This is a genomic window from Sporomusa intestinalis (assembly GCF_055383785.1).
Genome location: NZ_AP042390.1, coordinates 2911322 through 3115000 on the forward strand (window position 1 = coordinate 2911322; position 203679 = coordinate 3115000).

194 protein-coding genes, 23 tRNA genes, 1 rRNA gene, 1 other RNA gene, 1 pseudogene and 3 other annotated features (2 of these 223 only partly in view) are annotated in these 203679 nt (G+C 50.4%); of the genes and pseudogenes, 44 read left to right on the forward strand and 176 right to left on the reverse strand.

Going from position 1 to position 203679, the window contains the following annotated elements; all coding sequences use genetic code 11:
* From mtaB to gpr, 13 genes are all read right to left on the reverse strand, one after another.
* Nucleotides 1-1015, reverse strand: partial view of a tRNA (N(6)-L-threonylcarbamoyladenosine(37)-C(2))-methylthiotransferase MtaB gene (gene mtaB, locus ACZ481_RS13720; RefSeq protein WP_464765934.1) — the 5' portion only. 311 nt of this gene lie to the left of the window's left edge; only the first 1015 of its 1326 coding nucleotides appear in the window; its start codon is at nt 1013-1015; the stop codon falls past the left edge of the window.
* A 2-nt stretch (nt 1016-1017) separates the two neighbouring features.
* A complete protein-coding gene (locus tag ACZ481_RS13725) occupies nt 1018-1755 on the reverse strand; it encodes a 16S rRNA (uracil(1498)-N(3))-methyltransferase (RefSeq protein ID WP_464765935.1) in 738 nt (245 codons plus the stop codon).
* A gap of 12 nt (nt 1756-1767) precedes the next feature.
* Nucleotides 1768-2706 (reverse strand): 50S ribosomal protein L11 methyltransferase, encoded by a 939-nt coding sequence (gene prmA / locus ACZ481_RS13730; RefSeq protein WP_464765936.1) that lies wholly within the window; start codon nt 2704-2706, stop codon nt 1768-1770.
* Between the two features lie 351 nt (nt 2707-3057).
* Nucleotides 3058-4194 carry a molecular chaperone DnaJ gene (gene dnaJ / locus ACZ481_RS13735; RefSeq protein ID WP_464765937.1) on the reverse strand — a complete coding sequence of 379 codons (1137 nt, stop codon included), beginning with the start codon at nt 4192-4194 and terminating at the stop codon, nt 3058-3060.
* 21 nt (nt 4195-4215) lie between these two features.
* Complete coding sequence (gene dnaK / locus ACZ481_RS13740) at nt 4216-6054, reverse strand: molecular chaperone DnaK (RefSeq protein WP_464765938.1); 1839 nt, start codon at nt 6052-6054, stop codon at nt 4216-4218.
* Between the two features lie 39 nt (nt 6055-6093).
* Complete coding sequence (gene grpE, locus ACZ481_RS13745) at nt 6094-6663, reverse strand: nucleotide exchange factor GrpE (RefSeq protein ID WP_464765939.1); 570 nt, start codon at nt 6661-6663, stop codon at nt 6094-6096.
* A 15-nt stretch (nt 6664-6678) separates the two neighbouring features.
* A complete protein-coding gene (locus ACZ481_RS13750) occupies nt 6679-8262 on the reverse strand; it encodes a TCP-1/cpn60 chaperonin family protein (RefSeq protein WP_464765940.1) in 1584 nt (527 codons plus the stop codon).
* Nucleotides 8263-8276: 14 nt separating this feature from the next.
* The gene (gene hrcA, locus ACZ481_RS13755) at nt 8277-9308 is read right to left on the reverse strand and encodes a heat-inducible transcriptional repressor HrcA (protein WP_464765941.1); all 1032 of its coding nucleotides are present in this window, start codon (nt 9306-9308) and stop codon (nt 8277-8279) included.
* 139 nt (nt 9309-9447) lie between these two features.
* Nucleotides 9448-10590 (reverse strand): radical SAM family heme chaperone HemW, encoded by a 1143-nt coding sequence (hemW, locus tag ACZ481_RS13760; protein ID WP_464765942.1) that lies wholly within the window; start codon nt 10588-10590, stop codon nt 9448-9450.
* Between the two features lie 11 nt (nt 10591-10601).
* Nucleotides 10602-12398: a translation elongation factor 4 gene (gene lepA, locus ACZ481_RS13765; RefSeq protein WP_464765943.1), complete on the reverse strand. Its 1797-nt coding sequence runs from the start codon at nt 12396-12398 to the stop codon at nt 10602-10604.
* Between the two features lie 85 nt (nt 12399-12483).
* Nucleotides 12484-12987 (reverse strand): hypothetical protein, encoded by a 504-nt coding sequence (locus ACZ481_RS13770; RefSeq protein ID WP_464765944.1) that lies wholly within the window; start codon nt 12985-12987, stop codon nt 12484-12486.
* An 11-nt stretch (nt 12988-12998) separates the two neighbouring features.
* Nucleotides 12999-14012, reverse strand: coding sequence for a stage II sporulation protein P (gene spoIIP / locus ACZ481_RS13775; RefSeq protein WP_464765945.1), 1014 nt, complete (start codon nt 14010-14012; stop codon nt 12999-13001).
* Nucleotides 14013-14219: 207 nt separating this feature from the next.
* Complete coding sequence (gene gpr / locus ACZ481_RS13780) at nt 14220-15191, reverse strand: GPR endopeptidase (RefSeq protein WP_464765946.1); 972 nt, start codon at nt 15189-15191, stop codon at nt 14220-14222.
* A gap of 154 nt (nt 15192-15345) precedes the next feature.
* Between gpr and rpsT the strand changes: the two genes are divergently transcribed.
* Nucleotides 15346-15615, forward strand: a complete 270-nt coding sequence (rpsT, locus tag ACZ481_RS13785) for a 30S ribosomal protein S20 (RefSeq protein WP_464765947.1) — start codon at nt 15346-15348, stop codon at nt 15613-15615.
* 102 nt (nt 15616-15717) lie between these two features.
* On the opposite strand, the gene ACZ481_RS13790 is transcribed toward rpsT, so the two are convergent.
* On the reverse strand, nt 15718-17415 hold the full coding sequence (locus ACZ481_RS13790; protein WP_464765948.1) for an ATP-binding protein: 1698 nt from the start codon (nt 17413-17415) through the stop codon (nt 15718-15720).
* 341 nt (nt 17416-17756) lie between these two features.
* On the opposite strand from ACZ481_RS13790, the gene ACZ481_RS13795 reads away from it, so the two are divergent.
* A complete protein-coding gene (locus ACZ481_RS13795; RefSeq protein ID WP_464765949.1) occupies nt 17757-18332 on the forward strand; it encodes a helix-turn-helix domain-containing protein in 576 nt (191 codons plus the stop codon).
* A gap of 221 nt (nt 18333-18553) precedes the next feature.
* On the opposite strand, the gene holA is transcribed toward ACZ481_RS13795, so the two are convergent.
* Genes holA through ACZ481_RS13810 form a run of 3 tightly spaced genes read right to left on the reverse strand, consistent with a single transcriptional unit; the run spans nt 18554 to nt 22579 of the window.
* Nucleotides 18554-19597, reverse strand: coding sequence for a DNA polymerase III subunit delta (gene holA, locus ACZ481_RS13800; RefSeq protein ID WP_464765950.1), 1044 nt, complete (start codon nt 19595-19597; stop codon nt 18554-18556).
* A 19-nt stretch (nt 19598-19616) separates the two neighbouring features.
* Entirely contained in the window at nt 19617-22004 is a 2388-nt protein-coding gene (locus ACZ481_RS13805; RefSeq protein ID WP_464765951.1) for a DNA internalization-related competence protein ComEC/Rec2, read from the reverse strand.
* Between the two features lie 2 nt (nt 22005-22006).
* The gene (locus ACZ481_RS13810; protein WP_464765952.1) at nt 22007-22579 is read right to left on the reverse strand and encodes a ComEA family DNA-binding protein; all 573 of its coding nucleotides are present in this window, start codon (nt 22577-22579) and stop codon (nt 22007-22009) included.
* Nucleotides 22580-22792: 213 nt separating this feature from the next.
* On the opposite strand from ACZ481_RS13810, the gene bioB (ACZ481_RS13815) reads away from it, so the two are divergent.
* Nucleotides 22793-23782: a biotin synthase BioB gene (gene bioB / locus ACZ481_RS13815; protein ID WP_464765953.1), complete on the forward strand. Its 990-nt coding sequence runs from the start codon at nt 22793-22795 to the stop codon at nt 23780-23782.
* Between the two features lie 13 nt (nt 23783-23795).
* Nucleotides 23796-24782, forward strand: a complete 987-nt coding sequence (gene bioB, locus ACZ481_RS13820; protein WP_464765954.1) for a biotin synthase BioB — start codon at nt 23796-23798, stop codon at nt 24780-24782.
* A 53-nt stretch (nt 24783-24835) separates the two neighbouring features.
* Here bioB (ACZ481_RS13820) and ACZ481_RS13825 read toward each other — a convergent pair whose 3' ends face one another.
* The 3 genes from ACZ481_RS13825 to ACZ481_RS13835 form a co-directional block, all read right to left on the reverse strand.
* A complete protein-coding gene (locus ACZ481_RS13825; protein ID WP_464765955.1) occupies nt 24836-25294 on the reverse strand; it encodes a hypothetical protein in 459 nt (152 codons plus the stop codon).
* 125 nt (nt 25295-25419) lie between these two features.
* Complete coding sequence (locus ACZ481_RS13830) at nt 25420-25677, reverse strand: DUF1294 domain-containing protein (protein WP_464765956.1); 258 nt, start codon at nt 25675-25677, stop codon at nt 25420-25422.
* Nucleotides 25678-25738: 61 nt separating this feature from the next.
* The gene (locus tag ACZ481_RS13835; RefSeq protein WP_464765957.1) at nt 25739-26599 is read right to left on the reverse strand and encodes a methylenetetrahydrofolate reductase; all 861 of its coding nucleotides are present in this window, start codon (nt 26597-26599) and stop codon (nt 25739-25741) included.
* Between the two features lie 235 nt (nt 26600-26834).
* On the opposite strand from ACZ481_RS13835, the gene ACZ481_RS13840 reads away from it, so the two are divergent.
* The 9 genes from ACZ481_RS13840 to ACZ481_RS13880 all read left to right on the forward strand — a co-directional run bounded on the left by ACZ481_RS13840 (nt 26835) and on the right by ACZ481_RS13880 (nt 35324).
* Nucleotides 26835-28001, forward strand: coding sequence for a twin-arginine translocation signal domain-containing protein (locus ACZ481_RS13840; RefSeq protein ID WP_464765958.1), 1167 nt, complete (start codon nt 26835-26837; stop codon nt 27999-28001).
* A 127-nt stretch (nt 28002-28128) separates the two neighbouring features.
* Entirely contained in the window at nt 28129-29925 is a 1797-nt protein-coding gene (locus ACZ481_RS13845) for an alkaline phosphatase (protein ID WP_464765959.1), read from the forward strand.
* Nucleotides 29926-29951: 26 nt separating this feature from the next.
* Nucleotides 29952-30491: a hypothetical protein gene (locus ACZ481_RS13850; protein ID WP_464765960.1), complete on the forward strand. Its 540-nt coding sequence runs from the start codon at nt 29952-29954 to the stop codon at nt 30489-30491.
* Between the two features lie 25 nt (nt 30492-30516).
* Nucleotides 30517-31191, forward strand: coding sequence for an ABC transporter ATP-binding protein (locus ACZ481_RS13855; RefSeq protein ID WP_464765961.1), 675 nt, complete (start codon nt 30517-30519; stop codon nt 31189-31191).
* On the forward strand, nt 31188-32444 hold the full coding sequence (locus ACZ481_RS13860) for an ABC transporter permease (protein WP_464765962.1): 1257 nt from the start codon (nt 31188-31190) through the stop codon (nt 32442-32444). Before ACZ481_RS13855 ends, ACZ481_RS13860 begins: the two co-directional genes overlap by 4 nt.
* Nucleotides 32445-32603: 159 nt before the next feature.
* Nucleotides 32604-32816, forward strand: a complete 213-nt coding sequence (locus tag ACZ481_RS13865; protein WP_464765963.1) for a hypothetical protein — start codon at nt 32604-32606, stop codon at nt 32814-32816.
* 134 nt (nt 32817-32950) lie between these two features.
* Complete coding sequence (locus tag ACZ481_RS13870; RefSeq protein WP_464765964.1) at nt 32951-34000, forward strand: mechanosensitive ion channel family protein; 1050 nt, start codon at nt 32951-32953, stop codon at nt 33998-34000.
* 194 nt (nt 34001-34194) lie between these two features.
* Nucleotides 34195-34653: a helix-turn-helix domain-containing protein gene (locus tag ACZ481_RS13875; RefSeq protein ID WP_464765965.1), complete on the forward strand. Its 459-nt coding sequence runs from the start codon at nt 34195-34197 to the stop codon at nt 34651-34653.
* Between the two features lie 14 nt (nt 34654-34667).
* Entirely contained in the window at nt 34668-35324 is a 657-nt protein-coding gene (locus ACZ481_RS13880; RefSeq protein WP_464770559.1) for an IS630 family transposase, read from the forward strand.
* Nucleotides 35325-35661: 337 nt separating this feature from the next.
* On the opposite strand, the gene ACZ481_RS13885 is transcribed toward ACZ481_RS13880, so the two are convergent.
* The 4 genes from ACZ481_RS13885 to ACZ481_RS13900 all read right to left on the reverse strand — a co-directional run bounded on the left by ACZ481_RS13885 (nt 35662) and on the right by ACZ481_RS13900 (nt 39076).
* A complete protein-coding gene (locus ACZ481_RS13885; protein ID WP_464765966.1) occupies nt 35662-35898 on the reverse strand; it encodes a hypothetical protein in 237 nt (78 codons plus the stop codon).
* Between the two features lie 137 nt (nt 35899-36035).
* The gene (locus ACZ481_RS13890) at nt 36036-36479 is read right to left on the reverse strand and encodes a 2-thiouracil desulfurase family protein (protein WP_464765967.1); all 444 of its coding nucleotides are present in this window, start codon (nt 36477-36479) and stop codon (nt 36036-36038) included.
* 179 nt (nt 36480-36658) lie between these two features.
* Complete coding sequence (hcp, locus tag ACZ481_RS13895) at nt 36659-38299, reverse strand: hydroxylamine reductase (protein WP_464765968.1); 1641 nt, start codon at nt 38297-38299, stop codon at nt 36659-36661.
* 57 nt (nt 38300-38356) lie between these two features.
* Nucleotides 38357-39076: an ATP-binding protein gene (locus ACZ481_RS13900; protein WP_464765969.1), complete on the reverse strand. Its 720-nt coding sequence runs from the start codon at nt 39074-39076 to the stop codon at nt 38357-38359.
* Between the two features lie 124 nt (nt 39077-39200).
* Here ACZ481_RS13900 and ACZ481_RS13905 point away from each other — a divergent pair, with 124 nt between their 5' ends.
* Nucleotides 39201-39881 (forward strand): Crp/Fnr family transcriptional regulator, encoded by a 681-nt coding sequence (locus ACZ481_RS13905; protein WP_464765970.1) that lies wholly within the window; start codon nt 39201-39203, stop codon nt 39879-39881.
* Between the two features lie 258 nt (nt 39882-40139).
* Here ACZ481_RS13905 and ACZ481_RS13910 read toward each other — a convergent pair.
* The 7 genes from ACZ481_RS13910 to ACZ481_RS13940 all read right to left on the reverse strand — a co-directional run bounded on the left by ACZ481_RS13910 (nt 40140) and on the right by ACZ481_RS13940 (nt 41902).
* Nucleotides 40140-40228: transfer RNA gene (locus ACZ481_RS13910), tRNA-Leu, on the reverse strand.
* 8 nt (nt 40229-40236) lie between these two features.
* Nucleotides 40237-40311: transfer RNA gene (locus ACZ481_RS13915), tRNA-Cys, on the reverse strand.
* 7 nt (nt 40312-40318) lie between these two features.
* Nucleotides 40319-40393: transfer RNA gene (locus ACZ481_RS13920), tRNA-Gly, on the reverse strand.
* 4 nt (nt 40394-40397) lie between these two features.
* Nucleotides 40398-40473, reverse strand: a tRNA-Phe gene (locus ACZ481_RS13925).
* A gap of 142 nt (nt 40474-40615) precedes the next feature.
* Nucleotides 40616-40692, reverse strand: a tRNA-Asp gene (locus ACZ481_RS13930).
* A gap of 143 nt (nt 40693-40835) precedes the next feature.
* A complete protein-coding gene (locus ACZ481_RS13935; RefSeq protein WP_464765971.1) occupies nt 40836-41198 on the reverse strand; it encodes a response regulator in 363 nt (120 codons plus the stop codon).
* Nucleotides 41199-41236: 38 nt separating this feature from the next.
* Nucleotides 41237-41902 carry a hypothetical protein gene (locus tag ACZ481_RS13940; protein ID WP_464765972.1) on the reverse strand — a complete coding sequence of 222 codons (666 nt, stop codon included), beginning with the start codon at nt 41900-41902 and terminating at the stop codon, nt 41237-41239.
* A gap of 145 nt (nt 41903-42047) precedes the next feature.
* Between ACZ481_RS13940 and ACZ481_RS13945 the strand changes: the two genes are divergently transcribed.
* The 3 genes from ACZ481_RS13945 to ACZ481_RS13955 all read left to right on the forward strand — a co-directional run bounded on the left by ACZ481_RS13945 (nt 42048) and on the right by ACZ481_RS13955 (nt 44783).
* Nucleotides 42048-43124, forward strand: coding sequence for an ABC transporter substrate-binding protein (locus tag ACZ481_RS13945; RefSeq protein WP_464765973.1), 1077 nt, complete (start codon nt 42048-42050; stop codon nt 43122-43124).
* Between the two features lie 26 nt (nt 43125-43150).
* The gene (locus ACZ481_RS13950; protein WP_464765974.1) at nt 43151-43897 is read left to right on the forward strand and encodes an ABC transporter permease; all 747 of its coding nucleotides are present in this window, start codon (nt 43151-43153) and stop codon (nt 43895-43897) included.
* Nucleotides 43898-43982: 85 nt separating this feature from the next.
* The gene (locus ACZ481_RS13955) at nt 43983-44783 is read left to right on the forward strand and encodes an ABC transporter ATP-binding protein (RefSeq protein ID WP_464765975.1); all 801 of its coding nucleotides are present in this window, start codon (nt 43983-43985) and stop codon (nt 44781-44783) included.
* A gap of 42 nt (nt 44784-44825) precedes the next feature.
* On the opposite strand, the gene ACZ481_RS13960 is transcribed toward ACZ481_RS13955, so the two are convergent.
* The 25 genes from ACZ481_RS13960 to ACZ481_RS14080 form a co-directional block, all read right to left on the reverse strand.
* Nucleotides 44826-44901, reverse strand: a tRNA-Trp gene (locus ACZ481_RS13960).
* A gap of 3 nt (nt 44902-44904) precedes the next feature.
* Nucleotides 44905-44979: transfer RNA gene (locus ACZ481_RS13965), tRNA-Gly, on the reverse strand.
* 8 nt (nt 44980-44987) lie between these two features.
* Nucleotides 44988-45064: transfer RNA gene (locus ACZ481_RS13970), tRNA-Asp, on the reverse strand.
* A 186-nt stretch (nt 45065-45250) separates the two neighbouring features.
* Entirely contained in the window at nt 45251-45823 is a 573-nt protein-coding gene (gene pyrE, locus ACZ481_RS13975) for an orotate phosphoribosyltransferase (protein WP_464765976.1), read from the reverse strand.
* Complete coding sequence (pyrF, locus tag ACZ481_RS13980) at nt 45823-46542, reverse strand: orotidine-5'-phosphate decarboxylase (RefSeq protein WP_464765977.1); 720 nt, start codon at nt 46540-46542, stop codon at nt 45823-45825. The genes pyrE and pyrF overlap by 1 nt, the downstream gene beginning before the upstream one ends.
* 4 nt (nt 46543-46546) lie before the next feature.
* Complete coding sequence (locus tag ACZ481_RS13985; protein WP_464765978.1) at nt 46547-47479, reverse strand: dihydroorotate dehydrogenase; 933 nt, start codon at nt 47477-47479, stop codon at nt 46547-46549.
* Entirely contained in the window at nt 47476-48243 is a 768-nt protein-coding gene (locus ACZ481_RS13990) for a dihydroorotate dehydrogenase electron transfer subunit (protein WP_464765979.1), read from the reverse strand. The genes ACZ481_RS13985 and ACZ481_RS13990 overlap by 4 nt, the downstream gene beginning before the upstream one ends.
* Nucleotides 48236-51457 (reverse strand): carbamoyl-phosphate synthase large subunit, encoded by a 3222-nt coding sequence (gene carB / locus ACZ481_RS13995; RefSeq protein WP_464765980.1) that lies wholly within the window; start codon nt 51455-51457, stop codon nt 48236-48238. The genes ACZ481_RS13990 and carB overlap by 8 nt, the downstream gene beginning before the upstream one ends.
* A 2-nt stretch (nt 51458-51459) precedes the next feature.
* Nucleotides 51460-52536 carry a glutamine-hydrolyzing carbamoyl-phosphate synthase small subunit gene (gene carA / locus ACZ481_RS14000; RefSeq protein ID WP_464765981.1) on the reverse strand — a complete coding sequence of 359 codons (1077 nt, stop codon included), beginning with the start codon at nt 52534-52536 and terminating at the stop codon, nt 51460-51462.
* Complete coding sequence (locus ACZ481_RS14005) at nt 52533-53822, reverse strand: dihydroorotase (protein ID WP_464765982.1); 1290 nt, start codon at nt 53820-53822, stop codon at nt 52533-52535. The genes carA and ACZ481_RS14005 overlap by 4 nt, the downstream gene beginning before the upstream one ends.
* Complete coding sequence (locus tag ACZ481_RS14010; protein WP_464765983.1) at nt 53806-54762, reverse strand: aspartate carbamoyltransferase catalytic subunit; 957 nt, start codon at nt 54760-54762, stop codon at nt 53806-53808. Before ACZ481_RS14010 ends, ACZ481_RS14005 begins: the two co-directional genes overlap by 17 nt.
* A 362-nt stretch (nt 54763-55124) precedes the next feature.
* Nucleotides 55125-55781 (reverse strand): alpha/beta fold hydrolase, encoded by a 657-nt coding sequence (locus ACZ481_RS14015; RefSeq protein ID WP_464765984.1) that lies wholly within the window; start codon nt 55779-55781, stop codon nt 55125-55127.
* Between the two features lie 175 nt (nt 55782-55956).
* Nucleotides 55957-56042: transfer RNA gene (locus ACZ481_RS14020), tRNA-Leu, on the reverse strand.
* Nucleotides 56043-56155: 113 nt separating this feature from the next.
* Nucleotides 56156-56241: transfer RNA gene (locus tag ACZ481_RS14025), tRNA-Leu, on the reverse strand.
* Between the two features lie 191 nt (nt 56242-56432).
* Nucleotides 56433-56518 (reverse strand) — tRNA-Leu (locus ACZ481_RS14030).
* Between the two features lie 81 nt (nt 56519-56599).
* On the reverse strand, nt 56600-58240 hold the full coding sequence (locus ACZ481_RS14035; protein WP_464765985.1) for a peptide ABC transporter substrate-binding protein: 1641 nt from the start codon (nt 58238-58240) through the stop codon (nt 56600-56602).
* Between the two features lie 25 nt (nt 58241-58265).
* Entirely contained in the window at nt 58266-58835 is a 570-nt protein-coding gene (locus ACZ481_RS14040) for a lytic transglycosylase domain-containing protein (RefSeq protein WP_464765986.1), read from the reverse strand.
* A gap of 62 nt (nt 58836-58897) precedes the next feature.
* Nucleotides 58898-59512, reverse strand: coding sequence for a dephospho-CoA kinase (gene coaE / locus ACZ481_RS14045; protein ID WP_464765987.1), 615 nt, complete (start codon nt 59510-59512; stop codon nt 58898-58900).
* Between the two features lie 16 nt (nt 59513-59528).
* The gene (gene mutM, locus ACZ481_RS14050) at nt 59529-60353 is read right to left on the reverse strand and encodes a DNA-formamidopyrimidine glycosylase (RefSeq protein ID WP_464765988.1); all 825 of its coding nucleotides are present in this window, start codon (nt 60351-60353) and stop codon (nt 59529-59531) included.
* A gap of 13 nt (nt 60354-60366) precedes the next feature.
* Nucleotides 60367-63006: a DNA polymerase I gene (gene polA, locus ACZ481_RS14055; protein ID WP_464765989.1), complete on the reverse strand. Its 2640-nt coding sequence runs from the start codon at nt 63004-63006 to the stop codon at nt 60367-60369.
* A gap of 234 nt (nt 63007-63240) precedes the next feature.
* Complete coding sequence (locus ACZ481_RS14060) at nt 63241-64488, reverse strand: L,D-transpeptidase family protein (protein ID WP_464765990.1); 1248 nt, start codon at nt 64486-64488, stop codon at nt 63241-63243.
* Nucleotides 64489-64639: 151 nt separating this feature from the next.
* Nucleotides 64640-65782, reverse strand: coding sequence for a two-component system sensor histidine kinase NtrB (locus tag ACZ481_RS14065; RefSeq protein WP_464765991.1), 1143 nt, complete (start codon nt 65780-65782; stop codon nt 64640-64642).
* Between the two features lie 396 nt (nt 65783-66178).
* The gene (locus ACZ481_RS14070) at nt 66179-66760 is read right to left on the reverse strand and encodes a MerR family transcriptional regulator (RefSeq protein WP_464765992.1); all 582 of its coding nucleotides are present in this window, start codon (nt 66758-66760) and stop codon (nt 66179-66181) included.
* Nucleotides 66761-66857: 97 nt separating this feature from the next.
* Nucleotides 66858-67517 carry a DNA-3-methyladenine glycosylase family protein gene (locus tag ACZ481_RS14075; RefSeq protein ID WP_464765993.1) on the reverse strand — a complete coding sequence of 220 codons (660 nt, stop codon included), beginning with the start codon at nt 67515-67517 and terminating at the stop codon, nt 66858-66860.
* Nucleotides 67518-67771: 254 nt separating this feature from the next.
* A tRNA-Leu gene (locus ACZ481_RS14080) sits at nt 67772-67857 on the reverse strand.
* 181 nt (nt 67858-68038) lie between these two features.
* Between ACZ481_RS14080 and ACZ481_RS14085 the strand changes: the two genes are divergently transcribed.
* Nucleotides 68039-68764, forward strand: a complete 726-nt coding sequence (locus ACZ481_RS14085; protein ID WP_464765994.1) for a M48 family metallopeptidase — start codon at nt 68039-68041, stop codon at nt 68762-68764.
* Here the strand turns inward: ACZ481_RS14085 and ACZ481_RS14090 are convergent.
* Genes ACZ481_RS14090 through ACZ481_RS14105 form a run of 4 tightly spaced genes read right to left on the reverse strand, consistent with a single transcriptional unit; the run spans nt 68761 to nt 71353 of the window.
* The gene (locus ACZ481_RS14090) at nt 68761-69204 is read right to left on the reverse strand and encodes a C-GCAxxG-C-C family (seleno)protein (RefSeq protein ID WP_464765995.1); all 444 of its coding nucleotides are present in this window, start codon (nt 69202-69204) and stop codon (nt 68761-68763) included. The two genes, ACZ481_RS14085 and ACZ481_RS14090, sit on opposite strands and share 4 nt — an antisense overlap.
* A gap of 52 nt (nt 69205-69256) precedes the next feature.
* Complete coding sequence (locus tag ACZ481_RS14095) at nt 69257-70492, reverse strand: sensor histidine kinase (RefSeq protein WP_464765996.1); 1236 nt, start codon at nt 70490-70492, stop codon at nt 69257-69259.
* Between the two features lie 42 nt (nt 70493-70534).
* The gene (locus ACZ481_RS14100) at nt 70535-71035 is read right to left on the reverse strand and encodes a hypothetical protein (RefSeq protein WP_464765997.1); all 501 of its coding nucleotides are present in this window, start codon (nt 71033-71035) and stop codon (nt 70535-70537) included.
* 12 nt (nt 71036-71047) lie between these two features.
* Nucleotides 71048-71353: a hypothetical protein gene (locus ACZ481_RS14105; protein WP_464765998.1), complete on the reverse strand. Its 306-nt coding sequence runs from the start codon at nt 71351-71353 to the stop codon at nt 71048-71050.
* A 221-nt stretch (nt 71354-71574) separates the two neighbouring features.
* On the opposite strand from ACZ481_RS14105, the gene ACZ481_RS14110 reads away from it, so the two are divergent.
* The 4 genes from ACZ481_RS14110 (at nt 71575) to ACZ481_RS14125 (ending at nt 74675) form a co-directional block, all read left to right on the forward strand.
* A complete protein-coding gene (locus ACZ481_RS14110) occupies nt 71575-71931 on the forward strand; it encodes a hypothetical protein (protein WP_464765999.1) in 357 nt (118 codons plus the stop codon).
* Between the two features lie 141 nt (nt 71932-72072).
* Nucleotides 72073-73029, forward strand: a complete 957-nt coding sequence (locus ACZ481_RS14115) for an AAA family ATPase (protein WP_464766000.1) — start codon at nt 72073-72075, stop codon at nt 73027-73029.
* 5 nt (nt 73030-73034) lie between these two features.
* Nucleotides 73035-74384: a vWA domain-containing protein gene (locus tag ACZ481_RS14120; protein WP_464766001.1), complete on the forward strand. Its 1350-nt coding sequence runs from the start codon at nt 73035-73037 to the stop codon at nt 74382-74384.
* A 27-nt stretch (nt 74385-74411) separates the two neighbouring features.
* The gene (locus tag ACZ481_RS14125) at nt 74412-74675 is read left to right on the forward strand and encodes a hypothetical protein (protein WP_464766002.1); all 264 of its coding nucleotides are present in this window, start codon (nt 74412-74414) and stop codon (nt 74673-74675) included.
* A 105-nt stretch (nt 74676-74780) separates the two neighbouring features.
* On the opposite strand, the gene ACZ481_RS14130 is transcribed toward ACZ481_RS14125, so the two are convergent.
* The 3 genes from ACZ481_RS14130 to ACZ481_RS14140 all read right to left on the reverse strand — a co-directional run bounded on the left by ACZ481_RS14130 (nt 74781) and on the right by ACZ481_RS14140 (nt 76657).
* Nucleotides 74781-75122: a CC/Se motif family (seleno)protein gene (locus tag ACZ481_RS14130; RefSeq protein WP_464766003.1), complete on the reverse strand. Its 342-nt coding sequence runs from the start codon at nt 75120-75122 to the stop codon at nt 74781-74783.
* 24 nt (nt 75123-75146) lie between these two features.
* On the reverse strand, nt 75147-76007 hold the full coding sequence (dat, locus tag ACZ481_RS14135) for a D-amino-acid transaminase (RefSeq protein WP_464766004.1): 861 nt from the start codon (nt 76005-76007) through the stop codon (nt 75147-75149).
* A gap of 182 nt (nt 76008-76189) precedes the next feature.
* Nucleotides 76190-76657, reverse strand: coding sequence for a peroxiredoxin (locus tag ACZ481_RS14140; protein ID WP_464766005.1), 468 nt, complete (start codon nt 76655-76657; stop codon nt 76190-76192).
* 124 nt (nt 76658-76781) lie between these two features.
* On the opposite strand from ACZ481_RS14140, the gene ACZ481_RS14145 reads away from it, so the two are divergent.
* Complete coding sequence (locus ACZ481_RS14145; RefSeq protein WP_464766006.1) at nt 76782-77921, forward strand: acyltransferase; 1140 nt, start codon at nt 76782-76784, stop codon at nt 77919-77921.
* A gap of 121 nt (nt 77922-78042) precedes the next feature.
* On the opposite strand, the gene ACZ481_RS14150 is transcribed toward ACZ481_RS14145, so the two are convergent.
* From ACZ481_RS14150 to ACZ481_RS14230, 17 genes are all read right to left on the reverse strand, one after another.
* Entirely contained in the window at nt 78043-79419 is a 1377-nt protein-coding gene (locus ACZ481_RS14150; RefSeq protein WP_464766007.1) for a hypothetical protein, read from the reverse strand.
* A 12-nt stretch (nt 79420-79431) separates the two neighbouring features.
* The gene (pyk, locus tag ACZ481_RS14155) at nt 79432-81186 is read right to left on the reverse strand and encodes a pyruvate kinase (protein ID WP_464766008.1); all 1755 of its coding nucleotides are present in this window, start codon (nt 81184-81186) and stop codon (nt 79432-79434) included.
* 27 nt (nt 81187-81213) lie between these two features.
* Nucleotides 81214-81414, reverse strand: coding sequence for a hypothetical protein (locus ACZ481_RS14160; RefSeq protein WP_144350560.1), 201 nt, complete (start codon nt 81412-81414; stop codon nt 81214-81216).
* 223 nt (nt 81415-81637) lie between these two features.
* A complete protein-coding gene (locus ACZ481_RS14165; protein WP_464766009.1) occupies nt 81638-82813 on the reverse strand; it encodes a M20 metallopeptidase family protein in 1176 nt (391 codons plus the stop codon).
* 220 nt (nt 82814-83033) lie between these two features.
* Nucleotides 83034-83231 (reverse strand): hypothetical protein, encoded by a 198-nt coding sequence (locus ACZ481_RS14170; protein WP_464766010.1) that lies wholly within the window; start codon nt 83229-83231, stop codon nt 83034-83036.
* Nucleotides 83232-83363: 132 nt separating this feature from the next.
* The gene (locus tag ACZ481_RS14175) at nt 83364-84704 is read right to left on the reverse strand and encodes an MATE family efflux transporter (protein ID WP_464766011.1); all 1341 of its coding nucleotides are present in this window, start codon (nt 84702-84704) and stop codon (nt 83364-83366) included.
* 221 nt (nt 84705-84925) lie between these two features.
* Nucleotides 84926-85900: a 2-hydroxyacid dehydrogenase gene (locus ACZ481_RS14180; RefSeq protein ID WP_464766012.1), complete on the reverse strand. Its 975-nt coding sequence runs from the start codon at nt 85898-85900 to the stop codon at nt 84926-84928.
* Nucleotides 85901-86244: 344 nt separating this feature from the next.
* On the reverse strand, nt 86245-87075 hold the full coding sequence (gene pheA / locus ACZ481_RS14185; RefSeq protein WP_464766013.1) for a prephenate dehydratase: 831 nt from the start codon (nt 87073-87075) through the stop codon (nt 86245-86247).
* A 35-nt stretch (nt 87076-87110) separates the two neighbouring features.
* Nucleotides 87111-87375 (reverse strand) — a binding site (T-box leader).
* A 38-nt stretch (nt 87376-87413) separates the two neighbouring features.
* Complete coding sequence (locus ACZ481_RS14190) at nt 87414-88004, reverse strand: anthranilate synthase component II (protein WP_464766014.1); 591 nt, start codon at nt 88002-88004, stop codon at nt 87414-87416.
* A 1-nt stretch (nt 88005) separates the two neighbouring features.
* Nucleotides 88006-89496, reverse strand: a complete 1491-nt coding sequence (gene trpE / locus ACZ481_RS14195; protein WP_464766015.1) for an anthranilate synthase component I — start codon at nt 89494-89496, stop codon at nt 88006-88008.
* On the reverse strand, nt 89496-90287 hold the full coding sequence (gene trpA, locus ACZ481_RS14200) for a tryptophan synthase subunit alpha (protein WP_464766016.1): 792 nt from the start codon (nt 90285-90287) through the stop codon (nt 89496-89498). Before trpA ends, trpE begins: the two co-directional genes overlap by 1 nt.
* Entirely contained in the window at nt 90284-91468 is a 1185-nt protein-coding gene (gene trpB / locus ACZ481_RS14205) for a tryptophan synthase subunit beta (protein ID WP_464766017.1), read from the reverse strand. The genes trpA and trpB overlap by 4 nt, the downstream gene beginning before the upstream one ends.
* A 1-nt stretch (nt 91469) precedes the next feature.
* Entirely contained in the window at nt 91470-92252 is a 783-nt protein-coding gene (locus tag ACZ481_RS14210; protein ID WP_464766018.1) for an indole-3-glycerol phosphate synthase TrpC, read from the reverse strand.
* Nucleotides 92242-92919: a phosphoribosylanthranilate isomerase gene (locus tag ACZ481_RS14215; RefSeq protein ID WP_464770634.1), complete on the reverse strand. Its 678-nt coding sequence runs from the start codon at nt 92917-92919 to the stop codon at nt 92242-92244. Before ACZ481_RS14215 ends, ACZ481_RS14210 begins: the two co-directional genes overlap by 11 nt.
* Nucleotides 92856-93896, reverse strand: coding sequence for an anthranilate phosphoribosyltransferase (gene trpD, locus ACZ481_RS14220; RefSeq protein WP_464766019.1), 1041 nt, complete (start codon nt 93894-93896; stop codon nt 92856-92858). The genes ACZ481_RS14215 and trpD overlap by 64 nt, the downstream gene beginning before the upstream one ends.
* Before the next feature lie 114 nt (nt 93897-94010).
* Nucleotides 94011-94268: a binding site (T-box leader), on the reverse strand.
* Between the two features lie 23 nt (nt 94269-94291).
* A complete protein-coding gene (locus ACZ481_RS14225) occupies nt 94292-95257 on the reverse strand; it encodes a phosphatase PAP2 family protein (protein ID WP_464766020.1) in 966 nt (321 codons plus the stop codon).
* Nucleotides 95235-95972, reverse strand: coding sequence for an HAD family hydrolase (locus tag ACZ481_RS14230; RefSeq protein WP_464766021.1), 738 nt, complete (start codon nt 95970-95972; stop codon nt 95235-95237). Before ACZ481_RS14230 ends, ACZ481_RS14225 begins: the two co-directional genes overlap by 23 nt.
* A 262-nt stretch (nt 95973-96234) precedes the next feature.
* Here ACZ481_RS14230 and ACZ481_RS14235 point away from each other — a divergent pair, with 262 nt between their 5' ends.
* Nucleotides 96235-97137, forward strand: a complete 903-nt coding sequence (locus ACZ481_RS14235) for a DMT family transporter (protein WP_464766022.1) — start codon at nt 96235-96237, stop codon at nt 97135-97137.
* A gap of 103 nt (nt 97138-97240) precedes the next feature.
* Here ACZ481_RS14235 and ACZ481_RS14240 read toward each other — a convergent pair whose 3' ends face one another.
* The 18 genes and pseudogenes from ACZ481_RS14240 to ACZ481_RS14325 form a co-directional block, all read right to left on the reverse strand.
* Nucleotides 97241-98440 carry an FAD-binding protein gene (locus ACZ481_RS14240; RefSeq protein ID WP_464766023.1) on the reverse strand — a complete coding sequence of 400 codons (1200 nt, stop codon included), beginning with the start codon at nt 98438-98440 and terminating at the stop codon, nt 97241-97243.
* 19 nt (nt 98441-98459) lie between these two features.
* A complete protein-coding gene (locus ACZ481_RS14245) occupies nt 98460-99245 on the reverse strand; it encodes an electron transfer flavoprotein subunit beta/FixA family protein (RefSeq protein WP_464766024.1) in 786 nt (261 codons plus the stop codon).
* Between the two features lie 162 nt (nt 99246-99407).
* The gene (locus ACZ481_RS14250; RefSeq protein WP_464766025.1) at nt 99408-102836 is read right to left on the reverse strand and encodes a DNA polymerase III subunit alpha; all 3429 of its coding nucleotides are present in this window, start codon (nt 102834-102836) and stop codon (nt 99408-99410) included.
* Between the two features lie 46 nt (nt 102837-102882).
* Nucleotides 102883-103110: an FmdB family zinc ribbon protein gene (locus ACZ481_RS14255; protein ID WP_464766026.1), complete on the reverse strand. Its 228-nt coding sequence runs from the start codon at nt 103108-103110 to the stop codon at nt 102883-102885.
* Between the two features lie 119 nt (nt 103111-103229).
* On the reverse strand, nt 103230-104510 hold the full coding sequence (gene serS, locus ACZ481_RS14260; RefSeq protein ID WP_464766027.1) for a serine--tRNA ligase: 1281 nt from the start codon (nt 104508-104510) through the stop codon (nt 103230-103232).
* A gap of 696 nt (nt 104511-105206) precedes the next feature.
* A complete protein-coding gene (locus ACZ481_RS14265; protein WP_464766028.1) occupies nt 105207-105632 on the reverse strand; it encodes an NUDIX hydrolase in 426 nt (141 codons plus the stop codon).
* A gap of 29 nt (nt 105633-105661) precedes the next feature.
* Nucleotides 105662-106183, reverse strand: a complete 522-nt coding sequence (locus ACZ481_RS14270) for a GNAT family N-acetyltransferase (RefSeq protein ID WP_464766029.1) — start codon at nt 106181-106183, stop codon at nt 105662-105664.
* 55 nt (nt 106184-106238) lie between these two features.
* On the reverse strand, nt 106239-107003 hold the full coding sequence (locus ACZ481_RS14275) for a class I SAM-dependent methyltransferase (protein ID WP_464766030.1): 765 nt from the start codon (nt 107001-107003) through the stop codon (nt 106239-106241).
* A 217-nt stretch (nt 107004-107220) separates the two neighbouring features.
* Nucleotides 107221-107748: a GNAT family N-acetyltransferase gene (locus tag ACZ481_RS14280; protein ID WP_464766031.1), complete on the reverse strand. Its 528-nt coding sequence runs from the start codon at nt 107746-107748 to the stop codon at nt 107221-107223.
* Between the two features lie 400 nt (nt 107749-108148).
* Nucleotides 108149-108766 carry a GNAT family N-acetyltransferase gene (locus ACZ481_RS14285; protein ID WP_464766032.1) on the reverse strand — a complete coding sequence of 206 codons (618 nt, stop codon included), beginning with the start codon at nt 108764-108766 and terminating at the stop codon, nt 108149-108151.
* 232 nt (nt 108767-108998) lie between these two features.
* Nucleotides 108999-109603: pseudogene (locus ACZ481_RS14290) on the reverse strand (flavodoxin family protein).
* A gap of 207 nt (nt 109604-109810) precedes the next feature.
* Nucleotides 109811-110035 carry a GNAT family N-acetyltransferase gene (locus tag ACZ481_RS14295; RefSeq protein WP_464770635.1) on the reverse strand — a complete coding sequence of 75 codons (225 nt, stop codon included), beginning with the start codon at nt 110033-110035 and terminating at the stop codon, nt 109811-109813.
* Between the two features lie 61 nt (nt 110036-110096).
* Nucleotides 110097-110924: a nitrogenase iron protein gene (nifH, locus tag ACZ481_RS14300; protein ID WP_464766033.1), complete on the reverse strand. Its 828-nt coding sequence runs from the start codon at nt 110922-110924 to the stop codon at nt 110097-110099.
* A gap of 46 nt (nt 110925-110970) precedes the next feature.
* Complete coding sequence (locus tag ACZ481_RS14305; protein WP_464766034.1) at nt 110971-112290, reverse strand: nitrogenase component 1; 1320 nt, start codon at nt 112288-112290, stop codon at nt 110971-110973.
* Nucleotides 112290-113789 (reverse strand): nitrogenase component 1, encoded by a 1500-nt coding sequence (locus ACZ481_RS14310; protein WP_464766035.1) that lies wholly within the window; start codon nt 113787-113789, stop codon nt 112290-112292. Before ACZ481_RS14310 ends, ACZ481_RS14305 begins: the two co-directional genes overlap by 1 nt.
* A 158-nt stretch (nt 113790-113947) precedes the next feature.
* The gene (locus ACZ481_RS14315) at nt 113948-115054 is read right to left on the reverse strand and encodes an ABC transporter substrate-binding protein (protein ID WP_464766036.1); all 1107 of its coding nucleotides are present in this window, start codon (nt 115052-115054) and stop codon (nt 113948-113950) included.
* Between the two features lie 69 nt (nt 115055-115123).
* Complete coding sequence (locus ACZ481_RS14320; protein WP_464766037.1) at nt 115124-115900, reverse strand: ABC transporter permease; 777 nt, start codon at nt 115898-115900, stop codon at nt 115124-115126.
* Nucleotides 115901-115952: 52 nt separating this feature from the next.
* Nucleotides 115953-116753: an ABC transporter permease gene (locus ACZ481_RS14325; protein ID WP_464766038.1), complete on the reverse strand. Its 801-nt coding sequence runs from the start codon at nt 116751-116753 to the stop codon at nt 115953-115955.
* Nucleotides 116754-117628: 875 nt separating this feature from the next.
* Here ACZ481_RS14325 and ACZ481_RS14330 point away from each other — a divergent pair.
* Genes ACZ481_RS14330 through ACZ481_RS14340 form a run of 3 tightly spaced genes read left to right on the forward strand, consistent with a single transcriptional unit; the run spans nt 117629 to nt 121877 of the window.
* Nucleotides 117629-118540, forward strand: coding sequence for an ABC transporter substrate-binding protein (locus ACZ481_RS14330; RefSeq protein ID WP_464766039.1), 912 nt, complete (start codon nt 117629-117631; stop codon nt 118538-118540).
* A gap of 29 nt (nt 118541-118569) precedes the next feature.
* Nucleotides 118570-120537, forward strand: a complete 1968-nt coding sequence (locus ACZ481_RS14335; protein ID WP_464766040.1) for a peptidase U32 family protein — start codon at nt 118570-118572, stop codon at nt 120535-120537.
* A 35-nt stretch (nt 120538-120572) separates the two neighbouring features.
* A complete protein-coding gene (locus tag ACZ481_RS14340) occupies nt 120573-121877 on the forward strand; it encodes an aspartate aminotransferase family protein (RefSeq protein ID WP_464766041.1) in 1305 nt (434 codons plus the stop codon).
* 59 nt (nt 121878-121936) lie between these two features.
* Here ACZ481_RS14340 and ACZ481_RS14345 read toward each other — a convergent pair whose 3' ends face one another.
* From ACZ481_RS14345 to ACZ481_RS14415, 15 genes are all read right to left on the reverse strand, one after another.
* Nucleotides 121937-122233: a hypothetical protein gene (locus ACZ481_RS14345; RefSeq protein WP_464766042.1), complete on the reverse strand. Its 297-nt coding sequence runs from the start codon at nt 122231-122233 to the stop codon at nt 121937-121939.
* A gap of 113 nt (nt 122234-122346) precedes the next feature.
* Complete coding sequence (locus tag ACZ481_RS14350) at nt 122347-123627, reverse strand: sensor histidine kinase (protein WP_464766043.1); 1281 nt, start codon at nt 123625-123627, stop codon at nt 122347-122349.
* Nucleotides 123628-123629: 2 nt separating this feature from the next.
* Nucleotides 123630-124304, reverse strand: coding sequence for a response regulator transcription factor (locus ACZ481_RS14355; protein WP_464766044.1), 675 nt, complete (start codon nt 124302-124304; stop codon nt 123630-123632).
* A 119-nt stretch (nt 124305-124423) separates the two neighbouring features.
* Nucleotides 124424-124858 (reverse strand): cell division protein SepF, encoded by a 435-nt coding sequence (locus ACZ481_RS14360; RefSeq protein WP_464766045.1) that lies wholly within the window; start codon nt 124856-124858, stop codon nt 124424-124426.
* Between the two features lie 312 nt (nt 124859-125170).
* Entirely contained in the window at nt 125171-125788 is a 618-nt protein-coding gene (locus ACZ481_RS14365; protein ID WP_464766046.1) for a hypothetical protein, read from the reverse strand.
* Between the two features lie 241 nt (nt 125789-126029).
* Nucleotides 126030-126569: an isochorismatase family protein gene (locus ACZ481_RS14370; RefSeq protein ID WP_464766047.1), complete on the reverse strand. Its 540-nt coding sequence runs from the start codon at nt 126567-126569 to the stop codon at nt 126030-126032.
* 76 nt (nt 126570-126645) lie between these two features.
* Entirely contained in the window at nt 126646-128460 is a 1815-nt protein-coding gene (typA, locus tag ACZ481_RS14375) for a translational GTPase TypA (protein ID WP_464766048.1), read from the reverse strand.
* Nucleotides 128461-128594: 134 nt separating this feature from the next.
* Entirely contained in the window at nt 128595-130202 is a 1608-nt protein-coding gene (locus ACZ481_RS14380; protein WP_464766049.1) for an MBL fold metallo-hydrolase RNA specificity domain-containing protein, read from the reverse strand.
* Between the two features lie 337 nt (nt 130203-130539).
* Complete coding sequence (gene murB, locus ACZ481_RS14385; RefSeq protein WP_464766050.1) at nt 130540-131463, reverse strand: UDP-N-acetylmuramate dehydrogenase; 924 nt, start codon at nt 131461-131463, stop codon at nt 130540-130542.
* Nucleotide 131464: 1 nt separating this feature from the next.
* On the reverse strand, nt 131465-131815 hold the full coding sequence (locus ACZ481_RS14390; protein ID WP_464766051.1) for a YlbF/YmcA family competence regulator: 351 nt from the start codon (nt 131813-131815) through the stop codon (nt 131465-131467).
* 59 nt (nt 131816-131874) lie between these two features.
* Nucleotides 131875-132738: a TIM barrel protein gene (locus ACZ481_RS14395; RefSeq protein WP_464766052.1), complete on the reverse strand. Its 864-nt coding sequence runs from the start codon at nt 132736-132738 to the stop codon at nt 131875-131877.
* Between the two features lie 27 nt (nt 132739-132765).
* On the reverse strand, nt 132766-133224 hold the full coding sequence (trmL, locus tag ACZ481_RS14400) for a tRNA (uridine(34)/cytosine(34)/5-carboxymethylaminomethyluridine(34)-2'-O)-methyltransferase TrmL (protein WP_464766053.1): 459 nt from the start codon (nt 133222-133224) through the stop codon (nt 132766-132768).
* Between the two features lie 91 nt (nt 133225-133315).
* Complete coding sequence (locus ACZ481_RS14405; protein WP_464766054.1) at nt 133316-134413, reverse strand: acyl-CoA dehydratase activase-related protein; 1098 nt, start codon at nt 134411-134413, stop codon at nt 133316-133318.
* A complete protein-coding gene (locus ACZ481_RS14410) occupies nt 134410-135324 on the reverse strand; it encodes an acyl-CoA dehydratase activase-related protein (RefSeq protein ID WP_464766055.1) in 915 nt (304 codons plus the stop codon). Before ACZ481_RS14410 ends, ACZ481_RS14405 begins: the two co-directional genes overlap by 4 nt.
* Nucleotides 135325-135326: 2 nt before the next feature.
* On the reverse strand, nt 135327-136298 hold the full coding sequence (locus ACZ481_RS14415; RefSeq protein ID WP_464766056.1) for an acyl-CoA dehydratase activase: 972 nt from the start codon (nt 136296-136298) through the stop codon (nt 135327-135329).
* 121 nt (nt 136299-136419) lie between these two features.
* Between ACZ481_RS14415 and ACZ481_RS14420 the strand changes: the two genes are divergently transcribed.
* The 4 genes from ACZ481_RS14420 (at nt 136420) to ACZ481_RS14435 (ending at nt 141251) form a co-directional block, all read left to right on the forward strand.
* Nucleotides 136420-137517, forward strand: a complete 1098-nt coding sequence (locus tag ACZ481_RS14420) for a PRK06851 family protein (RefSeq protein WP_464766057.1) — start codon at nt 136420-136422, stop codon at nt 137515-137517.
* A gap of 292 nt (nt 137518-137809) precedes the next feature.
* Nucleotides 137810-138091 (forward strand): TM1266 family iron-only hydrogenase system putative regulator, encoded by a 282-nt coding sequence (locus ACZ481_RS14425; protein ID WP_464766058.1) that lies wholly within the window; start codon nt 137810-137812, stop codon nt 138089-138091.
* Complete coding sequence (gene hydG, locus ACZ481_RS14430) at nt 138084-139517, forward strand: [FeFe] hydrogenase H-cluster radical SAM maturase HydG (RefSeq protein WP_464766059.1); 1434 nt, start codon at nt 138084-138086, stop codon at nt 139515-139517. Before ACZ481_RS14425 ends, hydG begins: the two co-directional genes overlap by 8 nt.
* Before the next feature lie 129 nt (nt 139518-139646).
* Complete coding sequence (locus ACZ481_RS14435) at nt 139647-141251, forward strand: GDSL-type esterase/lipase family protein (RefSeq protein WP_464766060.1); 1605 nt, start codon at nt 139647-139649, stop codon at nt 141249-141251.
* On the opposite strand, the gene ACZ481_RS14440 is transcribed toward ACZ481_RS14435, so the two are convergent.
* The 5 genes from ACZ481_RS14440 to ACZ481_RS14460 form a co-directional block, all read right to left on the reverse strand.
* Complete coding sequence (locus ACZ481_RS14440) at nt 141220-142128, reverse strand: prephenate dehydrogenase (protein WP_464766061.1); 909 nt, start codon at nt 142126-142128, stop codon at nt 141220-141222. The genes ACZ481_RS14435 and ACZ481_RS14440 overlap by 32 nt on opposite strands.
* Complete coding sequence (gene aroF, locus ACZ481_RS14445) at nt 142125-143141, reverse strand: 3-deoxy-7-phosphoheptulonate synthase (RefSeq protein WP_464766062.1); 1017 nt, start codon at nt 143139-143141, stop codon at nt 142125-142127. The genes ACZ481_RS14440 and aroF (ACZ481_RS14445) overlap by 4 nt, the downstream gene beginning before the upstream one ends.
* A gap of 40 nt (nt 143142-143181) precedes the next feature.
* Nucleotides 143182-143427: a binding site (T-box leader), on the reverse strand.
* Between the two features lie 52 nt (nt 143428-143479).
* Nucleotides 143480-143800, reverse strand: a complete 321-nt coding sequence (locus ACZ481_RS14450; protein WP_464766063.1) for a hypothetical protein — start codon at nt 143798-143800, stop codon at nt 143480-143482.
* 56 nt (nt 143801-143856) lie between these two features.
* Nucleotides 143857-144102 (reverse strand): TIGR03905 family TSCPD domain-containing protein, encoded by a 246-nt coding sequence (locus tag ACZ481_RS14455; RefSeq protein ID WP_464766064.1) that lies wholly within the window; start codon nt 144100-144102, stop codon nt 143857-143859.
* Nucleotides 144103-144165: 63 nt separating this feature from the next.
* On the reverse strand, nt 144166-145797 hold the full coding sequence (locus ACZ481_RS14460; RefSeq protein ID WP_464766065.1) for a putative manganese-dependent inorganic diphosphatase: 1632 nt from the start codon (nt 145795-145797) through the stop codon (nt 144166-144168).
* Nucleotides 145798-145953: 156 nt separating this feature from the next.
* Between ACZ481_RS14460 and uvsE the strand changes: the two genes are divergently transcribed.
* On the forward strand, nt 145954-146907 hold the full coding sequence (gene uvsE / locus ACZ481_RS14465) for a UV DNA damage repair endonuclease UvsE (RefSeq protein WP_464766066.1): 954 nt from the start codon (nt 145954-145956) through the stop codon (nt 146905-146907).
* On the opposite strand, the gene ACZ481_RS14470 is transcribed toward uvsE, so the two are convergent.
* From ACZ481_RS14470 to mobB, 7 genes are all read right to left on the reverse strand, one after another.
* Nucleotides 146904-147392, reverse strand: a complete 489-nt coding sequence (locus ACZ481_RS14470; protein ID WP_464766067.1) for a MogA/MoaB family molybdenum cofactor biosynthesis protein — start codon at nt 147390-147392, stop codon at nt 146904-146906. The genes uvsE and ACZ481_RS14470 overlap by 4 nt on opposite strands.
* Nucleotides 147385-147825: an MOSC domain-containing protein gene (locus ACZ481_RS14475; RefSeq protein WP_464766068.1), complete on the reverse strand. Its 441-nt coding sequence runs from the start codon at nt 147823-147825 to the stop codon at nt 147385-147387. Before ACZ481_RS14475 ends, ACZ481_RS14470 begins: the two co-directional genes overlap by 8 nt.
* 4 nt (nt 147826-147829) lie before the next feature.
* Nucleotides 147830-148306, reverse strand: a complete 477-nt coding sequence (gene moaC, locus ACZ481_RS14480) for a cyclic pyranopterin monophosphate synthase MoaC (protein ID WP_464766069.1) — start codon at nt 148304-148306, stop codon at nt 147830-147832.
* Nucleotides 148307-148476: 170 nt separating this feature from the next.
* Entirely contained in the window at nt 148477-149637 is a 1161-nt protein-coding gene (locus tag ACZ481_RS14485) for an iron-containing alcohol dehydrogenase (RefSeq protein ID WP_464766070.1), read from the reverse strand.
* A gap of 444 nt (nt 149638-150081) precedes the next feature.
* Entirely contained in the window at nt 150082-150438 is a 357-nt protein-coding gene (locus tag ACZ481_RS14490) for a hypothetical protein (protein ID WP_464766071.1), read from the reverse strand.
* Between the two features lie 120 nt (nt 150439-150558).
* On the reverse strand, nt 150559-151539 hold the full coding sequence (gene moaA, locus ACZ481_RS14495; RefSeq protein WP_464766072.1) for a GTP 3',8-cyclase MoaA: 981 nt from the start codon (nt 151537-151539) through the stop codon (nt 150559-150561).
* Nucleotides 151540-151543: 4 nt separating this feature from the next.
* Nucleotides 151544-152047 (reverse strand): molybdopterin-guanine dinucleotide biosynthesis protein B, encoded by a 504-nt coding sequence (gene mobB, locus ACZ481_RS14500; RefSeq protein WP_464766073.1) that lies wholly within the window; start codon nt 152045-152047, stop codon nt 151544-151546.
* Nucleotides 152048-152217: 170 nt separating this feature from the next.
* On the opposite strand from mobB, the gene ACZ481_RS14505 reads away from it, so the two are divergent.
* Complete coding sequence (locus ACZ481_RS14505) at nt 152218-152886, forward strand: metal-dependent hydrolase (protein WP_464766074.1); 669 nt, start codon at nt 152218-152220, stop codon at nt 152884-152886.
* Nucleotides 152887-153014: 128 nt separating this feature from the next.
* Here ACZ481_RS14505 and ACZ481_RS14510 read toward each other — a convergent pair whose 3' ends face one another.
* The 3 genes from ACZ481_RS14510 to ACZ481_RS14520 all read right to left on the reverse strand — a co-directional run bounded on the left by ACZ481_RS14510 (nt 153015) and on the right by ACZ481_RS14520 (nt 155365).
* Nucleotides 153015-153467 (reverse strand): N-acetyltransferase, encoded by a 453-nt coding sequence (locus ACZ481_RS14510; RefSeq protein WP_464766075.1) that lies wholly within the window; start codon nt 153465-153467, stop codon nt 153015-153017.
* A gap of 65 nt (nt 153468-153532) precedes the next feature.
* Entirely contained in the window at nt 153533-154168 is a 636-nt protein-coding gene (gene nth, locus ACZ481_RS14515; RefSeq protein WP_464766076.1) for an endonuclease III, read from the reverse strand.
* Nucleotides 154169-154336: 168 nt separating this feature from the next.
* Nucleotides 154337-155365 (reverse strand): threonine aldolase family protein, encoded by a 1029-nt coding sequence (locus ACZ481_RS14520; protein WP_464766077.1) that lies wholly within the window; start codon nt 155363-155365, stop codon nt 154337-154339.
* A gap of 483 nt (nt 155366-155848) precedes the next feature.
* On the opposite strand from ACZ481_RS14520, the gene aroF (ACZ481_RS14525) reads away from it, so the two are divergent.
* Complete coding sequence (gene aroF, locus ACZ481_RS14525) at nt 155849-156862, forward strand: 3-deoxy-7-phosphoheptulonate synthase (protein ID WP_464766078.1); 1014 nt, start codon at nt 155849-155851, stop codon at nt 156860-156862.
* Between the two features lie 76 nt (nt 156863-156938).
* On the opposite strand, the gene ACZ481_RS14530 is transcribed toward aroF (ACZ481_RS14525), so the two are convergent.
* The 10 genes from ACZ481_RS14530 to ACZ481_RS14575 form a co-directional block, all read right to left on the reverse strand.
* Complete coding sequence (locus ACZ481_RS14530; protein ID WP_464766079.1) at nt 156939-157133, reverse strand: YwbE family protein; 195 nt, start codon at nt 157131-157133, stop codon at nt 156939-156941.
* 115 nt (nt 157134-157248) lie between these two features.
* A complete protein-coding gene (locus tag ACZ481_RS14535) occupies nt 157249-157527 on the reverse strand; it encodes a GIY-YIG nuclease family protein (protein ID WP_464766080.1) in 279 nt (92 codons plus the stop codon).
* 17 nt (nt 157528-157544) lie between these two features.
* Nucleotides 157545-158093 (reverse strand): GDYXXLXY domain-containing protein, encoded by a 549-nt coding sequence (locus ACZ481_RS14540; RefSeq protein WP_464766081.1) that lies wholly within the window; start codon nt 158091-158093, stop codon nt 157545-157547.
* A complete protein-coding gene (locus ACZ481_RS14545; protein WP_464766082.1) occupies nt 158083-159378 on the reverse strand; it encodes a DUF2157 domain-containing protein in 1296 nt (431 codons plus the stop codon). The genes ACZ481_RS14540 and ACZ481_RS14545 overlap by 11 nt, the downstream gene beginning before the upstream one ends.
* Nucleotides 159379-159445: 67 nt before the next feature.
* The gene (gene recQ / locus ACZ481_RS14550) at nt 159446-161617 is read right to left on the reverse strand and encodes a DNA helicase RecQ (protein WP_464766083.1); all 2172 of its coding nucleotides are present in this window, start codon (nt 161615-161617) and stop codon (nt 159446-159448) included.
* Nucleotides 161618-161640: 23 nt separating this feature from the next.
* Complete coding sequence (locus ACZ481_RS14555; RefSeq protein ID WP_464766084.1) at nt 161641-161976, reverse strand: arsenate reductase family protein; 336 nt, start codon at nt 161974-161976, stop codon at nt 161641-161643.
* Between the two features lie 20 nt (nt 161977-161996).
* Nucleotides 161997-163904, reverse strand: a complete 1908-nt coding sequence (locus ACZ481_RS14560; protein WP_464766085.1) for an ABC-F family ATP-binding cassette domain-containing protein — start codon at nt 163902-163904, stop codon at nt 161997-161999.
* 135 nt (nt 163905-164039) lie between these two features.
* Nucleotides 164040-164186, reverse strand: coding sequence for a hypothetical protein (locus ACZ481_RS14565; RefSeq protein ID WP_464766086.1), 147 nt, complete (start codon nt 164184-164186; stop codon nt 164040-164042).
* The gene (locus ACZ481_RS14570) at nt 164180-164920 is read right to left on the reverse strand and encodes a transposase (protein ID WP_464766087.1); all 741 of its coding nucleotides are present in this window, start codon (nt 164918-164920) and stop codon (nt 164180-164182) included. Before ACZ481_RS14570 ends, ACZ481_RS14565 begins: the two co-directional genes overlap by 7 nt.
* A gap of 15 nt (nt 164921-164935) precedes the next feature.
* On the reverse strand, nt 164936-165829 hold the full coding sequence (locus ACZ481_RS14575) for an ABC transporter transmembrane domain-containing protein (protein ID WP_464766088.1): 894 nt from the start codon (nt 165827-165829) through the stop codon (nt 164936-164938).
* A gap of 351 nt (nt 165830-166180) precedes the next feature.
* On the opposite strand from ACZ481_RS14575, the gene ACZ481_RS14580 reads away from it, so the two are divergent.
* Nucleotides 166181-167509 (forward strand): DEAD/DEAH box helicase, encoded by a 1329-nt coding sequence (locus ACZ481_RS14580; RefSeq protein ID WP_464766089.1) that lies wholly within the window; start codon nt 166181-166183, stop codon nt 167507-167509.
* On the opposite strand, the gene ACZ481_RS14585 is transcribed toward ACZ481_RS14580, so the two are convergent.
* The 3 genes from ACZ481_RS14585 to ACZ481_RS14595 are packed head-to-tail and all read right to left on the reverse strand — an operon-like array spanning nt 167510 to nt 171540.
* Entirely contained in the window at nt 167510-169516 is a 2007-nt protein-coding gene (locus ACZ481_RS14585; protein ID WP_464766090.1) for a DNA topoisomerase III, read from the reverse strand.
* Between the two features lie 48 nt (nt 169517-169564).
* A complete protein-coding gene (locus ACZ481_RS14590) occupies nt 169565-170728 on the reverse strand; it encodes a DEAD/DEAH box helicase (RefSeq protein ID WP_464766091.1) in 1164 nt (387 codons plus the stop codon).
* Between the two features lie 26 nt (nt 170729-170754).
* The gene (locus ACZ481_RS14595; RefSeq protein WP_464766092.1) at nt 170755-171540 is read right to left on the reverse strand and encodes an inositol monophosphatase family protein; all 786 of its coding nucleotides are present in this window, start codon (nt 171538-171540) and stop codon (nt 170755-170757) included.
* A 123-nt stretch (nt 171541-171663) separates the two neighbouring features.
* On the opposite strand from ACZ481_RS14595, the gene ACZ481_RS14600 reads away from it, so the two are divergent.
* Entirely contained in the window at nt 171664-171981 is a 318-nt protein-coding gene (locus ACZ481_RS14600) for a hypothetical protein (RefSeq protein WP_464766093.1), read from the forward strand.
* Nucleotides 171982-172055: 74 nt separating this feature from the next.
* Here the strand turns inward: ACZ481_RS14600 and ACZ481_RS14605 are convergent, their stop codons facing one another.
* From ACZ481_RS14605 to ACZ481_RS14620, 4 genes are all read right to left on the reverse strand, one after another.
* On the reverse strand, nt 172056-173414 hold the full coding sequence (locus ACZ481_RS14605) for a DUF711 family protein (protein WP_464766094.1): 1359 nt from the start codon (nt 173412-173414) through the stop codon (nt 172056-172058).
* A gap of 17 nt (nt 173415-173431) precedes the next feature.
* Nucleotides 173432-173701 (reverse strand): ACT domain-containing protein, encoded by a 270-nt coding sequence (locus ACZ481_RS14610; RefSeq protein WP_464766095.1) that lies wholly within the window; start codon nt 173699-173701, stop codon nt 173432-173434.
* Between the two features lie 147 nt (nt 173702-173848).
* Nucleotides 173849-174778, reverse strand: coding sequence for an NAD(P)/FAD-dependent oxidoreductase (locus tag ACZ481_RS14615; RefSeq protein ID WP_464766096.1), 930 nt, complete (start codon nt 174776-174778; stop codon nt 173849-173851).
* 6 nt (nt 174779-174784) lie between these two features.
* Entirely contained in the window at nt 174785-175543 is a 759-nt protein-coding gene (locus ACZ481_RS14620; protein ID WP_464766097.1) for a flavin reductase, read from the reverse strand.
* A gap of 138 nt (nt 175544-175681) precedes the next feature.
* Between ACZ481_RS14620 and ACZ481_RS14625 the strand changes: the two genes are divergently transcribed.
* Nucleotides 175682-175891, forward strand: a complete 210-nt coding sequence (locus ACZ481_RS14625) for a DUF896 domain-containing protein (RefSeq protein WP_464766098.1) — start codon at nt 175682-175684, stop codon at nt 175889-175891.
* Between the two features lie 284 nt (nt 175892-176175).
* On the opposite strand, the gene ACZ481_RS14630 is transcribed toward ACZ481_RS14625, so the two are convergent.
* The 14 genes from ACZ481_RS14630 to ACZ481_RS14695 all read right to left on the reverse strand — a co-directional run bounded on the left by ACZ481_RS14630 (nt 176176) and on the right by ACZ481_RS14695 (nt 189286).
* Complete coding sequence (locus ACZ481_RS14630) at nt 176176-176562, reverse strand: DUF1540 domain-containing protein (RefSeq protein ID WP_464766099.1); 387 nt, start codon at nt 176560-176562, stop codon at nt 176176-176178.
* 57 nt (nt 176563-176619) lie between these two features.
* Nucleotides 176620-176853 carry a hypothetical protein gene (locus ACZ481_RS14635; protein WP_464766100.1) on the reverse strand — a complete coding sequence of 78 codons (234 nt, stop codon included), beginning with the start codon at nt 176851-176853 and terminating at the stop codon, nt 176620-176622.
* Nucleotides 176854-177002: 149 nt separating this feature from the next.
* Nucleotides 177003-178310 (reverse strand): APC family permease, encoded by a 1308-nt coding sequence (locus ACZ481_RS14640; protein ID WP_464766101.1) that lies wholly within the window; start codon nt 178308-178310, stop codon nt 177003-177005.
* Between the two features lie 142 nt (nt 178311-178452).
* Entirely contained in the window at nt 178453-180117 is a 1665-nt protein-coding gene (locus tag ACZ481_RS14645; protein ID WP_464766102.1) for a uridine kinase family protein, read from the reverse strand.
* A 240-nt stretch (nt 180118-180357) separates the two neighbouring features.
* On the reverse strand, nt 180358-180534 hold the full coding sequence (locus ACZ481_RS14650; RefSeq protein ID WP_464766103.1) for a hypothetical protein: 177 nt from the start codon (nt 180532-180534) through the stop codon (nt 180358-180360).
* Between the two features lie 63 nt (nt 180535-180597).
* Nucleotides 180598-181074, reverse strand: a complete 477-nt coding sequence (locus ACZ481_RS14655; RefSeq protein ID WP_464766104.1) for a superoxide dismutase family protein — start codon at nt 181072-181074, stop codon at nt 180598-180600.
* Between the two features lie 408 nt (nt 181075-181482).
* Entirely contained in the window at nt 181483-182730 is a 1248-nt protein-coding gene (locus ACZ481_RS14660) for a pyridoxal phosphate-dependent aminotransferase (RefSeq protein WP_464766105.1), read from the reverse strand.
* A gap of 94 nt (nt 182731-182824) precedes the next feature.
* On the reverse strand, nt 182825-184120 hold the full coding sequence (gene asnS / locus ACZ481_RS14665) for an asparagine--tRNA ligase (RefSeq protein ID WP_464766106.1): 1296 nt from the start codon (nt 184118-184120) through the stop codon (nt 182825-182827).
* A gap of 165 nt (nt 184121-184285) precedes the next feature.
* The gene (locus ACZ481_RS14670; protein WP_464766107.1) at nt 184286-184546 is read right to left on the reverse strand and encodes a small, acid-soluble spore protein, alpha/beta type; all 261 of its coding nucleotides are present in this window, start codon (nt 184544-184546) and stop codon (nt 184286-184288) included.
* A gap of 162 nt (nt 184547-184708) precedes the next feature.
* A complete protein-coding gene (locus ACZ481_RS14675) occupies nt 184709-185569 on the reverse strand; it encodes a hypothetical protein (protein ID WP_464766108.1) in 861 nt (286 codons plus the stop codon).
* A 399-nt stretch (nt 185570-185968) separates the two neighbouring features.
* Nucleotides 185969-187189 carry an aspartate kinase gene (locus tag ACZ481_RS14680; protein WP_464766109.1) on the reverse strand — a complete coding sequence of 407 codons (1221 nt, stop codon included), beginning with the start codon at nt 187187-187189 and terminating at the stop codon, nt 185969-185971.
* Between the two features lie 183 nt (nt 187190-187372).
* On the reverse strand, nt 187373-187768 hold the full coding sequence (locus ACZ481_RS14685) for a class II SORL domain-containing protein (RefSeq protein WP_464766110.1): 396 nt from the start codon (nt 187766-187768) through the stop codon (nt 187373-187375).
* Nucleotides 187769-187909: 141 nt separating this feature from the next.
* Nucleotides 187910-189022, reverse strand: coding sequence for a hypothetical protein (locus ACZ481_RS14690; protein WP_464766111.1), 1113 nt, complete (start codon nt 189020-189022; stop codon nt 187910-187912).
* A 12-nt stretch (nt 189023-189034) separates the two neighbouring features.
* Nucleotides 189035-189286 (reverse strand): hypothetical protein, encoded by a 252-nt coding sequence (locus tag ACZ481_RS14695; protein WP_464766112.1) that lies wholly within the window; start codon nt 189284-189286, stop codon nt 189035-189037.
* A gap of 221 nt (nt 189287-189507) precedes the next feature.
* On the opposite strand from ACZ481_RS14695, the gene ACZ481_RS14700 reads away from it, so the two are divergent.
* The 5 genes from ACZ481_RS14700 (at nt 189508) to ACZ481_RS14720 (ending at nt 192607) form a co-directional block, all read left to right on the forward strand.
* A complete protein-coding gene (locus ACZ481_RS14700; protein ID WP_464766113.1) occupies nt 189508-189849 on the forward strand; it encodes a hypothetical protein in 342 nt (113 codons plus the stop codon).
* A gap of 32 nt (nt 189850-189881) precedes the next feature.
* Nucleotides 189882-190136 carry a hypothetical protein gene (locus ACZ481_RS14705; RefSeq protein WP_464766114.1) on the forward strand — a complete coding sequence of 85 codons (255 nt, stop codon included), beginning with the start codon at nt 189882-189884 and terminating at the stop codon, nt 190134-190136.
* A gap of 386 nt (nt 190137-190522) precedes the next feature.
* A complete protein-coding gene (locus tag ACZ481_RS14710) occupies nt 190523-191413 on the forward strand; it encodes an RluA family pseudouridine synthase (protein ID WP_464766115.1) in 891 nt (296 codons plus the stop codon).
* Nucleotides 191414-191476: 63 nt separating this feature from the next.
* The gene (gene fba / locus ACZ481_RS14715; RefSeq protein WP_464766116.1) at nt 191477-192406 is read left to right on the forward strand and encodes a class II fructose-1,6-bisphosphate aldolase; all 930 of its coding nucleotides are present in this window, start codon (nt 191477-191479) and stop codon (nt 192404-192406) included.
* Nucleotides 192407-192475: 69 nt separating this feature from the next.
* Nucleotides 192476-192607: a hypothetical protein gene (locus tag ACZ481_RS14720; protein ID WP_464766117.1), complete on the forward strand. Its 132-nt coding sequence runs from the start codon at nt 192476-192478 to the stop codon at nt 192605-192607.
* Nucleotides 192608-192783: 176 nt separating this feature from the next.
* On the opposite strand, the gene ACZ481_RS14725 is transcribed toward ACZ481_RS14720, so the two are convergent.
* The 3 genes from ACZ481_RS14725 to ACZ481_RS14735 form a co-directional block, all read right to left on the reverse strand.
* On the reverse strand, nt 192784-193845 hold the full coding sequence (locus ACZ481_RS14725) for an SIR2 family protein (RefSeq protein ID WP_464766118.1): 1062 nt from the start codon (nt 193843-193845) through the stop codon (nt 192784-192786).
* A gap of 65 nt (nt 193846-193910) precedes the next feature.
* Nucleotides 193911-195398: an AAA family ATPase gene (locus tag ACZ481_RS14730; protein WP_464766119.1), complete on the reverse strand. Its 1488-nt coding sequence runs from the start codon at nt 195396-195398 to the stop codon at nt 193911-193913.
* Nucleotides 195399-195944, reverse strand: a complete 546-nt coding sequence (locus ACZ481_RS14735) for a hypothetical protein (RefSeq protein WP_464766120.1) — start codon at nt 195942-195944, stop codon at nt 195399-195401.
* Between the two features lie 197 nt (nt 195945-196141).
* Here ACZ481_RS14735 and ACZ481_RS14740 point away from each other — a divergent pair, with 197 nt between their 5' ends.
* Nucleotides 196142-196336 (forward strand): DUF378 domain-containing protein, encoded by a 195-nt coding sequence (locus ACZ481_RS14740; protein ID WP_464766121.1) that lies wholly within the window; start codon nt 196142-196144, stop codon nt 196334-196336.
* Between the two features lie 417 nt (nt 196337-196753).
* Here ACZ481_RS14740 and ACZ481_RS14745 read toward each other — a convergent pair.
* From ACZ481_RS14745 to ACZ481_RS14805, 13 genes are all read right to left on the reverse strand, one after another.
* Nucleotides 196754-196827: transfer RNA gene (locus tag ACZ481_RS14745), tRNA-Gly, on the reverse strand.
* A gap of 10 nt (nt 196828-196837) precedes the next feature.
* Nucleotides 196838-196914 (reverse strand) — tRNA-Met (locus ACZ481_RS14750).
* 9 nt (nt 196915-196923) lie between these two features.
* A tRNA-Thr gene (locus ACZ481_RS14755) sits at nt 196924-196999 on the reverse strand.
* A 265-nt stretch (nt 197000-197264) separates the two neighbouring features.
* Nucleotides 197265-197340 (reverse strand) — tRNA-Met (locus tag ACZ481_RS14760).
* A 10-nt stretch (nt 197341-197350) separates the two neighbouring features.
* Nucleotides 197351-197435 (reverse strand) — tRNA-Tyr (locus tag ACZ481_RS14765).
* A gap of 230 nt (nt 197436-197665) precedes the next feature.
* Entirely contained in the window at nt 197666-198580 is a 915-nt protein-coding gene (locus tag ACZ481_RS14770) for a hypothetical protein (RefSeq protein ID WP_464766122.1), read from the reverse strand.
* 303 nt (nt 198581-198883) lie between these two features.
* Nucleotides 198884-198959, reverse strand: a tRNA-Phe gene (locus ACZ481_RS14775).
* A gap of 38 nt (nt 198960-198997) precedes the next feature.
* A tRNA-Arg gene (locus ACZ481_RS14780) sits at nt 198998-199074 on the reverse strand.
* A gap of 28 nt (nt 199075-199102) precedes the next feature.
* An RNA gene (gene rnpB / locus ACZ481_RS14785) (RNase P RNA component class B) lies at nt 199103-199432 on the reverse strand.
* Nucleotides 199433-199453: 21 nt separating this feature from the next.
* Nucleotides 199454-199530 (reverse strand) — tRNA-Asp (locus tag ACZ481_RS14790).
* A gap of 79 nt (nt 199531-199609) precedes the next feature.
* Nucleotides 199610-199684: transfer RNA gene (locus ACZ481_RS14795), tRNA-Glu, on the reverse strand.
* A gap of 109 nt (nt 199685-199793) precedes the next feature.
* A tRNA-Lys gene (locus ACZ481_RS14800) sits at nt 199794-199869 on the reverse strand.
* A 25-nt stretch (nt 199870-199894) separates the two neighbouring features.
* A tRNA-Asn gene (locus ACZ481_RS14805) sits at nt 199895-199970 on the reverse strand.
* Nucleotides 199971-200323: 353 nt separating this feature from the next.
* On the opposite strand from ACZ481_RS14805, the gene ACZ481_RS14810 reads away from it, so the two are divergent.
* Complete coding sequence (locus tag ACZ481_RS14810) at nt 200324-200671, forward strand: ASCH domain-containing protein (protein ID WP_464766123.1); 348 nt, start codon at nt 200324-200326, stop codon at nt 200669-200671.
* A 323-nt stretch (nt 200672-200994) separates the two neighbouring features.
* On the opposite strand, the gene ACZ481_RS14815 is transcribed toward ACZ481_RS14810, so the two are convergent.
* A 23S ribosomal RNA gene (locus ACZ481_RS14815) occupies nt 200995-203679 on the reverse strand; it runs 233 nt beyond the window's last position.

Consider the following 203679-nt stretch of genomic DNA (forward strand, 5'->3'; position numbering starts at 1 on the left):
GAAATACGTGAATTTTGGCAAAGTCCACCGTATTGACAAAGGCCAGCGTATTGGCAAACATTTCTTCTGTCTCGCCGGGAAAACCGGCAATGATGTCCGTCGAGATGGCAATTGACGGCACCCGGGCCTTAATGCCGGCAATTAACGCGTGATATTCACCTGTAGTATAATGCCTGTTCATGGCTTTTAAAATCCGGTTATCCCCCGCTTGCAGCGGCAAATGAAGATGAGGGCAAAGGCGCGGCTCGGTTTGCAGTAAAGCCACTAGCCTGTCCGACACCTCAATCGACTCCAGCGACCCCAGCCGGAGCCGCAGCAGTCTGCTGCCGCCGGCTGCCAGCACGGTTTGCACGGCATCGACAAGGGTTACTGCCACCCCGTCTGCAGGCGGATAATCACGGCCAAAGGCCCCCAGATGGATACCGGTAAGAACAATCTCAGTAAAACCGGCCGCGACCAGCTTTTCCGTCTCGGCGGCAATACTGGCAAGTGGCCGGGAGCGCAAAGGACCGCGGGCATAAGGAATGATACAGTAGGTGCAAAAATTTGTGCAGCCTTCCTGAATCTTAAGAAAAGCTCTGGTTCGGCCTGGTTTGGAAAAGAGCGGTATATCCTCAAATTCTTTGGCCTGCATAATATCGGTAACCGCGTTAATCTGGGCGGTGCGCTGGCTGGCAGCAGCCGCCTCTACCAGTTCGACAATGCGGGCCCGGTCCTGAGTGCCCACAATAACATCGACGCCGGGAATAGCAGCTACCTGTCCGGGGGCAACCTGCGAGTAGCAGCCGGCAACGGCAATGATTGCCGACGAATTCAGGCGGCTGGCCCGGCGAATAAGCTGCCGGGATTTTTTTTCCCCCAGATTGGTTACCGAACAGGTATTGATAACATAGACATCGGCCTGTTCCGTAAAGGACACAACCTCATAGCCTTTGTTTTTAAACAGCCCTTCCATTACTTCGGTTTCGAACTGATTTACTTTACAGCCCAGTGTTGTAAACGCCACCTGCGCCATAATCAGCCTCCTAAATCGCCGCACTCATACATAACAACAGTCAGCGCTGCCACCGCAGCCGTCTCCGTACGCAGAATTCTGGGTCCCATAGTGACAACACTGGCCCCGTGTGCCTCGCTCAGGGCAACCTCGGCCGGGCTAAACCCCCCCTCAGGACCAATAAAAAGGCTATACATGCGGCCGCAGGTTCTGCCAAGCACCTGTTTTAGACCCTGCGGGGCTTGGCCTTCATATAACATGATGCTACAGGCATTAGTTAATTCCGGACGTGTAAACACATCAGCCAGGCGGGTAACCGGCAAAATCCGGGGAATAAAACTCCGGCCACACTGTTTGGCTGCTTCGCGGGCTATTTTTTGCCAGCGGATTACCTTATCCGCCTGTTTCGCTGCATCGTATTTAACTATGCAATGTTCTGTAATGGCAGGGATTATGCCATATACACCAAGTTCGACTGACTTTTGAATAATATAATCCATTTTTTCGCCCTTGCCCAACCCCTGGACCAACCAGGCTTCGACCGGCGGCTCAGTGTGCACCTCAATCGCTTCAATCAGCTTTAGCTGGACGGCATCTGCGCTTATCCGGATAATTTCAGCTTTGGCAGTTTTTCCGTCCGGGGCAGCTACCAGTACCGTGTCGCCGCTGGCCATTCTCAGTACCAGGGACATATGCCGGGCATCAGCGCCTTCTATGTACAAGGTGCTGCTAAGCGGGACATTTATAAAGAAACGGCGCATTGGGGCTGCTCCTTAACGGCCGCCGCTGCCGGCCACAATGGCCACCCAGCCGCCTTCTTCAATAACCCTGTCAACCACAAACCCATGATCCAGGAGGGCAGCCGTAACGTCACCCAGACGTTCGGCAATAATGCCGCTGCCAATGAATACGCCATTGTCCGCCAGCCTTACGCGGACATCGGGCAGCATTTTAATAATAATGTCGGCAATAATATTAGCTACGATTATATCGGCTTTGCCGGTTATACCTGTTAACAGATCGCCCTGGGTAATTTCGATTTTAGCGGCGACATTATTGAAAGCAATGTTTTCTTTAGCTACCCTTACCGCCACCGGGTCAAGATCAACGGCCCGCACACTTGCTGCCCCCAGTTTTGCCGCCGCTACAGCCAAAATACCGGAACCGGTGCCGATGTCAAACACCACATGCTTGGGTTTAATCACATCTTCCAAACACCGCACACACATGGCAGTAGTATGATGCGTACCGGTGCCAAAGGCCATGCCCGGGTCCAGTTCGATAACAATGTCGCCCACGGCCGGAATATACTCTTCCCAGGACGGCTTAATCACAATATGCTCACTCACCCGCACGGGATGAAAATATTCTTTCCAGGCGGAAGCCCAGTCTTCTTCCTGAACTTCCCGGCAGTTGATGGAGCCGCGGCCTTTATCAAGATTATGCTCATGCAGGCCGTTAATCCGCGCTTCAAATTCGCGCAGCTTATCATCCAAAAGCTCATCAACAGGCAAGTAGGATTTAATTGTTACAACCTCGGTGTTGAGTTCTTCGGGAATGTCGCAATAATCCCAACTCCCAGAGCGACGGTAGGCATTAACAAGTTCAGGGTCTTCGATAACAACCCCGCTAGCGCCCAACTCATGGAAAATATCAGCTACGGCTTCCGTAGCTTCATGGGAGGTTTGAATGCTGATTTCAGCCCATTTCATGCGCCATCGCCCCTTAAACTTCGATTATAAATAATAGGTACAAAACAAAACAAAAAACCTGCATGCCACTGGTAACCGCAAGACCAGGCGGCTGTTACTAGTAGCGTGTCAACCTTAAAACTGTAGGATAATGGCGAGGAGATTTTTCGTAAGACAAGGCGGAGGAAGGAGGCATACCGGACGTATGCCGATTGACGACAACGCCGGCTTACGGAAAATATCCCGTCAGTATCCACAGGATTAGGGTTGTCACGTTACTAGCATGTGAAAAAAATCTTTGTTACATTCATATACATAGTAGCCCATACGGCTCGGCTGGCATTTATGCCCGCTAAAAGCCCGTATGGGCTTTCAAATAGCGCCAAAGGCATCTTTGAATTTTTTAAAAAAGCCTTTTTCCTCTGAGGTGGGATCGGCACCACCGGCCTTGGCAAACTCTTGTAAAAGCTCTTTTTGACGATCAGTCAGCTTTTTCGGGGTGACCAGCTTAACGCGTACATGCTGGTCACCGCGTCCATGGCCGCGCAAATGGGGAATCCCTTTATCTTTTATCCGGAACACGGTTCCGGTTTGCGTGCCTTCAGGGATTTTCAGCTTAACCTTGCCATCCAGGGTAGGCACTTCAATTTCATCGCCCAGTGTGGCCTGCACAAAATTAATCGGCACTTCGCAAATCACATCATTGCCTTCCCGCGTAAACAGTTTATGCGGCTTGGCAAAGAGATACACATACAAATCTCCGGGAGGACCGCCCCGTTGTCCGGCCTCGCCTTCATGGGCCACTCTGAGCCTCGAGCCATTGTCGACGCCAGCGGGAATTTTAATTTTTATTTTGCGTTTAACCCGCACTTTCCCCCGGCCGCTGCATTCTTTGCAGGGGGTTTTAATAATTTTCCCTTCCCCGCGGCAACGGTCACAAGCTCTCACATTGACCATGCGGCCAAATGGCGTATTCTGTGTTACCTGAACCTGACCTGTTCCCCGGCAGTCAGGACAAGTTTCCGGATGGGTTCCCGGCGCCGCACCTGATCCCTTACAACCGCCGCAATCCTCGGTCCGCGGCACCTGTATTTCCGTCTCTAAACCAAAGGCAGCTTCCTCAAAGCTAATCTCCATGTCGTACCGCAAGTCCGGACCCCGTTCAGGCCCTGCATTCCGTCCACCGCCAAACCCAAAGCCTGCCTGACCGAAAAACATATCAAATATATCGGAAAAACCGCCAGCGCCGGCCCCGCCAAAGCCACCGCCACCGTTAGCGGCATCGAACGCAGCATGACCAAATTGGTCATACTGCGCCCTGCGTTCGGCATTCGATAAAATTTCGTATGCTTCGTTGACTTCTTTAAATTTTTCTTCGGCATCCTTGGGATTATCACGGTTAACATCAGGATGGTACTTGCGGGCCAATTTGCGGTACGCCTTCTTTAAGTCATCTTCAGACGCCGTTTTGGCTACACCCAGCACTTCATAATAGTCTCGCTTACTCACTTCACACCATCCCAAAACAAATTATTTCTTTTCGTCGTCCATTACTTTATATTCGGCGTCAACCACTTTGTCATCCTGAGGCGCGTCCTGCTGCCCCTGCGGGGCACCTTGTGCGCCTTCGGCCTGGGCATTCGCCTGATACATAGCTGCCGACAGTTCATAAAGTGGTTTGGTAAGTTCTTCCGTGTCCGCTTTTATTGCCTCAAGATCACTGCCCTGCAAAGTTTCCTTGAGTTTGTCAGCTGCGTGCTGCACTTTTTCGACAAGGGCTTTGTCGGCTTTATCGCCAAATTCTTTAATTGTCTTCTCTGCATTATATACTAAAGAATCGGCATTGTTGCGCACTTCAACCTCTTCTTTGCGTTTTTTGTCTTCAGCGGCATGAGACTCGGCTTCTTTTACCATTCTTTCTACCTCCTCCTTATCGAGGCCACCGGAAGAAGTAATAGTAATTTTTTGTTCTTTCCCTGTACCTAAATCTTTTGCCGATACATGCACAATCCCGTTGGCATCAATATCAAAGGTTACCTCAATACGGGGCACACCGCGGGGGGCCGGCGGAATGCCGGAAAGTTCAAAGCGGCCGAGGGTCTTGTTGTAGGAAGCCATTTCCCGCTCACCCTGCAGCACATGAATATCAACAGACGGCTGATTATCGGCAGCAGTCGAGAATGTTTGACTCTTGGAGGTCGGGATCGTAGTATTGCGGTCAATAATTTTGGTAAATACCCCGCCCAGGGTTTCAATCCCCAAAGACAGCGGCGTAACGTCCAGCAGCAGTACATCCTTTACCTCACCCACAAGTACGCCGGCCTGGATAGCAGCTCCTACAGCCACGCACTCGTCCGGGTTAACGCCTTTATGCGGTTCTTTGTTCAGTGATTTTTTAATCGCTTCCTGTACAGCCGGAATCCGGGTCGAACCACCCACAAGGATAACTTTGTCAATATCTTTGGCAGATAAGCCGGCATCGCTCAAAGCCTGGCGGGTTGGCCCCATAGTGGCTTCCACCAGATCGGCCGTCAGTTCTTCAAATTTTGCCCGGGTCAGGCTGATGTCAAGATGTTTGGGGCCGGTTTGGTCGGCAGTAATAAAGGGCAGATTAATATTAGAAGTCAGTACGCCTGACAACTCGATCTTGGCTTTTTCGGCGGCTTCCCGCAGACGCTGCATGGCCATGCGGTCGTTGGACAGATCGATTCCCTGTTCTTTTTTGAATTCAGCGACCAGCCAGTTCATAACCCGCTCGTCAAAGTCATCGCCGCCCAGGCGGTTGTTGCCGCTTGTGGCCTTAACCTCAAAAACACCGTCGCCCAGTTCCAGGATGGATACGTCAAAGGTGCCGCCGCCCAGGTCAAACACCAGGATTGTGTGGTCGTTGCCTTTGTCCATGCCATAGGCTAAAGCAGCAGCCGTAGGCTCGTTGATAATACGGAGCACTTCCAGGCCGGCGATGGCGCCGGCATCTTTTGTGGCCTGCCGCTGACTGTCGGAAAAATAGGCAGGAACGGTAATTACCGCCTGCGTGACCTTTTCACCTAAATAGGCTTCGGCGTCTGACTTAAGTTTTTGCAGAATCATTGCGGAAATTTCCTGGGGCGTATAGTCCTTGCCTTCGATATTGACTTTATAGCTAGTGCCCATATGGCGCTTTATCGAGCTAACCGTGCCGTCAGGATTGGATACGGCCTGCCGCTTGGCAATTTGTCCGACCAGGCGTTCGCCGTTTTTCGAAAAACCAACTACCGAAGGGGTAATTCGGCTGCCTTCCGGATTAGGAATAACAATAGGCTCGCCGCCTTCCATTACAGCTACTACTGAGTTAGTAGTACCAAGATCGATACCAATTACTTTTGCCATTGTACATTTCCCCCTTAAATAAACTGTTATAAATTGTAATTAACTATTTCCTACTACTTTCACCATACTGGGACGGACTAACCGGCCATTGACTTTATAGCCTTTTTGCAGTTCTTCGATGATTGTGCCGTCAGGCTGGCTGTCATCCTCAACCCGCATAACAGCCTCATGCAGATTGGGGTCAAACACATTGCCCACGGCATTAATCTGTTCTACTCCCAGCTGGCACAGCGCGTTGTTTAACTGCCGGAAAATCATTTGCACGCCTGTTGCCAGGGTATTGACATCGGCCGGGATGCTGGCAGTTGCCCGCTCAAAATTATCAACAACAGGCAAAAGTTCGCACACTACCCGTTCCGTGACAATGGCCGCTAGCTCTTCTTTTTCCTGCCTGGTCCGCCGCCGGAAATTATCAAAATCAGCCTGGAGCCGCTTATACCTGTCTGTCATTTCCTCCAGCAACCGGCTTTTTTCATTGAGCGCAGACATAAACTGTTCCACATCTGCGGGATAAAAGCAGATTTCAGGATTATCGCCTGACGCCTCGTTAACGCGGTCCGTTTCCTGGCCATTTTCGCCCGGAAGCTGTTCTTTTTCATTATCTGCCATAAAACCCACCTCCTATTAAAAATCAGGCATACCACTGTCAGCGGCGACTGCCTTCTGGGCATTGGCCCCTTCTTCCTTTTTCTTGATAATAGTATCAATACGCAAAATAGCAACAGCGACTTCTCCGGCAGCCTTGATGGCATGCAGTTTTACCGGCACAGGGTCAACTACCCCCCGTGCCAGCATATCGGCCACTTCGCCGGTATCGCAGTCTATGCCCAGTGAGTCGCAGTTTTGCACAGTTTGCGTAGTAACGGCTTCCTCTACTTTCTCCAGCGGGTTAAAACCGGCATTTTCGACAATCTGGGATAAAGGCTGCTTGAGCGCATTGGTCACGCAATCCAGGCCGTAAGCCGCCATGCCCTTAAGGTTATCCCGGTGTTTGCCAACTTCCCGGGCCATGGCAACCTCAATCGAACCGCCGCCTGGCACGTAACCGCCCTTTACTGCCGCCTGCACACTGGATGCGGCGTCTTTGGCAATACGTTCCCTTTCCCCCACTACCTCTTCCGTGGCGGCACCGACTAAAATCGTGGCCATGGGTTTGCCATTGCCGCCAATTACCCGCACTTGTTCAAGCTTTTCATCCTGGTACACCTTGTCGGCAGTACCCAGATATTTTCCAATATCAGCCGGCTCTTTCTTCAAACCGGTCCGTTTGATCATCCGGGCCCCGGAGTGATCGGCAACCCGGCGCAGGTCTTTGGCGGATACACGCTCAATGACCAGAATGCCGGCATCTGTAAGAATTTCCTCAGCGGTACTATGTACGCCCCGGTCCACCATGACAACATTAACGCCAAGGCTGACAATTTTCTGGACATTTTGTTTAAACTCGTCCTGAAGTTCAATATAACGCTTAAAACCGGCTTCCGTACTTAGCGCCTCATCCTCAATTTCTTCCGGTTCAAGGGCATCATCGATCAGCAGCAGTTTAGCGGCGGTCACTGCTTCGGGCATTTCCTGCGTCATCCGTTCCTGATCGACGATAACGCCCATAAACACCTCGTTATTAGCCCCGGCTTCCGCAGTAATGATCTCTGACAGCTTAAAATTGTATTCATTGAGCTTCTCCACGCCGATCAGCCGGGCTGCCTCCACGACCAGATCGGCAATGTCCTCATGTTCCCGGCCGGCAATCATGGCAATACTCCGCAGGATGGGATCATTGACCTCGGTAATGGTGCGGGCCCGCTCTTTTACTCCAGCCAGGACCTTAGCCACACCATATTTAATCCCTTCAATCACTCTGGCAACCGGCACACCGCGCATAACCTGGCTTACACCCTCCGAGACCAGGCTGCCTGCCATAATGGTTGTCGTGGTTGTGCCGTCGCCAACCTCTGCCTGCTGGGCTTTGGCAGTATTAATTAACATCTTGGCGGCCGGATGGTTGACATCCATTTTATCTAAAATGGTAACACCGTCATTGGTAATAATAACCTCGCCAAAGCGGTCAACAAGCATTGTATCAAGCCCTTTAGGACCGATAGTGCCTTCGACAGCCGCCGTAATTGCTCTTACAGCATTGGCGTTGGTTAACAGCGCGGCCAGCCGTTCATCCACGTCGGCCCCACTGCCTGCTTGCTTTAAATTCATGTAGTTCCCCCTTATCACAACACCTTATATTTTTTCAGAATTTCACCTAAATGGCGTTGCATAAATTTAAGTACCGACATAGTTTTCCCATACTCCATGCGCGTTGGGCCAAGCACAGCCACAGTTCCCACCACCTGGCCGTCAATGCGGTAAGTGGCCTGAACCACACTGCAGTCATGAATACCTGTATATTTGTTCTCCTGGCCAATAGTGACAACTACCCCGTCACTATTAGGCATATGGAGAATATCGCTTAACAATTTGTCTTCTTCAAACATCGTTAACAAGCCCTTAACTTTATCCACATCGCGGAATTCAGGCTGATTAAGCATCTGCGTCGTGCCGCCAAGATAAACCTTGTCATTCTTGTCGGCAGTGAGAGCCTGCTTTAAGAGGGCAATTGCCTGTTTAAAAATCTGCGGATCAGGCCTGATATCATTTTGAATATCTTTTAAAATCGGCGTTGTTATCCGGTCAACAGCCAAGCCGCCCAAGCGGGAATTGATCACATTGGCCACCCGGCTCAGATCCTCATGATGCAGGCCCTCGGGTATCTCGATGATCTTATTATCCAATAAGCCTGTATCGGTGACAATGACAACAATGGACCGGCGCTCATCCAGCGGCAGGAACTGAAGATACCGGAAAGTACACTGGGACAGCTGCGGCGCTAGTACCATGGAGACGTTCTGGGTCATGCTTGATAAAATTTTCACTGTCTCCTGAAAGACTTCTTCCATTCGCCGGGCTCTTGTGTAATACCAGTTATCAATAAGCGCAATGTCTGCATCGGAAATTTGGGGAGGCGCCAGTAAACAGTCGACATAGAAGCGATAACCCTTAACGGACGGTATCCTGCCGGCCGAGGTATGCGGTTGCTCAAGATAACCTAAAAATTCCAAATCTGCCATCTCATTGCGAATCGTAGCCGGACTGATTCCCAGATTGTATTTACGCGCAATCGTCCGTGAACCGATAGGTTCGGCCGTTGAGATATAATCATCGATAATAGCTTGCAGGATTTGGCGTTTTCTTTCATCCAGCACCGACTTCACCTCCCATGCTGTTAGCACTCATGCCTGTTGAGTGCTAATGCCTATTAAAAAAATACCACTCCTTGGGTTTAATGTCAAGAATCTTTCTTAAAACCACTGGCAATAGATGGGGGAGATTTTGCTGTTGCCCTCAGTCATCAGCAATAAAAGCGGCAAAGACAACATTGCTGAACTTCATGCCCCTGTCAGTCAGCCATACCCGGCAGCCATTTGTGGCCAGCAGCTCTTGCCGGCGAAGCTTATTAAAAACATTTGCAAAATGAAGAAAAAAATTGCTATGAAACCGGCGGGTAAAATCGGCAGCATTCAGTCCCTGCGTGGTGCGCAAAGCCAGAAAAACATATTCGCCTACAGACTGGGCTTTAGTTAATCTTTCCCGCATCGCAACCGGCGGACAGCCGGTTGCGATGGCCCGGATATAGGCATCAATCGCCGGCACAGCGCTGATTCGCTCACCGTTTACAAAAGAATGAGCGGCAGCTCCCAGCCCCAGATAAGGCTGATAACGCCAATATTTCAGGTTGTGACGGCATTCCAGCCCCGGGCGGGCAAAATTAGAGATCTCATAACGAAGCAGCCCCTTGCCGGGTAAAACCCTGACCATCAGATCATACATGGCCTCCTCTTCCCTTTCGTCCGGTAAAGCCAGCAGCCCCTGATCATAAGCCGAACAAAACGGTGTTCCCGCTTCCAGCTTCAGCCCATAGACAGACAGATGGGCGATAGCCAGTGCCGCCGCCTGTTCCAGCTCCCGGGCAAACCCCTCCGGGCTCTGCCCCGGCAGGCCGTACATTAAATCAATACTAATATTGTTAAACCCGGCACCATAGGCATATTCCAGGGCCGCCAGCGTGTCTGCGGTTTTATGGCTGCGCCCCAGGCGGGCCAGCAAATTGTCGTTGAAAGACTGGACCCCGAAGCTAAGCCTGTTGATCCCGGCCGCCAGCAGCATGGTCAGCTGTTCTTTTGTTACCGTGCCCGGATTGGCTTCCATACTAATTTCAGCCGTATTAGTTATGCTGAAGCTGCGGTCAAGGGCGGACATAATCTGCCCCAGCAGCGGCACAGGCAGCAGGCTGGGCGTGCCGCCGCCGATATAGATGGTGTCAACTGCCGGCTTACATAACAGACCGCCCTGTTCAGCAATCTGCTGGCACAAGGCGGCAGTATAATCAGCAAACCAATGCTCTGCTCCCGCATAAGAAGCAAAGTCGCAATAGAGACACTTTTGCCGGCAAAACGGTATGTGAAGATACAGGCCAAAATTATTCATTGCGCTACCTTTTAATCCATTTTCAATATCGCCATAAAGGCTTCCTGCGGAACTTCCACACTGCCAACCTGTTTCATTCTTTTTTTACCTTCTTTTTGCTTCTCCAAGAGCTTGCGCTTGCGGGTAATATCGCCGCCATAGCATTTGGCAAGCACATCTTTGCGCATCGCTCGCACGGTTTCCCGGGCAATTACTTTGCTGCCAATTGCGGCCTGAATCGGGATTTCAAACATCTGGCGGGGGATGATTTCCTTCAACTTTTCGGCCAGCTGCCGGCCGCGCTGGGTGGCCCTGTCCCGGTGGACAATGACGCTGAGCGCGTCCACCGGGTCGCCATTAAGCAGGATATCCAGCTTAACCAGGGCTGAGGTCTGATAACCCAGCAGCTCGTAGTCCAGCGAAGCATAGCCGCGGGTTGATGATTTCAATTTGTCAAAATAATCAAAAATTATTTCACTAAGGGGCAAGTGATAGGTCAGCATGACCCGGTTGACATCAAGGTATTTCATGTCCTTGAACTCACCCCGCTTCTCCTGGGACAATTCCATGACAGCGCCGACATATTCGTTAGGAACCATGACAGTTGCCTTAACATAAGGTTCTTCAACATGGTCAATCTCCTGGGCTGTTGGCAGCTTGGACGGGTTTTCAATCTCAAACATTGTGTTGTCGGTTTTGAACACACGATAAATTACACTGGGCGCTGTGGTTATGAGCGTCATATTATATTCCCGTTCCAGGCGCTCCTGAATAACATCCATATGCAGCAAGCCCAGAAAACCGCAGCGAAAACCAAACCCCAGCGCAATGGAGGTTTCCGGTTCAAAAACCAGTGCGGCGTCATTTAACTGCAGTTTTTCCAGGGCGTCGCGCAGATTCTCGTAATCAGAACTGTCTACCGGGTAGAGGCCGCAGTATACCATCGGCGTAATTTTACGGTAACCCGGCAGCTGTGCGGCTACCGGCCGCTCAGCCCCGGTTACGGTATCACCTACCCGGGTATCTTTTACATTTTTAATGCTGGCGGCAATAAACCCGACCTGGCCAGGCCCCAACTCCTTAACATTGGCCAGGGCCGGCCGGAAAACGCCAACCTCAGTAACCTCAAACACCTTGTTTGTTGCCATCATTTTAATCTTCATGCCTGGGGTAATCGTGCCATTCATAACCCGGACATAGACAATTACACCTTTATAGGAATCAAAATGCGAGTCAAAGATAAGCGCACTCAGCGGCTCTTCCGCTTTACCGGCCGGAGGCGGAACTTTTCTGACAATGGCCTCCAGGATTTCTTCAATGCCGACCCCGGTCTTGGCACTGGCCAAGACGGCATCACTGGTATCCAACCCGATGACATCTTCAATCTCACCTTTTACCCGTTCCGGTTCGGCACTGGGCAGGTCAATTTTATTAATGACCGGAATAATCTCCAGATTATGTTCAAGCGCCAGGTAAACGTTAGCCATTGTCTGCGCCTCTATCCCCTGCGCGGCGTCAACTACCAGCAGCGCACCTTCACAAGCGGCCAGACTACGGGAAACCTCATAGGTAAAATCAACATGCCCCGGAGTGTCAATCAAATTAAGCATGTATGTTTCACCGTTTTTGGCCGTATACGACAGCCTCACGGCCTGGGCTTTAATCGTAATGCCCCGTTCACGTTCCAGTTCCAGCTGATCTAAAACCTGGTTTTCCATCTCGCGGGCAGAGAGAGCTCCTGTGTATTCCAACAACCGGTCTGCAAGGGTCGACTTGCCATGGTCGATGTGGGCAATGATTGAAAAATTACGAATATGTCCTGTATCCATCAAACTGGGGCTCCTCCCTGGTATAATCTGCGTTTTTAACATATTTCTCTAAATTATACCATCAGCTACCCGCTAACTGCAAGCTCTACCTGTATTCACGCAGCATTTCGTCTAGTTTATGTATGGCTCCCTGCGCCTTTTCCCTGACCTTTTGCAGGACCGCTTCTACATAGGGTTTGGTTTGATGCCAGTATTCGACGATGTTCTTCTTTGCGGTTAATGCTTCTTCAACAAATTGCTTATGCCAAATATCAAGCCAGTACAACAACCGCATACCGTCGATTTTTACCTGCGTGGGAATTGTAATTGCCCGTTCGGCAACCTGCAGCACAAGGCTGCGCTGCTCTGTGAGCGAAATATTGCCTAATTGGTAAACCCGCTCCAGGCTCAGGCCATAGCCGAAGGCATAGGCTGAATAAACATGATCCTGATTGCGGCCAATATAAAAGAACCGCTCCTGCCCCGGCCGCTGGGTAAGAGTGCCGAGCTGGTGTTCAGCCACCCCCACACCGATTACGATAATCGTCAGTAAAATGAGCAGGCCCCGGGCGATGATTCCGGCATCGCTTGCCGCTACCCGTTCGAACACGGCACTCCTCCTTATCTATTTTCAGCGAGTATTTCTGCCAGAACGCCGCCCAGTATTTCCATACTGCGCACGGCCTCCTCCTTGCTGCTTTCCTGGGAACCCACCTCAAGTAATAAAGCCCGGGGATGAAGATGCTGATTATACCGCCACTCAACCATTTGCAAACCCCGGCACAACCCAGGATATTTAGCATTGAGCCTGGCATCAATCAGTTTGGCAAAAGCATGATTTTGCTGCCAGTGCGGCTGGGGCAGGTCCTGCTGCCCGGTGGCGACAACAATCGTAATTTTCGCCATTGGCACGCCATCAAAGACGGCCGTTACATTTTCCCGCTTGTCAGCATCCCGGTGGATGTCAAAAATCATTTGTATAGAAGGGTTTTCTGTCAATATTTTTTGCGCTGTTATTTCCGACGGGCCATAGGCTTTCATGAAACTGGGGTAGTCGTGAATCGTTGCACTGTGGATGGTTTTAACCCCTTCTTTTTCCAATTGGTTTGCCAGGGCCAGGCCCACGTCAACTATATCGCCGCGCTGGCCGCCCGGTCTGTGGGTCACACCGGAGTTGGGGATAAAAGCTTCGGCGGTGTGGGTATGGTAGATTGCTACTAACGGTTTATCCGTGCTGATTATACTCGGCGTATCAAACTTGGGGAAATTTGGCAGGCTGGCTGCACTGACCGTCGGTGTGCCCGTATTCTTAAAAGCTAACATAAAGGGGATTTCCTGCGACAACAGCGAACGCAGGTCCTGCACATCAATACCGGAAAAGAATAACACCAGCTTGCGGGTGAGTGTTTCCTTATTTACTTCAGGCGTTATTTTTACGGCCGGTTGTGGCTGCGCCACGCTGGACAAACCGGGAATGCCTGAAAAAAGCACGTCCTTTCCTTTGGGCCACAAAGAAGGTATATATTGATCATAATAGACTGAACCGCTGACAGGGATGGCACTTGTCGTTAGGTTCAGATAGGTGGCTATCGACAGACCGCTTGCCGTAAACAGCATAAAACCTATTAATACCATATGAAAAAGCTTTGAGGTGCCGGGCACTTGCAGTATGGGCCGCCAAATCCAAATTCTGCCCGGTGCGCTTTTTTTTCGTTCTTTCCTCGTTACCATTGCCGCCTCCGCCAGACTCCCTGCCGGGTTGTCTCTTGATAAATTTTGTTTACATACAATGTATATGCCTGGCGGGGCGGCGATATTACAATTATCGGCGGACTAGCTGTATCAGTGCAGATACATATGAATATTCTCGTAATCAATATTAGGATGCATCGCCTGGTTTATCCCCCCGGCCACAACGGCGGCGATATCCTCGATCAGCCTGTCAACCTCTTTCGGCGTTACCATAAGATCACCCAGCATTTCCGGCAGCACCTGACGGACAATTGTCTGACGGTCCTGATCGGACAGGTTGGCCATACTCTTAAAATACCTGCCAAAAGCAGCATGCTCCTGTAAAGTATTAATGGTATCCATGGCGATTGTGGACGCATGGACGACAGTAGGCACGCCGATGGCGACAACAGGTACTCCGAGCGAGGCCTCAGTAAGGCCAAAGCGTTTGTTGCCGACGCCGGAGCCAGGATGAATTCCCGTATTGGCCAGTTGTATTGTTGTGATTACCCGGTGGCTGGAGGCGGCTGCCAGCGCATCAATGGCAACTACCAAGTCCGGTTTGATATTGCTTACAATCCCCTGAATGATTTCGGCGGTTTCCATGCCGGTTATGCCCAGCACGCCAGGGGCAATGGCGCATACTGACCGTACGCCGCCTTTAAGCTCCGGTGACAGCAGCTCCTGCAGATGGCGGGTTACTACTATTTTATGGGCAGACCGCGGCCCCAGGGCATCGGGAGTAACATTCCAGTTGCCAAGTCCCACAATGAGTACCGTAGCGTTGCGCGGCAGGTTAACCATGGCGGCCAGTTCTGTGGCCAGCATATTCATTATTTTTTGCTGCAGGGGGGTATTTTTGTACCGCAACCCCGGGGCTTCAATAGTAATATACCGCCCCTTGGCTTTTCCCATCATCCGTTCGGCTTCCGGTGTGCTGATATTGACCCGGGTTATAATCAGGTCATCATCCTCGCTGGTTTCAACCAAAACCCCCGGAATGTCCTCCCGCACCTGCTTTGTTAACATTTCCCGGGCCTCTAATGCCAGGTCGGTCCGGACTGTAGTCAGCATCTGCTCCATACAATTTTCTCTCCTTTTGCACCTAAATGGTTCAGACCTATCTTATCCGGAAAAAAACCTGGTTATACGAACCTCGTTTCACTTTTATTGCTTGCTTTTTCCTGTAGTCCATGCTAGAATAGTTCAGTAATATATACATAAGGAGGTGAATTACTTGCCAAATATTAAAGCATCTGAGCGCAGCGTAAAAACTGACGCTGAACGGCGTGCCCGCAATTATTCGGTAAGATCAGCAATTAAAACTTCTATCCGTAAAGTGGAGGAAGCTGCACATGCCGGCAAAGCAGATGAGGCCAAGACCCTCCTGACTAATGCCGCAAGTGTTATTGACAAAGCTGCCGCCAAGGGCGTTATTCATAAAAATGCCGCAGCCCGTAAAAAATCCCGTCTGGCCCGTAAAGCAAGTGCTGTTAAACAAGCTTAACACCAACTACTAAAACCCTGTTCACTGCACAAAGTGAACAGGGTTTTTCTTTGGTTGCCGCCGGCGGCCCGGGCTTGGTACAAGCTATGTGTCCTATTTATCTCAGGAATATTGTATGGGAAAGGTGACACGGATTGCCGTGCCGACCCCCACGGTGGAGTCAATGGTTAAATCAGCATTGTGCTGTCCGGCAATACTGAGGCAAACGGCCAGCCCCAGCCCGGTGCCGTTCCCTTTAGTGGTATAAAAAGGCTCCAGGACCTTTTTTATCCTGTCCGGCGGAATGCCGCAGCCGTTATCCCTGGTCTCAAGACAGATGCATTCATTAATATAGGTTGTCCTGATGGCAATGCGGCCGGCGGCCGTTGTGCCCATAGCCTCTGCTGCATTCCGGTACAGGTTCAGCACAAGCTGTTTAATCGCTTTCTTATGCAGCAGCAGGTTAGGCAGCCCGGCCTCCAGCTCCAATTCGACAAGGATGCCGTCTTTCACCGAATCGGCATACAGGAGCGGCTGCAATGAGGCTATTATTTCGTTTAGATTGCACAGTTCCTTGGCAACTGTCCGGCTTCTGGCCAGAGAAAGAAAATCCTCAATTATGCTGTTCGCGCGGTCCAACTCACTTATCAGGATATCATAACGGTCCTTCTCGCCGGATTTTTTTGACATAAACTGCAGATAACCCCTAACGGTTGTCATCGGATTGCGGATTTCATGCGCAACACTGGCAGCCATTTCCCCTACCAAATTCAACCGGTCCAGCTTTTCCAGCTCACCGCGCAGCGATTCACGCTCTGTTATATCGCCGTATACCCCCAGAGCCCCTAATACTTCATTGTTTTCGGCATTATAGAAACGGATTGCCGTTGCCAGCCATATTTTGCCGGCAAAACCGATTGTTTGCTGGACAATTGTTTCGCCTTTCAGAGCACGGGTTAATACAATATCCTCCTCATTAACCCCTTCTTGTTGCAGCATCTGGATGGCGGAAGTGCCAATCATCGTTTCGGTTGGGTCTATATGCCTGTTCATGCTGGTATATTCCTGATTATGGGCGGTTATGATACCGTCCCTGTCCACCACAACCACTGCAAACGGGCAGGCATTAATGAGCAGTTTAAGCTTTTCCGATTCTCCCCGGTATTTATTCCGCAGCCCGATTACTGTATCGAGTACCGGCAATAGCTGAGGAAACTCCGCTAAGGCCTTATGTCCGTAATCTTCGGCCGATATTTGCGCCACCAACTGCTTAATCGAAGAATTGAAACGGCGAAAGAAAAAAACAATGACAATCATTACTGCCAGCCAAATGCCAAGGGAAAACAAAACCCATTGCCGTATACTTTTCGTATATAATAAATTAATATCGGCAATTTTAGTGTTGGCCCAGGTGTGACCGACAAGCTTCCCGTTTTGAAAAATAGGGTACGTCGCCGCAAGAATTGGCTGCTGCCCCCAGTTGGCAGACCGCATCTGCAGAAAAACATCCGGTTCGCCATATTTATAAACTTTCATCGCCAGACTGTGATAGGCAGGCTCTGTGATCATATCTTCCCTGAAGCCCGGAGACAAAGCTACCCGCCTTACCAGGTCACGCGACACAATACCAATACCATAATGCGGATACGCGCTGGCGATGCTCTCCGTTATTGGCTGCATATATTTATTTAAAATAAGTGCTTTCTGTTCATCTGATAATTGACCGGCATTCTCACGGATAAAAATGTCTTCAAAATTTAATGGGATTCTCCGTTCAATTAAAGTAGCAAGGTTAACTAACTCTTCTTCCTTCTCCAGCATAATATACTTCTTTTCCTGCTCTGCTGTATAAAAACCAAAACACAAAAGCGGCACTAACAAAATAATGCTTATGATTATACAAAATTTATTTAATAAATTTCCCTCAAACAACCAGGCACCTCATTTTCATAAGTATCCATAAAGAAAACTACGGATGAAACCAGCAAAGCAGGAGATTGTTGCATGAATAACGGGGAGTGGTATTGACGCTTCCCCCTTTATGGTATATTATTTTTTCGAATAAATCATTGCATTTTTAAAACTATTATTTTATAATTTAAATTTTGGTATAATAGTAATGTTATTTTCAGCACTGCCCACACCAGTTACAGGAGGTTGCCATGTCGTTTGGAAAAAACGTAAAACTTGCTCGAATTGAAAAAAACCTTTCCTTGCAAGAGTTAGCGAGTCTCTCTGGTGTGAGTGTATCCATGCTGTCGAAAATTGAGCGCGACGAGAAAACTCCTACCATCCGGGTTGCCGCCCAAATAGCCCGGGGATTGCAGCTGTCTATTGGGTATCTTCTCAACGATGGCTTGGGCACCAGCGTATCGATTGTAAAAAAGAATCAGCGTAAAGTGCTCTATGACCCTGTAACAAAAATGGAAAGCTTAATTGTTTCTCCGGCTAATGATAGGAGTTCCCTGGAAATATTTCAGGTTTCATTGCCTAAGTCCGCCTCCACCGGCATCTTGCCACCGCTGCATGCGGGGGTTAAAATATACCTGATTGTCGCCAAAGGTAAAATTACCGTCCAGCTGGATTCCGGCATTTACGACTTGGACGAGGGTGACTGCATCCTGTTTGATGCCAATGTAACCCATGAAATATTGAATGCAGGCGAAGAGGAAGCTCAGTACTTTTCGATTAATGACCGTTACGGAATGAAGCTTGTACCGCCGACTGGTCTGAAATAAGGCGCATTTTATCTGAATTTATGCAGTTCAAGTATATGTTCTTACATAAATTATACTATAGTATATTTATTCTACCAATGTTCAATTAATCCTTTAGGGGCCGGAAGAATTTTTTAGAAAACTTGGTTTTATGTAAAGGAGCCGATAACCACAAATCCTGGTTATCGGCTCCTTTTTAAAATTATATGAGCTTTGACGCTTTGTTCATACTGCTGTTAATATTACACCGCGCACAGTTCGATGATTATTCTTTCCAGCACCACCGGTCCGGTCCGCCCTGATTTTAAGTCCCGGTCGGCAGCGGCCAAATTTATAATTGCTGTTTTTAGTTTATCCATAGAAAAAAGCCGGCTTTGTTTAGCCAGTTTTTCGCCAACAAACCCCGGCACTTTCAGCGACTCAGCGATCTCACGGGCGGCATGCCCGTTATTCAGCAATTCTTTAACCTGCCATAATTGCCTGATTTGCCGGACCAAAAGGGCCAGTATCCGGACCGGGTGCTCACCTGCCGCCAGTTCTTCCCGCAGCAGGGCAATGGCCTGCTGCGTTTGCCGCTGGCTCAATGCTTCTACCATCGCGAATATGGATATTTCAGGAACTGCCGATAAAATTTCCCTTACATCCTGGCGGGTAACCGGCGTTCTGCCGGTTGTGTATAAGGCGATTTTCTCCAGCTCATTATTCATGAAGTCCAGTGAGATTTGCGGCATCAGGCTGACTGCCGCCAGTAAATGCTCCTGCGCATCAGGGGCCATAGCTATATTGAGCTCACCAAGCCGTTCAGTCAGCCAGCTGCGCAAATCCCTGCTTTTAAGAGGCGCCACTTCCAAAACCACGCCGTTCTTTTCAATGGTTTTATAAAGTTTGCGCCGCTTATCAGCCTTGTCGGCGGTAATAAATAATACATAACTGTAATCCGGCATATTGCTCAATATAGGGAGCAGCCGTTCTGTGGCCGCATCAGACTTTTCCTGGCCGTCATCACCGCCGGTTTTGCGTCCGGCAGCAAATAAAGCGGTATTGCGGACAATAATGAGGTTTTTAGCGCCCAGAAAAGGGATTGTCTCAATTGTATGGATCAGTTCCGCCAGCGGTGGATCGGACTCAAACACGATAAGGTTCATATCCCGGTCTTCCGGTGCTACAACACTGGTGATTAAAGCTTGTTCCACTTGCCGCGCATAGTAGGTTTCCTCGCCGTAGACCAGGTAAACAGGCGCAATCTTATTTTGTTTTATGGCTGTAAGTACTGCTTTGTAATCCATATCTCACCATTCTTGTCTATTATTTTACGAAGGTGTCAACTGCCATGTTTTTGCCGTCTGAGTGAAAAACGATGGCGCCCTGCTTATCGGTCCGGTATATTACTGCATTTATTGCTGTAAGGCGTTGGAGTGTCTCCGGGTGCGGATGACCAAACCGGTTGCCGTAGCCGGCAGAAATAACGGCATATTTAGGGGCTGCAGCATGGAGAAACCGCTCGGTACTGGACGTTTGGGAACCATGGTGGCCTACCTTCAGCACCGTGCAGGGTAAAACGCCGCGCGCCAGCAAAGCGGCCTCGCCCGGGGCTTCCAAATCACCGGTAATGAGAAACGCATGCTGTCCGTAAATGATTCTGATAACACTGGATACTTCATTGCCCGCAACCGGCTGTTGCCTGCGCCCGCCGTCACCGACCGCATGGTCAATGACAAAGGATACCCCATCAAGCCGGAAGCTCTGGCCGGCATAAACAGGCAGCAGCGTAATGGCAGGTTTGGTGTGCAGCAGCGCCTGCACCGCCGGCGAAAACTCTTCTCTCGCCAGCATAAGATTATGAATTTTAATATTGCCGGCAACACCGGCCGCCCCGCCGGCGTGGTCCTGATGCCCGTGGGTCAGGATTAAATAATCCAGCGCCGTTACGCCATAATGCTTAAGATAGGGGGCAACGACCCGCTCCCCCACATCAAAGCCGGAACCGCCAAAATTCCCGCCGGCATCTATCAGCACCGCCTTGCCGTGCGGTGTAACCACCAGGGCCGCATCTCCCTGTCCCACATCGATAAAGTGCACAGCCAAAGGCCTTGGCCAATAGCTATAGGCTGTTAATATCCCGGCAGCCAGGATAACAGCCAGCAGCCCCAGCTGCGGCTGCTGCCGGCAAAGCTGTCCCGGTCCGGGAAGGTGAAACGGCCGCCAGCCATACAGCCAGGCTAACAGCAAATAATAGCAGGCGCTGCCGGCCAGTCCCACCGAGGGGATGTAAACAGAACTGAACGGCAAGGCTGCCAGCAGGCCGGTAATTAGTATAACCCCACCGATTAACAGGCTGCTGACAACGAATACTATATTGCCCAAACCGGGAGCAACCATAAATAGCATAACCCCGGCCAGCCCCAGTATGATTACTAGTTCAATAATCGGCAGGACGACGATATTGGCAACGACAGATATTGGCGGGAAACTGTTAAAATGCCAGGCAATCAGCGGCAGCACCCCCAACTGAGCACTCACTGTAACGGCTAGCGGCCCTGCCAGCCACGGCGGCAGCCGGGATACGCTGTTCAACGTCGGCCGGTATAAAAATACCAGACCGGCCGTGGCGCCGAACGACAACCGGAAACTGATATCATACAGCAAGAGCGGCTGATAGACAAGCATTCCCAGGGCTGATGCCGCAAGGGCGGCAGGTGCATGGTTTTCCCGGCCGGCAACCACGGCAGTAAGGCTGATTAAGCCCATAACCGCAGAGCGTATTACCGGCGGCGTAAGCCCGCTCATGCAGGCGTATGCCAGGACGCACACAGCCGCCAGCAGGGCGGTCGTCAATGCGCCTAACCGCAGCCAGCTGCCCAGCCATCGTATCAGGCCGGCCACAAGCGCCATATGTGCGCCTGAAACCGACAAGATGTGGATTAACCCGGTTGTGGCAAAATCATTGACTACATTCTTATTGATACCCTGATAGCCGCCAAATAACAGGGCCGTTAAAATAGCCGCATCATTTGCGGGCATTACCTGCAGCAGGGATTTTACAACTCCCCGCTGCCAGCCGGCCAGCGTTTCACGCCAGGAAGATGTACTATTGGCCATGACAATCCTGATATTTTGACCCTGCGCCGCCATCCGGGCCGTGATGTGCTGCCGTTTAAAAGCAGTTGTCATATCGATCTGGCCGGGATTATTATAGCCGTGCAATGCCAGCAGCCTGCCGTTTACAATAATTGTGTCACCATAGGCAGCGGGTTTAAGCTTCCGGTCCGGATACCGGGCAGAAACCGCTAGCTTGCCACTAGCCGCGATAAAGGACCCGGCCTGGGCCGGCTTTAGTTTCCTAACGCTGACTATATACCTCGCTTGCCGGTGGTTTTGCTCCGTTTCGATCCATTCCGGCACTGCGTCAACCATGCCTTCAACAACGGCAGTCTGCCCGCTATAATGACTGATATCGTCGGCCCGTATCAGCCTGTCCTGCGTACCGTGAATCAGGCCGGCAATGAAGAACAGGCCCAGCAGGGGCCAGAAAGCCTGCTTGCTTTGGGCCGCAACCCGTCCCGCAGCAACCGGCAGCAGTACAACCGCCAGCATTGCCAGGACAGGCAGATTCCAGTTGTATAAGCCTGCCTGCCAAATTCCCGCCGTAAAAGCGACACAAATATACACAAGAATATGGTTGTGCCGGTCCATGGTTATAAAGCAATTTTTTCTTTAAACTGATTATATTTTGCTTCACCAATACCTGGTACATTCTTAATATCGGCCAGGTCCTGAAACGGCCCGTTGGCCGTACGGTATTCAATAATCCGTTCAGCTAAGGCCGGGCCAATCCCCGGCAGCTTATCCAGCTCGGCCGGGGAAGCCGTATTGATATTGACCCGGCCGGCAGACCCGGCGGCACCGGCGCCCGCCGGCGCAGCCGGGGTTCCGTTTACGGCCGCGATGTTATAAGGAACATTGACTTGCATCTCATCTTTTAATTGAAGGGCCAGATTAATTTTGACAACATCAGCCCCCGGTGCAAAACCTCCGGCCATTGTTACCGCATCAATCACCCGGCTGCCGTGAGACAGTTTGTATACACCCGGTTTGACAACTCCGCCGCAGACATAAACAACGACATCGCTGCCTGTTCCATCGTCTGCAGTTATAGCAGCCGTTGCCTGGTCATCACTATTTTTCTGCCAAAAACCGTGGAAGCTATAGGCCAGTATCCCGCATGCCAGCCCAATAATAAGCAGCAGCTTTTTCTGCAGAATTCCCATAAACCATACCCCGCCCACTTATGTTTTGAGATATACTTCAACAGCTAAGAGTAATATCCTGCAGCATGTTCAATTTTTTGGGAGAAATTAGGCATTTGCCTCTTGTTAACTAAAATAAAATTATAGGTTTACAATGAATCGGCCAGGGTGTAATATAGGAATAAAACAAGTACCGCTATGTTATGCAGTGAATAATGCTAAGGAGAACAGGCAATGGATGCAAAATACATTGTTAAGCTCGGTGAAATGGTGCTGGCAGGCTACAGGCTTACGGTTGCCGATGCCCTGTCCCTGGTTGCAACCGCCAAAGAGGATATCATGCTGCTTGGCGCTTATGCCCACAAGATCCGCGCTAAATTTGCCGGTCCGGCTGTTGAGATATGCGGTGTAATCAATGCCCGCTCCGGCCTGTGTACTGAAGACTGCAAGTTTTGCGCCCAGTCAGTTTATCATCAGACGGACTGCACCATATTCCCCCTCCTGCCGCCTGATCAAGCGCTGGCGCAAGTCAACCGGCTTGACAGGGACGGCGTGCGGCGCGCCAGCCTTGTTACCAGCGGCAAAGGCATGGAAGCCGATCCTGACTTTGACAGGATTGTGTCTCTCATCCAATATATCAACCGCCAGTCAGCTACCGGTATCTGTGCAAATTTAGGCACTGTCAGCCCTGACCAGGCGCTTCGGTTAGCGCGGGCCGGCGTTAAGCGGTATGCTCATAATCTCGAAACCAGTGAGCGCTTTTATCCGGAAGTGTGCACCACTCATCCCTACCGGGAGCGCTTTGCTACGTTGATAGCCGCCAAAAACGCCGGGCTTGAACTGTGTTCAGGCGGGATTATCGGGCTGGGAGAAACCTGGGAGGACCGGATTAATCTGGCTTTAACCCTCAGAGAACTGGCGGTGGCGTCGGTGCCGATTAACATTCTGAACCCGATACCAGGCACTGCGCTTGCAGCCCGGATGCCGCTATCCCCGCTTGAGATTCTTAAAACCTTTGCCATCTTTCGTTTTATTTTGCCCGCGCAAGTAATCCGGCCGGCCGGCGGCCGGGAAATGAACCTGAGAGATATGCAGGGGGCTGTGCTGCTGGCCGGTGCCAACGGGCTGATTGCGGGAAATTATCTGACCTTCAGCGGCCGCGATACCGCTAAAGATTTTACAATGGTCTATGATGCGGGGCTAAAACCCCATGCAGGAGATTGACAGGAGGAAAAACATGAGTTATAAATTAATTTTTGAACTGGGCGCCAAGGTTTTACGGCAAGAACCCCTTACCTTTGAGGAGGCAGTCAGACTGACTACAATTGATGAAGCTGATATTCCGATCCTGCTGGGCATTGCCAATAAGGTCCGGATCACGTTTACAGGCGATCAGGTAGATACCTGCGAAATTATTAATGCCCGGTCCGGCTCCTGCTCTGAAGATTGTAAATTTTGTGCCCAGTCGGCGCATCACGACGTTCAGTGCGCAGTGTATCCATTAATGGGCCGGGAACAAATCCTGCAAGCGGCCAAAAAAGCCGAAGCCCATGGTGCATACCGTTTTTGTATTGTAACTGCCGGCTGCGGCATGAAAAACGATCCTGACTTTGATCAGATTACGGCAGCCATCAAGCAAATTGGCCGGGAAACAGGCCTGGAACGCTGTTGTTCTCTGGGAATACTCAGTCCCGATCATGTTAAAGGACTAAAAGCAGCAGGCATTACCCGTTATCATCACAACCTCGAAACAAGCAAAAGCTTTTTCCCGCAAATCTGTACTACCCATTCTTACGAAGAACGGGTGGAAACCATTAAAAATGTCAAAGCAGAAGGCCTTGAGGTCTGTTCCGGCGGGATTATCGGTCTGGGTGAAACCTGGGAACAAAGAGTGGAACTCGCCTTTGCCTTAAGGGAGCTTGATGTGGACTCGGTACCTGTTAATGTCCTGAATCCGGTTAAAGGAACCGCGCTGGCAAAGCAGAAGCCCCTGCCGCCGCTGGAGGTGCTGCAGGCCTTTGCCCTCTTCCGGCTGATATTGCCTGATAAGATTATCCGCTACGCCGGCGGCCGCGAACAAGCCCTGGGTGAACTTGTGCCGCTCGGATTCCTTTCCGGCATAAACGGCATGCTGATCGGCAACTATCTCACCACGGCCGGCCGGGGTGCAGCAGCCGATCTCGAAACAGTAAGGCGGTTAGGGCTCAGGCCGATTGCCCAGTAAAGGAATAAAGCATATAAGACGAGAGCAGCCGCAGCCGGTGCTCTCGTCTTATATTAAATACTGCTTAACAGTTGGGCCAGGACTTTATATTTCGCATCACGAAAGGCCTGATCATAATCAACAATATACCATTCACCGTCAATTTTTTCTAAACCGACCGGTTTAATGACAATACCCATCGAATTCTGCTCCTGTTGCAAAGTAGCAATGGTGGCAGCGAAATTCCCCTGTTGAGCCACTTTTGTTACCGAGAGTAAATTGGCATTCTTTATCGAAGAACTGGTTTGCCCGGTAACATACTTTAACACGGTCTTCGTGTCGCTGACAGACGTGGGGGATACATACAGGGCCGCCTCATTCAGGCGGTTGCTTTTTGCTGCATCAAAAAAGGTATGCACTACCTCTTCCGGTGATAAATCGGACTTACGGGTAAGATCAGAGCCCCCGCCGCACCCTGCTGTTACCAGCAATACCAGGCTCAGTAGCGCAACCAGGATAAACTTGTTTCTCATAATTAGTTTTTTAAACCCCTTTCCAACATTATGGTAACAAGATATAACTGTATTATAACATACAGTCCCGCAGGTATGCGCTGTTAATTACTGCCTGGCATTGGCGCGAAGGCGGCCATGCTGCACTACCAGCGAAAATAGTAATAGCCGCACAGGTTTATTAAAAACAGAGCAGGTATACAGAGCAAAAACGCTTTATGTTTCGTCTTATGCCGGAACCTGTACATGCCAGCCCATATACCAAGAGCTCCGCCCAAGAAGGCACATAAAAACAGCGTCCGCTCACGGATGCGTTGCCCCTGTTTCCGGGCCTGGCTTTTATCATGCCGCATTAAGCCAAATGTGATCGTATTCCAGAGTATCAGAAATAATTCAACATGCATATTCACACCACCGCTATACTTCCCGCCGCTCCCGGTTTTTTCAGGCAACAGAAAACCCTGGTTAAGACTCGCCGCGCAGGGCTTTGGTAAAACCAATCAATTGGTTGGTTACCGCAATATCACCCATTCCCAGTATATGGAACCCATCCACTTCCCGGTAGATTTGCCTGATAAACTCGCAGGCTATTTCAAAGCCGCTTTTTCCCTGCTCCAGCTCGGCCAGAATATTGGCCGGAACGGTTACTCCCGCTACGTTCTTATTAATAAATTCGCCCATTTTAAGACTCTTTAAGGGCATTATTCCTAATAAAACCGGTTTACGCAAAGCCTTAGCCTGATCAATAAATTGTTTTGCCTGCACCGCGTCATAAACAGGCTGGGTCTGAAAAAAGTCGGCACCGGCCTTCACTTTTTTTCCCATATTAGCGATTTCCGCCGCCATATTCACCGCTGCCGGAGTTGCGGTAGCCGCCACGGCAAATTGTGTCGGACCTGTAAAAACGGCGCCATTGGCATCCTGCCCCTGGTTAAACCCGTTGATAAGCTCAATCAGCCTTGCCGTATTATAATCATAAACCGCCTTGGACTGATAAGGACCATGCTGCGGCCCGTCACCGGTCGTAGGCAGCAAATACCTGATGCCCAATGCATGGGCGCCAAGCAAGTCAGCCTGAGTACCCAGCAAACTGCGGTCACGGCAGGTATAATGAGGAATCGTTTCTATCCCTGTCTCCCGTTTAATTATGGCAGCAGCCATGACTGAATTCATGCGCAGCCTGGCATTCGGGCAATCATGGATATTAATTGCGTCCAGGCCCTGGTATTGCCTGGCCCGGACAATACCTTCACCAATATCGGTACCATTTATTGCGCCTAACTCAGTGGTGAAAACAAAAGACTTTCCAAGCTTATTGATTAACATTCATACTCCCTCCCTCTGCTTTATTACTACTGTTTATTCCATAAACAGACAGCCAGTTCCTTTAGGCTGCTGCTTATAAAAGAAAAGTCAGGTTCTGTCCCCGGCTTTTCCGCCAGCTATTGGCGCGGTGGCAGGGAAGCTCGGGTTGCTAATTTTTTACAGCAAATTAATGTTAAGTTAACATCGGCCGCCTGATAATCAGTTACACTGATAGAAAAAATCAGGAGGGATTTGATTGAGTAATTCAGCAGACGAAACCCAGAACCAACTGAACCGCCGGGACTTTATCAAGCTGTCGGCAGGCGCTATGGCGGCACTGGCAGCCACCTCATTACCATTTCCGGCAACCGCAAAACCGCAGGCGATGAAAACAACGGCCATCACGCTCACTGATTGCCTGGCAATGGATCCAACAACTATGTCCGAACAGTCGGCCTATGTAAAATCAGCCTATGATTACCTGCTAAAGACAGCAAATGAAATTCAGGCATCCGGCCTCCGCCGGTCAACACTCGAAATTCTCCATAATCCGGCCCCGCGCCTAATGGAGTTGTATCCAGGGGTGGCTGAGAAAGAACAAATCAAAGCCCGCCTGGTGCTGGCAGGCTACATTAAACCAACGGCGGCTGTTGATGAATTTCTGCCGCCATGCGACAATCCCCGGCAAACAGTACTGCCTTTCTATGCTGCTCCCGGCAGCGGCTATGGCAGTCATCATTCTTACCCGGGCGGACTCGCCACCCATGTCGCAGTAAATGTGAAGGCTGCTTTGGGCTTCTATAATGCCTATAAAGAAGTGTCTGGTCTGCCGGTGGACCGGGATATAATTATCGCTGCCCAAACACTGCACGACCTCCATAAACCCTGGGTATTCCAATGGCAGAAGGACGGTTCGGCCCGGACAGAATATCCGATTGCCGGGACCGGGTCACACCATGTTCTCAGTCTGGCCGAATTAATCCACCGCCGATTTCCGGCCGAGGTTATTATCGCCCAGGCCTGCGCCCATAACCATCCGGGTACTGCCGCCGACGAGCAGGAGGTTATACACTGGTTAAAAGCAGCCGCAATTCTGGCCGGGCAGGATGCGGTCAGCCTCGGGCTGTTGGCCCGGGACGGCCAAACCCTGCCTTTGCCCCGCCGTACGGAAGGCTTTATTACTCATTTGGGTGATCATGACTGGGTATTGTCTGTGCCTGCGGCCAAGTGGATGATAGGCAAGCTTGGCGAAATCGCGCAAAAGGAATATCACATGACGGCGGCAGACCTGCAAACCGCAACATTCTATAGTTTTAGAAACTATATTTTTTCCCAGGCTACCCTGGAACAATTATATGGAATCTGGACGGTTAAAGGGGAAACGGCGTTAATAGCTGCGGTAAAAACTTTAATCAGGCTATAAAGAACCTACTGTCGTCTGCCGCTATCTACTAAAATTTACAAAAAAATTACCTGATCTTAACACTAAAGGTATTGCCTGTCTTTACAATTGACTTAAATAACCTAAAAAATTTAAGGAGGTCTTGATTTTGCGCCATCCATTTTTCCCTTATTTAAAGGCCAAAATTACCAAATTTATTGCGGCAGGCACTGTGGCTACCTGTTTATTTGGCAGTGTAAGCCTTGGGTTTGCCGCCCCTCAACCGTCGCCGATCACGATATTGCCTATCGATCGTGCCAAATTTGTCTCAGGCCAGCAATTTGATTTTCTCATAGAAGTCAAAGATGCCGATCCGGATAAGATCCAGGTTACGGTAAATGGTGTTACTGCCGATAAATATTTCGGTAAAGGCGCCGTCACAGGCCGGGAAGATGCTCTGGCTACATACCGCATTGACAATGTTGCTTTCAAAAAAACCGGTAAAGTCGAAATCGCGGTGAAGGCAAGCGGGACTGCCGGCTTATCCACCCGCACTGTCAAATATGATGTCGTCAATCAGCTTGCGCCTAAACGGGCCAAAAATGTTATCCTGTTTGTTGGCGACGGTATGAGTCTGCAGGCCCGCCAAATGGCCCGCATTCTTTCGCAAGGGATTACCGAAGGCAAATACAACGATCTGCTGGCCATGGAAAAAATGTCTAATACGGCCATCATCACCACCTCCGGCTACGACTCCCTGGTTACGGACTCAGCCAACAGCGCCTCAGCCTACGCTACCGGCCATAAAGCCGTGGTTAACGCGATGGGGACTTATGCCAATAGCACGAAAGACCCTTTTGATGATCCCAATGTAGAAAACATTGTCGAACTGGTGAAACGCAGCCGCGGCATGGCTACCGGGATCGTATCGACAGCCAATATTACCGATGCAACCCCTGCCGCCATGGTGGCCCACACCCGTAAACGGGCTGAACAAAACTTTATTGCCGAAACAATGCTTGATCCCCGCCACCGCCCTGATGTAATTTTAGGCGGCGGCTCCCGCCATTTCCTCCCCATGAGCACACCCGGCTCTAAGCGGACAGACAACAAAAATATCATTGATGAGTTTAAAAAACTCGGCTATCGTTTTTCGGGCACAAAAAGCGAGCTGCTGGCTACCCCGGGCAGCACAGGCAAGCTGCTGGGGCTCTACCATCTTGATAATATGAATGTGTATCTGGACCGGGAAGTGCTTGCAAACCCCAAAGTGCTTGGGGGTTTTGACGATCAGCCCACCCTGATGGACATGACGCACAAAGCCATCGAAACGTTAAGCAAAAATCCTAACGGTTTTTTTCTGATGGTCGAAGGAGCCTCTATTGATAAACAATTGCATGCCATGGACTGGCAGCGGGCTACCTATGACACAATTGAGCTGGACAAATCAATAGCAATTGCCAAAGAATTTGCCCGCAAAAATAAAGATACCCTGATTGTCGTCGTTGCCGATCATGCCCATGGCGCCAGTATTACCGGCACTTATCATGAGCTTGACGGGAAAAAAGGCCGTGAAGCTGTACGTATTTATGCCGATGCCGGCTGGCCCACCTTTGCAGACAACGATAAAGACGGTTTCCCCGACAGCCCCAGCCCGGATATAACACTGGCTGTACAATATGCCAACCACCCCGACTACAAAGAGGATTATAAGTTTAAGGCTGAACCTACCGTTCCCGCTATCATGGCCAATAATAAAGCCATTGCCAACCCGCAAACCAACGGTGAGTTTTATCCTGGCAATATCCCGACCTCCGACCCTTCGGAAGTGCATTCGGCTGATGACATCATCCTGAATGCCGACGGACCCGGGGCTGATTATTTTAACGGCGTCATGGATAATACGGAGGTCTTCTTTGGTATTGTCCGCGCATTAGGCCTTGACGGCAACCGCAGTGTGAAATAATTCCGCTTATTTGGGAGGCTCCTCACATGGCAAAAATAATAAGAATTGGAATAAGTTTCGGGCTGGTCCTGCTGGCGGCCGGCTTCTTCCCGGGCACTTTGCCCAAAAACCAGACGGTTCCTTACCAGGGGCCGTCCCTTTTCTTGCCGACAGCAGCGGCGGCACCGTTTTGGAGCGATTGGCTGTCCGGGCCGCCAACCCGGCTTGCATTTGATGAACTCTACAGCAAGGCCACCTCCTTGGGTCTCAGCTTCTCCGACAAACTGCAGAGCTTGCAGGGCCGGCGTGTCCAAATGACCGGCTTTATGGCCCCGCCGCTAAAACCAACTTTATCTTTTTTCGTGCTTACCCAGACACCGATGTCGGTCTGCCCGTTCTGCTCCTCAGATGCCGACTGGCCCAACAATATAGTTGTGGTAATACTGCCGGAGCCCCGGGATGCCCTGCCGTTTGACCAGCCGGTAACCGTGACCGGCATTCTGGAGCTCGGCAGTCAGCTCGATGAGGCAACAGGCTTTGTCAGTCTTGTCCGTATTCGGGCCGATCATGTTGAAAAGTCTCAATAAGCCTGCTGCTAAAAGGAGGACAACGATGCTGGAAATACGCAAGCTGATAAAAAAAGTCCGCCAGCCGGACGGTGAACCCCTTACCATAGCCGCGGTCGAACATTTGGTTGTTGCCCGGGGAGAACAGCTTATCATTGCCGGCCCCAGCGGTTCCGGCAAAACAACCCTGCTGCATATTATTGCCGGTCTTACCGACCCCACGGCCGGAGAATTATTATGGGAAAATAAAAGGATCGACATCCTGTCCCCGGGTGAGCGTGACGTCTGGCGCGCACGTAATCTCGGCTATATTTTTCAAAACTTTAATCTGTTAACTAGTCTGAGTGCAGCGGAAAATATCATGGTCGCCGCCGCTTTCGGCGGGGAGAAACGGCAAGACCGGCGACACCAAAAGAGCATGCGGCTGCTGCAGCAGGTCGGACTGGCCGACAAAGCCGCCTATAAGCCCAATCGCTTAAGCACCGGGGAACAGCAGCGGGTGGCGGTAGCCCGGGCTTTAGTCAACAACCCGGCCCTCATTTTGGCAGACGAACCCACTGCCAGTCTGGACCCCGCCAATGTCAAGCTGGTGCTGCAATTGCTGCAGACACTGTGCGCCGAAAACCATAGTACCCTCCTGCTGACTACCCATGATCAGGAGGTTATGGCCGGCTTCCCCCGTATGTATGAGATGCGCCGGCCGGGGAGGAATGACGTATGATTCACTTGCTTATTGCCTGGCGGAACCTGTGTCAAAAAGCGTTGCCCAGTCTATTATCCATCGCAGTCGTAAGTACAGCGGTGGCGATGACGATTATCGTCATGCTGCTGGCTTCAAGCATCCGTCATGGCCTCGTCCTGGCTACAGAGCCCTTTGATCTGATTGCCGGCGCCAAAGGCAGCCCCAATCAGCTGGTGCTTAATACCGTATTTCTCCAGGATGTGCCGATTGGCAATATTGACTACTCTCTCTCCCGGAAACTGTCGGCCAATCCCCTCGTGGAATCAGCCATACCGCTGGGGTTTGGCGACAATTATCACGGGTACCGTCTGATCGGCACGGAACAGGCGATCTTTGCGCACCGCAGCCGTCCCGGCCAGCCGCCCTGGCTGCAGCTAGACCGGGGAAAACCGTTTCAGGCTGATTATGAAGCCGTAATCGGCGCCAAAGTTGCCAAAGATACGGGTCTCACACTAGGCGCTACTTTTGCTTCCTCCCATGGCGTAACCGCCGGTGGCCAGGCCCATGACAAACAGTTCACCGTGGTCGGGATTATGAAACCCCTCCTTGGTCCTTACGACCAGGCGATCCTGGTGCCGCTGACCAGCCTCTGGGATATGCATCAGCATGAACCGGCCGGTGATGCAGTCCCGGACGCGGTCGAGCAACACGGGGCCGGAGCGGTGGAAGCAGAGCATGCTCATGAGCATGAGCATGCTGACCAGGGCACAACGGCCATTCTGATCAAGCCCCGGGGCTATGCCGAGGCTATGAGTTTATACCAGCAATTCCAAAAGGACGCCCAGGTTCAGATTGTCTTTCCTTCCCAGGTAATAGTCCGGTTATTTTCAGTGCTGAGCGACAGTGAGCAAATACTTAAATTGATAGGGTTTACGGCGTTTGCCATGACCTTGCTGCTGGTCTCTTTCGCCCTGTACTGGTCGGCGCTTATCCGCAGCCGGGACCGCGCCATCTTACGGGCGCTTGGCGCCAGGCGGCAGGATCTTGCGCTCATTGTGCTGCTCGAAGGGCTCATGCTGGTTTGGTCCGGCATAATCACCGGCGTTCTGCTGGGGCATGGTGTTTTCTCCGGCCTGGCCTCCCTCCTGCAGCAGCAGACCGCCCTGGCTGTAATTAACACCGTTTCGACCACGGAGCTGCTGACAATAGTCGCGATATTGCTGACCGGACTGCTTGCCAGCCTCCTGCCTGCCCTTGGCTCGGCCAAAATGTCCATAGCAGCCGATCTATAAAGAAAACACGGCTTGCGCCGAGCCTTTAGCGAAAGCGGAAGCCGCTGTTGGCCTTATCCAGGGAAAGTTAACCTTTCTATCAGGATAAGAAAATCCAGCAGAACCTCTCAGTCGCAGCTGAATATAATATAGCAGCATTTCTGACTGTGAGGTTTGACTATGAATTTTAAAGACATAAATAACTTTACTATATGGGGATTAAGCATTTCTGCCATACTCAATTTATTTTTCCTGTACCTTGAACTAAATAGTCAACGCTGCGGCGCCCAGGAGCAAAAAGAAAAAGCGTCGGCCGAGAAACAGCTTAAAGACGAAATCGCTGAATTGCGCAAAGAAATTTTGTCCCTCAAAAACAGAATCGATACATCCTGACCCCGGCGGTTGCTTTCGCCCCTTTCCTCCTGGCCTGCAAGCAGGACTTTGCCTGGTATAAGCGCGAATAAATACAAAGTGCTGCCGCAACGCAACGTTGCCTAAACAATCTAATCAGGAAAAGGAGGCTGCCTATGGTACAGGATATCTTACATTTGACATTTTTCCAAAACAGTGTTGAACAATATCTTATCTCTTTATCAGTGCTTATTACTGCGCTTGTCGTTGTTAAGCTATTTGAATTTGCGGTTGTAAAGCGCCTGAAAATATGGGCCGAAAGCAGCCCGGGCAAAATCGACCTGGTGTTCCTCAATAATCTTGAAAAAACCTTGCTGCCAGCTTTATATTACGGTTCTTTCTATTTGTCGCTGCGCAGCCTGACCTTACATGCCAGCCTGAACAAAGCCAGCGATGTACTGGGGATTATTATTTTAACCGTTTCCGCCCTGCGTTTTTTCATTGCTGCGGTGGATTACGGGCTGGAATATTTGTTAACAACGAAAGAGGCTGCCGACAGGGAACGCACTGTCAAAGCGGCTATGCCCATCTTAAAAGTGATGATCTGGGCGCTAGGTTTCATATTCCTGCTGGACAACCTGGGGTTTCAGATTTCGGCGGTCGTTGCCGGCCTGGGGATTGGCGGTATCGCCGTAGCGCTTGCGGCCCAGGCGCTATTGGGTGATCTTTTCAGCTATGTCGCAATTGTTTTTGACAAGCCTTTTGAAATCGGTGATTTCATTATTATTGGCGAACAGCTTGGTACCATTGAACATATTGGCATTAAAACAACCCGGATACGAAGCCTGAGCGGCGAACAACTGATCATTGCCAATTCGGACCTTACCAATTCCCGCATCCACAATTATAAGCGGATGGCCGAGCGGCGGGTTCTGTTCAGATTCCGGATTATGCCCAATACACCAAGCCAGCAGTTGCAGGTAATACCGGCAATCGTCCAAAACATTATTGAAAACATTGAACATACCGTCTTTGACCGGGCTCACTTTAGCTCCTTCGGGGAATACAGCCTTGATTTCGAGGTGGTTTATTATGTTGTTGGCAATGACTACAAAAAATACATGGATATCCAGCAAACGATCAATTTAGCGTTAAAAAAAGAACTTGAGCAGCGGAATATTGAATTTGCCTATCTGCCCAGGGCCCTGTTCCTGAAAAATCAATAAGATAAGCACAAATAAACCGCCGGCACTTCAAAATTGCTGGCGGTTTTCCCCTTGCTGACGGCATATTACATTGCGGATAAAAGTCAAAACGGCTGAAGGCCTACAGGTCCGTTGCGCCGCAGGCTAGTATATAGACACAATTAGATATTAGCATTAAACTATACCTTAGAGAGAAAAAAGATAGAGGTATAGAAATGAACAAGAAATATGTTGTACGGTTAAGCGAAAAAGAGAAAAAATTAGTCAACGAAATACTAAATAGTAAAAAGACAGCAGCAGGATATAAGAAACGAGCCAATGTACTGCTGCTGTTAGATGAAAGCGTAGGTAAGCCCGCTACCCAAGCGGAAATAGCTGCGCGATGCGGGGTGAGTGATGTAACGGTGTACCACACGGTTCGGGATTATTGCCAACATGGCATAGAATATGCCCTCCAGTATAAGAAGTCGCAAACTCCCCCAAGGGCCGCCATAGTGACGGGCGAAAAAGAAGCACGGATCATAGCGCTTGCCTGCGGAGAACCACCGAAAGGCTATTCACGCTGGACAGTCCGCTTGCTGACAGAAAAGATTATTGAGCTTTCCATAGTCCCTACAGCCAGCCGGGAAACCGTGAGACGGACGTTAAAAAAACTGAACTTAAGCCTCACCTGAAAAAGCAGTGGTGCATTCCACCCCAGTACAACGGTGAGTTTGTTGCGCGCATGGAAGATATTTTAGAGGTATATGCCTTGCCCTACGATGAGGAAATTCCGTTGATTTGCATGGATGAACAACCGTATCAGCTGTTGGGAGAAAAACGCAAACCGCTTTCCATGAGTCCTGGAAAAGCCCACAAAGAAGATTATGAATATACGCGAGAGGGCACCTGCTGCCTATTCATATTCACCGAACCGCTGGGGGGATGGCGACAGGTTCAGGCAACCCAACGCCGGACAAAAAAAGATTGGGCATTGCAAATTCAAGAACTTTTGGAAGTTCATTATCCTCAGGCAAAACGTATTCGTTTGGTCATGGATAACCTAAATACCCACTCGCTTTCTTCTCTTTATGAAACCTTCCCGCCAGAGGTTGCGTTAAAGCTGGCCAAGCGGCTTGAAATACATTACACTCCAAAGCATGGAAGCTGGCTCAATATTGCAGAAATAGAACTTAGTGCCATGACAAAACAGTGCTTGAATCGGAGAATTTCTGATATGGGGCAATTGCAGCTACAAATCGGAGCTTGGCAAAGCCGGCGCAACGCTTCTGCAAAGAATGTTTCATGGCACTTTACAACGGATAATGCGAGAGATAAACTGAAATGGTTGTATCCTAAATTCTAATTGTGTCAATGTACTAGTACCTTGGCAAAGTAAGATGTTAGTTGTAGGGCGAGACAAAATGGCCAAGGGCAAGGAAGCGCCGACGACGCATACTGGAAGGGGTCTGCTAGGAGGGGCTGACGCCGCCATTGGCCATTTTGGCCGTCATCAAACTAAAAAGATAATGTGGTCAAGACACTAGTAGCGTGACAACCCTAATCCTGTGGATACTGACGGGATATTTTCCGTAAGCCGGCGTTGTCGTCAATCGGCATACGTCCGGTATGCCTCCTTCCTCCGCCTTGTCTTACGAAAAATCTCCTCGCCATTACCCTACAGTTTTAAGGTTGGCACGCTACTAGTCCCACTCAAATGTCAGCGTAACTAACAACTGGTCGCCGTCGGGCTTGATGCTATAATAAGAGCACGAAGATAACACTTTCTGAAAAGATCGGAATTGTTTCGGAGATTCGCCGGTAATTTCAGGGACTCTGATGATAACAAGCGCTTTATTCTGGAAGTTCTCCACAATACTCACATTATTGGAAACCAGCTTAATGCCGGACAGGATCCGAATAAAAGTAGACCGTTTCACAAACAGAACCCCCTTTAATATTTTATGTTATGTCTATTATAACACAGGTAACCAGCTTGCGTATAATTAATTCCAACCTGCTGATATCATAAGTAGCTCGGTCACCCCGTTAAGGTGCCCGAAAAATGCCATTTTAATTACCCATAACCCCCGCCAGGCAGTCCCTGCCGGAACTCGTTTTCAGTACAAACTTTTATTCTCTCCTGCTTTAAAAGCGCACACAAAATCCCGTCGCCCGCTGTTAAGGTGCCGGAAAAAGTGCCGTCATAAATCATCCCGCAGCCACAGGTCGGTGATTTTGATTTCAATATAGCCATTTTGCAGCCAACCAGCCTGGCAATCGCCAGGGCGGTTTTCGCTCCAGCCCGGTATGCGGCTGTCAGGTCTTCACCCGCAGCAGTCAAAAAACGGCCGCCCCCTTGCTCTACACAGGGCCGCGGCGTTGTTAAGCCTGCCAATATTTCCGGGCACAATGGCAGCGCCTGTCCTATTTTCACCAGCTCTGCTACCTCAGGTATAAAAAAATCCTGCCCGTTATACCGGCACTGCACCCCGGCCAAACAAGCACTGACGATAAGCATGGTCTTTTCCCCCAGTTATTGTTTACTCTTATTATAGCTTAGCCGGCAATATCCGCAAAGAGCCTGGGGTAATACTTTATAAATTCGCCTGGAGCAATAAAAAGGAACAGCGGTGATTGTTCACAGCTGTTCCGATTATTCAACTTACCTATAGCCAAACGGAGGGCCATCAGTCCTGATTAACGGCTGAGAATGGCCTGCAGGTCCTGTTCCGGCGTGCTGATCGGTGTTAAGGCAAATTTTTCGACTAGAATGTTCAACACATTGCCGGATAGGAAGGCTGGCAGGGACGGGCCGATATAGATATTTTTAATCCCCAGGGCCAGCAGTGTGAGCAGGATGCATACAGCTTTCTGCTCATACCAGGACAGGACCAGCGTCAGCGGCAGTTCATTAACGCCGCAGTTAAAGGCTTGCGCCAGGGCTACCGCGACCTGGATAGCGGAGTAGGCATCATTGCACTGCCCCATATCAAGGATGCGGGGAATGCCGCCGATATCGCCGAGGTTGAGGTCATTAAACCGGTACTTGCCGCAGGCCAGGGTCAGGATCACTGTGTCAGGCGGTGTTTTTTGCACAAATTCAGTGTAATAGTTTCTGCCGGGTTTGGCACCGTCACAGCCGCCGACCAGGAAGAAGTGCTTAATATGACCGGCCTTAACCGCATCGATTACCTTATCGGCCACGCCCAGCACGGCATTGCGGGCGAAGCCTGTCATTACCTCGGTGCCGCCGTTGATACCGGTAAAATGCCGGTCTTCCTGCCAGCCGCCCAGTTCCAGGGCTTTATTGATAACCGGGGTGAAATCCTTGCTCAGGCCGCTCTTTTCCTGCGAGCCAATACCAAACAGCCCCAGGGCTTTATCGATAATGGAGGAATCTTTTTTATCGTTGCCGGCAGCAATATGTTTGACCTCAGGGTATCCGACCACATCAGTGGTAAATACCCGGTCTGCATAAGACGCCTTCGGCGGCATGAGGCAGTTGGTGGTAAATAGGATGGGCGCCGGAATGTTGTCAAACTCTTTTTGCTGATTCTGCCAGGCAGTACCAAAGTTGCCTTTAAGATGGCTGTATTTTTTCAGCTCCGGATAAGCGTGGGCCGGCAGCATTTCACCGTGGGTGTAAATATTGATGCCTTTACCTTCCGTTTGCTCCAGGAGCTGCTTTAGATCATGCAGGTCATGGCCGGTGATAACAATAAAGGGGCCTTTTTCCACCAGAGTGGGAACTTTCGTCGGTACCGGATGACCATAAGCCGAAGTATTGGCTTCATCCAACAGCCCCATACATTTCAGGTTAACTTGTCCAAACTCCATCAACAGGGTTAGCCATCCATCGGCAGTGTGCTCCTCTCCCAGCGCGCGCAGTCCCGTATAGAACCAGGCGGTGACAGCGGCGTCGGTTTTGCCGAGGATATGGGCATGCCAGGCATAGGCGGCCATACCGCGCAGACCAAGCAGCAGAGTTGACCGGAGAGATACAATATCCTCATTGCCGGTCCACAGGTCGCCAGCGGGGAAATCCGGCGCTTGCGGGTCCAGGTTGGCTTTTTCCGCATGTACAAGCTTGATAAGTTCGGCAATACGGGCATTATCAAAGTTTACATTGGTCACGGTGGCAAATAAGCCTTGCAGGGTCAGGGCATCTGCCACTTTACCGGGGGTTTTCCCGGCAGCGGCCCGGGCCAGACCAATTAATGCGCCGGTAAGTTCATCCTGTTTGCCGGCAACATCGGGCTTTTTCCCGCAGACCCCTACTTTTGTACATCCTTTGCCACCGGCGGTTTGTTCACATTGGAAACAAAACATTTCTGACATTGTTATTCCTCCTCGTATTTTTATCTTAATGGAATGACCATTGACACTGCGTTCACCTTACTCTGCCAGCAGCCGACCATCGGTAGTGATTGTCGTCACCTGCCAGGGGATGATCTTGCCGGAATTAGCCAGCGCCTGTTTAACGGCATTGACTATCCCGCCACAGCATGGCACACTCATACGCAAAACAGTAATACTCTTTATTTCATTGGCCTTCAGGATAGCTGTCAGTTTCTCGGCATAATCCACGTCATCCAGCTTGGGACAGCCAATCAAAGTAATCTTATTAACCATAAATTCATTGTGAATATTGGCATAGGCGTAGGCTGTGCAGTCAGCCGCAATCAACAAATTGGCGTTATGGAAATAAGGAGCATTTACCGGCACCAGTTTAATCTGACAAGGCCATTGGCGCAGTTGGGACTGAACCGGTGCTGCCTTTGTGGGTACGGGCTCAGCTGGCGCCACTTTTTCAATCAGCCTGGAATGAGTGCCAGGGCAGCCGCAGGCCAGATTAGGAACCTTGGCCGGTGCCGCTTGGGCGGCCAGGCGCTGCTTGACTGCCTCCTCATCAAAAGCGTCTGTATCGCGTTCTTCAATGGTCAACGCGCCGGTAGGGCATTCCGGCAGGCAGGCTCCCAGGCCGTCACAATAAGAGTCCGACACCAGCCTGGCTTTTCCTTCAATTAATTGCAGGGCGCCTTCGTGGCAGCCGCTGATACATAATCCGCAGCCATTGCATTTCGCTTCGTCTATTTTAACAATCTTCCTGATCATTGCATTCCCTCCTTTTTTGCGAATGTACTTGTTCTCTGTGAATTCATTGTAATATAATGAAAATAAAAAATCGGTAGCCGTAGCTACCAAAAATAAGGCTGTGATGAATTTTATGGGTCATGATATGATCACTGTGCTTACACACTCACCCCTGTTTGGCAATATTGAGGCTGAGTCCTTAGCGTCTGTTCTCGGCTGCTTGCAGCCTAAAATAGCTACCTATCCCAAAAACAATTATATCGCTCTGGCCGGTGAGGAGTTTGGCGGCCTGGGTATTGTTTTAGCCGGCAAGGCCACTGTAATCAAAGAAAACGCTGCCGGCAGCAGGATTGTCATGACCAGCCTGGAGGCCGGCGATATCTTCGGGGAAATGATTGCGTTTTCGACACTCAGCACCTGGCCGGTTTCGGTAATTGCCCAAGCGGAAAGTACAATTATGTTTTTACCGTCGGTGCAAATCATGGGCACCTGCCCCAACGCCTGTTCCAGCCATAAGCAGCTAATCACCAATATGCTGCGAATCCTATCGGAAAAAGCAATCCTGCTCAACCGCAAACTGGAATACCTGTCCATTCGCGGCATGCGGGAAAAAATCAGCTCCTATCTTTTGGATCAGCACAGGCAAACAGCCAGAAAAACATTTACCCTGACGCTAAACCGCAATGACCTGGCCGATTTCCTTAATGTATCCCGGACGGCTTTGTCCCGGGAAATGGGCCGTATGCGCGATGAGGGTCTGATTGATTTCTACCGTTCATCGGTAAAAATCACCGACCTGGACAGGCTCAAAAAGGTTATCGAATAAACTTCCTGTCAGCCTTTTGCGCATTGCGGCTGTACAGGGACAGGAAACCTGTTCACCGTCTTTTCCGGGAGGTAATTTGCTGCTGTTTAACGAAAGGCCCGGCAGGCGGCAATTGCTTGTGAGCCTGGTTCAAGGCTTGGGCAGCGCCAGCGTCCGGCCGCTGACCCAAATAGGCTCTCTTATCCAGCTAGCGGATAAGAGAGCCTATTCTATGTAGAAATAAAAAAAACTCGCACTAACTGCGCGTTTTATACAGGCTGGTGCCGAGGACCGGAATCGAACCGGTACGGAAATTTCTTTCCGACGGATTTTAAGTCCGTTGCGTCTGCCAGTTCCGCCACCCCGGCAGGGAAGTTGGAGGCGACACCCAGATTTGAACTGGGGAATAGAGGTTTTGCAGACCTCTGCCTTACCACTTGGCTATGTCGCCGTCACTATGGAGCGGAAAACGAGATTCGAACTCGCGACCCTCGCCTTGGCAAGGCGATGCTCTACCACTGAGCTACTTCCGCAAAATGGTGCCTCAGGACAGAATCGAACTGTCGACACGAGGATTTTCAGTCCTCTGCTCTACCGACTGAGCTACCGAGGCGTGTGCAGCTGTCTATAAACGCCCATCTGCGTTGTTGCTCCTGCGATCCGTTGCTCAACGTACTCCGTGTACGCCTCCGCTACGGTTCTCGTCGCGCCTAGCATATGGACATTTCTAGCCACCCGCAGGGAATTAAGGAAAATGGCGACCCTGAACGGATTTGAACCGTCGATCTCCGCCGTGACAGGGCGGCATGTTAGACCGCTACACCACAGGGCCACTTACCAAATCGCATAGTAAAGTATATACTAAGCGCTTACTTAAGTCAATACTTATTTATATCCAGTTTATCGCTTAATTGCAGCAACGAATCTTATTATATAGCAAACAGTATGCATGCGTCAAGTACATTTGCTAATTTTTCAGGTATTTAAAACCTTATTTACTGTTTCCTCCACCTGCTCGGGCTCGAACGGCTTAACGATAAAACTGGCCGCCCCCGCTTTTATGGCATCAGCAATAATACTGCGCTGCCCGATGGCGGTTACCATAATAATCCGGGCGGCCGGATCGGCCTCATGAATATGCTTTACGGCCTCGATGCCGTCCATAACCGGCATCGTAATATCCATCGTGACCAAATCAGGTTTGTGCTGACGATATAACTGGACCGCCTGTTTGCCATCGCCGGCCTCGGCGGCAATTTCATGACCCATATCTGTTAGCAGTTTTTTCAACATCATCCGCATGAACGCTGAATCATCACACACTAAAATTCTTGACATATAATAACCTCCCTATTTGGCGCGTTCATACTTCAAAGTTATTGCTGCAATTGCAATCGCAACCGTTCAAGTGCCGGACTAAGATTTTCTTTGAGGCGATCACCAAGTTCCGGTAATGTTTTCGCATCAAATTCAGCTGTCATCAGCGGTGTTCGTCTGAGCCGTATCTCACTAAAAAACTGGTCACGATAGATATTATAATTTACCACAAGGTTACTTTCAGTGGCAAAATCACTGTAGTCGATAATAATGTAAGAGCCATTTAGTGCTTTAAGCGGTTCGTGGGGATTGATAAAAAGTTCAAAGCCTGCCAGTATTTTTGGTAATTGGTCTGCATAGGGCCATTCGGTAATTTTCTTGCCGGTGAATTGGGCACACAGACAGGCCGGTTCAAAGTGAGCCAATCCCCATAACGTTTCATTCATCCGCTCTGCCAGCAGCTTTTCCAGAGCCGCCAGCTTGCCGGTTATAAAGCTGATATCACAGAACTCGGTTAAACCAATTACCGTGCGAACCAGGAAATCCTTTGTTGCTTGATCATATAAAACCGTAAAGCTGCGTCTGGCTTCCTGATTATTATATGTAAAAATACGATACTGAGAACCACAGGCCATAAACTCATTTATCAGGGTAAATCCATAAATTTCCCGGGGCAGATTCTGCAAGAATTTCCAGCCGGCTACTTCTTCAATAATCTTTTCCATGTGCTTATACTCCACCTCTAACCTCTTACTTTATATTCTTGACTGAAATAAAAAAACCTGCCTGACAAGTAACCAAAAAATAAACTTAGAATAGTATGAAGTAGCTTCCACCGGAATCATTCCGAAACAACAAGGAGGAAACAATATGTTGAAACGTTGGGGTGGACTGTTGTCAGTCTTACTGGTACTCACCTTGTTTATTACAGCCTGCGGTCAGGCGCCTGCCGGCCAAACCAGGCCGACAGCAGGGCCTGACTGGGCTCATGGCTTAACAGCCTTGCCGCAGGAAACTGTGGTACATGTCGGCATGAAGCAGGTTGTTTCTGATGCCGGTATTCTCATTGGCATGGCTAAAGGCTATTATCAGGATCTTGGCATCAAAATTGAACCTGTCCAGTTTAATTCTGGCCAGGAAATGATTAATCAACTGGCGGCCGGACAATTAGATGTCGGCGCGACAGTGACTGCTGCGGGGCTGTTAAATGCTATGTCCCGGGATATTCCGGTTAAAATTGTTGCGGATAAGGGAATTAATGTCCCCGGTCAGGGCTATTACCGTTTAGTGGTGAGAAAAGACCTGGCCGGTGAACTGAAAAGCTTTGCCGACCTGCGGGGTAAAAAAATTGCTGTGGTTGGCACAGCCTCTTTAGACGAGATTTGCCTGGCCCGGGTTTTGGCCAAAGGCAATTTAACGACACAGGATATTGATATGCAGGTAATCCGGGCTTTTCCTGATATGCTGGTCTCTTTAGGCAACAAGAGTATTGACGCCGCCATGGTCATTGAACCCTTTGTCACGCAAGGCATAGCCAAAGGGTTTATTGATCCCTGGAAAGATCCGTCTGAATATGATCCGGATGCGCAAATCGCCCTGTTGGTATATGGCACCAGCATGACCTCACGGCCTGATGTGGCCAACCGGTTTATGACTGCCTATATCAAGTCCCTGCGGGACTACAATGACGCTTTCTTCAAAGATAAAAATAAAGCTGAAGTTATTGACATACTCTGCCAATACTCGGTGATCAAAGACCCTGCTCTGTACGAAAAAATGTTACCCACCGGGCTGAATCCTGACGGTTACCTGCGAATGAACGGCATTGCCGCCGATTTAGCCTGGTATAAGGAAAACAACCTGCTTAACGCCGATATCAGCCTGGATGATGCTGTGGATAATAAATATGTAGACTTTGCTGTCAATACCTTGGGCTATTATCAATAAGATGTCGTAACCGGGAGCTGATTGATGTGAAAACAGCTATATCCATATTGTCGCCATTAACCCTGTTATTACTGTGGGAAGCAGGAGCCCGGTTAGGGCTTGTCGACACCCGCCTGCTTTCGAGCCCGGTGCTCATACTGGAAGCCTTTTTCCCGCTGCTGCTTTCCGGCGATCTGCTTTATAACACCTGGATAAGCGTCATGAGGGTTATTTTAGGGTTCGCCGCCGGTGCAGTCCCTGCCATTCTCCTCGGCATAAGCATGGGCCTGTCCCCCCTTATCCGTTCCGCTTTTGAACCTATGATCGCCGCTACCTATCCGATTCCGAAACTGGCTATCATGCCGCTTATTCTCCTGATCTTCGGACTTGGCGAAACCTCTAAGATATTTACGATTGCAATCGGCGTGTTCTATCTGGTGGTAATTAATACTATGGCCGGGGTTTTAAATATTGATAAAATATATCTGGAAGTCGCAAAAAACTTTGGCGCCAGCCGCAAAGACTTTTATCTCACGGTAGCCTTGCCGGGAGCTCTACCGATGATATTTGCCGGTTTAAAGCTGGGTATGGGGATGGCGCTGATCCTGATTGTCGCGGCTGAGATGTCGGCCGCTAAAGCCGGTGTCGGCTGGATGATCTGGCGGGCTTATGACATGTTTGCCATTGAACAGATGTTTGTTGCGTTAATCACCTTATCTGTGCTTGGGTATATATTCTCACTGCTGCTTGATTGGCTGGAACGCCTGGTATTGCCGTGGAAACAGACCGGCTAATGTGGATTTATTCGCTTACGTTCGTTAATCGCTTCGTTCGATCGCTCGAACTTCGAACCACGATCCACGAAAAGGAGGTGTGGCCATGGCTTATGACGCTAGCGGCATTATTCTCAAGCAGCTTGGGAAAACCTTTGTTACCAGCCGCGGCCCGGTTACTGCGCTTACCAATATCAATATAACAATCGGTGCCGGCGAATTCTTTTCTATTGTCGGTCCCAGCGGTTGTGGCAAAACCACACTGCTGCGCATTCTCGCCGGCTTAGATACCGCCTCTGCCGGTGAAGTCAATATTATGATACCAACAGGCGACCGGCCTGTAAATTCAATGGTATTTCAGGAACAGTCGGTCTTTCCCTGGCTTACGGTGGCCGACAATGTTGCCTATGGCCTTAAACTGCGGGGCGTACCGAAAAAAGAACGCTATGCCATTGCTGATAAATATATCAGGATGATTGGTCTCACTAAATTTGCCGGTTCCTATCCCCATCAGCTCTCAGGCGGCATGAAGCAGCGGGTAAGCGTAGCCCGCGCTTTTGCCAATAATCCTGAAATCCTGTTAATGGATGAGCCTTTTGGCGCCCTCGACGAGCAAAACAGGATTCTTCTGCAGCAGGAGTTATTAAAGATCTGGGAGTTAAGCAAGAAAACAACGGTTTTTATTACCCATAGCATCGATGAGGCCCTCTGTCTCAGCGACCGCATCCTGATTATGACGGCCCATCCCGGTACAGTCAAATCAATTGTTGAAATTGACCTGCCCCGCCCCCGCGACATTGCGCAAATCCGGACTACGCTCCGTTACAATGAGCTATTTCAAAAAATCTGGCTGACCTTACGCGAAGAGGTTTTAAAGGTCAAAGCCTTGGAGCTGGCAGAGAACTAAGAAAGAATCCACTGAGACAATTCTCAGTGGATTCTTGTGCTATGGCAGGGGCAGAAGGACTTGAACCCTCAACCAACGGTTTTGGAGACCGCTACTCTACCAATTGAGCTATACCCCTGTATGGAGCGGAAAACGAGATTCGAACTCGCGACCCTCGCCTTGGCAAGGCGATGCTCTACCGCTGAGCTACTTCCGCAGGTCAGGTGGCGACCCCGAACGGATTTGAACCGTCGATCTCCGCCGTGACAGGGCGGCATGTTAGACCGCTACACCACGGGGCCACTTAGTTAATATCTCCTGACGAGATCTAATATTACCATGTTTTTGACATAATATCAATACCTATAGCAGGCTATTTTTAAAAAAAATTAAATTTAAGCTTTACTTTAAAGCAAATATCGCAATTTTGCTGTAACTTTCAGAGATAATACAGGCTGTGCAATGCTGCACAGCCAATTGTACCGTGATTATAGTTTACGGCTGCCTCGTTTGGTCAGCGCGGCTCCGTCCCGGCATAAGGGGCAGCCGTCAGGCTGATAGGTTGGGACGGTAAGGTGGAGCAAAGCCTGGGCGGGAATGCCGAAATCAGCCTTGCCGCCACTGCGGTCTACCAGGATACCGACACCAACCGGTGTGCCCCCTTGTTCCCGGACTACCTCTATAACCTCTTGGACCGAGCCGCCGGTGGTAACAATATCCTCGACCACAAGTACGCGCTGGCCCGGTTCAATGACAAAGCCGCGGCGGAGCGTCATTTTGCCATTTTCGCGTTCGGTGAAAATGGCCCGCGTACCAAGCTGCTTGCCTACCTCATGCGCTAAGATGATGCCGCCGGTTACAGGGCCGACAACAAGCTCCACCTGTTCATCCTTGAAACGCTCAGCCAAAGCGGCACATAGTTTTTCCGTATGACGTGGATATTGCAGCACCTGAAACTTTTCCACATACAGCGGGCTGTGCAAGCCGGAGGTTAATAAGAAATGGCCTTCTAAAATTGCGCCTGTCTCAACAAACAAGGCGCGAACTTCTGCTTCCTTCATTATGCCTGCCTCATTTCTGCTAATATTGCCTGGGCTGCGGCCCTGGGATCCGGGGCCGCAGTGATTGGCCGGCCTACAACCAGGTAATCGGCCCCGGCGCCGAGGGCTGCTGCCGGTGTCGCCACCCGGCTCTGATCATGTAATACCGCGCCTTGGGGACGTACTCCCGGCGTAATGATCGCAAAGTCCGGTCCGCAGGCGGCTCTAATCAGCGCCGCTTCCTGCGGCGACGCCACCACACCATCTAAACCGGACGCCTTGGCCAGCTTGGCCAGCTGGACAACCTGTTCGGGAATACCGGTACTATGCCGCAGCAGGGACCATTCCTGTTCATCCATACTTGTCAGCACGGTTACGGCAATCAGCTTAGGCCGGGGAATGTTAAGACCAGCCGCTGTTGCCGCCACTTGTGCCGCTGCCGCGCGCATCATCGCTGCGCCGCCTGACGCCTGGACATTAATCATGCCTACTCCCAGCCTGGTCAGCGCAGCGGCCCCCTGCGCGACAGTATTGGGGATATCATGCATTTTTAAATCCAGGAAGATGTCTTTGCCTGCTGCCCGCAAATAAGTCAGGCAGTCCATGCCGGTACTGTAAAACAGCTGCATACCTACTTTATAGTAATGTACACTATCGCCCAATGTTGCCACTAATTGGCGGACTTCGGCCAGGGTAGCAACATCAAGGGCTACGATCAAACGGTTTTCTACCTGCTCCAAGTAGTTATCCTCCTTGTTTTCGATTGACTTGTCCGACAAGCTCCCCTACCTGGGCCAAACCGCGTTCGGCCAAATAATCACTGATACCTTCAGCCACGGCAACCGCCACCCGCGGATTAACGAAATTGGCGGTCCCCACGGCTACCGCACTGGCCCCTGCCAGCATAAATTCAATCGCATCGGCCGCCGTCATAATCCCGCCCATGCCAATCACCGGCACCCGGACAGCCTGAGCCACCTGCCATACCATCCGGACCGCTACCGGCTTGACGGCCGGACCGGATAAGCCGCCAACCGTATTGCCCAGCACAGGCCGCCAGGTGCGAATGTCAATCGCCATTCCCAGCAGGGTGTTAATCAGGGAAATCGCATCAGCCCCGGCGGCCTCTACGGCTTTGGCCATCAGCGCAATATCGGTAACGTTGGGAGAAAGCTTAACAATAACCGGCAGCTTTGTCCGGGCCTTCACCGCTTTTACGACAGCGGCGGCACTCTCCGGGCAGGTGCCGAAGGCAATGCCGCCCTGCCTTACATTCGGGCAGGAAATATTCACTTCCAGACCGGCGGCACCGGACTGATCCAGTCTGGCTGCCAGCTCACCGTATTCCTCCACTGTGTTGCCGGAGATATTAACGATAACAGGAACCTGGTACTGCGCCAGTTCAGGCATAGTTTTCGCGATCAGCTCTTCAACCCCCGGATTTTCCAGCCCGATAGAATTCAGCATGCCTGCCGGTGTTTCGGCCATGCGCCGCCCGCTATTGCCCGCCCTGGGCGCCAGGGTTGTCCCCTTAACCACGATGGCGCCTACCTGGTTCAGGTCAACAAAGTCACTATATTCCAGCCCAAAGCCGAAAGTGCCGGAGGCTGTCAATACCGGCGTTTTCATGTTAATGCCGGCAATATTGACGGCCAGCCTGGCATCAGTTAACCTCACCACGCCACCTCCTCAGCCCGGAATACCGGGCCGTCCGTGCATACCTTATGCCGCTTGCCGCCGGCGGCGGCGCAGGTGCAGGATAAACAAGCCCCAACACCGCAGGCCATATATTCCTCCAGGGAAACCTGGCAGGCAATACCATGGTGGGCTGCCGCCGCTGCCACGCCCTTGAGCATGGCCTGGGGTCCGCAGGCATAAATGCCGTCAAAATCGCCCTGCGCGAGCAGCCCCGGCAACAGGTCGACAGCGAAGCCGCGCTGACCAACACTGCCGTCATCTGTGGTTATATGAATATGGGGGCACACCCCGGCAAAGATCTTTGGCCAGAATAATTCCTGTTCATTACGGCCACCCATAAGTATAGTAGCCGGCCGGGAACAGAAAGCCTTGGCCAGCATAAGCAGCGGTGCCAGTCCCATGCCGCCGCCGACCAGCAGCGGGCGCCGGGAGTTTAAGTCAAAACCGTGGCCAAGCGGTCCCATACAATCCAGGCTGTCCCCGGCCTGCAGGCCGGCCATCAGCATTGTGCCGCGGCCAACAACGCGATAAATAACCGTAAGCGTTCCCTGGCCGTCATCACAGTCGGCAATACTAAAGGGCCGCCGCAGCAGCGGATCAAAAGCCTCTGTCAGGCGCAGGTGGACAAACTGGCCCGGCCGGCTGACCGCAGCCAGCGCCGGCACTGCCACGGTCAAGGCAAATACGTCCCCCGCCAGGGGGCGCTGTTTAATTACTTTAGCTGTTACACAGGTTTTACCCACGGGCTGTTTCGCCTCCACCCACATAATCCTGCAGGGCCAGCACATACAGGAATTTCCTTTCGCGGATAATGCTCAGCACATCAAAGACGGCATTGGCCGTATCCATTGAGGTCAGACAGAGAATGGCATGCTCTACGGCTGCCCGCCTGATCTTGAAGCCGTCGCTGTCAAAATCCCGGCCTTTGGTCAGAGTATTAATTACCATGTTGATTTTTCCGGCCTTAATCATTTCAATAATCTCAGGCTGCTGCTCATGCAGCTTGGGCACTGTCCCTACTTGCAGGCCGAGGGAACGCAGATATTTGGCCGTCCCGCTTGTTGCCACCAGCTCATACCCCAGCCGGGCGAATTCTTTGGCAATCTCGCCGGCTTCCGGCTTATCTTTATCGGCAACGGTGACAAGAATCGTGCCTGCCTGCGGCACATTCATGCCGGCGCCCACTATTCCCTTGTACAGGGCGCGGGAATACTGATAGTCAATCCCCATAACCTCGCCGGTAGACTTCATTTCCGGTCCCAGGGAAATATCCACATGCTGCATTTTCGCGAATGAGAACACCGGTACTTTTACCGCAACGTACGGTCTCTCCGGCATCAGCCCGGGAGTGTAGCCCATCCCTTTCAGGGTTTCGCCGATTGCTACGCGGGTTGCCACATCAACCATTGGCACAGCAGTGATTTTACTCAGGAAAGGAATGGTCCGGCTTGACCGGGGATTTACCTCAATGACATATACCTCTTCATCGACAATGACATACTGAATATTAATCAGGCCTTTGACCTTAAGCCCTCTGGCCAGGCGGCCCGTATAATCGACAATGGTCGCTTTGACTTTGTCCGACAGAGTCTGGGGCGGATATACGGCAATACTGTCACCGGAATGCACGCCGGCCCGCTCGATATGCTCCATAATGCCGGGAATCAGGAAATCATCGCCGTCCGCAATGGCATCAACCTCGACCTCGGTTCCCTGCATATAACGGTCAACCAGCACCGGATGCTCAGGCGACGCTTTGACAGCCCGCTCCATATAATCCTTCAATTCCGCTTCATTATAGACAATTTCCATGGCCCGTCCGCCCAGCACATAGGACGGACGCACAACAACAGGGTAACCGATACGCGCCGCAGCCTGCGGCGCCAGGCGGGCGTCGGTGATTGTCTCCCCCTGCGGGCGCGGAATGTGCAGTTGCTCCAGCAATTCATCAAATTTCTCCCGGTCTTCCGCCCGGTCAATATCCTCCACACTTGTGCCAAAAATTTTGACACCGGCTTTAGCCAGCGGGCCGGCCAGATTAATGGCTGTCTGCCCGCCAAACTGGACAATAACCCCCTCCGGTTGTTCTTTGTCAATAATATTCAGTACATCTTCCGGGGTCAGCGGCTCAAAGTACAACCGGTCTGAGGTGTCAAAGTCCGTAGAGACGGTTTCGGGGTTATTATTGATAATTACCGATTCGATCCCCATGGCCCGCAGCGCCCAGACCGAGTGAACCGAGCAGTAATCAAACTCAATTCCCTGACCGATCCGGATCGGCCCCGAACCCAGGACAATTACCTTACGGTTAACGGTCCGCTGCACCTCGTCTTCCTGGGCATAGGTTGAGTAGTAATAGGGGGTAACAGCCTCAAACTCGGCTGCACAGGTATCAACCATTTTATAGCTTGGCACAATACCGGCCTGTTTGCGCCTGTCCCGGATTGCAAAGACCGTTTTCCCGGTCAGCTCGGCAATGGATTTATCGGCAAAACCAATTTGCTTGGCAGCCAGCAGGACTTCATCAGAAAATTCCCGGCTGAGCCGCCGCTCCATTGTCACGATATTTTCAATTTTATCCAGGAAAAAATTATCAATGGTGGTTATGGCATGAATCTCAGCCACCGTTACGCCCCGGCGGAGCGCTTCGGCAATCACAAAAGTACGTTCATCATTGACCAGCGGGAGCTTATCTTTGAGCTCCTGATCACTCAGCCTGGCAATTTCAGGGATATCCAGACGGTTAAGACCGATTTCAAGTGAGCGCACCGCTTTTAGCAGCGCCCCTTCAAAGTTGCGGTCAATGGACATAACCTCACCGGTGGCTTTCATCTGTGTGCCCAGGGTTCTGTCGGCAAAAACAAACTTGTCAAAAGGCCAGCGGGGAAACTTGACAACCACATAATCAAGAGCCGGTTCAAAGCAGGCCTTGGTTTTACCGGTTACCGTATTGGTAATTTCATCCAGGGTATAGCCAATGGCGATTTTTGTCGCCACTTTGGCTATCGGATAACCGGTTGCTTTTGAGGCTAAAGCACTGGACCGGCTTACCCGCGGGTTTACTTCAATCACAATATAATTACTGCTTTTAGGGTCAAGCGCATATTGCACATTGCAGCCGCCTTCAATCCCCAGCGCCCGGATGATCTTTAGCGAGGAGCTTCTCAGCATCTGATATTCATAATCAGTAAGTGTCTGGGACGGCGCAACCACAATACTGTCGCCGGTATGAACACCGACCGGGTCGAAGTTTTCCATATTGCATACCGTGATGCAGTTATCAGCGGCATCACGGATCACTTCATATTCGATTTCTTTCCAGCCGGCCACACTGCGTTCAATCAGCGCCTGCCCGATCAGGCTGTGCTTTAAGCCCCGGTTTACGGTATCGATAAGTTCCTCATTATTATAAGCAATCCCACCGCCTGTTCCGCCTAACGTATACGCCGGCCGCACAATCAGCGGATAGCCGGTTTCTCCGGCAAATGCAAGCGCGCTTTCAATGTCTTCAACAATAGTGCTGGCGGGAATTGGCTGGCCCAGTTCCTCCATCGTCGCTTTAAACAATTCCCGGTCTTCCGCTTTCTTGATCGCTTCAATCGGCGTCCCCAGCAATTCAACCTGATATTTGGCCAGGACACCGCTTTCCGCCAGCTTGACGGCCAGATTAAGGCCGGCCTGCCCCCCCAAAGTGGCCAGTATACCGTCCGGCCGCTCTTTGGCAATAATCTCTTCCAGGTATTCAGGGGTCAGCGGTTCAATATATACCCAGTCAGCAATATTTGTGTCGGTCATAATAGTGGCCGGGTTACTGTTAACCAGCACCACCTCAAAACCTTCTTCTTTTAATGCCTGGCACGCCTGAGTACCGGCATAGTCAAATTCAGCGGCTTGGCCGATCACTATCGGGCCTGAGCCAATAACCATAACCTTGCGCAAGTTTTGCTTTTTCGGCACCGTTAGTTCCCCCTCGCCTTATTCATTTCTTTATTGAGCAGCCGCATAAATTCCGCGAACAGATAGGTGCTGTCATCAGGACCGGGCGCTGCTTCCGGGTGATACTGCACGGAGAATACAGGCAGGCGGTTATGACGCAGCCCCTCTACCGTACCGTCGTTGACGGCGCGGTGGGTCACGGTGACGTCCAGCTTGGCCAGCGAGTTTTCATCAATTGCATAGCCATGATTTTGGGAGGTGATGTACACCCGGTCTGTTGCCAGATCTTTAACCGGGTGATTGGAACCGCGATGGCCAAACTTCAGCTTATAGGTATCGCCCCCCAAAGCCAGGGCCAACAGTTGGTGCCCAAGGCAGATGCCAAATATCGGTTTTTTACCGATGAGCTGCCGCACGGTCTCCACCGGCGCATCTTTGGGATCACCAGGGCCATTTGACAGGAATATGCCGTCAGGATTGAGCGCCAGCACTTCTGCCGCCGGAGTGTAGGCAGGCAATACGGTAAGATCAAACCCGGCTTTCGCCATGGAATTCAGGATATTGCGTTTAATGCCAAAATCCAGCACGGCGATACGGGGCCCCTTACCCGGGAGACGGTAGATTTCTTTCGTTGTTACTTCTTTGACAGCCTCTGTCAATGGCGATTGCGCAAACAGCTCGGCGATTTCGCCGGCCTGAGCAGCAGCCGGCACAATGACCCCCTTCATGGTCCCCTGCGAGCGTATCCTTCTGGTGATAGCCCGGGTGTCAACCCCATACAGGCAAGAAATATTTCTCGCTTTAAGATAGGAAACCAGGGAGTCTTCAGCCTGCCAGCTGCTGGGCTTGCCGCACAGCTCACTGATCACAAAACCACGCACAAAGGATTGCCGGGCCTGGTCAAAGAGATCAGCCACCCCGTAGTTGCCAATAAGCGGATACGTCATTGTTACGATTTGTCCACAATACGATGGATCTGTTAACACTTCTTGATAACCGGTCATACCGGTATTGAACACTACTTCCCCAACTGTTTTAGTACCGGAAGCAAGCATCCCTTGGAAAACGCTGCCGTCTTCCAATATCAGTTTGCCATTCATTTAAGCACCTCGCCATTTTGCATAATTATACTTCCATCCACTATAGTAATTAGCGCTTTACCCCTTAAATTCCTGCTTTCAAATGGAGAATGTTTTCCCCGTGTATAAAATTTTATGCAGTCAACTGTCCATTTATATTCAGGATCAATGATTGTTATATCGGCGGGTGCCCCGACCTTCAGCACGCCTCTGTCCAGCCCCAGGATTTTTGCCGGACCATAAGACAGCTTGGCGATGATCTCCGGCAGTGTCAGTTTGCCAGTATGATAAAGCCCTGTCAGTACAACCCCGACTGCGGTTTCCAGCCCGGCGAAACCGCTGGGGGCATACCGGAACTCGACATCTTTTTCCTCAAAAGCGTGCGGCGCATGATCTGTGGCGATAGCATCCAACGTTCCGTCTTTCAGTCCGTCAATAAGAGCGGCAACATGCTCAGCCGACCGGAGCGGCGGATTGACCTTAAAAGCGGTATTAAAGGTTCTCAGTTCCTCGTCGGTAAGCGTCAGGTGATGGGGTGTTGCCTCCGCCGTTACTTTGACGCCCCGCTGTTTGGCCTGGCGGATGATTTCAACCGCGCCTTTGCTGCTGACATGAGCAATGTGAATGGGCGCATTTGCGTATTCTGCCAGCATAATATCGCGGGCCACCGCAATATCTTCGGCAACCGCCGGCCGGCCTTTCAGCCCCAGCACCGCCGATACAGCCCCTTCATGCATGAACCCTTCATTGGCCAGGCCTTCGTCCTCTGAATGGGTAATGACCGGCCGGCCAAACATTCCGGTATACTCAAACCCGGTCTTCAGGAGGCGGGTACTGTCCAGATGACCGCCATCATCAGAAATGGCCACAGCCCCGGCTGCGATCATATCGCCAATTTCGGCCAGCTCCCGGCCCTCCAGACCTTTGCTGAGCGCGCCGATGATCCTAAGATTGACAACCCCCTCGGTTTGCGCCCGCTGGATTAAGCCGGCAACCACAATGGAGCTGTCAATGGCCGGCTTCGTGTTCGGCATGCAGGCAATTGTCGTAAATCCGCCTGCCGCCGCCGCCCTTGTGCCGGAGCCAATATCTTCTTTCGCCTCCAGGCCTGGTTCCCGCAGATGGACATGCATATCAACAAGGCCAGGGGCTACTACCAGCCCGGCGGCATCGATAATTTCCGCTCCCGCTGCTGCACAATTGGCCCCCAGGGCCGCGATCCTGCCGTTTTCAATCAGAATATCACCGGTTACATCCATGTTCTCCGCCGGATTAATAATACGTCCGCCTTTAATTAGCAGCTTCAATGTGAGTCCCTCCCATCAGCACTAAAAATAACAAGGCCATCCTGACAGCCAGACCGTTTTTCACCTGTTCCTGAATCGCTGACTGTCCACCGTAGGCGATATCCGGAGCGATCTCCAAGCCGCGGTTCATAGGGCCGGGATGCATCAAGAGCGCATCCTCTTTAGCCAATGCCAGGCGTGTGGCGTTTACGCCAAATATCCGGGCATATTCGCGGGCTGAGGGGAAGAGTCCTTTCTGCTGCCGTTCACGCTGGATACGGAGCACATTGACCACATCAGCCTGGTCGAGAGCGTCTTCTATCCGGTTATGTACCGTTACCCCGATGGTTTCTATATCCCGGGGCAGCAGTGTTTGCGGACCGGCAAGATGAACCTCAGCCCCCATTTTTTTCAGGCCCCAGATATTGGAGCGTGCCACCCGGCTATGTAGGATATCGCCGACTATCGCTACTTTTAGACCGGCAAGCCGGCCTTTATATTGTTTAATTGTAAACATGTCCAACAGCCCCTGGGTAGGATGCTCATGGGCGCCATCACCGGCATTGATAATGACTGGTTTGGCTATATTGGCGGCGAATTGGGCCGAACCTTCGGCTTCATGGCGCATGACGATGATATCGACCCCCATGGCTTCGACTGTAAGCAGGGTATCGCGCAGGCTTTCGCCTTTGGCCACACTGCTGGAGCTAGTCGAGATATTAATAACATCAGCGCCAAGGTATTTGCCCGCCAATTCAAATGAGGTACGTGTCCTGGTACTGTTCTCAAAAAACAGATTAACAATGGCTTTGCCGCGCAAAGTCGGCGCTTTTTTGATATCCCTGTCGATGATATTTTTCATCTCTTTAGCCGTAGCGAGAATAAGTTCCATTTCGGCCGCCGTCATAGCTTCCAGACCAAGGATATCCTTATTCCGCAATGATACCTGCGCTTTACTCATCACGCACTCTCCCTTCAATTTTAAAGACATATAAAAACCCCTTGCCTGAAAAAGCAAGGAGTAATAGGCAACCACGCCAAAATAAAGCATAATCAGCCCGGTACATCCTTGCAGACCTCTCAGGGCCTACTTAAAGGATAGTATTTGTTATTGTCAGCTATAATAAAAGCCTTCTTGCTGTGAAAAGCGCGCAAGAAGGCGTAAAAGTCCCTATCGTCCCCTTGCCAGCCTCACAGGACCAGCTTAAAGGCCATATTCGTATTGTAAAGATAATAGCAGATTGTTCCGGATCTTGTCAATAGGCAGGCGCTCATTTATGTAAAAAAACAGGAACCAAAGCGTTGATATATGGATAACAAATGCTACAAAAAAAACTTCAATAAATCAGGATATAAAATATCTTGATTTACAATATAGCTGTCATGTTCATGCCCCTTCATAATAATTAATTCTGCATCTGGCAAAGTGTTTGCCAGATTAACAAATGACTCCGGTCTAAAAATATCTTGTTCCGCCGCTACAACTAATGTGGGCGTGGTTACATGCTTGACATCAGCTAATTCAATATTCGGATGTTCCAGCATTAGCTTGAACAAAGGGCTTTTGGTTTCCTCATATGTTTTTTCAACAAATTGATAACTTTCCTCAGTAAAATCGTCCGGTTTTAAATTCACCCCTAAAAGCGCCATTTTGTTTATACATTCACCCTGATTCAGGGCGAGAAGTAATGAAATAATTGCGCCGTCACTAAAACCGACAATATTTACTTTTCCCAAATTCAGATGTTTGATAAGAGAATACATATCTTTTGCCATGGTTTCATACGAATAATCTTCGGTTTTTGTACTTTCACCATGATTTCTGCTATCAATAGCATATACGGTAAAATCATTTTGCAGTTTTGCCGTAATCACGTCAAAAATATGACGGTCTTCCCCATTGCCATGCAGGAGTAAAAGTGGTTCGCCGCTGCCTGATTTTTCATAGGCAAGGTCAATATTGTTTACGGTTATCTTCATTTACATCCTCCTCAATTTCTATGCCTATCAGCAAAACAGCTCATAGCCCGCTATTAATACTCACAGACCTCATGTTCCATTCTCTAAATTACCCAAAATCATTTATATTATTATATCATATAAATAAAATAAAAAAGCCAATTGCTAGGCAATCAACTTCTTTTGCTAAAAAATATGGTGCGGTTGGTGAGACTTGAACTCACACGCCTTGTGAGCGCCACCCCCTCAAGATGGTGCGTCTGCCGATTCCGCCACAACCGCATGTGGGTTAAGTAAATAAAGGAGGTTCTTCGCTATGCTCAGAACTAAGCGATTCACACCAATCAGTCTTCGCCTCACGGCTTGTCTTCTTGGGTTCTCTGCTTATGCTTAGATGGTGCGGTCGAGTGGATTTGAACCACCACGAGGTTGCCCCCACTAGCTCCTGAGGCTAGCGCGTCTGCCGTTCCGCCACGACCGCATGTTTAGATTGTTAACAATAAAATTATACGATAATTTTATTTTATCGTCAAGTAGAAGTCTTTTGGATGAGCGCGCTGGTACACAGGTGATGATTAAGGAGGTTCTTCACTCCGCTCAAAACTAAGCGATTCACACCAATCAGCCTTCGCCTCGCGGCTCGTCTTCTTGGGTTCTCTGCTTATGCTTAGATGGTGCGGTCGAGTGGATTTGAACCACCACGGGGTTGCCCCCACTAGCTCCTGAGGCTAGCGCGTCTGCCGTTCCGCCACGACCGCATCTATGCTTGATGTCACGCTTAATGCAACATAATGTATCTTATCATAACAACAAACGATCGTCAAGCATTATTTTAAACATTATTTACCCGCAGCGGCAAAACCCCATTGCCAGGCATTCCATAAATTGCCTGCAGGCGTAGGGTTAGGCTGGTAATTAACAACCGCTGTTTTCACCGCATCAATATTACCGCGGAAATAGAGCGGCACCACCGGGCATTCTGCACGGATCAGCTCCTGAATCCGAAAATAAATATTTTTTCTGGCAGTCACATCAATTGTCCGGACACCGGTTTCGCTCAATTTATCGATCTCCGGATTACGCCAGCCGGGATAATTCTGTCCGTCATAGGCGTTGGCCCGGCTCGGAATCTTGCGGGAATGCCAAAGATTGAGATTATCCGGATCAAGACCGGCAACCCAGGCATACATCGCTGTTGCAAATTGTCTGTTGCGCAAAGTATCAGCAAAAAACACCGCTGTATCCACTTGGCGAATTTCCACTAATACGCCAATCTCTTTAAGCTGCTCGGCAATTTTTTGCGCTGTTTGTTCCCGTAATTTGTTGCCGGTTGGGACAGACAGGGAAAATGCCAGCTTTTTATTATTTTTGGTCATAATTCCATCTGTTCCCGGCTGCCAGCCAGCCTGGCCCAGCAAGTCACGGGCCGCGTTAAGGTCTCTGGACGGGGGCTGCTGTAGCGGATTATAAGCCCAGGACATGGGCGACTGGTCACCATCGGCCGGGCCGGCAGCCCCTTTAAGCACCTCGTCGACAATCGCCTGCCTGTCAATGGCCCGGGCAATCGACTGCCTGACGCGAATATCCTGGAACAGAGGGTTATCCAGGTTGAAGTCCATATGCTCCCAGATCATAGTAGGCGTAATAACCGCCCTGATTCCACTGATGGCTTTTATCTGCTCTAAATAAGAAAACCCGATATTGCCGGCAATATCCAGCTCGCCTGCTTTCAGCTGTGTCAGCAGGATATTGGCATCCGGAATCACCTTATAGATAATACTGTCTAAAACCGGCTTTCCCCGGTAATAAGCCGGATTGGCCTCAAAGCGGATTGCTTCGGCAACCTGCCATTCCTTAAATTTAAACGGTCCCGTGCCAACCGGGGCCCGGTTAAAGGACGCTTTATTTATATTACTCTCGTTTTCAAGTTTATGTTTGGGCAGTATTGTCGTGAATAAGGTAAGGTAAGGAGCATAATACTCACGAAATTTGACAACAACCGTATGCTTGTCCGGGGTTTCCACCGCCCTAATCCGGTCATACCCCTCACGGGCTACGATATTTACATTCCGGTTCATAATCAGCTGCCAGGTAAACTTGACATCTTCAGCGCTAAAGGGCGTACCATCATGCCAGGTTACCCCCGGCCGGAGCCGGTAGGTAACGGTGAGGCCGTCAGCCGTCACACCGCCGTTGGCTGTAGTTGGCACATCCACAGCCAGATCAGGCAGCCATTCCCCCGTATCACTGGTAATGACCAGACCACTGAAAACCAGCTTGCCTACCTCAGCTGTGGCCAGCAGGTCGGACAATAACGGATTAAGCGTGTTAGGTTCCTGCAAACTCCCATATGTAAGCTGCCCGCCCTGTTGAACAGTTATTTTTTTCTTTTCAGGCAACGGACTCTCATCCCGGGAACTGCAGCCGGCAGTAACGACCAATATTAGTGTTAGAAATAGAAGTAGCAACTTACGCATCATTTATAGCCCATTCTCCTCATCACCTTTATCTGCCATACAATTCCTGATATCGTTTTTTACTGTTGAGGACTTTTTGCACATATTCTCTGGTCTCTCTAAAGGGAATTTGATTAATATCAGCAAAATCCTCGGACCACCCATACCGCTCCATCCATTGTCTGACATTTCCCTGGCCGCCATTATAGGCGGCAAGATAAAGCACCTCGTTGCCGGCAAATTCTTTTTTTAAAGAGGCCAGATACCATGTACCAAAACGGATATTCATATCCGGATCAGTCAAATCAGCAATCATGAAATCTCTCTGTTCACGCTGCTGAGCAATCCAGCGGCCTGTATCAGGCATAATTTGCATAAGGCCCAGGGCTCCTTTGGGCGAACGGGCTTCGGTAATGAATTTGCTTTCTGTGCGGATTACGCCGGCAATCAGAAATGGATTAAGGTCATATTGAAGGGCATAGGTGTAGATAGCTTCTTGATACAAAAAAGGATACACATATTTTTTCTGAAACCAGTCACTCGTAAACACAGTGTAGATGCCTGTGGCCAACAATAATAGACCAATCATCAGGACTTTCAGCCAAGTCCAGATACGCAATAAAATCACTCCGCAAAAAAAATCACTCTTTAACCATATGTGCCAGCAGGCAAAAAAATGCTTTACTTATCACCGCTGTCTATGCTATTACTAATTCCCCACCAAAACTTTTGCACCTGTTTTTTTGTATTTTCAATCGTTTTACTGTTATTAATGACCACATCAGCATATTTTAGTTTTTCGCTTAAGGAAAGCTGGGCTCTAATCCGGGCCATGGCATCCTCATAACTGCTGTTATCCCGCATCATTAACCTAACAATCTGGGTCTGTTCATCGACAAAGACTACCCAGACCGCATCCACCCGTGAATGCCAGCCAACCTCAATTAAAAGCGGCGCATCCAGAACAACCATTTTGCAGCCCTGCTGCCGGGCAGTTGCCAGCGAAACCGCTACCGCCTCTTCGATCCGGGGGTGCGTAATAGCTTCTAACTTAGCTCTGGCCGCAGCATCGGCAAAAATAATCTTTCCCAGGCGTTTACGGTTAATTTGACCACTGGCATCGGTGACAGCGGGCCCAAAGGCGGCCACGATGTCCTGCCAGGCCGGTTTATTGGGTTTGGTTATCTCATGGGCAAGCTTATCGGCATCGATAATATATGCCCCCAGTTCCTGCAGCATTTTACTGACCGTACTTTTGCCGCTGGCAATGCCGCCGGTAAGTCCAATCAAATACATACACGTATCCCCTTAGCTATTTTTGACAATGAGGGCAATAGTGCGTACCGCGTCCAGCTACTTCTTTGCGTGAAATGGCAGTGCCACAACGGTGGCAGGGTTCATTAGTCCGGCCATACACATTAAGATGGTACTGATGGCTGCCGCTTTGGCCTGCCCCGTCACGATAATCCCGAAAGGTTGTCCCGCCATGGGCTATGCCATCGGCGATCACCTGATTTACCGCCTGGTAGAGATATCTGGCCTCCGTTTCATTGAGACTATTGGCGACACGCTCCGGATCTATACCGGCAATCGCCAGCGCTTCATCCACATAAATATTGCCGAGACCGCCAATCAGGTGTTGATTCAGCAATACCGCCTTAATAGTGGCCTTGCGTTTGCTCAGCACAGCAATAAGATAATCAAGCGTAAATTCGGCCGATAACGGCTCCGGGCCCATGGCAGCCAGGCCGGCGATCCGCCACAACTCCCCCTGTGGCAGCAGATAAAGCGTACCCAGGGTGCGGGTATCTGCATACAACAATAAATCACCATTGTCCAAAGTAAAAATGATATGAGTAAAGCGGTCATATGTTGTACTAGGATTAACATAATATAAACGCCCTGTCATCCGCAGATGAATGACCAGAACATAGTCATTGTCCAGATAGAACAACAGATACTTACCCCGCCGCTGTAAGGTGACAATCGTCCGGTCAGTAAGAATTGCCTGAAATTCAGGTGCAGTAGGCCACTTTACCAGGCGTGGCAAGCCGATTTTAATCCGGGCAATTTTTCGCCCCTCCACTTTGCCGGTCAACGTCCGGCGAATGGTTTCCACCTCAGGCATCTCAGGCATCGCCCAACCTCCTCTATTTCGCTTCCGCCCAGTTACGGCCTGTTTTCACTTCGGCCAGAAGCGGCACTGAGAGTTCTACCGCCTGCTCCATGGCATTTTTTACAAGCTGGGCAACCTGGTCAAGTTCAGCAGCAGTAACTTCCAGCACAAGCTCATCGTGAACCTGTAAGAGCAGTCTGCTTTGAAGCCCCGCGGCCTTAAGCTCCTGGTAAACATGATTCATGGCAATTTTAATGATATCGGCGGCAGCCCCCTGGATCGGTGTATTCATTGCCGTCCGTTCGGCAAAGGACCGCTGATTAAAATTGCTGCTGTTAATATCAGGCAGCTGCCGCCGCCGCCCAAACAAAGTAGTCACATAGCCATCGCGGTGAGCACCGGCAACAACCTCGTCTATATACCTTTTTACCCCCTGATATTTGGCAAAATAGCTTTCAATATAATAGCCGGCCTCTTTCCGGCTGACACCAATGTCCCGGGCCAACCCAAAATCACTGATGCCATAAACAATGCCAAAGTTAACAGCCTTGGCTCTGGCTCTCAACTCTGCGGTCACATCCGCCATGGCCAGGCCAAAAACCTCGGCCGCCGTCCGGGTGTGAATATCCTGATTGTGCCGGAAGGCCTCAAGCAGACTGGCATCTCCTGCCATGTGGGCAAGAACCCTAAGTTCAATCTGTGAATAATCTGCCGCCATAATATATTGATAGCCATCGCCAGGCACAAACAGCTCCCTGATCCTGCGCCCGATATCGGTGCGGATGGGGATATTCTGCAGGTTGGGCTCAGAACTGCTCAGCCTGCCGGTAGCTGTCACGGTTTGATTAAAGGTGGTGTGTATTCTGCTGGTCCCAGGCTCAATCAGGGTTTCTAACCCATCCAGATAAGTGGATTTCAGCTTGGTAAGCTGCCGGTATTCAAGCAGCTTATCGATCAGGGGATGCTCCCCCGCTAATTTTTCCAGGACTTCAGCGTCAGTAGAAAAACCGGTTTTCGTCTTTTTAATAATCGGAAGCTTTAGTTTTTCATATAAAATATGCCCCAATTGCTTGGTCGAGTTAACATTAAACTCTTCCCCGGCCAATTGATAAATTTCGCCCAGCAACTGTTCAACCTTACCGGCAATGCTAGCTGCCATCTCCTGCAAATAATCCCTGTCAATTTTAATACCGGCAATCTCCATGGCAGATAAAGCTTCCACCAGCGGCATTTCCACCTGTGCAAACAGCTTGTCCAGGCCGGCGCCGGCCAGGCTGACGGCAAAGGCATCCCGCAGTTGTTCAATGATGCCGCTGGCCCAAACCGCAAATTCCGGTTTGGCTGTTAACTGTTTATCACCGCCAGGCAAAACGATTGTCTGTCCCAGGTATTTTTCCGCCAGGCTTGCCAGGGGGTAAGAAGAAGCTGTTGGCTCAAGCAAATAGGCGGCAATTAGCAGATCCGACACCGGGCAGTTGAGGGCTGTGCCTCTCAGCCGGCAGGCATTATACAATTGCTTGGCATCATAGGTGGTAAGTGTAATGCTGCTGTCAGCCAGGATAGCAAACACAGCATCCCACCCTTCTGCCGTTGCCGGGATATATACAGTTTTGCCGGCGCAGGTAACAGCAAGACCTGCCAGTCCGGCTAAAGGCGAATGGGCTGCAGTTAATGGATAGCAGCATAAATTTCCCTGCTGTTGCCCAGCCCTATGGAGGGCCTCAATCTCACTGCGGCTGGCAAGTATAACCGGAGCCGCAAGCTCGACGGTCGCGGCCGGTGCTTGGGCGTCCGCATTAACGGTGCCGGCAAACAATACATCAAACTTGGCCAGCATATTTTTAAACTCAAACTTGGCAAATACCGCTTTTACAGCTTCTCGGTCAGGGTCAATCGTAAAGTTTTCCGGAACAAATTCCAGCGGCATATCGCAGACAATTGTCGCCAGGCGCTTGGATAGAACAGCCTGCTCCGCATACTGCCGCAGGTTTTCCTGTAATTTCTTGCCGGCCACACCTTCAATATTAGCCAGCACGTTCTCCAGCGAACCATATTGGATCAGTAATTTTATTGCTGTTTTTTCGCCAATGCCCGGTACGCCGGGGATATTATCGGAAGAATCCCCCATTAAGCCCTTCATATCAATAAACTGGGCCGGGGTTAACCCATATTTTTCTTTTAGAGCCGCTGTATCCATAACTTCCATCTCGGATATGCCTTTCCGGGTAAGCAGCACTGTGGTGCCCGGACCGATTAATTGCAGGGCATCCCGGTCGCCGGTGACAATTAATACCTCAAACCCTTGTTGGCCTGCCTTAGCGGCAAGTGTTCCTAAAATGTCATCGGCCTCAAACCCCTGCTCTTCCAGCGTAACGATGCCAAAGGCTCCCAATAACTCACGGATCAGGGGAAACTGTTCCGACAATTCACCCGGCGTGGCCTGGCGCTGAGCCTTATATTGCTGATAGGTATCTGTCCGGAACGTCACCCGGCCTTTATCGAAAGCGACAGCCAGGAAATCCGGTTTGTAGTCTGTCAGTAATTTAACAAGCATAGTTGTAAAACCGTATACGGCATTGGTATACAGGCCGCCTGCGGTACGCAGCATCGGCAGCGCATGAAAAGCCCGATGTACAAGACTGCTGCCGTCAATGATAATTAATTTCTGGGGCATAAGCCCACCACCCTTATATTCATATAGTCCAATCTATGTTTATTGGCTATTAAAAGCAAAATCCCTGCTCTTATTTTCCTTAATAAGTGACTCGTTATGTAATATCTATTGAAGAACCAGCCTGCACAGGCCTTAGTAAAGCAAAAAAAATTTATAGGCTGCGCCGGAAATGGGAAAAGAGAGAGCCCGCTATTGCTCTCTCCGCAACTTAGATTAGCAGTTACTCAGCTTTGCTTAAGGATAGGTCAGTTCTATTGTGTTGGCCTGTTCATTCCAGTAAACATAGGCATTAAAATATTGGTTAATTTTAGTTATCTGAATATAAGGCTTTTGCCCGACCATTACCACCGGCACTATTGTATTTTGCCCGGCAGCGGTTAGTATTAATACATGGTCTGCCGGGTTCCACGTAGCCTGCCGCTCCATTGCCGCTGCCAGTTCCAGGGCAGACAGCGCTAACATGCCCTGCACCTTTTTTATCTCAATATTTGCGGGAATATTGTTTACAAAAACCACAGTGGTATGATAATCCAGCGTATTTTGGTCTGACTGCCAGTTCAGATCACCGCCCAAAAGAGCCGCTATGTTTTCGGCCGCTGCATACACCCTGTTGCCGCTGTTGATCCCCGGTATGCGATTGGAGCCGCATTGCACTGTTTTCGTCTTTTCATCCCAGCTTATTTGTTGATTTAATGCCCCGGCCAGGGGCTTAACAGGTACGTATTGGATATTTTGCACAGTTACCCCCGGCTCGGTTATAGGAATGCCATTTACCGTAAGCTTGAATTGGCTGGCAATAATAACCTGCCTGCCATCGGCCTGGGTAACTGTTTTGCGTAAAAACTCATCAGTAATCAACCCATTCCAGGGATAGGCAGCAAGCTTATTGCGCGCATCCTGTACAGTCACCCTGCCATACCCGTAGACATCGGGATAAACGGCAAGCAAAATCTGTTCCCTGGCATTTGTTCTGATTTTTATCCGGTCATAGGTTATCCGCACCGGCGTTCCATAGCCCACCAGGTCAAAAAGTTCTTCCACATCCTCTTCATACATGCGAATACAGCCATTGGATATAACTGCACCGATTGACCATGGCGCATTGGTCCCGTGAATGCCATAGTTATTCCAAATTCCCATCCACCTGTAGCCAAGCGGATTTTCCGGGCCTGACGGCACCATCTTGCCTTTTTGGTCAGGCGGATACCAGTCCGGATTAATCTCTTTGTATACTATCGAGTAGTTGCCTAACGGTGTCGGGGTTGATGGCTTGCCTATAGCAACCGGATATTCCTTCACCAGGCTATTGCCGGCAAAAAGCTCAATTGTCCGGCTTGGCAAATTCACGGTAATACTGGGTGCAACCAAGTCGTTCTTAGCCTGGCCTGCAGGATTCAGGAAAAAACAAAACAGCAGAAAAGCCAGGCTTAGGCAAAGTCTTTTAAGATATTGATTTTTATTCTTTAGAACATGACTTCGCATTTTTATAAATTTTGCTGGGACCAAAGAACTTATCTGCCGTAACACTAGAGCATCCCTTCTTCACACTAATTTCTGTAACAATAACAGAATATGAAAATGGGATGCAGATATTACCTTTCACCATAAAATTTTCAGGCAAAATTCGGTATCCCTACTGCAGGTTAAGCACCTGCTGATGTACCACCCGCAACCGGCGATGGCGTTCATCAACAATCGGCAGATAAATATGAATATGGGCACCGATTCCGGTCGGACTAACAGCGTTAATATTGATAAAGCCCCCGTGTTCACTGACAATCCGGTGCGCAACAGGCAATCCCAGCCCCATATGCTCCAGTTTTGTCGTATAAAACGGCTCAAAGACCCGCGGCAGTATTTCCGGCGCAACCCCGGACCCTGTATCGCCAATAGCAATAACAAGCATGTTCAGTTCGGAATTTATCCAGGATTTTACTGACAGCACCCCTTCATTGGGCATAGCCTCAATCGCGTTTTGCATAATATTTACAACGGCTTGCTTGATTAAATTACTATCAACGGTAAGGGCCGGTAAATTAGCGGCTAGCTGCTTGTCAATCGCTATTTTTTCACCGCCCAGCTGTTTAAAGGTTAGCAACAATGCCTCTTCGATTGTGCGGTTAATATCGATATTAGCCTCCTTGTTGACCGGCGGCTTGGCAAACATCACAAGTTCTTTGACTACTTTATTAATGCAGGCTACCTCATCCAGCATCATCTCCAGCACATCACGCCCTACCGTATAGCGGTCATCCTCCAGGCGCCCCAGCATAACCTGCAGATACCCGCTGATGGTAGTCAGCGGCGTACGCACATGATGAGCCACGCCGGCGGCTAATTCGCCCAGGGACATCAGCATCTGCGTGATCTGGATTTGCTTAATCGCCGCCCTGACTGCCGATAAATCCTGAATAATAACAATTAAGCCGTTAGGTTCCCCGCGGGTGCCTCGCAGCCTCAGGGTGTCAATATGAGCATAAATATACTGATCCTGTACTTTTAACTTTAAATTAATCGTATTTAGATCCTCGTACTCGTCAAGATAAAATACCTTCAGGAATTTCTCGCCATGATGCCGAAAGACATCTTCTACCCTGCGGCCAACCGCTTTCGGTCTGTGTATGCCGCAGATCTTTTCAGCCTCACGGTTCAGGTTTTTTAGCCGCAATTCATTATCTATAAATAAAATCCCGGTTGTTGTCTCAAACGAATCATGATAGTCATCTTCCCGGTGCAAATACACTATTTTGTTTTCAAAAGCTTCAGCCGCGGACATTGTCGATCGCCTCCAGTGACCATCTTTTAAATTTTGTGTTGTTAAACATTCTTGTAAAATATTGTATCTCCTGCTAATTTAGAACGATTACTTTTCGTAAAAAACCGACAGATTTTTAGGTGCAGTGTGTCGAAATGGCTAATCACCGTAAAGCAACCCTTGTTCTGCCTGCCATTACCGAACCGCCCAATTCGACACCGCAGACTATTTTACCGCTTTAAAGCATTTTTTCTCTGTTCCGGCGACAGATAAACTCTTACAATAATTACCAATATATGTAAATATAAAAATAAAACTTACAATTATTACCATTTTTAACAATTTACCTATACATCAAAAAAGGCAGTGGCCGGTAATTCTCCTGAGCTCACTGCCTTGGTTATGCGGTTGACACACTCAATTAAATAATCGCTGCCAGAATGATCTGGGCTTATTATTCTCTTTCGCCTCTGTAATTTGGCGCAAACGAATATCCATCAGCTGGAAATGCTCGGTCAGTTCTGTTTCCAGGCGCTCTTCCAGCTTGGATACCTCCTGCTTTAAATGCTGCAACTCCTCTTGCTGCCCGTTAACCATGCTGATGGTCGCGGCAATTTGTTGTAACGCCTGATTTTGCGAGGCGATAACAGCCATAATCGTAGAACCGTCAAATTGATGTACTGTAGCTAAGGCCTGAGATTGTCCATTTTCATCCGCCTGCGAATGTGTTGCGCTGCTTTCCTGCGGTTCCGGCTCAATCTCAATAAATCGGGTAAAGCGGCTGTCCAGCTCATTGGCAATATCATCAGCATTTTTATTTTGATGCATGCATTTGGCGATAGTCTGAAATACTTCAACCGCTTCCGGATAAAAACGTTTCTTTTTCCCCTCTCCCATCGCCGGCAGATAGTCCAGAAACAAGTCCCGATAATATCGCAGCGTGCTCTGCGGAATTCCCAGCTCTTGCGATATATCTTTGATACTAAGTAATTCTGTCATAAAAAATCACCCCTTGCGTTTTTGTTGTTGCGATTATATTCGCGGTTAAGGGGGATTTTTCCTGCTAATTTTATGAATATTTGTAAATAATTTACATTTATTTTTTTAGGGCCGCCGCCTTTTTCTTTTTTGGCGCATAATCCCGCATTTCCGGAATTGCACCGCCGGCAATCGCCCAAAGGTACAGGCTTGCCACTGTTCCATAAGGCGAGTAGCGCCTTGCGTATTTTGCAAACTTTTTTCTGTCGATGCTTCTGTGATGATACAGCATCCGCATTCCCCGGTGGATAGCAAGGTCCCCGAAGCTCACGACATCGGACCGCTGCATGCAGAAAGTCATGATCATTTCAGCAGTCCACGTGCCGATACCTTTCAGGGATGAAAGCGCTTTTATGACCTCCGCATCGGGCAGACCGGATAACGCATGTATGTCGAATTCTTCGCTTCTGACTTTTGCGGCAAAGTCTTTGATGTACTCGGCCTTTTTGAAGGTCATGCCCAGTTTTTGCAGTTGAGTCAATTCCAGTGCGTATATCGCATCGGCATTAATAATCCCAAGCCTGTCATTAAGCCTTTGCCAGATGGTCGCCTGTGCCCGGGTGGAGATCTGCTGGCCGATGATATGATGGACTACAGAGGAGAAAAGATCGCTGTCAACCTCCCTGTATAGATGCCCGATCCGGTCAATCGCCGCGCCCAGAAGCTTATCACGGCCTTTTATGAATTCAATTTCCTTTTTACCGTATTCAAAATACAAAAAAACACCTCCGCTGTTGCAATTATAACATAGGCCTGCAGTGACTTTCTTCTCTTATTTAGACATTCCATGCAGACGGTTATTTTGCAAATAAAAAAAGTCTATATGATGTAAAATCACATAGGCCTCTTAGCTTCCCAATTTAATATTTTAGCAGCTTTGGACAGTTAAGCGGTGCCGCACTCCGCTTGGAACTAAGCGATTCACGCAGACACTAGCATCGCGCTGCTCCTAATAACCTGGTTCTCTGCTTATGGTGCCCGGGAAGGGACTTGAACCCCCACGTTGTTACCAACAAAAGATTTTGAGTCTTCCGCGTCTGCCATTCCGCCACCCGGGCATTTAATGCTGAGTCTGTTGTCGGACATTTGTTATAATACCATTTACCGTTTTTATTGTCAAGCAACTTTTTTGCCGAAAATTCAATTAGGCAACAGGGATAATCAGCGTCGCTGGCCAATATATATCATCGTTCATCAAAGGATTACCATTAAATAAAAATATCTGTAAAGGAAGCTGCTATGCCAACAATACCATTCAACGGGCAACGCCTTCACTATAGCCAACGGTTGGATAAACGCCGGAAAAACATTCAGCTACGGATGCTGCCAACGGCCGTGGTGGAGATCATTACCCCGGGAAAACTAACCGCTGCCGAGATTGAGCATATCATTACCCTGAAAAGCAAGTGGCTCACCGGCCGTCTGCATAAACTATCCACCCTTGCTGCCAATCCGATCAATCTATGCTTGACAACAGGCTCCCAGTTGCTCTACAGGGGTGAACCCCGCACACTTACCATCCTTGCCGGCGGCAGCAAACCAGAAATCTCATTAACACCGGCAGCGGTGCTTGTAACGGTGCCGACCGGTGCTGAGGCTGAGCCGGAAGCCATGGCTGAACGGCTGCTAAAAGCCTGGCTTGTCCGGCAGGCCGGCGAACTATTTCTCGATAAAACCAGACAATGGGCAGCAATCATCGGTGTGCGCCCGGCCCGGATTACAATCAAAGACCAAAAAACACGCTGGGGCAGTTGCTCCAGTCTTGGCAATATAAACTATAACTGGCGCATTATTATGGCCCCGCCAGGGGTGGCCGATTACCTGATTATTCATGAGCTGTGCCATTTGTTAGTGCCCAATCATTCGGTCAGGTTTTGGGAACAGGTTGGCCGGTTTTCCCCGGAATACCGGGAGTGCCGCAAATGGCTGGCCGATAATGGGAAACTATTATCCCGGATTTTTTAATTTTTTGCGATTAATTGTCTGCCAACAATGTATTTCCATAACAAGTCAGCAGTGGTACCGGTAATTTTAAGGCACGTCTGCCGTTGTTCCTGACTGCCAAACTCATAAGGATTAAGTACCCGGCAACAGGTTGCGCCAAATTGGCCGGAAAATATATTATGAAATTCCTGGGCACTGCTATATACCGGCCCCCGGTTTTGCTCAGTACTGGACCGTCCCTGGAGCATGCCTAACACCATCGTCGCCCCGGACAAAGCCCCGCACATACAGCCGGCATGACCAAGGCCACCGCCAAAGCCGGAAGCCATTTTAAGAGCTTCATCGGAAACATCTAATTTCAGCAGGTCGCGAAACGACCGTACGACAGACTCGGCACAATTAAAACCTGCTTTAAAATTCTCTGTTGCCTGGTCTTGGGCATTTGTTTTATGTTGTGTCATAAAAACTCCTCCCCTTCATTATAATATTGACTTTTATACCTTCTGCCAGAGTTTAACTTATAGCCTCTTCTTCACCAAAACCAAAAGGCACGCATATTCTCACTGTTGTGCCGCCGTCATGCCCACTGGTTATATCGATCCCAAATTGAGAACCAAAGTAATGCTGAATACGCTTGTGGACATTAGTTATGCCTAAGCCTGTTGTCTGACCTTTGCCGGCCATCCTTTTCTCATTTCTAAAAATATGCTCTATTTGACTTTTCGTTACCCCAACACCACTGTCGGTTACTATGATCTCTACCCTGCCGTCGCGGCGCTGGCCGGATATATTGATATTCCCCCCGCCGCGTTTTGGTTCCAGGCCATGAATAATTGCATTTTCCACCAGCGGCTGGAGTGTCATAAAGGGAATTCTCTGGTCCAGCAGTTCCAGCGGGATGTTAATAGAAGCCTGGATCCGGTCGCCAAAACGCATTTCCTGAATAAGCAGATAATTTTTTATATACTGAATTTCCTCACCGACAGTCACCATCTCATCACTATTACGTAAATTATTGCGCAAGAGATCGGATAAGGCATACACTACTTCCTGGGTACGGGGCGCCCCCTCCAGGAGAGCAAGACGGGCGATTGTGTTTAAGGTATTGAACAAAAAATGCGGGTTGACCTGGGACAATAAAGCCTTAAGCTCTGTTTCCCGCAAAATCTTTTCCAGATCCGCCTTAGCCTTTAGCTCATCCATTAATTGGTTTTGAGCGATATTGGCCATCGCAATCTCCACAATGTAATTTGTCATGATGTACAGCAAATCGGCCGCCGCCTTCACCCGCTCTTCCGGAACGACCCGGATTTCAGCCAGTCTTTCCAGAATGTCGCTTTCGTCAAGGTTTAGGTCGGCCAGTCTTTTTAACACTTCCCCGGCAATTGCTTGCTCAGCCTGAGGTAAAAGCACCTGGCCGGCCAGAAATCCACCCAGATGCTGCTGGTTTAATATAATCGGCGCTCCCAAATCGGTAAGCCCGCTATGGCAGCAATATACAGAAGGGCATAATTGCCTGGCAGCCATTCTGCCGCCACAGTCATCGGAACCGATACACCGGGCTAAGCCCTCAGGGGTCGAGCGAATTAAATTACATAATCTTGTAAAATTACTGGGATTCGTGACTGGCTGTCCCGCACTGTCAACAATCACAGCAGCCAGGCCGGTAGCTTCCGAAAACTTATCCTGAATCTCTTGTAACACTTTTACATTGACAATATCAGCCAACGTCAAGCCGTGATTAGGCATAATAATCCCTCCATAGCACTGGCTGTCTCCGGAGTATGAGCGTTATTTAATCCGTTTGGCAATCATTGCCGCTATCAGGCCTCCCAAAACGCCGGTTATTAGCTGCGGCCAGCTCATTGCCAGCATAATGGCGGCGGCAAGTTTTGGCGGAACCGCAATAATGGTAAACAGCCAGACAAATGCCCCGTATAAGAGCCCGGCCTTGCCTAATGTCCCTAAGGCAATGGCCAAAACCCGGCTCCGGCCAAAGAGTGTTAAATAAATCCCAACATATATCGCATTGCCGCAGGCAACAGGCAAAATAAACACCGGCAGCGGTAAAAGCTGCTGGAAATAGGCGACGACAGGAGTTATTGCCGCAATCATCAGCGCCGGCCCCAACCCAGCCTTTTCGGCCGCGATCAAAAGTGTGGCATTAACTAAGCTGCCGATCAGAAAACTGGACAAAAACGGCGGCAAAGGAATAAAAAAGCGGAGCGACTGGAATATCAGCGTAAGGGCCAGTAACAGAGCGGCCCTTGTAACAACCTTATTGTGAGACACCCCTCTCCCCCTCTAACGGCGCCGTCTGTTGTTATAATTACGGCCAAACATCATATAGCCCAGCAGCGCAAGCAAAGCTAAATTTCCCAGCATCCCGCTCATGATGCCTAAGTCCACCAAAACATTAACAACAGTTAAACCACCGAGAAATACCATCGACCGTTTCATATCAATAAAAGGATCGCGGCGCAGCAATAAATAAGCAATACCAAGTACTGCCAAATCAATAACAACCCAAGCCAGAGAGTTATGAAACATATACTTAATCATACTGCCTACAATCATAACTGCCAGAACTTGAAACCACATCTGATTCATTTAAATTCCCCCTGTATTCTTTATAATCCTGTAAACAGTCACAACTGAAAAAACTATCACTAAATAAGATTATGCCCCGCTTGGAAAAAATCCTGCATTTCCACCGATAATCACGCTAATAGCAAAAATAAACTTATTTTTTTTGCTATTTGATGTTTATAGTTTTGCAAGTTTGAGCATACTTTTAAATGTATTCTATTAACATGTAAGGAGTGAGTTATATGAGTGAAGAAAACAGCTTTTCTTTTACTCTGTTTCAGCCGCATCGCACCCGTACGCCCAAAAACGATGAACCTGTAATTGAAGTACGTCCTAACGGCCGTATTGTTTTTAACAAAAAAGCCACCCAGCTTTTAGAAAATCATCATTTCTGCATGTTGGGCTATGATCCTGAAAAACAGGCCCTCGGCATATTGCCGATGGAACAGTTGCAGCCCAATACTTTCCCTGTTCGCTATGCAGCTAAAGGCGCCTATATCGGTGCAAAAAAGTTCTTTAAACATTTTGAAATCCTCCCCGGTCAGTTAATTGAAGATACCCCGTTTAAAACCGGTGAATTTATCGGCATCAACCTGTAACCGCCTACATAGCACAGCAACAACAAAAGTTACTCTACGGGAGTAGCTTTTGTTTTTTTGCGGGAAACGTTTCACTTGTCAAATATTATTAATTTGCTGTAAAATTAAGACTATAGCTTTAATAGAGATAGGAGAATTGTTATGGACAAGCAATCTAACCCTGTTGTCACCATGCCGGAATTGAGTACTGCTTTTGAAGCTCAGGGGTATATTAGTGATAAAGAGCTGTTAACGACTGTCTATTTAGCGTTAAAGCTGGAAAAGCCGCTCTTGGTTGAGGGTGCGCCCGGCGTTGGTAAAACGGAAATCGCCAAAGTACTAAGCAGAGTGTTTAATACCGAACTGATTCGCCTGCAATGCTATGAAGGTCTGGACGAAAATAAAGCTTTATATGAATGGAATTATCAGCGCCAGCTGATCAAGATTCAGATGAGCCGGGACAGTGCTTGCCAAAACCTTTCCGAAAGCGATATTTTCTCGCCCGAATACCTGCTGGAGCGGCCTTTGCTGAAAGCCATCAGGGCAGAAAAGCGCCCGGTTTTATTAATTGACGAAATCGACAAAACCGACGAAGAATTTGAAGCCTTCTTGTTTGAAATCCTATCAGATTTTCAAATATCGATTCCTGAGCTTGGCACCGTCAAAGCCAACCATATCCCCATGGTGGTGCTGACAAGCAACCATGACCGGGAATTATCGGAAGGCCTGCGCCGCCGCTGCATTTATTTATTTATTGATTATCCGTCTATTGAAAAAGAAATTAATATTATTCGCGCTAAAGTCCCGGAAGCAACCGAAAAACTGGCCAAGCAGATTGCAACAGCGGTCAATCACCTGCGCACTAATCTAACGCTTGCCAAACAGCCTTCCATTGCCGAAACACTTGACTGGACAAGGTCTTTAATTGCCATGCACGCCGACCATCTTGATTCCACCCTGATCCAGCAGACAATGGGACTATTATTTAAAAACCGTGATGATCTCATGGCCTTCCAGAAGGAGCTGGGCGCGGACGGGCTGTGCAATGCGGTCCGACAGGCGACTGATCCCATGGCCGCACCCACCCATTGCCATAGCGATAAAAGCTGCGGGGGCTGATCTTATTGAACTCACTTACTGATAATTTAGTAGGATTTGTTCAGATTCTCCGTCAGCTCGGGGTACGGGTAAGCATTGCCGAAACCATTGACGCCGTAGACAGCCTGACGGTTATCGAACAATTCGACCGGGATGTATTCCGGGCGGCTTTAAAAAGCACACTAATTAAGAATGCTGAAGATCAGGTTGCCTTTGATCAAGCGTTTAACCTGTTTTTCGTACCGCCTGAGGCCAAACAGCAGCAACGGCAGGACTGGGATACCAAGCAGCAGCTTGAGCTTGAACAGTCGCAGCAGGCCCAGGAAGAACTGGTCTTTCAGGGGCGCCCGCTGGAGCTTCCCGCCGAACTTATGGACGTTTATAAACGCTTGCCGGAGCAGGAAAAAAAACGTCTGCAGGATTTTCTGGAAAAGACCTCGACCGGTAATAATGTAAAAGAAGCCTTTCAGCCGGTAGTGGAAAACCTGCTCAAAAGCTCGCTGTCCTTCTGGCAGCGCCAGCTGTCACCGGAAGATCTGGCTCAGCTGGCTGCCGCCCGCCGTCAGCTGTTAGGTCATCATGAACTTGACCATGTTGTGGACTCGGCGGCCGGCCTTGGCGGCACAGGCCGCAATCCTTTGCTGTATAAAAACATGCAGGATATTACCGAACAGGAGATTCCTCAGGTCACAGCCCTGATCAAACGGCTGGCGTACAAGCTGACTACCCGCATTTCCCGGCGCTTTCGCTTGACCGGGCGCCGCAAACTGATTGATATTCGTCAGAGCATCCGCCGCAATACCCGCTATGGCGGCACGATGATTGCCCTTAAATACAAGACCAAAAAAATTCACAAGCCTAATATTGTCGTACTGTGTGACGTGTCGGCCTCGATGACCAAATATGTCCGTTTTACCCTGCCGCTGCTGTTTGGGTTATCCAGTGTTGTCAAAAACATAGAAACCTTTATTTTCGCCACTGATTTAGAAAAAGTCACCGGTTATTTTAAGCGCAGTGATGATTTCGCCCAGGTTATCACCGACCTGGTAACCGATTCTTCCCAAATGGGGCAAGGCACCAATTTAGCTATTGCGCTTGCCCGTCTCAGGGAAGAATATAAGCAATTCTTATCACCCTCGACCCTGCTTTTTATTATCAGTGACGCCAATACCCTGGCACCTGTCGAAACAGCCGGAGAATTGTCTGCTGTCGGCAAAAAAGTCAAACGCATTCTCTGGTTGAATACCCAGCCCAAAGAACGCTGGGGGCAGCACAGCGCCATAACACTATTCGCCCGGTACTGCGCCATGTTTGAGTGTTATTCGCTGGCACACCTGACTAAAATACTGTCACTTAATTTAACCCGTCAACCATAATATGAAAATAAAAAAAGGATGTGACCGATGATGTATTATGATGGCCCAACTTTGCTTGCCCATTACCAGCGCTGGCTTACCACCTATCGCGAGCCGATTGAAGACAAACTAACCACCGCCCTAAGCCACCGGGATCAACAACAGGCTATTCATAACGCTATGGAAGTGCTGCTTACCGAGGTGCTGCCAATGGCTATTGCCGAAATGATCTTATTCAACAATGGCCGCCTGGAGGAAAAAATCCAGGAAGACGGCGGCAGTTGTTCAAGCTGCGCCACTAATTTCAAATAAAAAACTGCTGGCGGCCTCGGGCCGCCAGCAGTTTTTCGTCTCAGCGGAATTTTAAAAATACAAGGTTATGCTCCGGGATAAAAATCCGTGCCCGCCGACGGTTTTCTAACAGGAGGTACAACTGCCGCAGTTTTTACCGGGGGCAGGCAGGCCATACACAACCAGCCGTTTGCCGAACAGCGTGGTTTCAATATCAACGCGCAAAGGATTCTCATTGTCGTAGTTCCGGATTGAGGTATGCGCATAGACTTCGGCGCCATCAATTGTCACTGCTGTATAGTCGGCAGCTTCTCCCGCTTCAGGTTTACCTGTTTTTACGGAAGGAACCGGAGCTATCGAAGGAGGATTGCAACAATTAGGAATTAGACGTTGCTCCAGCTTTACAGTAATAATACCGCCCTCTTGCGCAATAAATTCCTGCGCCCGTTCGGTAACAATCATATTCATAGTCTTCTCCACCTTTCGCCCTGCTTATTTACGCCCGCATTCCCGGTCAATCATCGCCCAGTAAGCCTGTTGAATTTTACGGGTAACCGGGCCGACACTGCCGGTGCCGACAGGCTGCCCGCTTAAGGCCACAATCGGCACTATCTCACTGTTAGTGCCTGAAATAAAAGCTTCTGCGGCCGATTTGACAAACGCCTCGTCAAACCTCTTCTCAATCACCGGCACCCCAAGCTCGGGCGCTATTTTTTCCAGGATCAGTGTTCTGGTAACACCGGTGAGGATAAGATTGCTGCGGGGATGCGTCCAGGCAACCCCATCTTTTATGACAAAGAAATTACTGCTGGTGCCTTCGGTGACAAACCCGTCCCGGACCTGGATGCCTTCAAAGCAGCCTGCTTCTTTGGCCTTTTGCTTGCCCATGACATTTCCCAGCAGATTAAGCGACTTAATGTCGCATCTGAGCCATCTTTCATCAGGGATTAACAAGCCTTTGGCGCCTTCCAGTTTATTTTTATCAGGGGCGGCAGCGGCAGGACGGATCGACATGGTCAGGCATGGCACCACATTCTCGGGAAAACCATGGGCCCGGGGCGAAACGCCGCGGGTAATTTGCAGATAGATTGCGCCAGCGGCGATGCCGCTTTCTTTGATTAACAAATCATGAAACTCGGCCAGTTCATCATAGGTATATACAGCCGGAATTGTCAGTTCGCGCAGCGAACGGTACAATCTGTCCACATGCATTTTCAAAGCAAAACAACGCCCATTATATACCCTTGTTACTTCATATACGCCATCACCAAACTGATGGCCTCTATCTTCCATTGACACAATATTTTCATTTAAGTCGATAAGCTTGCCGTTTATGAGACCGATTGGCTGCATGGATTGTCACTCCCTTGATTTATTAATATACATTATTACACAGTAATATCCAATCTCCTGCCTAATTAGTAAAAATTACCGCCCAGACCGGGGCTGCTTTCTTGCCGCAGGCGCCTGCCGGCTTGCGCAGCCTTTCCGACTGCCTCCGGCTCTGAAACGGCAGGCCGTCAGTATTCTCTCAGTTACGGCTTCAAGGCCGTCAAAACCGCCTGCCCATGGCCTGCAACCTTAACCTTCCGGAAAATCCGGCTTACGACCCCCTGTTCATTGATAATAAAGGTTGAGCGTTCAATCCCCATCACTTTCTTACCATACATGTTCTTCTCTTTAAACACGCCATATAATTGGCTTACCAGCCGGTCAGCGTCACTTAGCAGCAGGAAGGGAAGCTCATGTTTGGCGCTGAACTTCTCATGCACTGCCAGTGTATCGCCGCTTATCCCCAGAATGACGGCCCCGGCGTCGGCAATAGCCGCCGCTACCTCCCGGAAGCCGCGGGCTTCATCGGTACAGCCGGCTGTATTATCCTTGGAATAAAAATACAATACGATCTTTTTTCCCCGGTATTGGCTCAAAGTAACCGTATTGCCGCCGGTAGCCGGCAGGGTAAAATCCGGGGCCGCCTGTCCTTCTTGCACTTTTTCAGACATTTGTTGCCATCTCCTTTTTACACAAAAGTTTATTGCAGTTACAGCAGTTACAGCCTATAATTAAATAGGACTATACGATCTGGTCAGCACGAATAAAACCAATGCTAAGGAGCCGCTGAACACTATGGCCAAACAGCACATACTTGCTCTCGATTATATCCGCGGTATATCTATGTTAGGTGTATTGGGCATTCATACCGGCGCTTATTCATTGGCTAACCCGGCTGTCAATCCCCATTTGTTTGCATTGCTTGAGATATTCACCCGCTTCAGTGTGCCAATATTTTTCTTTGTATCTGCTTTCGGCTTATTTATCAGCCAGCCGCTGCAGGCAGAGTTCAGGTATCCGGCCTTCCTGCGCCGGCGCTTCAAGGCAGTCCTGCTGCCGTACCTGGCCTGGTCTTTTCTCTATATGCTGCATTATACCTGGATCAGCGGTGATATCAGCCTTTGGCACAGCCCGCTTATTTACAAATACCTGGCTTTTGGCCTGGCATCTTACCAATTATATTTTTTGGTTATTCTTATCTGGTTCTATGCCTGTATGCCCTGCTGGCGGCAATTGGTACGCTGGCTTCTTAAAGCGCCGGTCACCGGCCTGCTCAGCCTGCTGACAGCACAGATCCTCTTTAATTATTATTCCAGTTATATACTTACCGCAAACTTTGCCAACCATTACCTAAATCTCGCAGTTCAGCACCGCATGAGTTTTTTAATCCTCCATTACCTGTTCATTTTCCTCCTCGGTGCCGTTTGCGCTGAGCTTTATCCGCAGTTTTTGGCTGCCCTGGAACGGAACCGGGGCCGGATTAATGCATTTTTTGCCGCAACATTAACAGGCATGCTGTTTTTCTACTATTACCTGATTTACGGCATGCGGTACAGCCTGGAGCAGGCTGTAAACACAGCCCATCAGTTAAGCCCGGCCGGTGTCCTGTACACACTGGGCGCAACCTTGTTTTTGTTCACCGCTTTCAGCAGGCCGTTGCCGGCTGGGCTGGCAACCGGCCTGGCAGCCCTGGGAACATATTCCTATCTTGTTTATCTTGTCCACCCGTTGGTCATGTATTATCTGATCCGCGAAATAACCCAAGCCGGGTTACCGCTGACGGCACCGGTGACAATTGCTTTTTATCTGGCAACACTGGCGTTGAGTACCGCTGCTGCGGCTCTTATCAATAAGGCCGGCAGCCTTATCCCGCTGCTGAGTCTGGCCCTTACAGGGGCCATCCCCAAACAGGGCACGATTCGCCAAAAAGCATAATACCCCCGTGCCGGCGCAACACTGGATGGGGGCCTGTTCTCTCAGGCTCTTTCAGTAAATTTTTTATTACTTTGAGGTAAAACAGGCGGACATTATTGTCCGCCTAAAACTTTTTATCTGTTTAAACTAAATAGCCAAGCTGGGTCAGCCGTTCGCGGTTAGCCACCGTTAGTGTGTCCGGAGCACAAAAACTGCTGCCCTCGGCTGTCAGGCGTTTTTGGCGGCGCTTAATCCGTATATAGTATAAAAACAATAGCTGGCAAAATTTCCTGACAGATTTTTGCTGGCCTGCATTGGCCGGGCACTTAATCCAGTTTAGATAGAGCTGGTCGATGATATCGGCGGCTGTTACGGTAAAATTCTGCCGGCAAACAAAATCTACCAGCTGTATGCATTCTCGCATTAGGATGTAAAGAGCCTGCTGCCGGAATACATCATGGGCCGCCCCGGCAGAATGAAGCTCGGCAGTCAACAGTCGCCGGCCCGCTTCCAGCAGCGGATAAACAATGTCAAAACTTTCGGCCAGGCTGCGTTGGGCCACTGCCAGTCTGGCGGCCTGGGCGGCGCTGTCGACAGCCTGGCGCCAGGTATCATTGGCCCGCACCTGTACCGCCAAATCCAGACTGAGCATCGATATTTCCCCGGCGGCCGGGCTGAAGGGATTGAGACTATCCATACCGGCTATATGGCTGCATTCACCAACAATACCTGCCAAGGTATAATTTGCCAATATTTTCTTGTCTGCCAGCTGCCTGATATAATCGGTTAAGAGTTCAATCATGCCGGCGTCACCTGCTTTTACCGCCCTATGCAGCCAGGCCGACAGGACTCCGGTCAACTGCTCCTGGATAACACCGCCCGGCTGTTCGGCAGCAAGCCAGGCTGCCAGTTTCACCTGCATCTCCCGGATAAGACCGGTATCGCCCCGGCGTAAAGCAATCAGACCTGTTGCCTTTAAGGCTCGCATTGCCGCAGTATACACACCATCAGCTTGTACTGTACCCAGGCTGGCAAAAATGAGTTCCACCGCCCGGGCCGCCAGAAAACTATGCCGCTGTTTTAAACTGAGGACAGCAATTAGACCAAGCTGTTCCACTACTGCCGGCAGCCGGTCCGCAGTTGTGTTTTTTATCAAGGGCCGGAAAGCATCAATGCCATGGCCGGCAGCATCAGGCTGGTGAGAACGCAGTGCCAGGAAAACAGCGGCAGTAATGCGTCCCGGCTCGGCGGCGCCGTCTAAACCATGGCCCAGGGCCAGTTTCAACAAGTCAAAGGCGCGGTATATGTTATCTGCATCACCGGCGATTAAACTGGTCTTTAACAATTTATGTATCCGCCGCATAATTTGTCCGGCCTGAGCGTCAGTCAGCCGGCGCTCAGGCGTTAGGCCGCGGAGCCGGGACTCGATCGTTCTAAACTGCCGGTCCAGCCGCCTGGTGTACAGCCACCACGCGGCTAAAACTCCCCCTGTTAACAAACCAATCAACCATATTGCCATAAGGGTTTCTCCCTATCTAGCGTTAATTTCCCCCTGGTATACAATCCCCCGGGCCGCATCCACAGTAACAATCGCCCCATCCTGCAACCGTTCGATAGCATCTTCCACCCCGACCAGCACCGGCATGCCAAAGCTTACCCCCACGATAGCAGCATGGGAGGTTAACCCGCCTTCCTCGGCAACAATGGCCGCCGCCTTAGCTGCATAAGGTGCCGTTTCCTCGTCAATACTGGCAACTACCAAAATGTCGCCTTCCCGGAATTTCGCTTTCAGCTCCTTAACCGATCTGGCAATAACAACCCTGCCGGTAATGGCCTGTTGCCCAATGCCGGTGCCGCGTGTCAAAATATTGCCAACAATGTGGACTCTGATCATATTGGTGGTGCCGGATATGCCGGCAGGCACCCCGGCGGTAACAACGACCAAGTCTCCGTCTTTGACAACGCCGGCCTGTAACGAAGTGGCAATGGCACTGTGCACCATTTCGTCGGTATTATTAAAACTCGGCCCCAAAACCGGGTATACCCCCCACAGCAGCAGCATGCGCCGCACTGTTTTTTCATTGGGAGTAACAGCAACAATGGTAGACTGGGGACGATATTTTGACACCATGCGGGCCGTATAGCCGGACTGGGTGGAAGTTACAATTGCCGCCGCGCCCAGCTCATGCGCGATTTGGGCAGTGGCATGGCTGATCGCATCTGTTGTTGTCCGCTGCAGTTGAATGCCTTTGCCTGCTAAAATATCGCTGTGCCGGAGCGAATTTTCCGTACGCACGGCAATCCGGGCCATTGTCTGCACCGCCTCGACCGGATACTGGCCTGAGGCAGATTCGCCGCTGAGCATGATCGCATCCGACCCATCCAGAATCGCATTGGCAATATCGCTGGCCTCTGCCCGTGTTGGCCGGGGATTGGCGATCATGGACTCCAGCATTTGGGTGGCGGTAATTACCGGCTTGCCGGCCTTATTGCACTTTTGGATCAGTATTTTTTGGACAAGCGGCACTTCTTCTGCCGGTATCTCCACCCCCAGATCGCCCCGGGCGACCATAATACCGTCAGAGACTTTGAGAATTTCGTCAATATTATGAACACCTTCTGCATTTTCAATCTTCGGGATGATGTCCATCTCATAGCCGGCATCTTCCAGAATCTTGCGGATTGCCAGCACATCGGCCGCCCGCTGGACGAAAGAGGCGGCAATGGAGTCCATTTGATTTTGAATACCAAACATAATATCGGCAACATCCTGTTCCGACAGCGGCGGCAGGTTAATAGCGGTTCCCGGTGCTGCAACCCGTTTGCGGTCCCCGACCTCGCCGCTGTTTTTAACAGTGGTGATGATGTCATCGCCGTCAACAGCATCGATATGCAGGCTTATCAGCCCATCGGCAATCAGTATCACCTGGCCGGGCGCAACCTCCTGCGGCAATAACTTATGGTTAACAGAAGCAATTTCCTTGGTTCCAAGGACCTCGCGGCTTGTTAATACGAACTTTTGGCCTTTCTCTAAATAAACCTTGCCATCGGCAAATAATCCCAGTCTCATTTCCGGGCCCTTGGTATCAAGCATCAGTGCAATCGGCCGCTTCACATTCCGGGCGGCTTCTCTTACCTGGGCCAGCCGCCGGGCATGATCTGCATGCTGGCCATGGGAAAAATTGAACCGGGCAACATTCATGCCTGCCGCCATCATTGCCTCCAGCACACCGGGCTTATCGGTACTGGGACCTACTGTGCAAACAATCTTGGTCTTTTTTAGCAATATTAAACACTCCTTAATCATACGCTTTTATCGTATCGCATGTTGACACAAAATCGCGTGTGCTTCATTGGCTTCTGATTCCAAAACCAAAATTTCATACAACCCATCGCCGAGAGCGGAAACAATTCCTGCCGCCCGGATGTTAGCAAGTACCCCTTCATTACACAGTACATTTTTATACAGTTCGGCCTGTGCCCGGTTAGAAGCTATGTATACTACGGTCCACATAAGTACCCTCCTATTAGCTTCTTTATACAATAGGAAACCAATCACCGCAAACTAATGACTATAAATGACTGGTTCTCCAATCTTAGCTGTATTCCTGCTTTAAAATTTCAATTGCCTTTATCCATCTTCCCTCTACCGCCCGCGGATTAGTGTCTTGCCCACAGGTATACTTCACCATGTACAGCTTATTTCCTGCAGTGCATACATGGATATTTTTCCAAAACTAGGTTTCCGCCAGCAGCCGCAAAGCGGCGCCGGCCATAATCTCAACCCCCTGAGCAAGCGCCTGTTCGTCCATATCAAATTTAGGATGGTGATGGGGATATACAATCCCTTTTTCCTGATTGCCGATGCCAATGAACAGGAAGCAGCCCGGCACCTGCTCCTGGTAACGGGAAAAATCCTCAGCTCCCATCACCGGGCATATCTCGATAACCTGACTGTCCCCCAGCACAGCCTTGCCGGCAAGGGCCACTATCCCGGCCAGGCGGGGATCATTAATTACAGGCGGGTAACCGTTGCAATTCTCCAAAGTGTAGGCAGCCCCGGACGCCGCGCAAATACCGGAACAGATCTGTTCAATGCAGGCAAAAATTGTTTCCCGGACCGCAGGAGAAAAAGTCCGGACCGAGCCCTGCAGAACAGCGGAATCAGGGATGATATTAAATACCTCGCCGGCCTTAAACGCGCCAAGCGATAGGACAGCCAGTTCATTCGCACTGATCTGGCTGCCGGTAATTGTCTTTAAAGCTAATACAATTTGCGCGCCCACATAGATAGGGTCGATTGTCTGCTGCGGCATCGAGCCGTGACCGCCGCGGCCCTGAATGGTAATGGTAAATTCATCAGGCGAGGCCATCATCGGCCCATAGGTGATCCCCATGGTTCCGGCTGCCAGCGGCTGCCACAAATGAGCGCCAATAACAGCAGTTACGCCCTGGAGAGCGCCGGCGGCTATCATGGCCTCAGCCCCGCCGGGGAACCGCTCTTCACTGGGCTGGAACAACAGCCTGATGTTCCCGGCCAGTTCAGTTCTCATTGCCCTGAATACCCGGGCTATTCCCAGCAGCATAGCCGTATGGCCGTCATGACCGCAGGCATGGCAGAGACCGTCATTTTCCGAGCGGTATGGCTGATCTATTTCGTCTTGAATTGGCAGCGCATCAATATCAGCCCGGATTGCCACCGTCGGTCCCGGCCTGCTGCCTGTAATCTCGGCAATCACGCCGGTGCCGGCGGCCGGCCTCGGCTCCAGCCCGATAGCGCTGAGCTCTGCTATTATTTTTTTCTGTGTCTCATATTCCTGGCCGCCCAGCTCAGGCCGCCGGCGGAAGTGGCGCCGCATAGCCACCACATATTGCTCCTGTTCCCTGACAAGGGCATGGATTGAAAAACTCATACCTACCGCCTTCCTGCCTTATAACACGATTAAAATAATAATTCCGCTTTGTAAATATGTACACCAATAAACCGGAAACTCCTGCCTCTGAGCCTTAAAAATTGCAGATATCGAGCTTTTATTTAAACAATGACTGAATTTGATAGGATTCGTAAAATAAAAAGGCTAGTGGTCTGTCCACTAGCACCTGTTCTAGGTTTAGCCTTTTAACTGAACAATATTACCAATGGTAATAGACTTTGTTTCCGTCCTGCCTGATATAACCAGGGCGAGGTTTTTTGACCTTTTTCTCATCGGCTTTCACTTGGGCCCTATCCTCATCCTGTTTACTTGCTTTGGCAGCCCCGGCCGGCGCTGCTGCAACCGTCCCGGCCAGGACAATAACGGAAAGCATGGCAACAATCACCCAGCTTCTCATACCTACCAGCCTTTCCTGATTATACAGGCTATATTCGCTGCTTAGCCGGCATCTCCTGCCCTTGCGGCAATACAGAGGGCTAAGAATTATTTACCAGGGAGCAGCCGGCTTCAGGCAGCAGCCAGGTTGGGGTCAGGTGGCGTTAGCCATTTTCCGCAGTTCCAGCCACAAATAGCCCCCGGTCACAAGTGACGACACAAAATCAGCTACCGGACCGGCAAACCAGATGCCCGGCAATCCGTAAAAATGGGGCAGGATAAGAATGGCCGGAATTAAGATAATAACCTGTCGCGACATACTGAGGAAAATAGCATGACCAGCCTTGCCTACCGCCTGGAAGTAGTTGGCGCCGATAATCTGAAAGCCAATAATCGGCAGTAAAATCAGAAACACCTTCAGCCCGCTGGCGCCGATGGCAATCAGCTCCGGATTATCGTTGAATATCCTAATGATAGGCGTAGCAAACAGCTGGGTTACGATAAACCCCAGAACAGAAACGGCAGTGGCCGCATACATGCCTAATTTTATTGCCTCCAGCATGCGGGTATAATTTTTTGCCCCGTAATTATAGCCTAGTATGGGCTGCACACCTTGGCTGATACCGAAAATAGGCATCAGTATCAACATTGCCACCCGGTTGATAATGCCGATTGCAGCCACTGCCAATTCCCCGCCATACCGCAGCAGGCTGTAGTTGTATATGATCGTTACCACACTGGCGGCAAGCTGCATCAGAAACGGCGACAGGCCGATTTTAATAATCTCATACACAACATATCGATCAAGCCGGAGATTGGCCCGGCGTAATTTAAGAACACTCTTATCACTGGTAAGATACCTGAGAACCCAGGCCGCAGAAACAGCCTGGGCTGCCACGGTCGCCAGGGCGGAGCCGGCTATTCCCAGTTTAAAAACAAAAATAAACAGCGGATTAAGCGCGGTGTTTAGGGCCGCCGCAATAAGCATAGTCGCCATTGCCACCCGGGGATTGCCTTCCGCCCGGATGATATTGTTCAGTCCGAAACCAATATGCATAAAAATACTGCCAAGCAAAATAATCCGGGTGAACTCACGGGCATAAGGCAGGACATTGGCTTCAGCCCCCAGCCACACCAGAATCTGGTCTAAAAACAGGAGCGCCATAGCTGTTACGGGCAGCACGGCTATAATCATCAAGGTAACCGCATTTCCTAAAATAAATTCCGCCGCCTGGTAGTTCTGTTCACCCAGGCGGATGGATACCAGCGTAGAGGCGCCAATGCCGATTAGCATGCCGATAGCCATTAATACGATCATAATGGGAAATGCTATTGTTACCGCCGTAAGGCCGATATCGCCAATCCCATTGCCGACAAATATGCTGTCGACGATATTATACAAAGCGTTGACCACCATACCCACAATAGCCGGCAAAGAAAATTCCCATAACAGTTTGCTGACTTTCTCCTCACCCAGAGCCTGGGATTGATCCATAGTTTTCCTCCCGCTGCCTGCAAAGATCTGTATAGGCAATAACGTATCCTAATGCAACCGGCAATATGAATTTATCAAGCGGGATGGGCCACTGCAACCCCGCTCTTCCTCTGGTTAGCTTATCCGGCGAGTTAAGACTTCCGCCTTCTATAGACGGCGTCAGCCCAGGTGGCGTTGAATCTTCACCTGAACCCCGAAGTTCCGGCTTTGCTGAAACGAGTTCACCCCCGGTAATTCACCTCATTATTCACGCAAGTGACCAGTGGCTTGCCGGCGAGCCCCAGCAGCAGATTCTCCGCCGCCAGCAGCGCCATCCGGTTGCGTGTTTCCGTTGTGGCACTGCCAATATGGGGAGTAATGAGAATATTGGGCAGTTTTATGAGCGGATGGCCGGCCGGCAGCGGCTCCGGCTCGGTAACATCCAGGGCGGCATACGCAATCTGCCGCTCAACCAGAGCAGTATACAAAGCTTCCGTATTTACTACCCCGCCCCGGGCCGCATTGATAAAATAGGCCGTCGGCTTCATACGGGCGAATTCCCTGGCGCCAAACAGCCCGCGGCTTTCAACGGTAAGCGGCGTCAGCACAATAATAAAGTCGGACTTGGCCAGCAAATCTTCAAAACCGCAGTATTCAGCCCCGATCAGGCCATCATCAGGTCGCTGCCGGCGATTATTATAAATAACTTGCATACCGCTGGCCCGGGCCCGTCTGGCCACCGCCGCTCCAATGGCCCCCAGGCCAACGATTCCCAGGGTCTTGCCGTACAGATCCACGCCCAGTGGCAGCGCTGCCTGCGGCCATTTACCGGCCTGTACCCAGGCCCAGCCTTCATGGATGCGGCGCGCAGCCGTCAATAGCAGCCCAAAAGCCAGATCTGCCGTTGTCTCCACAAGTACTCCCGGTGTGTTGGCCACCGGAATCTTCCGCTCCGTACAGGCCTGTATGTCAATATTATCATACCCTACCGCCGGCTGGGCAATAACCCTTAGCTTCGGCGCCGCCGCCAGCAGCTCTGCATTAACAGCCACATTCGGCAAAGCCACCAGCCCCTCGGCAGTCTGCAGCCACTGGCCCAGCTGGCTTAACGCCGGCGTCCCGGGCTGTTCCCACTGCAGCACCGCGCACTGCTCCTGTATCGCCGCCAAAGCCGCCGGCATAATATGGCCTGCAATCACAACTTTATATTTTCCCATATGCTTTCACCTCACAACGATTTTATTACCTTATAATTCCGCCTAATTCCGGCAAACTCCTTGCAACAATAAAAAAAAGACCAACCCCCTGCTACTGGGGCTTGGTCCATAGGGAATTCCTGCAGGGACGTATTGCGGTAATGCCCTGCCACCGGTATTGGCGCTAATCGCCGCTATCTTCCAAAACAAAATCGTCATTTGTCAAGTCCAGGCCAGTATCAGTAACGTAATTCGGCATCATATCCGGCATAGTACATCACCTTTCTACCAACACAGTACATTTGTATTTAGAATTACTATAGCATAAGTGCCAAACCTTGTCTAACGGATGTTTATGGTAACATCTAAGTTGCGTATATAATCGGATAGGAGCCGAAGTTTTTATACCACAGGCACTTCGCCTGCACTGCACTGACAGCCGCCGCGATATTCGGCGCCGCCATGGTGCCTTCCATATCAAAAAAGAAAATATACATACCCAGTCCGGTGCGGGCAGGCCGTGACTCGATTCTGGTCAGGTTTACTTCCCTGGTGGCAAATTCGGCCAAAATGTTATACAGGCTCCCCGGCTTTTCGCCATTAATCTGGCACACAAGCGTAGTCTTGCTTTTTCCCTGCACAGCGGCGGCAGCTTGCGGCTCCAGCGCAATAAACCGGGTTGAGTTGGCCTGATTATCCTGGATGTCCGGTGCCAATACATTCAGGCCGTAAATTTGCGCTGCCTTCAGGCTGCCCACAGCCGCGTACAAGCCGTCGCTGCCGGCAACTATTTTGGCTGCCGCAGCCGTACTTTCAACCGGTTTCAGTTTGGCCTGAGGGTAAAGAATTGCCAGGGTTTTCCTGCATTGGGCCAGTGCCTGGGGATGGGAAACAATGGCGGCAACCTCCTGACAATCCTTTTTGCCAAGCAAATTATGCCTGACAGGCAGTACTACCTCTTTGGTAATATACAGCGCAACCTCATGGGCGATCATGTCCAACGTGATATTGACAGAACCCTCCAATGAGTTTTCCACAGGCACGATGCATTCATCGGCTTCTCCCAGCGCAACCGCCCGGATAGCGGCATCTATACCGCTGTAAGGGATTAAGGCCGCCTCATCGTTTTTATATAAATAGAGTACACTTTCTTCACAATACGTTCCCCGCGGACCCAGATAGCCAACTTTTCTCATGCTATAACCTCCCCATATAAAAAACTCCCGTCCTGTAAAAGGACGAGAGTCAACTCGCGGTACCACCTTTGTTATCCGCCAACGGCAGATCACCTCATAAAGTACAGGCCTAACGCCGATACTCCCCTTCGCTGCTAACGGTGAAGGTCTCCGGCTCCGCCTACCGTCCGCGGTCTACAGCCGCAGATTTCAGCAAGCAACTCCGAGGTGAACTTCAGCAGGCCGGTCCGTGCCGGCTCTCAGCCTACCGGCTCTCTGTAGCGGAACAGCCTGCTTACTTTTCCTCTTCATAGTCATTGACACTATTTTATTTACTATATCATGTGCCGGCTGGATATTCAAGCAAAATTCTTAGACCTGGCACTGATTTTATTGGCGAAGTTTTCGAGAATCGTTATTCCCTTTGGCGTCAGGATTGACTCCGGATGAAATTGGACCCCTTCAATATCATATTCACGGTGCTTAAGCCCCATAATCAAACCATCCTGCGAGGTAGCTGTGATCTCCAGGCATGAGGGCAACCCGTTTTTTTCTACTATCAGGGAATGATACCTGCCGGCAATAAAGGGCTGCGGCAGCCCCTGGTAAAGACCTTGGCCCCGGTGAATGATATATTCGGTTTTGCCGTGCACCGGCTGCGGAGCCCGGACGACCTGCCCGCCAAATACCTCGCCAATCGCCTGATGACCCAGGCAAATCCCCAGTATCGGCAGCTTCCCGGCAAACCGGGCAATAGCGGCTTTGCTGATCCCGGCATTGGCCGGGGTTCCCGGACCGGGCGAGATGATGATGCCGCTATAACCCGCTGTATCCATCTCCGCAACAGAAACCGCATCATTCCGCCTGACAGCAACCGCATGGCCTAAACTGGCAACATACTGATATACATTGTAGGTGAAGGAGTCATAATTATCAATAAGTAAGATCATGTCATTGAGCCTCCTCAACTAACTGCATCAGGACACGGGCCTTATCTATGATCTCATGGTATTCCCGCGCCGGTACAGAATCAGCTACAATCCCCGCCCCGGTCCGCACGGTTACCTGTTGTCCGTCAATCATTAACGTCCGGATGGTAATGCAGGTATCCATATTGCCCCTAAAGTCAAAATACCCCACAGCACCGGCGTAAGGACCACGACTGTCGCCTTCCAGCTCATGGATAATCTCCATGGCCCGCACTTTGGGAGCGCCGCTTACCGTACCGGCCGGAAAGCAGGCGGTCAGCACATCCACCGCGGAGAATTTGGGGTCGACCTGACCTGATACCTCGGAAACAATATGCATGACGTGAGAAAATTTTTCCACTTCCATCAGCCTGTCAACCGTTACTGTTCCCGGCAGGCTGATCCGCCCCAGGTCATTGCGGCCAAGATCCACCAGCATCGCATGCTCGGCTCGCTCTTTGGCGTCTGCCAGCAATTCCGCGGCCAGTTGCTCGTCCTCAGCCTGGCTGCCGCCCCGGCGGCGCGTCCCGGCAATCGGGCAGGTCAGCACCTTGCCGTCTTCCAGCTTTACCAGGCGTTCCGGCGACGCGCCCACAAGCTGCTTATCGCCAAAATTTATATAAAACATGTACGGGGAAGGGTTGGCCTGCCGTAGACGCCGGTAGAGCGCAAACGGGTGGCGGGTCAGCCTGTAGTGAAAAGGGCGTGACAGCACGACCTGAAAGATATCACCGGCAGCAATATATTCCTTGGCCTTTTCAACTCTGTCCATATACTGCTGTTTACGCAGGGTTTCGTCCAGCTCAAGCTTCATTGCCGACTGTCCATTCAGGCTGCCCTCAGTATCCACCTGGCAGTCTGCAGGCAGGCTTACAGGTTGTTTGAGCTTAGCCATCAGCCCTGCCAGCTCCTGCAGCGCCTGCCCGTATTGCGCCGCGGCCTGTTCTCCCGGCTTCCGCTGCACTAAATTGATCAGGTGGGTGGAATGAGTCAGATGATCCATAATAATGATATATTTGCAAACCATCATTTCAATCAGCGGTAAATCCTCCGGCACGTTCAGGCCGGATACCCGCTCCCAGGCTGCTATCGCTTCATAAGCGGCATAGCCCACTGCCCCGCCGGCAAACGGCGGCAGTGCCGGCAGCTGCGGCATCGAAAATTGCTGCAAAAATTCCTTAAGTATCAGGTGCGGCTTGCCTGTTGCCGGCGCGGCGACGCCGGCAACGCGAATGTCGGCCTGCTTGCTGCAGGCAGTAAGCGCGGCCAGCGGCTCGGTGCCAATAAAGGAATACCGGCCAAAAGTCTTGCCTGTTTGCGCACTTTCCAGAATAAAGCCGGCCCCGTCGCCCACTAATTTGTAATACAGGGAAACAGGCGTTTCCATATCGGTGGACAAGGCCAAACAAACCGGCACCACTGTATAACTCTCTGCCAGCCGGCAGAATTCTTCTTGCGCCGGATACGCCTGCATCAGCACCCACACTCCTTATCCAGCGCCTGCCTGATGGCGCCGGTCAACTCCCGCACTGCCTCGACACCACTGTCCGTCAGCCGTTCCATGATCGCACTGCCGACAATGACCGCATCGGCATACTTGGCCGCCTGACACGCAGCCTCCGGACTGCCGATGCCAAAACCCATGGCCAGCGGCAGGCCGGTCTCCCGGCGCACAGCGGCCATGAGCGGCGCCAGCTGATCATAGTCAATCCGGCGCACACCGGTAACACCGGTGCTTGAGATGCAATACAAAAAGCCGGCCGCCTGACTGCAGATTGTTTTTAAACGCTCCGGCGTAGTCGTGGGGGCAATAAACCGGATTAAGTCCAATTCCGCCTGCCGGCAAGCCGGTTCAAGGACAGCCGTTTCTTCCACCGGCAGGTCGGGAATAATCAGCCCGCTGCTGCCGGCCTTGGCAAAACTATTGGCAAACCGGTCAAGCCCGAATTGCAGCACAATATTGTAGTAGGTCATAATCGCCAGCGGGATTGCCGTTTCCTGCTTAAGCAAAGTCACCAGCTCCAGTGCTTTGCCGACAGTAGCCCCGGCGGCCAGCGCCTGTGCCGACGCCTGCTGGATGACCGGCCCGTCAGCCATGGGATCGGAAAAAGGCAGGCCAATCTCAACCAAATCGGCCCCGGCGGCTTCGACGGCCTTTACCGCCTGCAGCGTAGTGCCATAGTCGGGAAACCCGGCTGTCAGGTAAATAATCAGACCTTTCCGTCCTGTCGCACGCAGAGTGCGAAATTTTTCCGTTATCTTCATTCTTTTATACCTCCCATTACCTGTGCCGCCAGCTGCACATCCTTGTCTCCCCGCCCTGACAGGCAGACAACAGTCACCTCGTCCGCCTTGGTCTGCGGCATCAGCGTTTCCAGATAGGCCAGGGCATGAGCGCTTTCCAGCGCCGGAATAATGCCTTCCAGCCGGGCCAGACGCGCAAAAGCAGCCAGGGCCTCTGCATCGGTAACCGCCGTATAGGTGACTCGGCCGGTATCTTTAAAATGAGAATGCTCAGGCCCAACACCGGGATAATCAAGGCCGGCCGAGATGGAATAGGCTGGAATAACCTGACCTTCCCGGTCCTGCCGCAGATAACTTAAGGCACCGTGCAGCACACCGGGATTGCCGCTGGTCAGTGAGGCCGCATGTTCGCCGGTGTGCAAGCCTTTGCCTGCCGCTTCCACCCCGATCTTGGTTACGGACGGGTCGTCGCGGAAGTGGTGAAAAAGCCCCATGGCATTGCTGCCGCCGCCAATGCAGGCGACCAGATAGTTTACCCTCTCACCGGCAGCTGCAATCTGAGCAGCGACCTCCTGGCCAATTACAGCCTGAAAATCCCTGACCAGCATCGGATACGGATGGGGTCCGACCACGGAGCCAATAATATAGTGGGTATCCTCAATCTGAGTAACCCAATAGCGAATGGCCTCGCTGGTAGCATCCTTCAAGGTGCCGCTGCCGCTGGTAACCGGTACAACCTCGGTCCCTAAGAGCCGCATGCGGAAAACATTCAGCGCCTGCCTTTCCATATCCTCAGCCCCCATAAATACGGAGCACTTGAGGCCAAACAGCGCAGCGACCGTGGCACAGGCTACGCCATGCTGGCCTGCTCCCGTCTCGGCGACAATGCGTTTTTTGCCCATCTGCCGCGCCAGCAGCGCCTGGCCAATGGCATTATTAATCTTGTGCGCGCCGGTATGGAGCGAATCCTCCCGCTTCAGGTAAATCCGGCCCCGGCCGTAATGCTGGCTCAATTTGGCCGCATAATACAGTTTTGTTGGCCGGCCTGCATATTCATTAAGATAAAAATTCACCTCAGCCTGAAAGGCCGCATCTTCTTTCAGCCGGCGGTAGCTGGCTTCCAGCTCAATAAGCGCCGGCATCACAGTTTCCGGGACAAACCGGCCGCCATATTGCCCAAACCGTCCGTTATTGTTAGGCATGTTAACCTCTTCCTTTCTCTTCTAATTGTAAAGCCAGTTCACGGGTCTTTGCAGGGATATCCGGGGCTGTAACCAGCCCTTCGCCGACTAAAATTCCCTTTACACCGGCATTTTTTAGTTGTAAGGCATCTTTGCCGCTCTTAATACCACTCTCGCTGATTAGTAACCAGCCGGGTTCACAAGCCGGCAATAAGCTGAACGTCTGCTCAAGATTCGTGGTAAAGGTCTGCAGGTCCCGGTTGTTAATCCCCACCAGCCTGGCACCAGTCTGTTTTACCCGGTCCAGCTCCGGCAGGGTATGCACCTCTACCAAACAGTCCAGCCCCAGTCTGGCTGCCAGCTGGGACAGGCAGCGCAGCTCAGTGTCTGACAGCACAGCGGCAATCAGCAGGACCGCATCAGCCCCGGCCGCACGGGCCGCATAGAGCTGATACTCGTCAATGACAAACTCCTTGCATAATACCGGCAGTCCGACAACTGCTTTAACCTGTCTGATATCCTCCCAGCAGCCGTGAAACGCGGCGTTGGTATGCACAGATAAGGCGGCGGCACCGTTGGCGGCAAACAGCAGCGCCAGCTCCGGCACTGTATGGTCTTTACATAACAGGCCTTTAGCCGGCGACGCCAGCTTGCATTCGGCAATAAGCGCCCACTCCCGGCCGGCAATAGCCGTACTAAAAGCAAAGCTGCCGGCAGTCAGCCTGCCGCTTAAGGCTGCAAGCGGGGTGACCTGTTTCATGGCTGCTACCGCCTGCCGGGTCTGAGCTACAATTCTATTCAGCATCAGCTGCCTCCACACTTCTGACGGCGGCGATAAACCGCTCTATTTTTTTACTGTCCTTAATCCCGTTTGTTTCCACACCGCCCGATACATCTACACCGTCAGGCTTAAATAGCTGAATGGCTGCGGCAACGTTGCCTGGTGTCAGTCCCCCGGCGATCATAAATGGCCGTGGCGCCTGCCTAATCACGCTTTGGGCCTGCTGCCAGTCAAAAGGTATGCCTGTTCCCCCCTGCTGTCCGGCACTGAAGCTGTCAAACAGGGTCCAGCCAGACTGATAGCCTGTCAAAGCGGCGGCGCTGAAGCCCGGGCTGACGCGAAAAGCTTTAATCACCGGATAACCGATTGAACGGCAGTAGGCCGGTGATTCCTCACCATGCAGCTGAACATAGTCCAGCCGGCAGGCCCGCGCCGCCGCCTGCACCTCGGCCGGTGGGGCGTTAACAAATACGCCGACCCTGCCCACCCCGGCAACCTGGCTGGCAATAACCCGCGCTTTTTCCACCGTAATCTGCCGCCGGCTGGCGGCAAACACAAAGCCGATCAGGTCTGCCCCGGCCTCCCGTGCTGCCAGCGCGGCGTCTATTGTCCTGATACCGCAAATCTTTATGATAATGTCAAGCCCTCCTTTAGCTGATAATCCTGAGTAAACGCCTTTAATGCTTCGAATTTGGCTAACGCGGCTCCGCTGTCAATGCTTACGGCCGCCAGCTGTATCCCTTCGCGGATATCTGTTGCCGCATCGGCCACAACCAGGGCGGCCGCCGCGTTGAGCAGGACAATGTCACGTTTAAACCCGGCCTCACCGGCCAGCAGCCGCATAATAGTCCGGCCATTGTCCTCAACCGTTCCGCCCCGGTAATCAGCAAGGGTGCAGCGCTTAAAACCATATATTTCCGGGTTAATCTCATAAGCGCGGATTTCACCGCCCCGTACTTCCGCCACCTGCGTTGGCGCTGCCGTCGATATTTCATCAAGTCCGTCCAGGCTGTGGACAACCATGGCGCTGGTTACGCCCAGTTCAGCCAGTGCCTGGGCAACCTTCATTGTTAAATCCGGCGCATATACCCCCAGCAGCTGGCAGCTGGCACCGGCAGGATTAGTCAGCGGCCCCAGCAGATTGAACACGGTACGGAAGCCCAGTGCCTGCCGGGGGCTGACCGCATAGCGCATGGCCTGATGAAAACGAGGGGCAAAGATAAAGCCAACCCCAATCGTGTCAATCGCCTCAGCCAGAGACGCAGCCGGCATTTCCAGCTTTATCCCCAGGACGCTGAGCACATCGGCGCTGCCACAGGAACTGGATACCCCCCGGTTGCCGTGTTTGGCGACATTAAGCCCGGCCCCGGCCAGGACAAAGGCAACGGCGGTGGAGATGTTGAAGGTTCCCTGTTGATCGCCGCCGGTGCCGCAGGTGTCAATTAACCTCCTGGAGCAGCACTGTACCTTGATGGCATGGCTGCGCATCGTCTCGGCAAAGCCGGCAACCTCCAGGCTTGTTTCGCCCTTCATGCGCATGGCTGTTAAAAAAGCGCCGATTTGTGTTTCACTTGCCTGGCCTGACATGATTACCTGCATAGCCGCTCGGGCTTCTTCCCGGGAGAGGTTGCGGCCGGCGACGGCCTGCGCAAGATAGTCTTTTAACATAACTCCCAGCCTCCTTGGCAAAAAAATAAAGACCATTTCACCTCAGGGGCGAAATGGTCCGCGGTACCACCCTAATTTGGAAAGCTTAAGCTGAAACAAAAACGACCATCTCACCCCAGGGGCGAAATGGTCGCGATACCACCCTTTTTGAAAAGCCTAAACCTTCCCTTGTTCAGGTACGGGAAACAAGTCCGATACCCTAGCCTGTTAACGGCGGCGTCCGGCCCAGCCTACTGGCAAATGCGTTTGGTGGGCAGCTCACAGGTCCATTCCACATGCTCTCTAGGCCGGTCATCACACCTCCGGAAAGCCCGGTCACCGGCTCGCTGAACTACAGTCTACACATGTACTCGTCCTGTTCACAGCTATTTACAGTATTTAACTTTGTAATAATTTTATCGTATTGATTTTGTAATGTCAAGTATATTTTTTTCTGATTTTATTTTGTCGCTACCGGCCGGAAAAAGGCCCAGCCGGTTAAAAAGCCAGGGCGCCCCCAACGTGAGCCATACTCCTGCCAGCCAGTAGCGGCTATACCGGAACAGTAAAAAATAAGCCTGGTTTTCCTGGGGAAACACCGTCTTCAGACCGGCCCAGATAATAAGTAAGCCTGTGAACCCAACTGCCAGCCGGCCGGACAATTTAGCCCACTCCCCCTGCGGCACCTCTCCGCCGGCGCCAACACAGCGCCGCGCGATAATAAGACCAATACCGGCCCCGGACAGGGCCGCAATAATCGCCGCACTGTCTTTACCGGGATGCAGCCAGAATAACAAAGCCGGCCCCATAAGGGCAAGCAGGGCCTGCTGCCAAGCCTTTAGCCGCCCAAGCCAATTGGCCAGCAGCGGCTCAGCCAAGGCGCTGCCAAAAAGCAGAACCAGCCCCAGACCCCAGCCTGCCAGCACATCAGAAGGAAAGTGCACGCCCAGATAGATACGGGAGAAACCAATCAGGCCGGCAATAAGGAGGCCGAGCGGCCATAAATAACGCCGTCGGGCCAGCTTGGCCAAGCCCAGCCAGAATACCAGCCCCGTCTGGGCGTGGTTGCTGGGCAGGCTGTAGCCGTCGACCGGAAACAGCTGCAGCTCGGGCCGGAAGGCAAAAGGACGGGGCTGAGCCAGGATATCCTTCAACGATACATTTATATAATGCGATACCATTACCACAAAGGATAGCCGTACCCCCAGCCGTAAGCCGCCGCCCCAAAGAATGACCGGCAATGCCAGCAGGTAAAACTCTTCCTGCCCCAGCAGCGTAAGCCCCCGGAACAGGGTATCGGCAAGCGGACTGCGCAGCTGCTGAATAAAAACAATGAACTCCAGACCGGAACACAACAGCTCATTCACTGGGCTTGATCCCATTTTCCGCCCTGATAATGCCGGTAATGGTTGCGGCCAGTTCCGCCAGTGTTCCCTGATAATCGGCCCTGGCTGCCATTGCCTGCGCATTCAGCAGGCAATCGGTAACCAGATATGTTTTCATACCAACCTTGGCTGCCGCCAAATCCTCAATCACATCATTCCCCACCATCAGGCATTCAGCCGGTGTACGCCCGATGCGTTCAGCGATTTCCAGATAGTATTCCGGCTGGGGTTTACAAAAATGACACTCTTCATAACAGGTAACAAGGGTAAAATCGATATCTCCCACTCCGGCCCAGTCAAGCCGCTGCCGGATAGCGCTAAGCGGGAAAATCGGATTCGTCGCAATCACCATATCGAGCCCCAGTGCAGCCACAGCCACAACCGCCCGCCGGGCATCGCGGCTGGCCTTAGTAGTGGGTTTAACCAAAACAAAGCCGGTTTCATAGAAATTATCAAGCACAGGCAACAATTCCTCAGGCGCAACGCCAATGTTCGGCAAAAAATCCTCAAAAAACACCTGCTGATTGGTCTTGGCCTCATCCCGGCTGTCAATCATGGCGGCCGTCGAAGCCAATAACTGCCTGATGAACTTTTTCGGATCAGCAACGCTCGCAACCCTTGCTCCCAGCTGCTTCAGATACTCCTGTACAAACAGCTCCTGATTTAGCGGCAGCAAAGTTCCGTCAAGATCAAACAATACACTCCTTATCATATACGCTAACTCCTTCGGCATATTCATTACAACTCAGTTTATTAGAAAACCCTGGCTTATGCAAGTCCCCGGCCCACATAAGAAAAGACTTGGCTTGTGCCAAGGCCTTTAGAACGCCGGCGGAAGCCGTGTTGCCCTTTTCCTGGGAAGTTAACCTTCTGTCAGGACAAAAAAACAGCCTCTGCCGCTAACGCAGATTCATCCGGCTGTCAGGCAGGAGTCTTACTATTTACATTGTATATATGTATAGTGAGGTGTTGACATGCACGTGCATCTGATATTAGCCCTTGTTGCCTTTCTCTGGGGCTTAAACCCGCCGGTTATGAAAATTGGCCTATTGTACATCCCGCCAATGCCCTACAATGCGGTGCGTATGTTTGCGGCTTTGGCAGTCAGCTGGTTTGTCCTGCGGCGCTTATGCACCTGGCTGCCGCTCCGGCGGGAAGACTGGCAGGCGCTCCTTATATCCAGCCTGGGCTTCTTCTTTTTCCAATTGTTTTTTACCTTTGGCGTCCAACTGACCACAGCCGGCAACTCATCCCTGATTTTGGGCTGTCTTCCGGTCAGCATCGCTGTTATCAACCATTTTCACCATCTGGAAAAAATCAAAGCCGGGGTGATACGGGGAATTGTCATCTCCCTTGCCGGCGTTGCCCTAATGGTCGCCGGTACAGGCAAAGAAGTCAGCCTCACCGGTGATCATCTGTTCGGAGCTTTGCTGCTCCTGGCTGCCTCCTTGAGTTATGGCTACTACACGATCTTTTCCCGGCCGCTGGCTGCCACTTATTCGGTCTATCAGGTAACCACCTGTATCCTCCTGATTTCCACCGGCCTGTTTACGGTTATTTCCCTGCCGGCCATTGCCGGCGTTGACTGGCAGACGGTCCCCTGGCAAGGCTGGGCCAGTTTTTTATATTCCGGCGTATTTCCGCTTTGCCTGGCTAACTGCCTATGGATCTGGGGAACCGCCAAGGCCGGCAGCACAACGGCCTCGCTGTACAACAACCTGTCACCTGTATTTGCCGTTGGCGCCGGTTACTACTTCCTGGGCGAGACATTTGGCTGGCTGCAGTTTATTGGCGCCGTCATCATTTTGGCCGGCCTGTACGATGCCAAAAACAAAAGCAAGGAGCAACCGGAAGAAACATTTGAGGAGCCTGTATAAGCCCTGCGGCCGCCCTGAAAGTTTCAGCATTGGGGGAAAGGCGCTGGCAGCACACAAAAAAACAAGTCACGCATCCATCAGGGATACGGGACTTGTTTTTTGTTTAACAAGCCTGTTTAATTTTTTTAATTTCTTCAATCAACACAGGCAGCACTGCCAACACATCGCCGACAATGCCAAAATTGGCCGCTTTAAAGATAGGGGCATCGGCATCTTTATTGATGGCAATGATGATATCAGAGGTCGACATGCCGGCCAAATGCTGGATAGCGCCACTGATGCCGCAGGCAATGTAGACTTTGGGGGCAACTGTTTTACCTGTTTGTCCAACCTGGTGAATTGCTGGTTTCCAGCCAGCCTCAACAGCCGCGCGGGAAGCCCCGACGGCGCCGCCCAAAACAGCAGCCAATTCCTCAATCAGCGCAAAATTCCCGGGGGCGCCCAGACCCCGGCCGCCGGCGACAATAAACTGAGCCTCTTCCAGGTTGCAGGCTGCGGTATCACCGACTGACAAAATTTCAATCAGCTGGGTACGGATGTCTTGCGGCTTTATCTTGCCGGCAACCCGCACAAGTTCCCCGCGGCGGGTATGGTCCGGCACAGGGCGCTTAAATACGTTGGGGCGGACTGTGCCCATTTGCGGACGATGGTTAGGGCAAAGGATAGTAGCCATAATATTGCCGCCAAATGCCGGCCGCGTCCAGGCGACAAGGCCAGTTTCCTCATCAATGCCCAGGCTGGTGCAGTCGGCAGTCAGACCGGTGCCGACCCGGCAGGCCACGCGGGGGCCAAGGTCGCGCCCGTCATTGGTGGCGCCCATAAGGATAACCGCCGGTTTATAGGTATCAATTAAATCGGTAAGCGCAGCCGTATAGGCATCTGTGCTATAGTGCCTGTATTCCGCTCCTTCTACCAGATACACTTTGTCCGCACCGCTGGCAAACAGCTCCCCGGCCAGCTGCTCAATACCGTCCCCGATGACGACAGACGCCAACGGCTGCCCCATAGCCTCAGCCAGTTTACGGCCTGCTCCCAGCAGTTCCAGCCCAACACTGCGGGCCTTGCCGGCAAACTGCTCGATATATACCCAGACTCCCTGGTAGGCGCTGGTGTCTGCTGCCGGCTGCGCCGCTTCCGGGCGGCTGATTGCCGTTACAGGGCAGACATCAATACAGGCGCCGCACACGGTACAGGCATCGGTAATTGCCGCCGTATCCGCTTCCATAATAATCGCGCCGAACGGGCAGGCGCCGACACAGGCACTGCAGCCTATACATTGCTCTTTTTCAACATGAACAGCCATTGTAAAATTCCCCCTGATGTCAGATGATTTTGGCCTGATTAAGTTTAGTCAGCAATCGGTTCACCGCCGTACGGACATCATCCTCCTGAATGATCTCGCCCTGAACCCGCTGCTGGGGGGTAAAGATACGGCGCACCTGAGTCGGTGACCCTTTTAGACCGATTTTTTCCGGCTGGACATCAATATCGGCAGCCGTCCAGACAGTTATCTCTTTCCGGTTGGCTTTCATCGTTCCTTTGATGCTCGGATAACGCGGCTCATTAATCGATTTTACCACACTTAGCAGCACAGGCAGCCGGGTTTCAATAATCTCATACCCTTCCTCGTGCTCCCGTTCAGCCCGTACAAGCCCGTCGGTAATATCCAGCTTAGAGACATAGGTGATCTGAGCAATAGCCAAATGTTCGGCAATCTCCGGCCCTACCTGGGCCGTATCGCCGTCTATCGCCTGCTTGCCGCATAAGATTACATCAAAATGTCCCAGTTTTTTAATCCCCGCCGCCAGAGTATGACTGGTGGCCAGCGTATCAGCGCCGCCAAAAGCACGGTCACTCAGTAAGATCGCTTCGTCAGCCCCCATGGCCAGGCACTCCTTCAAAGCGTCTTTAGCCTGCGGCGGCCCCATCGAAATTACAGTTACCCGGCCGCCATGCTTCTCTTTCAGCTGCAATGCCTCTTCCACCGCGTTTTTATCAAAAGGATTTACAATACTGGGTACACCCTGGCGAATCAAGGTATTAGTCTGCGGGTCAATCTTAACTTCAGTAGTGTCTGGCACTTGTTTTACACAGACAATGATTTCCATTACACGTCCCCCTGTTGTCGATATCAGCTATAATGCAATATAACATCTCTTATTTTAATATTATTTACTGGCAAACTGCAACATTTTTCGTATAAATACCCAAATTCCGCCCTGGTCAGATACTGCCAGGCAATCTGCCGCGGGCGGGCCGCTGGTTATTGCTTAACCGGTAACCGCTCCTTTGCCCAGCAGCCCTTCAATAGCCGCAAACGCGGCCGGGGTCGGTTCAATCCAAAAATCCCGCTCGGTTTTTATAATACGTTTGCTGTCAACCAGATGCAGGTAGACAGCCGCTGGCCCCGCATATTTATTCAGCAGCTTTTTAAGCGCGGCCAGGGTGGCCGGTGTTTCCTGCTCTTTACGCAGGGTGATTCGGACCTCGGCCCCGGCACTACTTAGCGGGCTTATGTCGTCAGCCATAATTTTGACGCCTTCTTCATGGATATTAAGACGGCCGGAAACTACCACAGGCAAGTCCGGCGCCAGCAGGCGGCCGGTTTTTTCAAAAATCCGGGGGAATACGATAACCTCCACCTGACCGGTAAAATCCTCAAGATTAACAAAACACATCATACTGCCATTTTTGGTATTAATGCGCTTGGCACTGGCAATCAGCCCCCCTACCCGGATAGGCTGGCCATCGGCGTACTGGCCTTCGGCTAAACTGCCAAGACCAGGCAGGGAAGCAAGCTTGGGGCGGTATTTATCCAACGGGTGGCCGGTTACATAAAAACCGGTTATTTCTTTTTCCAGCGCCAGCAATTCTTCCGGCGGCAATTCCGGCAAATCAGGCAAACTTACGTCATTGACACAATCCAGGGTGTCGTCGCCGAATAAGCCCAACTGGCCGCGGGCCGCATCTTTTTGCCGGCAGCCGGCCACCTCCACCGCCTGCTCCAGGACGGCCAGCAGTTGTGAACGCCGGGCCTTCAGCGAATCAAACGCCCCGGCTTTGATTAAACTCTCAATCACCCGTTTATTTACCACCCGCATATCGACGCGGGCACAAAAATCAACAAGGGAGGTAAACTTGCCGTCCTGCTGCCGGGCGGCTATAATGCTCTCCAGGGCATTGCCGCCGGCATTCTTTACCCCGGCCAGGCCGAACCGGATAGCCGGGCCGTCTACGGAAAAGGCCCGGCCGCTGGCATTAATGTCAGGCGGCAGCACAGCAATTCCCCGGCGCCGGCATTCCTCAATATAATAGCCGACCTTATCGTTGGTCCCCATTACGCTGGTCAATAGGGCCGCGTAAAATTCCTGGGGATAATGAGCCTTCAGGTAGGCCGTTTGATACGCCACCAGCGCATAGGCGGCGCTATGGGATTTATTGAAGCCATAGTCGGCAAAATGCGTCATAAGTTCAAAAACATCATGCGCCAGCCTGGCGTCAAACCCCCGGTCAGCCGCTCCCTGCAAAAAAGATTCCCGCTGAGCGTCCAGCACCTCATGCTTCTTTTTCCCCATTGCCCGGCGCAGAAGATCGGCCTGTCCCAGGGAAAAACCGGCCATGACCGAGGCGATCTGCATAACCTGCTCCTGATATAAGATAACACCAAAAGTATCTGCCAAAACCGGCTCCAGCACAGGATGCAGATAAGCAACTGTTTTTTTGCCGTGACGGCCGTCAATGAAATCCGACACCATACCGCTGCCCAGCGGACCGGGGCGGTAAAGGGCAACTAGCGGGATCAGATCGTCAAACCGCTCCGGCTTAAGATCCTTGACCAGATTGGTCATACCGCCTGATTCCATCTGGAATACACCGGAAGTGTCGCCGGCAGACAGCATCGCACAGGTTTTCGCGTCAGCAAGGGGGATCTGCTCAATATCAAGCTCTTCCCCCCGGTTTTCTTTTATTAAAGCAATGGCATCACCAATAACAGTCAGAGTTCTGAGTCCCAGCAGGTCCATTTTCAGGAGGCCAATCTCCTCCACCCGGTCTTTGTCAAACTGGGTGGTGACAAACCCGTCGCTGGATACCTGCAGGGGCGCGAAATGAGTCAGCGGCTCCCTGGCAATAACCAGGCCGGCGGCATGGGTTGAGGCATGGCGCGGCAGCCCCTCCAGCGCCATCGCCAGGTCAACAAGCTTTTGCACCGTAGGCTCCGTATCATATAAGCCTCGCAGCTCCTGATTGGCAGCTAATGCTTTTTTCAGGGTAATGCCCAGTTCGGCCGGCACCAGTTTCGCAATCCGGTCAACCTCGCCATAGGGCAGGTTTAAAGCCCGGCCCACATCGCGGATAGCGGCCCGGGCGGCCATAGTACCGAAGGTAATAATCTGGGCTACCCGGTCGCTGCCATACCGTGCCACAACATATTCAATGATTTTACTCCGCCGTTCGTAGCAAAAATCGATATCAATATCAGGCATGGATACCCGCTCCGGGTTCAGGAACCGTTCAAACAGCAAGCCGTATTTTAGGGGATCAATATTGGTAATTGCCAGCAGATAGGCAACAATACTACCGGCTGCCGAACCCCTTCCCGGCCCCACCGGGATCGATTGGCTGCGGGAGTAATTGACAAAATCCCAGACGATCAGAAAATAGCTGGCATAGCCCATCTTTTTTATAACGCCAAGCTCATACTCAAGCCGGGCATGTACTTCCGGCGTTGGCTCAGGATAGCGCCGGCTGACAGCCTCACGGCATAGTTGTGTCAGGTATTCTTCGTCGCTGATTCCGTCCGGTGTGGGGAAATCAGGCAGATAAAGCTTGTCAAAATCAAAGGCAACCTCGCAGCGCTCGGCAATTTTACAGGTATTCGCCAGCGCTTCCGGGTAGGCGGCAAACAACTCCGCCATTTCCGCCGGGCTTTTCAGATAAAATTCATCACTGGGAAACTTCATCCGCACCTGATCGTCGACAGTCTTGCCGGTCTGGATGCAGAGCAGGACATCATGGCACTCGGCATCCTCTTTGTTGATGTAATGGGCGTCATTTGTGGCAACAAGACCAAGCCCCAGCTGTTGCGCCAGCTTGACCAGGTGTTGGTTCGCCTGTTTTTCCTCAGGCATGCCATGATCCTGCAGCTCGATATAAAAATTCTCGGCCCCGAATATCTCGCGGTACTCAACCGCCAGCGCCTCGGCTTTCGCCAGGTCCCCCCGCAGGATAGCCGCCGGTATTTCCCCGGCGATACAGGCGCTCAAACCAATTAGGCCGGTGCTGTAGCTGCGCAGTATTTCCCGGTCGATCCGGGGTTTATAATAAAACCCCTCACTATAGCCTCGGGATACCAGCTCAATCAGATTGCGATATCCCTGCTCATTGGCTGCCAGCAAAATCAGGTGATAATAGGCTTCGCCCTCTACAGCGGCCTTATCAAACCGGGAGCGGGGGGCGATATAGACCTCGCAGCCGATAATTGGCTTAATCCCCTGCTTTTTTGCTTGTTTATAAAAATCAATTGTACCATACATCGTGCCATGATCAGTCATCGCCACCGCCGGCATCCCCAGCTCCTTCGCCCGGCGTACCAGGTCGGCAATCCGCCCGGCTCCGTCTAACAGACTATATTCAGTATGATTGTGGAGATGGACAAACGCTATATTCTCGCCATGGCTTATCCCAGATTTGTTCAACATTTTTTACCTCTCATATATAAAGCATCGAACTATCTATCACTGCTTTTTAGCGACAACCAGAGCAGCAGCCACCACAGCCGCCTGTATGCCTGGCCATATCGCACCCAGTTGTTGACCGCTTAGCCATCTGGGATGGTGCTGTTACTGAAAGCACTTTTGTCAAAGTGTCTTCACTACAGGCAGGACAAGGTATACCAGCGTTATCTGTACCACTTTTCTGCAACAATTCCACTGCTTTACCACATTTCTTACAAGAATATTCATATATTGGCATTCAGATACTCCCCCGCAATTGTAATAGCTATTCCAATATGATGGATTACTCTTTATTTTCTATAAAGGTTTTTGATTTTCCTATCAAAGCCTGCGAAATTTACTTGGTTATTCTGTATTCTATTTAATAAACTCTTTTCCGCCCATATACATTCTGAGCGGCTGTGGGACCGTGATTGTACCGTCCTCATTCAGATTGTTTTCCAGGAAAGCGATTAGCATTCGCGGGGGCGCCACCACCGTGTTATTGAGAGTATGGGCGAAATAGTTGCCATTTTCCTTGTTTTTCACGCGGATACCTAGTCGGCGTGCTTGCGCGTCACCTAAATTGGAACAACTCCCCACTTCAAAGTACTTTTGTTGACGAGGCGACCAAGCTTCAACATCGATACTCTTAACTTTTAAGTCTGCCAAATCACCTGAACAACATTCTATGGTACGCACGGGAATATGTAATGAACGAAAGAAGTCAATGGTATTTTGGTACAATATTTTAAACCACCGGGCACTTTCCTCGGGTTTACAAACCACTATCATTTCTTGTTTTTCAAATTGGTGGATTCGGTACACGCCTCGTTCCTCGATGCCATGGGCGCCCACTTCTTTGCGAAAACAAGGCGAATAACTGGTTAAGGTTTGCGGCAGCTGTTCCTCATCCAGGCTTGTGTTGATAAATTTACCAATCATGGAATGCTCGCTTGTTCCAATTAGGTATAGGTCCTCGCCTGCAATTTTGTACATCATATTTTCCATCTCGGAAAAACTCATAACACCAGCCACGACCTTACTGCGGATCATAAAGGGCGGAATGTAATAGGTAAAGCCTCTGTCAATCATAAAATCCCGGGCATAAGAGAGAATTGCCGAATGTAGCCGGGCAATATCCCCGCAAAGATAATAAAAGCCGTTGCCACTGGTTTTTCGCGCAGCCTCCAGATCAACACCCTGCAATTTTTCCATAATATCGATATGATAGGGCACCGCGAAATTAGGCGTAACCGGTTCACCAAACCGCTCCAGTTCAACGTTTTCACTATCATCTTGGCCGATTGGCACCGATGGATCGATAATATTAGGAATGACCAGCATTCTTTCACGAATCTGGGCGGTCAATTGGTTTTCTAGTTTTTCAAAACGGGCTAGTTCTTCAGCAAGGGCCGCGATCTTCGCCTTTGTTTGTTCGGCCTCTTCTTTTTGTCCCTTGGACAACATTACGCCAATCTCTTTGCTAACGGAATTTCGCTGATTTCGGAGAAAGTCGCAGCGAGATTTTAGTTCGCGGGCTTTGCGCTCCAGTTCAATCACTTCGTCTACCAGTACCAGCTTATTATCTTGAAATTTTCTCCGGATATTATCTTTTACTACCTCAGGCTTGATCCGCAATAATTTAATGTCTAACATAGTTCTCCTCCTCAGAAACTTTTTGCACCTATGTTGTATCAGTCCAAGAAAATAAAAGATCCTCCCGTCCCATACAACTGATATGGGACGGAAGGTATCCGCGTTGCCACCCAAATTGCCGGCTCATAAACCGACCCCTTGAACGCGCTGTAAAGGGCACGCCCCTCCGGCTTATCACCGCAGCTCTAAAAGTGGAAAGGCTTAAACTCTCACCGATTCGCACCAACTACCGGTTCTCTGCAGAGATTTATAAGCCGTAGCTTTTATCATTGCCGTTCCTATTCACTTTTTTATTTTCCAATTATATATATTATATATAGTTTACCGGGAGGTTACTATGAATTTTCGTTTTTTTTTGCCATAAAAGCAAAGTTTGGACGGAGGGGACGTTCCTTTTCTGTCATTTTTTTTTGCCACAACACCCCAGGAAATGTCAGCATTCCACTACGATGATATTTGCGGTTAAAATACATTGCGTATTTAGTCAATAAGCGTTGTTTTCACTTATTAAAATTATCTTTAAAAACAGCCTTACATCATGTAAATTAATCATTTGCTAACTTCTTCTTCCGGTTGTTCCATATCAGGAACCATGAGTAGTAACCTCCCTGCTTGCTGCGCAGTTGCAAGCAATTCTTCTTATAATATAGCTGACGGGCCATGCAAAAGTTCACCTCATCAATGCTCCTTTGCATTCTACCTACTTCCGTTTTTAAGGGACAGAACTCTTGCATGGAAATACGGATGGGTATGCGGATATGTCAACTGGTCTGGTATTGTTGCAAAATACGCAATTCTGGCTATTTCCATTGGCGGCAACTCGCCGATCTCTTGTACTTCTGCGAAAAACAGCCTCCCGTACCGGAGACCACCCTTAAACTCTATGGAACAATCAGAAATACTCTCCAGTTCAAATTGCAGTGCGCCGGTCTCCTCAAATAATTCCCGCCGGGCTGTTTCGCGAATGGTTTCTCCGTTTTCGCGATGTCCGCCGGGAATTTCCCAGGTATCCCGTTCTCTATGCCGGGCATAAATCCACTGATGATTAAATCTGGCACAGATAACGGCAAATGTTAACCTGCTGTCTTCCACCGCTCCAGTGGCATAAAAAGTAACACTCATATATACTCCCCTCTCTAAATACTCACACCCTAAACTATCCAATACCTTTGAAAAACCACTCCGCTTTCAATACCTTCTGAGTCAAGAACACCGCCATTGCCAACAATGGTTTTTACGGAGGCCATATTTTCTTTGTCACAGGTGATAAGAACTTTGGTAATATCCATTTTGCGGGCGATTTCCAGCGCCAGCCGGAGCATTTCCCGGGCATAACCGTTCCTTCTTTCACTGGGTCTGATCCCATACCCGATATGTCCCCCTCTATGTTTCAGGCCATCATTCAATGTATGCCGGATATTAACCGCGCCTAAGACTTTATTATCATTTCTGACCAACCAGTATGTTGAGTGAGGCACAAACCCTTCCTTGATTCCAAGTCCCCGGCTATAATTCTCCCATCTTGCCAGCAGCGCCTCAAAATCATCGGACTCTTCCACCAGCACCCATGGCACCTTCTTTTCCCCACTTTGATTCCATTCCGCAATCATGGCAAGATACTCCGTTTTTAGCTCCTTATTCGGTTTCACCAAGCTTAAAATACCTGACGACATTCCCAAGAGTTACACCCCCGCATTCTCGCTCCGTGTTAAAGACCGTCCCGCCTGCTTAGTGTTTTGTTGCAATACAATACAAATCGGCAAAATCGCAGATCACTTTGGCGGCCGGTTGTTTATATACTGCAGCCTGCATTTGTTCTAAGCCCTGTACATAATCTTGTTCATCTAGCAAAGTCAGGACCGAAATATCCCTATTTTCAGCATAGGGTAACAACTCAGATATAGCTTTAGATTGCATTGCGTATGTTATATGAGTTTTCACAGTAAAGCCACGCTTAGTGAGTTCCTGGAAGATTAGCTCTTTCTCCCAAAATCTTTTCAAATCTTCGAAATAAGCAGCAGGAAAATACTTATAAACCCACCAATTTTTCATTTCGTGTATGGCAATATTATGCATCTTAAATACGCCTTGCACCTTTAAAACACGTGTTATCTCATCCAATGCCTGTGCTTTTTCTGTAAAATGCTGAAAGGCAAAATTGTTGACAATATAATCAAAATAATTGGCCTCATATGGCAAGTTTTCCGCTAGTCCCTGATCAACAGAAACATTCTTATACTTGATTTTGTTTCTGGCGATCTGCAGCATGTCCAAAGAAGCATCAAGTCCATACCAGCAAATAGCGGGATCACTAAAGTATTCCCTTTGATTGCAAAGATAGATTCCCGTTCCACAGGCTAAATCAAGAACATGGTATTCCAGTAACCGCTGTCTGGCAATATAGTCTTTTAGGACAACATCCTCAGAAATTTTTTGTCGGTACGCATTGCTGTCATATTTACTTGCTATTGGGGAATAATCCGTAATTTTCATATTGGTATAATCCTCCAGTCACTGTTATCCAGTCAAAGTCCGTATGCACAGATGCAATTAGGCATTATCGATTCCATCATTATTTCATAATATCTTTTATCCTCATTGCGACTTTAAAATATTTAACTCGGCTTCCGTCTTTTAACCGCTTCTAATGATGTTGCATGTTAAAATTGTACCCAGCGGTGCATTTTTCTAGAGTAGCGGCAAATCAACATTAAATACTCATCTGAATATCGTAACGATTAACATTCAAGCCCGACTCCTCGCCGTGAATCGTGTCAACGTAAATACCGCCATTGGCAAGAATTGTTTTATTGCTGCCAATGTTTATATCACGACAAATAATTCGTACTTTATCAAGCCCGAAGGCTATTGCTTTCTGTAAGCCAAGCCGCAACTGCTCTTTTGCGTATCCTTTGCCGCGTTCGCTTGGACGAATTGAATAGCCGAAGTTCGAGGCAAATTCTCTATCGTCATCATCGTATTCGAGCTTGTGACGAAACACAACGAAGCCGACAAGTCTGTTGTCGCTTTCACGGACGGTCATATGCCAAGTTAATTTATCAGCCATACTTTCGCAAAATGCGAGCCAGTCAAGCACATTGTCGTAATTCTCAAGATAATCCGTACCGGGTATTCTGCTCGGGTCATATGTGGCCCTTTCTCGTTCAACAGGAAATTCCGCTCTATATTCCGCAATCTGCTTTGTGTACTCCGCAGAGGGTTTAACTAATTTCAACATAAACATTCCTCACAATCGTTTGCCAGCACTTGCAGCCGCGGTTTTCCAGATCAATAATTTTGCGAACAAGCTGTTCTTTCATCAAGCATCATTCCTCTTTTCTTTCTGTACGCGAATTGCATTCGGTCTCATAACCAAACAAAGAAAATAAGAAGGCAAAGGTCTGCTTAGCAGAGCCTTTGCCTTCAGTACTTTACTGATCAGCTACAATGTTAATAAAGCTATTGTCAATCTCTGGATATATTAATAATTGTATTTTACTTGGACATAATTGTATTGTCAATAACTAACAATTGAGATGTGTTGGTTTGTGTCACCAAGGCGACTTCATTCAAGCGGCAGCTATTAAAACATCCACTGTGGCATCATCATTGTCCATCGTCCTGTTATGAACTTGCTCTCAAGCCTTTATTAGCGCTGGCGTATATCGCACAACCTCTTCATAATTTATCACCCCCTGCTCATTCCAATCTGACCGAAGAATAGCATATTGCTTTACATCCCAATACCTGCCTTTGACAAATATTCTCTCCCGGGCAATGCCTTCAAAGGTCATTCCCGTCTTTTGCATGACTCTGCCTGATTTTTCATTGGGCAAAGCATGAACACACTCAATGCGATTAAGGTTCAGCTCAGTAAAAGCAAACCGGAATACTCTGTGAACTGTCTCAGGCATAATACCTTTCCCCCAATACCGGCGTCCCAGCACATATCCTATTTCTGCCCGGCTATTTTTATTATCAAATCCATGAAAGCCCACAGCCCCGATAAGTTTTCCGCTTTCTTTAAGAATGATCCCCCATTCACCGGGATCATCTTTTATATATCTGTCCAACGTAAAATTAATAAACCGCTGGGAATCTTCTATGGTCTTATGGGTATCCCATGACATATATTTCGCTACATCATCATCCCCAGCATACTCAAAAATGTCTGTTGCATCTTCGGGTACAAGTTTTCTTAACAGTAATCGTTCTGTCTCCAGTTGTGGTGTATTCTGGAAAAAAAGTTTGCTCATTTTTCCTACCTTCTTTCATCCTACATCATAGAGTAAATGCTCTCCAACACATAGAAAACCCCGCAAAATCACAATAATGTGACTCCGCGGGGTGCTATTCCACGTGTAAGGCTTCCAAGCCTCTATGCAGCTCAGGCAACTTTGCCGTTCGGCATACTCACTTTTAAAACTCATTTCATAAAATTTCCATATTGTCAATAATAGTTAGCTTGGGGAAAAATTCTATTGGGCGTTATAGTATTAAATATTTAACAGCTAATGCAAATTTTTTAGCCTTATCAATAACTTCTTCAGTTTCGAAATCAGTAATTCCGTTAATATCTCTAACGGCTAACATTCCCAGATAATGAAGATGTGAATGTTCTACAAGGCGTTTTACTCCTGCTTCAAACAAATCCGCACCATTTTTAGTTTCGTAACCACAAGTAGCTATAATGGCACACTTCTTACCTTCCCATAGGCTATAATGCCTCTTGGTATTTCCATAATATTTATTCATACTGAAAAGTCTGTCCATAACGATTTTCATTGGTGCAGTGCAAAACCAAGAGTATATTGGCGTGGCAAAAACTATATTGCTTTGTAGATCTGCTCCATTTCATCGTCAATAGGACAACCGGGTCGGCCTTCAATGCTTTGACAAACAAAACAACTCCTGCATGGTTCCATATGCTTGTCACAAAGCCATATATACTGAACATCTATTCCCTCCAATTTTAGTTGCTCTATAAACGGCCGTAACAGCGCTTCCGTATTCCCGTTCTTTCTCATACTTCCCATCAGAATACATATACTCATGACGTGATAACCCAATTCCCTCCCCTGCTCTATTTTCATGTCCTCCCCCCCTTTTTTACTTCGATTATTAAACCTTGCCCATCGAAACTTCACCAGAAATCCCAAGTCGTAACAGGCATGAATGAGTTCCGTCTCGTACGGGTTGGGGGTTGTTTGGGCCACATGATAAAAAGGCTGTACCCGCTAAGGAATACAACCTCTAATCATCCATCAGTCGGCAGCCCATTTTGTATGATAACATTATTTTTATATGGTTTTAAGGTTTACCAGCATGGCTTTCTCTCTCGGCTCGGAAAACCCCAATCTTCGATATAGGGGTTCTCCCATTGTGGTTGCATGGAGGTATAACCGATCTATTAGCTTTTCTTGCGCCTTTGTGATAATAAAATTCAGTAATCCTGTTCCATAGCCTTTATTTCTGTATTCAGGATAAGTAAAGACATTCAATACATAGCCCTGTGTCCGACTCATGGACTCAAATAGTGGAGGAAATGTATATTCCACTACCAATCAACTTCCTTATGCTTATGATTTAAGCGATTGCATCCAGAAAACCATGCTGCATCATAAGTTCTTCCAGGCGGTCCTGGGTCATCGGTTTCGGAATGACGAACATGCCGTTGTTTTTGATGTTCGCGGCCAGCTTGCGGTATTCATCCGCCTGATTGGCTTGGGGATCAAAGTCGATAACGGTTTTCTTGTTGATTTCCGCTCTTTGTACGATATTGTCGCGCGGTACGAAATGGATCAACTGAGAACCGAGTTCTGTAGCGAACGCTTCCAGCAGAGCGTATTCATTATCAACCTTACGGCTGTTGCAAATGATGCCGCCCAAGCGCACACCGCCGGATTTGGCAAATTTTTGCACACCTTTGGCAATGTTGTTGGCAGCATAAAGCGCCATCAATTCGCCGGAAGCAACAATATAAATTTCCTGAGCCTTGCCTTCCCGGATCGGCATGGCGAAACCGCCGCACACAACGTCTCCCAGCACATCGTAGAATACATAGTCCAGGTCACTGGTATAAGCGCCCAGGGATTCAAGCATGTTTATGGACGTAATGATGCCGCGTCCCGCGCAGCCTACACCTGGTTCCGGACCGCCGGACTCTACGCATTTGGTGTTGCCGTAGCCGGATTTTAAAATAGCTGTAAGCTCAATGTCGCCACCTTCATCACGCAGGGTGTCCAAAACCGTTTTCTGACACAGGCCGTTTAGCAGCAAACGGGTGGAGTCGGCCTTGGGATCGCAGCCTACCACCATAACGTGGTTGCCGTCTTCCGCCAAAGCCGCTACCGTATTTTGGGTGGTTGTGGATTTGCCGATGCCGCCTTTGCCATATATCGCAATTTGCCTCAATGCTTATTCCTCCAGTCTATTGATTATATCTGGTCAGTACACAGCTTCAATAACTTGCACTGACCAAAGTCGTAAAGATATCTTCCGCCAAACGCAGCGCGCCGTCATAGCCTACATAACTGCTGTTTAAAACAAAGCGGTTGGAGACGGGGAAAGCAACGGAAAGATGATAGCCATTGAGCTCCTTCGCCAGCACCTGATCCCAGCCGCTGCCAATAATCAGCGGCCTGCCTCTGAATTTGGCGGCCCGCAGATTATCCCTCATCGTGCCGCTGTCATTGGTGAACACCACCTGAGCGGAAACGGTATCGCTTAACTGTTCAAACTGCGCTTTTATATCAGCCTGCTGCCGCTGCGGGATATTATCCATAATAAACTGGGGCCCCGGTAAAAAGCCCAGATCGTTTACTAAAAATTTGGCAATGCCCAGCCCGTAAAAGCTGTCGGTAATGGTAATGAAACGGCCGGGCAGGCCGGCCCGCGCCTGCAACAGATATTCCGCCGAGCGTTCAATGTAATAATCATACGGTTTTTCCAGCTCTTTGATCACTGTTTCCACCTGCTCTGCCGCCAGCCCGGCAAACTCGCCGACACGCCGCAGAAAGTCGCCTGTCGCGGTGGGGCCAATCGGCAGCAGTGGATGATGCAAATACGGCGTGCCGAATTTTTCTTCCAGGCTTTTTACATTATTTAAGCCGACCCAGGGCGACACGAGCAGATTAAATTGGGCCTGCGGTATTTTCTTTATGGCCTCCACACCGCCGGCAGGCCCGAAAATAATATTGGGTTTTAAGCCAATTGCTGTTAAGAGGTTATGCAGGGCCTGCAGGTTGCCTGCCCAAAAAGCATCATAGAAGGGAACTACGGAAAACACGTTGACCAGGCCGGGCTCCCGTTCCGGTGCCGGCTGCAGATACTGGTCAATGATCGCGGCCAGTATCCGTTCATGCCCATACAGATTATTGCCGCTAAAACCGCCGGTTTGAGCGCAAACCAACGGCGCTCCTTTCTTTTGGAAGCCTCTGGCCACCTCCAGAACATCATCACCGACAATATCGGCGGTGCAGCCGGTAAGCACCACATACAAATCGGCATCCATCACCCGCAGACTCTGGGCGATAAGCTCTGTTAGCTTTTTTTCGCCGCCAAACACCACCTCGGCTTCCGTGCTGTTGGTGCAGGGCATGGCGTGCCCGCCGGCATAACCGGTCCCCTGATAGCCGTTTGTATTGCTTAATGCGATGGATAAACGCTGGCCGCAGCCTGGCCCGGCATGCAGAATAGGCACCGCCCTGTTGATAGCCAGCACGGAATACAGTGCCGCCAGGGCGCACGAATACCGGGGCTGTTCAATCACCTTAACCACTAAATAACCTCCCTGGTGTGCCCTGCTTCGCTGTATGTTGCCTCATCCAAATATTTAAAAGCATTTTGCTGCAGCCACCAGTCGGTATACGGCAATTTAATCTTGCCGGCCAGATACCGGACAAAGGTCGGATTAGCCAACGCATCGGCAATGCGGGTGCCAAAATTAATCAGCCCCTGATAGCCAAAGGACTGGTATTCATCATTGACAAAGATAGTGGGTATGCCCAATTTAGCCGCCCAGACCGCCATGCCGCCATGCCGGCAGACATAGACATCCGGTTTTAATTCCCGCAGCAAATTCGTAATTTCAAAGATCTGCAGATCACTCACACTGTATGGAATATCCTTGCCGCCTTCGGCCAGATTCAGGGCGGCAGCGGGAACTTCGCCGTAATCATGGCGCTGGTCCAGATGCCAGCTCGCCGTCCACACCACATCCATCGCCAGTTCCCGCAAAACCCGGACATAATTCTGGGCAAAACTTGGACCCATACCGATGACCACGCGCTTGCCTCTGAGTTTAGCCTGCAATTCGGCCAGTTCCGCGGTAATGGCAGCTTTCTCTGCGGCAATGAGTTCCTCCACCTCGGCCTCTTTCCCCAATACACGCCCCAGTTCCCTGAGCCAGCTGTCTGTGCCGGCAATGCCATGAGGCTGCAGCGATTTAATATAGGGAACGCCGAAATGCTCTTCCAGCCCTGTCGCCAGATAACTGCCCAGCGTGCCGCAGAAACTTAAGGTAGCCGCGGCCTCCGACAATCTTTCCACTTGCTCCAGGGTGGTAAACTGGACAATAAACTGCGGCTCCAGATCCAGGCGGTTCAGCAGGCGGATAACCTGCGCCCTGCCAACACCGGCAAAATTAATGATATTCACCAAATCCGGCCGTTTTTGCTGCGCCGGTTTTACAATATAGGTCAACAGGGCATGGAAGGCGGCATCAAAGCCGGAGGCCCACAGCTTGGAGCGGAACCCTTCGCAGTGAACCGGCACCAACGGCACAGGGATTTCTTTTTCCAGTTCTTTTAAAATTCCACTGACATCCTCACCAATAATGCCGGACACGCAGGATGTTGTTACAAAAATGACTTTTGGCTGGAAACGCCGGTAGGCTTCTCTTACCCCTTCCCTGAGTTTGGCTTTTCCGCCAAAAACAGTGGCTTCTTCCGTCATATTGGTATTAATATAACGAATGTCCTCCACTTCCCAGCCCCGCGAAAAATGCCCCCGCCGTTTATTGATATTGGCCTGCATGGTATCTGAGCCGCAGCCAATGGCGCTATGCCCCACAACGGCGGCATCCTTAATCATTAAGAGTTGTCCCTGGGCGCAGCCTAAGCTGCAGGACGTGGCCTGCGAAAAGCAGCGGTCGCCGCCTTTTAAGCTGCAACCGCCGGCCTGGGCAACCAAATCCTTTATCGAGCCCTTATACGCAATAATAGAAGACAACCGGTTCTCTCTCACCTTCGCTTCTGTTGTCTTTAAGTTAATGGCCATTACACTCCACCCCTTTCCCTTTTTCCCTCTGAATTGATACAATCTGCTTGCCCGCAGGAGGCCTGGCTGGGCTCTGCACTGTGCCGGCACCTGTTTGCTAACCGACAGCGCCGGGGGACTATTGCCCCCCGGACCGTCCAACCCCTGCTGTTTTCAGTTTAGTTGGCAAACTCCTTGACAACCAGATCGTTTACACTTAGCTGCCCTTGTGACAGATAACCGTCTTTGACAAGATCATCAATCCAGGGCTGAAGCAATCTGTCCGGAATGCCCTTGCCGGTATAATAATAGTGAACCGCGTTGACCGGCTGCCCAATATAATCCCCCGTCAGTTTAATGCCTTCGGCTTCATTTTTCGGATCGACGCTCCAGGCATTGGCTTTTCGGATCGCCCGGACAAAGCGCGCTACGGCCTCCGGGTTTTCCTTGATGAATTGCTCGGTAAAGTAATAAGCTCCGGTTCCCGCAGCTTCCCCCAGGCCGGTGTCCAGCGTGTCAAATACTTGCAGCAGCTTGGAATCCGCCGCCAGCTTGTAAAAGGGAGGGTGAACCCCGACAATATCCAGATTGCCCTGTTGGGCAGCCTGCAGAGCCGCCGTATCACTGTCAAAAGACACGAATTGAATGTGCTCCCGGCCATAGCCTAGATGATCAAAGGCGTTGTCGGCGATAAATGTTGTACAAATAGGCTTCGTACCGTTGATCGTAACCTTCTTGTTTTGGCTTTTTCTCAGTTCAACCAGTTCCGCCAGGGAGTTGACCCCCAGTTTCGGACTCAGATAATAGCGCATATGCCGGTATTTTGGATCCACGTCCGGGGTGGGGTCGACGCCGTTTAGAGTGACTGCTTTAATTTTGGCGCCAGCGGCGATATACGTAGCCAGCGCGTTGATATGGGCTGTTGCCACGTCATTGGTTCCGTTTAACACCGAAGGCAATATCTGAGGGGTTTTCAATTCGCCGGTATATTCAACATTCAACCCTTCCTCGGCAAAAAAGCCTTTTTTCTCGGCCACGACCCAGGGCGTGGAACCGCAGTTCTTTTTGGTGTCAGTCTTAATTGTCAGCACCTTTTTCCCCGAAGCGGCCGGGTCAAAACCTCCGCTCTTTAAGTCCCGTAAGCCAATTGCTCCCTGAATTTCCGCTCCCGTTGAAATCCCCTTCTTCGTTTGTCCATAAAAGCTGCCAATCCCGATTGCCACTGCCAGAACTGCTGTCACAGCCCCGATAATGATAAATTTGTTTTTTCGACCCCTGTCAGTCATATTTTTTGCCTCCTTTTTTGCTTATATTTATTTCAATCCGGTTCAGGCCGGACTTATTTTCCCGGCGGCTTAGCTCAGTTGCGAAGCCTCTTTCCAGACCAGGAAACGTTTTTTCAGCCGCGCAAAAGTAACGTTGACCCCAATTGCCAGTATGGTAATATAGAGAACGATACCGTACATTAAGGCCAGCTCATACCTGTGAGTGGAGCTGATATAGAACCAGCCAAGACCAGTGCTGGCGCCAATCACCTCCGAAGCGATGATCATAAAGAAAGCAATTTGCGCCGCTATCTCAATGCCGATGAAAATATTGGGCAGGGCGTAAGGCAAAATGACTTTGCGCAACAATTCCCAGCGGGTTGTTCCCATGGAGCGGGCCGCCTTTAGCAGATTGCGGTCCATATTGCGCGCGCCGGTCATCGTATTGAAAAGCACCGGCCACAAGGTGGACCAAAATATGACCACTACTTTCTCCAGCGTACCGATGCCGAAAAAAATCATAAAGATGGGAATAATCGCAAAAGGATTCAATTTTTCACATGTGCGCAGAAAAGGCAGCAGGGCCCTCTCCGCCGATTCAAAAAAAGTTCCCAGTAAAAATCCGAGAGGCACGCCGATCAGCACAGACAGACTAAAACCCATGACGACCCGTTCCAAGCTGATCAGTGTCTGCTCCCACAATATGCCCGAAGCCGCCGCTTCGCCGAGGGCGATTATGGCAGCGGAGGCTGGGGAAATAACCCCCTCGGGGATTAGACGGGGTCCAAATTCCCAAAAAATAAAGAATAAAATAATTGAAGTGCTGTTAAACGCCAACCTTTTCAGTTTCGGCAGCAAAAGTTTCATGCAGCAGATAACCTCCTCCGGATAATTTTTATACTTGCCGTCGCTCCGCTTTTCAGGCAGTAACTCTTTTCATCTCCTGGGGCAACTCCTGCTCCTGCCAATACAGCACGATGCTCTCCAAAGTTTCAAGCGCATAATTCAAAATAAAACCTACGCCTGCGACCAGGATAGCGCCCAAGTAGATCCGCTCTACAAAGCCCATGCTCTCCGCATTGTGAATCATCCAGCCCAACCCGGAATCCGCCCCCATACTCTCAGCGCCGATCAGCATAAAAAAGCTCATCGTCAAACCTGTCCGCACGCCGGAAATAATGGTCGGCATTGCGCCAGGCAGCACGATTTTTAAAAAAATTTCCAGCTTATTGGCATTCAGCGCTCTACCGGCCCGGATTAAAAGGGTATCCACATTTTGAATGCCTACTATTGTCGTAAACAGAATCGGCCAAAAAGAGGACCAGAAAATAACGAGATGAATCCCCCCCTCTCCCACCCCCACAATGATGACAAAAACCGGGAACAAGATAAACGGCGGGATACTGGAGAGAAAAATCGTCAAAGGCCTGAGAAATCTGGCCAGCCAGGGCAATGCTCCGGCCAGAATAAAGCCCAGCGGCAGCGCCAGCAAGGTGGCAAGGGAAAAACCGGTAAAGACCCGCTTGAGGCTGATCGAAATGTAAATCAGGACATTGGGCAAGCCTAAATCGATCGCTGTCTGGATGACCCGGGACAGCGGGGGGAGAAATACATCGCTGGCCCAGCCTAACCGTGGCGCTATTTCCCACAAAATTAACACCAAGAGATATAAATAAACACTTAATAGCTTGTTATGAACCGTTCCTATAACCTTTTTCATGCGTTCCTCCTTATCCTAATAACTAATCAGCCGAATTCAGCCTGATCTTATGCAGCTAGCCATTATCACACCGGCAATTCCGGCAAAGCTCCGGCCGCGTCCCCCTGGAGATACCAACCCGGCATGCTTGCCGTTCATTTAGCTGTCTGCTCACAACACTCTTCCCTCCCTGCTTTTCGTTTTTGGGGTTACTCCCCGGCCTTGCTCCTTCTTATATAAAAACTAAAGGCAGAAAGAAAACTCTTTCTGCCTTTAGTTCTTAACTAATCAGCCCTGTTCACCTGATTTATGCAATTAGCCGCCCCCACCACCGGCAAAACTCCAGCCGCGGCCTCCCGAGACCGCCCCGGCATGCTTGCCGTTCATTTAGCTGCCTGCTCACAACACTTTTCCCCCTGCTTTTTCATTTTTGGGTTACTCCCGGGCCTTGCTCTTCTTATATAAAAACTAAAGGCAGAAAGAAAAATCTTTCTGCCTTTAGTTTTTAACTAATCAGCCTGTTCACCTGATTTATGCAATTAGCCGCCACCACACAGCGGCAAAGCTCCAGCCGCGCCCCCATCACGATAAAATAAAGGCTGTATCCCGGTTAAGGAACACAGCCTCTAGTTTAATCCCAGTCAGCAATTGGTACTATATATTGATTGATACTATAATAAACCGTCTTTTTCCAGTTGTCAATGTCATCATTGCATTTATTTTATTTTTTACGGCCAAAGTCCCCACGGAATTTTCCGGCACGCCCGGGTTACCGCTGCTCTTGCGCGGCAGCCGCCAATGCTTTTCCCAGTTATGGCTGGCACAGAACAGATTCCAGCCAGGTGAAGATATTCAGCTATTTTACGCCAGTTGGGGCAGGTATTAATCAATTAAATGTGGAAACTGTAATAAAAAGAAAAACCAGAGGTGTTGTACATTTGTATCATATTGGCATTCTCCAATTAACACAAAACCTTGACGACGCCGTGCATGGCTTTAAAGCCGGCCTGGCGGAACAAAACCTGGCCGCTGAATTTCATTATCTGAACGCCGACGGCGCCGTAGGCGACCTGCCGCAGCTGGCCGGCAAACTGGCTGAGCAAAAGGTACATCTGATCTTTGCCTGTTCAACCCCGGCCGCCCAGGCGGCTGTACAATTAGACCGCACGATCCCGGTGGTATTCACGCCGGTATTTGATCCGGTCGGCGTGTCCCTGGTCCGGACGCTGGACAAGCCTGGCGGCAAAGCGACCGGCGTGGCCGGCATGGTTCCGGCTGCCGCCAAAGCCGCTTTTATCCGGGAACTGCTGCCTGCCGCCAGCACCATCGGTATTTTGTACCATACCGGTGACAGCAACGCCCTGCTGGAAACAGCTAATTTCAAACAGGCAGCCGGCCAACTATTTACACTGGTAGACCTGCCTGTCGACAAACCGGAAGATCTGTCGGCGCTGCCTGACAAAATGCCCCCCGGCCTTGATGCGTTATTTTTGCCGATTGGCCGGATTATCGAAGAAAACTTTGCCAGTGTGGCCTATTATGCGGAAGCCGCCAATCTGCCGCTGATTGCCTCGCACGCTCCCAATGTGCCGGCCGGGGCGTTAGGGGCGCTTGTGGCCAATCACTACGAACTGGGCCGGGCCTGCGCCGCTAAAGCCGCCCGGATTCTGGCCGGCGCCAAACCGGGCGATATTCCTGTCGGTCTTGTCGAGCAGCCGGAGATTCAGCTTAATGCCTTTGTTGCCGCCAATTTAGGCATTGAACTGCCCCCAACCCTGCTGTCCCTGGCTAAAGAGGTATTTGAATAATTGACTATACAAAATCTGGAGTGAAATACATGCTGTTAACCTCGCAATCTGTTGAACTGCTGGCACCGGCCGGCACCTGGGAGGTGCTCGAAGCCGCGGTTGCCGCCGGCGCTGATGCTGTATACCTCGGCGGCAAGCGTTTTAATATGCGCCTGCACCGCACGGATACCAACTTTGACGATGAAAAACTGGCCAGGGCCGTACAATATGCCCACAAGCACAATGTCCGCCTCTATGTCACCGTTAATAACCTGATCAGCGAACGGGAAATCCCCGGCATGCGCGATTACCTCCTGCTATTGAACCAGCTGCAGCCGGATGCGCTGATTGTTCAGGACCTGGCTGTTCTCGAACTGGCGCGGCAGCTAAATCTGACGGTGCCGCTCCATGCCTCGGTCATGATGAATACCCATAATGAGCATTCCATAAAAACGCTGATGGATTATGGCATAACCCGGGTGGTAACCAATCGCGAGCTGTCACTGACTCAGCTCACTTTGCTGAAGGAGCGCACCGGTATTGAACTTGAATATTTTATCCACGGCGACATGTGTGTGGCCCATAGTGGCCAGTGTTACCATTCGGGCATTGTTTTCGGCCAAAGTTCAAACCGTGGCCGCTGCCTGAAACCCTGCCGCTGGCCTTATCAGCTGATTGACAGCGCTACCGGCCGCGCGGCGGCTGCCGATCCCGGCCCCTATAAGCTGGCAATGAAGGATATGTGTATGTACCATGTCCTGCCGGAACTCATTCAGGCCGGTGTATGCTCCTTTAAAATCGAAGGCCGCATGCGCACCGCTGATTTTGTCAGCCGCATTGTAAAACTCTATCGCCGGGCAATCGACCGCTATATCGCCGATCCCGCCGGTTATTCCTTGGACCCCGCCGGCTGGCAGGAACTGTATGATTACCGTTCCCGGGACTTTTCCACCTGCTATGCCCTTGGCAATCCCGGTCCCAGCTCGATCGGCTACAGCGGCGAACGGGAGCCGCGCTTTTTCAGTCAGGCCGTCAAAGAGGCCGGGCTTGCCGTTCCTGCCGTCATGCCGGCAGTTAAGCTTCCGCCCCGCCAAACTGTCAGGCAGTTTCCGGCCGAGCGCCCCCTGCTGGCAGTGCGGGTGGCCGGGCTGGATGCTTTGGCTGCCGCCTTTGCCAACGGCGCCGACGTCGCCTACATTGGCGGCGAGGCTTTTAAACCGGAGAAACCTCTGACCCTGCAGGACATTAAGCAGGCTGTCGCCCTGGCCGGACAATATAACACGCAGGTGATTGTTACCACTCCCCGGATTACGATGGAGCGGGAAACAGGTGAACTGGAGCAGTTGTTTACCAGTCTTGAGACAATTAAACCGCACGGACTGCTGGTTTCAAACAGCGGCATGCTGCGTCTGGCCCGGCAAATCACCAGCCTGCCGGTGCAGGCCGATTTTTCCTTTAACCTGTTCAATCACCTGACCACGGCCTGGCTGAAAGCCAACGGGGCCGGCAAGGCCACTATTTCCCTGGAGGCTGCCTTCGAACAAATTGCCGAACTGGCTCCCACCAGCCACCTGCCGCTGGAGATAATTGTCCATGGTGCCCTGGAAGCCATGGTGCTTGATCATTGCATCCCCTCGGCCGTCCTGGCGGACGCTCCTGCCCCTAGCTATTCCCAGCTGTATCCAGAGCAGCACTATGCGTTGCTGGACAGTGCCGGCGAACGGCATGAGATTAAGATTGACCAGTATTCCCGCAATCACCTCCTGTTTGCCAAGGACCTCTGCCTGCTGGCCCATCTGCCGTCACTGATCAGCACCGGTATCAGCAACTACCGGATTGAGGGCCAGCATTACCGGCCGGAGCTTGTCGGTCTGCTTACCGCCACATACCGGAATGAGCTGGACAGGCTGAGTGCCGGTGCTGGCGGCAGTTTTGACAAAAACCTGATCAGCAGGCTGGCAGCAGCCAGTCCCCGGGAGCTGGGCATCGGCGCTTTCCGCTACCGCCTGTCCAGATAAGGCACTGTATGAATAGTAACCAAAGAGGTGAAACCATGACTGACATAAACGGCGCACACTACCTCGGACCGGAAGAAATAGTCCGCAAAAAGCAAGAATATATCATTCCCTGTGTTTACCATTTCTACGCTCAACCGATGCAGCTGGTCAGGGGCGAGATGCAGTACCTCTATGACCATACCGGCCGGCAGTACCTCGACTGCTTTGCCGGCGTATCGGTTGTCAACTGTGGGCACTGTCACCCCGAAATTACGGAGGCGATCTGCGACCAGGTGAAAACCCTCCAGCACACCTGTACAATCTACCTGACCGAAACGATTGTCAACCTGGCTGAGAGCCTGGCCCGAATCACACCTGGCCGCCTGCAAAAAACTTTTTTTTGCGCCAGCGGTACGGAAGCCAATGAAGGGGCCGCCCTGCTGGCCTCGCTGTATACCGGCCGGCAGGAATTCATCAGCCTGCGGCAGGGACTCCACGGCCGCACCAAACTGACCATGAGCCTGACGGGTTTGTCCATGTGGCGGACTGATTCCAGCCCTGTCGGCGGTATAAGCTTTGCCCCTAATGCGTATTGTTATCGCTGCCCTTATGGCAAACGCCACCCCGAATGTGACTTAGCCTGTGCCAATGAGGTTGAAACCGTAATCAAAACGGCTACATCCGGCCGGGTGGCAGCCTTGATCGCAGAGCCTATTCAGGGCAACGGCGGCATTATTACCCCGCCGCCCGGCTATTTTAAGCGGGTAAAAGAAATTCTTGACCACCATAATATTCTGCTGATTATTGACGAAGTCCAGACAGGCTTTGGCCGTACCGGCAAGATGTTTGCCATTGAGCACTATGGGGTTGAACCTGATATCATGACGATGGCCAAAGCCCTCGGCAACGGTACGCCGGTCGGGGCCTTTACTTCCCGTCCTGAAATTGCCGATACCTATACCCGCCCCGGTGCTTCGACGCTGGGCGGCAACCCGGTAACCTCGGCGGCAGCCCTCGCAACCCTTAAGGTATTAACAAAATATAACCTGCCGGAGCGGGCGGCAGAGCTTGGCAGCTATTTAAAACACGGACTGACCGAGCTGCAAAAGCAACATCCGCTCATTGGCGATGTCCGCGGTCATGGCCTTATGGTGGGGGCTGAGCTTGTTAACCCTGATCAATCGCCGGCCTCAGCGCAGCTTGATATGATTCTTGAACAGATGAAAGACCGGGGGATCCTCATCGGCAAAAACGGGCCTGACCGCAATGTCATGGCCTTCCAGCCGCCGCTTGTCATCACCCGCGGGGACTTGGACAATATGCTCAACCACCTGGCAGAGGTATTGAAACTGCTGGCGTAATTTATATCGCTGCCCGAACGTCCCGCGCTAGCCGGGACGTTTTTTCATTTAGTAACAAACTATCGATACCCCCTGGCGCCCCGTACTAAGCGCTGCTGCTTCCGGGTGCGGGCATCCTTGAAGCCGGGCATAAGCGGCGCTATTGCCGGACGGCGTTCCCGGGGCGCTGCCAGGCGGACAACATGGGCAGCGCCCATAACCGCAGCAAAGCCGCCCCAGAAAACCATAAAGATTTTTCCGGCCGTTGATCCCAGAAATACAGGCAGATTAACAGCAAACAACATTAGCATGGCTGTCAGCGCAATTAAGCTGATTAAAGAAGCAAACTTGCCGTTTTTTCTCTTAAATCCTTTCATCTAACCGCTTCCCCTCGTCAGAACTTCAGGCCTTTCTCTTAGAATATATGACAACAGGTTGTTCTTTATTAATCAAAAACAGCAGGAGCTTGCTGCCCCTGCTGTTTTGCCTGTCATGACACCTTGCTTTTGACAGGCAAGGTGATATAAAATTGTGTTCCTACATTAGGCGTGCTTTCCACCCGGATTCGGCCCCCGTGTTTTTCCACAATCCACTGCGCAATCGAGAGGCCGAGTCCGGCACCGCCGGTTTCCCGGTGCCGGGCTTTATCACCGCGGAAGAAGCGGTCAAAAATCCGGTCCCGGTCTTCAGGCACTATCCCGCAGCCGGTATCTTCCACTTTCAATACAACCTGGTGCTGCACCCGCGAACAGGCAATGGTGATCTTCCCTGGCGGCGCGGTATATTTCAAAGCATTATCCAACAGGATAACCATCAATTGATGCAGGCGCTCCCTGTCGCCTGTTATCTCAATCTGAGGCTCGATGCTGACCTGCAGCTCCAGCCCTTTAACCTCAGCCATGGGTCTGAACTGCTCAGCGACTGTCGCCACCACGTCATCCACCATGCATGCTTTGAGCTGCAGTTCTAGCTGGTTGGCATCCGCTCTCGCCAGGGTAAGCAGGGTGGAAACAAGTTTGTTCATGCGTATTGCTTCCCGCAGAATATTCGTTACCCGGGAGCTCTCCTGCTCGACCGTATTTTCCGGATGGCGCAGCATGAGTTCGGCATTGGTTTTAACTACTGCCAGCGGTGTCCGCAGTTCATGGGAGGCATCAGCCACAAACTGCTGTTGCCTGTCCCAGGCGGTCTGAATCGGGATCAGCGCCAGCCGGGCCAGGTAATACCCGGCAAAGCCAAGAACTACGATGCCGGCAAACAGGCCACTGGCAATAATGATCAGCAAATTGCGCAGCATGGCAACCTCCGAATCAACAATGCTCACGGCAATAACCTCGTCAATCTCCAGAATCCTGCTGCCGTCCTGCCGGAACAATATTTTTTCTTCATACTGGTAGGGTAAACATAATACCCGGTAAATATGGTCCGCATAGGTCGTTACCTTCAGACTGCCGGTTTCCATTTGGGCGGCCAGTGTTTTCAGATTCTCCCCTTCTTCCGATGAGAACGGGGTTAAGATAACGACCTGGCCGCTGGCGTCCCGCAGCAGCATAATTACCCGGGGATCAAAAAACCGCGAACGTCTTAAATTAATGTCCGGCCGGCCGTTAACAACCCGGAAGGCGCTAATCCGGTCCCGCATGGCCGTATCAATATTATCGAACAGTTGCGAACTCACATAGGAATAAAGCGTTGCCCCAAACGTCAGAAAAATTAAAATAACAACGGCCGAGTTCATTAAGGTCAGTTTACGGAGGATTTTCGCAAACATGGCTATTTGGCTCTCAACATAAAGCCGGCCCCTCGGACGGTATTAATAAGCGTATCCCGGCCGTAAGGGGCTAATTTTTTTCTTAGGTAATGTACATATAAATCAACAATGCCTGCTGTTGTCTCTGATTCAAAGCCCCAGATCCGGTCAAAAATCTGTTCCCGTGTGAGTATCTGTTCACTGTTCAACACAAAAAACTCCAACAGCTCAAACTCTTTGAGGGTCAGATCCAAAACCTGGTCGCCAAGCGAAGCCTGTTTGAGCTTGTCGTTGATTAAAATATCACAGTAGGAAATCTCGCCTTCCTGTCCGACATTGCCCCGTCTGCGCAGCAGGGCTTTTACCCTGGCCAGCAGCTCAGGCACGGCAAAAGGTTTTACAAGGTAGTCATCGGCCCCGTTATTTAACCCTGTCACTTTATCCTCTACACTGTCTCTGGCTGTTAAGAGGAGAATGGGGGTGGTAATCCCCTTGTTTCTCAAACATTTGACTATTTCCAGCCCGGTTATTTCCGGCAGCATAATATCTAAAATATACAAATCATGGATCCCCTGTTCTGCCAGGTATAATCCCTCATCCCCTGTCGCAGCCCCGTCCACCAGATAGTTTTCTTCCCGCAGGACGTCGGTAACGGCTTCCCGGAGGGGCTTTTCATCCTCAACAACAAGAATCCTCACTTGGAACCTCCTGATTAATTAAAAATTCCACTACCTTGCACGGTACTAAAAGTAAGATATGCTTAAATAAAAAAGGCTATGCAAAACTGTCTGATCGCAGCTGCGCAGCCTCAGGTAGATTATTCCTTTACCCGTACATAGGTGGGTACCGAATAGGCAAATATTTTTTTATCAACATCAATATTTGCGTATGTATACAGGACTACCTGCCCGGAAATGCGCTGGACACAGCCATCCATAATATAACATACACCGTTGAGAAAATCACTCATGCGCTGCTGGGTAGCCAGATCGACCTGCTGATAGTTGACAATAACGGCGATATTATTGCGCAGGTGGTCAGCATAGGCCTGGACATCATCAAAGCCTGTTGGCAGATCAACAATTATTTTCAGGCTTCCGGCCGACTGACTATGGACTTTCAACCGGGGGCGGCGTTCGTTTTCCGGCCTGCTGTCTTTGGCAGCAGCTATTTCCGCCTTTTCAGCCCCGGCGGCCTGCTCCTCCGGCGGTATTAAAAAATTTGTTAATTTATCAATTAATCCAAGGGCCATGATTATTGCCTCCCTCTCGGATTTTATTCTATTTTTCGGGATATTCGACATGGGTTTGCTAATTCCTGCCAGATCAGGGTGAAAAAGTCCTATAAATAATAAAAAACAATAAATACGACCCGGTAGCCCGGGCTTTTCTACTATTAAAAGACAGAATTCATGGCAAATATATAAAAATAATAGGCTGACAGGATATCAATCCTTTGGCAGCCTATCATATTATGTAGAATGCTCAGGTTTATAACCCACAGGCGGGACCGGCGCCAACAGTCCAACCTGTTGTTTGCGCCGGCCCCGCTGCCAATGCCCTTATCAGAATTTATAGTTTGCGCCAAAGCCCATACCTTTAGCCGTAATACCCAAATCATCATTTTCAAAACTGCGATACCCGGCATCAAGGGTAATGTTGCTTGTTACCCCATAAGTCAGGCCGGCTTTCCAGTCCTGCACATTTTCGGAACGGATATAGGAGGCATAACTGCCCACTTTGTCTGCCAGGGTGCCTTTATAGGCCACACCGGCAAACATTTCACTTGTTGACACCGAACCATTGTTTGCTTCAAGCTCAGACTTCACATTACCGACAGTAACAGCAAGATTGTTGTTCAGTTTATACTGCAGTCCGATTTCGGTGGCATTCAGATTCATATCATTAAAGTAGCCATAAATAGGAGAATAGAAGGTTTGCGACTCAGAATTCAGGTAGTCACCGGTAATAGCAATTTTATCGCTTAAACCATAGGCAGCCTGAAAATTATTATTTTTCAGCTTGCCCATGTCACCAAGGACGTCCACACTGCTCTCTAAATTGTAATGGGAATAACCAATCTCCCCCTGCCCTGCGGCGGTATCAATACCCGGCACACTTGCAAAAGCCGTACCGGCCAGAGTCAGAGAAGCAAGCATGGTCGTCAGGATCAGTTTTTTCATGAGTAATCTTCCTCCTCGCATAAAGTTATTATGTTAACTTATCATAGACTACTATACTATGCATTTTTTTGATTTTGCTTAGAATTGAACTGTAAATATGTAGCAGAAACATAAGCTCAGCGCGACCACTCGGTTTATTGAACCGGTTTAGGAAAGTATCGCCATAAAGCCGAAAAGCCGGCCTGCGCATCTCTTGGTGCGCAGGCCGGCTTTTTTAGGCTACCAGATCAGCAGCCGCCATCTATTTAACCAGCTTCGAAATGATTTTAAAAGCATCTGACCCGGCCTGACGGCAAAGCTCAAACAGGATCGATTCCACCGTGGTCAGCACAGCCCCCTCCTGTTCCATCCGCCGCAAAGCAATCTCATAATCCCGGTCAGTGCGCGAGCCTACCGCATCGGTCACGACCACAGGCACAAAGCCGTTATCTTTCAGATCGATCACTGTTTGGAGAACACAGATATGAGCCTCAATCCCGGCAATAAGGACAGCTTTCCGGCCGTTCGCCTGCAATCGGTCCAGTAGGGCCTCGTTGCCGCAACAGCTAAAGGTCAGCTTATCCCAGTACCCGTTAGTAAAATAAGGCCGGAGCTCTTCAACGGTATCGCCAAGCCCCCGGGGATATTGCCGGGCGGCCAGCATGGGGACGGCAAGAGCTTGCAGGCCGGCCAGCAACGTCAGCGTTTTTTTAAGTAGTTCCTGCTGATGATTAATGTGGGGAAACAGTTTTTCCTGAATATCCACTACCAATAGGATTGCATTTTCCTTTTCAATTCTCACCTTTATCCCTCCGCTTTCTGTCCTGTACGAGATGCCGCCTGCTCAATCCCGCGACCAGCCCACTAGCCTGCTCTCATTACTGGGATTCTTTTTTCCGCTCGCGGCCGCGCAGATGCCGGTCGAGGATGGCCTTGCGCAAGCGGATACTTTGCGGTGTAACCTCCACCACTTCATCGTCATTAATATATTCCAGCGCCTGTTCAAGGCTCAGGATGCGGGGCGGGGTTAAGCGGACGGCATCATCGGTGCCGCTGGCCCGCATGTTGGTTACATGTTTTTTCTTGCAGGGGTTAACATCCATATCCATTTCCCGGGCATTTTCGCCGACAATCATCCCCTGATACACAGCCTGGCCGGGCACAACAAACATAATGCCCCGGTCCTGAATACTGTTGATGCCGTAACCGGTGGTCTCACCGTCTTCGAAAGCCACCAGCGCGCCCCGGGTACGGCCGGGAATGTCGCCCTTGTACGGAACATAACCATGGAATACATGATGCATAATGCCATTGCCTTTGGTATTGGTCAGGAATTCAGATCTAAACCCGATCAGGCCCCGGGCCGGAACAATAAATTCCATCCGTAAGTAGCCGGCCAGTTCCACCATATTGACAAGCTCAGCCCGCCTGGTCCCCAGCGATTCCATGACTGCCCCCATAAACTCCTGCGGAACGTCGATTGTTAAAAACTCCATCGGCTCGCAGCGCTTGCCGTTGATTTGCTTATAAATTACCTGCGGTTTACCGATTTGCATTTCATAGCCTTCCCGCCGCATGGTCTCAATCAGGATCGAGAGATGCAGCTCGCCCCGGCCGGCCACCTCAAACGAATCGGCATTCCCAGTCTCCGTGACCCGCAGGCTGACATTGGTTTCCGCTTCCCGGAACAGGCGGTCCCGGACATGGCGGGAGGTGACAAACTGGCCCTCACGGCCCGCAAACGGGCTGGTATTGACGGAAAATGTCATTGCCAGCGTCGGCTCGTCAATTCTGATCGTGGGTAATGCCTCCGGCTTCTCCGTATCTGCCACCGTATCGCCGATATTGACTGCTTCCAGACCGATCATGGCAATAATGTCGCCTAACGCCGCCGACTTGACCTCCGTCCGCTTCAGGCCTTCATAAATGTATACTTTGCCAATTTTGGCCTTAGTTTCGGTCTCGCCGTTAAGAATCACAACATTTTGACCGCTGGCAACACGGCCTCTGACGACCCGGCCAATCGCAATGCGGCCAACATAATCATCATAATCCAGGGTGGTAATCATAACCTGAAGGGGCCCGTCAATCTCGCCCCGGGGAGCAGGTATTGTTTTCTCAATACAGGCAAACAAGGGCTGCAAATTATCGCTGTCGTCCGCCATGGACATTTTGGCAATGCCCTCCCTGGCGGTGGCGTACACGACCGGGAAATCAAGCTGTTCATCATTGGCTTCCAGCTCGATAAACAGCTCCAGCACCTCGTCGACAACCTCTTCCACCCGTTGATCCGGGCGGTCAATCTTATTAATCACCACAATGGGCTTAAGCTTTTGCTCCAGCGCTTTTCGTAAAACATATTTGGTCTGTGGCATGGGGCCTTCAAAAGCATCCACCAACAGCAATACGCCGTCAACCATATTGAGTACCCGTTCCACCTCGCCGCCAAAATCAGCGTGACCGGGGGTATCGACAATATTAATCTTGGTTTCCTTGTACATTACCGCCGTATTTTTGGATAAGATAGTAATGCCCCGTTCCCGTTCCAGATCATTTGAATCCATTACGCGCTCCGCTACATGCTCATTGGCGCGGAAAACATTGCTTTGTTTAAGCATCGCGTCTACTAAAGTCGTTTTGCCGTGGTCAACATGGGCAATGATGGCAATATTACGTAAGTCTGTGCGTTCCATGAAAATGATTGTCCTCCCTATAATGAACAAAAGGATGCTTGTTTGCACCCTTTGTAGTGTCATGCACAATTCACTATATTATACCAGTTCGCATATGTCAAATTAAATTTTACCTTTTACCTGTTTTTTTTTGATTATAAATCGTTCAGTGTCTTCCTGGTAAAGGCGCGGATTTTATCGACACGGCGGAATGCATCCGGGAGCCTGCCGGCATTTGTAGCCACCGCGTCTTCCAGTTTGCGCCGCAGTTCGGCATATTCCCGTTCCATTTCCGCCAGGTAATCCCATAATTGCTGCACCGCCGGCTCAACAGCCGTGACTGTCGAAGGTTCGACTTTCCACTCACGCCCTGTAATCAGGACGGAGTCACCATATTGCGGAATATAAGTGGGAATGGCGAACTTTTCATGAATAAGCTGAGCAAACGGTTCGGCCATCTCCTCTTCCCCATGGACAATGAAGATGCTGGCCGGTTTGGATTCAAACTTACCCAGCCAGGTCATTAGCTGATCCTGGTCGGCATGGGCGGAAAAGCCATCGAGGTTATAAATTTTGGCCTTAACACTGATTTCTTCGCCCATAATTTTGACCTTTTTAACACCTTCCAGCAAGCGCCGCCCCATACTGCCCTGGGCCTGATAGCCAACAAACAAAACTGCGCTCTCCGGCCGCCACAGATTGTGCTTCAGATGATGAAGGACACGGCCTGCATCTGCCATGCCGCTGGCAGAAATAATAATGGCCGGCCGGTCCAGCTTATTGATGGCCTTGGACTCATCGGCGGTCTTGGTATAGGTCAGCTGCGGCAGCTGCAGGGGGTGCTGATTGTCTTTATACAGCATATCATAGGCTTCCCGGTCATACTCCTGGGAATTTTTTAAAAATATATCTGTCGCTGATATAGCCAGCGGACTGTCAATAATAACAGGTATGTCCGGAATAAGACCACCCTTGAACAGCATGTGCAGATGGTACAGCAGCGTCTGGGTGCGGCCGACGGCAAAGGAAGGGATGATCAGGTTGCCGCCTCTGGCCACAGTGTCATTAACATAGGATGCCAGCAGCTCCACCGGGTCCTCCTGCTCATGCTTGCGGGCACCGTAAGTGGACTCAACAACAATATAGTCGGCCTGGGCAATCATAGTCGGGTCCTTGATAATAGGCTGGTCAGGCTGACCCAAATCACCTGAGAATAAGAGTTTGGCTGTATTCCCATTCTCAGTTACCCAGATTTCCACCATCGATGACCCAAGTATATGGCCGGCATCCCGGAAAGAGACCGTAATTTCGTCGGCAAGCCGTAGCTTATCGTCGTAAGGAACAGGAGAAAACTGCTGCAGGCAGGCATACGCTTCGTCAACAGTATAGAGGGGTTCCACAACCTTGCGACCGGCACGCTGGCCTTTGCGATTGGCAATTTCAGCCTCAAACTCCTGAATATGCCCGCTGTCGGGCAGCATAATACTGCATAATTCCGCTGTTACCTTGGTCGCATAAACAGGCCCCTTAAACCCCAGTTTGCACAACCGGGGGATCAGGCCGCTATGGTCAATATGGGCATGGGTTAAGAGTACCCCGTCAATTTCGGCCGGGTTATAGCTAAATGGCCGTCTGTTTAGCGCAACAATCGCTTTCGATCCCTGAAACATACCACAGTCAACGAGATATTTTTTTGAACCGGTTTCTAAAAGGTAGGAGGATCCGGTAACCATGCCGGCAGCTCCTAAAAACGTTAAACGCATACGCCTGGCTCCTTTTCTTTAGCATTGTGCCATAAAAGAAACTTTATCCTTCGGGAATTTTGAAACGTTTAATTTCTAAATTCCACGTAAGCAGGCATTTTCCTTCTATACTATCCCCTCAGCTTTCATCGCTTCCGCCACTTTGACAAAGCCGGCAATATTGGCCCCGGCCAGCAGATTTTGTATTAATATTCACATCGCTACTACTCCGGCGTTCAGTCAACTGCCGGTCCTGAACAAGGGGCGTTCCTTATGTTGTATAACAAAAACAGGGGTTGAGCTGAAACCCAGGTTTCAGCTCAACCCCTCGTACCGTCATTATGCGCTTTTAGAAACACTATTCCTCACCCAGTACCCGTACTTCCGGATGCAGTGAAATTCCAAATTGCTTATAAACCCCGTCCTGAACCTTACTGATGAGTGCCAGCACATCCTGAGCCGTCGCTCCGCCGGCATTGATAATAAAACCAGCATGTTTTGTCGAAACCTGCGCCCCCCCAACACGGGTGCCTTTTAGACCGGCCTGTTCAATCAAGGTCCCGGCAAAGTAACCCTGAGGCCGCTTAAACGTACTGCCGGCACTGGGCATTTCCAGCGGCTGCTTGCTTTCCCGCTTGCTGGTGTAGTCATCAAGCAGCCCGCGGATCGAGTTATCTTCCCCTTCCGCTAAGGCTAGTTCCACTTCACAGACAAAACAGTCGTTCTCCTGAAATACACTATGACGGTAACCAAATTTAATCTCTTCCCGCGTAAAACGCCTGAGCTCACCACTGCCGCATACGGCGGTAACAGCCTGCACCACCTGGCTCATATCACCGTCATAAGCGCCGGCATTCATAAATACCGCACCGCCGATACTGCCGGGAATACCGATGGCAAACTCAAAACCAGCCAGATTATGGGCGGCTGCATATTTTGACACCTCGGCCAATAAGGCGCCGGCGCCGGCAAATAAGGTACTGCCGCTATGCCTGATATAGCCCATTTCCGGGCCGAATTTAACAACAAGACCCCGAATTCCCCGGTCTAAAACCAATACATTGGAACCATTGCCAAGCACGGTTACAGGCACCGCATACTGTTTGGCCGTATCCAGCACAGCTGCCACTTCCCGGACAGTTGCCGGCAACACCAGATAATCAGCAGGGCCGCCAATCTTAAAGGTAGTGTGTTTGGACATAGGTTCATCAATCAGCAGCCTTTCCGGGGGAATAGCTTTTTTTAATTCGGCAGCAAACTCCACAGGCTTTCTCACCAACATCTCATTCTTTGCCAAATAAATCCATTCCTTCGGCAACCGCATCGCCAATTATTTTGTAAATATCAGCAGCAATTTGCTGAAAACGCATATGAGCATGAATAAAATCCCGGGCTTGCGGATTCAAAGCAAGCAGTTCATACAGCTTTTGCAGTTCCTCTGACTTCGCCTTGTCTTCAGGGTTGCCAGCCATTAAATCATATTCGGCAGCCAGCTTTTTTTGAAAAAAATCCTGCACCATTTTTTTGCCTGCCCCGTCACTGTCAAGCTGTTTTTTGGCAGACAAAAATGCCTGGTATTCCGCCGAGGTCCGCAGCGCCCGGCCCAGCTCATGGGCTTTGTCATGTATGCTCATTACCAATTCCTCCAGTTATTCACCATCTATCTTATGCGTGAAATAATGTTCTTATACGATTAAAAATCTTTTTTCAACAGCCCCTGATAAAAATCCTGCATTGTAGCAGCGTCCCGGGCCTGAGTGCCAGCGGACTCACAGATAATCCGCGGTGTATACCCCCGCTCGGCAATGACTGCCAGCAGGGGCTCATGGGGCGGTCCGTAAGGATCGGCAAAAGTCCAGTGGCGCCTTTCACCGGCTTTGGTAAACTCAATCCGGCTAAAATGAATGTGCAGGTTCCGGGCAGCCTCTGTTCCCAGTGCCTCGCCGATTGTATCGAATACAGCGGCAAACTCCTGCATTGTCAGATAGCCCCCGCCGGTCACGGCATGTAAATGGCCGAAGTCCACAGCCGGTCTTACCCGGTTGGATAGCTTGCACAATGCCAGTACTTCCGCCAGTGAACCCAGTTGATTTTGTTTCCCCATTGTCTCCGGCAGCAGGTAAGGCGCCGTCAGCCCCAGACGTTCAGACTGGTCCAGCACTTGGGCCAACAGGCGCTTGGCCCGCTCCATGGCCTGCCGCCGGTCTCCCCCTTTGCCCGGTCCGCCGGTATGAAAAACAATCCTGTCGGCCCCCATCCATTTTGCCACTTCCAGTGACCGCAAAAAGTGGCGCATGGTGTTGCCGGCAATGGTTTCATCCTCAGTCGCCAGACTTATGTAATAAGGGGCATGAATACTAAGCTTAACGCCATAGCGCCCCGTTTGCTCCCCTACCCTCTCCGCCGTAGCCTGGCCAACATGCACCCCGCGGCTGCATTGGTATTCATAGGCCTGTAACGCCTGGCCGGCCAGCCAGACCGGCATTTCGGCCGAGGCCTTGTAACCGGCCTCATAAAAAGCGTCAGGATTGCCGGCGGGGCCAAATAGTGCAAACATGCAATCATCCTTCCTGCCGGTGATTAATTAGATAAGATCCGCAAACCCTTGCTGACGAAGCGCTTCATAGACAACGACAGCGACGGCGTTAGATAAATTCAAAGACCGGGCTTCGGCCAGCATCGGAATGCGGATACAGTTTTCCGGATAAGCAGTCAGCAAGGCCTCAGGCAAGCCTGCCGTTTCTTTGCCAAACACCAGCAAATCGTCAGCCTGATAGGCAACCTCACTATAGCGCCGGCCGGCTTTGGTCGTATTAAAAAAAATCCTATGTCCGCAATAAAGGTCAAGCACCTCGTCCAAATTCTCGTGGACATGCACTTTGACCAAATGCCAGTAGTCAAGCCCGGCCCGCTTCAAATAGCGGTCTTCGATGGAAAAGCCAAGCGGCTTCACCAAATGCAGTTCACAGCCGGTAGCCGCACAAAGCCTGGCAATATTACCGGTATTGCCGGGTATTTCCGGTTCTACCAGTACAATATGCATCAAAATCACCTCAGTTATACAGATTGTCTTACCCAACCAGCGCTTGTCACAAGATCAAAGTTACAATTATTCTACACAAACAATAAAAATCCTACCCGTTCCAGGTAGGATTTGGTGATTTGACACAGCGCCGCCGGTAATTAAGCAGATCGACAAAAGCTTCCAGGCGGGTGACCACTCCAGCCTCGGCCGACTGCTCGTCAAAGGCCAGCGACAATACCGGGATTTCATGCTCTTTGCTGGCTTGGTATAAAATATTTTTGGCGATCACCTCCGGCATACAGGTAAAGGGAAAAACATGCAGCACACCATCAAAGCCCTGTTTGGCCATTTCCACTGTCGCCCCGATGCTGCGGAGGCCATGCCCGCCAACACCATGGCCAAGATAAGGGGCCGCCGCCGTGGCAATTTCCTTATGCCTGGCCAGATACGGCTTATTTCTTAACAAATGCGTACGGACATAATCTGTTAACGACATTGTCCGGTGGACATGTACCCCCAGCCGGCCAAGCCGTTGTTCCAGATCCAGATTAACAAAATTTTCCAGCATGACATAAATTTCACCTACCAGCCCAATCCGCAGCGGCATCTGTCCGTTTTTTTCAATCCGGAGCAGCTTGTGCCGGTAAATATCACAAATGTCCGGCAATTCCCCCAGCTCTGAGGCAGCCTCAATTTCGGCAGCCGCCTCCTGGTAAACCGTATCCGCCGCTCCCGGCAGCTTTTCCGTGGCCCGGATCTCACGCACCGCATCCCCCAGCAGGTCCAGCGCATTCATTTTCGCCCCGGCCAGCGTAAAAGCCCGGTACACCGACTTCACCCCGGCCCGCGGCGCCAGTTGGCGGATTGTTTTAATCACCTGCAGGACATCAGGTTCAATCACCACCATCGTAAATTTATAGTTCAGTTCGGTGAGGATTTCCTGTTGGACCTGGGCGTAATAGCCCAGCCGGCAGGGACCAACGCCGCCGCAGGTTACAATCGTGTCGGCACCGGCCTCCAGGGCTTCAATATAATTGCCTAAAGTGACCTTCAGCGGCAGGCAGGCTGTCTCCGGCGCATACCGGGCGCCGGTTTCCACCGTTTTCTTAGTGATGGGGGGAGGGGCCATTACCTTGAGGCCAAGGCTGCGCAACAGGCTTTGCAACGTGATATGCAATGGCCCCATATGCGGGAAAGTAACAATCATCGCCGGTTCCTCCATTTGATCATATCAGTAAACGCCTCTAAGCGGGTAAGAAAGCCAGCCTCAGCCGTATGCTCCTCTGTATTGAGCAGCATAAAGGGAATGTTGCCGGCCTCCGCCTTGCGCCTGATGATTTCGCTGATCATCGAATCCGGGCCGCAACTAAAGGAGGTCATAAAAAGCAGACCGTCAACAGCCTGTTCATCAATAAGCGCCAGAGCAGTTCCCGCTAAGTGATGACAATAGGACCAATAAATTTTTTTATTGAGCTTACGAGCAGCCAGTTGGGCCTGCCACGGCGGAACCTGATCCGGTGTAATAACCTTCAGCCCCATAGCAGTAAGTTTGTCTCTGGCATTCATGCTGATAAACTTGTCCTGAATAAGGTAAGAGTGACCAATCAAGCCAATCCGTAAACCGGCAGACAATCGTTCCTTGCTGATTGCAGGCTGTTTTACGCTAAGCTGCCGCCTGGCCTGGTACCAGGCCCCCAGGCTGGCAATTTTCCCCTGTCCCAGCCGGCAGCCAATACGGAGTATGGCCTCAGTTAAACTTCCCTGCCGCTGCCAGAGGCTGACATCGGTATCGATAACCTCCGGCAAATTAGTAATATTACTGCGGATAATATCCGGCAGGCCCATCATTTTCGGACAGGTGTACATCTGGCGGGCAACGCTCACAATCCGCGGCACAAACAGACAGTCGGCCTTCTCAGTCAGACTGGCGGCATGACCGACATAAGCCTTCAGCGGCAGGCAGACCTCACCCAGCACCCCGCCGTCCGTAAGCATGGCCTTTGTAGTTTCTTCCGATACAATGACCCGGGCGCCAAGGGCTGCAAAAAAATTCTGCCATAAATCGCCATATTCATAATATAAAAGCCCACGCGGCAAACCAATACATAAAGGTTCCAAAACTATTCCTCCTGACAGTGCTTGCCCCATTTGCCGCAGCGGTCGCCCCAGCGTGCGGCAACTTGATCGTTCCTGCTGATTTCAACAACCTCACACATATTGGGACAGCCGTCACATTCAAAACTGCGCGGCTGATAGATATCATCGATAACCGCAAAGCCCCGGAAAGCGGTTTGTTTGCCGGCTGCGGCCTCCTGGGCCAGCAGGGCGGCACCAAGCGCCCCCATGACATTGTAATAAGGCGGTATGATAACCTCACAGCCTAATACCTCTTCAAAAGCCCGCTTCATTCCCTGGTTGGCTGCCACGCCCCCCTGAAACAGCACAGGGCCTTTAATCTCTTTGCCTTTGCCGACATTATTGACATAATTGCGGGCCAGAGCCTGGCATAAACCGTTAACTATATCACAGATCTGATGGCCGGCCTGTTGTTTGTGAATCATATCCGACTCGGCAAACACTGCACAGCGCCCGGCGACCCTGACCGGCGTTGTTGACGCCATGGCCCGGCTGCCGAATTCTTCTATTGACAGATTAAGCCTTGCCGCCTGCTGATCAAGAAAAGAGCCTGTTCCGGCTGCGCAAACCGTATTCATGGCAAAATCAGTGACAATTCCGTCACGAATAATAATCAGCTTAGAATCCTGTCCCCCAATCTCGACTACTGTTTTTACATCAGGCACAACATGCATGGCAGCAACGGCATGGGCGGTTATCTCATTTTTTATAACATCGGCCCCCACCATGATCCCTGCCAGCTGCCGGCCGCTGCCGGTTGTGCCTATCGCCTGCACCGCAAGACCCGGGATGCGTTCCTTTATCGTTTTAAGTCCCTGCTGCACAGCCCCAATCGGCTGTCCCTGCGTTCTTACATACAGACTGTCAAGTACCTGCCCACCAGTGCCGATTACGGCAATATTCGTACTCACCGAACCAACATCAATGCCCAGGTAGCAGGCCAAACGCTGCTGCAAAATCATCCCTCCGTTCCATTGGTATACATTGGTATTATGACCTGTAAATGGAAAGATATACTTATACCGCCGCCATCATACACATTATATAAAGACATTCGCAAAAAGGAGGCTGCAAACGGTGGAAGGAAAGATTAGGCACATGTTTCCCGGCGGTAACACCCCGCAGGGTTTTTTCTCCTATTATAGCCATGTAATCGCTGTTGACGAGGCAGTGCGGATTTTTTTGTTAAAAGGCGGACCAGGTACCGGCAAATCAACATTTATGAAAAAAATCAGTCAGGCCATGACCGGTCAAGGCTTTGCGGTTGAACACCATCATTGCTCCAGTGATCCCGATTCCCTGGATGGCTTGGTTATACCGGCCCTGAACATCGCCCTGATTGACGGTACAGCCCCCCATATTGTTGACCCCAAGTACCCGGGCTGTGTTGATGAAATCCTCAACCTGGGCGAATTTTGGCGGGAAAGCAGCCTGGTAAATAATAAAGCGGCTATTCTGGCCTGTACTAAGGAAATCAGCAAGCATTTCCAGCATGCCTACCGGATGCTGCAAGCAGCCAAAGCGGTATATGACGACTGGGAGGCCGTAAACTGCGAGGCTATGGACTATACGCTGGCCAACCGGAAAGCAGCGGAGCTTATCGAAACCCTGTTTGCCGACATAACCACTGCCGGTAACGGCAAAAACCGTAAATTGTTCGCTTCGGCCATTACCCCGGCCGGTCCGGTAAATTATATTGATTCGATTACCGCCGGCCTGGCAAACCGCTATGTCCTGACAGGGCCTCCCGGCACCGGCAAAGCCACCCTGCTGGCCAAAATAGCCGCTGCCGCCCTCGGGCGGGGACTGAATATCGAAACCTACCACTGCCCGCTTGATCCGCTCAAAGTGGAACATATCGTCATCCCGGCGCTGCATACGGCACTGATTACCTCTGTACCGCCCCATAACCATTCCCCCCGCGGGACCACGGCGATCATCGACATGGCTGACTGCCTTGACCCGGATATGGTTGCGAAAACAGAGTCGGTAACCGATTATGACCGCACTGTATTCTGGGAGCTGTTCGGCAAGGCCGGGGCCTATATCACAGAGGCCAAAAAGCTCCATGACCGGCTGGAGGGCTATTATGTGCCCAATATTAATTTTAGCGGCCTTGATGCCCTGTACGCCAGGACGCTGGCCCGGGTACTGGCATACGCCGGCCGGCAATGAACAACTCATTTCAGCAAAGCTGAAGCTTCGGAGGTTCAGGCGGGGAGTCAACTCCACCTGAACTGACGCCGCCTATAGCGGCGGGAGTCTTAATTCAGCGGCTAAGATAAGCAGGATTTCCGCAAATATTGTGAAAGAGAGCATAGGCATTTCCCGCCAGATCATGTATAATTAAAATAACAACTAGGTCTGAGGCCTGGCGGTCAACCGTCCGGCCAAGGATACTACAATTTTGTCGCCTGTCTAAAGCAAGGGCTGTGGCCTACGCTCAGGAAGAGGGAGGGAACAACGCATGGCTAAACGTATTGGCGTAATCGGCATCGTAATTGACGACCCCAGATGCATAGCTGACAAGGTTAACGCCATTCTAAGCGATTACGGCAGAATTATTATTGGCCGTATGGGTATTCCCCGGCACGATACAGAGGTCAGCGTCATTGCCCTCATTATTGAGGGCACCACTGATGAAGTGGGTGCGCTTACCGGCAAACTAGGCAACCTTCCCGGCGTTACTGTCAAATCGGCCCTTACTGCCAGAGAAGCGGCAGCTAAAGGGGAGAAAAAAAATGATTGACAACGCGCAACGCACCGCTGATGCCTTTATTGATGAACCCTTAATTTATCAACTGCTGGCTGAGGCCAAAACAAAAGCCCGGGACAAGGATTATGTCCGGGCCATTATCGCCAGGGCGCGCGAATATCACGGCTTATCTGCCGCTGAAGTCGCTGTTTTGCTTGAGGTAACCGACACAGACCTGCAAGAGGAAATGTTCGCCGCTGCGTCTGATGTCAAACAGGCCATTTACGGCACGCGAATCGTATTATTTGCCCCCCTCTATATTTCCAGCCACTGTATAAATAACTGTACTTACTGTGGCTACCGGGCCGGCAATGCAGCCCAGCTGCGCCGCCGGCTGACCCTGGATGAAATCAAGGAAGAGGTGGAAATTCTTGAATCACTGGGCCATAAACGCCTGGCGGTCGAGGCGGGTGAAGACCCGGTCAACTGCACCATCGACTATGTAGTTGATGCCATCCGCCAAATTTACAGCATAAAAGACGGTAACGGCAGCATTCGCCGCGTGAATGTGAATATCGCCGCCACTACTGTCGAAGAATACCGCAAACTGAAAGAAGTGGAAATCGGCACCTACATCCTGTTCCAGGAAACCTACCACCGTTCCACTTATGCCGAACTGCACCCTACCGGTCCCAAACGCGACTACAACTGGCATACGACGGCCATGGACCGGGCCATGCAGGCCGGCATTGACGATGTCGGCATCGGGGTGCTCTACGGCCTGTATGATCATAAATTCGAAACGGTTGCGATGTTCCTGCATGCCGAACATCTCGACAAAACCCAGGGCGTGGGCCCCCATACCATCTCGGTGCCCCGCATACGCCCGGCCAGCGGCATGGACCTGACCAAGTTCCCCTATTTAGTCGGCGATGAGGATTTTAAAAAGATTGTCGCCATTATCCGGCTGGCGGTTCCCTATACAGGCATGATTTTATCCACCCGCGAATCGGCTGCCCTCCGGGACGAACTGATCCGCTATGGCGTATCCCAGATTAGCGCCGGCTCGTGCACAGGTGTCGGCGGCTACCATCAGGTCTATAAAGAGCAGGAAGCGAATGCCCCGGCCAAAGGTCTCCAGTTTGAGACTGGTGATAACCGCTCGCCGGCGGAAGTTATCAGCATGCTCTGCGGTCAGGGTTTTGTCCCCAGCTACTGTACGGCCTGCTACCGTCAGGGCCGGACGGGCGACAGATTTATGAGCCTTGCCAAAAGCGGCGAAATCCAAAATGTCTGCTTGCCCAATGCCCTGCTGACATTTAAAGAATATCTGCTTGATTATGCCGCCCCTGCTGTCAGGGAGATCGGTGAAGCCACCATTCACAAACACCTTGCGGAAATACCGGCGGCAGCCACCCGGGAGGCCACGGCCCTGCGGCTGAAAGAGATCGAAGCCGGGATGCGAGATTTGTATTTTTAGGGTAAGCAAAAGAAGAAGCTTTACGGACTCCGTAAAGCTTCTTTGTTGTTATCCGGGCTAATGATCTGGCCTTTTGCCGGCAATACTATATTGATTGTGTTCATATAGGTCAAGCGGCAGGTGTATATCATGAAACAGATTACCTCTATCACGCTCATTATCCTGGCAATCGCCTACATCCTTGCAAGCTCTGAAGTAATTGGCTTTAACGGCTTTAAACCAATGGTGGAGATTAACCATACGGCTGACGAATATTCCTTACACTGGCCCCGGCTCCCTGATCCTGATTTCTATAAGGTTGACGCCCCCGACCCCCTGCCGTCAGCCGGGCAAGAGGGAGTCCAATCCCGGCCGCTTACCGGTTATTCTCCCGGTCAGAGCCGGCTGGCAATGGATGAACGCATTGCCTTTCCTAGTTTTTGGCGGCTCTCCGCCCTGACCCTGTTTCCCAAACCGCCGGACAAGTATTCTGATTTCATCAGTTTGACCGGGACCACAGGCCTGTACACTGACAAGCCTGACGGATTCAAACCGCAGCCAACTTCTTCTTATCCGGCCAATACCCCTGCCTCAGTCCGGCCGATGCTGACCTGGACAGCAGTCCCCCCTGCCGTGTATTACGAGCTTGAGTTCCTGTCCGCTCCGCCGGAGAATCCCAATGCTATTTATCCCTCAGCCAACCGCATCAGCATAACCCGAGAGGTTTTTACCAACGGCTATCATGCGGATTTTACCGGGTATGAAGGGCATACCGTTTACTGGCGGGTCCGGGCCCTGGACTACGACGGAAATCCGCTGGGCGTATTTTCTGATGCCGCTGAGGTCTGGCTGGACCGTACAATGGCTCCGGTCGTTAAACCACTCCTTAATCATTACCCGCCGCCGCAGCCGCTCTATCCGGTTTATGCCTGGATACCGGTACAGGGTGCCGTCAGCTATGAAGTCGAGCTTGCCAGCCAGCCCCCGGAGAAACAGGGTGGTACAGAGGCCTCCCCTCACCGCATCTGGAGCAAAACAGTGACTGATTTAAATGACTGTTATGACGATGAGCCGCGTATGATTCCGGGAAAGTATTACTGGCGGGTCCGCGGCCTTGACGCCGCCGGCAACCCGGTCGGTGAATATTCGGCTGCGGCCGAGTTTACCATTGCTTCAACCAAAGGCTGCTATGCAGCCACCTTTGGCGACAGCATTACCCACGGCGGCGGCGCCGTCTCGCACTCGCCGGCTGACAGCAGCTACAGTTATCAGACCTACCTGCGCTTTCCGGCTGTCAATCTGGGGAAAAGCGGCGATACTTCGGCAACCATGCTCGCCAGATTCGACCAGGATGTCTTGCCGTTCAAGCCCCGGTATTTAATCATCCTCGGCGGTACGAACAGCCTGCGCAGCGGGGTTGGCGCAGCACAGGTCATTACTGAACTTACCGGCATTCGCAATAAATGCCTCGCCAACGGCATCAGACCCGTTTTCCTGACCTTGCCGCCGATCAATCCGGCCGCGATTGCCGCTGTGTTTCAAGAACACACAGTAAGCAATTGGCGGGAGGAATTCGACACAGTCAACCGGTTTATCAGACAGCAGCGTTACTTTATTGACCTTGAGCCGCATTTTGTTGATGATAACCGCGAACTGCCCCGCCACATGGCGACAGATGGGCTGCACCTCGATATCGAAGGTAAAAAACTGATGGGGCAAATCATCAACGCTCATTGGACAAGGGTTGTTCGGTAACTGCCTGTTCCAGTTGCAACAGCTCATCCCGGCGTTCTTTGGCTGCCGCAAAAAAGCTATGGATATGAGGCCGGTCGCCGCGGCGAATCGCCCCGGCAACCTCACCGATAATCTGGCTGAATTTCTCCAGGCTGTCGGCAATCGGCCCGGCATTTGTCATGCACACGTCGGCCCACATATCGGCGTTGGAAGAAGCAATACGGGTGGTATCGCGGAAGCCGCCGCCGGCCAGCTTAATACTGCTGTCTTTATCCTCGGCATAAGACAGTAAATTTACCAAGGCAGCCGCACCGATATGCGGCACATGGCTAATCAGGGCCGTACACCGGTCATGGCGGCCAGCCTCCATCTCCGTAATTCTGGCCCCCGTCCAGCCCATAACCCGGCGCACTGCCTCAACAGCAGCGGTATCGCTGTCTTCCTGCGGGCTGAGAATATACCATTTATCACAAAAAAGAGTGCTGTCAGCGGCTTCAATGCCGCTTTTTTCCCGTCCAGCCATGGGGTGGCCAGGCACATAATAAACGCCGGCCGGCAGCAAGGCCGCTATGGCCTTAATTAGATAGGACTTCGTGCTGCAGGTATCGGTCAGGATGGTTCCCGGCCGTAAATAGGGCGCTATTTCTCTTACCAGGGCCGCCGCCTGCAGTACGGGCGTACATAAAATAACCATATCGGCCTCAGCTACGCCTGACTTAAGATCAGCGGTCACAAGATCGGCCGCCCCCCGCTGCCGGGCTCGCAGGAGCGACATTTCATTGGTATCAATGCCGGTGATTTCAATTTTTCCGCCCTGGGCCGCTTTAAAAGCCAATCCCAGGGACCCGCCAATCAACCCCATACCGATAATGGCAATCCGCCTGACCGCCCGGCTCATGCCATACTCCTGCCCACCACCGGCGCAATGGCCTTAATTTCACTCATGAGTCCCCGGAAGTTCTCTGGTGTCAGGGACTGACTGCCGTCAGACAAGGCTTCTGCCGGATTGGGATGGACTTCAATCATCAGGCCGTCAGCCCCGCCGGCCACTGCTGCCCTGGCCATCGGCCGCACCAGCTTCCATAAGCCGGTCCCATGACTCGGGTCGACGATAACAGGCAGGTGGCTGAGATTTTTCAGCGCGGCCACGGCACTCAAATCCAGGGTATTGCGGGTGTAATCCTCAAAAGTCCGTATACCGCGCTCACAAAACATAACATTGTAATTGCCCTCACTCATAATATACTCGGCCGCATGGAGCCACTCATTAATCGTAGCCGCGATGCCCCGTTTTAACAATACGGGCCTGCCGCTTTTGCCCACGGCCTTTAACAACTGAAAGTTCTGCATGTTGCGGGCGCCGATTTGCAATACGTCGGCATAGGCACTCACTACGCCCACCGACTGGATATCAACAACCTCGGTAACAATCTTCAGGCCTGTTATTGATCTGGCTTCTGCCAGCATTTCCAGCCCTTTTTCTTCAAGGCCCTGGAAAGAGTAGGGAGAAGTGCGGGGTTTGTAAGCCCCGCCCCGCAGGAACTGAGCCCCTGCCGCTTTGACAATTCTTGCCGACTCCAACAGCTGGTCGCGGCTCTCAACCGCACACGGCCCGGCCATGACGGTTAAATGGGGACCGCCGACAAGTACGCCGTCAACGTCAATCACCGAGTCTTCATTTTTAAATTCCCTGCTGACCAGTTTGTAACCGGCCGTAACCGCCATTGTTTTTTCCACGCCGGCCATAGCTTCCAGCGGCAGCTGGGCCATTAATTTTTTCTCACCGATAAGACCAATAATAGTACGCAGTTTCCCTTCTGAAACATGCACCTTCAAACCGGCTCCGGTTACCCGGGCAATCACTTGTTCAATCTCCTTTTGGGTAGCTGCTGGGCTCATTACTATAATCATATCTATCGCCTCCATAAAAATATAAAAAGCCTCATCCCTATACAGGGACGAGACTTCACTCGCGGTACCACCCTGCTTGCCAATAATAGCAAGCCGCTTTCTTCAGGTACGGGAATACTCCGATACCCTAGCCTGTAATAACGGTGGCATCCGGCGCGGTCTACTCGATCACTTTCAACCTGCTGCTCACGGGTGTATTTCCATAAGATCGCCTACCGGGTCACACCAACCCCCGGCTCTCTGAAAATAGCGCTGCTCATGTACTTATCCCGCTCATTGCATTTGCGATATGCTGTTGCCAATGAATATACCAAATAAAAAACTTATTGTCAATAGAATTATGGTGTCGTTTCACCGTCATCTTTATAAAACCTAAGGCTATACCAGGCCGCACCCCGTTCAGGTAATTGCTGCCAGCCGGCTTTTACCAGTTTTTCAACCAGGCCGTCCAACGCTCGCCGGTGGCGTTTATTTTTTTCATCCGGCGTGAACGAACAGGACATAATTTCAATTTGGTCTGACTTCCTGATGATAGGATTTTGATTTTCATGAATATTTATACAGTCAAAATTTGACAAGCGGGCCTGAAACTCCCCCTTGTCACGGGGAAAAATTCCCCACCGTTCGCCTGTTACCTGATAATAAATCTCACAATACATCGCTTATACCCCTCAGTTCAATTATGGCTTTGCAGGCGGGCAGCCGTCTTGGGCAACTACTGTGCCTGAAATTCAGCCAGCGCCCGGGCCAGCTGATCAGGACAGGAAGAGCTTTTATTGCCGCATTGGATCCCCTGCAGCTTGCGGATAACGTCCTCCACTCTCATCCCTTCGGCCAGCCGGCTTACGCCCTGCAGATTCCCCGAGCAGCCGGACTGAAATGTAATCTTGGTTACAATCCCGTCCTTGACCATAAACTCAATTGTTTTTGCACATACGCCGCTGGTTGTGTAAACTGGCATAATTCACATTCCTTTCCCTGGCTGTATGATAATGATTATACCATAACTCGGCCGCTTTTCCTATTAAAGCCGGCGCGCGGCATCAATCAGGGGCGGAACAACCTGTTTCTTGCGGGACATTACACCTGGCAAATACCAGGTGCCATCAGGGCAAGGCTCGCCGAAAGCAATCGTCACCACCCGTGCTGGCTGGCCATAATGCAGCAGGTAAGTTGCTTCATCCAGGATGCCGGTAATGAGCAGTATTGCCATATTGTATTGTTCTTTTTCGCAGATGGCCTGCATAGCTGCCTTCAGTTGCGCTTGCTGCTTCAACACATCTTTCTGATCCATAACTGAAATTTGACTAATGGCGACATAATACTCACCAATCTGAAATTCTTTCAAATCGCTGGCTACTATATCGCCCGGGGTCAGTTTATCAATTACCGAACCCGCCTTCAGCATCGTCATGCCAAATTCCTGAATATCCAGGCCGGCCGTATCGGCCAGCTTATAGGCGGCGTCACGGTCTTTGTCCGTTGCTGTCGGCGATTTGAACAATACCGTATCCGACAGGATGGCGGCCAGCAACAGCCCGGCAATGTTTTGGGGTATCGGCACATTCCGGTGCCAGTGCATATTGGCGACAATAGTAGCCGTCGAACCTACCGGCTCATGATTGATAAAGATCGGCTCGCTGGTCTCCAGTCCCCCTAGCCGGTGATGATCAATAATCTCGATAATTTTAGCCTCTTCAATCCCATCCACGGCCTGCGAACGTTCATTATGGTCAACCAGAATAATCTGATTCGGCTCAGGCACAATCAGCCGGTCCCGGTCAATCAGGCCGACCATCCGGCCATTTTGCACAACAGGGTAATTACGGTAGCCGGTCCGGATGATGATTTCTTTTATATCGGCGACCATATCATCCGGTTTAAAGGCTGTCACATTCGGTTGCATAACCTTCCCCACCGGAATGCTTTGGTTGATTAGGCGCCCGCAGGTATACGTGTCATACGGGGCTCTGATAATATATGTACCTGCCGCCCGGGCTGCCGCCTCCACCTCCGGCGCCACTTCAAAACCGCCGGTAATAATCAGGCAGGCAATACCGGCTTCAATGCAGGTCAGCTGAACATTAGTCCGGTTGCCGACCAGAACAATATCGCCGGCTTTAATGACCTTGCCCATCGTTTGGGTCCGGGAAGCGGCAATTTTGACTCTGCCTTCCAGTCTGCGGGTTAAATCACCGCCGCAAATAAGCGTGCCGTTAAGCGACCTGAGAATGCCGGCGTAATCAACCCCGGTTTCCCGCAAATCCTGCATCCCCAGCTCACTGACATACCGTTCGGCCAGATCCCCGACTGTAACCATACCAACCAAACTGCCGTCAGACCCGACAACCGGAATGGATTTTACACTGTACTGCTTAATCAACTGCCCAAGCTTTCTCAGGGTATTCCAGGGATGGATAGTAACACTGTGCTCACGCATAACATCCTTAGCCCGTGGATACATATCGAGGATAAGCCGCGGCGGTTTCATACCAAAATAATCGAGGACATACTTAGTCTCAGCGTTGATTTTGCCGGCCCGTGCCGGGATTACATGCTCGCCCAAAGCCTGTTTTAAATGTGCGTAGGCAATTGCTGAACAAATAGAATCTGTATCAGGATTACGATGACCAATAATGTAGATCGGTTTGGACAAGCGATTCTCACTCCTAGGACTTTTCTTACCATTCTAACCTCTCTGCCAGGCAAATTGCAAGTATTCTTCCTTTTTTTGCCGCTTAATCAATATCCTGCGCTACTTTAGTATATACTAAAGTCTGTTAATAAAAAACTGATAAAAGAGGTACCGGCTATGCGAATAAGGTTTGGCTATGTGGCCATTGCCCTCAATATTGCCGAAGGCTCACCCAATAAAAGCGTGACTGTAAAAAACCTGGAAAAAATCGCCGATCCTGAAGGCCGTATATGCCGCCTGCGCCGCTTGACCCGGGAAAACCTGGCTAATACCCTCCGTATCCTGCGCTACAACTCGGCCCACGACATTCATGTATACCGCCTTACCTCGAAAACAGTACCACTGGCAACCCACCCGCTAGCACAGGACTGGAGCTATAGGGAAGAATTAGCAACAGAGTGGCGGGAAATCGGCAATTACATGCAAAGCCGCAATATGCGCATCAGCGCCCACCCTGATCACTACACACTGCTGAACAGTCCGCGCGAAGATGTATTAGCGGCCGCGCTGAAAGATCTTGACTATCATGTGAATATGCTGGAGGCTATGGGGCTGCCGCCCGCCCCCCAGCTGGTTATCCATGTCGGCGGCCTGTATAAAGCAAAAACGCCCTCGCTGGAACGTTTTGTCAGCCGCTTTAACCAGCTCCCCGACCGGATCCGGCATCGGCTGATGATAGAAAATGATGACAAATTATACACAGCCGCCGACGTACTCGCCCTGTGCCGGACAGTCGGCAGTCCCATGGTGCTCGATATCCATCATCATGCCTGCAATAATCAGGGGGAAAGCCTGGCCGGACTCTGGCCGGAGATTATAACGACCTGGCAGGGCGGCACACCCAAAATCCACCTTTCCAGTCCGAAGAATGCCCAGAATATTCGCAGCCATGCCGACTATATCAATCCGGCCGATTTTCTTCCCTTCCTGGCGATAGCCAAAGAGTCCGGCCAGGATTTTGACGTCATGGTGGAAGCCAAAAATAAAGACCAGGCCCTGTTCAAGCTGCTGGACGAACTCGAACAGACACCTGGCATTACAAGGACCGAGCAAGCGGCTATAGAACTCTAAGGGCGGGCGCACTCGCCGGCTTCCCCCTTGGCAATCGCTAACCCGTGCTCAAGCGCCGGTAAAACAACTTCCAAACATTCACGCACGCCTTTGGGACTGCCGGGAAGGTTAATAATCAGGGTTCTGGCCCGCAGACCCGCTACGGCCCGGGACAGCATAGCCCGCGAAGTAATGGCCAGGGACCGGGCCCGCATTGCCTCAGGAATACCTGGAGCCAGCCGGTCAATTACGTCTAACGTCGCTTCCGGGGTTACATCACGCGGTCCAAAACCAGTACCGCCGGTGGTAAGGATAAGATCGACCCGGAGATTGTCAGCCATGTCAATCATGGCCTGGCTTAAGGCCGCGCGCTCATCCGGTACGATTACGTAATGATCGACCGTTCCCAGACCTGTCAGCATTTCGGCAATCGCTTTGCCGCTTAGATCCTCACGCTCACCGCGTGAGCCTTTATCACTGGCTGTTATAATGCCAATACTAAACATTTTGCATCACCTCGATCGTATCGCCGGCCGCTACCGGCCCGCCGGCAACCACAATGGCAAATATTCCCTCTTTCGGCATCACACAATCGCCGGCCTGATAATAGATATTACAGCGGGTGTGGCATTCTTTGCCGATCTGGCTGACTGCCAGCAGGACCTCGCCTATTTTTATTTTTGTGCCGATAGGTAAAACCGGCAGGTTGAGCCCTTCGGTAGTAAGGTTCTCCGCAAAATCACCCGGGTGAACATCCAATCCCATCTGCCGCATTTTTTCGATGCTTTCCAAAGCCAGCAGGCTTACCTGCCGGTGCTGAAAGCCGGCATGAGCATCGCCCTCCAGGCCAAGTCCGGGCAACAGCACGGCCCGGCCTACATTTTTCTTCCGCTCGCCCTTATTTTTACTGGTACAGACAGCTACAATTTTCCCCTGCATAGTTTTAATCCTCCCTAATATAATCGCCGCTCTTACCACCTGATTTGGCCCGCAGCCGCACATATTCAATAGTCATAGCTTTATCGACTGCTTTACACATATCATAAATTGTCAGCGCCGCCACCGACACAGACGTTAAGGCTTCCATCTCCACGCCGGTCTTGCCGGTCGTTTTTACCACTGCCTTAATATCAATGGCTTTGGCCGCATCGTCGATGGCAAACTCCAGCGTAACACCGGTCAATAAGAGCGGGTGACACATCGGGATCAAATCCCACGTCCGCTTGGCCCCCATTACTCCGGCCACCTGAGCAACGCCTAAGACATCGCCCTTACCCATGGCCCCCTGTTTTATTAGTTCAAGCGTAGCAGGCTGCATTGTAATCCGCCCTTCCGCCACTGCTTCCCGTTTGGTTTCCGCTTTCACTGTGACGTCCACCATACGGGCCTTACCCGCGTGATCAAAATGTGTCAATTCCATGGCTGCGTTAGGCTCCTTCGCGCAAATGATTATATTAAGTATTTTGCCATTTATTTAATAATTCCTGCAATACTACGAGATTGGTGCCGATTTATGCTGTCACCCGGTTAAATAAAACACAAGAGGCTGTAAGCACAGCCCCTTGTCCGCCTAACTATTGTTCTATCCGCTTAAATAGCAGCCCTAAAGATGCTTTCGATCTCTTCCTGGGTGGCTTGCTTGGGATTAGTAAAACCACAAGCGTCCTTCAGAGCGTTGGTAGCCAAAGTCGGTATATCGCTTGCCTTAAACCCCTTTAAATCTTTCAGGCCGGCAGGAATACCAATGTCGGCGGAAAGCTGGCGTATTGCGGCCAGCGCGGCGGCAGCCGCCTGTTCAACAGTCAAACCGGCAACATCCTTACCCATTGCCTTAGCAATATCAACAAACCGCTCCGGCACAACCTTAGCGTTATAATCTTCCACTGCCGGGAGTAGAATGGCATTACAAACACCATGGGGCAGGTCATAGAAGCCGCCAAGCTGATGGGCCATGGCATGAACATAGCCTAAACTGGCATTATTGAAGGCAACGCCGGCAAGATATTCGGCATAAGTCATCATTTCTCTGGCTTCCATGTCCTTGCCGTCGGCAACGGCTCTTCTTAAATAGCCGGAAATCAGCTCAATGGCTTTAATAGCTGCACAGTCTGTAACCGGTGTGGCAATTATGGAAACATAAGCCTCCACGGCATGAGTCAGGGCATCCATACCGGTGGCGGCAGTCAGCGAGGGCGGCATGGCAACCATTAGATCCGCATCATCAACGGCAATTACAGGCGTTGTGTGCCAGTCGACTATGGCCATCTTGATGTGACGGCTTTCATCGGTAATGATGCAGAACCGGGTCATCTGGCTAGCGGTGCCGGAGGTTGTGTTGACGGCAATAAGCGGCAGTTGCGGTTTTGCCGATTTATTAACGCCCTCATAGTCTTCAATCTTGCCGCCATTGGCAGCAACAAGGGCAATGCCTTTTGCGCAGTCATGGGGCGAACCGCCGCCGAAGGATACAACAAAATCGCATTGGTTATCCCGCAGCAATTTTAAGCCGGCGTTTACATTGCCAACAGTCGGATTAGGCTGAGCCCCATCAAAAACGACATATTTCACATCTATTTTCTCAAGCACATCGGTGAGCTTTTTGATAAGTTGGATTTGAACAAGAACCTTATCACTGACAATCAAGGCTTTTTTAAACCCCATAGGCTTTATGTAATCTGCGATGTCTTCAAGACAGCCAACCCCCATAATACTGACCGGAGGCATAAAATACCCATAAGATTTTTTTGTCATAATATAACTCCTCCTTGTTTATTAACTCAACTTTGGCTTACCTGGCAAACAGCCAACCTAACCGGAACCTCTGGCGAACTGACAAATCATTGGCCTCAATCATCCCTCCCCTATAAGCCGGTGTATTTAATAAGGTATCCCAAGGTACTGTGACCTTTAGCTGTTATTATTTTTCAATATTCAGAATTTAGTTTTCAGCATAGTAAACATGTTTCTTCATAAAGTCAAAGTTCTCAGGATAGTAAATCACGCTACAATTATATTGCAAAAATCGTGCCATTCCGTTTAGGCTTGTTATTGATTACTATTTAAGGCACATTATGGTAAATTGTTAGTCAAATGCAACATTTGTGACAAGATTGTGTTACATTTATTTCACACATTTAGGACACCTGTTTCGTATTTTTTAAAAACAACAATCCCGTAACCGGTACGGGATTGTTGTTAGCGTCCGATATGCAGGCGTGTGGCCAGCAGCCATTTGATAGCCGCCTGTTTGGCATCGGCGTAGTGTTCATATTGTTCATTAATCTTAATTTCCTGGCGCTCCTTATCAGGAATTACGCCAAAACCGGAAAATAAATAGCTGTTTTGGCTATAGGAGATCGCAATATAAATAGCATCAACCGTAAAGGGATGCACGTGATTTGTGTACGGCTCATAATAAATTGCACATTCCTGGCCTTCCTGCCGGCTCTTATCTGCTTGTTCCACCCATACGCAATGGTTGGCAAGCGCAATATCCCGCAGTGGATTTGCGAAAGTATAGAGCGTAGGGATGTGTGCGTGAATGGTCTTCAACAGCTGCACCTTCTTTTTGTCTTAGTATTCTTCTAATTGATTATCATAATAACAAAAAAAAGTCACAAAATCAAAAAGGCTTAACCTCTCGGGGAAAGAAGTTAAGCCTTTGCCTGGTAATCAGCCGCCTATCTGCGACATTTGCCGGAAAAATTCAGTTTGTCCGCCGCTATTAGCTAAAGTATGTCCCAGGGGTTTGTCTGTTATGGCCTTGTAAAAAAGCTCGGCAATTTCCCTATCACTGGCCCCCTGACGCAATGCAGCCTTAATATCAAGCTCCTGGTTGGATAAGAGACAGGGCTTAAACTTCCCGTCGGCGGTCAGGCGAATCCGGTTGCAGACATTACAGAAATGCTCGGATATCGGCGTAATAAAGCCAAAAGTACCTTTGGCCTGGGGCAGATAAAAATATTTGGCCGGACCATTGCCCTGAATATTCAGGGTTGGCTTTAAGTTCCCCCGGCCAAACGCATTAATGATGCCTTTAATCTCCTCAATCCCGGGACCGGCACAAACCTGGCTCTCACCAATCGGCATATATTCAATAAACCGGACGGAAATGGGCTCCCGGTGTACTAAGTCAACAAAATAAGCCAGATCGCGCTCGGTAATTATATTTGTCAGCACAACATTAAGCTTTAAGGGCGTCAGCCCTGCTGCCAAGGCACTGTTCAGGCCGTTCATTGTTTTGGCAAGATCGCCGCCGTGAGTAATCTTGCGGAACTGATCCGGATCAATGGTGTCAAGGCTGATATTTACCCGGTTTAAACCGGCATCCTTCAGTTTGTCAGCCATACCGGCAAGTAAACTGCCATTTGTCGTAAGCGATATGTCGGTGATCGTTTTCAGACTGGCAATGCTGCGGATAAAACCGACAATTCCCCGCCGCACCAGTGGCTCACCGCCTGTTAAGCGGATTTTACTGACACCATGCCCGCTCACCACCCGGATAACCCGCAGCAGCTCTTCATAAGTGAGGATATCGGCATGGCTGAGCAGCTTGACGCCCTGCTCCGGCATGCAATATGCGCAGCGGAAATTACAGCGGTCTGTTACTGAAACCCGCAAATAGTTAATTTGGCGATTATAGCCGTCATGCATAGCATCAGTCCTTTGCTATTTCTGAATTTAACACCCTTTGTTCCAGCAAAGCAGCCATGGCCTCCGGGTCGTCAAGCGGAAAATGCGGCACATTTTCATAAAGCACGGTATCACTCACAACAGCAAGCAGTTCCGGCCTGACACCGAGCGGCTGATTGCCGGCAGCCTGGCGATAGACCTCGATTTTCGGCTTGGACTCCTGCTTATAGCCTTCCGTAATAATGATATCAACATTATCTATAAAACCGGCTATCTGGTCAAGCGGCAGTTCCTGGTCCGTTTTCCTGATTATAGCCACTTTAGCCGGCGATACCAGGCATACAGTGTCTGCTCCTGCCTGCGTATGGCGCCAGGTATCCTTACCTGGCACATCAATCTCAAAATCATTGTGATGATGTTTAATAACCGCAACCCTGTGCCCCCGGTATTTAAGTTCACTGATTAACTTCTCCAGGTAAGTCGTTTTGCCGCTGTTGGACCGCCCTACCACAGATATTATCGGAATCATTATCTGACGCTCCTTTATCAACCGGACAATTGTCTTTATTTTTAGAATTCTCCATATTACGTAAATTCCCTGCTTTTGCAAACGGCAGAATGTTTTTTCTTTATTTTAGCAGGAATTTATTCAATAATCTTGGAAAAATAGTAACTATAATTATCAAGGAGGTGCAACCTTTGACTAACCTAACCTTTCATGGTCATGCCTGTTTTTCGCTGACCAACGGCAATACCTCATTACTGTTCGACCCGTTTTTGACCGGCAACCCGCTCACCACTACCAAACCCGAAGCTATTACCTGCAGCTATATCCTGGTGAGCCATGGCCACGGTGATCACCTGGGCGATACCATTCAGATTGCCAAACACACCGGGGCCACCGTTATCGCCACCGCTGAACTGGCTGCTCAGGTCGGAGAGCAGGATTGTGCCAATATCAGTATGCATCTGGGCGGCAAGCGCACCTTTGACTTCGGCTATGTCAGGGTTACCCCGGCCTTTCACGGCTCAGGTGTACCCGGCGGACATGCAGCCGGCTTTATCGTAAACTTTTTTGGCAAGACCGTATATTTCGCCGGTGACACCGCCCTGTTCGGCGACATGGCCCTGCTGGGCCGTCTGGAAACAATTGATTATGCCCTGCTGCCGATTGGTGATAACTACACAATGGGACCGGCAGACGCCTTTGAAGCAGTAAAACTGCTTACGCCCCGCACCGTTATCCCAATGCACTATAATACCTGGCCTGTCATTGCCCAATCGCCGGAAGCCTTCAAAACCAGGGTCGAGGCGGAATTGGCTATTCCGGTCACGATTATGGCCCCTGGCCACAGCATTGAGCTCTAAAGACAGCATAACTGACCCGGCCTTTGGCCAACAGCAGAAGCTGCTGTGGCCAAAGGCCGGAAAAATTACTGCCTGTGCGAAAAAGCAAGCGGCTGTGTCAATCGCGCCGACAACACACCCGCTTGCTTTTATAGTTCTTTAACCATGGCAATCTCATCGCAATTGGGAAATTTAGGACAGTTAATGCACTCTTTCCACATTTTATGCGGTACGCTTTCTTTGGGTACTTCTTTAAAACCCAGTCTGGCAAAAAATCCCGGCTGGTAAGTTAAGGCAAACAGGGTTTTTACCCCCAGCGCCCGGGCCTCCTCTGTCAGCCTGTTAACAATTTCACGGCCGACACCGGTTTTGGTCTTGGCGGGATGTACTGCCAAGGCCCGGATTTCACCAAGCTCATCCCACACCAGATGCAGGGCGGCTACGCCGACGACTTTGCCGTCCTCTTCCGCCAATATAAATTCCCGCAGCCCTTCGTACAGGGTATTGCGGGCCCGGGCCAGCATCAGCCCCTGCTCGGCATAGTCATTAATCAGCTTTAGAATAGCTTCCACATCACTAAATTTTGCTTTACGAAAAATCATGCTTCATCCCCCAGTAGTACTACGTATCATTATACATTTAAAATAATATTTATACAATATCTTAATTATTGCACGCGGCTGCTCGGGCATAAATCACGGAGGGGACAGATATGGCACAGCGGCTTAGCGGCCTTGCAAACCTTGCGTCCATGCCAAATCAGCCAATGATGGGCATCGCTCCACTGTTCCCGGGGAATGGCCCGCATCAGCCCTTGCTCTACAGCCAGCGGCGTGTCACCGCTGGCCAGCTTCAGACGGTTCGACACCCGGAAGACGTGAGTATCGACAGCAATTGCCGGGATACCGAACAACTGGCTTAACAAAACATTAGCCGTTTTGCGTCCAACCCCCGGCAATTGCACAAGGTCAGCAAAATTTCCCGGTACCTGGCCGCCATGGTCCCGGCATAATTTCTCACAGGCGGCCAGAATATTTTTCGCTTTGCTCCGGAACAGGCCGCAATCACGGATTTCCTGTTCAAGCCCGGCCTGGCCGAGGGCCAGGATTTTTTCCGGCGTATTGTAGCGGGGAAACATCCGGGCCGTGATAATGTTGACCCTGGCATCTGTGCACTGGGCTGACAAAATAACCGCAATCATAAGTTCAAAAGGGGTCGAATAGGTCAGCGCCGTTGTCGTGTCTTTATATGACTGCTCTAATCGTTCCAGCATTGTTTTTTTTATTGCTTTAGTAATGCGCATAACCGCAGCCTCCCGTTTCCTGTAAGATAATTAAAACTATTGTATCCTATTATAATTGCAACGTCGAACTTTGTCTTTATCCGGAATAATAAATTTTGTATTCTTAACAGAAATATCCAAAAAAATACCACCATCTACACCGGAGCCTTTAGATGGTGGCAGGAAGCATCATTTAATAATTTTCCGTATAGCCTGAGCAGCATAATCCACATCGTCGGCAGTGATGCCCCAATGAGTAATCATGCGGCAGGTGTAAGGCCCAATCGGTTTCACTTTTATGTGCTGCCGCAGCAACGCTTCGGTAACAAAGGCGGCATCTTTTCCTGTCGGCTCAAAATCAATTTGGACAATATTGGTTTTAACTTGTTTAACATCGACCAGCCGCTCGTCAATAGCAGCCAGGGCATGAGCCAGCCGGCAGGCGTTAGCATGATCCTCAGGCAGCCGCGCCCGCATGGTTTCCAGGGCAATGATACCGGCAGCCGCCATATGCCCGGCCTGGCGCAGGCCGCCGCCAAGCCGTTGTTTAATCCAGCGGGCCTTCTCAATAAACGCCCGGCTGCCGACCAGCAGCGAGCCAAACGGGGCTGCCAGTCCCTTAGTCAGGCAAAACTGCAGCGCATCCACATCTTTCGCCAGTTCGTGCACATCACAGGCTAGCGCCGCAGCGGCGTTAAAAATGCGCGCCCCGTCAAGATATACGGCCAGACCATGATTACGGGCCAACTCGGCCAGCTCGGCCTGGTACGCCGGTGACAGCGGGTAGCCCCGGTTTAAATCATAAGTATTCTCAAGACATAATACCCGGCTGACCGGCGATTGAACGCCCCGGGGCCTGATGGCCTTTTTAATATCGCCAGCGGCAAAACGCCCCTCCTGACTGGGTACAGGCCGGGCCTGAATACCGGATAAAGCGGCTAAAGCGCCGGCCTCCAGATTGTACATATGGGTCTCAGTGCCTAAAATAATCTCATCACCCAGCTGGGTCAGCGCCATAATGGCAATCTGATTGGCCATTGTCCCGGAAACAGTCAGCAAGGCGGCCTCTTTGCCAAATATCGCCGCACTCAGGTCCTCAAGCTTTTTAACCGTAGGGTCCTCTCCCAGTATATCATCACCAACCACAGCTTCCATCATCGCTTGCCGCATTGCCGGGGTTGCCTGCGTAACCGTATCGCTCCTAAAATCCTTGAACATATTATCGCCTCCTAAAGCATGACCCTTAGTGTAGTTAAAACAAATATGTAAACTTTACCCTCAAGTATATAAGCAACCGCAACCTGTGTCAATTCTTTTTAAACCTGCTCCCATCCCGTTGCACAATACAACTATATTATATTTTTGTTATATAATTTACAGTTAGCTAAATTAAATTTAAAATTTTCAATACCACTTGACACACGATTCTTATTTGTTATAATAAATTCATGATCAAAGTAACCTGACAGGGTGGTTTTTACAATGTCAACCTCTCATCAAGCATATACAACCGTATACTTTTTCTTTTTTGCTTGGGCCAGCTTTTTTGGCGCAGGCTTATTTACTGTTAATAACTTAATAACTGCTTTACCTGCGAGTCCTTAAGAAAATACAAATAAACGAATGTATAACAAACCTAAGGCTCAATTGAGACTTAGGTTTTTATTTTTATATACTATATAGGTACAGGAGGCGTTTTCATTGGTTATTGTGTTAAATTCTACATCAACACCCGAGCAAATTGAAAAACTAAAACAGGAGCTGGAAAACTTTGGCTGCAGTGTTTGGCCCACATATGGTAAATTTCAGACCATACTGGGAATCGTCGGCGATACGGGCAAACTGGATCGCGACTATTTATTAAGCAAGCCTTTTGTGGAGAAAGTGCTCTCCGTACAGGAGCCATACAAAAAAGCCAATCGCACTTTCCACCCGGAAAACACGGTCATTACTGTCGGTAACCAAACCATCGGCGGCAACCAGGTGGCGGTTATCGCCGGCCCCTGTTCGGTGGAAAGTCCTGAGCAAATTGTGTCGATAGCCCGGCAAGTCAAGTCTGCCGGGGCCGGGTTCCTGCGGGGCGGCGCCTTTAAACCCCGGTCGTCACCCTATAGCTTTCAAGGCCTGCAGCAGGAAGGCCTGGCACTGTTAAAGCAGGCAAGACAGGTCTCAGGCCTGCCGGTGGTTACCGAAATCATGTCCATAAAGCAATTGGAAACCCATCATGAAGACATTGACATGATTCAAATCGGGGCCCGCAATATGCAAAACTTTGACCTGCTAAAGGCGGCCGGTCAGATTGATAAGCCGATCCTGCTCAAACGGGGACAAAGCGCGACAATTGAAGAACTCTTAATGGCTGCCGAATACATCATGGCCGGCGGCAATGAAAAGGTAGTTCTGTGCGAGCGCGGAATACGCACCTTCGAGACTTACACCCGCAATACCCTCGACCTTAGCGCCGTACTGGCCATCAAACGGCTTAGCCATCTGCCGGTAATTGTCGATCCCAGCCATGCCGCCGGCCTCTGGTGGATGGTGGAATCACTGTCCAAAGCCGCCGTGGCCGTAGGCGCCGACGGCTTAATCATCGAAGTTCACCAGGACCCCAGCAATGCCAGGTGCGATGGGCAGCAATCCATAAAACCCGAACGCTTCGCCTCCCTCATGGAATCGCTGCGGGAAATTGCGCGCATCGACAATCGCACTCTTTAACCACCAGGCTAATGCAAAAAACCGTCCCCGTGAGTCCGACTCACGGGGACGGTTTGCTTGCGTCCTTTTTTCGCTGTTATGGCAGGACTTCCTGCACTCTGCCGACAATGCCGTCAGTCAGCCGGACTTTGATGCCGCGGTGATGAACGGCACTGCTTGTTAGAATGTCTTTGACAATGCCTTCGGTCAACTGGCCGGTCCGCTGATGCGGTTTCTGGATAATCTTCACCCTGGCACCGGGAGTAATATTTTTACGTTGTGTTCCGTCCATAATCTGCTCCTATCCGGCCTGTCGCTTACCCTGTTGCGCCCAGGCCTTGCTTATTAATAAAAAGAAACAGCCGTCACAGCAGGGCCGGCTACTGACTGTTCCCTTAGGATACGGTTTACCCGGCGTCTGGCGCCATAACCCCGTCCGGCCCGGTAAAACCGGCAACAAGCATTTCTTTCGCCTTGCGGCTCATGTGTTTTATCGCCCATTCCCGTTTCCGGGCCAGGCTTTCATTGGGCTGGAGCTCGTAATAAATCAAGGCGACAGGCCGGCGGCTGCGGGTATAGCGGGCACCGGTGCCGGCATTGTGAGCCGTCATTCTGGCGGCCAGATTCGTTGTCCAGCCTGTGTAGAAAGTGCCGTCGGCACATTGCACAATATATGTATATGCCATTATCCACCCAATAATCCTTACTGCGATTGCCGCAAAAATTCCTCCAGGGTTTGTTCACCAATATATAATTGTTCAACAACGCCATAACCATCCTTGATCCGGACAGCCGCAATCCCTGTTTTACCGGCACTTTCCCGGTAGGCGTTTTCCGCCGCCGGCGCCAGTTTTTCCGGCAGGTAATAGCGGGTAAACGGCAGATTCACATAGGCGGTTCCCGGTCCCTTGGCATAGGCCCTGACCTTGATATAGTCGCCCTGCTCCGGCCGGTTAACGCTAACCCCGCTGATATACGCCTGTCCTGCGGCATTTTCAGCAATGCTGGCATATACCTGCCGCCCCCCAATCAGGTTGTCCCCGCCCCTAATCGGACCGCTGTCCTCTTTAAACCGCAGGTCGATATAGCGCCCCTTAAAGGCGTCAGCCGGGTCCACCGGTGCGGTTTGCCAGTAAAACCGGCGCCCGGTCTGCAAAATATCCTCCCAGCGCCAGGCCATATAGAGGGGAGCCGCAGCCTGCAATATAGCGACCCCGATGAATAACCACAGCAGCAGCCGTTTATTTTTCATTTTGCCACCCCGCTTTGCGGCGTACTAACACCACATTGGCAGCAAGGAAGCCGATGCCGAGTAAAACAAAGCTCACGCCGCGCACGACAAAGCTGACATCAATATCGAAAAACCGGGCCACAATCAATGCCGCCAGCATGAGCATCCCCAGATTTACAATGCCAAGATGAACTTCTCTCACACCCTGGGCGATAAGGCTGATGCTCAGACCCAGCATGTAAACATTCAACACGAGCGTGGCGCCTAAACCACTAGGATCATAAAACTGAATCAAATAGGCCAGGCCGACAACCCAGGGCAGCGCCGCGAACTTCCCGGCCTCCCGGTTGCGGTTCTTAATAAGCCTAACAGTGCCGGCCGCCACCAGTACGAGCAGCACAGCGGCAATAATCCAGGCTGCCGGCAGGACCGCTTTCCAGGCTAACGCCATATTCCGCCAGACTTCATTAAAGGTCAGAATAAAGGTTAACCCGACGCTCCCGGCCAGGCCCACCGCGGTAAACGGCAGGCGCCGGCCCTGATCGCGACTGATGAACCATAACTCGCCGGTCAGGTAGGTTGCGCCAAACAAGGCGCTAAAAACAAGGAATCCCAGCCCGGCCAGATAGTCGGAGAAAGCTACGGTAAAGCAAATATAGAAACAAACCGTTAATACCCACCAGGAAATAGCGGTCGTATTGGCATAACGGTTGTGCTTAAGCAAGCCCCAGTAATGAGGCAGCGCGCCGGCCAGCAGCCCCCAGACCCATTGTTTGCTCAGGCCATAATGGCTCCCGGCCCAGAAGGTGATGCCGACGGTATAGAGGATGGCCACACTGGCTGAATTCAGCAAATACATGACAGGCAGCGACAGCAGCATCCAGGTCAGCAGAAAGGCATCGGTGTCTTCCACCAGATGATAGGTCTGCCCGACTAAGGCCATGGCGGCGCCAACCATCAGCATCAGCAGGGTAGCGGCGCCCTCCCGCCAGGCCGTGCTGTCCCGCTTAAACCAGAGCACGCCGCCTGCCAGCACCTGGGCGGCGACCAGCAGGCTGAGGGACACTGCCAGACGGTTCAGCTTGGTTAACTGAGCCCAGTTGTGGGCCAGAATCAGGATGATGCCAAGGCCGACCAGCAGCGCACCGATCACCCCGAAGATGACGAGGAAAGTCCTGGTCCCGGTATTACCGTCAACAGGACCATAATATTTTCTTATCTGTTCAGCGCTTTCCGCCGGAATAATGCCTTTGTCCACAAGTTCCGGCAGTTGCTGATAAAGCCACTCTACCGCTTTTTTATTCATTAAGCCCAACGCTCCTGCTAACAATTACTTATTCTATTCTCTTACTCTTGCCGGATAATATTCCTCTCTAAGCCCCGGCAGCGCCAAAGTGTTTGCATAATACGGCCTTAATGGCCGCATAGCTCACAGCATCAGGCAAGGCGTCCTTAAACGGCTTTAACTGCTTGCCGCCGACCTCTTTGATCTTGGCAATAATTAATTCTTCATACTGAGCGGGGATCAGCCTGTCCCAATCCACCGGCTGCCCTTCCTGCGCACACCGGACCAGATGGTTTTGCACAGTATTGACCGTCAGATCCCGTTCCCTGGCGATTTCCTCCAGCCCGGCCCCCTGCCGGTACAAGGCCAGGGTGATGATGTGACTGGGGTCGGCCTCCGTTTTGCCCGGGCTCTTGGCAGCAGTTTCCGGCCGCTTTGTTGCCGGCTTCCTGTCCGCAGCCGGTGTGGTGCTGCCGGCTGCGGCGCCGGTTTCCAGCAGATACCGGGTAATAACCGCCAAAAATTCCTGGCCGTATTTCTGCAGCTTTAATTCCCCCACGCCCTTGATCTGCCGCAGGGCCGTAAGATCGACGGGGCGGTGCTGGCTCATCTCCCGCAAAGTTGTATCGGCAAACACCACGAACGGCGGTACCCCTTCCCGCTCGGACAGCCGCTTCCGGCACACGCGCAGCAGCTCGAACAAGCGGTCGTCGGCAACCAGCGGCTGCCGCTCGGCAAAGATTTTTTGCCATACCCGCGCTTCACTTCTCAGGACCGCCATGGCCGCCGGTTCCAGCTTTACCACCGGATACTCGCTTTCTGTCAGACGCAGGTAGCCTGTGGCCACCAGCCGCTGCACCAGTGACTTTATATCAGGCAGGGTACGCTCAGCCATCAGGCCATAAGTCGGCAGCCGGTCCAGTCCCAGCTGCTGGACTTTTTTATTTTTTGAGCCTTTCAGCACCTCGGCAATCACTGCAATCCCGAAGCGCTCCCGCAGGCGGTAAACGCAGGAAAAAACTTTCTGCGCATCAACCGTAATATCCACCTGCTCCCCGTCGGCGGTGCAGTTGCCGCAGCGGCCGCAGCCTGCGTCTGCCGCCGGTTCGCCGAAATAGCTCAATATATATTGCCGCAGGCAGTCAGGCGTATGGCAATAATCCACCATCTCCTGCAGTTTTTTCAACTCATGCTGTTTGCGTTCCGGGTGCTCTACCGACTTGTCAATCAGAAACCGCTGCAAAAGCGGGTCCTGCGGCCCGAACAGCAGGATGCATTCCCCCGGTTCACCGTCCCGGCCGCTGCGGCCGGCTTCCTGATAGTAGGACTCCATATTTTTCGGCATATTATAGTGGACGACATAGCGGACATTGGATTTGTCAATACCCATGCCAAAAGCATTGGTCGCAACCATCACCCGGATGTCGTCATAGAGGAACCGTTCCTGCTGGGCCATGCGTTCCTCATCACTCAGCCCGGCATGATACCGGCCGGCGGCATAGCCTTTTTTCCGCAGCAGTTCATATAAGGAGTCAACCTCTTTGCGGGTAGCGGCATAAATAATCCCTGACTGGCCGGCGTTGGCTTTAATATACTGGAGCACAAACTGCTGTTTGTTTTCGCCCCGCAGGACCGTAAAGGACAGATTCGGCCGGTCGAACCCGGTTATATGAACCTGCGGCCACTGTAAGGCCAGCAGGCTCACAATATCGGTCTTAACCTCAGGGGTAGCGGTGGCGGTAAACGCACCAATAACCGGCCGGCTGGGCAGACCGGCAATAAAGGCGCTGACGTTCCGGTAGCTTGGCCGGAAGTCATGGCCCCACTGAGAAACACAGTGGGCTTCGTCGATTGCCAGCATGCTGATTTTGACTTCGCCCACTGCCGCCTGGAACCAGTCGGCAGTCAGACGTTCAGGCGCCACATAAACCAGTTTGTACCGGCCGGCCCGCATCTGCTGCAAACGCCGTCCGGCCTCGGAGCCTGTCAGCGAACTGTTGATAAAGGTAGCCGGTACGCCCTGTTCGGTTAACGCATCCACCTGGTCTTTCATCAGCGAGATAAGCGGCGAAACCACGATGGTAATCCCTGGCAGCAGCATGGCCGGAATTTGAAAACACAGTGATTTTCCCGCCCCGGTAGGCATAATCGCGACCGTATCCTTGGCATTGAGCAGACTGGCAATAACTTTTGCCTGCCCTGGCCGGAATTCATCATACCCGTAATATTTTTTCAGCACTTTGCGCGCCATTTCCAGCATAATTCTAATCTCCCATTTTTAAATTAGCTCCAGCTTGCCCAAACCTCCGGGCAATAGCCGACTGTGGCCCTGGGGCCGTTCCGGACTACCGGGGTTTTTAACAGCAGCGGATAATTCAGCAGCTGTTCTTCCACATTATGCACCAGATACTTCAGATTGCGTTTTTCGTATTCCTTGCCGGTCTTATCAATCAGGTTGTCGAGCCCGCCGACAGCCACCCTTACTTTTTCCAGTTCGCCTTTGCTCAGGCCGCGCACTGTTAGGTCAACAAACTGAAAGGCAATTTTCCGCTCCTTGAAATAACGCTCTGCTTTCCTGGTGTCCTGGCACTTTTTTGTGCCGAAAATCTGTATGTTCATCGCCAATTCCCGTAACCCCTTTATTTGTTGTTACATGCTTCCACAAGCTCATTAAGATAGGTCCAGCGGTCAAGCAGCTCATCAAGCTTCGCTTCCAGGGCCTGCTGCCGGCCGGTAAGCTCTTGCAGCAGGACAAAATCGCAGCCGGCGGTATTAATCCCCTCCGCCACCTGGACCAGTTCCTGTTCAACCCCGGCAATCACCGCATCAATCTGTTCATATTCCCGCTGCTCTTTAAAAGACAGTTTCTGCGGCCGTTCTTTCGGCTTGTCCACAGCTGCCGGCCGCTTATCGGCAACCGGACCGGCCTTAGCGGCAGCTGCGGCTGCGACCGCACTGATTCTGGCCTGATAGTCCGAATAATTCCCGGGATACTGGATAATCCGGCCCTGCCCGGCAAAGGCGAATATTTTATCAGCAATCCGGTCAAGGAAATACCGGTCATGGGATACCACGATCACTGCCCCGGGAAAGTCGTCAAGATAATCCTCCAAAATCGTTAAGGTCTGAATATCCAGATCATTGGTCGGTTCGTCCAATAGCAAAACATTAGGTGCACTCATCAATACCCGCAGCAGAAATAAGCGGCGTTTCTCCCCGCCTGATAACTTGGCAATCGGCGTCCACTGGAGAGCGGGGGGAAACAAAAACCGTTCCAGGAGTTGAGCGGCGCTAATGGTTCCACCATCGGCCGCAGGCAAAAAATGGGCTTCCTCTTTAATATATTCAATAACCCGCAGAGCCTGGTTCATCTCGCTGCTTTCCTGGGAGAAATAGCCGAGCTTCACTGTCTGGCCTACCGTCACGCTGCCTTCGTCAGGGGTCAGGGTGCCGGCAATCATATTCAGCAAGGTTGATTTGCCGCTGCCGTTAGGCCCGACGATTCCAACCCGGTCGTCCTTAAGCACAATATAGTTAAAATCAGTGATTAGCTGCCTGCCCCCAAAGCCATGGCTGATATGCTCCAGTTCAACCGTCTTGCGCCCCAGCCGGGTGGCGCCGGCAATTATCTCAATCTGGCCGTTGGCGGCCTCCGGGGCCTGGGCGCTAAGCTCCTCGAATCTTTCAATTCTGGCCTTTTGCTTGGTGCTGCGGGCCTGGGCCCCGCGCCGGATCCAGGCCAGCTCATTTCTTAAGATATTCTGGCGTTTGCGTTCACTGGCTTCCTGCTGTTCCTCCCGCTCAGCCTTAGCCTCCAGAAACCGGCTGTAGTTGCCGGTATAGGTATACAGCCGGCCTTTATCGAGCTCAATGATCCGGTTGGTAACCCGGTCGAGAAAATACCGGTCATGAGTAATCATCAGCAGGGCGCCCTTGCGTTTATAGAGAAACTGCTCCAGCCAGGCCACCGTATCGTTATCGATATGGTTGGTCGGTTCATCCAGAATGAGCAAATCAGCCGGATTAATGAGCGCGCTCGCTAGTGCCACCCGCTTGCGCTGGCCGCCGGACAGGGTGCCCACCGGTGCGGTAAAATCAGCAATGCCCAGCTTAGTAAGAATGATTTTGGCATCGCTCTCCAGCTGCCAGGCATTGTGATTATCCATCTGCTGGGTCAGGGCAATCAGCTGCTGTTGGCGTGCCCTGTCCTCAGGGTGCTGCTGGACTGCGATCAGGGCCTGCTCATAGGCTCTTAGCACCTGCATCACCGGTGACAGCCCTTTAAACACCTGCTCCAACACCGTGGCCGTAGCATCAAACTCGGGATTCTGCGGTAAATATTCAATCCGGACACTGATGCCGGCAACGATCTTGCCGGCATCAGCCTGCTCGACCCCGGCCAGGACCTGTAAAAAGGTCGATTTGCCTGTGCCGTTAACCCCGATCAGGCCGATTTTATCCCCGTCGTCAATGCCAAAGGTAATCCCGCCGAATAAGACTTTCTCACCATAGGCTTTGGACAGGTCTTCGATTGATAGTAAGTTCATAGTGCATTCCTTTTATTTCGTTTTCTTTATTTTAACATAGAAGTCCTTTTAATGAACAGGCCATGTTCTCTAAAAGGACTTCAAAAGGAACGTTCTATTTTCCTGTTTGCGGCTTTTGCCGGCCGCCGCTTCCGCTCAAATCGCAGGCTCTTTTTCGATAAAAGCAGCATTTTTATACTTAGCCAGAATACCTTTTGCCTGTTTGATTTTTGGCCTCTGATTCACGGTTTTACTATGATCATCCAGAATATTGACAAGGGGACGTTCCTTTTTTATCAACATTTTGCCACTATCCCCCGTGATATTCCGGTTGCCCGCTCAATTTGACGAATTGACAATCCGGCTGCCTTAAACTGCTTGATTACAGCATTCCGCTCGGGCTTGGACCACGACACAATTTCGTGCGGTTCTCGCCCCTTAGTTACTTGCAAGATCTTTTGGCGAACTTGCTTGTCACTCAAACTGGTTTGACCTGATACTTCAAATGCCTCATCACCCAAAACCCGGTGAAGCTCCAACCATTCATTTTTCCCTATCATACGCAGAGAAAATTCTGTATTGACCCAATCACTACCGTGTAGGTATTCCCAATAGCTGCTAAATGCATAATCTTCCAGATTTTCTACCAGATTTACTTTTAGCGGATTTTGATGAATATAACGGATAAGTGGAATAAAGTACTCATCGACCTTAACCGGCACACTTTTATAACGACTGGCAATCAACGCCCCGCTGCGCTGGTATTTTTGATTGAAATACATGGCGTATTTAGTTAATATTCTTTTCATAATCATCGAAATATCGCCTGGTTCTTGTTCTTTCATCAGCAGATGTACATGATTGCTCATCAGACAATATGCGTGGATTTCAAAGTTCATAGTTTTTTTCAATGTTTTTAACGCCTGAAGCAGATACTGAAAATCAGCATCTTCCTCAAATAGGTGCTGATGGTTGATTCCCCGGAATATCACATGGTAAAACCCCGTTTCACTCAGTTGCCTTGCTTGTCTGCTCATCGTTATCCCCTCCATCTACAGTATATTATAAAGTTGACAAAAAAGGAACGTCCCCGTCGACTTCGTCAAAAATAAATCCAGAACGACGGTAAGGGCCGAGCCGGTGATAAATTGCCGGATATTCTCCAGTTCCCGTACCCGGGCCACCGTGTCGCCAACCCGGCGGACCTCGAAATATTTTAGCGGCAGGGCCAGCAGATGATGAAATAATTTAGCGCCTAAGATTACATCCACCCGGCTGGTGGTATGAGAAAATAGATAAGACCGTAAAATACCCATGACGGCTTCAAAACCGCCGATTAGAAACAGGCCTAAGGCTAAAATGTCTAATGTGGACACACCTTTATGAATCAGTACTTTGTCAATAATAACCTGCGAAAAGATTGGGCTGATCAGGCCAAAGGCCTGGATAAAAAATGAAAATACCAGTACTTCACCAAAAAAACGCTTGTATTTTACTACTACAGGAATAAACCAACTGAGATTAAACTGCTGACTAATATCCGATAAGCTGAATTTGCGGGCCAGGAGAATTAGTTCTCCGCTCCAGGTGGCGGCAAATGCGCTGTGGTCTAAGGCCAACGGTTTCTCCTGCGCGGGGTCAAAAACGAGGACTTTCCTGGCATCGGCTTTCACAAGGACGACATATTGACAATTGTTTAACAGGGCCAGGGCCGGTAACGGCAGAATGGCAAGTTTGTCAGCTGTGGATAGGGTTTGCTTCGCTTTAAGGTTTAGATGCTTAGCAATTCGCAGCAGGGTGAGCGTGTCGGTGGCCATGCCTTCGGACAAATTAAAAGCCCGCCGCAGCTGTTGTTGGTCAGCAGGCACACCCAGCAGTCTGGTAACCATAACAAGTGAGGTTAAACCACTATCTTGTCGCGAAAAATTTGATGCTGCAGCTTCCATATTGATGATGCGATCAATACCTCCTTTTTTACACAATTATTCCATGGTCTTCCATATTTGACATCATTTTTTATTTTCCTGTCACATTACAGAAATATTTTAATTTTATTTATTTTATTATTTTTATTTAACAAACAGACGTATATTATCCAAAATACTCCAGATAATATACGTCTAATTTACTAAGTCTGTATTCCCACAATAAAGGGGAAATTAGGTAATAATTTTTAAAAAAACTCTTTACTTTTATGGAAAATAGTAGTATATTTAATTTTTACTCACGCATAGCCGCTCGCCGGCTTGCACAAACTGAACTACCGGCATATTTCAGAAAAAGAAAGGTGTTCTCTGATGTCGACAAATTTTTCTGCCTTAGGCATTCGCCCTGAACTGACTCAGTTTTTACAACAAGCCGGTATCACCCGGCCAACCCCGGTGCAGGTACAGGCCATCCCGGTACTGCTGGCCGGCAGGGATATCATTGCCCAGGCCCAGACCGGTACTGGCAAAACCCTGGCCTTTTTGCTGCCGATTCTGGAGAAGCTGCGGGCAACCGCGCCGCATGTCCAGGCCCTGATTATTACGCCCACCCGCGAACTGACGCTGCAAATCACGGCCGAAGCCAAAAAAATCGCTGCGGTTCTTGATATTAACGTACTATCTGTATACGGCGGCCAGGATGTGGCTGAACAAATCCGCAAACTGCGCGGCCAGCCGCACTTGGTCATCGGCACACCGGGGCGGCTGCTGGACCACGCCCGGCGCAAAACGCTGGTGCTGGCGGGGGTGACAAAGCTGGTGCTCGACGAGGCCGACCAAATGCTCCATATGGGCTTTTTGGAGGAGGTGGAAGAGGTTATCCAGCTAACTTCACCGAAACGGCAAACCATGCTGTTCTCGGCCACCATGCCGCCCAAAGTCCGGGCCCTGGCGGCAAGGTACATGACGAAACCGGCCGATATCCACATTCAGACGCAAAATGTAACCTTAGATGAGATTAAGCAGATTATTATTGAGCTGCCCGAAGCAGACAAGCTTGACAAGCTCTGCCGCCTGATTGATGAATCCCAGCCCTATCTGGCCATTGTCTTCTGCCATACCAAAGACCGGGCCAAAGCCGTGAATACGGCGCTGATCCAGCGCGGCTACAAAGCCGATGAGCTGCACGGCGACTTGTCCCAGGCCAAGCGCACCCAGGTGCTGAGACGCTTCAGTGCTGCCAAGCTGCAGATTTTAGTCGCCACCGATATTGCCGCCCGCGGCCTGGATATCGAAGGTGTGACCCATGTATTCAGCTATGATATCCCCCATGACCCGGAGAGCTATATTCACCGGATCGGCCGCACCGGCCGGGCCGGCGAGACCGGGACTGCCGTTACTTTTGTCGCCCCCGGGGAACAGCAGTATCTGCGGCTGATTGAGCAGGGAATTAAATCCTCGCTGGAAAAATTTAAAGCCAACGGTCAGAAAGTAGTAAAACCGGCCCGCTCCGGCGGCAATAAGGCTGTGTTCAAAAAAACCGCCCCCAAAACGGCGCCGGCCAAGAAAGAGGATGAGAAAAAACCGGTAAGCCATGGCGGCAACAATCTCCGCAGCCGCCGCAAGCCGAAGCCGGCAGCCGCCACAGATGGCAAAAAATATAACAGCAAGCGGACGAAAACCAGCAGGGGCAAGGCCTAATCAGCCTTGCCCCTGTTCTTTTGCCGGAGGCAGTGCCGGCTTGTTATTGGCATCATCATAGGATGCCCGGCAGGCCGGGTAACGGGAACAGCCCCAAAACTTGCCATGTTTGCCGTTTCTGGCCTGCAGTACCCCCCGGCGGCAGCGTGGGCAGGGATAATCCCCCTTTAGGGGGATCGCCGCCCTTTTGGCTTTTGTGCACAGACTGGCGGCAAAATGGGCCTGCTGCCCCAGAAAACTGTCCAGACTGGCATTGCCGGCCGCCATCTGGTGCAGGATATCCTCCCACAAGGCGGTAAAGTCCGGATAGGTGATCTCTTCCGGCAGGATATCGACAAGCAGATAGGCCGATTCAGTAGGCTTGAGATACTTTTTCTTGGTTTCCTCCCGCAAAAATCCCCGTTCGATCAGCTCCTTGATTATTGTGGCCCGGGTAGCCTCTGTGCCGATGCCGGCCACATCCTTGAGCTGTTTTTTCAGGTCAGGATTTTTTACATATTTATGGATCTCTTTCATCGCTGCCAATAAGGTTGCTGCGGTAAACCGCGCCGGCGGCTTGGTCGACTTTTTGTCAGCCGACGCCTTGACAAATAAGGGCTGATCGCCTTTAACCATGGCCGGCAGCGCGCCGCTGTCCTCTTCCTTTTTCTCCTCGGCCTCGGCCCCGTACAGCTCCTTCCAGCCCAGTTCCCGGACAACCCGGCCGCTGGCGGTGAAGCGTTCGCAGGCATAGTCCAGCTCAGCCCGGGTCTGGTCGTAGACATGGACCGGATAAAACTGGGCCAGATAGGCCTGGGCAATCAGAAAGTAGATGTTGCGCTCCGGTTCGCTCAGGGCCGCAAAGTTACAACGCTCTACCGTAGGGATAATCGCGTGGTGGGCGGTGATTTTCTTGTCATTCCAGGCCCGGCTTTTCGTCAGCGGCTCAGCCTTGCCGGCCCAGCCTGCCAGCTCCGCATGAGCAAGGCCGCTTAGGTTTTTCAGAATTGGCCCGGCGTCCTCCTTCTGGGACTCCGGCAAAAACTCGCAGTCCGAACGGGGATAGGTTGTCAGTTTCTTTTCATAGAGCTTCTGCGCCGTATCCAGCACCAACTGCGGATCATAGCCGAATTTTTTACCGGCCATAACCTGCAGGGTCGACAAAGCCAGCGGCAGGCGCTGGGGTTCCTTTTTTTCCGTTGTTTCGCACAAGCTGACAGCCGCAGGTTCTGTAGCGGCCTGCAAGGTTTCCAGCAAGGCCCGGGCAATGGCTTTGTCCGCCAGCCGTCCTTCCGCATCAAGCCCCGGCTGCTGCGCCTGCGGCTTCCAGTACGCGGTAAAGACGATATCATCATGGACAAAATCGGCTTTCACTGTAAAATAATCGGCCGGTTTAAACGCTTCAATCTCACGCTCCCGCCGGACAACCAGCGCCAGCGTGGGGGTCTTGACCCGTCCCACCGGCAGTGTCGTCCGGTGCCCGGCCTGCTGGGCCGCCAGGGTATAGGCCCGGGATAAGTTCATGCCAATCAGCCAGTCGGCCCGCGACCTGGCCAGGGCCGATTGCTTCAGGTTATAAAAATCCTGGTTGTCACGCAGGCTGTTGATCGCTTTTTTAATGCTCTGCTCATCCAGGGCATTTAAAAGAAGCCGGTGCACCGGCTTCTGATTATTTACGTAATCAAGGACTTCATCGATCAGCAGCTGACCTTCCCGGTCAGGGTCACCGGCATGAACGATCTCGCTCGCCTGCTCAATCAGCGTTTTGATGATTTCAAACTGCTTTTTGCAGGAATCAGCCACAAGCAGCTTCCAGCTTTGGGGAATAATCGGCAAATCCTCGGCTCGCCATTTTTCATATTTAGTGTCATATTCGTCAGGCTCGGCCTGGCGCAGAATATGTCCATAGCCCCAGGTAATAAGGCCGCCGCCGGTATTGATATAGCCGTCCTTGCGGCTTACCGGCCCTGGCAGACATTTGGCGATTTCGGCGGCCATGCTCGGTTTTTCTGCAATATATAATCTCAAAGTCACACCTCAACGATTATCAAACTGGTTTAAAAAAGAAGGCCTTGGTTATTTAGGCCGGCGGCCATTCCTCTTATCAAAGACTTTACCGTGAGCCACGTATTTAGGCAGCATGCTTATATGTAAGACTTTCTCATAGTCATCAATCAGCGCTGCCTCCCGCGGTGTGGCAATGGCGACAGACACACCGCGGGCACCGGCCCGGCCGGTTCGTCCGGCCCGGTGCAGGTAGACCTGCGGGTCTTCCGGCAAATCCAGGTGAACGACATACTCAACCCCGGGAATATCAAGCCCCCGGGCCGCCAAATCGGAGGCTACCAGCAGTTGCAGCTTACCTCGCCGGAAACCTTCCAGGGCTTTTTTCCGGTCTTCTTTAAGAAATTTCCCATGAATCCCGGCGGCAGTTAAGCCGTGGTAGTTAAGTTTATCGACAGTTAGCGCCACATCATCACTGCGATTGATGAATACCAGGGCCTGCTCAATCTGCAGGCTGCTCACTATTTTGCGCAGCACCTCAAATTTATCCCGCCGGTCTGACACAAAATAAATATGCTGTATAGCAGGCATATCGGCAGGCTTATCCGGCGCTGACAGGATTACAGCCGGGCTGTGCATCAGCTCCTGTATTTGGCTCAGGGCCGCCGGCGGTATTGTCGCCGAAAAAGCCAGCAGCTGCCGGTCTTTTTGCGTAGTCTTAATAACGGCTTTGCTGGTGTCCGCGTTTTTATCATCAAGCAGCCGGTCTGCTTCGTCAAGAATAATTGTTTTGACTGTCTGGGCGTTGATCTTCTTTTTTTTGATCAACTCCAGGATTCGCCCGCCCGAACCGGTAATAATATGCGGTTTTTCTTTAAGTTTATCAATTTGCCGCATAATATTGACATCGCCGATAATCGGGGCCGCAGTTACCGGCAGACCTGAATTGGTTACCAGCAATTCGATCTGGCGCTGGATCTGAATTGCCAATTCGTGGGTAGGGGCAAGGATTAACGCCTGCGTCTCGCGCCTGGCCGGCTCGATTTTCTGCAGGAGCGGCAGCAGGTACGCCAGTGTTTTGCCTGTGCCTGTCGGCGACTGGCCGATAATATCCTTACCGGCCAGCGCTGCCGGGATAACTTCAGACTGGATGGCCGTCGGAACAGAGATACCGGCAGCGGTTATCCCGGCGGTCAGCGGCGGGATCAGCCCTAATTGTTCAAAGTTGGTCGTCATAATCGTGTATATTCAACCTCCAGCTATTACAGCGTTCTTATCTCGTGATAAATTTGCTCCACAATGGTATTATTGCCAGCAATGATGGAAACCTTCCGGTCTTGTCGGAACGGCATGACAGTACCGCCGGCTTCCTCCACCAGCAAAATTCCGGCTGCCGCATCCCAGGGGGAGAGATTTAGTTCCCAGTAACCGTCAAAGCGTCCGCAGGCTACGCTGGCTAAATCGTAGGCAGCTGAGCCAAATCTCCGCAGTGCTCGCGTTTTTGGCAATAACCTGGTAAAATAGTCTATATTATTGGCTGGATGCTCGGCCACATCATAGGGAAAACCTGTGGCCACCACGCTGTCCAGCAAGCAGGTTTTGGCCGAGACACGAATAGGCTGGTCATTTAAGAATGCCCCCTGCCCTTGCACCGCATAATATAATTCAGCAAGGACAGGCGCGTAAACCAGGCCAAGAATCGTTTGCCCGCGGCAGGCAAGGGCAATGGAAACTGAAAATATCGGCAATCCCTGGGCATAGTTTGTTGTACCGTCCAGTGGGTCAATAATCCATAGATAGTCTGACTGCGCCGCCGACCGTCCGGACTCTTCCGCCAGTATGGCGTGGGCCGGATAATACGCTTTGATAAATGCAAGAATCTTTTCTTCTGATTTTTTGTCAATTTCAGTGACGATATCTATCGCGGTTGATTTTGCAGCCAGGGCCAGCTTGGCGCTCCCCAGGTTTTCCTGTTGGAATTTGCCTATTTCGATAACAAGCTGTTTAAGCCTGTCAATAACGCCGAATAGATCAATTGCCTGATCCATAGCGATCACCCCATGTAAGTATATCTTTTTAACGGTTCTCAGACTTAATTCAACGTTAGAGGGCTCAAACCCTTTAATATGGCAAAAGTAGCCATGCAAATTAGAAGCGGGAGATGATACGTAATGAGCAATGAAACGATTATAACCTTTTACGCAGCGCTGGGATTTGAAGAAACAGAGATTGACGATGGCCTGCTTGTGCCGGGCATAGAGCTTACCCCGGCGGGAAATTATGCCTTAATTACCGACGACGAGGGAACTGTGCCGAAGAGCTTGAACCAGGGAATTATCTTTGCTTACTATACCGCGGAGGATTCCTATCTCTGGAGCGCCAGCTTCAAAAGCTCGGCTGCATTTAAAGAGCTCTGGACCGGCGTCCAGACAAACGAGGCCAGGCTTGATGCCATTAGGCAACACCGGGAAGCAAACGAAACCTTCTGACATACCAGCTCACAAAAAGGCGGGACTGCTCTCTTAAAGAAGCAATCCCGCCTTTTTAATCCTGACAGAAAGTTTTAGTTGGTCAGACTGCGGATCGGGGCCGGAATCCTCCCACCCCGGGCAATAAAATCATCGGATTTGAACTTGCTGACAGGAATAATCGGGCAATATCCGAGGAGGCCGCCAAATTCAACCGTATCGCCTACCGATTTGCCTGGTACCGGGATAATCCGCACGGCGGTTGTTTTATTATTTATCATGCCAATCGCTGCCTCATCGGCAATTATGGCTGAAATGGTAGCAGCCGAGGTATCGCCGGGTACGGCAATCATGTCCAGGCCAACTGAGCACACGCAGGTCATCGCTTCCAGTTTTTCCAAAGTCAGGCTGCCGCGCTCAACTGCAGCAATCATGCCGGCGTCTTCGCTTACCGGGATAAAAGCCCCGCTCAGACCGCCAACATGGGAGGAGGCCATCAGACCGCCTTTTTTAACGGCATCGTTTAACAGTGCCAGGGCCGCCGTGGTTCCCGGCGCCCCGCAGCTTTCGATGCCCATTTCCTCCAGGATATGGGCCACGCTGTCGCCAACCGCCGGTGTCGGCGCCAGCGACAAATCAATAATGCCGAAAGGATGGCCTAACCGCCGGGCTGCTTCCTGCGCTACCAGCTGGCCAACACGGGTAATCTTAAAGGCAGTGCGTTTAATCGTTTCCGCTACGGTGCTGAAATCCCGTCCCCGCACATCCTCGAGAGCCCGTTTGACGACACCCGGACCGCTTACACCGACATGGATTGTCGTCTCCGGTTCGCCCACCCCGTGGAAGGCGCCGGCCATAAAGGGATTGTCCTCAGGCACATTGGCGAACACCACCAGTTTGGCACAGCCTAAGGCATCTTTGTCTTTGGTCAGTTCGGCCGTACGCTTGATAATCTCGCCCATTTCCCGGACACAGTCCATATTAATCCCGGCTTTGGTGGAGCCCAGATTGACCGAGGAACAGACCCGTTCCGTCACCGCCAGCGCTTCAGGGATAGAGCGGATCAGGATATGATCCCCTTTAGTGAAGCCTTTTTCCACAAGCGCCGAAAAACCGCCGATAAAATTCACGCCGACCTCTTTGGCGGCGGCATCCAGTGCCTGCGCCACCGGCACATAGCTGTCGGCCCGGCAGCTCTCGGCCGCAATAGCAATCGGGGTTACCGAAATACGTTTATTGATAATCGGAATCCCATATTCAGCCTCTATATCCTCACCGGTTTTCACCAGTTTTTCCGCGGTGCGGGTTACCTTGTCATAAATATTGCGGCAAAGGACCTTGCTGTCGGGGTCACCGCAGTCGCGCAGGCTGATGCCCATAGTGATTGTCCGGATATCAAGCTTGTTCTCATCGATCATGCGATTGGTTTCATGGATATCCTGTAATGTGAACATTGTTGTTGTCCTCCTGCCTATATCCGGTGCATGCTGCGAAATATATCTTCATGCTGTACTTTAATATCAAGCCCCATGGCAGCTCCCTTGGCGCCAAGCAATTGGCCCAGCTCTTTCAGGCTGATAATGGACTGGGTCATATCCACCAGCATCACCATATTAAAAAAGCCCTCAAGGATATTCTGATTGATATTAAGGATATTCACATTATTCTCAGCCAAAATGTTGCTGACCATGGCAATAATGCCTACTCTGTCCTGCCCGACAATTGTTATGACAGTTTTCATGTTCTCACACTCCAATAAATTATTGTATTATGCCTGGATCGTATGATAATATTATACTCGTTTTCCCGGAAAAGCCAAGTAAATGTAAAGAAAAAACACCGGCCGCACGCGGCAGGTGTCAGTTTGTGCATGCAAAATATTACTTTGCTAATCTGCTTTACGTTTATGCAGCAGGTATTCATAAGCAACCAGCGCCGCTTTCGCACCGTCACCGGCGGCAATAACAATTTGCTTGTCAGGGCCGTTATTGACATCACCGGCGGCAAACAAGCCCGGAATATTGGTGCGTGTACGGCAGTCGGCTATCACTTCCCGGTCTTCATTAAAATGCAGCAGCCCTGCACAATATTCCGAGTTAGGCATTAAGCCGATCTCCACGAATACCCCCTGTACTTCAAGTTCGATTTCATTACTGTCGCCATTTTTTACAACAACCAGCTTTTCCACAGCCTGCGAGCCTTGAATAGCCTTAGTGGTATAACCGATAAGCTCAGTAACCGGTTGCTGCAAGGCTTTCAGTTTTTCAATAATGACCGGGTCAGCCTTATAACTGTCCTTTAAGGAGATGAGGTATACCTTGGCCGCCACCTTGCTGATCTCGATCGCCGCCTGCAGGGCCGAGTTGCCGCCGCCAATGACGGCTACCACCTTACCGGCAAACAGAGGGCCGTCACAGGTTGCGCAATAGCTGACACCCCGGCCGGTGAATTCGATTTCTCCGGGCACTTCCAGCCGGCGCGGCCGCTTGCCGGAAGCCACGATAACGGTTTCCGCCTGGTATTCGCCGCCATCGCTGGTGACGGTAAAGCTGCCGTCAGGCAAAACGGCAAGGGCTGTAACTTCCTCATATTTTATTTCAATGGGAAATTTTTTCACCTGCTCATCAAACTTCGCCATCAGCTCCGGGCCGGTAACAAACTGATAGCCCATGTAATTCTCAATATCCATCGTCCACATTGGCTGTCCGCCAAACTCTTTCATCACCATCAAGGCCTTCATCTGCTTGCGTGCTGCATACACGGCCGCGGTCATTCCCGCCGGCCCGCCGCCAATAATGATCAGCTCATACAAAGCCATCACCCTTTAACGTTTACTTCTCCTGTATAAACTATATGTAAGTGCCTCGGCATTTGCTACCGTTCTGCCTGCGGTAACATCAGCAATAAATAAAGTGTGACTGCCTACATCAACTGTTTTATCCGGTAATATCTTCGCTTCCACATAGGCGAGGCAATTGGTAAGGATCGGACAGCCGTTTTGGCCGGCAATATAGTCGACACCGGCGAATTTATCGGTGTCACGGCCCGATTTATAGCCAAAACGATGAACCGCGTCGGTTTGATCGCTGCTCAGCATGGATACGGCAAACAAACCGCTTGCCATGACATACTCATGGGTAAGATTGTTTTTATTAAGGCAAATAGAGATGCGCAGCGGCTTGCTGGTCACCTGAAACACCGTATTGCAGCATTGGCCGTTGAACTTATTATCCTTGATTGAAGTAACGATATACAGACCATAGCTTATTTTGTCCAGGGCCGAATTGGCAGTTTCCTGACTGGCATCCGCCACCGCCGCTCTTGTTAACTGCACAGTCTCGTCCAGCAGCAAAACAAACAGCTCCGCCCCCACACCGCAAAGGGGACATTTGTCCGGCGGCTGATCGCCCTCATGCACATAATCACAGACCGTACATTTCCAGCGTTTTACCGCTACCGGCGGCTTAGCGGCCTCCTGCTCAATAGCGAAATCCTCAGGTCCTACACCGCAAATCGGGCATTCGGCCGGGGGCTGATCGCCTTCATGGATGTAACCGCATACATTACAGCGCCACTTCTTCATATATTCTCACCTTTCTTACCAAAATCGTCATAACATTCCTGTAATTGCTATTTTCCGCCATGCTTGCACATTTGTCAATAATTTGCTAGTATTTTTATACAGGTAAGTACAATAAGAAGAAAAAGCGAGGTGCCGCTGATGATAACGCCTGCAGTTATTGCCAGAATTAATGAACTAGCTAAAAAAAGCCGTGAAAACGGCCTTACCGACAGTGAACGCACAGAACAGGCAGATCTCCGCCGCCGTTACATTGACCATATAAAAGACCAGGTCAAAGCCCAGCTTGATTGTGTCAAAGTGGTGGACCATGACGATCATTGTCAGTGCGGCTGCCATAGCCGGCACTGAAGTGCTAGTACTTCATCTCCCTCAAAACCGAGGATATTTTGCGCATCTTTTCCCGCACTGCTGCGTTGTCGTCGCCTTACATATGTCCGATATACGCGGCCCGTGCAAGTAATAAGAGACCCATCACCTACCGGTCTTATTAAAGCAGATTTTACTGAATCAGTTAGCGTCCTCCGCCTTACATTGCGAAAAAATCTACGCAAACTATTCCATCGGTTTTAAGAAGAGGAAGTACTAGAACAAATAAGCCGCTAACCATGTTAGCGGCTTATTTCACCCGTTAATTATTCTGCAGGCTGAAATGTCTCACAGTCGGTATCGGCAGTTGTAGAAGCATTGAGACCAGTTACATGAATTTGTTCCGCATTGCAATAGTTGCCATCATTCCAGTATTTACAGTTATTTACAAAACATTCTACTGCCGGAGTGATTTGCGTTCCTTCCAAAAAAGCGGCCGACAGGGAGCCGCCGATATTGGCATTGTGGAAGGCACCAAGCATATCGCCCATTGTTTTGCGGTGATGGAAGGCTTTACACAGGGTATCCCGCGACTTCTGCGAAGTGCCTTCCGCTTCGTTGTTATACACGCTTATTTTTGCCGCCATACACTGATCACCAGGCATATAGTGGGTACATTGATCAACAGTACACTTTACCACTGGATTGGACATAACAGCTCACTCCTTTACTTTTTGATATTATCTGTCGATTTCCCGGCTTTTATCCCTTTACATATTGACAAGGGCCAGGGTTATCCGGATATCATAACCACAGGCCGGACAATACAAAAGATGGATACACCGGCCTTCGGAATGAAACGGCAATGCTGCTGTTTCGCCGTAGGGACTGTACGGGCCAAGGTAGTTGTTCACTGAACCGCCGTCAGCCAGAAGCTGACCACAAACAGGACATTTTTTATTAATTGGCAGCAGCCCGTTGCAGAGCGGGCAAACAGAGTCCATAGCTTAACACCTCGCCTAACCTTCAGCATTAGTTTGTTCAGCCGGCCGGAAATTTAGCAAAAAAAAATCAGGTGTGCAGAAATTTTCTTGCACACCTGATTTACTTTCAGCCGCTGATCAACCCGGGCTTAAACCTTCAACTCCGGCAGCTATTTGTTTTTTCGCAGCAGCAGGTAGACCGGAATGCCGGTCAGTGTAATGCCAAGAGCCCAGACAGCATCGCCGGGGCTGGTGGTGAGCATGCTGAAGGCAATATACACGGAACCGAATATGGCAACAGCAGGTATGACCGGATAGCCGGGAACACTATAGGGGCGCTGTGCATCAGGCTTGCGTTTCCGCAAGATAAACACGGCGGCAAAGGCTAAAATATAAAAGATCCAAACAATAAACATAGCCATATCTGTCAGCCGGTCGGGATCACCGAGTGTCATCAGGGCTGTGGCGAGCAAAAAGCCAAATCCCAGGGCGTTGGCCGGCGCCCCTGATTTTTTATGGGCCTGTCCCAACAATCTGGCTCCGGGCAGCAGCCCATTCTGAGCCATAGCATAAGGTACCCGGGCCCCTGTTAAAATATAACCGTTAAGGGCGCCGAAAATGGATATCAGGATACCGACATTGATAAGCCTGCCGCCTATCTCACCAAACACTAACCCGGCCGCGGTACCCGCCGCCCGGTTTCCCAACAGCGCGATCTCAGCTGCCGGCAGCACATGCAGCAGCGCCATATTAACTGCAAGATAAGCGATCATAACAATACCTAACCCAAGAATGATGGAACGCGGCAGTTCTCTGGCCGGATTCTTCATCTCACCGGCAACAAAACTCACATTAATCCAGCCGTCATAAGCCCATAAAGTGGCCAAAACGGCTGCCCCCATACCGGCAGCTGCCGCGGCCCCGCCAGGCATACCCAGTATCTGGCCATTGCCTTTCCATAGACCAAACACAGCAATAAGCACAATCGGCACAAGCTTGGCTATTGTCGCTACAGACTGAATAAAGCTGCCATACTTGGCCCCTAAGGCATTAACCCCGGCTAAAAAACCGACCGCCATGACCGCCACAGGCAGTTTCCAGGTTGCCGGCAAACCAAAAAACGGCAACAATAAGGAGGAAAAATAAAGGCCCAGGGCGCCGGTTGTCGCCGGGCCGTAGATGAAGGTCTGGACCCAGCCAAACAGATAACCCCAGATCTTGCCGTACACCTCGTCCAGGTAGGCATACAACCCGCCTGTGCGCGGAATCTGGGCCCCCAGTTCGGCAACCGTGAGACCGGCGGCAATAGTAATCATTCCGCCAATCCCCCAGGCAATCAGCGCCATGGTTGAGTCGCCGGCAGCGGCTATTACTATTCCCGGTTTCATAAAAATACCGGAACCGATTACCATGCCCACAACCAGCGCTATACCGGCAAGCAGGTTAAGATCTTTTTTTAATCCAGGTTTTTGACTCATATAAACTCCTAATTATTTTTTGCACCAGCTACTACAATAGCAAAAAATTACACAAACTACAAGAGCAATTTCTCCAAGCTACAATAGCCAAAATGGAAATATACCCCGGCTGCTACAAGCCGGGGTATATCTATTAGTCTGTTTAATCCTTTTCAAAGCAGGATTTACCGATAAACTCGCGCAGGATCGAATTATGGGGGATTTCCTCATCCTCAACCGGCCGGAAATACTCCAGGAAATTAAGCAGTCTCCTGGCTTCCGAATACTCAGGATCGGCCTGTGTAACCTTGCCGAGCAACGGTTCAGCATATTTTTTCAGCACGGCCAGCTCGTAAATAAGCGCCGAATTAAACATTAAATCCGCTTCTTCCTGGAACGGGAAAATATTGCGTTCTTCCCCCCGGCGGACCGATGGCCACATCTTCAGCGTCATGAGCGCATCATGGGACCGGAACTGACTGTCACGGACAATCCGTCTGATCAGTCTGCCATCTGTTGTCGGAATCCGGTTATGACTGTCAATGGACAACTGGGTCAGGGCGCTGACATAGATCTTAATTTTACAGTGCCTGGGCACAGAGGTTGTTAAGCGCTCATTCAGGCCGTGGATGCCTTCGATAATCAACGGCTGGCCTTTATCCACCTTAATCCGGTGGCCCCGGTACTCCCGTTCCCCTGTTTTAAAATTAAAGGTTGGCAGTTCCACTTCCTCGCCGGCTAAAATCCTGGCCAGGTGAGCATTGAACAAATCCAGGTCAATCGCTTCAATTGCTTCAAAATCATAATCCCCGTGTTCGTCAAGGGGGGTGTGGCAGCGGTCCACAAAATAATCATCCAGGGAAACAGGTACAGGCCAGACCCCATTGACCCGCAATTGAATATTAAGGCGCTGGGCAAAGGTGGTTTTACCTGAGGATGACGGTCCGGCCACTAAGATTACCCTGACCTCATTGCGATGAGATGACACAAAATCGGCAATCTGGGCTACTTTTTTCTCATGCAGGGCCTCTGCCACCCTGATGATATCTTTTATTTCATCTGTTTTACTATACTCATTAAGATTCGGAACATAGCCGCATTTTAAAATACTCCCCCACTGGGCCCCCTCCTGAAAGACCTTGAACAACTTGGGATTCTCAACAAATTTTGGCAGCAGGTCGGGATTCTCTTTTTCCGGCAGCCGCAAAATGATTCCCGGCGGGTAATATTTTAGTTCAAACACCTTAAGATAAGCCGTAGACGGCGTCATTGTACCATAAAAATAATCATATAGCTCGCCACAATAATAAATACTGACTGTTTCCCGGTCAATCTGCTCCAGCAGGCTGACCTTCTCCTTGTGGCCGGCGGCTTTAAACAGCTCGATTGCTTCCGCCCGGGGCAACGTCTTGCGGATAATCTGGCGATCTTCAATAATAATCTGCCGCATCTGCCGGTCAAGCCTGACAATATCTTCAGGCGTAACCTCCCGTCCATGATGCAGTTCACAATACAAGCCTTTACTTAGCGAATGCTCAACAGTTACTTCACACCCCGGAAATAACTCCTGCGCCGCGGCAATCATAACTAATGTCAGGCTTCTTTGATAAACCTTCATGCCTTCATCGGTGCGAAGGTCAAGAAAGTCCACCACACTATCCTGGTCAAGGACACTTTGCAAATCTCTTATTGCATTGTTCACTTTGGCTGCCACTACCGGTGTGGTATATCTGTGAGCGGCATCCCGGCTAACCACTACCAGGCTTACGCCCTTCTCATACTCGGCAGTGCGGCCATTAGAAAATGTTACATTGATTTTCTCTGACACCTGACGGCCCCCTTACTATCGCCAAAACTCTATCTAAAACTATATATAAATAAATTCAACTATATTCCCCGGATTTCCTGCCCCGGAACCGTAAGCGCAACAATAAAAACACGGCTTGCGCCGAGCCTGTGGCGAAAGCGGAAGCCGCTGTTGCCCTTATCCAGGGAAAGTTAACCATTCAATCAGGATAAAAAACGACAACTGCCCTTTACAGGCAGTTGCCGCTTTAGCCGCATAATATCAGCGCAGCAGTCTAAACAAACGGTAGGCAATAATGGGCAGCGGCGCCCTTCTCACAGCCAGGCGCATGCCCAGCAGCAATAAAAAACAGGCACCAAAGATATGCACAAGCCAAAAACCGGTACGAGGAAACTCAAATGTGGTGTCATCAAAGATATTATGGTGATGGCAGCTCATTGTGATCGACCTCCTTTGGAAAATAGTATTTCCCGTACCAGCCTATTCAAACAGTGGCGCCAGTTAAATATCACGGCCTCTGCGGATAACGCCGCATGCCAGGCGCCGGCCCGCATTGCCTGCCGGTTGTGTGCGAAAATCATCGGGATTTTCATGAATAATCACGCTTTTACCAATAACTTCCTGCACGGTGAACTTATCAGTAAAAAAACTCATATAAGCAAAACCCTTATGGGAAAAAAGCACCGGCAAATCACCGGCATGATTGCCATGGGGCTGATTGCCGGGATTCCAATGCCCGCCGGCAGCCATAAACGGATTGGACAAATCACCCACTTTACAGGTACCAAACTCATGAATGTGAAAACCGTGGGGTCCGACTGGCTGCTGCCCGTCCGTTGCCGGCCGGTATGCAGGCAGGCCCCACACCTCAACCGTTACTTTTGTGCCGCCCTGCACGCTCCGGAAACTTACAGTCCCTTTAAGCCCCGGCGCAAGCGGGCCCCCCTGAATATTGGCAATCGCCAGATTGTCAACCACATTCTCACCTCATCTTTTTTAGCTTCAGCTATATCCTGACCGGCTTGCCCATGGATTTACATAGTATAAATTCTTATTGTATATTATGTATCTCTCATAAGGATGGTGACGGCTTGCGCCGGGCCTTTGGCGAAAACACCAGGCGCTGTTGCCCTCATCCAGGGAAAGTTATACTCTGCCAGCAGGGGTAAGAAAAGACTTGGCTTGTGCCAAGTCCTTTAGACGCCGGCAGAAGCCGCCTGTGCCCTTGGGGTTATAGTCGTTCTTATGTCCACAGAATTCATTTATAAATTCTGGTAGACCAAAAAAAGATTGCCGTTCTGTTACCGGTAGAGGGCGGAGTGAATCTCCTGCCATCATTACCGGGTCCAGCCAGCAATCTCATTTATATTTATATATTATATATAGTTATTTCTCAACGGCAGCCAAAGCCTGCGCCACTTTACCGGCCATGCCGGTAATTTTGGCCGAAGGAACTGCGCATACGGCAATACGCACACCCTTGCCAAGCGGTACGGCAAAAATGTGGTCGTCATGCAGCTTATTGCATACCGCATCAGGATCTGCCGCCGGAATTGTTAAGAAAAAGCCAGCTATATAGGGCAGCATATGCAGCTTGGCTGCTTGGGCTTCGCTGACAAAAATTTGCGACCGTTCGCGAATGAGTGAATAATAATAGGCCCGTTCCTGCTCCACCTGGGCCAGGGTTGCTTTATCATTATAAATGGTAGCCAGGAGACGCATACAGCCCCGGTTGATATTGGACCAGGTTGCACGGCTGCTGTACTGGTTAATGTCTGCAAATTCTTTAATGACCGCCTGGCTCCGGGAAATGCCGATCATAGCCCCGGTACGCTGTCCGTACATGGTATAGCTTTTTGACATGCTGAAAGCCAGAATAATAAGTACATTATCAGGCAGATTGCCAAATTTTTTCAAAAATGCACGGCATTCATTTTTCTCGCCGGCATAATCCAGATAAGCCGCATCGACCAGAATGACAATACGCTTAGCTGCGTCTTTCGCTGCCGCCTTAACAACCTCAAGGATGTTGTCCCATTCACTGTCACTGATGCTATAGCCGGTAGGATTATGGGCCGGAGTATTGAGGATTGTTACCAGGCTGTTTTGTTTGACAAGCAGTTCATTGACCTTGGCCTCAAAGGCTTTAACATTAAAATTCTGGTTTTCGTCAAACAAGGTAAAGGTGTCCAGCTTGCGCAGGGCGTCTTCGCACAACACCTTATAAGGGCCCCAATACCAGTCAGAAGTTAAAATTTTCTCACCAATCTCTGAATAATTCCAGATAGTATGGTGAAGCACCCCGGATCCGCCGGAGGTCGCTACCGCATTTGTGTAGGCCTCAGGCCGGTTGTCACCAAATGTCAGGGCCGTGGCCGCTTCCAGAAACTCCGGCAGCCCGGCAATAGGCGCATAATTAATTACCTCATTGATCGGGAGGGTACGGAATACCTTTTCCACCGTAGGCAGGCATACCAGTGCTTCATTATCATCCAGAATCGCACCGATTGTGGCATTAACTACTTTGTCTTTGCCGTATTTGCCAACAGCCAGATTGGCGGCGGCAGCGGCGCCAAAGATTTTATCTGTAGCGAATTTTCCTTTGGCATGGGTTGCGGCGATACTTACAGTCATATTATCTCCCCCTGTATTGACCTTATTTTATTTTAAAATATCTCTGCTGTATTTGGTTGTTGATATGTAAACAAGGAACATATTTTCCACCAACTCAGGGATACATCTTATGCAGCATACGCGGGAACGGTATCGTCTCACGGATATGTTCCAGGCCGCACAGCCAGGCAACTGTCCGCTCCAGCCCCAGACCAAACCCCGAATGCGGGACAGTTCCAAACCGCCGCAAATCCAGATACCACGCAAAGGCTTCTTTGGGCAGCTTATGCTCTTCAATGCGCTGTTCAAGCAGCGTCAGGTCGTCAATGCGCTGACCGCCGCCGATAATTTCCCCGTAGCCCTCCGGCGCCAGCAGGTCAGCCCCTAGCACCACCTGGGGATTCTCCGGATCTGGTTTCATATAAAAAGCTTTAATGGCAGCCGGATAGCGATGAACAAAGACCGGTGCCGCGAAATGGCTGGAAATAATCGTTTCATGCGGTGCGCCAAAGTCCTCACCCCAGGTAAAGTCCTCCCCGGCCTGTTTAAGCAGTTCCACCGCCTCAGTATAACTGATGCGCGGAAAAGGCACAGTGACCGCCTTGAGTTTTTCAATATCCCGGTCCAGCGTTTTAAGCTCATTTTGGCATTTTGCGAGCACTCGCTGAATTACATAATAAATCATTTCTTCCTGCAGCTGGATATTGGCGTCAATATTATAATAAGCCATTTCGGCTTCAATCATCCAGAACTCCAGCAGATGACGCCGGGTTTTAGACTTTTCCGCCCGGAAAGTAGGGCCAAAACAGTAGATGCGCCCCAGCGCCATAGCGCTGGCTTCACTGTATAGCTGCCCGCTCTGGGACAAATAGCCTTTTTCTCCGTGATAATCAATGGCAAACAGGTTTGTTGTCCCTTCACAGGCCGCCGGTGTGATAATCGGAGCGTCGGCCAGGACAAAATCACGCTCATAAAAGAAATTCCGTACTGCGTGCTCAATCTCGGAACGGATGCGCAGCACCGCTGCCTGGCGGGGGGTACGAATCCAGAGATGCCGGTGTTCGGCCAAAAAATCCACCCCATGTTCCTTATGGGTGATTGGATAATCTTCGGCAATACTGACAATTTCCATACCAGTTACCTGCATTTCATAGCCGCCTACTGAGCGTGGCTCTGCCCGCACTATACCGGTAACGATCACAGCGCTTTCCTGGGTTAGTTTTTTCGCGTCGGCAAACACCACTTCTCCTATTTCCTGCTTTGCTATTACGCCTTGCATCAACCCGGAGCCATCCCGGATAATCAAAAATACGATTTTTCCGGAAGAACGCTGATTGTAAACCCATCCCTTGATAGCCACCTGCTCACCCACATGGCGGGATAAGTTTTTTATTAATGCAGTTTCCACCATTATCCTCCTTATTAACATACTGCATATGTAAATTTTGCGGTAAAACATAGTATGTAACATGTATATTATATATTTATTCTGGCTACGCCATTATATTTCCTGTTAAAATTTGTAGTAAACTTATTAATTTAATAGAAAAAGCAGGCTTGCGCCTGCTCGTCCTGTTTAGTTGCTTTTGTTTACATCATATTGGGCTGTTAAAGTGCTGCCGGTAGCCTGGGTGCTGGTTCCGTTGAACTTGTTTTCCTGAGCTTCAATCATTTTGCGGACCATGTGACCGCCTACCCGGCCGTTGTCAGCTGAAGTAAGGGCGCCTTTGTAAGTGTTTTTGTAGTCTTTAAGACCAAGCTCGGCAGCCGTTTCTTCTTTCAGACGATCGAGGCCACTTTGCGCCGAAGGGTTCACTGGTTTTTTGCTCCTTGACATTACGCAAAACCTCCATTTAATTAATATTTTTGGTGCCTGATTATAGAATGCCTTTTATTGCGTTTTAGATACATTGTAATATTTGTAAAGATCCTAAAAGTTTTACTTAAAAAAAATGACTCAGGAGAACCGTCCCCCTGAGTCAAAAATGAGTTTATGCGGTTAGAAGTTTACGGCAAATTCCACATTGGTACGTTTATGATCGTCGCCATTTTGCCTTTCGCCAAGATCCTGGTAAGCAGTCAGCGTGGCAGCATCCGATACCTTGTAAATACCTTTTACGCGGAAACCTTTGGAGTCTTTGTACCAGCCGTCAGTAGTGAAATCAGGCAATGCGCCGGCATCAATATCACGGTAAGATACGGCGTATTTGAAATCGCCTTTTTTAGCCGCTTCGCCTACAGCAATCTCAGCCAGGTAACCATCTCTGCTGAAAGTATCATTTTTAGCATACTCAACATTGAAGACAACGTTATCTGCCAGTTTGGTGTCAGCATTAAGAGCATAGTAGTTGCTATCTGCTTCTTTCAGGAATGTGGCTCCCACATTAACATGGCCCAGCGCGCTGCTCACATCAGCATAACGGGTTTTGGCATCAGCCGGGTCTTTACCATAGAAACCATTCAGAGTTGCCCCATCAAGAGCAACGCCAACCTGGGCACCGGTAAATTTGTCCTCATCGATCAGCAGACCTTTACCGACAAACAAAGATTGTTTACCTACTCTTGCATCGAATTGACCGGCCTGGGCACCAATGTAAGCCTGGTCAAACGTAGTTTGATTGCTGGCGCTGCCGTCTCTCAGGTCATTATCCATTCTCACACGGCCATGGATATAGAAGGTGTCATCAATTTGCGATTCCATATTCAAGCGGATACGGTTAGTAAGATAATCCCCGCTGCCATCCTGGTTACGGTATTCGATGTTCGCGTCACCAGCAAAGGTCGGGGCAGCGGCAACTACGGAAGCAGTTGATACGGTCAGGGCTGCCATTACAGCAGCAGCAAGCAGTTTCCTTTTCACGGGTCATTCCTCCTCAGTAATTTTTAGCTTATTGGGTATAAGTCCTGGGGGCAGGTTACCGCTTGAACCTGTCCGGCCTTACTGGGAGGATATCAGCTGTTTCTTATGAGTGTCCACGTTTCCTCACAGCTACTTGGCTATACCCTGCTCAGCATATTAACCAGAACCTGATTCGTAATGCATTCTGCCATGTCAGTGGCGGAATGCGGAGCGGTTCCCTTAAAGCAGCAAGCATTTAGTTTACCACTTTACGCATTATGTAATTCTATATTTTCGACACAATTCCTCTTATTTCGACATCAATTAGGCATGGTAATGTAAGGTAGTTTTAAAAAATACCCGCTTATAAACAAAAAAAAACAACCCCGCTTAGCGGGATTGTTTTTTTCCTGCCCTGCTTTAAACAGGAAAAAAGCGGTTATGTATGGCGTTGACAGCCTCTTTCGCTTTATCTTCCGCCACGAGACAGGAAATACTGATTTCTGAAGTGCTGATCACTTCAATATTAATGCCGGCCTCTGCCAGGGCACCGAAGGTAGCGGCAGCTATACCCGGATTTCCCAGCATACCGGCCCCAACAACCGAAACTTTCGCTACCTTTTCCTCAATTGTTAAGCCACTAAAAGCCATCTGGGCATTGAGCTTTTCTAAAATGCTGCTGGCCTGAGCAACATCTCCCTGGGAAATGGTAAACACCATATCAATAATATGTTTGTCCATGGCCCGGACGCTTTGAACGATCATATCGACATCGATGTTGGCTTCTGCCAACGCAGAAAATATCTTATAGGCAATCCCTGGCCGGTCAGGGACACCCAATAAGGCAATTTTTGCTACATTGGCATCATGTGTTACGCCACGAATGACAAACTCTTTTTCTTCCATTGTATATTCCTCCCTGATAAATGTACCGGAATCACCGGTAAAAGTGGAGCGGACATGAATAGGCATGCCATAGTGTTTACCCAGTTCCACTGACCGCGGATGCATGACACCGGCACCAAGCCGGGCCATCTCGAGCATTTCGTTATAAGTAATTTCTTTCATTCGCCTGGCGTTGGCAACAACCCGGGGGTCGGCGGAATAAATTCCATCCACATCCGTATAAATCTCACAGTGGTCTGCCTTCAGTCCGGCAGCAACAGCAACGGCAGTGGTGTCTGAGCCGCCCCGGCCTAAAGTAGTAATCTCCCCGGTTTCCGTCAGTCCCTGAAAACCTGCTATAACCACAATTTTGCCGGTATTAAGCTCTTGCCACACCTTGCCGGGAGCAAGCCCTGTAATCTTAGCCTTATTAAAGGTTGCATTTGTGGTAATACCAGCTTGAAAACCAGTCATGGATACTGCCGGTTGCCCCATTTTGTCAAATGCCATGGCCAAAAGCGCAATTGACACCTGTTCACCGGTTGCCAACAGCATATCCATTTCCCGGCCGGAAGCCTTGTCGGTAACGGCTGCGGCCAAACTGACCAACTCATCGGTAGTATCCCCCATTGCCGATACTACAACAACTATTTTATCATCAGGATTCTTTTCTTGTAATACCCTTTTGGCAACTGCCATAATTTTTTCCGGTGTAGCCACTGAGCTTCCGCCAAATTTTTTTACAATTAGTGCCATGCCTATCCCCCTCTAGTATGCAGTATTCAATTTAGCATGGCAGTTTATATTCTCCATATAAACACAATATCCTTCCAGCAGTGGACAAAATCGCAAAATTTAATTTGTTTGGCCGTAAACGTTCTGAGTATGTAAGAAATACAAAAACCAGGGAACAAAAGCCCTGGTTTTTGCAGGCAGTATTTACTCTGTGATCGTGATGGCTTTGGACCCTTCCCACAAGCCATGGATATTACAGTAGGCTTCAGCTACAAAAGTGCCGGAAACATTCAGTTTAACTACAGCTTTCGCAAATGGCTCTGAATATACCGGGCCTTTGTTGGCGCCCTCAGTCGATTCACCGTGAGCGGCAAAATCAAACGCAGCCACTTCATAAGCAAATTTACCATTATCAGGCTTAAAGAAAAGCTTGATCCAGCGAATATGATGTTCTGTTGTGTTCGGATGGGCAATTTCTTTGCCAACACAGACCTCAACCGTAACTTTCTCTCCTGCCTTAGCCTGCTCAGGCGCTTCGATCACCGGCACATGCTTTTCCGCTTTCCAGTCGGCACTCTGCACTAAATCAGCAATTTTCATTAATTATTCCCCCTCAGATGTTTAGTATTAATTACCAACAGCTTAGAAATAATTATTCTCCATAAAAACCTAAAATTCCTGTTAAGGGTCTGCGGTTTTATAAAAATTCTTTATTGAATTCCATATATTATTTTATAATCTTTATTTAAATATGCGCACGCGCAAACTTTTTAACATTTGCGGTTCAATGCCTTCCCATTCAGAGGGCCGTAAAATATCGACAGGATATAGCACTAAAGAGGTATCGCACTCATATACTGCATCAAATGCCTGCATAGCGGCAATGGCGTTGGCCGTACTGTTAATGGTTTCAATTTTCTCTCTGGCTACTTTTACTGCAAGAATGCAATCATCACTAAATTCATTATTCACAATACCGGCGGCATAAGCTTCCTGAAAGGATGGAATATTGGCCAGTACTTTGGCTACTATTTGCAGCATGATCGCAGCACATAGTTCAAAATATTGCTTATTATATACCCGGATATCTTTATCCTGATACTGAATACGCCCGGAAGGCAGCATCTCACAGGTCTGACGGGGAATGACGGTTTTCGGCGGCAGCCACACCCTGATCAACGGAATATTGACGTGAAAATCAATGTCGACTTCAACAACCATCGGCAATTTTAACTGATTTAGGACTTCATCCAGCCTGGACCTTACAGCGCCTGCTTCCCCTGCCAACAGTCTTTCGATAAGGGTTATACGGGTATTTTCCAGCTCTTCATGCCGTTTTTTAGCTTCCTCATAAACTAACCGTTCCTGTTCATTACGCCGGAACGCTTCCGCCTCTGCCGCCTGTTGGGCGCGGATTATCGCTTCATCCCGGTCTTTAATGGTAAAGTACAGTGATACACCGGCGGCAACGCCAAGGGCGGCCGTAATAAGCAGGGTTACAGGGCTGAAAAGGATAGCTAATATCCCCAGCAGAAAAACAATCGCCGCTATCCTGATAATAATCGGATATACATACTCAGACTCAACTTTAGTTTTAGCTTTGCCGGCAAGATGGCTGTAATCTGTTAATGTAAGTTCGCCAAACTCTTGCCGGACCAGCAGGGTTTGATAATCTGCCGGCTCATAGCTGAGTTTGCTGACAGCAGCCAGCTTAAGCTCATAATCCTGCTGCTGAACAAATTCTTTTCGCCAGCGTTCGAATTGCTCTTCCCCTTTAAAATATCGGACTTCAGCCCGCTCGCCTGCATTGTTGTCTCTGCCTCGCCCGCTGCCAGGAGGCTTTTTCTCTGCCATCGAGTAACCTCCCTATTTTCGAATTGTTATTCTTATTGTTTTACGCGCTACTACATAACAAAAAGCCAGCACTCCCCCTAAAGTAAAGAAAAAGGCAATCGGCTTTTGCATCATAATCTCTGAACTACCTATCAGACTGAACAGGAGCGCGGTCATATAGGCCAGAAATAGTTCACCATAACGCGGACTGGTGGCGCGTGGCGCAATAATCAGCCACACCAAAAAGCCCATGAGAATAAAATTGCTATTGTTCATAAACTCCATTACTGAAGATTCACCTGCCTAAACCCATAATAGGTTTACTATTCGCTGTTACGCAGATTTTTCCTGCTAACGGCATTTGCCTAAAAGTGATCCTCATATAATTCATTCTAAATTGTTAACGGTTGTAACATTATGTTTTAGAAATTCATATGCTGAAGTAGAAACAGATATATAAAATTCATCATTTGTCCTGAGGTAAATAAAGGAGGTTATTGATATTTATGGAAACTAAATATCCGCATTGGTATGGCCCGGAAGACAAAATGTGCTGTGACTATCCGGATAAAGACATGATGTGCTGTGACGAATACATGGATGACCCCATGTCTTACAAGATGTACCGGGATAACTTTAAAGATCGCTTGCTTTGTTTTTTAGGCGATGAAGTCATCATTGGCACCGACGCTATGATTGATCGCAAGGGTTCTACTTTCTGCGGTACAATCTGCTATGTAGGATGCGATTACATCATTGTAAACAGCTCATACTGCCGTCGTTCCATTTCGCTGCATGTGCCAATCAAAATGATCCGGTTCATCGCTCCGTTCAAAGGGCGCCGCTAATTCCGAACGCCTTGTCAGAGGAGATGATACACATGAAAAAAACTTTCACCCGCCGGTTGTTAACTGTTGATCCGGCACATATGATTATATTGCACCAGGAAGCCATTGAACAGCTCGAACTTATGATCACAACCGCCGAAGCAGCCGAACATGCCAGCGATGGCGTACGTGACACACTTAACACCATGGCCGAAACTCACTGGGAAGGATATCTGGATGTAATTCACATGATCTGCATGCATGATGAACACCTGGCAACAGTTATGAAAAACATGATTCTAAAATAATGGATTATGAGCCGGCAGATACGGAACGGCAATTTTACGGCAACCGCCTGTTACTGCTATCACTCCTCACAGGACTTGTTCGGCGTCATCGCCGTTTTGTCTACTTCTATGGCTTAAGATCAAACCCGATGGGAGATTATATCAAAGAATCGATTGCTATGGAACGGGAACATATAGCAGGTATAGTTGGCGTGATACAAAATATGATATAATACTCTACTGCGAAAGGAGGCACCAGCCTCCTTTTTTTGCTCTGCTGGCATTAATAAGCGCTAGAAAAAATCAAAGCTGCCGGCAGGACCTGACAAGCCATTTTTGCTAATAAAGGATTTAGATTCGGATAATACGAATACTAATTCATAAAATTAATTAGCAAAGGAGTCGCCATGCCGGATTTTCCAGTACCACCGACCTGCTCTCCGTTACCGGTAAAAGAGTTTTTGCGCCGCCAGGCAGGAATATCGCTGACATTGTGGCGTAAAATAAAACACAGTGGAACACTCAGCTTAAATGGACGCCCGGCAACAATGCACGCTTTGGTGCAGCCAGGTGATATCATTACCGCCACCTGGCCGGAGTCGACGACAATCACGGCTGAAAAATTACCATTGTCCATCGCCTATGAGGATGAATGGCTGCTGGCCGCAGACAAGCCGGCCGGTATGCTGGTGCATCCGGCAGCAGGGCAGCCTGCCGGCACCCTGGCCAATGCAATAATGCATTATTACCGGCAAAATAACTATACCTGCGGTTTTCATCCTGTCAACAGGCTGGACCGCAATACATCCGGTTTGGTACTTATTGCTAAACGGCCTGACATTCAGCACTGGCTGAATGCCAACCAGCAGCACCTGACGAAAGCCTACCTGGCTGTCGCCTCCGGCCTGCCTCAGCCGGCCAGCGGCACTATCGACCTGCCCATTGGCCGCAAGAGCGGCAGCATTATTGAACGGGAGGTTGCCCTCACCGGCCAACAGGCAATCACGCATTATACCCTGCTTGCCGCTTATAAAAATGCCTGTTTGCTCGAAATTATCCTGGCAACCGGCCGTACTCACCAAATACGGGTGCATTGCAGTCATATTGGCTGCCCGCTATTAGGGGATGATTTGTACGGTGGGCCGACAAATCTGATTCAGCGGCAGGCATTGCATGCTGCCAGACTTAGCTTAGTACATCCAATTACACAGCAGATTACCGAAATTACCAGCCCTTTGCCCGCGGATTTAACAGAACTTTTAAGCCAGCTTGGCGATCAGACTGCAATTATGCTATAATGTATAGAGTAATATGCTATCATATATCTGATTCCCCAGGGGGAAAAATAGGAGGGATTTCATTTGTCATTAGTCACTTCGAAAGATATGTTTAAAAAAGCGTATGAAGGGCAGTACGCTGTTGGAGCCTTTAACGTTAATAATATGGAAATCATCCAGGGTATTGTTGATGCGGCCAGAGAAGAGCGGGCTCCGCTTATCCTGCAGGTGTCTGCCGGCGCCCGCAAATATGCCAAGCATATTTACTTAATGAAGCTGGTTGAGGCAGCGATAGAAGATTCAGGCCTGCCGATATGCTTACATCTTGACCACGGTGAAGATTTTGAAATCTGCAAATCCTGTATCGACGGCGGCTTTACCTCGGTCATGATCGACGGTTCCAAACTGCCATTTGAAGAAAATATTGCCCTGACCAAAAAGGTGGTAGAATATGCCCATAACCGCGGCGTTGTTGTCGAGGCTGAGCTTGGCCGCCTGGCAGGGATCGAAGACGCGGTTAATGTCAGCGCTAAAGATGCTACATATACTGATCCGGATCAGGCTGTTGAATTTGTGGAAAGAACGGGTGTGGATTCATTGGCCATCGCCATCGGCACCAGCCATGGGGCCTATAAATTCAAAGGTGAGTGCAAGCTTGATTTCGACCGCTTAGCAACGATCTCCAGGCTGCTCCCTGATTTTCCCCTGGTGCTGCACGGCGCTTCTACCGTACTGCCTGAGTTTGTGGAAAAATGCAATAACTATGGCGGTCAGATAAAAGGCGCCCAAGGCGTGCCTGAGGATATGCTGCTCAGAGCCGGCAAACTGGGTGTATGTAAAATCAACATTGATACCGACCTGCGTTTGGCTATGACGGCGTCGATCAGAGAACACCTGGCCAAGAATCCAGCCGATTTTGATCCGCGTCAGTATCTCAAACCGGCCCGGGAAGCCATTACCGGTATGGTGAAGCATAAAATTCGCAATGTCTTAAACTGCAGCGGCCGTCAATAACAAGAACAAGCATATAATTTCTATAATGGGAAAAAGTAATGACAAACCATTATAGAAAGGGGTCTTATCATGTCTGCTGCCAACAATGTAAATTTTGCCGCTTTATCCACCGCAGAGCTTAATACCATCGAAAAATTTGAGAAAGAGTTTGCTGCCAAACATGGCAATAACGTTTTTCTGCTGGCTTTTAACAAAAAATAAATAAAAATCCGCCGCAGCCTGCGCCTACAATATTGCGCATGGCCAGCGGCGAATTTTTTTATCCTGATAGCAAGGTTAACTTTCCCTGGATAAGGGCAACAGCGGCTTCCCCTTTCGCTAAGGCTCGGCGCAGCCGTGTTTTCTTTTTCCCTGAGGAAAAAACGGTGCTTATTTGTTTACAGAAAGTTTTCCGGATGCCTGCAGAAATCGGCAAAGGTGTTATCCGTGTAACGGATATCGGTCCCCAAAAAACGGATGTACCGCTTCTGTTCTTCATCGATTTTATCCTGCTTTTTTCCGGGATAATTATTGATTACCGTGATGCGCAGGCGATCAGTGCGATTGGTCTGAATCCGTTTTAACAGGTATTTTATATGCATATCAGCATCAGGGAAGGAATAACCGCAGAAAACAATATGACCCGTATTGCGCAAGCAGGCTTCCGTTTTATGCCAGACAATATTTATGAAATTATTGGACATATCCTTAAAAAATGTCGGTGGTACAATAACCGGTATTTTTATGGACTGGCAGATTGCACACAGCGCCTGTAAAGGCTCTGTGTGCAATCGCCGAAGCCCCTGCCGGCAGTTGATCAACTCTACTGTATTACAGGTGGGGCAATAAGACCAATTAAGCGAGCCATGTACTTTATAGAGGTTAACAATTGGTTTGTTTTGCTGTACGGAGCAGGCCGGGCGGCGATAATTAGCAAAATCTATACCATAATCAACAGTAATCTCATTTCGGTCGATCAGTGTCTGATCAATTAATACATCATAATTAGTAGACAGAAATACTGTATCAGCCAGACAGCCAAGTTTATTCAACCGGTCCACTAAAACACGATGCAGCCCTTTGACGGCGGCTGTCTTATCTGCCAGCACCTCAGCCATTAACAACACCAGATATTGCCTGATAAAACCAATACGATTGCTGTTTTTGGCTATATTTTCAAGATCAAAATCTTTGAAAGACTGCCGTTTCCGCACAGCTAAATCCAAAAGACCAATCGCCTCTTCAAAGGTTGGAAACTCAATGGTATCCAAATCATCATGAAGCACATCAATAAAAAACAGTTGCTTAAAATAGGCACAAAGTTCGCCTACGCGCTTGCAATCGCTGTAATTTTTCGTTTCACGGAGGGCTTTAAAATACTGTTTAAACAGCAGGTTTTGCACCGGTGCGCCCTCGGCGGCAGATGCGCCGCCACCTAATAAAATTGTTGTGTTTATCATATCAAAGATTATTCTCCCCAATGGGCAGGAGTATACAAAAAAAGCGTCCGGCCAGCGGACGCAGTTTATGCGGCTTGATCATCGCCATGGATAAAAGCCCTGACCTCAGCCCCGGAGATGACTTCTTTAGCCAGCAAGGCATCGACCAGCCGGATAAACGGTGTCTGATGCTCAGTCAGTACAGCTCTCACATCTAGTTCAACCTGTTTAAAAATAGCAGTGATAGTAGCATGCAATAATTCTTTCGGCACATCATCAGGTGATACAATCCCAAGCTCAGACATACCGCCAAATATTATTTGTTTCACCAACGCGGCTGCCTGCTTAAAGTCATTTGCCGCCCCTGTGCTGCGCGTGCCTAGAAAAATCTCTTCCGCCAGCGCACCGGCTATGGCCACTGCTATTTTACTTTTAATATAATCAGCAGTATATAAATAAATGTCATCCTGCTGGGTCTGCCTGACATAGCCCAGGGCATTACCGCGGGCAACCACATTGACACTGGCTACTGAGCCGGGCAAAGTACACTCACTCAGCAGAGCATGGCCAGCCTCATGAATCGCTATCCGCTTTTTTTCCTCTGCTTGTGGTATTCGTTCCAGCTTCTCGCCCATAATTACCTTTTCTACAGCACTGCGCAAATGTTGAGCAGTAATAATCCCGGAGCTTTCCCGAAAAGCCAGAATCGCCGCTTCATTAGTCACACTTTCCAGATGAGCACCGGAAAAGCCAAAGGTGTCGTTAGCCACATCGGTGAGGGAAACATCGTCAGCCAGCGGTTTATTGCGGGTATGCAATTGCAGAATCTTTAGCCGGCCTTTTTTATCAGGCAAGTCAACCTTGACCTGACGGTCGAAACGCCCCGGACGCAGTAACGCCGGGTCAAGAATATCAATGCGATTTGTTGCCGCAATCACTAAAACACGAATAGCATCATTCTCCGACATGCCGTCCATTTGTACCAACAGCTCATTTAAAGTCTGGTCATATTCCATGTGTCCGGCATTTTGGCCGCGTTTGCCGCCTAATACTTCAATTTCGTCAATAAAAATAACCGCATTGGTCTTATCATTGCGTTTTGCTATATCACGGGCCTGCTTAAACAGCTGGCGCACCCGCTGGGCACCAACCCCAACATACATTTCAACAAATTCAGAACCACTGACTGCCAAAAACGCTGATCCCGTAAACCGGGCTGCTGCTTTAGCAAGCAGGGTTTTGCCTGTGCCGGGCGGACCGTTAAGTAAAATGCCTTTAAGCGGACGAATTCCCAATGTCTTAATACGCTCAGCGTCTTTGACAAATTCGAGAGCTTCGCAAAGTTCCCCTTTGGCCATATCCTGTCCGCCAATATCCTCAAAGCTTACCAGTTGCTCCTCAGCCGTCCTTTTGGCAGCACTGATAAAAGATTTATTGCCGGTACGCCTGTTATTGACATACCACAACGCAGCCGCCAAGCCCGCGAAAAAAAATACCGGCAGCAGATCAATTCCTTGTATTGCCAGAAATATCAGGCTAGCAGCAGCTATGCCGCCAATTATAAAATAATGCATTTATTTCACCCCCGGTCTATTACTGTCACGGGCAATGACCACATACATTTCATTGGTCCCGGTGGCCATTTGTAAATAAACATTTTTCGTGTCTACATACGTCTGTGATTCAATGCCGGCGCTGCCGGCCTTAGCTTCAATGCTCCCGGCCATGGCCGCAAAATTGCCGGTGAAAATAGCTTCTTGCACCGAATAGTGAATAGAATGATAAAATTGTTCCAGCTCCGGCGTCCGGCTATCCTCAATGACAATTTCATAGCGCTGGGGTTTGTGTACCTGCTGTAAAGCCTCTTCCAGCTCATCATACAGCTTTTGTAAATTTGCTACCTGGGACAGTTTTACATATATTTTAATGTTTTCACTGCCAACCTGTTCATTGAGACGGATTACGTTAACAGCATCGATTCCCGCAATATTTTTAACCGCGTTGCCAATCGGATTTACTACCGCATATTTATTCCATAACCACTGTCCGCCAAACAAGCTGGCAAGGGTGAGCATCAGTGTCAGACCACCAATAACCCAGTTAAGATCTTTTCTCGTCATTTCCTAATGCGCCCTTTCTCTTATATATTTAACATTTTATTTCTCAATACTATTTCAGGATAAAATTATATCATATACCAAGTGTTTAGTATAGCGTAAAAAAAAGACAAAATCGCCAGTATTTGCGAGGATGTAATATTAAATAAACCGGTCATAATAGGTATAGGCCATAATCAATCTTTAAAAGGAGGAGTCATATGGATAGAATAGCTTTGATCCTTGTCATTGTCGGTGCATTGAACTGGCTGCTGGTCGGTTTATTCAGTTTTGACCTGGTAGCAGCAATCTTTGGTGGACAGCAATCTTTGTTAAGCCGCATTGTATACAGCCTTGTCGGCTTGGCCGGTATTTACTCTATGTCACTCCTATTCCGGGACCGCAGCCGCGCTTAGCAATAGAGAGAACATCGGCATCAGAACCCTCTGCCCAGCAGTTCACCTGCTGTACAGGGGGTTCCTCTGTAAGGGCAGATTTAGCAAATAAAGTAAGGCTAATGAGATTATAATCTCACTAGCCTTACTTTATCTATTAGTGCCATTCCCTCAAAACCAAACAAGGTAAAGGGAATACTACAGCCACCGCATATGGTGCGTCTAGTATTTCCTGCATCTGCCAAATGTACCGACCTGGAATAGAGCTCGCAATGATGTTCTTCGCTTGCGCTCAGAACTAAGCGATTCACATCAATCAGTCTTCGCCTCACGGCTCGTCTTCTTGGGTTCTCTGCTTATCGCTTGCGCTCAGAACTAAGCGATTCACACCAATCAGTCTTCGCCTCACGGCTCGCCTTCTTGGGTTCTCTGCTTTAATGGAGCGGGTGAAGGGAATCGAACCCTCGTAGCTAGCTTGGAAGGCTAGTGCTCTACCATTGAGCTACACCCGCATAATAAAGTTGGTGGCGGCACAGGGATTTGAACCCCGGACACTTCGGGTATGAACCGAATGCTCTAGCCAACTGAGCTACGCCGCCATATTAAGATGGAGCTAGTGACCGGGATTGAACCGGTGACCTTATCCTTACCAAGGATACGCTCTACCGACTGAGCTACACCAGCAAATAGCGCAAACGACTTATTAGCGCCCATCTGCTTCGTTGCTCCTCAAAGCGTTTGCTTACGCACTTCCCAGTGCGCCGCGCGGCACGCTTCTCCGGTGCGCCTCGCATCTGGACACTACTAAGCCGTTTGCGGCTGAGTGGCAGATAGTTGGCTTGTCGCAGATGGTGGGGTGGGGTTAACCGAGTTCGTTTCTTTATAAAGCTGTGCTTTATAAATTCAGGTTTGGATTCAAGGCTTGAATTTATAAAGCACGTAAATTACTTGGTTGCGGGGACAGGACTTGAACCTGTGACCTTCGGGTTATGAGCCCGACGAGCTACCAACTGCTCCACCCCGCGATGTGATAAATGGTGGAGGGAGGTGGATTCGAACCACCGAAGTCAAAGACGGCAGATTTACAGTCTGCTCCCTTTAGCCACTCGGGAATCCCTCCGTAATGAAGGCGGCTTGTAAACAGCAAATTACTAACTTGGTTAACGTCACGAAGAATATTATATCGTATTTAATTTTATTTTGCAATACTTTTTATCTAAATTAATACATACATTTCATGGAAGCCCATCATTTCGATTGACCGGCCCCGGACCGTGGCCGCAAGAAAATAAGCCGGACAGCCTCCAGCCACTTTGTACAGCCTCTATTCCGCTTGATAATCGAACTAAACTACAGAATGCTTATGCCGGCAGAAGCGTATCCTGACAACATGATTTGACTGGGAGGACCGTCGACAACCGCTAAGGAATACACCAGCATCAAGCGTGTCCCTCTGGTCACAGGTATCGCCAGCTCCGGGCTATCCACGAAAGTATTGCTTCCCTCCGGGACATTGCCTGTGAACGTCGGAGCCAAAGTAAAAGCCGTGCCCGGGACAGGCGAGAAGAAAGCATCTGAAGCAGCTGCGCTATATAGCTGAAGAGTTACGGCTGCTGTAGCATCTGCAAAATTTGCATCCATTCTGGTGCTGAGCACTGCCGAAATTGCCTGAATTACCCCATCCCGCGGAAAAACGAAGGACATATTATCATACAAGGCGTCAATTTGCCCGTCTGTGATCCGCCCGGCGCTGTAGCCGCCAAAGGAAACCAGCCCTACTAAATCGGGCGAGCCGTCATCATTCGTGTTGATCCCCATAAGAACGCCTGATGTATAGGGAATAATATTTCCGGTTGCCGCTGTGTTAGCTTGGCTGATCACAGTCAATGACGCCTTGACCGGCACAAAGCTGGAGTAAGCAATTGCTGCATTGTTGCTATTTCTTAATGCAACCGTTACCGGTGCAGTGGTAACCTCGATAATGCCGTTTCCCACCACTTCGCCTGTTATAATTGGAGAATTACCAATTATGGCATCCCCCTGCGATGAAACCAGCATAAAGCTGGCGCCAATGTTAGAGGTGGAAGCCTGTGTGGCTACCCACCAAACAAACTCATATATCCCTGGTTCCTGCAGGGTAATAGTACCTGACACATTATCGTAGCTGATATTTCCCGTTAAATGGATAGTGGCATCAAATATTACATTTGTGTTTAGTTCAAGTGAACCAGGTGTTACCCGTTGTATCTGTAATAATCCGCTCATAATATTTTCCTTCCTGACATAATTTATGATCACACGGTATATGATATGTCCCAACTTGCGCAATTGTGACAGCACAGGTATAAGAAAACACTCTCCGCAAAGTTGGCGTGCGCAGCTTGCGGGCAGGCTCCTCAGTCTGCCCGCAATAACAGCGGAAAAACTCGGTTACCCTGCATATAGATAAAAGCCGCCAAGTTATCGCCAGCTGCAGCAAACAAATAGAAAGGCCCCGGAACGCGGTATATACATCCGTGCTCCAGGGCCTTCTTTATTTGTTTGCATTGAACTGCGCCAGCATAACTATGGTGCCTCAGGACAGAATCGAACTGTCGACACGAGGATTTTCAGTCCTCTGCTCTACCGACTGAGCTACCGAGGCATAACAGCGAACTATGTTGTCTCACCTATAAGAAAAGGTGGCGACCCCGGCAGGATTCGAACCTGCGACCTTTTGATTCGTAGTCAAACGCTCTATCCAGCTGAGCTACGGAGTCATCTTTATATATTACAGCCTTCATTAAAAACCGTAAGCCAGTTTCTGTTTTAGGAAATTATTTATCTAACGCAGTTGCTGCGTTCTTCCCTTCGGTTCAATTCCCTACAGGAAGTTCCCCTACCAAAATTTGGGTTTCTGCCTCGTGGAGTTTACCACTTTTCACTAGACTGTCGCCAGTCTACTCATTCTCTGTGCACTTTATGGCTACTTTCGGCTACATGAGTCGATTTTGCCGTCGTCAGAGCTTAGCCCTGCCTCATCTTGCGATGAGCACGAACATTACAACCATCTCAGGTTGTGGCAGTCTGGACTTTCCTCAATACCGCAATAAAGCCGTACCGCAATTTCCCGTTTTTAAAAAAGGCTGGAATTGTAACTGGCGACCCTGAACGGATTTGAACCGTCGATCTCCGCCGTGACAGGGCGGCATGTTAGACCGCTACACCACAGGGCCGCTTATTCGATTTTCGACTCTAGATCTTCGCTGTTCGCTTTCCAGCGAATGTCTAGTGTCGAACATCGAGTGTCGAAGTTGGTGACCCGTAAGGGAATCGAACCCTTGATACCGCCGTGAAAGGGCGGTGTCTTAACCGCTTGACCAACGGGCCATGAACAATTCTAACAAGGAATACTCTTCCTTACTACCGCTCGGAAGTAAGCGACTCACTCAAGTTCTCATTTCGCCTATCGGCTCGTGAGAACTTGATTTGCTGCTTATGGTGACCCACCCGCGACTCGAACGCGGGACACCCTGATTAAAAGTCAGGTGCTCTACCGACTGAGCTAGTAGGTCGCTGTCTAATTATATAAGTGCTTAATGGCTCCTCGAGTAGGACTCGAACCTACGACCGATCGGTTAACAGCCGATTGCTCTACCAACTGAGCTATCGAGGAATATTAGATGTTTTAATATGCTTATAATTCACTGTCTTGCCCTGTCGTAAATTTGACAGCTTATATATAATAGCATGTTTATCTGATCTTGTCAACATAATATTTTATTCCCTTTGCAAAAAAAATGACAGCTTCAATATAATATCATTCGCTTCATACTAAGTCAACTATTATTTTCAAAAAATATTTCATTTATTTTTACATTATGTTATCTAAATAAAATCAAAAGCAGCCGCAATGTCACGATGAGCATTTTACTAGTAGAATGACAATTATTTTTTCTTTGATAAACACTTGACGAAGGAATATAATATTAGTATAAAGTAACGATTAGCTATCAAGGAGGCGACTCTATGTTTGCGCTTAACTTTCAGTCACCAGATCATGAAAAATTATTAATTAGCCGGCAAAAAAACTGTACTATTCGTCCAGGCGACATGAGAAATATCTTGCCGGAAAACTCTATAGTTTGGATAACTGTAGGTGAAAAATTCAAAACCAAAAGAAAGTTATATCCGGCTATGATTGACCGGGTATTAATAAAGAAGTTTTCTGACCTCACCACACACGATTTAGATCATCAAAACCCTGAAATAAAATCAAAAGAGGAACTGTTGAATTTCTTTGAAAAAATTTATCAAAAATCCATTCATTCCGATGATATTGTAACTGTAATTTATTTCTCAGAAATAATTGAATAACAATAGATAAAAGGGGCTATCTCAATGGTAATTGAGGCAGTCCCTTTTTTAAGCAGAGAACCATAAGCAGAGAACCAGGTTATTAGGAGCATCGCGACGCTAGAACCTGCGTGAATCGCTTAGTTCCAAGCGGAGCGCGGAACTTCCTTATTACTCTCGTTCCCTGAAAACTTCACAGAAGAAAGATTTGCGCAATAGTCATTTACTGGTTGCCAGCTCGGAGTTACAACATACATTATGGATGTTATCGCTCCGCTCTAACTAAGCGATTCGCACAAAACAGCTTGCTCGCTATCGCTCTCGCTGTTTTGGCTCTCTGCTTAAAAGTCAAGTCCTCGGCCTATTAGTACCAGTCCGCTCCATGGATCACTCCACTTCCACTCCTGGCCTATCAACCTTGTCTTCTCCAAGGGGCCTTACTTCTTGCGAATGACAGACCTCATCTTAAGGCTGGTTTCACGCTTAGATGCTTTCAGCGTTTATCCTTTCCGGACGTAGCTACCTAGCTCTACCCCTGGCGGGATAACTGGTACACCAGCGGTCCGTCCACTCCGGTCCTCTCGTACTAGGAGCAGTTCCCTTCAAGTCTCTTACGCCCGCGATGGATAGGGACCGAACTGTCTCACGACGTTCTGAACCCAGCTCACGTACCACTTTAATGGGCGAACAGCCCAACCCTTGGGACCTACTTCAGCCCCAGGATGTGATGAGCCGACATCGAGGTGCCAAACCTCCCCGTCGATATGGACTCTTGGGAGAGATTAGCCTGTTATCCCCAGGGTAGCTTTTATCCGTTGAGCGATGGCCCTTCCACTCGGTACCACCGGATCACTAAGCCCGACTTTCGTCCCTGCTCGACTTGTCTGTCTCGCAGTCAAGCTCCCTTCTGCCTTTACACTCTTCGCGCGATTTCCATCCGCGCTGAGGGAACCTTTGGGCGCCTCCGTTACTCTTTCGGAGGCGACCGCCCCAGTCAAACTGCCCGCCTGACACTGTCCTCAGTTTCGTTACTCCTTGAGTTAGAACTCCAGTAAATAAAGGGTGGTATCCCAACATTGACTCCAACAAGACTTGCGTCCTATCTTCCCAGTCTCCCACCTATCCTGTACATCATTTACCAAAACTCAATGTCAGGTTGCAGTAAAGCTCCATGGGGTCTTTCTGTCCAGTCGCGGGTAACCTGCATCTTCACAGGTATTTCAATTTCACCGGGTCCCTCGTTGAGACAGTGCCCAAGTCGTTACACCTTTCGTGCGGGTCGGAACTTACCCGACAAGGAATTTCGCTACCTTAGGACCGTTATAGTTACGGCCGCCGTTTACCGGGGCTTCAATTCAAACCTTCGCGTTTCCGCTAAGCTCTCCTCTTAACCTTCCGGCACCGGGCAGGTGTCAGCACCTATACGTCAGCTTTCGCTTTAGCAGGCACCTGTGTTTGTGGTAAACAGTCGCTTGGGCCTCTTTTTTGCAACTCATTCCCGCTTCGACCGCTTCTGGTCTACACGGTTTACAAGCTCCCCTTTTCCCGAAGTTACGGGGACATTTTGCCGAGTTCCTTAACGAGGGTTCTCCCGCGCACCTTAGGATTCTCTCCCCGCCTACCTGTGTCGGTTTACGGTACGGGCACCTAGTCTCTCACTAGAAGCTTTTCTTGACAGTCTGGGATCAGCAATTTCGCCATTATCTCTAACAGCTGCCCGTCACTCCTCAGGCTTTACGCATCACGGATTTGCCTGTGATACACCCTACAAGCTTAGACGCGATTTTCCATCCTCGCGCTTGCCTGCCCTCCTGTGTCACTCCCTCGCTCAAACGATTCTAGGTGGTACTGGAATATTTACCAGTTGTCCATCGCCTACGCTTTTTGCCTCGGCTTAGGGCCCGACTGACTCTGAGCGGACGATCCTTCCTCAGAAATCCTTAGGCTTTCGGTGGACAAGATTCTCACTTGTCTTTTCGCTACTCATACCGGCATTCTCACTTCTATACTCTCCAGCACTCCTTACGGTATACCTTCTCTGGGTATAGAACGCTCCCCTACCCAAGTCCGTAGACTTGCCATAGCTTCGGTTCCGTACTTTAGCCCCGGACATCTTCGGCGCAGCGACACTCGACCAGTGAGCTATTACGCACTCTTTTAATGGTGGCTGCTTCTAAGCCAACATCCTGGTTGTTTTTGTATCTCCACATCCTTTGCCACTTAGTACGGCATTGGGGACCTTAGCTGATGGTCTGGGCTGTTTCCCTCTTGACCACGGGTCTTATCACTCGTAGTCTGACTCCCAGGATTCCACTACAGGCATTCGTAGTTTGACAAGGTTCAGTAACCCATTAGGCCCCTAGCCCTATCAGTGCTCTACCGCCTGTACTTACTTCCTGAGGCTAGCCCTAAAGCTATTTCGGGGAGAACCAGCTATCTCCGCGTTCGATTGGCATTTCACCCCTATCCACAACTCATCCCAAAGCTTTTCAACGCTCACGGGTTCGGTCCTCCACGCATTTTTACCTGCGCTTCAACCTGGCCATGGATAGATCACTGCGGTTTCGGGTCTACACTATCCAACTTTCGCCCTTTTTAGACTCGCTTTCGCTTCGGCTCCGTGTCTTCCACTTAACCTTGCTGGATATTGTAACTCGCCGGTTCATTCTTCAATAGGCACGCCGTCAGCCTCCTACGGGCCTTCGACTGCTTGTAGGCATACGGTTTCAGGTTCTTTTTCACTCCCCTCCCGGGGTGCTTTTCACCTTTCCCTCACGGTACTATGCGCTATCGGTCGCCTCGAGTATTTTGCCTTGGAGGGTGGTCCCCCCTGCTTCCCACAGGGTTCCTCGTGTCCCGTGGTACTCTGGATTCCGGCCATTTCGCTCTGCCTTTCGCTTACAGGGCTGTTACCTTCTGCGGCCTACCTTTCCAGGTAGTTCAACTAGGCCTGACGAAACTTCCGCCGGTCCTCAACCCCAGTCGACCGAAGTCCACTGGTTTGGGCTCTTCCCCGTTCGCTCGCCGCT

Bases quoted from the DNA above. Each gene is read 5' to 3' on its own strand.
- ACZ481_RS14405 (WP_464766054.1), bottom strand. From the start codon at position 134,413: ATGATTGTTACTTTCCCGCATATGGGGCCATTGCATATCACGTTGCAA.
- ACZ481_RS14425 (WP_464766058.1), top strand. From the start codon at position 137,810: ATGGCTAAACGTATTGGCGTAATCGGCATCGTAATTGACGACCCCAGA.
- ACZ481_RS13810 (WP_464765952.1), bottom strand. From the start codon at position 22,579: ATGGGAATTCTGCAGAAAAAGCTGCTGCTTATTATTGGGCTGGCATGC.
- ACZ481_RS14545 (WP_464766082.1), bottom strand. From the start codon at position 159,378: ATGAATAAAAAAGCGGTAGAGTGGCTTTATCAGCAACTGCCGGAACTT.
- ACZ481_RS14130 (WP_464766003.1), bottom strand. From the start codon at position 75,122: ATGAATATGATTGTTACCGAACGGGCGCAGGAATTTATTGCGCAAGAG.
- ACZ481_RS14150 (WP_464766007.1), bottom strand. From the start codon at position 79,419: ATGGCAATATGGTTGATTGGTTTGTTAACAGGGGGAGTTTTAGCCGCG.
- ACZ481_RS14650 (WP_464766103.1), bottom strand. From the start codon at position 180,534: ATGAGCTGCCATCACCATAATATCTTTGATGACACCACATTTGAGTTT.
- pyrE (WP_464765976.1), bottom strand. From the start codon at position 45,823: ATGAAGGAAGCAGAAGTTCGCGCCTTGTTTGTTGAGACAGGCGCAATT.
- ACZ481_RS14570 (WP_464766087.1), bottom strand. From the start codon at position 164,920: ATGAGCAGACAAGCAAGGCAACTGAGTGAAACGGGGTTTTACCATGTG.
- serS (WP_464766027.1), bottom strand. From the start codon at position 104,510: ATGTTAGACATTAAATTATTGCGGATCAAGCCTGAGGTAGTAAAAGAT.
- ACZ481_RS14245 (WP_464766024.1), bottom strand. From the start codon at position 99,245: ATGGAAATCATTGTCTGTGTAAAACAAGTGCCAGACACTACTGAAGTT.
- ACZ481_RS14090 (WP_464765995.1), bottom strand. From the start codon at position 69,204: ATGACACAACATAAAACAAATGCCCAAGACCAGGCAACAGAGAATTTT.
- trpD (WP_464766019.1), bottom strand. From the start codon at position 93,896: ATGTTAAAAGACTATCTTGCGCAGGCCGTCGCCGGCCGCAACCTCTCC.
- ACZ481_RS14035 (WP_464765985.1), bottom strand. From the start codon at position 58,240: ATGATGCGTAAGTTGCTACTTCTATTTCTAACACTAATATTGGTCGTT.
- ACZ481_RS14125 (WP_464766002.1), top strand. From the start codon at position 74,412: ATGATGTATTATGATGGCCCAACTTTGCTTGCCCATTACCAGCGCTGG.
- ACZ481_RS14165 (WP_464766009.1), bottom strand. From the start codon at position 82,813: ATGAGTTTTTCAATCCATGCCCTTGTCAGGGAACAGGAGCAATATGTG.
- ACZ481_RS13890 (WP_464765967.1), bottom strand. From the start codon at position 36,479: ATGCTTATCGTCAGTGCTTGTTTGGCCGGGGTGCAGTGCCGGTATAAC.
- ACZ481_RS14265 (WP_464766028.1), bottom strand. From the start codon at position 105,632: ATGAGTGTTACTTTTTATGCCACTGGAGCGGTGGAAGACAGCAGGTTA.
- ACZ481_RS14635 (WP_464766100.1), bottom strand. From the start codon at position 176,853: ATGGACTCTGTTTGCCCGCTCTGCAACGGGCTGCTGCCAATTAATAAA.
- ACZ481_RS14085 (WP_464765994.1), top strand. From the start codon at position 68,039: ATGCCAACAATACCATTCAACGGGCAACGCCTTCACTATAGCCAACGG.
- ACZ481_RS14060 (WP_464765990.1), bottom strand. From the start codon at position 64,488: ATGCGAAGTCATGTTCTAAAGAATAAAAATCAATATCTTAAAAGACTT.
- grpE (WP_464765939.1), bottom strand. From the start codon at position 6,663: ATGGCAGATAATGAAAAAGAACAGCTTCCGGGCGAAAATGGCCAGGAA.
- ACZ481_RS14170 (WP_464766010.1), bottom strand. From the start codon at position 83,231: ATGAGAAGCTGGGTGATTGTTGCCATGCTTTCCGTTATTGTCCTGGCC.
- ACZ481_RS14115 (WP_464766000.1), top strand. From the start codon at position 72,073: ATGGACAAGCAATCTAACCCTGTTGTCACCATGCCGGAATTGAGTACT.
- hydG (WP_464766059.1), top strand. From the start codon at position 138,084: ATGATTGACAACGCGCAACGCACCGCTGATGCCTTTATTGATGAACCC.
- ACZ481_RS13955 (WP_464765975.1), top strand. From the start codon at position 43,983: ATGGCTTATGACGCTAGCGGCATTATTCTCAAGCAGCTTGGGAAAACC.
- typA (WP_464766048.1), bottom strand. From the start codon at position 128,460: ATGGAACGCACAGACTTACGTAATATTGCCATCATTGCCCATGTTGAC.
- ACZ481_RS14315 (WP_464766036.1), bottom strand. From the start codon at position 115,054: ATGACTGACAGGGGTCGAAAAAACAAATTTATCATTATCGGGGCTGTG.
- ACZ481_RS14710 (WP_464766115.1), top strand. From the start codon at position 190,523: ATGCCGGATTTTCCAGTACCACCGACCTGCTCTCCGTTACCGGTAAAA.
- ACZ481_RS14010 (WP_464765983.1), bottom strand. From the start codon at position 54,762: ATGAGTAAAGCGCAGGTATCATTGCGGAATAAGGATATCCTTGGTCTG.
- ACZ481_RS14395 (WP_464766052.1), bottom strand. From the start codon at position 132,738: ATGTTTGCACTATTTGGCCCCGCCGGCAATCCTGACGCTTTTTATGAG.
- hemW (WP_464765942.1), bottom strand. From the start codon at position 10,590: ATGAATAATTTTGGCCTGTATCTTCACATACCGTTTTGCCGGCAAAAG.
- ACZ481_RS14160 (WP_144350560.1), bottom strand. From the start codon at position 81,414: ATGTGGACCGTAGTATACATAGCTTCTAACCGGGCACAGGCCGAACTG.
- ACZ481_RS13825 (WP_464765955.1), bottom strand. From the start codon at position 25,294: ATGAGAAACAAGTTTATCCTGGTTGCGCTACTGAGCCTGGTATTGCTG.
- ACZ481_RS14620 (WP_464766097.1), bottom strand. From the start codon at position 175,543: ATGAAGAAGTGGCGCTGTAATGTATGCGGTTACATCCATGAAGGCGAT.
- ACZ481_RS14660 (WP_464766105.1), bottom strand. From the start codon at position 182,730: ATGACTGTAAGTATCGCCGCAACCCATGCCAAAGGAAAATTCGCTACA.
- ACZ481_RS14520 (WP_464766077.1), bottom strand. From the start codon at position 155,365: ATGTTCAAGGATTTTAGGAGCGATACGGTTACGCAGGCAACCCCGGCA.
- ACZ481_RS14735 (WP_464766120.1), bottom strand. From the start codon at position 195,944: ATGACGAGAAAAGATCTTAACTGGGTTATTGGTGGTCTGACACTGATG.
- ACZ481_RS14280 (WP_464766031.1), bottom strand. From the start codon at position 107,748: ATGTTGAAATTAGTTAAACCCTCTGCGGAGTACACAAAGCAGATTGCG.
- moaA (WP_464766072.1), bottom strand. From the start codon at position 151,539: ATGCATGACGGCTATAATCGCCAAATTAACTATTTGCGGGTTTCAGTA.
- ACZ481_RS14365 (WP_464766046.1), bottom strand. From the start codon at position 125,788: ATGAAAAAACTGATCCTGACGACCATGCTTGCTTCTCTGACTCTGGCC.
- ACZ481_RS13830 (WP_464765956.1), bottom strand. From the start codon at position 25,677: ATGCATGTTGAATTATTTCTGATACTCTGGAATACGATCACATTTGGC.
- ACZ481_RS14565 (WP_464766086.1), bottom strand. From the start codon at position 164,186: ATGTTGATAAAAAAGGAACGTCCCCTTGTCAATATTCTGGATGATCAT.
- ACZ481_RS14190 (WP_464766014.1), bottom strand. From the start codon at position 88,004: ATGATCTTACTTATTGATAATTATGACTCCTTCACCTACAATGTATAT.
- ACZ481_RS13790 (WP_464765948.1), bottom strand. From the start codon at position 17,415: ATGCTGGAGAAGGAAGAAGAGTTAGTTAACCTTGCTACTTTAATTGAA.
- hcp (WP_464765968.1), bottom strand. From the start codon at position 38,299: ATGTCAGAAATGTTTTGTTTCCAATGTGAACAAACCGCCGGTGGCAAA.
- ACZ481_RS14705 (WP_464766114.1), top strand. From the start codon at position 189,882: ATGAAAAAAACTTTCACCCGCCGGTTGTTAACTGTTGATCCGGCACAT.
- ACZ481_RS13900 (WP_464765969.1), bottom strand. From the start codon at position 39,076: ATGATCAGGAAGATTGTTAAAATAGACGAAGCGAAATGCAATGGCTGC.
- ACZ481_RS14295 (WP_464770635.1), bottom strand. From the start codon at position 110,035: ATGAGTCGGACACAGGGCTATGTATTGAATGTCTTTACTTATCCTGAA.
- ACZ481_RS14690 (WP_464766111.1), bottom strand. From the start codon at position 189,022: ATGGCAGAGAAAAAGCCTCCTGGCAGCGGGCGAGGCAGAGACAACAAT.
- ACZ481_RS14255 (WP_464766026.1), bottom strand. From the start codon at position 103,110: ATGCCAATATATGAATATTCTTGTAAGAAATGTGGTAAAGCAGTGGAA.
- ACZ481_RS14110 (WP_464765999.1), top strand. From the start codon at position 71,575: ATGAGTGAAGAAAACAGCTTTTCTTTTACTCTGTTTCAGCCGCATCGC.
- dnaK (WP_464765938.1), bottom strand. From the start codon at position 6,054: ATGGCAAAAGTAATTGGTATCGATCTTGGTACTACTAACTCAGTAGTA.
- ACZ481_RS14145 (WP_464766006.1), top strand. From the start codon at position 76,782: ATGGCCAAACAGCACATACTTGCTCTCGATTATATCCGCGGTATATCT.
- ACZ481_RS14475 (WP_464766068.1), bottom strand. From the start codon at position 147,825: ATGCAGGGGAAAATTGTAGCTGTCTGTACCAGTAAAAATAAGGGCGAG.
- ACZ481_RS14250 (WP_464766025.1), bottom strand. From the start codon at position 102,836: ATGTTGAACAAATCTGGGATAAGCCATGGCGAGAATATAGCGTTTGTC.
- ACZ481_RS13795 (WP_464765949.1), top strand. From the start codon at position 17,757: ATGTCGTTTGGAAAAAACGTAAAACTTGCTCGAATTGAAAAAAACCTT.
- ACZ481_RS14720 (WP_464766117.1), top strand. From the start codon at position 192,476: ATGTCTGCTGCCAACAATGTAAATTTTGCCGCTTTATCCACCGCAGAG.
- ACZ481_RS14175 (WP_464766011.1), bottom strand. From the start codon at position 84,704: ATGGATCAATCCCAGGCTCTGGGTGAGGAGAAAGTCAGCAAACTGTTA.
- ACZ481_RS14340 (WP_464766041.1), top strand. From the start codon at position 120,573: ATGACTGACATAAACGGCGCACACTACCTCGGACCGGAAGAAATAGTC.
- ACZ481_RS14285 (WP_464766032.1), bottom strand. From the start codon at position 108,766: ATGAGCAAACTTTTTTTCCAGAATACACCACAACTGGAGACAGAACGA.
- nth (WP_464766076.1), bottom strand. From the start codon at position 154,168: ATGCGCATTACTAAAGCAATAAAAAAAACAATGCTGGAACGATTAGAG.
- holA (WP_464765950.1), bottom strand. From the start codon at position 19,597: ATGGATTACAAAGCAGTACTTACAGCCATAAAACAAAATAAGATTGCG.
- uvsE (WP_464766066.1), top strand. From the start codon at position 145,954: ATGCGAATAAGGTTTGGCTATGTGGCCATTGCCCTCAATATTGCCGAA.
- ACZ481_RS14310 (WP_464766035.1), bottom strand. From the start codon at position 113,789: ATGGCCATTAACTTAAAGACAACAGAAGCGAAGGTGAGAGAGAACCGG.
- ACZ481_RS13940 (WP_464765972.1), bottom strand. From the start codon at position 41,902: ATGGAAAAGATTATTGAAGAAGTAGCCGGCTGGAAATTCTTGCAGAAT.
- ACZ481_RS14235 (WP_464766022.1), top strand. From the start codon at position 96,235: ATGCACGTGCATCTGATATTAGCCCTTGTTGCCTTTCTCTGGGGCTTA.
- polA (WP_464765989.1), bottom strand. From the start codon at position 63,006: ATGCCCCAGAAATTAATTATCATTGACGGCAGCAGTCTTGTACATCGG.
- ACZ481_RS14380 (WP_464766049.1), bottom strand. From the start codon at position 130,202: ATGCGTTTAACGTTTTTAGGAGCTGCCGGCATGGTTACCGGATCCTCC.
- ACZ481_RS14225 (WP_464766020.1), bottom strand. From the start codon at position 95,257: ATGGGATCAAGCCCAGTGAATGAGCTGTTGTGTTCCGGTCTGGAGTTC.
- gpr (WP_464765946.1), bottom strand. From the start codon at position 15,191: ATGGAGCAGATGCTGACTACAGTCCGGACCGACCTGGCATTAGAGGCC.
- ACZ481_RS14240 (WP_464766023.1), bottom strand. From the start codon at position 98,440: ATGGCTGTTCATGTTGAAAAAGAGCAATGTATAGGCTGCAGTGCCTGT.
- coaE (WP_464765987.1), bottom strand. From the start codon at position 59,512: ATGTATTTGATTGGACTTACCGGCGGCATTGCCAGCGGCAAAAGTACG.
- ACZ481_RS14595 (WP_464766092.1), bottom strand. From the start codon at position 171,540: ATGGATCAGGCAATTGATCTATTCGGCGTTATTGACAGGCTTAAACAG.
- ACZ481_RS13935 (WP_464765971.1), bottom strand. From the start codon at position 41,198: ATGTCAAGAATTTTAGTGTGTGATGATTCAGCGTTCATGCGGATGATG.
- prmA (WP_464765936.1), bottom strand. From the start codon at position 2,706: ATGAAATGGGCTGAAATCAGCATTCAAACCTCCCATGAAGCTACGGAA.
- ACZ481_RS14485 (WP_464766070.1), bottom strand. From the start codon at position 149,637: ATGACAAAAAAATCTTATGGGTATTTTATGCCTCCGGTCAGTATTATG.
- ACZ481_RS14730 (WP_464766119.1), bottom strand. From the start codon at position 195,398: ATGCATTATTTTATAATTGGCGGCATAGCTGCTGCTAGCCTGATATTT.
- ACZ481_RS14360 (WP_464766045.1), bottom strand. From the start codon at position 124,858: ATGGCCCTTGGATTAATTGATAAATTAACAAATTTTTTAATACCGCCG.
- ACZ481_RS14510 (WP_464766075.1), bottom strand. From the start codon at position 153,467: ATGATTTTTCGTAAAGCAAAATTTAGTGATGTGGAAGCTATTCTAAAG.
- ACZ481_RS13865 (WP_464765963.1), top strand. From the start codon at position 32,604: ATGAATTTTAAAGACATAAATAACTTTACTATATGGGGATTAAGCATT.
- ACZ481_RS14640 (WP_464766101.1), bottom strand. From the start codon at position 178,310: ATGAGTCAAAAACCTGGATTAAAAAAAGATCTTAACCTGCTTGCCGGT.
- ACZ481_RS13835 (WP_464765957.1), bottom strand. From the start codon at position 26,599: ATGTTAATCAATAAGCTTGGAAAGTCTTTTGTTTTCACCACTGAGTTA.
- ACZ481_RS14540 (WP_464766081.1), bottom strand. From the start codon at position 158,093: ATGAAAAATAAACGGCTGCTGCTGTGGTTATTCATCGGGGTCGCTATA.
- spoIIP (WP_464765945.1), bottom strand. From the start codon at position 14,012: ATGGTATTAATAGGTTTTATGCTGTTTACGGCAAGCGGTCTGTCGATA.
- ACZ481_RS14770 (WP_464766122.1), bottom strand. From the start codon at position 198,580: ATGAGCGGATTATTACAGATACAACGGGTAACACCTGGTTCACTTGAA.
- carA (WP_464765981.1), bottom strand. From the start codon at position 52,536: ATGAATGGCAAACTGATATTGGAAGACGGCAGCGTTTTCCAAGGGATG.
- ACZ481_RS14530 (WP_464766079.1), bottom strand. From the start codon at position 157,133: ATGGACGGAACACAACGTAAAAATATTACTCCCGGTGCCAGGGTGAAG.
- mutM (WP_464765988.1), bottom strand. From the start codon at position 60,353: ATGCCTGAGATGCCTGAGGTGGAAACCATTCGCCGGACGTTGACCGGC.
- ACZ481_RS14270 (WP_464766029.1), bottom strand. From the start codon at position 106,183: ATGTCGTCAGGTATTTTAAGCTTGGTGAAACCGAATAAGGAGCTAAAA.
- ACZ481_RS14325 (WP_464766038.1), bottom strand. From the start codon at position 116,753: ATGAAAAAGGTTATAGGAACGGTTCATAACAAGCTATTAAGTGTTTAT.
- ACZ481_RS13750 (WP_464765940.1), bottom strand. From the start codon at position 8,262: ATGAATTTAAAGCAAGCAGGCAGTGGGGCCGACGTGGATGAACGGCTG.
- ACZ481_RS14590 (WP_464766091.1), bottom strand. From the start codon at position 170,728: ATGACGACCAACTTTGAACAATTAGGGCTGATCCCGCCGCTGACCGCC.
- ACZ481_RS14670 (WP_464766107.1), bottom strand. From the start codon at position 184,546: ATGTCAAGGAGCAAAAAACCAGTGAACCCTTCGGCGCAAAGTGGCCTC.
- ACZ481_RS14350 (WP_464766043.1), bottom strand. From the start codon at position 123,627: ATGTTTGCGAAAATCCTCCGTAAACTGACCTTAATGAACTCGGCCGTT.
- ACZ481_RS14320 (WP_464766037.1), bottom strand. From the start codon at position 115,900: ATGAAACTTTTGCTGCCGAAACTGAAAAGGTTGGCGTTTAACAGCACT.
- ACZ481_RS14345 (WP_464766042.1), bottom strand. From the start codon at position 122,233: ATGAAAGGATTTAAGAGAAAAAACGGCAAGTTTGCTTCTTTAATCAGC.
- trmL (WP_464766053.1), bottom strand. From the start codon at position 133,224: ATGCATATTGTACTGGTAGAACCGGAAATACCCGGCAATACCGGTAAT.
- trpE (WP_464766015.1), bottom strand. From the start codon at position 89,496: ATGCAGGCGTATCCGGCGCAAGAAGAATTCTGCCGGCTGGCAGAGAGT.
- ACZ481_RS13805 (WP_464765951.1), bottom strand. From the start codon at position 22,004: ATGGACCGGCACAACCATATTCTTGTGTATATTTGTGTCGCTTTTACG.
- ACZ481_RS14615 (WP_464766096.1), bottom strand. From the start codon at position 174,778: ATGGCTTTGTATGAGCTGATCATTATTGGCGGCGGGCCGGCGGGAATG.
- bioB (WP_464765953.1), top strand. From the start codon at position 22,793: ATGGATGCAAAATACATTGTTAAGCTCGGTGAAATGGTGCTGGCAGGC.
- ACZ481_RS14450 (WP_464766063.1), bottom strand. From the start codon at position 143,800: ATGTATTGTGAGATTTATTATCAGGTAACAGGCGAACGGTGGGGAATT.
- ACZ481_RS13875 (WP_464765965.1), top strand. From the start codon at position 34,195: ATGAACAAGAAATATGTTGTACGGTTAAGCGAAAAAGAGAAAAAATTA.
- ACZ481_RS14600 (WP_464766093.1), top strand. From the start codon at position 171,664: ATGAGCAATGAAACGATTATAACCTTTTACGCAGCGCTGGGATTTGAA.
- ACZ481_RS14610 (WP_464766095.1), bottom strand. From the start codon at position 173,701: ATGAAAACTGTCATAACAATTGTCGGGCAGGACAGAGTAGGCATTATT.
- asnS (WP_464766106.1), bottom strand. From the start codon at position 184,120: ATGGTGGAAACTGCATTAATAAAAAACTTATCCCGCCATGTGGGTGAG.
- ACZ481_RS14555 (WP_464766084.1), bottom strand. From the start codon at position 161,976: ATGAACATACAGATTTTCGGCACAAAAAAGTGCCAGGACACCAGGAAA.
- ACZ481_RS14470 (WP_464766067.1), bottom strand. From the start codon at position 147,392: ATGTTTAGTATTGGCATTATAACAGCCAGTGATAAAGGCTCACGCGGT.
- ACZ481_RS14390 (WP_464766051.1), bottom strand. From the start codon at position 131,815: ATGAGCATACATGACAAAGCCCATGAGCTGGGCCGGGCGCTGCGGACC.
- moaC (WP_464766069.1), bottom strand. From the start codon at position 148,306: ATGGAATTGACACATTTTGATCACGCGGGTAAGGCCCGTATGGTGGAC.
- ACZ481_RS14695 (WP_464766112.1), bottom strand. From the start codon at position 189,286: ATGGAGTTTATGAACAATAGCAATTTTATTCTCATGGGCTTTTTGGTG.
- ACZ481_RS13870 (WP_464765964.1), top strand. From the start codon at position 32,951: ATGGTACAGGATATCTTACATTTGACATTTTTCCAAAACAGTGTTGAA.
- ACZ481_RS14680 (WP_464766109.1), bottom strand. From the start codon at position 187,189: ATGGCACTAATTGTAAAAAAATTTGGCGGAAGCTCAGTGGCTACACCG.
- ACZ481_RS14560 (WP_464766085.1), bottom strand. From the start codon at position 163,904: ATGAACTTACTATCAATCGAAGACCTGTCCAAAGCCTATGGTGAGAAA.
- ACZ481_RS14015 (WP_464765984.1), bottom strand. From the start codon at position 55,781: ATGAAGATAACCGTAAACAATATTGACCTTGCCTATGAAAAATCAGGC.
- ACZ481_RS14700 (WP_464766113.1), top strand. From the start codon at position 189,508: ATGGAAACTAAATATCCGCATTGGTATGGCCCGGAAGACAAAATGTGC.
- ACZ481_RS14070 (WP_464765992.1), bottom strand. From the start codon at position 66,760: ATGACAGAATTACTTAGTATCAAAGATATATCGCAAGAGCTGGGAATT.
- ACZ481_RS14180 (WP_464766012.1), bottom strand. From the start codon at position 85,900: ATGGGAAAATATAAAGTTGTGATTGCAGGCCATATTATGCCGGCGGCT.
- ACZ481_RS14210 (WP_464766018.1), bottom strand. From the start codon at position 92,252: ATGCTGAATAGAATTGTAGCTCAGACCCGGCAGGCGGTAGCAGCCATG.
- ACZ481_RS14095 (WP_464765996.1), bottom strand. From the start codon at position 70,492: ATGCCTAATCACGGCTTGACGTTGGCTGATATTGTCAATGTAAAAGTG.
- ACZ481_RS14335 (WP_464766040.1), top strand. From the start codon at position 118,570: ATGCTGTTAACCTCGCAATCTGTTGAACTGCTGGCACCGGCCGGCACC.
- ACZ481_RS14275 (WP_464766030.1), bottom strand. From the start codon at position 107,003: ATGAAAATTACGGATTATTCCCCAATAGCAAGTAAATATGACAGCAAT.
- lepA (WP_464765943.1), bottom strand. From the start codon at position 12,398: ATGGATACAGGACATATTCGTAATTTTTCAATCATTGCCCACATCGAC.
- ACZ481_RS13725 (WP_464765935.1), bottom strand. From the start codon at position 1,755: ATGCGCCGTTTCTTTATAAATGTCCCGCTTAGCAGCACCTTGTACATA.
- dat (WP_464766004.1), bottom strand. From the start codon at position 76,007: ATGCAGCCAATCGGTCTCATAAACGGCAAGCTTATCGACTTAAATGAA.
- recQ (WP_464766083.1), bottom strand. From the start codon at position 161,617: ATGCTGGAAATGGCGCGCAAAGTGCTGAAAAAATATTACGGGTATGAT.
- ACZ481_RS14105 (WP_464765998.1), bottom strand. From the start codon at position 71,353: ATGAATCAGATGTGGTTTCAAGTTCTGGCAGTTATGATTGTAGGCAGT.
- ACZ481_RS13850 (WP_464765960.1), top strand. From the start codon at position 29,952: ATGGCAAAAATAATAAGAATTGGAATAAGTTTCGGGCTGGTCCTGCTG.
- ACZ481_RS14630 (WP_464766099.1), bottom strand. From the start codon at position 176,562: ATGTCCAATCCAGTGGTAAAGTGTACTGTTGATCAATGTACCCACTAT.
- ACZ481_RS14740 (WP_464766121.1), top strand. From the start codon at position 196,142: ATGGATAGAATAGCTTTGATCCTTGTCATTGTCGGTGCATTGAACTGG.
- ACZ481_RS14685 (WP_464766110.1), bottom strand. From the start codon at position 187,768: ATGAAAATTGCTGATTTAGTGCAGAGTGCCGACTGGAAAGCGGAAAAG.
- ACZ481_RS14580 (WP_464766089.1), top strand. From the start codon at position 166,181: ATGTCGACAAATTTTTCTGCCTTAGGCATTCGCCCTGAACTGACTCAG.
- aroF (WP_464766062.1), bottom strand. From the start codon at position 143,141: ATGATTATAGTAATGAGCCCAGCAGCTACCCAAAAGGAGATTGAACAA.
- ACZ481_RS14440 (WP_464766061.1), bottom strand. From the start codon at position 142,128: ATGAGCCGGGCGGTCAGGCGGATTGCCATTATCGGTATGGGGTTGATT.
- bioB (WP_464765954.1), top strand. From the start codon at position 23,796: ATGAGTTATAAATTAATTTTTGAACTGGGCGCCAAGGTTTTACGGCAA.
- ACZ481_RS13905 (WP_464765970.1), top strand. From the start codon at position 39,201: ATGATCACTGTGCTTACACACTCACCCCTGTTTGGCAATATTGAGGCT.
- ACZ481_RS13945 (WP_464765973.1), top strand. From the start codon at position 42,048: ATGTTGAAACGTTGGGGTGGACTGTTGTCAGTCTTACTGGTACTCACC.
- trpA (WP_464766016.1), bottom strand. From the start codon at position 90,287: ATGAAGATAACGGAAAAATTTCGCACTCTGCGTGCGACAGGACGGAAA.
- ACZ481_RS13860 (WP_464765962.1), top strand. From the start codon at position 31,188: ATGATTCACTTGCTTATTGCCTGGCGGAACCTGTGTCAAAAAGCGTTG.
- ACZ481_RS13855 (WP_464765961.1), top strand. From the start codon at position 30,517: ATGCTGGAAATACGCAAGCTGATAAAAAAAGTCCGCCAGCCGGACGGT.
- mobB (WP_464766073.1), bottom strand. From the start codon at position 152,047: ATGATTCCGATAATATCTGTGGTAGGGCGGTCCAACAGCGGCAAAACG.
- ACZ481_RS14575 (WP_464766088.1), bottom strand. From the start codon at position 165,829: ATGGAAGCTGCAGCATCAAATTTTTCGCGACAAGATAGTGGTTTAACC.
- ACZ481_RS14435 (WP_464766060.1), top strand. From the start codon at position 139,647: ATGAAACAGATTACCTCTATCACGCTCATTATCCTGGCAATCGCCTAC.
- ACZ481_RS14605 (WP_464766094.1), bottom strand. From the start codon at position 173,414: ATGTTCACATTACAGGATATCCATGAAACCAATCGCATGATCGATGAG.
- trpB (WP_464766017.1), bottom strand. From the start codon at position 91,468: ATGCCTAACAATAACGGACGGTTTGGGCAATATGGCGGCCGGTTTGTC.
- murB (WP_464766050.1), bottom strand. From the start codon at position 131,463: ATGTTGGTGAGAAAGCCTGTGGAGTTTGCTGCCGAATTAAAAAAAGCT.
- ACZ481_RS14625 (WP_464766098.1), top strand. From the start codon at position 175,682: ATGATAACGCCTGCAGTTATTGCCAGAATTAATGAACTAGCTAAAAAA.
- ACZ481_RS14230 (WP_464766021.1), bottom strand. From the start codon at position 95,972: ATGATAAGGAGTGTATTGTTTGATCTTGACGGAACTTTGCTGCCGCTA.
- ACZ481_RS14455 (WP_464766064.1), bottom strand. From the start codon at position 144,102: ATGCCAGTTTACACAACCAGCGGCGTATGTGCAAAAACAATTGAGTTT.
- ACZ481_RS14725 (WP_464766118.1), bottom strand. From the start codon at position 193,845: ATGATAAACACAACAATTTTATTAGGTGGCGGCGCATCTGCCGCCGAG.
- ACZ481_RS14065 (WP_464765991.1), bottom strand. From the start codon at position 65,782: ATGTCCGCGGCTGAAGCTTTTGAAAACAAAATAGTGTATTTGCACCGG.
- pheA (WP_464766013.1), bottom strand. From the start codon at position 87,075: ATGAGAAAAGTTGGCTATCTGGGTCCGCGGGGAACGTATTGTGAAGAA.
- ACZ481_RS14140 (WP_464766005.1), bottom strand. From the start codon at position 76,657: ATGTCTGAAAAAGTGCAAGAAGGACAGGCGGCCCCGGATTTTACCCTG.
- ACZ481_RS14535 (WP_464766080.1), bottom strand. From the start codon at position 157,527: ATGGCATATACATATATTGTGCAATGTGCCGACGGCACTTTCTACACA.
- ACZ481_RS14810 (WP_464766123.1), top strand. From the start codon at position 200,324: ATGTTTGCGCTTAACTTTCAGTCACCAGATCATGAAAAATTATTAATT.